The organism is Mycoplasma parvum str. Indiana, from assembly GCF_000477415.1.
Classification (GTDB): Bacteria; Bacillota_I; Bacilli_A; order Mycoplasmatales; family Mycoplasmoidaceae; genus Eperythrozoon_A; species Eperythrozoon_A parvum.
On the sequence record NC_022575.1, the window covers coordinates 115,343 to 346,028 of the forward strand.

Sequence of the window (230,686 nt, forward strand, 5' to 3'; positions counted from 1 at the left end):
AGTGATATTGTCTCAATTAAAAGAGGAGAAGTTTCAGCTAAGAATTCTATTAAGGAAGGAAGATATCCATTTTTTACCTCTTCAAAAAATAGTCCAGAAAGAATCAATAAATATTCTTATAACATGTTTGCAATTATAGTGACAAGAACAGGTAAATTTGTAGCTAGAATTTTCAGAGGAAAATTTGAAGTTAGCGATTGTTGTTTTCTTATTTCCCCTAAAATTCAAGATCAAATCTATTTTTTATTGGAAGCTATAAATTTAATAATTTTTGAACTTCATAAAAATTGTCCAGGAGTGAAAGTCTTAAAAGAATTCGAATTTAAACCAACTTCAATTATTATTCCAAATAAAGAATTACTAGAAAAATTCAACAGTATTTGTGAAGATATTCAGATAAAAATAGAAAACTTAAATAAAGGAATTGAAAAGCTTGAAAGAATGAAAAAAGATTTACACAAAATGATTTTTAATCAAAAAATAACAATAAATTAAAACAATTTAAATTTTTTTTAGAAAAAACAATATTAAAAAATATTAAAATTAAAAATTTTTTTTAAAATTTAGAGGATGGGTTCTATTGATAATCAAGTAAAATATATTGATTTTTTTCTTAAATGTATACCTTCAGAGGGCCACATTTTTAAATGCAAAATAGATGAAGAAGAAAGAGATTATTTTTTTCTAGTTAGTGATTTTGAAGAAGGTGAAAAAGGAAAAAAAATTGAAAGATTAATAGTCCATTTTGATAAATTTGATGGGGAAGATTATAGAAATAGTGATTTTTGGGAACATCCATTATTTGCCGAGAATATTGAAATTATAGAGAAATTTAAAGATTTAAAAATACAAAAGTTAGAAGAAGAAAACAAACTTATCTTAGTTTTTGATCTTTATCAAGAATACTTAAATAAATCTCTTTTCTTTTCTAATGAAAATTCCAAAATTTTATTCAATAAATTTATTGAAAAGTGACAAAAAGAACATCACTTAGAAAAAACAGTTGACAAGATAAATAAGCTTTATCCGGAACATTTTTAAGATTTAAAAAATATTTTTCCCTAAAAGGGAAAAAATCAAAAATAATTGTTTAATAATTTTTTTATCTAAAAACTAAATGTTTAATCTTGACAAAAACACTTTATTGAAAAAAGAATTAATTAAAGATAAATCTATTGAAACTTTAGAAGAGCTTGGATGGAAAAAAAGAAATTTTAATGACATTAATCAGAAAAAATCTATAAGTCCTATTTTGATAGACGAGCTAACGCTCGCTCTTCAAAAAATTAATGGTTTTATTCAAGAAGAGCAAAACATCGTTAAAGAATTAGAAGAATTTATTGATTTAAAAAATTTCAGCTTAAAAGAGCACAAGAAAAAATATAAGTTATTAAAAGATGGATTGGAAAGTTCTTTAAGTGGAGAAAGGAAAAAAATAAAAATAATTGATTTTGATAATCCAGAAAATAATTTATTTACAGTTATTCCTGATTTTGAAATTTTTTCAACAAATGATATTTATGAAAAATACAGACCAGATCTTGTTTGTTTTGTAAATGGCTTACCTTTAATATTCTTCTCCCTCGGGGGAGAAGAAAAAACTTTAAAAGAAATTTATTTAGAAAATTATAAAAAAATATTTTTTGAAAAAACTCCTCAATTATTTTTATTTAATTCTTTTGTCGTCATTACAAACGGAAAAGAAGCTAAAATGGGCGCAGTTGGAAATAGATTTGAATTTTTCAATCATTGACATAGGTTGTCAGAAAAAGAAAAAGCAAACAGAAATATAGAAATTCTATTAAAAGGAATTTGCGAGAAGAAAAATTTTTTAGATTTGTTCGAAAATTTTACTGTCTTTCAAACGGTAAAGAGTGAAGAAGATGAAGATGAAAAAGTTAAGAAAAAATTAGTAAAAATTATCGCGAGAAATCATCAATTTTTAGGAGTAAATTTAGCTTTTGAGAGTTTTTTACAAAGATGAGAAAAAAATGGAAAAGTGGGAACTTTTTGACATACACAAGGCAGTGGAAAAAGCTTCTCTATATTATTTTTTACTCAAAAAATAATAAGAAAAGATAAGTATAGTAAAAATCCTATTTTTGTAATTCTCACAGATAGAAAAGAATTAGAAAGACAAATTTATAAAACTTTTAAATCTTGCGAAGCTTTAGTAGAGGAAGATTTAATAATTCAAGAAAAAAGAGAGTTGGAATCAATTAAAAGTGCTGAACATTATGTATTTGCTTTGGTACACAAATTTAATAGAAAGCAAGCTAATGCGGAAATTGATACTGGGGATAGAGAAGTTGTGATTGTTGCTGATGAGGCCCACAGAACTCAATATGGAGATATGGCTACACTTATGTATAAATCTTTTCCTAAATCTTCAAGAATAGGATTCACTGGAACCCCGCTACTCGAAGATGATGAAAAAACTGCTAGATATTTTGGAGACTATGTCTCCAAATATGATTTCAATAAAGCTCAAGAAGATGGAGTTACTTTACCTCTTGTATTTGAAGAAAGAGGTTGTCAAATTAAAAATATTAATAATCCATATTTCAATTTAGAAATTTCTAAAACTTTTGGAGAAAAAATCCCTGCAGGAGTAAATAGTGAAAAGAATTTAAGGTCTTTAGGAAAAAGACTTAGAAATAATGCTAAAGATTTTGTGGATTATTTTTCAGAAAGATTTATTTGATGAGGAGAATCTGGAGATATTCCAGTTATAAGAAAAGGTATGTATATTTGTGAAGATAGAGAAACTTGTATATTAATGCATAATTTTGCCAACCAATATTGACTAGAAAAAATAAGTCAATTAGAAAAAGATCGCGAAAATGCTAAGCCAAGAGAGCAAGTAAGACTAGATAAGAGGATTGATTGAATGAAAAGTACAAAAATGAAAGTTGTAATTAGTGACTGAAATATAAATGAAAGGGCATTAAAAGAAATTTATGGAGATGAAATTAATGTTCCCGAAAAAGAAGATGAAAAAGCAGTTGAGGATCAATTTAAGGACAGGAAAGATCCTTTCAGAATAGTTTTTGTTTGTGCAATGTGACTCACAGGTTTTGATGTCAAACCTTTAACTTTTTTATTTATAGATAAAGTTTTGAGGAATCATACACTAATGCAAGCTATTGCTAGACCCAACAGAGTTGATAAGGGAAAAGCAAAGGGATTTATTATTGACTACATAGGCTGTATACAAGAACTTAAAAATTCTTTAAGGAAATATGGAGGTGATGCCGAACAACAAGAAATTAAAGAAGATAATTCAGAGAGTATATTAAATGGCATGCTTCAAAGTAAAGGAAAAATATTTGAAAAGGTAGGGAATGAAATTGAAAAAATTGACAATTTGCTAAAATCAATCTCATTTTCTCTTAAAGAATATATTGAAGAAAAAAATTACAAAAAGAAAAAATGAATGGAGGAGGATGTTAAGAAAAAAATATGAAATGCGAATCTTGAAGATTTATACAACGAAATTTATATAAAAATAGAAAATGAAATTTCAGGAATTTTTGAAAACGATTTGCCACCAAATATTCTTGATCAATTATTGGCGATTAAGAAAATCTGTAAAGTAATAAATATCAAAGATGGAGATGGCAATAAAAAACAGCAACCTAATTCAAAAGATAGAGCAGAAATGCAAAAAATTTTAGAAAAATATATTGATTTTAAAAATAATAAACATCATTTTTCTCTAGAAATTAGCGATTTACAAAAAATAATTCAAAATTCTGATGAAGTGGATATTAGAGAAAACTTATGTAACAGTTCTAAAAAGAAAAAAGATTTATTAAATCCAAATGATCCTAGAGATGTTAGTTTCATCGAAAGATGTAATGATTTAATTTCTAAGTTAAATGATTACATGTTTCCGGAGGAGTTAAAAGAAATTCTCAGCGATTACACCCAACTTTCTAAAGAAATTGACGAAAGGGAGCGGCAAAGTGATTATATAAAGCAAAGCGAAAGTTACGAAGAGGAAGAAATAAAAGAAAAAGGTGAATTAAAAAATAAAGAGAATTCTGGAAAAACAACTTTTAACAAAATTAATGATTTTATAGAAAGTATTGAAGATTTTCTTTCGGGAAATAATATTTCATTATCGGAATTAATTAAAGGATTTAAAAGAACTCAATTGATTAGATTAATCAATGTTAGAGATTCATTAATTAGCCAAAGTATTGATCAAAAATTTATTAATTATTTTGAATTTTTAGAAAAAATGATTAAAAATGTAGAAAAAAATTCTGGGAATTTAAATTATGAAAAATTTAATTGAATGCAAAAAATTTATAAAGAATTGAAAGATAGAAGTAGTACATCAAATTATGATTATCTTCGCGCTGATGTGAAATTTACTTTAAAGAAAATATTGGAGAAATATTTAGTGGGGGCAGGCCAAAAAGAATCTTGAGAATTTGCTGAAAAATTAATTAAAACAGACAAGAAAACTATGGCTGAAGAATTGAAAAAAATTATTAAACAAAGTGAAGATTCAATGCCATATTTTGAAAGACAAAAAATTCTTGAACATTTAAAAACAATTGATAACCAATTAGAAAATTCTCCTATGGGTTGGTCTGAAAATAATGTGTTAGAAAATTTAATAAATCTTAGTTATGATTCTTTATTAACTTCAAAGGTTAATTGAAATAATAATAGTAAAGAAAATTCTTTAGAAAAAAAGAAATTACAAGATGATGAAATATATAAAAATTTTGAAAATAAAAAACAATTTATCTCAAATTCTGATCAAACAGTATTTTCAGACAATAATAAAAAATCATTATTAGAATCTTTTGATCTCGCTGTAATAAATATGAAAAGCTTTTTATATGACAAAAGGATTTATTGAGAAGATTGTTTTGTTAAAAAAGGAGGTATATTTAGGAAAGAAAAAGAAGAATTAAATGAAGAAGTTAAAGAAAAATTAATCGCTTCTAGAGAAAAATTCAATAAATGTTATGAGAGTTTATTTAGCGCTTTTGAAGAAAAAAATATTTTGGGGAGGAAATTTCACAGGAAATATGTGAAATGTTTTTAATTCTTGAAAGAGTGTATAAAAAAATTAATTCATAAAGATTTATTTTCTTTAAAAAAGGTTTAAAAAATAATTAAAAATATTTTCTAATTTACAAATAATTTCTCTTTTTTAAAAAATGAGACAACAACTAAATTTTTCCAAAAAAGAATATTTTGGGAATTTTGCAATTAATTTTTTAGAAAAAGAGTTAGCAATCTGTATTTGATACTAAATCTGTAGATTAGATTATTAATAAAATTGACGAAATAGTTAATGAGATTGAAAAATATCTTGAAACTTTGAATATTTCTTTAAAAGAATTAGTTGAAGAAAAATATTCAAAGATTAGAAAGGAATTGTTATTTGAAATAAAAGAAAAAATACTTAATAAGATCGGAGCTAAAAGTAGATTCAATCATTACTGTAGAGATTTATTCAATGAAATTAGATATATTATTAGGGGAGAATTTTCTCCTCTAATATATGAAAAAATCACAAATATAAAAGAAATTCATCATATATTGAATAGCTATCATGATTTTTACAAAAACTCAGAATCTAAAAATATTAGATAGAACTTTAAAAAAAGACTTGTTAAATGAAATTTCTTTAAAATTAAAAAAACAATTAGTGTAAACTTGCTTTAATGAAATCATTTCAAGTGGCTGTGGGAGGGGCAATTTTGGCTGTAACTTCTTATGGAGTTTATTTAAAAGTTGAAGATTCTTCTGTAGCGTTAGCTAGTCAAGAATCTTCAGAAAGTAATGCTGAGCAAAAACAAGCTGATTTAAGTTCTAAAAAGATAGTGTATGTTCTTAATGACAGTAATGGAAATAAGATTTGTGGGTCTGGCGATGATAAAGGTAATATAAAACAATTAGGACAGCAAGATGTTTGTCCTGAAGGAAAAATTTACAATACAAAACCTTCTTTATGGGTTAAGGTGTCAGGAGATATCGCAAAAATAAAACAAAATGGTTTTTATGATTGAGCTTCTGATGTTTGAACTTTCGATTTTATTAGCTATTTATGAAGTAGTAAAGTTCAAAATAATAAAAATAAAGATTTGATTAAAGAGTGTAGAACAATTGTGGTTAATAATAATGGTAAAAATTTTGTTGAATGATATTGCCATAAATAATGTTTTTGATAGAAGTAATAAATATTTTTAAATTGATTATTTAATTAAGTTAAAGCCCCAAAAAAGGGCTCTTAACTTAATTATTTATGGTAAAAGTTTTTAGGTAATTCTTATTACTGAAGGAAAATTAGCTAGTTAAATCTAAAACTTATACAACAAAAAATCTAAAAGGGGTTTAAAATTCTTGGATGGCCATAAGTAAAAAGCGGATAATATTGAATAGAAATACTACAGTACAGAGTTTTTTAGAAATTATTAATAGATAGCAAAACTAAATCATGTTATTACGCACAAAATTAATATTTGGAACTTTGACTGCAGGAACAATCATTTCCGCCGCAACAACAGCTTTCTTAGTCTCTAAATCCCCCAAAACTTCTATAGAGGAATTAGGAAGAACTAATATTAGTATTTCTTCTCCTTTTTTATCAACAGCCGCAACCTTAGACTTAAATTCTACAAAAGAACAAAATCCATTTAAAACTGCGAAGCATGAAAATGAAGAAATAGTATTAGAAAAATTGGAGATAAGTGGTGAAAATAAGAGAATATGTACCAAAATAGTCAAGAAGAATAATGAGGAAGAACCTATTCAAGAGGAAGGAGAACAAATTTGTTCTTATTTCAGTTGAATTAAGGATCAAAGTGGAAAAGAAGGTATATGATTGCGATCTAATGAAGATAAGATGAGGGAATTTTTAGGAAATGAAGGACTAGATGAAATTAATAAATTAAGTAGTTCTAATCAGGAAGATTCTAATAATAGGTCAATAGGAGAGTCTTCCTGAGAAACATCTAAGGGAGAAAAAATTTATATCTGTCAAAAACAAATAGATAGTCAACAGGATAATAGAATACAGGTACAGTGTTTACCTAGTACTATTAAAAATAATAAGTAGTTAGTTCAAAATTTTTGATTATAAGCATTAGAAGATGAATTTGTTGTTTTCTAAGGTAGTTTTAATTTCTGGTTTAGCTGCTTCTGCCATCGGAGTTTCCGTTGGTGGAGGTTTTGGACTTAAATATTGATTAAATGGTCAGAATACTAAATTTCAAAATTTAAAGCTAGTAAATTCTTTAGGAAAAATTAAAGGAAATGAGCATAATGAAGATGAAAATGTTAATTATGCAGAAGAAAATCATATCAGTGGAGAATATGAAGTACTTTGGAGTCTAGTTTCAATTGAAAAAGGAGTAAAGATATGTGATAGGAAAATTAAGCAGGGAGAAGAGTCTAGAGAAATAAAAGGGGGATGTAATAGTTGGGCTAAAAATATAGGTAATAATACTTCAAATAAAAGAGAAGTTTGATTGGAAGTTAAAAGAGATATGCTAAATGAAGCTTTAAATGAATTAAATTTGCAGGGAGAGGGTGTAGGAGAAGATAGTGCGAGTGGAAGATGAATTATTAGGGAAGGTCTTTTGTGTTCGGGAGAAGAGATAGCAGATAGTGATAAATTGTTAGTAAAGTGTAAATAATTATGTCAGTTCTTTCAAAATTTACACTTTTATCTATGATTACTGGTGGCGCGGGTGCGCTAACAATTGGAGGTATGAAGTTAAAAGAGAAATTAGAAGATAAAAAATTGCATAAATTAGTAGTTGCTGGAGAAACTTCTACTGCTAATTCATCTTCTGTTTTTCTTCTACCTTCAAACGTAGATTTACAAAAGAATGAAAATTTTGCTAATAAAAGAGAACAAGATATTGAGGGCAAGGGAAATTCTCATATAAGTGTAAATAGTTTAGACAATAATTCTGTAAAGATTGAATTTACTGGAGCATTAAGTAAAGAAAAAGAACTTAATGTAGATAATATTTCTTCGAATTCGGAGATTATATGAAAATATGTTTTGAAAGTGGGAAAAAAACAAGAATGTTTATCATGAAGTGATAGAAGTAATCCGCCAATCGATGACTGTACTTCTATATGATCGCAAAAAGTACTGAATGATCATATAAATGTAGATGTATGGTGAATTGAAGGGGGTGAAAAGGATATTGAGAAATTACTTGAAGAATGAGAAAGCAGTAGATATGATCTTGAAGAATTTAAATTAAAAGAAAAATGAGATACTAGTAAAGGTCTTTCATCATTAGAAGGTAAGGGAAATTGTATGGTAAGTAGGGATAATGGAAATTTAAAGATAAAATGTAGTAGTTAATTTTTTAATAATGTATAATATTCATTTAATTCAATAAATAAATAATTTGGGTAATTTAGTTAAAGTTGTTTTGTCTTTATGCGGAGTGAGTGGTTGTTATCCTTTAGCTAAGTATTTTTTACTAAAAAATAATGGTATAAATGACTACTTTAAAAATAAAGAAGATGCAAATGCAAAAACATTTGAAACTAGAACGAAAGAGGAGCAAGAATTTTTACAACAAGTATTAGGAGGCGGGGGCGATAATAAAGTAGAAACTGAAAGTTATTCTTTAGTCCAAAAGGATAGAATTTTTGATTATCCTTACCAAAATGAGAATTTGTTATATGAAAAATTTCCAGCAGAAGAAGTAGAAAAAAATAAAGCTTATAGAGAGTTTTGACAACCACATAACTTTGAACGAAAGAATTGAGATTCTACTAAAAGTGAGCAAATTGAACAAAAGATAAGAGATTATACAGTAGCTTTAAAACATCGTTGTTCTTGCGCTGCTGGAACTGGTTGAATATTAGATTATGAATGACCAGAAGATGGAACATATCCTACAAAGTGATTTATTGCAACTAATGCACATGTATTTGAAAGATTTAATTTTTCTGATACTAAAGAAGATAATTTTGGTCAAGTTCTTCCCCAAAGTTGTACTCTAGTAAAAGCTTCTCCAAATTCATTTCAACTAGGAGTATTTAAAGAAACAGTTGATGAAAATCAAAATAAAAAACTTGAAGGAGTGAATGTTAAATCAACAAAATTGTTTTATTCAGCGAGAAATCACTTAGGAGATTCAGTCATTAAAAGTTCAGTTAGTTCTGATGATTATTTTCATGACTTTATAGTTTTGGAAGTAGTTTTTAATGACCAATATGATGCTAAGATGGCTACAGATGACTTTCACGGGAAATACGGGATAGGAAATAAAAAACCTATAAATCTTTTTCATAATGGAATTACAGAGAGTGAAGAAAATTTTTTTAAGGAAAAAACTTACAACACCGCTTACTATGTTGGGGGATTTCCGAAGCTTAGGGGAGATTTTATGACGTTTAATCATAAAGTTAATGAATTTAAACATAAAGCCGCTACTTTAAGTCAAAAAACACTTCATTTCGACTTACAAAGACGAGATGAAGGGAAAAGAGCTCTTAGAGGTATAGAGGATTCTCCTTTTAGTATGTCTTGGGGAAAAACAAAAAAACAAGATATAACAGGTTTTTATTATTGAATAGATCGAATAAATATTGGTGCTGGAGGATCAGGAGCTATGGTAGTAGATGAAAACGAAAACTTATTAGGTCTTTATTCTCTTGCTTGAACTTGGGAGGAAGACTTGGGAGGAGTTCAACCTATTCGGTCTCATAGTTTAGATTTGTCTAAAGATAGAAAAACCCCTAAATTTGATTTAATTAGAGGTATTAAAGATTCTGGAGGGCAAACTTCTTCATATAAAAGCCAGTTGGATAAATATTATGAAGGTAAAAAGACATTCTTGAGGGAAAAACAATCTGAACAATTTAATAGTTCTTTTTAAAAAAATAATTAATGATAATGAAAGCAGGAACAATGCAAAATTTTTTGAATAGACTTAAAAAAGAAAAAGTTTAAAAATGACTAATATATCTTTATTTGGGATTTTGTTTGCAAGTGTATCTTTGGTTGGTGGCGGAGGATATGTAGCTTCTATGTATCTTTCTGAAAATGGTTTGAATTCAAATTCAAACTCAAAGAATTTATATTCTCCTGAAATAAATGAAGAAGTAAAAGAAGAATTAGATCATGCTGGAAAAAAATTAATTTGACAATCAGTTTATAAAGGAAAAAACAATAATAAAAAAGAGTGTTTAGGTGCTATAGAAAGTGAAGAAAAAAAGCAAAAAATAGGAATAATAAGTTGTAATTCTACAGATTGAATGAGAAAAATTGTAAATGATAATAGCAAAGTAGATGGTATGTGAATGACTGGTGATAGAACATGAATTGATAAAGCCCAAGAGTCTGGTTTAATAAAAAAAGAATATGGAAGTAGTTATTTCTTTGAAAAAGGATTAAAAGAGCCTCAATGTAGACCTATAGGGCAAGGAGATAACTTAGTTGATATAGATTGTGATTTTTTATAGATAATCTATAATGCCTCATATAACTCCTATTTTGGGAATTATTTTTACCGGTTTTTCTCTTGGAGGTGGAGCTTATGTCGCTTCTAAGTATTTATCAAGCAATAAAAATAAAGAAGTAGTAAATAATTATCAACAAGAAAGGAATTCCAGACAAGTTATAAAAGTTAATGATGGTGGAGAGAATACTCCTAAAGAAAAAGATATTTTGTGAGAATTGTATTATAAAGGAAATAATGAATCAATAGATGAAGTTTTAGGGATGGAATTGAAGAATAAAGATTATAAAAGCAATAAATTTTGAGAGAAAAATAAAGGATTAGAAGATTTGAATGGTAATGGTTGCGATTTTGTTAGTGAAAATGGCGAAGCCAAAATAAATTGTGATCTTGATTTATTAGAAGAGTAGAATCACAACTTCATTAATAAAAATTCATTAGGGACTGGAGGAGAAAAAAAGAATTTATTTTTTTACTCTTTTTTGCTGCTAAAAGGCACCCAAATTATTTATATAATTCTTATTCTTTGTTAACTGTGAAAGTGAAATTTAATGTTAAAAATTTATAAAAGAAAATTTGAGATAAGGAATTACACTTTTGTAATTTCTTTTTGTTTTTCTAAAAATTTTTGATTTTGGATAAAATAATATTTTTTTATTTTTTTAAAAAAATTTTGAACTATCAAATTAAAAAAGATTTAGAACCTAAAGAGAATAAACAAGTTAAAAAATTTAAATTTTTTAAGAAAAAATAAAGATATAAAAATTAAACTTGGAAAAATTTTAAATATTTTTATCTCAAAAATAAAAAAATTTTGCGATAAGTTAGAAAAAATAGAAGAGGAGACCAGAGAAAACAGAAAATACAAAATATTTCAACTTAAACAAAGAAAAATTCAGATTTTAAAAGAAAAATCTTAATTAAATTTGCAATAGTTTTGGATTAAAAAGAGGCATTAATGCCTCTTTTTTGGTTTTTCTTTAAATTAATTTACTAATTTAGAGTAAATAAATTCCAATTTAGCTTTAGCTTTTTCTCTAAGAATATTTGCATTTTCTTCTAGTAATTTATTTATTTCAGAAAGATTGTCACTTATTTCTTTGTATTTTTCTTGTTTATCAGCAAGAAAATCAATTATTACTTTTGCAATAATTTCTTTTAAGCTTTTGTAATTTAGTTCTTTAAGCTCTTCAAAAGCTTTATCTATAGATAAATCATTTAGAGAAGCATAAATATTTAAGAGATTGTATATTCCAGCTTGATCATTTTTATCCAGCTTGATCAAATTAAAAGAATCTGTCTTAGCTTGCATTACTTTTCTTTTTATTTCTTCTGGAGAATCAGAAATAAAAATAATTCCATTTTTATTTTCAGTACTTTTAGACATTTTTTTCAATGGATCTACAAGATCCATTATTTTTAAATAATTGGAATTAATATCCAAAGCTTTAAGTTTATTGGGAAATATCTTAAAAGAATAAAGTCTATTTATTCTTTCTTTTAATTCAGAACAAAGTTCTAAATGTTGAATTTGATCTTCCCCAACAGAAAGATATTCTGCATCATAAAGAAGAATATCTGCAGCCATCAATACAGGATATACTAGAACCCCAAAAAGTGCTGGCTCAGTTCCATTGGCTTCTTTAAATTTGTTCATTAAAAATTTATATTGAGTCATTAATTTAAGCTCTCCCAATCTGGAATGAGTCAATAAAAAATAAAATAACTCTAAATGTTCAGCTTTTAAATCTGACTGAAGAACAATTTTTGTGTACTTTGGATTTACACCTAAAGCGATAGCTCATTTAACTAACTCTAAACTTCTTTCCCTTATCTCCTTAAAAGAAATTTTTTGAAGAGATAAGGGAATAGTATAAGCATGAAGATCTGCTATTAATAAGATGGATTCATATTTTTCTTGATTTTTTATTAAAGGCAGTAATGAACCTATATAGTTTCCTATAGTCAAACAAGAAGTAGGTTGAATTCCACAAATCAAAACAGGCTTCTTTTTTTCCTCCATATATAGTTATTTCCCTATTTTTTTATCTAAAATTAGACTCGCTTTAAAAATAAAAAATGGAAAATTTAATAAATTTATAAATATTTAATAGAAATAAAAATAGACTTTAGTTTTTAAAGTCTATTTTTATTTTTCAAAAAATTAGGCAAATTATTTATTTAATTTAAAATGGCCTCAATTAACAGATGGTACAAGAATAACTTTATATGTATGTTCTGTGTGTTTCTTGTTATGATTTTTGTTTGAATGATGAAGGTATCGCAAGAAAATGAATTACAAAGATTTTTTAATATATTTTCTAAAAACCTTAGAGAATTTATTTTCTAAATTAAAAAATAATTTTGTAAAGGTATTTTCATCTTCTCCCAGAAAGAAAACAATTGATTTTTAAAAAAGTAAAACCAATTAAAACTAGATTAATTAGAAAAAATCGAATAATATTTGAAAAAAATCTCTATTAAAAAGAATATAAAAAATTAGAAAATGTGCGCCAAAAAAGATATAAAAATTAAATTAAAAAAATTAAAAGGAATTTAAAGTCCTTTAGGGTTTAAAAAAGTAGGATTAATTTAAAAAATTAAGAGAATGAGTTTAATTAGAAGATTTGACTGTCACTAAAGCTTCTACTGCATTTTCGCTAAGAGATAAAGAATTAGAAGGGGGAAAATCAAGCAGTGTTGAATTTGGCTTAAGGATATATCTATTGTCAGGGTGAGGCAAGGTAACTTGACTTGATTTTGATGCTGATGAAAATGGGGGATGGGATAATATAGCAGCTATGATAGTTGAAATAAAACCAAATGAGGCGAATGCGAGAGGAAAAGTCAAGTTAACTAAATAAGATTTTAAAGATGAGTTGAAAGTGAATTATAACAGTTCTTGGAATTCCAGTCGGCGCTAATCTCAGTATACTTTTGCCAAGAGTTGATGGAATTTATATTGGAGATGAAAAAATAAAGGTAAATGCAGAACAAATAAAAGATAAAGAATTTAGTGGAGAAAAAAAGTTAACGACAATTGCAGGAGTGGAAGTGGAAAATAAAGTAGGGAAGCCTAAGGTTGAAATTTGGCTTCCTTGCATTAGTGGAGATTTTGTAGGGAGTTGAATGAAAAATTGGGGACTTGATCCCAAGAGAAAAGTGATAAAACAAGCATCTGGTGAGTTGAATGATATTATGAAAGACGCAGCCAATATTATATTTGGTTGTGGTAATTGATTTAAATCTGTCGTTAATGAGAGAAAATTGGAAGTATTGAAAAAGAAAATGGAATCAATAAGTGTTCAAGAAAAACAAAGAAGTTCCAATTCAAAAGAAATAAAAATGGGTTTTGATATTAATGTTGAGATAAATTCTCTATTAGAAGAGTCTGCTAGTTATATTATTGAAGGTGTTAGCCTTAAATTTAAGGAGAAAAAATTAGGAAAAACAGAAAATTATGCAAAAATACAAGAAAGTATGAAGAATAAATTATTGGAAAGTATTAAGTCAGTATTAAGGGAAGGAAGATGAAGTAAAAACAGTTTAAATAAAAAGAACTTAGAAAGTGAATTTCAACATTCAGCTCGATATGTCACTGAGACCAATGCTGAAAATGTTGAATTGCGAAAGGAATTAGAAAAATGTGGTCAGAAATGCCTCTTAAATGGGGGTGGTGGAGTGGGAATTTCTTGAAATCCTGATATAAGAAAAAAGGGCGGAGCTGGTTGGTTTGAAGAAAAATTGAATAGTCAATTAACTAGCAATTTTGATATGGCTCTAGGTGATGCCTTAAAAAGCATGTGATTCAATTGAGTTGATTTAAGAGTAATAATTGAGAGGGAATTAATGAGAAGACTTATTGATAAATCAACAAAAGAACTAAATAGTAAAGCAGCTAAGTTGTGTCATATGGGTAAGTGAGGATTTGTTTGTCCTGAGGGAGGATTAATTTGGGAGAAATTAAATTAAAGACATTCTTAAATTAATATTTGTGGTCAAAATTCAAATAATTTAATGAAAAAAGTACAAGAACAGAAGAATTTGGAACAAAAACTCTGAAAAATTTGTGATAATTTTAGAGCTAATTTAAATTTACAGGCAAATGAATATTATTTGCCTGTTTTAGGTTTAATATTCCTTAAATATATGTACATCAGCTTTGAAAAAGCTGAGCAAGAAATTATGAAAAATAGACCAGTTAGAAATGGAGTTGTTTTGCCCCCAGATAAAGATGATTTCAAAAGTAAAGGGGCAATTATGCTTCCAAAGGAAGCTCAGTGAAAATGAATTTTAGCAATATCTGATAAAAATATTAGCTCTGAAGAGCTTAAGAATAAAGATGGAGAGGAAATGAATAGTTTGGGAGAAATTTTAGATAATGCGATGGCAATTATTGAAAAGGAGACTAGTAAGTTAGATAAAGTGCCTCTTAGAGAATATCATAAATTAACTGATGATATTCTTAGAGGATTATTAAAAACCTTTGAGAATGAAGAAATTCCTACAGAAGTAGATAAATTAGGGGAAATTTATGAATATTTCCTAGGTAAGTTTTCTTTAGGCTTCAAAAATAATGAGGGAGTATTTTTTACTCCTGAATCTTTAGTGAATATGATAGTTAATATTTTGGAGCCTACAAAAGGAAAAGTATTAGATCCAGCTTGCGGAAGTGGAGGTATGTTCGTCAGAATTAAACAATATATGGATAAACATAAATTAGATTGCAATAAATTAATAACCTTTTATGGTCATGAAAAAATTAGTAATAATGCTAGGTTATGTTTAATGAACATTCTTATTAGACAACTAATGAATAGTCAAATAGCTTATGGAAATGAAGCCAATACTTATTATTGCGATCCTTTTAAATTAGATGGAAAATGTGATTATGTTCTTTCAAATCCACCTTTTAATGTTGATGGAGTAATTGCTGAAAAAGCTAGTAAAGCTGGTAGATTACCTTTTGGACTTCCCGAAATAAGTAAAGAAGCAATAAAAAGCGCCAATTTCCTTTGGATTTCTTATTTTTATTCTTATTTAAATGAAACTGGCAAAGCTGGCTTTGTTATGCCTTCTATTTCTTTAGGGGGAACTATTGATAAAAAAATTAGAGAGGAATTAGTTGAAACTAAACATATCGATTTAATAATGAATGTTGCTCCTAAATTTTTTCAAAGTGGCTTTAAAGGGGGTTGTTCTTTATGATTTTTGAATAAACAAAAATCTAAAGAACAGGCAGAAAAAATATTATTTATTGATGCTTCACACTATTACACTTCTGAAAGTACTTCACAAAATACTTGAAGTGAATGACAATCTAAAAATTTAATAGCAATTGTTCAACTTTACAGAGGTCAAATAAATAAATATCAAGAATTATTAAAAGAATATGAAGTTGTTTTGGAAGAATATTCTAAAGAATTTTCATTGGAAAACAATAATAAAAATTATTTATCTTCTCTTGAAATGAAAAGAGAAGAATTATTTAAAGATAGTGAAATAGCTATTTCTAATGCTCCAAAAAAAGATAGAAATAAAGTAAAGCAAGAATGAAATGAAAGACAAGAAAGTCTTGATGAGGCAATCTCAATTTCCAAAGAGTACAACTGAATTTATTCCAAATTTGGAAATGGAGAATATAAAGATATTTCGGGAATTTGCAGGGCTGTAGATATTAAAGAAGTTAGAGAGAATAATTATTCTTTAGTGCCTGGAATTTACGTCGGCTCTGAAGAAGAGGAAATGGAAGATGATGAAAGTTTTATGAAGAGAATGGATGAAATTCACAAAGAATTAGCCTCTTTAGAAAAAGAATCTAGTGAATTAATGGATCGAATTCAAAGGAATGTCTCTTTATGAAGAAAATAATTTGTCTCAGTTTAATGAGAAAGAATTAACTGAGATTTCGGCTTTACAGGAATTAGAAAAATTAGGTTGAAACTGAAAAAAAGCTAATGAAATTTGCAGAAAGAGTGAAAAGTCTGTTTTATCCTATGAAGAGCTTAGAAATTCTCTAAAAAAATTAAATTCTTGAATTAATGAAGAACAAATAAAAGAAGCTATTCAGCGCCTCGAAAGAGGCACTGATCAAGATTTCTCCTTATCTCTTAACAAGGAAAAATATTACTTAATAAGAGATGGAATAGATGTAACCGTCAAGGATAAGGGAATAAATTCCACAAGACGAGCAAAAGTTGTTGATTTTAAATATCCAGAAAATAATTCTTTTACTGTTGTTGATCAATTAGGAATTAAAAATGCAGGAAATACTGAATATTCTTGCAGAACAGATCTTGTTGGTTTTGTAAATGGAATTCCACTATTATTTGTGGAATTTAAAGCTCACTATATTTCTGTTGAAGAAGGATATACAAAGAATTACAAAAAATATTTAAAGCAAATACCTCAATTATTTGCTTATAACGCTTTTTGTGTATTTTCTAATGGAAGAGAAACAAAAGTTGGCGCTGTTGGGAGTGAGTATGAGTTTTTTAATGATTGAAATAGATTGAAAGAAGAAGATATTGGAAATACTGATATTTCCATTTTTTTGAGAGGAGCATGCAATAAACAGAATTTCTTAGATTTATTTGAAAATTTCATTTTGTTTTCCAAATCAAATGAAACAATTTACAAGGTTATTGCGAGAAATCACCAATTTTTAGGTGTTAATAAAGCTTTTGAAAATTATAAAAATAGAAAAAACAATGATGGTTTAATAGGTACTTTTTGACATACTCAAGGAAGTGGAAAGAGTCTTTCAATGTTATTTTTGGCAGAAAAGATCAAAAGAAAATGTGAAGGTTTATCTCCACTTTTCATAATTCTTTTAGATAGAAAAGAATTGGAAAACCAAATTTATGACACTTTTTTATCTTTTGGTGTTTTAGGAGCCAATTTAAATTGCAAAATTGACAGTAAAAAGGAATTAGAAGAAAAAATCAAAGAAAATCATTCTTATGTATTTTCTTTGATTCATAAATTTTTACAATACTCTACAACTCCCATCAATACCGAAAAAGAGATAGTAATTATTGTTGATGAAGCGCATAGATCTCAATATGGAAAAATGTCTGTCGCAATGTATAGATTTTTACCAAAAGCTTCAAGAATAGGTTTTACGGCTACCCCTCTTTTCAAACATGAAGAAATAACAGCTAAACACTTTGGCGATTATATTTCTATTTATGATTTCACAAAAGCTATAAATGATGGAATAACAGTTGATTTAATTTTTTTAAATAGAGCTTGCAAAGTTAAAGATATTGAAAATCCACAAATTAATGAGGATTTTTATTTATTTAGAGAAAAAAATGAATTACCTAAAGATTGAAAATCTAATAAATATTTATGAATGAATGAGAATCGTTTGAGAAATAATGCAAAAGATTTTGTCTCTTTTTATTCAGAAAGATTTTTTGATTGAGAAGAAGCGATTCTAAGCTCTTCAAAAGAAAGCTCTTCAAAAGAAAGCTCTTCAAAAGAAAGCTCTTCAAAAGAAAGCTCTTCCTTTATAGGAAAAGCTTTATATGTATGTTTCAATAGAAGAGCTTGCATATTAATGAAAAATTTCGTTAAAGAATATTGAGATAAAGAAATTCAAAAATTAGAAGAATCATTAATTCATTACATTGATGAGGAGAAAGAGAAATTAAATATGAGAATTAAAAAAATGAAAGAAACTGAAATGGAAGTTGTATTTAGTAATGGAGATTTAAGAGAAGAGGAGATATATGAGTGTTATGGAGATGATATTGAAATTCCTGGAGAGAAAAGTGATTCAGACTTGAGAAAAATAGAAAATAATTTCAAAAATAAAAAGCACAAATTAAGAATTGTTTTTGTTTGTGCTATGTGACTTACAGGTTTTGATGTTAAGTGTTTAACTTTCTTGTTCTTAGATAAAGCTTTAGAGGCACATACATTAATGCAAGCCATAGCAAGACCAAATAGAAAAGATGTAGGAAAAGATAGAGCTTTTATTATTGACTATTTAAATTGCTTAGCAGCATTTAAGAAAGCTTTAAGTACATGAGGAGTTTCTAGAAATTCAATATTATCAGCCACTAAAAAACCGGAAGAAATTATTGATGAGATTTCTGAGTTAGTTTTAAAAATTGAACAATTTTTAAATAAATATGAAATTTCTTTAAAAAATCTCTTAATTGAACAAAATAAAGAGTTGAAAAGAGAAATGTTAAGAGAATTTAAAGAAAAGCTATTAAAAGATCATATAAGAAGTGAATTTAATGCTTATTGTTTAAAGCTTTTCAATGAATTGAAATATGTTGTAAAAAGTCAATTATCTGAAAAAATTTATGATAAATCTACTGCAATTAGAGCAATTTATAACCATCTGAATGCTACAAAAGAAATTAAAGGAAGTAGAAATTGTGATGCAAATATTTTTCAAATACTAAAGCAATATCTTATTGTTGGCGAAAATGAAGAAAATTTACTAAAAGATATGAGTAATATTGAGATTAAAAAAGTTAGTTCTTTTGTGATTTATAAATCCAACAGAAAAGAAACTATTTTTGAAGATTTAAAGAATAGAATTTTTAAAAAAACTCAAGAAGTTTTAGATAAAAATCCAACACTTATTAATTTTTTTAATGAATATAACAAATTGATTGAAAAATGAAATCAATCAATAGAGCCGACAGAATTAGAAAAAGTTTTTAATGATATGTTGGAGTTAAGTAAGCAAGTATGAAAAGAAGATGATAGATACAAAGAAGAAGGTTTTGAGCATGTATCAGAATTAACTCTTTCTGATATTTCTAAGAAAACAATTTCTAATTCCGAAAAGGAAGAAGTAGATTCAGAATCAATTAAAACTTTCTCTAAAAAAGTTTTTAGAAAATTTAATGATTATTCACAAGAAGTTGATAATCCTTTCGAAAAAGAAGTTACTTCTTCTGAAATAAAAACTATCTTAAAAAATATTATTTTTGCAGAATTTCCTATAGCATTAAATTCTGAAAAAACAAATATTTTGAGGGATTCTTTTTTTAATTATTTAAAAGAAAGCTTTAATAAAAAATGATTTTTTAAATCTAAGCATTTCGAAAGAAAAGGACTTTAATTCAAATTAATTAAAAAAAGCAAAGAAATACTTTCTTAAAAAATATTAAAGGAGGTCTCTTTTGTATTGGAATTACAGGATTTGGCGGGGCTGGTAGTTATTTTATTGCAGGAACAACTGGAACAAGTTTAGATCGAAAAAAGAAAGAGTCAATTTTAAATGAAATTTCTGGAGATAGTCCGCTTAATATAGAAGCTTTAAATGTAAAAGATAAGTGATATTATCATGATGGTAGAAAACCAAATGATATTGAAGTGCATGGCAATCAACAAGGAAAAAATTTTGATATTTGGACAAATTTATCGCGGGGGGGGATAAAAGAGCGGATTAAAGAAGTTGCCAAGTATTTTATTGTTTGTTATGGAGCCAAGGTCAAAATAATTGATTATGGCATTTCTAATCAATATTTTGGAAAGAATGGACAAACAGGTTGAGAGTATATCTGACCAAGTCTTGAAAAAAATCAGTTAAAAGAGGAGAAAGTTGAATGACAAGGCTCGGAAATTCAAATAAAGAAAGAACAACAATTATTAGATAAAAAATGCTTTAGTGATGATCAAAAGCAAGAACTTAAAAATATTCAATTTGAAGATTGGGTTGATGCAAAAATAAAACAAACTTCTTTTCCCAAGGTAAAAGAACTGTTTTATGAAAGCGAAACTGGAATTGAAGTTCAAAAGAAAAGAACTAAAGGGATAATTGTAACTGAGATTGGGAATGTTAGACCACATAAGGGGAAAATCCGAATATTACAAGTTATAAAAGGGGATGATTATTGATATGTTGATCTTTGATTTAAACATGAAGGTTATGAATTAGCTGAACGATTGAGAGAAGAAATTAAAGAACAAATTGGGTGTGAAGTTGTAGAAAATGATGAACAAGAATTAATGTCAACCACAAATTCTTGTAAGGGTTTAATAAAAATTGCGAATACTAATTATTATTCGGAAGATTCAAATAAGAAGAATAATAACAATCAGGGAGAATGCTTAAAGACAGTTTCAGATTCAGGCATACAATTAACAGGAGATTGCAATTATTCGGAAGAAACGGGAACGATTTGAGAATCTGTTAAACAAGAATTAGCAACAAAATGACTAGAAGTTGGTCAAGAGATTGGCGTTATGTGGCAAGGAAAAAGATTCAAATGAAGAAGTTTCTAATGAAATTATCTCTTTTAATTGAAAAATTTTGAATTATTTATAAATAATTGCAAAAATAAAAACTTAATTCTTTTTATTTGTTAGAGATATGGAAAACAAAAAAATAAAGTAAGCGCCATTTTTTAACAAAAAATTATTAAAGGAAGCCTCTTTAGTCTTGGAGTTTTAGGTTTTGGTGGATCTGGAATTTATGCTGTATTAGGTATTTCTAATAAATCTACAGGATTGGGAAATGGAGATTTTGAAAGAGTTATTAATACGATTGTTGATGGCAAGGCAAAAATAAAAAATAAGCCCCGAGTAATAGATTCTTGATATCTATTTGAAGATTGAAAAAATTTTGGAAACAATAAAAAGGCAAATTCTAAAAATACAGAACAAGCATTAAGTAATGAAAATGAAGTTTTTGATTTTTGAGATGATGACAGCTGAGATTCAAAATTTCAAGGTAAATTAAAAGGAAGTGCTCTTGGAAAGATGTCAATGTACTTTAATCTTTGTGAAGGCGCGGATGTAAAAATTATTAGCCAAGGAGAAGAAAGTAAATATTATTTCAATAAATTGCAAAGCTATTTATGGGCCAATAAAGAAGTAAAAAATGGTAATGTAGATCAAGTATTAATTAAACCTACAGCAGAAATTAAGTTAAATAAAAATGACCAAACTATTAAAAGTTTTTGTGGTCAAATCCAAGAAAAAAGTCAAAGTGAGACATCGGAGCAGCTTATAGACAAATGGTTTGAAAATAAATTTTCTTCTTTTAGAAAAAAAGAAGGAACAATAATTTATGCAATGTTGCCAAAAAGTGATAATGGAGGGCAAATTAAAGTTGAAAAAAATATTAACAATATTGGAGTAGAAGAACAAATAACTAAAATTCCGATGACGGATCTTTTATATGAAAAAGATAAAGTAGCTGTTTACGATGGGAAAATAAGAATTTTAGAAATAAACAATAAAAAAGGGATGATTTATGTTGATGAATGGTTTGAGGAGCTTACTAAAGAAGATTTTGAAAAATTTGTGAAAAAGATTACAACCAAAGGAAACTGTTCTCTGGATGATGAAAGTTTAAGTTCAGGATGTAAAGGTTTGTTAATCAGAGTTAATGTGAGAACAGAGGGTAAAAATCAACTTAGTAGTCGAAATTTTGAAAAAGTTCAGATATATAAGAAAGGTGGATATTCAGAAGGAGGTTGAGTTGATGCAACTCAAGGATATGCTGAAGAACTAGGGCAAAATTGAGAATGATTCAAACTTGAAACAGAAAGAGAATTTGTTAAGTGGAGACGTGAAATTGGAATAGTTTGAAATGGAAAAGTATTTAAATGAAGAAGTTTCTAATAATAAAAAAGAAATTTATTTATAACGAAAGAGAAATAAAAATAAATAATTTAGCAATATAAGCTGCAAATAATAGTCAAAAAATTTATAAATTCGAAAGTTAACTAAATGAAATTTATGTGAGTTTTGAATTTGATGGACTTTGATTCTGTACCAATGCTTATTTTGATTAGTGTTTCAAGTTTTTTCATTTGATGATTTTTTATGGAATTATGAAGGGATTATAAAAAAATGTCTTATATAAATTTTTTGAAATATCTTTTTTCAGGGAGTTATTTTGTTTATGGATATTCTTGTTGCATTAGATCTATTAAAAATTTTTTTTCTTCTATTTTTTCTCCTATTAGCAAATTATTTAGTTTTTTAAAAAGGAAAAAGCCCACCAAAGAAGTTGCTTCATCTGAAGATTCAGTTGTTGAAGAAAAAATAAATACTGAAGAAAAAGGGGAAATTGTTCCAAATGAAAAGGAGAGCGTTTAAAAAGTTTTTGATTAGAAATAAATTACAAAAGAGTTTTCTTTAGAAGATTTCTAAAGGAAGTCTTTTTTGGATTGGTACTTTAGGGTTTGGGGGGGGCAGTAGTTATGGAATTATGGGAACAATAAGTAAAAGTATGTTTACTAAAGAAAAGGAATCTGTATTAAATGAACTTGTAAATGATAGTTCTCTTGATCTCAATAAGTTGAAAGTAATAGATGAATGATACTTATTGGGATTAGATGAAAAAGAAAAAGTAAATCAAAATGGCAAAATATTTGATATATGAAATAAAGATATAAATTTAAAAAATAGCGGCTTTAAAGAAAGAATTGAGGAAATAGCTAAATATTTTATTAGTTGTTATGGCGCTAAGGTAAAAATTATTAATTACAGTATTGCAAATCAATATTTTGCGCCACAAGGAAATAATGGTTGAGATTCAATGTGAAGCTATCAAACTGAAATAGGTCAACTTAAAGAAGAGAGTGTAGAGTGGCAAGGTTCTGAAGTTACTTTAGATCAAAATTCATCTGCGGAAACAATTAATAAAGGATGCTCTGAGGTGGCATGAAAAACAAAAAAAATTAGTAAAGCAGATGAAAATAAATTGGGACAAATTAAACTTCCAAAGATTCGGGAACTTTTTGTAGAAGTAAATGAGAACAAAAATAGAGAAGGATCGGGAAATTTAATAAATGGAAAAAAGAGAACTAAGGGAATAATTATTACAGAATTAGGAAATGTTAAACCACATGCTGGAAAAATTAGATTGATCAAGGTAGAAAATGGAAAAGATTATTGATATATAGATTTGTGATTTAAACATAAAGGATATGAGCTTGCTGAAAGAATTAATAAAATGGCTCAAGAGGAGCTTGGATGTCAAATTATGGATCAACAAGATTATGAGAGTGAAAGTGCAACAGATATTCAAAAATGTAAAGGTTTTGTGAAAACCCAATTTAAAGGAATTTTTCAAAAAGAAGTGAATAATGCTGGAAAAGAAGAACAATTGTGTTTTAAAGGGAATGGAGGGTTTTCAATAGATTGTTCATATTCTGATGAAATTTCTACAGAATGAGAAAATTTGAAACAAGAATTAGGAACAAAATGATTAGAAGTGGGACAAGAAATTGGAATTTTGTGACAAGGAAAATCATTTAAATGGAGAAGTTTTTAATGTATTAAAAAATTATTTGTCATTAGAGTAAGAATTTAGATGGTTGTAAAAAGCAAAGGAATTGAATATTTAATTTCAATATAAATTTTTTATGAGAATAGCGAATTTAGAAAAAATTTGTTTTAGTAATTTGGGCTTTAAGATTAAATATTAGATGGGATGGCTTCCTACTGTTTTAATATTCTCTGGTGATATCAGTGATCCCAGAATAATTATGATGGTCAGTTTAACATCTTTAATGTTTTTTTTAGGATTCTTTGAATTATTTAGGTCACTTAAAAAAATGAGTTATAGGGAATTTTTGTCTTATTTATTATTTATAGGTTATATTAAGATAGCTTTTAAGTATATTTTTGGGAATTTGCATTTTTCTAGTATATTCCGAGGAAAGGGAGTTTTATTTAAAAATCGCAAAACTGATGGGGATTAGCAATATTAGTAAATTTTTCTTTGGTGTGGGCGCTATTTGGGCCATTCCTACTACCACTGCTATAGTTAAGGGGGATAAAACTAAAAGCCAGAGATTAGAAAAATTAGGAATTTGAGGTAATAGAGATGTTAGTGAATTAAATAATTTATTTAGAACAAATTAGAAAATTAAATTATTTTCGTCATAAATAAGAAAAATTTGTCATTTTAAGTTTAGGTTTTTTCAACAGCTTATGCTGTTGAAAAATTGATTTAATTCTAATTTAAAAGGTTTGTAGAAAATTCTCAAGAAAAGTCTTTTTTGGACTGGAACTTTAGGATTTGGAGGTGGAGGAGTTTATTCTGTAATGTTAACCACTGGCTCTAGTCTTAATAAGAAAGAACAGGAAACAATATTGAATGAAATTGTTCAGGGAGATGCACTAGATACAAATAAATTCAAAGTTAGAGATAAATGGTATCTAAATAAATATGAGGAAGAAAAAAATAAAGAAAGTCGAGGAACTTCAGAGGAAGTATTTGACTATTGAAGTTCTGAAGCAATATTAAATAAAGGGTCAGGAAATTGATTTAGGGAAAGAATTACAGCTATAGCCGAGAATTTTAAAACATGTTGGGATGCTAAAGTTAAAGTTGTGAATCATAGCGTTTCAGATGGATATTTCGGGAAGAAACAGAATGGTAGTTGAGCTGCATTATGAAGTTACATGAATGAAAAAGACTTAAAAGAGGAAAAAGTTGATTGGCAGGGCCAAGAATTAATTTTTAAAGAGAAAGAAGGAGGGAATATTATGTGTCAAAACACTAATAAAAGTAATACTAAAACTTGGGAGCTTGATCAATCCGCTAAAGCAAAGTTAAGCATTTTAAAAATACCTGAAATGAAAGAACTTTATTTCGAGAGGGTGAATATTCAAGATAGCGGAAAGAAAAGAACTAATGGAGTTATTGTCGCCAAAACAGAAGATGTAAAACCTCATAAGGGGAAAATACGAATGCTAGAGGTTGTAAATGGCAATGATTATATATATGTTGACTGATGATTTGAACATGCTAATGAAAGCATATCAAGAAGATTAGAAGAATTAATTAAAGCTGATTTTGGATGTACATTAGAAAATAATGAAGATGTAGAAGAACAAAATTCTTCTAATTGTAAGGGAGTGTTAGTAATCGGAGATCCAGAATTTATTGAAAAAAGATCAACACAAAGAGATGGGAATAGAAAGTGTTTAAAAAGAAGAGATATTAACAGTGATTGTTCATATGATGAAGAAAATTTGAGTGAAACTTGAGAAGAAATTAAATTAGAGCTTGGAACAAATTGATTGGAAGTTGGACAAGAAATTGGAGTAGTTTGGCAAGGAAAAAGATTTAAGTGGAGAAGTTTTTAATAAAAAATGTTTTTTAAATAAAAGAGATTTAGTTAGTAGTTTTTTATTAAAAGTTAAAAAAAGAAAAAATTCTTAAAACAAACATTTTAAGTCTTGGCGCATTAGGTTTTGGAGGGGGGGGCATTTATACTCTTTTGGGAATAACAGGAAAAATTGAAGGATTAAAGAAAAAAGAGATATTAATTAATAGTTCCCTCGAAAAAAAAGTTTCGGGAGAATCCAAATTATATATAAAAGATCCTTGGCTAAGAATGCTGGAAGAAAAAGATGGCATTACTTATTTTGTTGAAAAAGGACAACAAGTTGATAATGAAAATTATTTTGATAAATGGAGTGAATTTGAAAATAAAACAATACAAGGTTCTACAAATTTTGAGGCTGATAAGCTAAGGAAAATGTCGAAATGATTTATTAGTTGCAAAAAAGCCGATGTCTGAATTATTGGAAATCCAGAATATCAGAAAACTTTTAATTCTAGTGGACAAACGTATTGGTGGACTGAAAAAGAGGAAAATTGAGAAATTCAGGAGGTTGATACAGAATTACTTAAAAGTACAAGTTTTAAGGTAGAACTTGACAGTCAAATAAAAAATATTGAAAATTTGTGTGAAAGATTTAAGGAGGATTTAAAGTTCAGTGTTCCTGTAGAAAATAAATTAAAACAGATGAAAGATAGAAAGGGGAATATTGTGAATATTAAGTTGGGAGAAGGTGTAATAAAAACTGCAGCAAGTTCTGACAATAATGAAGAGAGAAAATCTTATTTGCTGGGAGGGGTGATTTATGAAAAAGAAAAAGTAAATGGGATTCGAAGAAAGGTTCGTATTATTCATATTGAACAAGGAAATAATCTATTTTATGTAGATGAATGGGTTGAACCCATTAAGATGGAGCAATTGAAAGATTTAAAATATCGAATTGAAAAATCTGGAAAGTGCAAAATTTCTAGTGAATTTGAAGAAGATGATGATGAAGTAGGTAACGAGTGCAATGGCGTTATTTTGATGAAAGAGCTTGTTTGAAATCCCTTAAATAACGGAGAAAATCAAAAAGAAAATGAAAAGTGAAAAGTTTTTACAAATAATAATTGGTCAAATAATGATTTAGGAAGTAGTTATGGAAATAAAATTCAACAAGATTGAGAATATTTTTCTCAAGAAATTACAACTAAATATGTTTGATGGAGAAGAGAGGTTGGTATAACATGGGATGGAAGAACATTTAAGTGAAGGAGTTTTTAATAATTAGTTATTTAAGAAAAAAATTTAATTATAAATACTTCCTTTATTAGGAAATTTAGTTACTAAAGGAAGTATTTTTTGAATTGCTATTTTAGGTCTTGGAGGTATTGGTAGTTATTTTATACTCGGCTCTCTTGGAAAAAGTTTAAGGGGACTAGAACAAGAACAAATCTTAAATCAGCTTTCCCAAGCTGATTCAACATCGAATGTTAATAGAATAACTGTAAAAGATCCATGGATTTTATATCCATGGAATGAAAATGAAGTTTCCAATAAAAATGGATCGGATGAAAAAAATTATTATTTTGATAAATGAAATCACGAAGAAGTGCTTCGTCAAGATTCAAGAGAAAATTGATTTGTTAATCGAATTAAAAAAATTGGATCATATTTTGCAGCTTGTTATGATGCCAAAGTTGAAGTTTTGTCAAATGCTATCATGAAGGAATATTTACAAAATGATAATAAAGGAAGTAGTTGAGAAGCTATGTGATCAATTGACGTTGATGATTGATATAAAACAGAACAGGTTAATTGACAAGGTCAAGAAATTTTATTTGAAGGTATTGATTCGCAATTAAATGGTAGAAATTGCAAAAATGACTGGTGGCAAAAAATTAAAGTAAATGGAGCTGGTGAAAATAAGTTGAAATCAATTAAAATCCCAAATCCAAAAAAATTAGTATTTAGTCAAGTTGATAATTCAAATATAAGAAGTAGTGGAAAAATAAAATCCTACTCTCCTAAAATTATGCTTCTTAAAACAAATGAGGTTAAGCCACATAAAGGAAAAATTAGATTAATGAAAATCAGCAAAGGGGAGAATTATTGATATATTGATTGATGAGTGAAGGCAATAAAAAACTATGAGTTGAAATTTATAGAAGAATATATTAAAAATACTTTTAATTGTGAAATGGGAGATGATGAAGGTTCGGAAAATCAATCCTCGTGTCAATTAATAACACAAATTATTGAAGAGACTTTTGATTTAAAAAGTATATTAAGAAGTACAAATGTTGAATCTCCACAAAATCAAACTGTTGAAAAAGGTTGATGTATTAATAATGGAGAAAGTACTGTGGAATTAAAGAGAGGTAATTGCGAATATGGAGTTTATATGAAAGATCATTGAGAGCATATTAAGCAAGAGTTGGGAAGAAATTGAGTAATATTAGGGCAAGAAATTGGATTAGTATGAGAGGGTAAGGAGTTTAAATGAAGAAGCTTCTAATGCCCTAAATTGAATATTTTTATATTTCAGTAATAAAAAAATCAAGAATCAGATAGGATATTTTTTAGGAATTTTTATGAAAAATTCCTAAAAAAATTTTGTTAAGTTTTGGAATTTTGGGATTTGGAGGCGTCGGAACTTATACTATATTGGGAGCCGCAGGGGAAGCAATGGGAATAGGATTAAGTAGAAGTGAACAATTAATTAATAGTTCAATTGAGCGAAAGGAGGGCGGATTAGAAAAATTAAATGTTAAAAATCCATGATTTAAGTTTGTTAATGAAAAGCAAGGCAATTATTACTACGATTCAGAAATTGAAAATATTTCTAAGGATATAAAAGAAGAAAACATTTATTTTGATATTTGGGAAAGCAATCCAAAAGAGATAGATAGTAATAAAGGAGAATGGGATGCAGTTAAAAGAATGGTTTTATGATTTGTTCAATGTCAAGGAGCGAGAGCTTGAATGGTCGGGAATTCAGAAATAAAGGGGAGTTTCACTTCGAATAACAGAAGTTCGACATGAATTGATCCAAATTTAAAGAGAGAAATTCAAGAAGTTGACCCAGAAATTTTGAAGAAAAGTGCTACTGAGGTGCAATTGAATAATAAAAGCAAAAGCTGTCAAAATGGAGAGACATTAAAAGGAACAATTTATGATGGTGAATTTTCAACCATGACAAAAAATAAGATCGATAGTTTACCAAAAAGAAAAGGTTGAGTGATATTTTTTGAAAAGGGTGATGTTGTTGCCACTAGAAATAATACAAATATAGAATCTCAAAGAAAATTAAGGGTATATTTACCAGGAGTAGTTTTGGAGCAAAAAAATACAAATTGAATTAATAGAAAAGTAAGGATAGTTCATATTGAAAAAGGAGATGATGTTATTTATGTTGATGAATGGGTTGAACCTTTTCGGTCAAGTGATATGGAAAATTTTCGCTTGGAAATAGGCAAAAAGAATAGTTGTAAAATATCAAGTCATTTTGATGAAGATGAAGATAACTCTAAATTAATAGATGAGAATTGTAGAGGGACATTCATCAAAAAAGAGATTGATTGACGGGCAAAGAAAAATAATATAAAAGAATTTGAATATTTTACTTCTGGTGGAGAATATTGGAAGAAAACTGACAATGAAAATCAAGGATTATATGGAGAAGAAGCTGGGCAATTATGAGATCAATTAAAAGATAAAGTGGAAAAAGATTATGTTTGGTGGAGAAGGGAAATTGGCATTTCATGAAATGGAAAAATTTTCAAATGAAGAAGTTTTTAGTAGAAAATTATTTTTTAAAGTTAAAAATTTTTTAATTAAAAATTAAAAAATAAGAAAAGGAATTATTTAGGGATTTTTTAAAAATTCCTAAAACATCTTTTTTAAGTCTTGGAATTTTAGGGTTTGGCGGTACTGGAAGTTATACTGTTTTGGGTTTTTCGAATGCTTTTTGAAATAAAGAATTTGAACGAAAAATTAATACGATTTCCGAAGGAAAAGGACAAGACATAAAAAAATTAAAAGTAATAGATCATTGATATAAGTTTGATGGGTGGGAAAAAATTGGTAAAGAAACGTCATTAGAAAATAATGTTGAAAAAGAGGGAGAAATATTTGATTTTTGGAATGGAGCGGAATGAAAAGAGTTTTGAAAAAAAGTTGGAAAAATTGATTCTTTGGGTAAGCTTGCGGGGTATTTTGGATTTTGCGAAAATTCAAAAGTTAAGGTTCTTGGAGTGAGCGAGGAAACAGGATATTATTTCAATAAACGTCAAGGAGAGATGTGAGCTAATAAGTTTGGAATAGATTGATCTAAAAATAGAGGGGTCAACTTAGGTCTTGTAAAGCCTACTTCGGAAATTAATTTTGAGGAATTAATAAAAACAGGTGAAGCAGGATTTTGCAAAGATCAGATTGGAAAATCGGAAGAAATAAATGGTGGATGACAATGACGTAGACTTAAATCATATAAAGAAAAAAAGGGAATAGTTGTTTATGCTGTTTTAAATAAAAATAAAAGTAATTCGCATATTCAATTGCAAAAATTATCAAAAAATGAAAATAATAGAGAATGAAGTATAGTTCCTGTAAAAGATTTTTTATATGAGAAGGATAAGGTTAAGCCACATGTAGGAAAGATAAGAGTGATAGAAATAACTAATGATTCAGGATTAATTTATGTAGATGAATGATTTGAAGAAATTGTGAATGAAGATTTAATAAATTTAAAAAAACATATAGAAAATATTGAAAAGTGCTCTATCGAAGAAGAGGAAAATTCTAATAAATGTCATGGAATTTGGGTAAAATCTGAAGTAAAAGATGGGGGTGATCTAAAAAAGGAACTTAGGAATATGGAGGTTTATATGAATGGTGGTGTATATGAAGGCGGATGAAAAAGATTAGGTGAAGGAAATTATAGTGAAGATTTAAGTAAAAATTGAGAGTGATTTGGAAGTGATTTATCTAAAGAATATTTAAAATGGAGGCGGGAAATTGGAATAGTATGAAAAAATAAGGTATTTAAATGAAGGAGTTTTTAAGGAAAATGTTTTTATTATGGAAATCATTGTAAATTAAAAGTCAAAAAATAGGAGAAAACTTCTTTTAAGGAATTTTCTTTAAAAATTCCTAAAAGAATTCTTTTTGGACTTGGGGTTTGTGGATTCGGGGGAATTGGAAATTATTTTACACTTGGTATATTAGGAAAAAGTTTAAGTAGGCCAGAACAAGAACAAATTTTGAATCAGCTTTCTAAAGCTGATTCAAAATCTTCTGAAAAATTTAAAGTTCAAGATTCTTGATTATGGTATGACTGAAAAAATAAAAATAAACAAGAAGAGGGGGAGGGAGTTAATAATAGCGAATATTTTGATGCATGAACTATCTCTTCTAAAGGAGGAAAAAATGAAGAGTTTGATATATGAAAAAAAATTGAAAGACTTGCTACTTATATGAGTATTTGTTATAAAGCTTCTATTTCTTTGATAGATGAAGGTATTTATAACAAATATTTCAATAAAACTTCTAAAAAAGATTGAAGTGCAATATGAAGTCATGTTGATAGTGATCAATATAAAGATGAGAAAGTGGAGTGACAAGGATGGCCTATTAAATTAAAAGAGGAATTACAAAATTATGAAAAAGTATGTAAAAAACAAGAATTGGAGAGGTCGCAAAAAATATATGGAAATTGGGAAGCATTTGATACATGGGTAGGAGCGAAAATGAAAGGAAAAAAATTTCCCAAGATTCAAAATGTTGAATTTGAGTTAAAACAGAATTCTCAAAATTCGGTTAATTTAAAGATGGAAATGGGATTAATTTCAAGTAATGATATCTTCCCACATAATGGAAAGATAAGACTTTTTTATGCCAGCCAAGGAAAAAATTATTTCTATATTGATGTCTGAGCTAAAAAAATTGAACCAAAAAGTATTAAGCAATTTGCAAAGGAAATAATGAATAAAGGAAAATGTTTAATAGATTTAGAAGAAGAAAACGAGCGAGAGCTTTCTCGGGAGAAATGTCAAGGTTTTCTCTATCTTAAGGAATTATTTAAAGACAATAAAGAGCAAAAGCATAGTAATGGTTTAAGGGAAAAATGTTGACAAAATCATAGTTGAAGTGATAGTTGTAGTTATGAAGAACACATTGAAGATGGTTGACAATATTTTGAACAGGAAATTACCACTAAGTGACTTGAATTTGGACAAGAAATTGGATTAGTATGGGAAGGCAAAGAATTTAAATGAAGAAGTTTTTAATAACAGTTTATAACTATATTGACAAGTATTTAACAAAAATACTTTAGGAATTTTTTGAATAATTCCTAAAGTATCCATTTTTTATCTTGGAATTTTAGGCGCAGGAGGTTCCGGAATTTATTCTATTTTAGGATTATCGGGTGTAAATAGAGGGAATAAGGATACAGAAAGAATTTTGAATTTAACTCAAAAAATAGTTTCGAAAAATCTTGAAAATTTAGAAGTTCAAGATAGGTTTTATAAGGTAGCTAATTGAGAGAAAGAAAATGATGATGGACCGATATTTAAGGGAAATGATGGAAAACGCAACAAATCTTTATTTTTTGACAGTTGAACTGGAAATTTAGATACTAATAGTAAATGAAAAAGTCTTGGCTCAATTGGTCGCGCTGCAATATATTTTGGAATTTGTGAAGGATCTGAAATTTGAGTAGCTCAACAAAGCGAAAGAGAACGAATAGGGAAAAGTAATAAAGGAAGATTTATTTGAATGGTTGAAGAAAAAGATAGACCAAAAATAGAAAATAGAAGTGATTGAAAAATTAAGTTACACGGAAGTAAATTAAATAAATGAGAGAAATTGATTGATCAGGGGGAAAAATGCTTGGCCAAATTAGAAAATAATTTTGAAAGTGTTGTAAAGAATGAATCTTGAATTATTAATAAATTGAAAAGTTTAAATAATCCCAAAGGTTTAGTAATTTGGGCTGAAAGTGAGTTACAAGAACAGAAAAAGAAAAATTCTTATTTACGAAATTTATTAATTGAAAAGGAAATGACTGACAATATTGTCGGAAAAATCAGATTAATTCATATTGAAAAAGATAATGAAATCATGTATGTTGATGAATGAGTTCGCGAAATTACATCCGAGGATATCAAAAAATTTAAAAAAGAAATTGAAAAAGTTGGAAAATGTTTAATTGAAGAAGAATTGAGCAGTCAACAAACATGTAAAGGTCGTATAAAGTTAAAAAATGTCGCAACTGATGGAGTGGGCTCTATTAATGACTCGAATATAGAAAGTAAGAGGTGGGAAGATAGAGATTGAGTGATTGAAACTAATTCTAGAAATGGGGAGAAAAATGAAGGTTATGAACAACAATTAAGAGATAACTGGGAAAATATAGCACAAAATATTAGAACTAAATATTTAATATGATCGAGAGAAATTGGCATAGTATGACAAGGAAAAGCTTTTAAATGAAGGAGCTTTTAATAGAAAATAATTATGTAATTAGTGGAAAATTGGATCAATTTTATTTGAAAAAATAATTTTTTGTATTTTTCAACATTTTTTATAAAAAATTCCTAAAGGAATTTTTTCTTTTCTGGGAATTATTGGATTTGGCGGGGGAAGTGTTTATACTATGCTAGGGATAACAGGAGATACAATTGGACAAGGATTAAAGAGAAGCGAGCTATTAATTAATAGCTCGCTTGAAACGAGAAAAGGTGAACTAAATAAATTAAAGATAAAAAACCCATGATTTAAGTTAGTAAATGAAAATCAAGGACAATATTATTATGGCGAAGTAATAAAAAACACTGAACAGAGTGAGAATTCAGGAGAAGCATATTTTGATGTTTGAGAAGATAATGCGAATAACAATAATAATCAGGGGGAATGAGATAGTCTCAAAAAAATGTTGTTATGGTTTATGCAGTGTAAAGGCGCCAGAGCTTGAATTGTTGGAAATGCAGAGATAAAAGGAAGTTTTAATTCTAATCATCAAGGGGCAGGATGAGTTTATGGAGACTTAAAAAGAAAAATTCGAGAGGTTGATCCAGAAATTTTAAAAATAAGCGGCAATGAGGCTCTGCTGGAAAATCAATTAGCTCAAGGCAATGAGCTTTGTAATGAAAAAAGGAATCAAATAAGAGATTTAAATAGTGGACTTTCAATCTCGACTAAAAATAAGATTCAACAACTACCAAAAAGGAAAGGGTGAGTTATATTTTTTAAGAAGGGAGGGGGAGCTTTGTCAAATAATAGTGAAAATACGGAAAATGAAATAAAAGAAAATGTATATTTTTCGGGAGTAGTTTTGGAACAGAAAAATACGAATTGAATTGATAGAAAAATTAGAATTGTTCATATTGAAAAGGGAAATAACTTAATTTATATCGATGAATGATTAGAACCTATTTTGGCGGAAGATATTGAAAAATTTCGAATTTCAATAGGAAAACGGAATAATTGTCAATTAAAAGGAGATTTTGATAACGATGAAAGCGAATTTGAAATTCAAGTAGTTTCAAATTGTCAAGGAAAATTTATTAAAAAAGAGATTAATTGATTTAGAAATAAAAATAAAGCAGAAGAGTTAGAATATTTTGACTCTTCTGCTAATGGTGAATGAAAAAGAATTGATGCTCAAATAAGTGGATTATATGGCGAAAATGCAGGACAAATGTGAGATCAATTAAAAAGCAAAATAGAAAGAGAATATGTATGATGGAGAAGAGAAGTTGGAGTAGTTTGAAATGGAAAAGTATTTAAATGAAGAAGTTTTTAAATAAAAAGAAATTCAATTAATTCTTATAAAGAAAAATTATTTTTAGCTTAAAACTCTCGGAATATTCCGAGAGTTTTTGAATTAAAGATTATAGGATAAAGAATTTTTTAGAAATTTCATAAAAAATTCCCAAAAGCGGACTTTGTTTTATTGGTGTTTTTGGATTCGGTGGAACTGGAATTTATACCTTTTGTAGTGCTTTAAATAGTTTTCATTGGAAAAAAGATTTTGAAAGAATGCTTAATACATTTTCTGAAGGTGAAAAATTGTTAGAAAAAGATTTTAAAGTGAGCAATTACTTGTATAAATTAGCAGACTGAGAGAATTTTGGGGGAAAAGAAATGAGTGAGTCAGAAAATGGAGGATTAAAAAATAAAGTTTTTGACACTTGAAATATTATTGAGTGAAATAGGAAATTAAAAAAAGAGGGAGTTAGATCAGAAATTGGACGACTTGCATTGTTTTTTAGTATATGTGAAAGAGCAAAAGTGAAAGTGATTTCAGAGGGAGATAAAAGAGCGTATTATGGGGGAAAGAATAAAGAATGAGGATGGAGTAATGCTCAAAATGAAATATCAACTGGTTCACATCGAATTTTCAATGGCGATTTTATTAAACCAACATCTGAGATCAGCTTAAGTGAAATAGATTATTTTAAAAAAAGGTGTATAGCTAGTGATGATATTCATGATGATATTATTCTCAGCAAAAATCAATGAATGAAACAAAAGTTAAATACTTTAAAAGGAGAGAAAGGTACTTTGATGGGAGTTGTTTTAACGAATAATAATGGAGAACAAATCAAGTTTGGAGAAAAAGTTCTTGATAAAAAAGACCATATTGTGATGTTAGAAGAATTACTTTATGAGAAAGATAAAGTTCAGCATGATACCCGAAAAATCAGGATAATTGAAATTAAAAAAGGCTCAAATATTTTTTATATTGATGAGTGATTTGAAGAATTAAATGAAAAGGATTTAAATATTTTCAAAGAGAAAATTGAGAGAAATGGAAAGTGTGAAATTGATTCATTTGAAGATGGAAATGATAATAGGAAGAAATGTAATGGGGTGTATACAAGGAACATGATTGAAACTGAGGGAGATTTTCCTATAAGTAAACAAGACAAGGTAAAAACTGAAGTCTATAAAGGAAATGGATTTTTTGAAGGTGGATGAGGAGAAGAAATAGCAAGTTACGGAAACAATTTAGATGAAAAATGGGAATGATTTTCACTTGAGCTGCAGAGAAAATATTTAAAGTGAAGGAGGGAGATTAGTGTAGTTTGGGATGGAAAAACTTTCAAATGAAGAAGTTTTTAAATAGAAAATTAAATTTTTTTAAGTTATTTAATTTGTTTAGTTACTAAATAGAAATTAATTAAAGCCTCCCCTATTTATTGGGGATTTAATTTTTTAAAAGTTAGTTAGTAAATTTTTAATTAATAAGCGATGAGTGAAAAGTGAGAATTAGTTACTTTGGATAAATTGGGTGAAATTAGAGCGGGCTTGCAAAGTGCTAGGCATCTTGATAATTCCTTGTATATTTTTGGATATGTTCCATTAGTAGATGGAAATGATATTTATAATAGTAGATTATTTATTACAAAAACAAACAGAAGTTACAACTTGAAAGGTTTAAGTCAAAGTAGAATATTTCCTAAAAATACTGTTTGTATTGTTCGATGTGGAAATGCTGGATATTCATCTTTAACAAAATTTGATTCTTGCTTATCAGATAAGATTTACGGACTTATTCCCCAAAAAGAAAATTTTGACGCCAAATTTATTAAATATTTTTTTGATTCTCCAAGAATAAAAAAGGGATATTTTCTCTTTCAAAGTTAGCAACAGCTCAACCAGTATTATCTTTTCAAAAACTTTTTCTAGTTAATTTTCCTAAACCTCCCTTAGAAGTTCAACAAAAGATAGGAGAAATTCTTTCCAAATATGATCTAATACTTGATAATCATGAAAAACAGATTGAAATACTTACAAAATTAAAAATTTCATTGTTTAAGGAGTGATTTATTAAATTAAGATTTTCTAATTATGAAAATTACACCATTCGGGGGGGTTACCTGAAGGTTGAACAAGAATCAAAGTAGGAGATATTTCAAAAATTTCTAAGGGATCTAAACCTGCTAGTTATGCAAATTTATTAGGGGGTGGAGGAAAATATCCGTTTTTTATATGTTTACTTAAAATACAATACTCTTTTACATATTCTTTTGAAGAATTATCTATATTAATAGCCTCGCAAAATGGAAGCGCTTGACATACAAAAATTTACCAAGGTAAGTTTGAAGCAAGCAATGCAACAATAATTCTTATTCCAAATGATTCAAGAGCAGTATATTTGTTATTAGAGTTTCTTAATTATTTACTTCCTAAAAAATATAAAGAAACTACTGCAACAACTTCTCTAAAACATTTATCTCCATTTGTACTTAAAAATTTGGAAATACTCATTCCAGACCAAAAAATATTGGAAAAATTCAATAATTTTTGAAAAAATATTCACTTTAAGATTGAAAAATTAGAACAAAAAATTGAAAAATATGAAAAGATAAAAAAGAACTTATTAAGTGATTTATTTAGTCAAAAAATAACAGTTATTTAAGAATTTTTTCCCAATTTATAAAATGGCTATATCTTCTAAATGAGAGTTAATAACTTTAGATAAATTAGGAAAAATAGAAGGAGGCAGACAAGCTTCTAGGTTAGATAATTCACTTTTTGAAGAAGGAAATATACCTCTCATAGGTGGAGAAGAAGTCACAAAAAGCATATTTAATGTTACTTCTAAAGTTAAAAAATATTACAACTTAAAAGGCTTAAAGCAAAGTAAATTTTTCACTAAAGGCAAGGTTTTATTTATTCGTTCTGGAAATGCAGCTGGAGATTCTGCTTTTCTTAATTTTGATGCATGCTTAACTCAAAACATTTATTCTTTTAACTCCTTTAAAGAGATATCTGATCCCAAATTTATTAAATATTGTTTTGATTATCCAAACATTAAGGAAAAATTAATAAAGTTAGCTAAATCAGATACAGCGCAACCAAATCTCACTTTAAATAGGCTATTAACTGTTAAATTCCTTTGCCCCCCCCATGAAATTCAACAAAAAATTGGTGATATCCTTTCTACCTATGATGAACTCATAGAAAATAATAAAAGACAAATAGAAATGCTTCAAAACATTAGAACTTCTATTTTTAAGGAATGATTTATGAATTTAAGATTTCCACAGAATAGTGGATTAAGTCTTAATGACTTAATAACTGTGGGGGGGGCAACTGAAAAATTTATAAATTATCTGAAGTTGCATCAATTACTAAAGGAGAAAAATCTGCAAAACTCGCTGTAAAGGGCGGAATATATCCATTTTTTACTTCTTCTACTAAAAAAATAGAAAGAATAAATGAATATTCTTTTTCAGGAAGTTTTGTATTAGTCTCAGATACAGGAGAATTTAGAGCAAATATTTTTAGAGGTAAATTTGAGGCAAGTAATAATTGTTTTGTTATTTTTGATAAAAAAATAAAAAACTTTTCAGTTTTTTATTTACTATTAGAAACAATAAAAATAAATTTACCAAGTTTTTATAAAGAAGATTCGGGAGAGGTAAAGCACTTAAAATCCAAAAAATTATTGGATTTAAAAATTATTATTCCAGAGGACAAAATTTTAGAAAAATTCAACAATATTTGTGAAGATATTCAGCTAAAAATAGAAAACTTAAATAAAGGAATTGAAAAATTTGAGAAAATTAAAAATGGTTTATTTAAGATGATTTTTAATCAAAAAATACAAATATTTTAAAAATTTTTCTTTTTAATTATTGAATTATAAATATGGAATTTATTTAGCAACTCCCTTAGCTGTCGCCGGCAGCTTTACATATCTCTTTTTAACTAATGATTGAAGCTTAAAAACAGATTTAATTAATTTTTTTAGAATTCCATCTAGAAAATCTTTAACAGCCCCTTTAAAGGATTTTCAAACTAAAAATAGCAATAATTTAAAAATTCGAAGTTTATTAATCGAAGATTTAAAGCGCAGCTTAAAAATAGATAATTCTCAAAATTTTTATTCATCAATAAATGAATTAAATACTATTTCAGGATCATCACTTTTTTCAGAAACTCTTAATAATAGTGATAAAGTTTTTGAAATAGATAATAAGGTTAAAAATATCACTAAAGAATTAAATAGAGAGGATGATCTTTCAATAATCAAAGATGAATCTGACAAAGAATTATCAGATTCAAAAAATAAGCTAAATAATTTGGTAAAAAACTTTAATTCAATTTTTACGAAAGTAAAAGATTGAAAATCTAAAAGTAATTCACTTGAGATAAGAGTACAAAAAAATGGCCAGCTCCCAGAAAAAGTAATTCCTCCTTCTAAAGAGGAAAGAGAATCTTTATTTACTTATTATGAAGTATTTTCCGGATTAAAAGGGGATGAAACTAAACTTTTAGAAGGAATAAAAATTATTTCCGATTATTCTCGATATAAAACATCTAATAGTATGATTCCTGCTAAAAATAAACAAAGGATAGAAGCTCTTAAAAAAATTAATTGAAGCAATTCAGAAAGAATTGCTTTTAATCAGTATCTTAAAATAGAACCCAAAGATAGTTATGATCCCTTTGCTATATTGTTAGATTCTGAATATTTAAACAAAGTTAGAAGTAAAGCTATTGAATGAGAAAGTAAGATTAAAGGATTTCAATCTAGAAGCTCTTTTGAAAGGTGTGGAACATGAACGAGAACTTCTAGACTTCTCGAACAATGCACAAAGTGATCACATGAGGCAACACAAAGTTTTCAGAGAGTAAAAGAAGATATAGAGGCTCAAATGACTATGGAAATTGCTTCTAAATTAATAAATGAAATGACAGAAAAATTAGATTTAGAAGAAAAAATTAGTAAAATCCTGTAATTTTTTCTTGAATATTTAGAAAATTAATTTATTATTGAAGAAAATAAATTAAAAAATTCTGAGCAGTTATTCCCCTTTTGTTAAGGGGAAAAAGTTAATCCTTATTTAATTATTAAATTGTTTTAATTTTTTTAACGTTTTTGCAACTTAAGAATTTTTAATAGTTATTTTTTAATAAGAAATTTAAAAAGGGTTAGAAAAAAGAAAAATTTCAAAGGGCAAAAGATAATTCCGGAAAAATCCGGAATTATTTAGAAAATTAGTTTTTAAATACTTCTGGAGGTAGATAAATATAAGGACCTTCCAACACTTCATGTGCATTTGCAGTGGGTTTTATTTTTAAAATTGTATTCGGTGTAAGCTCTGTAAGTCTAACGTGTTTTGAATAAGTTCCTTTAGTATAAGACAAAAACCAAGGAGAAAAAGTAGCACTAAAAGTAAAAATTGGTATAGCTTTTAAGTGTATCACCAAGTTAGATTATAAAAAAAGCTTTAATTCTAGGACTTGTTGGTTGTCCTACTGGGGTGTGTTTTGGAGTCCATTTGGAAAAATATTTAAGTTTAGGGGGAAGAAAATGGATAAAAGAAAAGGATGTTGTAACAACGGAAAGATCTAAAGAAGGTAATGAACAGAAAGTTTCTATTGATAAAGAATTAGATGTTACAGTTACCCATTCTAAAGAAAATAATAGATATAAAAACAGAATAAAAGTTGGAGTTAACTGTATGGATGGAGACTTAATTGGTTGAGGAGATAGTTTTTTAGACAGTAAGCCATCAACAGCACTTGGATGAGATAAATTTCAAGAAACTTTTGAAAAAGGACTTAAAGGTTATCTAGAACTAATTTTCGGCTGCAATTGAGAGAAAATTTTAGAATTAAAAAATCTTGAAAAATGATGGAATAGCGAAGGGCTTGGCAAGGGTCCAGAGAATGCTGCTATGGTAGGAATTGTTGCTCGCAACGGAATAACAAGTAATGAAAAATTACAAAGAGTTAATAGAAATATTAGAAGTAGTTCTACTCGGGAGGGGCTAAATAATACCCAAGAAACTAATTTTGAAAAAATATGGAAATTATTTGAGGGAGAAAAACCAAGAGATTCTAGAAGTAAATCCTCAATAACAAATACTGCAATAGAAGTATCCATGTATAGGAGAGAAGATTCTGAGTCGTCTTATATACCAATGATACAAGAATTAGTTAGGGAAAGTATTGCTCGCAACTTGATTCGAATTGTTCTTGGGGCTCAATGATGCACTAAAAAAGATTGAAACAGACAAATAGGAAAACAAGATTGTACAAGCAGCGAAAAATATAAAGTACTAGGAGAACTCAAAGAAACTGAATCACAAAATGATCAAAATGAAATATTTAAAAATCTTAAATTTGATGGGACAACAGGATTTAAATGAAATCCTGGAGATGGACAAAATGGCGGAAAACCCGCGTGAATGTGAGAAAATGTTAAGAAATGAAATTCTGGAAATGATAAAAAAGAATGATGAAAAAAAGTTAAAGAGTATTTAAAAGAAATATCAACTAGCTCTTGATTCTATGGCCAAAATAAAGAAATAGCAAAAATCTTATGCTATGAAATTTTTAAGGAACTAATTGGGAAAGAAAAACTCAAATTTTTCAAAGAAAAAGAAAAATGATGTAAAGTTGGTTTAAATGGGGCAAGTTGCCCTAATGGGGGATTAATTTGGCACCAATTTTAAAACCTTTGGTAGAATTTCTTGAGGAATTTTTATTTTTACTTTTTCTGAAATAGCTTTGGCTGTAGAAGGACCGAAGAATAAGGGTTTGGTGAGCGGACCAGGGCGCTCAAGAGGGTGTTTTGAAGAAAGTTTAGAAAGTGACAATGTCGTACCAGTCATACATGCAAAAAAGAAAGATACATTTCTAAAAAGAGACATTAGATACTTTAAATGAGTTTAAAAAATCGTGAGATTATGAAATTTGCTATTTATACCAGCAGTTGGAGCTGGCTCTATTGCTGGATCAATCGGAGGAAAAAATTCCCAAATAAAAATTAATGGAGAAAAAATTGAAGTAAATCCTATGGAATTTAATTATTTTGGAAATAGTATTTTAGAAATGGTTGAAACTAAAGATAACTTCCCAAAAATAATAAAAGTTATTTTACCTTGTTGGAATGGAAATTTATTAACTGAATATGAAATGAAAGAATCAATTATCAGAAGCGACAAATATCAACAGCATCTAAGAAATTTTAAAGAAGCTTGAAAAACGATTGTAAGTAAGATTAAGGATATTCTCAATAAAACTTATGGTTGTTTAGATGCTAGTGATTTAAAAATGAGAATAGGTGTTATAAATTTTGAAAAAATGACGAAGTCAGAGCCTTATGGAATGATAATAGGGGAAATAAAAGAGATAAAAGTGGGTGAGGAAGAAATTAAAAATCCCAAGAATAATATTAAATTTACTTTTAACTGGCGCAACAAGTCAGGAAAAACAATTCATAGCGATTCTAAAATAATTGAGCTATATGATGCGAACATTGGTCAAGAGACAGTTAATCAGATAAGCAAATTAGTTTACAAGATTTTAAGAGAATCAGCGAAACTAACTCTTAAAAAATATACATGAAAAAAAGAAATAAAGAATCAAGGAAATGATGTTTTTAGTGCTCAATATTTTGGAGATAAAGAAGATAGAAGAAAAATACATCAGTTTGAGACAGGGGGAGTGAGCAATCCATTTGAGTTAAGTCAGTGATGTTTGAGCAATCTGGAAGATTGTACTCAAAAAAATTGAAATGATGACAAGCTTCTTGAATTCCTTTCTAGCTGTCAAAGAAATAAAGAGACCGGAGGTAAATATATGTTAGAGGAGTTTATTGAACAAGTTAAAGAAATTATTAAAGGAAATAATAAAAATAATGGAGAAGAATGTGGTGTGTGGGAGAAGGGGATATTTTGTTCTAAAGGAGGGTTAATTTATAAAGAATAAAGCTAGTAATACAAAAACATTAAAAATGGTTGAACTATACTTGGCTTTCCGGGAGTTGTTGTTGGACCTATTTTGGGTGTCTTTGGAACTAAAGCAACAGCTTTAAAAGTAGATAATAAAAAAGTCATTGTAAATCTGCCAAAAATAACTTTTTTACCTAATAATAAAGAAAATATCTTTAGAAATTTGAATATAAAAAAAGAAGAAAAGATGAAGGAAAAAATCAAAATTATAAGTCTGTGTTTGAGCGGGAATATGCTGCCCGAATGAATAAAGAATAATGGAAATATAAGTCAAGAGAAAAATAGTCAAAAAGAAGTAAATATTAAAGAGGGAGATCGTATTTTACAGGAAGTTTTAAAAGAATTTTTGGACTTAAATATTGGGTGTCAAGGAAAAGGATATAAAACAAAAGAAAGTTGATTTGATCGAATTGTTGAAAAGAGAGATTTGGGTGGGGTGATTTCTATTTCAATTAAGAATAAAAAGTATTTAGATGAATTGAAGAATATGAAAGAGCAAGTTAATTATTGGAGAGAATGTAAAGGTAAAAGTATTGCTGGAATGTTTTGTAAATTAGAAGGTAGTTTTAAACATCTGTGAAAAGATGATGTTAAAAAAATAATTGAAGAAAGAATTTGAAAAGTTTTGAAAGAATTTATGATTGGGTGAATTAATTTAAAAAATCCTACATGAAGAAGTGAAGGGAATATTAATATCGTTGAATGAGAAATAAGTAATTATAAAAATAAGAAGAAAATTCAAATTGAGTATGGCGGAGGATATACAAATTTTGAAATTGGAGAATGATGATTTAAAACTGGATTATGACAACAAGGAAAGGAAGGGATTTTAAAAAAACTTGACGAAGATAAAGGATCAAATAAAAATGATTGGGTTAATAGAATAAAATTCATGATCGGTAGAAATAAGGCCAATATTGAAGATTTTTTCAAAAATTGGTTATGAAATGAACTTGAAAAGGAATTTTCGGAAGAACTTAAATATGATTGTGGAATGTGAAATGGAGGAGTATCTTGCCCTGAAGGAGGATTAATTTATTAGTAATAAAACAAATAATCAATGCTTTAATTAATTAATTTTTTAAACCCAAGCATTTTAACTTAAAAATAAAAATTTAAATTTTTATTTATTTTTTACTATTTAAGGAAAAATCTAATTATTTATAAATCTAAATTTTTGAAAATTTTTAAAAACATTTTTTAAATATTTTTTTGAGAAATTAAAAGCAGTTTATTTTTATTTGGCCTTCCAGGAATTTTTGCTGGACCTGTTATGGGATTTTTTGGGCTTAAAAAAACATCTTTAAATGTAGATGGAAGAGAGGTTATTGTTGATGAATCCACAATAACTTTTTCTCCAGATGAAAAAAATCCCTTTAAAGAATGAGAAAAGGATGAAAATCAAAAAAACAAAAAATTTGTTATTTTTGGAATATGTTTGAATGGAGAATTTCGACCCGATATTTTGCAAAAATGGCAACAGATTCAAAAAGGAGATGGTTCACATGAAATTAGAAATACAATAAAAAAAGGTTTGAAAATAATAGATGAAATGTTAAGGAAGAAGATAAATAAATGGGTAGGATGTCAGGATAAAGATTTGATTGATGAAAATGGAGAAATTGGTGTTGGCTTTCTCGAGCAAATGTTTATTATGAATGAGGACGGGGGGGCAGTGGATTTATTAATTGAGAATTAAAAAACAAAGTAAGTAATAATGTAAGGCTTGCAGTAAATTATAAAAATGAATGTAAAAAATCAAAAAAGAAGGGGATGATTTGCAAAATAGAGCCACAGTTTGTTAATGAAAGCATTAAAAAAGAGGTGAAAAAAATGATAGAAAGGAAGCTCGAGGAAGCTATTGAAAATCTTGTTAATCAATGGCTTAATAAAGGAAATTGATTAGAACGAAAATTTTGTAATTTTGTAAGTGTATCTATTAATAAATCCCCACATGGGTATGACTGTTTAAAAACAGGACAAATGGGTGGAGATAAACATCTTAGAAAAGATATTAAGCAATTAGTTAACAGTCTAAATGGTAGTGGAGAAATGAATATTGAAATTGGAGAATGATGGCTTGCAGGAAGATGAAAGCAATCAAATAAAAAATGAGGAAGAAAGGATGGGCAAAATGATGTTCGAGGAGTTACTGAAAAGCTTCTTGAATTTTCAGGAAGTGTAGGTCAATTAAGGGAATCAACTTTAAAGAAAGCTGTTAAAGAGCTTGTTGAAGAATTTGAAAAGGGAATTATTAAGCGAAGAGAAGGGTTTTGTGGAGTATGAAATGAAGGAGTAACTTGTCCTGAAGGAGGAGTAGTAATTTAAAAAAATAGAACGATAAGGAATTATAAAGATGAAGGAATTTAGAAAAAGATAAAACAATTGAAATTAATTTTTTAATTAAAAAAGAGTTTATTTAAGTTAATGATTATTTTATTTAAGTTGAAGATAAATTAATTAGATATATAAAACAGAAATTTATTTTTTTTGTTCCTTTATTAATTGAAGAAAATTCTTTATTTTTTAAATAATTAATTTCTGTATAAGACAAAAATCAAAAAAAGTGTCACTGGAAATAAAAGTTAGTATAGTTTTTATTATTTTGAGAATTTAGTGTGTTATTTGATTAGGTTATAAAAAAAGGCTTAGTTTTTGGACTTGTTGGCTGCCCTGCGGGGGTTTGTTTTGGAACTAATTTAGAAGAATATCTAAGTTTAAGTAAGGGAAAGTCGATAAAAGAGGAAGATGTGGTAATAACAGAAGAATCTAAAAATGGAAGTGAAAAGAAAGTTTCTCTTGAAAATGGGTTAAATTTTACAGTTACTCGTTATAAAGAAGACAGAGACTATAAAAACAGAATAAAAATTGGGGTTAATTGTATGAATGGTGATTTAATTGGTTGAGGAAATGATTTTTTGGATAAACAACCAAAGACCAACTTTGGTTGAGATAAGTTTCAACACACTTTTGAAAAAGGACTTAAAGGTTATTTGAATTTGATTTTTGGCTGTGATTATAGAAAAGCTGTAGAAGCGGCAGATTCTGATGGATGGTGAAACATTGAAGAATTTGGAAGAGAGCGAGAAAATGTCGCTATGGTCGGTATTGTTGCGCGCAATGGAAAAGTGAATGGGAAAAGAATTTTAAAAGTAAGCGAAGGTAATTATACTAGGGGGACAATATCTGTAGGGAATGCTAATTTTGAAGAAATATGAAAAATCTTCGAAGGAAGAAGACCAAGGGGTGCCGATAGAAGGGTTTCAATAACAAATACTGCGGTAGAAGTATGAATGTATAGAAGAAATGATTTTGAGAGTAGTTATATACCAAGAATACAAAAATTAGTTAGAGAAAGTATTGCACGTAGTTTGATTCGAATTGTTTTTGGAGCTCAATGATGTATTGAGAAAGGGTGAGATGGAGCTAGAAAAAGACAAAATTGCAAAAGAAATGACAAATACCAAGTATCAGAGGAATTCAAAGAAATTGGATTACAAAATACTCAAAGTGAAATATTTAATGATCTTAAGCTTGATGGAAGAGAAGGATTTACTTGACAACCTGGAAATGGAGTCAATGGAAAACCAAAATGAATGTGGGATAATATTAAGAAATGAGATCTTAAAAATAATGAGAGGCAATGATGATCGAAAGTTAAGGAATATTTACAAGATATATCAAAAAGTTCTTGGTTTTACAATCAAAACATCAAGATAGCAAAAATCTTATGTTATGAAATTTTCAAGGGTTTAATTGGACAAGAAAAACTTCAACTTATTAAATCAAAAGAAAAATGATGTAAAGTTGGTTGAAATGGGGCAACTTGTCTTAATAGCGGAATAATTTGGAAGAAATAGAAATTTTAATTTATTTTTAGAATCTTTGAGATTATTTTTTAGGAATTTTTATTTTCACTTTTGATGAAATAAATTTTGATTGTAAAAGGCCCAAAAAATAAGCGTTTAGTGAATTATTAAGAGAATTTACAATAGGGTTTTTGAAAAAAATTTATGGGAAATAATAGTGTTACCGTAGCCTCACTTGTAAAAAAATGATACATTTCTAAAGAAAGGTATCATCTCTTCTAAGTAAATTTAAAAAATCTTGAGATTATGAAATTTGTTATTCATACCAGCCATTGGGGCTGGCTCCATTGTCGGAGCAGTTGGAAGAAAAAATGCTGAAATAAAAGTTAATGGTGAAAAACTTGATGTAAATCCTACAGAGTTTGATCATTCAGTCGGCAATATTCAAAAAATGGTTGGAGTCAATTTGGACGAAAATAAAGATAATTATTCAAAAGGAATGAGAATTATTTTACCTTGTTGGAAAGGAAATTTATTGTCTGATTATGAAGAAAAGGAAAAAAATATCGATGTTAAAAAAGACAAGTTTCAACAACATATAGATAATTTCAAAGGAGCTTGAAAATCGATTGTTGATAAGATTAAAGACATTCTCAACAAAACTTATGGTTGTTCAGATGTTAGTGATTTAAAAATGAGAATAGGTGTTATAGATTTTGAAAAAATGAAGGAATCGGGGACTTCAGGAATGGTAACAGGAGAAATCAAAAAGATAGATATGGGGAGGGCAAATGGCAATAAAACTGAAAATGATATTAAATTTGTTTTTAACTATCTTAGAAATTCGGCAAAGGTAGTTCATAATGGCCCTCAAATGATTGAACTATATGATGCCGATATTGGTGGAGAAACAGTTAAGAAAATAAATAAAATGTTCTATGAAATTTTAAAAGAGTCGGCAAGACTAACTCTTAAAAAATATAAGTGAAAAAAAGAAGTAGGAAGTTGAGGAAATAAAGATGTTTTTAGTGCAGAACGATCTGAAAGCCCAGCAGATAATAAAAGAAAAATACAAAAATTTGAGACAGGGGGAGTAAATAATCCATTTGAGTTAAGCCAATGGTGTTTTAGCAATTTGGATGAATGTACTAAATCAGAAAGATGAAATGATGACAAGCTTCTTGAATTTCTTTCTGGTTGTCATAGAAATAGACAGACCGGAGGAGAATATTTGTTGTCGGAATTTGTTGAACAAGTTAAGGAAATTATTAAAGGAAATAATAAAAATAATGGAGAAGAATGTGGTGTGTGGGAGAAGGGGATGTTTTGTTCTAAAGGAGGGTTAATTTATAAAAAATAAGGATAATAGTGTAAAAAAATTAAAAGTGGTTGAGCTATACTTGGTTTTCCAGGGGTTATTGTTGGACCTATTTTAGGTATTTTTGGAACTAAAGAAACATCTTTAAAAGTAGATAATAAAAAAGTCATTGTCAAGCAATCAGCAATGACTTTTTCCCCTAATGAAAAACATCCATTGGGGAGTTTTGATATAAAGAAGGGGAAGGGGGAGAAAAATATTAAAAACAAAATTAAGGTGATAAGCTTGTGCTTAAATGGGGATATGATACCTGAATGAATAAAGAATAATGGAAATATAGACCAGGGGGCGAATCGTCAAAAACAACAAAATATTAAAAAGGGAGATCAAATTTTACAGGAAGTTTTAAAAAGATTTTTGAATTTAATTATTGGATGTCAAAATCAGGAGGAAATGCAGAGAGAAAGCTGATTTGATCGAATTGTTGAAAAAAACGATTCGGGGGGGGTTCTCCATATTAAAGTGAAAAACAACAAATATTTAGATAGATTGAAGTCTATGAAAGAGCAAATTAATTATCAAAGGGAGTGCACAGGAAAAAGTCTTGTTGAAGTGTTTTGTAAATTAGAAGGTAATTTTAAGAACTTGTGACAAGATGATGTTAAAAAAGTAATTGAAGAAAAAATTTGAAAGGTTTTGAAAGAATTTATGATTGGGTGAGTTAATTTAAAAGAAGTTAAATGAGGAAAAAAATGAGGTTTTATTAATACTGTTGAATGAGAGATAAGAAGTGGCAAAAATAAGAAGAAAATTCAAATTGAGTATGGCGGAGGATATACAGAATTTGAAATTGGAGAGTGATGATTTAAAACTGGATTAATAGAAAAAGGAAAGGAAGAGATTTTAGAACAACTTGAAAAAGATAAAGGATCAAAAAAAGATGATTGGGTCAATAAAATAAAGTTCATGGTCGGGAGAAATAAGGCCAATATTGAAGATTTTTTCAAAAATTGGTTATGAAGTGAACTTGAAAAAGAATTTTCAGAAGAATTTAAAACCGATTGCGGAATTTGAAGTGGGGGAATATCTTGTCCTGAGGGGGGATTAGTTTATTAGTTATCCAAAATAAAATGGATAAATGAATACTTTAAATAATTAATTATTTTTTTAAAGCCTATTATTTAAACCAAAAAATAAAAATTTAAATTTTTATTTATTTTTTATTATTTAAGGAAAAATCTAATTATTTATAGATCTAAATTTTTGAAAATTTTTAAAAATATTTTTTAAATATTTTTTTGAGAAATTAAAAGCAGTTTATTTTTATTTGGTCTTCCAGGAGTTTTTATGGGACCTTTTATGGGATTGTTTGGGTTTAAAAAAACATTTTTAAATGTAGAGGGGAGAAAAGTTACTGTCGGTGAATCGACAGTAACTTTTTCACCAAATGATCAAAATCCTTTCAAGGAGTGAAAAGAGAATGAACAACAAAAAGACAAAAAATTTGTTATTTTTGGGTTATGTTTAAATGGAGAATTTCGGCCTGAGATTTTGGAAAAATGAGAACAAATCCCAGTGGACGGTAGATCAAAAGTAATTAGAGAGGCAATAAGAGGTGGTTTAAAAGAAATAGATGAAATGTTAAGAAAAAGTATAAATAAATGAGTAGGGTGTCAAGAATCAGATTTAGTTGATGAGAGCGGGAAAGTTGGTGTTGGTTTTCTCGAACAGATATTTGTTGCCAATGAAAATGGGGGGGGCAGCGGGTTAATTAATTGAAAATTAAAAAATGAAGAAAGAAGTAGTATAAATATTACTGCAAATTATATAAATGAATGTAAAAGATCAACAAAGAAGGGAATGGTGTGCAAAATAGAACCACAATTCGCCAATAGCGATAAAAACATTAAAGGTGAAGTGAAAAGAGAGATAGAGAAAAGACTTGAAGATGCTATTGAAAAGCTTGTTGATTGATGACTTAACAATGGACATTGAGAAAATAAGAAATTTTGTCATTTTTTAAGTAATTCTATAAATAAATCCTTTAATAAGATAAAAACTTGCTTACAGCCGGGAGAAATGGGCGGTAGCGATACAAATCTTCCGCAAGATATTAAGAAAATAGTTACAGATTTAAAAAGTACTGGAAATATAAATTTTGAAATCGGAGAATGATGGCTTTCTGGAAGATGAAAGAAAAAACCAAACGAAAAATGAGGAAGAAAGGATGGACAACATGATGTTCGAGGAGTTACTGAAAAGCTTATTGAGTTTGCGGGGAGTATAGGCCGTTTGGAAGAGCAAACTGCAAAATATGCTGTTAAAGAACTTATTGAAAAATTTGAAGAGCGCATTATTAATCAAAATAAAGATTTTTGCGGAATATGAAATGAAGGAGCATCTTGTCCTGAAGGAGGAGTGGTAATTTACAAAAAATAGAATGATAGATAAGTTATAAAGACAAAGAAATTTAGAAAAGAATAGAATAATTTAAAAATTAAAAGAAATATTTAAAAATTTTTTAATAATTATTTATTTATAAAGAAGTAAAAAAGTGGGTTTTAAAAGAAAAAAGTTTTTAAAAATAGAAAATAATTCCCGAAAAAATCAATAAAATTTTTAAAGAATTAATTTTTTAAATACTTTTGTAAGAATATGGATATAATCCTTTAAAAATTTAGTTTTATTACCTCTAAGGTTATTTTCTTTTTAAATTTTGATAGTCAAATATATGTTTTAAATACATAACCTTTCTATAGAATAAAAAAATTCCACAAAAGTAAAAGAGTCCGCGGTTTTTATCAATAAAACTTTTTTATTGTTATAGTAGATTATTAAAAAAGGATTAATTTTTGGATTTATTGGTTGCCCTGCAGGGGTTTGCTTTGGAACCAATTTGGAGGAATATTTAAGTTTAAGTAAGGGAAAATCGATAAAAGAGAAAGATGTAGTAATAACAGAAGAATCTAAAAATGGAAATGAAAAGAAAGTTTCTCTTGAAAATGGATTAAATGTTACAGTTACTCGTTATAAAGAAGACAGAGACTATAAAAACAGAATAAAAGTTGGAATTAATTGCATGGATGGCGATTTAATTGGTTGAGGAAACGATTTCTTAGATAAAAATCTAAATTCCAACGTTGGTTGAGACAAATTTCAACATACTTTTGAGAAAGGACTTAAAGGTTATTTGAATTTGATTTTTGGTTGTGGATATAGAGCGGCGATTGAAGAAGCAGCTTATGGAAAATGATGAAATACTAAAGAATTAGGAAATAAACTGGAAGAAATTGCAATGGTTGGTATAGTTCCGCGTATTGGGGGGGAAAAGAATGATGAAGAATTAATAAGAGTTAGTGAAAATCAAAAATTTCGTGAAAGTACTTACTTTAACGAAATATGAAATTTATTTAGAGGTGTGAAACCAAGAAGTTCACAAAGTAGAACTTCAATAACAAATACTGCAGCAGAAATATGGATTTATAACAGAAATGAATTTGGAAATACATATCGCCCAAAGATACAAAAATTGGTTAGAGGAAGTATTGCAAATAGTTTAATAAATCTTGTTCTTGGCGCCACGTGGTGTAATCAAAAAATTTTGAAAGACGGAAAATGATATTGCGAAGGGGATCACAAATACGAATTTTCAGAAATATTTAAGAAAGATTTCATTCAATATGGAAAATTTGAAAATCTTAGACTTGATGGAAGCTCATTAGCGCTTCCTTGAAACCCTCAAAGGCCAACATGAATGTGAAATGAACTCAAAAAATGAAATCTTGAAAGTAATAAAAAACAATGATGAAATAAAGTTAAAGGATATTTAAAAGATATATCAAAAAGCTCTTGATTTTACAACCAAAATGAAGAAATAGCAAAAATATTATGTTATGAAATTTTCAAAAATCTAATTGGACAAGAAAAACTTCAATTTATTAAGTCAAGAGAAAAGTGATGTAAAGTTGGTTGGAATGGAATAATGTGCCCCAATAGTGGGGTAATGTGGCAAAAATAAAAATTCTAAATTATTTTTAGAATCTTTGGTAGCACTTTTTTAGATTTAAATATTTCGCTTTAAAAAATAAGAATCTAGATTTTATTTAGTTTTAATTACTCAAGAAAAATAGATTTAAATCTAATTTTTTTAAAAATTTTTTAGTTAATTTTTTTAAGTTAAAAGAGTAAATTAATCAATAAATTTGAGAGAATCTTTTAAAACTGACTGAGGAATTTTAACGGGGGCGGCTTCAGCTAATGCTTTACTATCTCGACCAGCTGGAATAAAAAGTGGGAACATTTTTGAAGATCCTTTTGGATCAACTAAAGGATGTTTACTTGTAAAAAATGAAAAAGAGATTGCTGAAAAAAAGGTTGTTAAAGAAAGAAAAGATAGTTTTTTTGGAAGTGACACTAAAGAGCAATTTATATTCTAAAAAATTAAAAGCAGTTTATTTTTATTTGGTCTTCCAGGAGTTTTTGCTGGCCCTTTTATGGGTTTTTTTGGGTCTAAAGAAACAACTTTAAATGTAGGGGAGAAAAAAGTTATTGTCAATGAATCGACAATGACTTTTTCACCAAATTTTAAAAATCCACTTAAAGATTTAGTTAAAGAACAAAATAAAAAAAATAAAAAATTGGTTATTGTAGGATTATGCTTTAATGGAGAATTTAGACCAAAAATTTTGATAGATTGGGAAAAAATTCAAAAAGGTCAAGGATCTAGCACTGTTAGAGGTTATATAAAAAATGCTTTAAAAATAATAGATGAAATGTTAAGACAAAAAATAAATAAATGGGTGGGATGCCAAAAATCAGATTTATTTGATGAGAAGGGAGAAGCTGGTATTGGTTTTCTTGATCAAATGTTTACTGTAGAGGAAGAAGGAGGAGGGAATGGAAGAATTTTATGAAAACTAAAAAATAATATGGCGGGGGAAAAAAGTGTAAAGCTTGCTCAAAATTATAAGCGATATTGTCGAAATTTGAGAGAGCGGGAAATTATTTGCAAAATAAATCCAGAATTTGTTAATGAAGGCATTAAGGATGAAATAGGGAATTCAATCGAGAAAAATCTTGAAGAAGCAATTGAAAGGACTGTAAATCGATGACTTAATACAGGGATTTGAAAAAACGAAAGTTTGTGCTTTTTTTCAAATAGATTTAAATTTGAAAATCACGATTGTTTAAAAACTGGGAAAATTGGTCAAGATTTACATCTTAGAAAAGATATTAAAAATTTGATTCCAAAATTAAATGGAAATGGAAATATGAATATTGAGATTGGAGCGTGATGGCTTTCAGGGAAAGGTAAGAGTCAAAATAAGGAATGGGGGAGGGAACATGGAAAAAGCGACAATCGAGGAGCCACTGAAAAACTCATTGAATTTGCTGGAAGTGTTGGTCAATTGAAAGAACAAACCTTAAAACAAGCTGTTAAAGAACTTATTGAAGAATTTGAAAAAGGAATTATTAATCAAAAAGAAGGTTTTTGTGGAGTGTGAAATAAAGGAGTATCTTGTCCTGATGGAGGAGTAATTCTTTATAAAAAATAGAATAGAAGGTGATTATAGAAATAAAATGTTTCTTAACTTAAAAAAATAAAGTATTGGAAATTGATCTTTAATTTTCAGTTAAAACAGGAATTTATTTAAGCGAATATTTTGTGGGAAAAATAGCTCAAATTATTTAAATTAAGGTGAATTTAATGAAATATAAATATGCAATTTATTCTTTAATCCCTTTTTTAATTGGGGGAAATTCTTTATTTTTTTTGAACAATGAAAGTCTTAATTTTTTAATTTCTAGCTTTTCAATTTCTGTGGGGGGGGCAATAGCAATTCACTAAATTTTTTTGGAATCAATAAAAATGAATTAAAAATAGAAAATTATTCAATTCCAACTACTAAGTTGAAAGTTGATAAGGAAAGTTTCAAAGAAGAATCTTTAACAATAAATTCTACTCAAAATTTACAGTTAAATGAAGTTAATTTAAATGAAAAAGAAAAATCTGAAAAATTAAGGGGAACAGTTTCTCAGCTTGTTATAGAAATGGACAAAGAAACAGATACTATTCAAATTCAAAAAGAACAACAAGAAGAATTTTCTAAAGTTTCATCAGAATTGAAACAATATGAAAGTAGTTTTCAAAATGCTTCAAAAGTTTTAAAACCCTCTATAGATTATGAACGGTCTCGTTCAAGATCTAGAAGAGATGAACATTCGGCACAAACTTCAGAGGTAGGCCAATTAAGTAAACAAGAAAAGAAAAGTGTTAGTATTTACTATCAAAAATATATAAATTTAAAAAATAAAAAAGAAGAATTTACAGGAAGACTAGAAAAAATTAAAAAAGGGATAAGAGATTCTAAAAATGGTCCTAAAATACAAACAAAAAATGAGGATCAAAGAATTTTAAATGCTATTAAGAATATTGAATGGGATAGTAAAGATAATATAGAGTTTGAAAAATTTATTCAAAATAACCGTAAATATTGGGATTCCGGTAATCCTTATGGAAGTTTATTAACTTTGGAACAATGAAATAGTATAGTAGAAGTGTTTAAAGACACTGTTAAAAAAATTAGAGATATTGAGACAAATGGTACAAATAGATTTTGCTCTTTAGTGGCTATGATTTTTAGAATGTCTGAACATTGCTTTCAAAATAGGAATGAATTAAAACAACAAAAAGAAATACTTAAAAAATTGATTTCTTTGGCGATAGGTAATAAATTATTACAAGAAATGGAATTAATTAGTAAGGAAGATATTAAAAATTTTGAAAATTAATTAAAAATTAATATTTGAAGGGGTTGAACGTCCCTTCATTTTCTTTTAATTTATGTTTTTACTTATTATATATGAGATAAAAATAATTTTTAATTGGAAAGATTAAAAATATCCTATTTTAAAGTAATAATTGCGATAAAAGATATTTTTTAAAGAAAATTTAAAACAATTTTAGTAATAATGCGTTAGATTAAATGCGGTTTAAATATGTGTTTTATTCTTTCGTACCTTTTTCGATTGGCGGGAGTTCTTTATTTTTCATAAATAGCGAAAATCTTAATTCGTTAATTTCTAGGATTTCAATTTCTGGGGGGGGCGATTCTCCCTTATTTAATTTCAATAGTTCTAAAAATGAACTCAAGATGGATAGTCATTTAATTCCAAAAACTGAAATGAAATTGCAACAAGAAAATTTGAAAACATCATCTTTAAAAGAAATAGAAACACCAGAAAATTTAAAGATAAATCAGACTAATTTAAATGAAAATCAAAAAATAGGAAATTTAAAAGAAACAGTTGGTAATATCGTTATAGAAATAGATAGAGAAGCTGGAGTTAAAACGATTGAAAAAGAACAAGAAGAGAAATTATCCAAAGTTAGACAAGAATTACAAAAACATTCAAACAATTTTAAAGAAGTTGTATTAACTGCAAAGCCACCTACAAGCTCTGAGAGTGTTTCTTCTGCAGCTAGATCGAGAGGAAAAAGAGATTCAGATTCTCAAACTGATATGTCATCAAAAAAATTAACAAAAGAAGTGAGAAACAGTGTTGGTGTGTATTATCAAAAGCATGTAGAGCTAAAAGATAAAAAGCATGAACTACAAAAAAGATTAAAAAATATAGAAGAAAATGCAAAAGATATTGAAGTAAAACAAGAAAGAAATGATAAATATGTAGATACTAAAGTTTTTAAATCATTGGAGCAGATAGGTTGAGGTACTAAAAATGAAATAGATTTTGAAAAATTAATTCGTTCTAATTTTTGAGATGGTGGTATTAATCCTTATGGAAATTTATTAACTTTTGAACAATGAAATCAAATAGTAGAAAATTTTAAGAAACTTGAAAAAGAAATAAAAGAAATTGAAGCAAGCTCTTCAACTAAAGCTTGTTCTTTAGCAGCTTTTTTTATTAGATCTTCTCATCTTTGTTTTAGAAAGAGAGATGAATTAAGAGAACAACAAAAAGCATTAAAAAAATTATTACCTTTAGTAGTAAAAGAAAAATTATTAAGAGAAATGGGATTAATTAATGGTCCAAGTCTTTCAAGTTTAAAAGTTAATTAAATAAATGGTGGGGGATTTTTTATAAAAATCGTAATAATTTTTTGCGATAAGTTTTTAAAAAAGTTAAAAAGAAAAAAATAGATTAGATTAAATGAGGTTTAAATATGCAGTTTATTCTTTAGTTCCTTTTTCTTTTGGAGGAAGTTCTTTATTCTTTTTAAATAGTGAGAATCTTAATTCATTAATTTCTAAACTCTCAATTTCTGGGGGGGGCAATGCCCCTTCTTTTAATTTCTATAGTTATAGTAAAAATGAACTTACAATAAATAATACTTCAATTCCAACAACTCAGTTGGAATTGAATGAAAAAAATTTCCAAACAGAATCTTTAAGAGTTGATGTTTCTGAAAGTTCAGACTTAAATCTTCCTAATTTAAATGAAGAGGAAAAAACAGGAAGTTTGAAGACAAAAGTAAACAAAATTGTTACAGAAGTAAATAAAGAAATTGGAGTCAAGAAAGTTGAAAAAGAACAGGAAGAACAATTGTCGCAAGTTAAAAAAGAATTGCAAGGTCACTCAGGAAATTTGAACAAGATTTTATCCAGTGTTGTACTTTTATCCAATTCAGAAAGTTCTTCTGAAGTTAAAAGTAGAGCCAGAAGAGATTCAAACTCTCAATTTGTTGAATTTCCAAATTCTTTAGATAGAAATGTAAGAAATAGTCTTGGAACTTATTACAAAAAATTCTTAGATTTGAAAGAGAAAAAGAATAAATTTGAAAAAAGACTAAAAAATATAGAGGAAAAATCAGAAGATATTGTGGTTACTCAAAATAGTTCAAATAAATATATTGATGATAGAGTTCTTAAATCATTAGAGCAAATAGGATGAAACACTAATCAAGAAATAAAATTTGAACAATTAATTAATCGTGATTTTTGAGATGGAGGAGAAAATCCCTATTCAGCTTTATTAGATTATGAAAGTTGACAGAAAATAGTAGACGATTATAAAAAAGCTACAAAAGAAATAAAAACTTTAAGAGAAAATCCAGGAAATAGAACTTGCGCTGTGTTTGCTATTCTTTTCAATATGTCTGATCGTTGTTTTGGTAATTTAAAAGATTTAGAGAAACAAAAAGAATTATTAAAAAAAGTTGCTCCTTTTGCTGTAGCTAATAAATTATTTTTAGAAATGGGATTAGTGGATAATTCAAATATTGTAGTTAAAAGACTAGAAAAATAAGAAAAAAAGGGGGGTTATATAAGCTCCCCCTATATCTCATTCATTCTTTTTATAAAATCAATGTAATTTTGAATAATTTATTCTAATAAGATATTTTTGTTGATGCATTTTTTAAGAATAAATTAAATGAGATTTAAATATTCGATTTATTCTTCAATCCCTTTTTTAATTGGCGGGAATTCTTTATTCTTTTTAAATGCTGAAAATCTTAATTCTTTAATTTCTAATTTTTCAATCTTCGAAGGGGGGGGCAATATCCCTTCATTTAACTTAAGTAACTTCACTAAAAATGAAATTAAGTTAAATAACTCTTTAAACCCAACTACTAAGTTAGAAGTTGATCTGGAAAGTTTTAAAGAAAATCCTTTAAAAATCAGAGATTTTGAAGGCTTAAAAATAAGTAATACTGCTTTAAATGAGAGAGAAAGTTCGGAAAGTTTAAAAACAACAGTTAATAAGCTCGTTACAGAAATTGATAGAGAAGTTGGGATTAAAGTGGTTGAAAAAGAACAAGGAGAGCAGTTGTCTAAAGCAGAGCAAGAATTAGCAAAACATTCCAATAATCTTAAAGAGGTTTTATCAACTTTGAAACTTTCCTCAGATTTAAAAAGTAGATCAAGAGAAAGAAGAAACACAGATTCACAATCTGATATATCTTCAAAGAAATTAACAAAATATTTAAGAAATAGTTTGAGCGAGTATTATCGACAATATGTAGAGCTAAAAGATAAAAAGAGCCAGTTTGAAAAAAGATTAATAAATATAAAAGAAAAAGCTAAAGATATTAAGGTAAATCAAGAAAGAAAAGATAAATATTTAGAAAATAAAGTTCTCCAAGCATTGGAACAAATAGGTTGGAATAATAAAGATGAAATTGATTTTGCAAAATTCACTAATTCTCAATATTGAGATGGAGGGAATAATCCTTATGGAAGTTTATTGGATTATCCAGAATGAGTTGAGATAATAGATGCTTATAAAAATACTAGTAAAGAAATACAAGCGCGTAGAGCAGATCCTTGGAATAGAACATGCTCCTTATTCGCTATGCCCGTTTTTATGTCAGATTATTGTTATGGAAATTTAAAAACTTTAGAAAGTAGAAAAAAATTACTTGAAAAAGTTGTTCCTTTTGCGGTAGCTAATAAATTATTTAGAGATATGAAATTAATTGAAAGCAAAAAATTTATGTTGTAATTTATTAAAAGTCTATAGAAAAACGATTAATTAGCTTTAAAATAACAATCGAGATTTAGGTATTTTTAAATGAAAAAGATAAAAATTTATTTTTCTATATTTTCTCTTTTATCTATAAGTGGGGGTTTTTTTATATTTTTTAATAAATTACCAAATGTTTCTCAAAGTTTTTTACCTCAATTAAGTAATATTTCTTCATTTTCTAATTTATTTACTAATACAAATGAAAAACAGAAGGAAATTGCTCTTCAAAATCCTTCAGCAGAAAAAATTGATTTAAACAATTTAGAAACAGATTCTTTGAATAAAACAAATGTTTTATTAAATAAAGAAAAAGCTTTAGAAAAAATGTTTACTTCGGGGGGGGCATTTAATGAATCTTCAGAAATTCAAAGAACTAAAGAAAAGGTGGAATCTTTATATAAAGAAATAAAAAGAGAAGAAAAAGTATTAGAAATTCAGAATGATAAAGATAAACAATTTAAAACAGTTGTAGAAAAAAATAAAATTGCACAAGATTCAGAAAAATTTCAAAAATCTAAAACAACAATTCATGATTATTTATCCTCTGAATTTAAAACAGAAAAATCTAGGAGAAAGAAAAGAGTTGCTGAGCAAAAAGAAAATGTTTCCTTTTTAAATAAGGAAGAGCGAAAATCATTGCAAAATTATTTTCAGACTTATTTGGAATTGTCAGATGAAAGTAAAGAACTTTTAAAAAGGTTGGAAAATAACGCAAAAGATTTAACAAAAAGTATTTCTTTTAGTAATTCTATTAATATTCCAAAAAAAGATGAAATTTTAAAGTCTTTGAAAATGATTGAGTGAGACAAAGATCGAATTAAATTGAAAGGGCAACTAAATAAAGGAAATCCTCCTCTTTATGGATGGGAAAGTTGAGAAAAAAATCCTTATAGACACTTTTATTCTGAAGAGGAATATAAAAAGGTAATGGAAGAGCTAACAAGAAATGATAAGGATTTGGAAGAATATTTAAAAAGTAAAAGAGTTTCAGGGTTAATTGCTACTTGATTTGGTCCTGGAATGGTAAATTGAGTATACAGCGATAAAGATCAATATATGAAAAAAATTGTTGAATCAGGCTTAAAAATAGAAGCTCATATAGCTCAAAAACTACTTTCTTGAATGAATCAATTAAATTCTCAAAAATAAAAAAGTAGAAGTGAGAATTTTTCCCTTCTTTTTATTTTTTTTAGAGAATCTTTTTTAACAATAAAATTTATTAATGACCTGATGGTAAATTTAGGTTTTAGTAAAGATAGTTATTTGAAAATAGTTTAGGAAGTAAACCGGACAATTTTATGAGAGTTTGATTCTGGCTCAGGATTAATGCTGGTGGTATGCATAACACATGCAAGTCGAACGAAAAAGGTCTTCGGGCCTTTTTAGTGGCAAACGGGCGAGTAACACATATTTAACTTGCTCATCCGAGGAGAATAGCAGCCCGAAAGGGCTATTAATACGCCATAGTTTTAAATTAGTGAATTAATTTAAATTAAAGGAGGCTGCCGAAAGGTGGCCTCGCGGATGAATAGGAATATGTCCTATTAGGTCGTTGGAGAGGTAATGGCTCACCAAGCCGATGATGGGTAGCTGGACTGAGAGGTTGAACAGCCGCAATGGGATTGAGAAATGGCCCATATTCCTACGGGAAGCAGCAGTGAGGAATTTTTCACAATGGACGAAAGTCTGATGGAGCAATACCACGTGAACGATGAAGGTCTTCTGATTGTAAAGTTCTTTTATTTAGGAAAAAAAGCGCGGCAGGAAATGGCCGCGCCTTGATTGTACTAATTGAATAAGTGACAGCTAACTATGTGCCAGCAGCTGCGGTAAAACATAGGTCACGAGCATTATCCGGATTTATTGGGCGTAAAGGAAGCGTAGGCTGAAATGTGTATTCATTGTTAAAAATATTTGCTTAACAAGTGTTCGCGGTGAAGATTGCATTTCTAGAATTAGTTAGGGGGTACTGGAATTCAATGTGTAGTGGTGGAATACGTAGATATATTGAGGAACACCAGAGGCTAAGGCGAGTGCCTGGAACATAATTGACGCTGAGGCTTGAAAGCGTGGGTAGCAAATGGGATTAGATACCCCAGTAGTCCACGCCGTAAACGATGGGTATTAGTCATTTGGATTTAAGACTGAGTGATGTAGCTAACGCGTTAAATACCCCGCCTGGGTAGTATATATGCAAATATGAAACTCAAAGAAATTGACGGGGACCTGAACAAGTGGTGGAGCATGTTGCTTAATTCGTTAATACACGCAAAACCTTACCGAGGCTTGCAATCCTCCGCAACGCTATATAAATATAGTTGAGGTTATCGGAGTGACAGGTGGTGCATGGCTGTCGTCAGCTCGTGTCTTGAGATGTTTGGTTAAGTCCCGTAACGAGCGCAACCCTTCTTATTAGTTGCTTAGTTCTAATAAGACTGAATCGTAAGATCTAGGAAGGATGGGGCCAAGTCAAGTCATCATGCCCCTTATGCCTCGGGCTGCAAACGTGCTACAATGGTAGATACAATGTGTGACAATCTAGCGATAGTGAGTCAATCACCTAAAGTCTATCTCAGTCCGGATAAAAGGCTGCAATTCGCCTATTTGAAGATGGAATCACTAGTAATCCTGTGTCAGCTATATCAGGGTGAATACGTTCCCAGGTCTTGTACACACCGCCCGTCAAACTACGAAAGAAAGTACTAATTAAAACCGTATTTAATTACGTCTAGATTGGTAATTTTGATTGGAGTTAAGTCGTAACAAGGTACCCGTACGAGAACGTGCGGGTGGATAACTTTAATTTTTTAGAAGAGGTTTTACAGACTGGTTTATTTTTTATTTTCAAATCTATCTAATTTATTAGCTTTAAACAGTAAAAAATTTTTAAATGATTGTTTGTTTCTTACAAAATTCTTATATTAGTAGGAAATATATAGGAAATTTTTAATTATTTAAATAATCTAATTAAATTTTTGGTATATAATTATTCTTGGTTTTTTGTATATATTCTCTTAATAAATAATTAAGTAATAGTTATGCCAGTTACTTTTTCAAATCTTTTAAAAATCTTTTTAGCTTCTGTTGGTGGTGTAAGCGGAACTGGTTATGCTGGATATGAAGCTTATAAGTTTTTAAGTAATAAAAAGTTACAAAATGAATTGGAGAGTTTATCTGAAAAGTCTGAATCTGAAAGTTCTTTAAAAATTAAATCTTCAAATGATATGGATTCTTTTCAAAATTCTGAAACTCAAGATTTTTCAAAGCCTTCTTCAATTAATTATTCTTCGGGACAAGAAAAAAATGAAGCTGAAGTATCTTCACTTTCTAAATCTGCAGAAGTTAAAGAAAATAAAGAAAGTGAAGATATTAAATCTTCTAAAGGGCCCGAAATCCAAATTGTTTCACAATCTAATCAATTAGAAGTATCTGAACCAAAATTACCTCAAATTATTGTTGAAAACGAAGTGGGGGGGGATTGAGAGGGAGCTAGTGCTTTGAAAAACAAGGTTTATGATGAAAGAGCTAAAAATCCTATTAAGAATAGACAACAAATGTCTGATGCTGAAAAGTATGTTCTTCAATATGGTAAAGAATCAGGATATTGAGATTATCGAAGTAATTTAGTTAAAACAGGAAATATTGAACAAATAGAAAGTAAAGAACAACTTAAAAAAGATGCGGAGATTTATAAGATGCTTAAAGATCATACTGTTAAATTAGCTTCTCCTTGTTCAGCTGGAACTGGATGATTATTAGATTTTGAACTTCCAAAAGAAAAAGATAAATATCCTACAAAATGGTTTATAGCTACAAATTTACATGTAATTAGTGAAATTAAGTTTAAGAAGAGCGAGTATGATGTTTTATTGCCAGTTACTGAACAATCACTAGATGCATATGTAAAAAGCAATAGTGATAGAGGATATGTTGGTTGTGCTAATTTCTTGAAAGGAGATACTCCGAGTTTAGATATTTTGACTGAAGAAGATGTTACTTCAAGTTTCACTAATTTGGAATCTGTAGAGTCTAAGAAATTTAAATCTAGAGAAACTGATTACTATACAAATAGCCCTATATTTATAGAAATGGCAGGAGGAACTTCTAAAGCGAGAGCTCCAAAGATTTTCGAAGTTAGAATTGCAAATCCTAAATTAATATATACAGCAATTAATTTTGCAGGAAAAAAGAAAGATCATCAAAACCCAAATAAGACAATGGATTATTACAAAGATTTTGGAGTTGTTGAGGTTGATTTTGGTAATGAAGATATAGCAAGAAAAATGACTAATAGAACATTTGATAAATACTACAAACATAAAGTATTTGATGGAGTGGAAAAAATTAATGAAAAATCAGTTAATATGTTTGCTACCGAATTAATGAGTAAATATACAGCTGATGAATTGAATGAAAATCAAGATCATTTCTTAGTGGGAGGATATCCACAAGGGGGAAATACAGGAAATCAAATATCTTTTTCTTTGAATCAAAAATATAGATATAAAGATACATTTAATTCTCAAAAGAATTATTATGAAAGTAAAATAATTCCTACTCGAAGTAAGTTAACTCACTTTAAGGAATATGAAAATTTAAGAAGTTTCTCAGGGTATAACTTAACCAATAAGGATGGTGATGTCATTAGAGGACATATTGGTTCAGATAGAAGTCCTTTTCATAAACAAATAGCTATTTCTTGAAATGGCAAACCTTTAATTAATTGAGGTTATAACTATCTGCTAGATAACACCTTTTTGGGCGGAGGAGCTTCAGGAAGTATGGTATTAGATAAGGAAGGAGGTTTATTAGGTCTTTATACCAGATATGCTGGTTCAACATTCAATTATGGTGTTATTGAGCCAGTTAGAGGAAGTCAAGTTAAGGATGAAAAAGGTAGGGTAATTATCCCACAATTCGACTTAATTGCTGGCAAAGGAGGAGATATTTCTTCTTATAGAACACAATTAGAAAAATATGGAAATAATATACAAACTTATTTGAGTCACACATCAAAGTGAAAAGCTAGTTAAAAGATTTTGTAATTAATCGGGCAATGTGCCCGATTGGTTAGTAATTATTTAATAATTTTTTTGAAATAAAAATTTAGGCATTTTTTAATCCTCTTTTCAGAGGATTAATTTAAAAACTAAATTATTTTAGATCTACTTTTATATCTTTAAATATCGCTTGCGGCATTTCTGAAATATCTTTTTTAACTTGTTCAATTAATTTTTGATTCGATTCTTCTAGTTGTTTTCCTGCGCTTTCCAATTGCTCTGCATTAGTTTTGTAGAACTGTTCAAAATTATTTTGAATACTTTTGGCTTTTTCTTGAGCTTGTTGTAAAACTTCTTTTAATTTTGAACTTAAACTTTTTTCTAATTCTTCTTTTTTGCTTGTAATTTCTTTTTGATTTTTTTCAATTTTTAAGTTAACTTGATCATTAGATTCTTCCAAATCTCTTCTTTTTCTATTATTTTTTTCTCTTTGTTCATCATTCTTATCTTTTTTTCCTTTTAAATCCTTAAATTCTTGTTCACTTTTATCTTTCTCTTTTTTTAATCTATTATTCTCTTCTTGAATTTGTGATATTTCATTTTTAGATCTTTTTTCTAAAGATTGTGATAATTTAAGTTCAGGAGAAGTATTATTTTTGCCCCCCCCAGAAGGTAAAAAGATAAGTGTATTGGCTCCTCCTGTTAAAGAAATAATTGTGGCTAATAAATATTTAGAAAAAACCAAAAACTATTTTTGAGATTTTTTCATTTTTAGAATCCTTCTAATTTTATTTATGAAATGAACACAAAAATATTTAACTTTTTTATACTGTAATTCCTTTAAATATTCCTTGAGGAAGTTCTTTAATTTTTTCTGAAACTTCTTTTATTAATTTTTTATTACTTTCTTCAATATTTTTTAAAGTTTCTTCAAGTGTTTTAATATTTTCTTCATACAATTGCTTGAAATTTTCTTGAATTTTTTGTCCTTGTTCTTGTGCTTGTTTATTTATTTTGCCTATATTTTCTTTTAATTGATTTTCCAAATTAGTTTTTTTATTCTCCAATTCTTGATTATTTTGCTTTATCTTAGAAACATTCTCTTGACTTTTATTTTCTAAATCTCTTCTTTTTCGTTCATTCTTTTTTCTTTCATCATTATTTTTATTATTTTTTTCATTTAACTCTTTTAATTGAGAATAGCTTTGTTGTTTTTCAAAACTAATTCTGTCATTTTCACTTTTTATTTGAACAGTTTTTTCATATGAGTTATGTTTTAAAGATTCAAACTTATTAAAAATAGTTTCATTTACTTTTTCTTTTTGTCCCCCCCCAGAGGGCAGGAAAATAAGTGTATTAGCTCCGCCAGTTAGAGAAACAATTGTCGCCAATAAATATTTAGAAAATATCAAAAATTAACTAAATAAAATTATCATTTTTTATAGAATTTTAGATATTTTTTCAAAATTAATGAAAAAACCTTTTATTATATAAATTAATAAAAATAAATAAACTTATTACTCCTAACATTAAATTTTTTGAAATATTTATAAATTTTATTTCTTTTGTAAATTTTGACAAAATTTCTTTAAAAAACAAATTATTTGACTTTATTAGAATTTTTTCTTCAAAATTCCATCGGGGGGGAGATTATTATTAAAATCTCTAATTTTTTAAAGTTTGACGAAGAAACTTATTTCTTCTTTATTTGGAGTTAGTGGAATATTTGGCACTTCCCTAAAACTTCATGCATTTGGAAATAAAGAAGAAAAACAAAATAAAAAAATATCGCCTAAAACAAGTATTAATTTTTTGTCATCTCAAACAGCTGGAAAAAATGAATTAAAGTCTTTTAACTATAAATGAGAGAATAGAAGTTTAGATGGAAGTCACTTTGGAGCTTGAAAATATCAAAGTGAAGGCGCTACAGAAGATATTTATTTAATTAAAAAGGATAATTCTGTTTTAAAAGTTAGCGCCTCTAATTATGGGCAAAAAAACAGAGTATTAAATGATGGCATTTGAATTGATAGAAATAACCCTTGATTTGGATATAGAAGTATTTCTAAACAATTTAAGAGAGGAGAAGAAAAAATAAAAAATTATTCAGAAGCTATTAAAGAATATAAACAAGCTCTCCAATCATTTAGTAAAGAAGAGTTAAGGCAATTAGGTTTGTGATGAGCTGATTTAAGGGAAGATCAACAGTGCGATATAGTGGATGTATTTGTTGATTGTAGTAAACTTAGATGATCTTTAGGCGGAAATAAGCTTACTTGAATTACAGATGGATTAAAAATAAGGCCTGAAAAATTAGTTGATTTAGGAAGAGACTCAAGTGAGGGTTTTCCTAAATTAAGCAAAATAATTGGCTCCAGAGGACTAATTGATTTACCTAAAAAAGCTAAAGATGTAGGTAATTTAATTGGTGGAGCGATAGATAATTGAATAGATGAATTTATCAAAAACAATGGATCAGTCTCATTGGAAAAAGATGGGATTAATCCTATTTGACTTTTCAATAAATTAATATTTGGAAATCCAACAAACTTCAAAGAATGTGAAAAGGTGGGAGAGGGAGATAAATTTTTTCCAGAGTGTAGAAAGCAATTGTATAGTGTTATAGATAGAGAATCTTTTAATGATGGGGAAGTAAATGTACTTCCAAAGCTTAAAGAAGTAGTAAAGGCTGGAACTATTTATAATAGCAGTGATATTAGAGTATCTGTCGGAAGTAAAGAAAATCAAAAATTAGATGAAGATACAAAAGATTGAAAACATGAAGAAAAAGAAGAAAACAGAGAAAAGAAACAAAAAATTATTACTGCATGAAAAGATAAAGGAATTCATGAAGGAATAATAGATGTGAGTTGCAAAAAATTTGAACCAACTAGTTCTTTGTGATCCTTTATTACTTTAGATTGAGCAACTATTGGAAAACAAAAAGGATGTGAATTTATTTGAAAATTAATATTTTCCGGAGAAGTAGATGATAAGAGATTATGTCTTTTTGAGATACCTGCTGCAAAACATTATTTGAGGGAATATCAAATTACTTTTTTTAGCTATTCAAATTGATATAAAAATAATAAATTCTGAGCAAGATGCTCAGAATATGGACTTTAAATATTTATATTTATTAACTCTCAATTAAAAGAGTTATTAAAAAATAAATTAAAAAGTAAAAAAATTCAAAGCATTTAAACTCGCATGATTTAATTTTTGATAATGATTAACTTCAGAAAAACAAAAAACATAAATTTTTTTATCTTTGAAATAATTATTAATAAATATTGAATTTAGCTTTTTTTAATATAAATATTTAAGAAAACTTTTTAATTTGAAGTTTTTGACTAGTTTAATGGATAAATTTATTTTCTATTTCGCTATTGGGGGGGGCACTCCCTTTAAAAGTAAATGAAGAAATTATTGATTTCTATTTTCGGGACTTCTGGAGTTTTTGTGACATCTATTAGTTCACATACTTTTAATTATTGAAATCAAGGAGAAAAATTATCTAATTTTGCTAAAGAAAAAATTAATAGATTTTCTTCAATTAATGAAATAAATAAAAATAAATTAATAAGAAAAGTGGAAAAAACAATTCAACCAAGCAGTTTATTTAAAAATTATTTTTTGAGTTGGAGACTTCAAAGTGAAGGCTCCTCAGAAGATTTATATTTAGTTACTAAAGATAATTTAGTTGTAAAAGTTCCAGCAAGTAAATATGGTCAAAAAAGGAGGCGAATGTCTGATGGTCATTTAATCGATAAATATGACTCTTGATTTGGTTATAGGAGTTTTAAAAAAATGAAACGAAATCAATCTTCAGAATTAATGAGTAATATGGAGAAAGTTAAGAGATTTTTTGACCTTTTTAAAGTTTCTGATGAAAATGAAATGAAACAACTAGGTGAATGATGAGAAGAAAAGTTAAGTGATGAACAAAAATGCGAAATTTTAGATATTTTTGTTGAATGCGATTTCATCAAAAAGCACTTGTCAAATAATGATAAAAATGCAAAAACAATAAAAGAAGTATTAAGAATTTATCCCGAGAGAATAGTATCTTTAGCTAGACGAGAAGAATTTAAAGCACCTAAATTGAGTGATTTTATAGGTATAAGAAAGATAATTCATTTACCCAAGATAGGAGAATTTGGGCATTTAATTGGAGGCACAGTAGATGAATGGATGGTGGATTATCTTAATGATGAATATATAAATAAAGAAAATAAGGGAGAGGTTAACGGGTTTTCTTTGCTGGAGAGATTATTTAAAGGTGAACACACTTTTAAAAATTGTTTTTCCGAAGAGAATAGCAATTTTTATCCTGAATGTAAAAAAGAGATATTGATTCATTATTTAGGAGAAAAAACTAAATTTGGTGAAGAATTTGTAACTCCTAAGGTTGTAGGAGTTGTTAAAGGAGGAACTATAGAGGGGACTAATTCAATTAGAGTTTCGACAGGAACGCAGATCAATAGAACTTCACCAGTACAAAAGTGAATACGTGAAACTACAGAAGAAAGTCCTGAACAAGCTAAAGAATTTATTTCAGCCTTTAAATCTACTGGAAGAAAAGAAGGAATAATAGATGTTAGATGTAAAAGGTTTGAAAAAGCTTTATTATGGATAATGGATGATCCTAGAATACATGGTTGTAAATTAGCTTGAGAATTAATAATTCCTGGAGATGTTATTGAAAAAAGATGATGTTTATTTGAAATACCCAATGGAAAAGGTTATTTAAGAGAATATGAAATATCAATTTTTAAGTTTTCTTATTTATGAAATAATAATAAGTTTTGAGCTAAATGTTCTAATTTCGGTCTTTAAGTGAAGTTTGTGAATAATTCAATTAAAAAACGAATAAACATGATTTATTTCCAATTGCGGGGGGGGGCAAGAAAAGTTTTCTGAAAACTTTTATTTATAGAGTTTGAAGGGGAAATTGATTTCCTCTTTTCTAGGGTTAGGAGGAATATTTGGATTTTCAATTAAATCGCATTTAACTAATTGAAATATAGAAAATTTAGGTCAAATATTAAAAAAACCATTAATTTCTTCATTAGATAAAAAATTTGCTATGCAACAAATATCTCAAGATAGGTTGAAAGAACAAAAAAATTATGATTCAAATTCAAGCAGTTTAAATAAAAATCTTTTTCAAAGCTGAAAATATCAAAGTGAAGGGGGATACAAAGATGTTTATTTAGTAGATTATGAAAATAGAATTAAAAAAATTTCTCCAGAGAATCATGGACATAAAAGGAGAAGAATGAATGATGGCATTTTAATTGACCGCCTTAATAAATGATTTGGTTATAGAAGTTTAACTCACCAAATATTTTCTGGAATGGAAAAACACAATAAAGAGGAGTTGTCTAATTTAGATAAAGTTAATACATTGAAGTTAATTATTAAAAAAATCAGTCAAGAAGAAATGAGACTTCTTGGAGAGTGATGAGATAAATTACAAGAAAATCAAAAATGTGAAATATTAGATATTTTTATAGATTGCGAAAATACAAAAAAGTTTATTGGTAATAAATCTACCACTCCATTAAGTGATAGCCTAAAAATTAAGCCAGAAGAATTAGTGAAAACCTTTAGAAAAGATGGAAAAAACTTTCCTTTATTTAGAGAAATAATAGGGAGTGGAAAATTCATTGATTTTCCTTTTAAAAGAGAAATTGGTTTGTTAGGCGGGGGCCCAATAAATGAGTGAATTGAGGAATTTGTTACTGATAAATATATTGAAAATGAAAAACGAGGAGGAGTCAATTTAATTTCTACTGCAATTAAGTTATTGACCGGAACGGAATCTTTTAAAAAATGTAGTGATGTAGCAAGCGAAGATAAGAAATTTTTTCCAGAATGCGGCGGCAAATTAAATCCTTCAACAAGTTATGAAACAATTGATTTAAGAGAACAATTGATTATTCCTGAATTAAAAAATGTTGTCAAAGGAGGGATGAAATCAGAGGAAAATGCTATAAGAGTATCTACAAGATCAATAGAGAATCAAAAATCTTCAATTAAACAATGAGTAAATGAAGCAGAAGAAAAAAATTCTGAAAAATCCAAAAATTATATAGATGTTTGAAAAAAGAAAGGAATTAAAGATGGAATAATAGATATTAAATGTAGTCAATGAGGCTGATATTGGTGGGAGAAGTTGCTAAACGGATTGGGAGGAAAGCAACAAGGTTGTGAATTTGCTTGAAGTCTAATATTCCCACAAGATGTGGATGACAAGAGATGATGTTTATATGAAATTCCCAATGCTAAATCTTATGTAAGGGAATATCATATTAAATTCCTTTCTTTTTCAAATTGATTCAATAGTAATAAATTCTGAGGAAGTTGCCTTTCATATGAACTTTAAATAGAATTGCTTAATTTAATAAGCAAGAAAATATTATTTTCTACTGTGGGTTCTGGAAGTATCCTAGGAATATCTTTGGGTAATTATTTTGAACTTTTCCCTTTAAATCTTTTCAATGAAGAAATTAAAAGAATTGATTATGCCGGGGGGGGCGCAAACCTTAAAAGTTTTGCTTTACCTCAAAAAGCATCTATTAGTCGAATAAAATATCCCAAAAATAATTGGACTAGTTTAAGTCCATATTATTTTGGTGTTTGATCTTTTCAAAGTGAGGGCTCTACAAAACCAATTTATATGGTTGATAAAGATGGCTGGGCAAAAGAAATTGAAGCAAAAGTTTATGGACAAAAAAGAAGAAATTTAAATGATGGAATTTTTATAGATCGGAATAATACTTGATTTGGTTTTAGAAGCATTCCTTTTAGTAAACATACAAGAGATTTATTAAATGAAAAAAATAAAAAATTGTTAGAAAGTTGAGCAGATCTTTCGGAAAAATTTTTATTTTTAGATTATTCTGAATTAAATAAATTAAGTCAATGATTTCAAAATTTACCGGAAAGAGATAAGTGTGAAATGGCAGAAATTCTTCTGGAAGACTGTGCTAAATTCAAATCAATTATTGGATATTCTAGTTGAAGTTCAATTGGGAGTAATTTGAAAATTAATTTTGAAAAATTAAATGAAATAGCACATAAAGAATGAAAGGACAAGTTGCCTAAATTTTCTGATATTATAGGTAGAAAAGGAATCATATATATTGGAAAATTGAGTGGTTATGAAAATAAATTTGGGAAAATTTTAGATATTTGATTAGAAGAAGAAATAAAAAAGGAGCTTAATAAAGCTCCTGACAAAGAAAAATCAAAGAAAAATGGAGTAAATTTAGCCAGAAAAATATTAACTAATAATTTATTTGGAGAAGGATGCGAAAAATATAAAGAATCATCCGGCGACAAATTAGTTTATGGGGAATGTTTTACTAAGAGTCCGATGAATTTTGATATTATTTCAAATATTTCAGGAGAAAAATATTTTTTCCCTAGAGTGATTGATGTAGTTAAAGCTGGAAAGTGATGAGATAAACCTGTCTACGCTCCTTCCAGCTTTATTCCAGTTAATGATTCTGAACAAAAAAGGGAGAGAGAGCCGAACCAATGAAAATATTTTCCAGAAGGAATTAATTGGCATGCCCAAGAAGGTTTTAAAAATAATGCTGGATATAGAGGGGTAATAAATATTGGTTGCGATCATGTTCAAGCAACTGACAAAAGTTGGAGTTTTGCTCAATTATTTACTAGCACTCCATTAGAAAGACATGGTTGTTGGGAGTTTTACAATATCTTTTTTGGCGATGCAAAAAGTCAAGATATTAGTGATAAGAGATGATGTCTTTTTGAAATACCTGAAGCAAAATCCTTTGTTAAAGAAACTAATATATTAGGACCTTTTTATTTTTCTAATTGGAATAAAGGAAATAGATTTTGAACTAGGTGTGATCTTTATGGTATATAATTTTTCCTAAATAAATATATTTTCATTGCTCTCCGCCTCCTTTACGCTGAAAAAAAGAGAAAAATTATTTTGTTAAATGACTAAAAAATTATTTACTACTTTTACTGGAATTGGAAGTATTTTTGGGCTATCAATAGGTAATCACTTAAATCTTTTTTCTATTAATGAACTAAACAAAGATAACAACCTCTTTGTCGGGGGGGAGCCAAAGTAATAATAGATTTGTTTTTAATAATCAAAAAGCGAGCATTCAAAATAAAAAGAAAGATTCTAAAAAAGAACAAGAATATAGCTTAGATAATTTTTGATTTAATGAATGACAATTTCAAAGTGAAGGGGCCAGTCAGCCTATTCATTTAATTACTAAAGATGGTTTAATTAAAGAAATTTCTTCTAAAATTCACAGTCAAAAAGTAAGAAATTTATGAGATGGTATACAAATTGATAACAAAAATAAATGATTTGGCAACAGAACTATACCTTATTCTTCTGACAAATCTATTTATCCTTTTAAAAAAATAGAAAAAAATAGTTTTTTAAATATACAAGAAAAAATAAAAAATGTTATTTTGTCATTAAATTATTTTCAGTTATTGAATCTAAGTAAATGATTTCAAGATTTACCTGAAAAAGAAAAATGTGAAATATTAGATATTTTTATAGATTGTCAGGAATTAAAACAACAAATAATAGGCAGTGGTTCTAAAAAGTTAATTAAAGATCATTTAAAAATTAATTTTGAAAAATTTAATAAATTAGCTTTGCAAAATTGAGAAGAAAATTTTCCTAAATTTTCTGAAGTGATAGGCTCTTCAGGAGTTTTATATATTAGTAAATTGAAAGGATTTGAACAACAAGTTGGAAGTATTATTGATAAATGAATTGAAGAAGAAATGCAAAGATTGAAAGAAGGCAGAAAAACAAAACCTCCAAAAATGAATGGAATTTATTTTCTTGAAAAATGATTATTAAGGGAAAAATTTGGAGATGGTTGTGCCAAATATAGAAGAGAAAGTAAAGATGAACAAATGGTTTTTGGTGAGTGTTTGATGGAAAATATGGATAATTTTGTAGAACAATCTACTAAGGAATGGGAAAAATATTTAATACCAAAGGTTGTAGATGTAGTTAAAGCTGGAACTGTAATAAAAAATATGCCAGTATTTGCTCCTTCTAAAAATTATTCAAAAATTAATTTAAAAAAAGAAAAATTATTTCCAAACGAATCTATTAACTGATCAATTTTTTCTTCTGAACTTCAGAAAAAAGTTCACAAATCATTTAAAAATAATGGTTATTGAAAAGGAGTTTTAGATACTAGTTGTAGCAATATAACTAGTGAAGGATTGATTTCTTTGTTTGTAGGTCTTATTGCTGGCGATCCTATAGAAAAAAGTGGATGTTATGAATTTTTTAATAATTTGATTTTTAAGGCCGGAGAAGAAAATAAAAGATTATGTCTTTTTGAAATTCCATCAATTAATTCTTATATACAAGAAAGTCAATTATTAGGTATTTTTAATATGTCCAGTTGAAAAAAGGGAAATAAATTTTGGGGTAAATGTGCTGATTTTGGACTTTAAAATGCCAAAAATATTAGTTTAGTGGTGATGGTAATTAATATCTTTTTGACTATCGGAGAAGGCAATTATTTATCTACCAAAATATTCTTTTTTAAGCCATTACGAAGAAGCTGTTATTTTCTTCCTTATTTTTAAGTGGCATTTTTTGGAACTTCTATAAATTCAAATTTAAATAATTGAGGCAATAAGCGAGAAGTATTAATTAAAAAGAAAAAATGAATTTAATGCCTTTAAAAATAATTTAGGCTATAAAAATATTCAAGTTGTTGAAAAAGAAAAAAGAGAGAATTCTAGTTTAAATAAATATTATTTTGGGAATTGAAATTCTCAAAGTGAAGGCGCGTTGTTGAGCCTATTTTTTAATTACCTGCTAAAAATGAAATTAAAAAAATATTTCCCAGATTATTTGGGAAAAAAAGAAGAAGAATGAATGATGGAATTTTAATTGATCAATTTAATAAATGATTTGGTTATAGAAAAATACCTTTTTCTGAAAAAATTTCAGCTGAAGTTAAAGAACAATTTATGACAAATGGTGGCTGAAAGGGAGTTGTGGATATTAATTGCACTAATGTAAAAAGCACTAGCACTTTAACTTGAATAATGTCTTGAGTTACTCAACAAATGCCTGAACAAATTGGTTGCTGAGAGTTTTATCACCTCATATTTAGAAATGATAGAAGTGAAAATGTAAAAGAACGAAGATGATGTCTTTTTGAGATTCCTAAAACAAAGTCTTTTATTAAAGAAACAATGATTTTAGAGCCTTTTGTTGTTGCAAGCTGAAAACAAGGTAATAAATTTTGGTCTAAATGTGAAGTTTTTGGGATTTAAAAAATAGTGTATTAGATTTTTATTTTGAAATTCATAAATTTTGAAAAATAAGTATGAATATTAGAAGAAAATTAAATTGGAATTAATTTTTCTTAAAAAATCAAAAAAATTAAATTAATGAATTTAAAAAATAAATTATTTATTTTTTCTTTTTTATTTGTAGGAGTTAATTTGTCTATAATTCCATTTTTATTTTCGAATATTAAACAAAATTTAAGCTCTTTTAAATTCTTGGGGGGGGCATTCATAAATCCAGCTTTTGATAAACAAATTAATGAAGTTTTAAATATTGGTTCAAATAAAGTTGAACAATTAAAAGATAAAAGTTTAAATAATCTTGCAATAATTCCCCTCGGGAAGTTAGAAAAACAAAATTTAGTTTTTCCGTCAGTTGAAACGGGAGAAAAAGTTCTTGAATCTGTTCAAAAAATTTCTCAAGAAATTGAAAAAGAAAAACTAGTTAAATCCATTGAACAAGATTATGAAAACACATTGAAAAAAGCAAAATCAGGTTTAGAAAATTCTTCCTCTAAATTGCAAAAAGCCGAAGAATCTTTTAAGAATTTTATGCAAAAGGAAATTGTTTCGAGTTCAGGCAAAAGAACAAAAAGATCGACTGATAAAAATGAAAAGAAATTTTCTCTTAGTACCGCAGAAAGAGAGGTTTTAAAAAACTATTATGAACAATTTTTCAAATTAAAGGAAAAACAAGAAGAATTAAATGGCAAATTGAAAGAAGCAGAAGCTCCAAATAAAGGTACAAAAAGCAAAATGATTACTTCAAATAATTTTCAAAATTATAAAAAAGTATTGAAGGCTTTAAGTGATATAGGATGGGAAAAAGAACTTAATTGAAATAATTTATTTACACAATGAAAAAATAAACCTTGAAGTCATGACAATCCATTCTATTTTTTATTGGATCAAGACATTTGAAAACTTTGAATAAATTCGGCTAAATCAAGAAAGGAAGCCATTGATGAATATCTTTCAGTGTGATACAGGAGATTATGTGGCGTAATGTTAATAGGAGTGAGTACATGTTATCCTGAATTGGAAGCATTAAAGAAAATGGAAGAAATAGCTAAATCTAATGTAGAAATAAATATTGTGGAAAAACTATTAAGGGAGATGGGCAGAATAAATTCTTAAATAAATTTAGAAATTTTTTAGACGGGGAAATTCTTCCCTGCCTAAAAATTATTTAAGTTAAACGAAAAATTAATAGATTAATAGTTTGAATGATTTAATAAATTATTTTTTGTAATGATCAATGGAGAGGGGATCAATCCCCCCCTCTCTTTTAAAAAACTAAAAATTAATTTTTATGTACTTTTTGAATTTAAATCCTTAGGAAAAATCATTTTTGGCATATTTTCTACCTTTTCTTTAACTTCTTTCAGAAGTTGTTCATTAGATTTTTTAAGACTTTCTAATGTTGATTCTATTTCGTTTGCTTGTTTTTTATAAAATTCTTCAAATTGTTGTTTAGTTTTTTCGTAATTTTGTTTTACTGTTTGAAAAATTTGTTGCTTTTTTTCGTCTAATTGTTTGCTCATTTTTTCGCTCTTTTCTCTTAAATCTTTATTTTTTTGCTCAAAACTCTCATTTGTTTTTTGATTAAGTGTTTCTAATTCAACTCTTTTTTCTTCTGATTCTTTTCTTTTTTGCTGATTTTCTTTATTTTTACCATCTAATTCTTTAAATTCTTTAATACTTTTTTCCTTCTCAGAATTTATCCTACCTCTTTCTTGTTCTAATAATCTTTGATTTTTTTCAGAAAGAGATTGAAAATTGTTTGAAAGATTACTTAAATTTGAAGACTTTTCGCCCCCCCCAGTAGATAAAAATATAAGTGTATTAGCCCCTCCAGTTAAGGATACTATTGTAGTTAATAAATATTTAGAAAATATCAAAATAAGTTAGTTTATTTTGTTATGTTGATTCCTTCAAATATTTTTTGAGGTAATTTTTCAACTTCTTCTCTGACTTTTTTAATTAATGCTTCATTAGATTGTTCAAGTTTTTTAAGTGATTCGCTTAATTGTCGTGAATTACTTTCATAAAAAGCTTTAAATTTTTCTTGAATTTGATTAGCTTGTTGTTTTGTTTTTTCAAAAATTTCTTTAATTTTTGAATTTATTTTACTCTCCAATTCTTCTTTTGTGCTTTTGATTTTCTTATTTTGCTCTTCAATTTTTAAATTAACTTGTTCATTAGCATTTTCTAGATCCCTTCTTTTTCTATTATTTTCTCCTCTTTTTTCATCATTTGTTTCTTTCTTTTTCTTTAGAGTTTTGAACTCTTTTTCACTTTCCTCTTTCTCTTGCTTAATTCTTTCATTTTCTTTTGTAATTTGTGATATTTTTAAATCAGAATTTTCTTTTAATGAATTGGATATTTTCAATTCATTTGAATTATTACTTAAGTTTTGCCCCCCCCGAGGGAAAAAGATAAGTGTATTGGCGCTGCCAGTCAAAGAGATAATTGTTGTCAATAAATATTTAGAGAATACCAAAAACTAGTTAATTAAAAAAGGATTTTATGTTTGCACATTTTTTATATCGATATTATCAAATATCCTTTGCGGCATTCTATTAACTTCTTCTTTAACTTTTTTAATTAGTTCCGCATTAGATTGTTCAAGATTTTGAAGTGTTTTTTGTAATTCCTGAGAATTACTTTCATAAAAACTTTTAAATTTTTGTTGAACTTGTTCAACTTGTGTCTTTGCTTGCTTAAAAATTTCTTCCAATTTCTCTTTTAAATTATTTTCCAATTCTTGTTTTTTGCTCTTGATTTGTTCACTATTATTTTCAATTTTTAAATTAACTTCTCCATTTTTCTCTTCTAAACTTCTTCTTTTTCTATTATTTTCCGCTCTTTTTTCATCATTTTCCTCTTTTTTCCCTTTTAACTCCCCAAATTCTTCCTCACTTTTTTTCTTTTCTCCCCTTAATCTATTATTTTCTTTTTGAATTTGTGAATCTTTATTTTCGGAATTTTCCTTTAAAGTTTGTGATATATTACTTAAGCTTTTTGCAACTCCCCCCCCAGTGGGCAAAAAAATTAGTGTATTCGCGCCTCCAGTTAAGGATATGATTGTAGTTAATAAATATTTAGAAAAAACCAAATTATTTAAATATTTATGATATTTTTAATTTAGTAATTTAAATTTTTAAAGTATACTATTTTATTTAATTTATTTAAATTAATAGGATATGGAAATTTACAGTTTTATTTTTTAGTTAATGATTCTTTTTTCAAAATTGATTTCTTGAATATTAGGCTTAATAGCTGCAGGTTCTGTTGGCTCTTCTATTATTCCTTTTAAAGATATTAAAGAATCTTTATTTTTTTTAAATAAATTCGCAGAAGAGAATAAAGATAATCTCAAGAACTTGAGCTTTAGAGAAGATTTTTCTTCTATAGAAGAATTAAAGGAAAAAATTAAAACTATAAAAGATTATTTAGATGATAAAAATAATTCTTTAGATAAATTAAATAATCCAAAAGCTAAAGAATTTGTTCGAAATTTGAAAACTTGAATTAATAAAAAGGATGAAACTAAAAAAGAATATATTGATAAATCAAGAAAAATTGATAATTTAGCTAAAAAATTAGAAGAACAGTTTAATAATTCTTCTGAAAAGTTACAACAAGAACATTTTCAAAATTTATTAAGTAAATATAGTTCTTTTAAAGGTATTTCTAAATTATCTCCACTTCTGTCTCCTTTAATTAATTCAATAAATGAGATAGATCATGAACTTAGAGAATTTAATTCTTTTGAAGATTTAAATTTTTCTACACATTTAAAAGGTTTTAGAAAAAATTAAAAATTTTTTTAAATTTTTTTAATTTTTAATGCAGCCAGAGGGAATTGCCGGTATTTCAATGGGAGGGGTTTTTTTATTAATAACTCTTTTTTATTATTGATTTAATTTCAAAAATATTAAGTTAAAAAAAGCACTAGAAATTAAGCGAGAATTATTTAGATTAAAAAGAGATGCTCTTCTTTTAAATCAAAAAAAAGAATCACATGATAGAAATGTAGAAGAATTTATTGCTAAATTAGATTATGATAAAGAAAGAGCTGGACAGTCTCTTTCTAGTGAATTAATAAATAATTTTTATAAACAGCAGAAGAAATGTAAAGCATTAATAGAGAATGATAGATTTTATTGTACTTGTTTTGAGAGAATTTTAGAGTTAATAGATGATATGAGTGTAATTATTGATAAATATTTGGGTTATTCTTTAAGGCTTCTGGAAAGGCATAAAAAAGCAATGAAGAAAAAGAGAAAAGAAAAAATTAAGGGAAGTAAATCACATAAATCAAAATCAATGAAAAAAGCTTGAAAAGAAGAATTAGAACTTCTTAAAAAAGTTTGTCAAAGCGTCAAAAATAATTCTCTTTTATTGAATTACAGCTTCTCTTCTTTTGAAGAGGAATGTAGAAATAAATTATTAAATTATAAGTCTAAAGAAAGTTTGACTAAGGCAATTTAAGAATGAAAAATTTTAAAAGTAAAGCTAATAAAGTTTTTAATAAGTTTTTTCCTGAAGAAAAAAGCGAAAGCATAGAGGAATCTATTTATAAAAATAGTTTAGATAGTAAAGCATTTTTTAATGTTCAAAGATTGCTGTTAGAAAAAGAAGTATCAAAAGAAGTTAAAGTTTCTCCTACTTCTTCTAAAGCAATTACCCTTTCCGAGGAATTATCTTTAAATAAATTCAAAGAAATAATTTCTAGTAAAGAAAAAATATTAGATGCTCGTAAATTAGGTATATATGAATTTGAATCCCCTAACTATATTGAAATAGTTAAAGAGCAAGAAGAAGAGCTTAAAGCTAAGAAAAATAAGGAAATAGCAGAGGCTAAAGATCAATCTAAATGTAATAAAAAAAGCAAGAATAAAAGCAAAAGAAGAGTTCCTTTGTTAAATAATTGAACAGTTAGAGAAGATGTAATAGAAAATACATTAATTTATCACTTAAAAAAAGCAAAAGTTAATTCAATTATTATTCTTTCTGATGATGCTTATACAAGACAATTAGTAGGATATAGAAAATTAATTGCCGCTCTTCAGAGAGAAGAATTAGATTTTTATGAATATACTAACGTACGGCCGAATTTAACAAGGTCTTCAATTTCTCAAATAGTTGATTTCGCTTATAAACATAGAGCCAATTGTGTTTTGGTTGTAGGCTCTAATTCTTTAATAGATCTTTCTAAATTAGTTATTAAGAAATTAATTAAACCTAATAGTATTAGAATTCAATCTAATTCTCATAAGCCAGTAGTATCTGCTTATTACTCTATCTTTTCAATTCCAACTTTAGTTATACCTAGTCCTAAATTAGTTGAAAAACACATTTTAAGTAATAAGCCAATATTTAAAAATTTAAGTTATTTTGATCAATCAATTTATTTGTTTAATCCAATTGATAGTTCCGATCATGTCTTTTATTATCCTAACTTTTTAGTAGAATATCCAAAAAGTAAGAAGCTAGAGTTACTTCATTTACTTTTCTTTAAATTATTCTTTTATTATTTTGATAGTGAATTAAATGTGGAAGAGAGAATGAGATTAATTAGAGAAATAAAATCTGTAGATTGGTATCTAAATTATGTTAGAAATAATAGTGATCTTTCTTTAATGGATTGCAAGCTTATTATGGATATAGCCGCTAAATGTTATGATGGTAGATATTTCATGACTAAATCAAATTATTGAACTTGATACAAATTAGCAGCTAATTTAACTCATTTAACCAATATTCATTTTTATGAATCTCTTTCTCTCTTTTTACCTTCTTTTATCGAATATATTACATTGAATGATAAAGAGGGTCATGACAGAGCACTAGAAATTTCTTGTTTACTTTATGGATCTGTTTCCGCAGAAGGATTAATAATGCATTTAATTCAACATATAAAGAAATTTAATTTACCTACAAAATTCTTTGATATTCCTTCTTTGAAGGAAATAGATTCTAAATTTATTAATCTATTAATTAAGCAGGCTTCTCCTTTGCTTTCTTCCTATAAGATGTCTAAGATGATAATTCAAAACTTAGCAGCTTGATAATTTAAATAGGTAATATCATTTCTAGAAATTTTTTGAAAATAATAGAAAATATTAGTAATAAATGAAAAATTAAGTTAATTTTTCATAATTAAAAAATTTAACTCTAAAATCTACAGAAGATTTAATTAAGAGATGTTTAAGACTACTTTATTAACTAGAGAAGAAGCTTTAAGTAGAAGGAAGTGAGTACTGATAGATGCTACTGATGCTTGCTTGGGCAGATTGGCTGTTCAAATAGCTAATCTATTGAGGGGAAAAAATAAAGTAGATTTCACCCCTTCTTATGATTGTGGAGAATTTGTGGTAGTTACTAATAGCGATAAATTAAGACTTTCGGGAAATAAAGCTAAAAATGAATTTTGATATAGACATTCTGGCTATCCTGGAGGTTTAAAAAGGCGTAGTGGAGTTGAAATGTTAGAAAAATATTCAGATAAATTATTAACTTTAGCTGTTAAAAGAATGCTTCCCAAAAATAGATATTTATCTAGAGCTTTATTAAGAAAGTTAAAAATTTATAAAGGTTCTGAACACCCTCATCAAGCGCAGCTTTCAAATAACTAGTACTTAAAAAAAAGATATTAAAATGGGAGGGGGTGTTTAGCCCTTCTTTCTAAATTGTTATTTAATAATACAGTTTATTTATGTTTCAATTTTTTATTGAAACTAGTCTTAAAAATAGACAATTATTTTTAATTAAATAAGATTTTTTTTCCGCTCAATAAGAGCGGAAAAATAAAAATTACTTACTTAAAAAATTTATAAATGCTTTAGTTAGTAATGATATTTTGTAATTTATTTTTGATCTTTTTTCTTTAATTAATGATTCCCATACATTTATTTTGGTATTAAATTCTTCATCTGAAATATAAGAGTAAAAATTGAAATATAATTTAAGTTTTTCTTCAGTCCCAGAGATTCTAACTTTTATTCAATTTTCGTCATCTATTGAAAAAGTAAAAATGTTTAAATTTAGGTCTCTAGAAATACTAAATTTATATTGATCTAGTTGTAATACAAATTCTTTATTATCAGTTATTTCCTTTAATTTTTCAAGAATTTTAGATTTATCTTCTTTTTTTATGACTACAGAAATGGTTTTATTTAATCATACAGATTTTGTTTCTCACATTAATCAAAGAAGTTGAGTTAATAAAGTCTTTGATTTTCTGAGTCTGTAGTGACCAATCATAAAAAATGCAAGAGCTGTCAATTGAAAAGCATCTTTTTCTAAAGATAATGAAGGAAAAAATAAACCTCCTATTGCTTCTTCGCAGCCGAGCAATACATCCCCCTCTTTAGAACATTTTTCTACTTCTTTGCCAATGCTTTTGAAACCTGTTTTAACTCTTTTAATTTCAATAGAATTGTCAAATAATTTAACAACTTTATCTATGAAATTACCACTAACATAAGTAGTTATTAAATATTTGTAATTAAATCTAACGTTATATTTAGGGCTTTTTGCTAATTCCAATAAGAATGCAGCAAGAAGAGCAAACATTTCATTTCCAGTGAAGTAATATCAATCATTTCCTATTGATTCCCCAAAAGCTCCTCTATCTGAATCAGGATCGTGAGCAAATAAATAATCCATTTTAGAAGTTCTCCCTTCTAATTCCATTTCTTTAAAAGATAGGGGATTTTCTGGGTTAAGAATTTCTTTTTTGGGAAAAGGAATATCAGGAATACATTCCCAATAATATTCTTTAAAGTAATGTAAACCTAAGAAGTGCGCTAAATAGCGCATTCTCTTAGAAGAAGTGCCATGATGAGAAGAAAATAATATTTTTAAATTTCTAATAGTTATATTGGCTTCAGTATAGAAGCCTCCTAGTTTTCTTACTATTTGTAATTGAAGATCTTTTATATATAAATTTCATCAACTTTCATCAATTATTGCAATTTTCCTATTAATTCCTTTTTTTAAAGTACTTAAATAATGATTTGGTGAAGTAAAAAAACTTCTAATAATTTTTTCTTCTTCATCGGATAATTGACCTCCATTATTACCATATAACTTGAATCCGTTATATTCTACAGGATTGTGGCTTGCTGTAACCATAACTCCTCCGGAAAAATTTTTTTTTCTGATTAAATAAGCTAATACAGGAGTAGGTATAGAAACATTTGAAAAAATTACAGGAATTTGAAAATTATTCAGAACATGGCATATTGTTGCAGCAAATAACCTGCTATTTTCTCTATTGTCAAAACCTACAAAAATAGGTCTTGATATCTTTTTATCTCAAGAATGAATGAATTTAGCATAAGCTTCTGCAAATACTCTACAAGTATGTATATTTAATCTTTTGGGTCCAATTCCCATTATTTCCCTTATTCCAGAAGTGCCAAATTGGAATTCTTCCCCAGTGACGGAAAATAATTCTTTTTTTTCTTGTTCGCTTAAAGATTCAAGCTTTTTCTTTTCAAATGAAGTTAATCTAGAACTTTTAACTCAGTATTTATAGTGGTCTTGATAAGACCACTTTTTTCTGTTATTACACCTTCCCTTTTTTTTAGGGAGTAGACCCAAATTTAAAAATTTCTAATTTAAAGAACTAAATTTATTGAAATTATCTATATTTTTTCTTTATTAAAAAGTTGATAGCTTTTTAAATTTTTTTATATTTATTTATTAATTATTTAACAAAAACTAATTAATAAATAATTTTTATTGTTTATTAAATAATTTAATCTACTATTAAATTTACTTGAAAGTAGTTGATGCTCTAAAAAATATAAATTACGTTTGATATATAAATTATTGAAAAATAATTTAATAAAGAGCTTTTAAGCTAAATTTAGAAAATTTTAAGTGAAAATTTGATAACTAAATGAAATTTACTTTTTAATTAATTTGTTTTAAGCAAGATTTTTTTGATAATTTTAAAATTTTTTAACTTTTTTATCATTTAAATCATTTCTATTCCCCTTTAGTTCTATTATTTATTTAAAATCAAAGAATTTAAATAACAGCTTTTTTAATTGTTTTGAAATGTGTTTTACAGCACATTTCAGCTTTAAATCCTTTTTTAATAGATAATTCTTTGTAAGATTCAATAACTTTATTTGAAGCTCCCAGAGGGAGTTCATAAAGTAATTTTTTAGATAATTCTGATATTTCTTCTAAAAAATTAAATCTACTAATTATTGAAGAAATAGCGCAAGATAGAAATTTACTTTCTGCTTTAGTTTGAAAAATATTTATATTTTCAACTTCAATAGAAATATTTTTCAAATATTGAATATATTTTTCTTTCGGGCAGAATTGATCAATTATTGTTTTTTTAGGCATTGTCTTATTTTTTTGTAAAAGTTTTTCTTTTAAAGAAGATCAAACAATATTATGAGCATAACTTAAAAGAATATTTAGATTTTTAAATTCTGAATAAAGCCTATTGTATTCTTTAGCCCCAAAAGATATTGAAATAATGTTATTTCTTAATATTTCTTTAAGTTTTGGAGCTAAATAATAAACATTTGCATCACTCAATAATTTTGAATCATTTATTTTAGGAAGTAAATTTTCTTTTTGAAGTTTTAAATAATCCTCCACTTCAAGAAAAGTAATTGCAATGTGAAGTCCGCCAAAAAAATCTCCCTTACCGCTCTCATCAGAGCCAGCTTCTGGCTCTAGAAAAGAATATTTCAATTCTAATTTAGAATTTTTGTTTTTGAAATAAAATACTTAGTTGACCTCTTAAAAAGAAAACTATTTTTCATTGTTTTTACTTTAAGTTTGTCAACTTATTAATGTCCCATTACCACTATCAATTCATTCTTTTCCAATTTTCATCATATTATTATTTTTTTCAAATAAATCTTGTTCCAATTCGCTAGTCAACAATCTACTTATAAATTGTTCTACACCTCTACTTTCTTTAAATTGTTTTTTAATTTTTTCTTTTTCTTTTTTAAAAAATGATTGAATTTGATTATCTCATTGTATACCATCTTTTGTTAATCCTTGATTTTGAGTTTTGTCGGTAGGACCACTTCCCCCTCCGTTTCACGAATTCCAACTTATTGGACCATCTCCTATTTTTAATCCACATTTATTTTTGAATCATTTATCAATTTTTTCTTCTTTATTTTTTTCTTCATTGCTACTTTTGGTTGTTTGTCAATTAAATCCATTTTCATATACTCCGTTTAATCCGGCACTTCAATTGTCACCAACCTTATAAAAACCACAGTTTTTAATCACTTTCTTTACCACAATCTCTCATTTTTCTTCCAATCATTGTTCTAAATTAAGTTTCAATGTTTCATTATCGTTTTGTTGAAATAATTGTTTCTTCTCTATTTTTACCTTTTTCTTATAATATTTTCCATTTTTTTCAATATTAGCATCATCTGTTTCTCATTTATATCCTTCTTCTACTATTTTTTTAAGAATATTTTTATATCACGAATTTTCTTCATTCTGTTCATTTAAAGTATTTTTTTCATCTAATGTTACTTTTTTAACTTTAATGTGAGCTTTCCCTTGTCCCTTTTTTTCCATCACTTCTTTTAAAATCTTGTCGATTCCGTCCAAATTTTTAGAATTTTTTAGATTTTCGGCTGTTAAAACTTCATTAACTTTTCTTCCATTAACGGAAGATGTTTCCCCTTTAGTTGCTTCTATGGTAGCAGTACTAGTAGCCGCTGCAGTTACAGGAATCAAAACTCACAAAACTTTCGTGAAATGTATTGCCCCACCCACCAACTACTAGTTTGTAATTTTTAAAAAAATATTTAAATTATCAATTTAATTAGAGCCATTTTGTGGCTTTAAAAATATTCCAGTTTAAGCTAAAGCCGTTGGAACAATTCTAAACAAAGGAAGAAATTCTTTAAAAATTCTCAAAACTAATTGAACTAAAGCTAACCTTGCTAACTGAGTTTCCCTATTTGAATCATTAATTATTGAAAAACTTTCATAAAAGGTATGAAATTTTTTAGCAAGAGAATAAAGATAATTAGAAATAATATGTACTTTTAAGTTTTGAATTGCTTTTTGAAAATGAAATTCAACTGCAAGAATAGAATTAATTAAGCTTTGTTCAATTTCACTATCTAACTTTTCAAAAGAAAGTTCAACCCCATCTAACTCAAAATTAATTTTTTCAGTAATTTTTAAAGCTCTAGAATAAGCATATAAGATATAAAAAATAGGATTATTGTAATCCTTATTGTTTAATTTTGAAAGATCTATATCTAACTCATTTTCTTCATCTCTTGAACATAAAAATCACCTAATTTCATCTTTAGATAGATGTTCTTTTAATTCTTCGGAAGAGAGAAAAATATTTTCTCTCTTAGAAAAAACAATTTTCTTGCCATCTACAATCAATCTAGAAAGTTTAGTTGTTTTATATTTCACTAAACTTTCAGGAACATTTATAGATGAAAAGAATGCTTTCATTCTATCTATATGTCCTTTATGATCTTCAGCTAAAGTATTAATTATTATTCCATTAGTTCCTAAAAATTCTAATTTGTATAAGTGATAAATTAGGTCTTGCCCGAAATAAGAGAGATTACCATCACTCTTTACTATTACATCATCTTTTTCATCTCCCTCTTTTTTAAAAGAACTAGTTTTAAATCATAGAGCATTATCTTTTAAATATATAAAATCTTGTAATTTTTTGATTAAGTGAGTTAAAGCTGACTCGCTGCACTTTTTGCTTTCATAGTCTCAATTGTCCACTTTAATAGATAGACTATCTAATTCTTTTTTAATTAGATTTACAAAAAATTCAACTGCAAATAATTTAATTTTTTGCGTTAATTCTTCATTATCTAATTCTCAATAGTGTCCAAATTTTTCAGTAATAGCTTGCGCACAATCTCTTATTTCATTTCCGGAATATTTAATGCTATGTTCCATTAAATTAATTGATGCTCCTTTAGATATAAAGGAGTAAAAAGTATGAATAGATTTAATTAATTCTTCTATTTGAGTTCCAGCATCATTTATTAAATAAGCTCTAAATACTGAGTTGTTGTTGTACTCTAATATATTTGAAAGAGTATCAGTAATAACTCCATTTCTAATATGTCCTATATGAAGAATTCCTGTAGGATTGGCTGATACTATTTCTATAAAATATTTAGTTTTTTTGTTTTCTTCATTATTGGAAAAAGCAATTATTTTTTTTCTTTTTAATGAAGATTTATAAAAGTTCTTTATTAAATTAGAAGAAATAAAGAAATTTAAATATCCTTGAACTGCTTCAATTTTTGGTATTTCTTCATGTTTATTTAATGAATCTAAGAGAAGTTGTTCACTTTCTTCGATGTTTTTCTTATAAGTGGAAGAAATAAGAAAAGGTAAATTTGTACTAAAAAATCCAAATTTAGAATTCTTAGATTCTTCTAGCTCAATTTTGTCCAATAGGAGAGTAAAATTTTTCTTAACTAAAACTTCTCTGAGAGCTTCTTTTAATTGCTCCTTAAGAGTTAAAATCACTTATTTTTTTAAATTGTTAAAAAATTAATAAATTTAAGAATTTTATTATTTACAATGCCCCATAAATTAAGGTTATCATTCGGGGAAGTACATAATTATAGTTAGAAAAAAGATTAAAGAATTTTTAAAATATTCTTTAATCTTTACCAAAACTAGATTTTGGTTGCGTAGTTTAAAGGAAAAACAATGGTCTCCAAAACCATTAACTGAGGGTTCGAGTCCTTCCGCATCCGCCATTTATTAATTTTTTTCATTAATTAAAAAAATAAATCTGCAAGATTTATTTGAAAAATCTAAGATCCTAGAATGTTGAAAATCAAAGTAAACTTTCTTTTTATTAAGTTCTAGTTTGAAAATTTAATTTTTTTAAATATTGGAAAAATTTATGATAAGAACATTATTCACTGTGTCCATCAGCTTTAAATTTATCAACTTATATCATTAATTCTCGTTTCTCAAACTTTAGTTTTTTCTCCTTCCCCTTTTAATCATTCTTTTTCAAAACTTTCCTTAAGAATTTTTTTAACGAATGAATTTATTCCAAAACCTTCTTTAATTCTTCTTTTTTCTTCATTTTTAAGTTTTTTTCATAATTGTTCGAATTCAATATCTCATTTATCACCATTTCCTATTAAACCACGAAATATTGAACCTACTTTAATAACTGGACCCGCACTTTGTCCTGTGATTGAATTTCAACTAATTCCATCACTCGAATCTTTAACTTCAATTTCACATTCATTTTTGAATACTTTTTTAATGTCATTTTCCCCGTTAAATTTGATATTTTTTTGTTTCACAGAAGTAAAATTCATTCCTTTTTTTCATGTACCTGATAGTCCGGCCGATCAATCTAGCCCTTTCTTGTAGAATCCACAGTTTTTAATAATTTCTTTCATTGTTTTTTCGGAAGCTGTTTTTACTCAGCTGTCAATATCAATTTCAATAACTCCATCATTTATTTTTTTAAATTGATTAGATTTATTTTCTTGAATTAAATTACTGTAATATTGTCCAATATTACTTAATACCTTTAAATCTTCTTTATTTTTATAGCCTTCTTCAATTATTTCTTTAGTAATTCCTCAAATTCAAGATTCAATATATTCTTTACTAGTTTTAATTGAATCTTCTTCTTTTACTTTGACTTTTCGAATTTTTATTTTTGATTTTTTATTTTTAGAAACTAAAACTTCTTTTAAAAGAGTTTTAATTTCACTTTTAAAGTTTTTGTTTTTTTCTATGTCTTCTTTTTGTAAAACTTTCTTAATTTTTCCTCCTTTGAAAGAATTTTCTTCTTTTTTTAGATATATATGCTATTCCACTTCCTGCAGAACCAGCTGTCAAAGGAATCAAAATTCATAGCAAAATATTCAAAATTTACTGTTTTCCGCGAATGAAACTTATAAATGTTTTATTAATTAGTGTCTTAAAAGTTAAGTTAAAAGAACATTATTAATTTCTTCTATGTTCTAAATTTCTCAACTTACATTATCAATTCTTTTTTCTCAAATTTTGGTTGTTTGCCCTCCATCTTTTAATCAATCTTGTTCAAATCTTCTTTTTATGCTGTTAGTTACAAATGTTTTAATACCAAAACTTACTTTCAATTGTTCTGTAATGTTTTCACGGTGCTGTTTCAGTAATTGATTCATTTGTTGATCTCACTGTCCATCATTTCTTCGTAATCCTTGTAATTGTAAAGTTGGGCCAGCACCTGCTTGTCCGTTTCCATAACTAGCTCAAGTAAAGCCTGATTTTTCGACATTAATTCCACATCTATTCTTGTATACTATTCCTATGTTATCTTCACTAACATCACCTAAAGACATGCTTTGTACTTTATTCCAACTAACTCCATCCACAAAGACGCCGGTAACTCCAGCGGATCAATTCCAACTTTTCTTATAAAATCCACAACCTTCAAGAACTTCTTTAATAACAGGTTCTATTTGTTTTGCAACTCATTCATCAACTTTAATTTCAAGTTCTTCATCTTTTGGAGTTGTGAAATTTTTTCGGTTATTTTGCTGAATTTCTTTAGCAAAATATTTTCCAACATTTTTTAAGTTTTCTTCAGAATTTAAGTTTTTGAATCCTTCCTCAACAATTTCTTTTGTTATTGCATTAAATCACTTACCAAGAGTTCCCATTTCTGGATTTTGAGAGTCACCTTTTACAATAATTTTTTTTAATTTCAATTTCGTATTTTTTCCCCCTTTTTCTAAAACTTTATTAAGAACTTCTTTTGCATTATTGCTTATTTTTAAATTTTTTATTTCTTCTTTGGTTAAAACGTCTTTGACCTTATTTTTTTCAATTAAAGAAGTATCTTTTTTGGATATGTAGGTAATTCCTGTCCCAGCCGATCCAGCGGCTAAAGGAATCAAAAAATATAATAAACTATTCAAAATTCGTTATTTATTGAAAATGCTTCTTATAATTTCTAAACAATTTATAAAGAAAGAAAAAAGTTAATTAAAGTTCCGTTCTAATAAATTTTTAAAGGCTTCCCGCAGAATTCAAAACTTATTTAGAATTTACTTATTCTAAATTAACTCACAATATAAGGGAATTGATATTTTTTTAAGTTTTAAATTTTTCAACTTATATTATTAATTCCTTTTTCTCAAACTTTGATTGGTTGGTTTTTAGATTCAAATCAATCTTTTTCAAATCTATTTTTGACATTATTTTTGACAAAAGATTCAACACCAACACTTTCTTTCAACTGCTTAGCAACTGTTATGCTATATTTTTTTAGTAAATTTCCTATATTACGATCTCATTCCACATTTTTATTTCGCAATCCTTGTGTTGATAAGGTCGGTCCAGATCCTTCTTGGGGTCAATAACTGGCTCAAGTAATGCTTTGTCCCCTCCCGATTTTAAGTCCGCATTTATTTTTGTATACTTTGCCGATATTTTCTTCAGTAACTTTACCTAAATTTTTGTTTTTCACTGTGTTTCAAGTAACTCCTTGTTGAAAGACACCATCAACTCCAGCCGCTCAATCTCATTTCTCTTTATAAAAACCACAATTCTCTATAATATTTTTAACAATAGGTTCTGTCACTTCTTGAACTCAGCTATCAACCAGAATTTCAAGCTTTTCATCATTTTGTTTTATAAAATTTCCCTTTATCTCCGAGTTAATTCTTCGTGAAAAATATTCCCCAATATTTTCCGTCTCCAAGCTTGAATTTTTGAAACCACTTTCAATAATTCCTTTCGTTATATCCTTAAACCATTCTTCTAGATCGTTCATTTTTTGGTTCTTAGAATCATTTTTTACAATAATTTGTTTTATTTTTAAGTTGGAGTTTCCTCCTTTTTCCAAAACTCTATTAAGAATTTCTCTGACACTGTCATCTTGTTTTAATGTTTTTATTTCTTTTTTAGTCAAATTATCCTTGACTCTATTTTGTCCAATAAAAGAAGTATTTTCTTTCGTCGTGTATGTAATTCCGGTTCCAGCTGCTCCAGCAGCAAACGAAATTAGAATATATAAGCTATTCAGTGTTTGTAATGATTGATTTCTTCCTAAATATTAAGAAGAAGAAGTCACGCTAATATAAAGAGGATCGCCAATTTCTACAGCATCTTTTTGATCTTCAGCTTTACCCTCTAGTACAACGACTGCATTTCCTTGTTCAACATCCCTTTTTACTCTTTCTGCGAAAGTACCTGATTTAAGCCCGCCGCCAATGGCAGGAACTAATGTCGCTACGCTACCAAAATAACATATTCATTTACCCCAACTCACCTTATCTTTCTTCTCTTAATATTCATCATTTTTCCTCCTCCCCCAAGTTACTTATGTTTTCCTTCAATTTTCTTTTAATTGCTGAAATTTAGTACTACTTTAAACATTTTCATTTTCTTAATTTTCTAAGATCTTCTTATTTTTTCATTAATAAATTCTGTTAAACGCTCTTTTAAATTTTCTTTCTTTGAGTTAAATCGATCTATTAATTCTCTATAAGAAAGTTTCTTTTCTGTTCTATAAATTTCCAATATAACTCAAACAATTAGTAAGGCTGAAATAACAAATAAAACACTAACTATTAAACTATTTTGTTTAATCATTCATAATTCTCATGAATATGAACTCATTTTTTAAAGCTCTCTTTTTTGTCTAAAAAATAAATGGGTATTAATGCCCTTTTTATTTAGTACTTAGATGAATTTTTGTTTTTTAGATATTCTAGTTCCTCTGTCAAGATGCGAGAATTTTTTACCATCTAAGCTTAATTTAGAAGAAACTCTGGAAATATCAGAAGAAGAACCAGCTTTCTGATAGAACTGCTCTTCTTTCGCCTTAAAAAGAAGAGTTGTAAAAATTTTGGGCAGATTAGAGAAACCTGAAATTAAATACTTAGAAAAATCTATGTAACTCATGTCCTTTCGCTCTCGTCAACACTCTAAAAGAAATAAAATAAAGAAAAGTCCAAAAAGACAATATAAGACGCCGATTTCTTTTTGTTCTAATTTGGGGAACAGAGCTAATTAAAGATTATTCGCCAAGTAAATCTAAAAGATAAAAATTAACCTCCAAAATTCAAATTTAATTTTTCTTTCTATTAAAAAACCTAAAAATAACTGAGTTAATATTTGTTTTTTCAATTATTAAAAATAGAAATTCTGGAGATCAAATAAATATAAAAAAATTCTGAATTTTGATTTAATTACGCAGAATATTTAGAAATAAAAGAATCATTTAGAAATAATTAATTATTAATCTGACACTTAATTTAGGATTTTTAAAAAATTCAGTTATTTTTACATTTTTTACTGGGCCTTTACTTACTCTTCCATTTTTAACATCGAAAAATTTCCATGTTTCTAATGTAGATAAAATTTCTGGATTAGTTACTAGAGTTAGATTATTTATTAAGGGACTAGAAAGTCAAGATGTAAAAACTAATTTTCCAATTGAAAGAGAAAATTCTAAAGTTTTTGGTAATTCTTATGAAATCAATCAACTATCAACAGAAAGCGGAAGAAATAGTCAAAATTTGGAGTTAAAACCAGATTTAGTTGCAGAATTCCCTCTTGACAATTTAAATAATGAAAGATTATGAAAAGTTTGTTTGACTGATACTTCCAAACTTAAAAAAAATTCTTCCAATAGTTCTACCTCAACTTCAGTAACTTCAAATTCACGAGCACAATTAGAAAATAAATCCCCACCTTGTGAATTAAAGCTCTTCAATGATTCAGGATCTAAGGAGAATTATGATCCTGATGTAATTAAAAATTTATTGAAACAACTTTCTCAATTCATTCAAGTTGAACATGCAAATAATATGTTATGACTTCATAAGTTAAAAAAAGAAATTCAACAAAATAATGGTGCTTTTGTGGAGAATGGACATGGGAATTCTCAGAGATTAAAAGATATTTCGGAGAGTTGCAATATTTCAGTTAAAACAACAAAAAAAGATCTTTTATGAGAATTATTTTTTTCTAATTCAGATAAAAAAAGTTGTTTATTATCCCCAATTACCTCAAAAGTTGTTTTAGATTTAAAAATTCACAGTAATCAATCTGCCTCATCTGCTCAATCAACAAATAATTCAAATTCTGCTATAACGCAAGAATTAATTAAAACAGGAATTTATTCAGGGGGATTAAATTATGCTCTTTTTGATTATTCATCAAATTCATCCCTGAAAAAAGTTAAAAGTAATGCAAATGATAGCAGCCAAAACAATAGAGCAATTCTTTTTAGAATGGATTTAAAAAGAAAATATTCTTCTTCGAATGGAAAAAAAGAGAATGATAGTGTCTGTGATTTAGAAAAAATGTACGAATTAGTTAAATCTAAAACATTAACTTTTGAAAAAATTTCTTCGCAATCTAATTCTTTTCCCTCTATTTGTAAGCAATAAAAGCCATCTAAACAATAATTTAGAAAAGGATAGAGATATCCTTTTATTTAACTTAGTGTTTTATTAGTATGAAAAGTTTTTATTTATATCTTTTTAAAGGATTGCCTTTCTTATCTTTAGGGAGCTTACCCTTAATTACTTTTTATTCGTTGGGAAGAGACACAAGCTTCAATTTAGAAACCTTAAAAGAAAAGAAAACAAGAGTTCATTTATATATTGAAGGATTAAAGTTAGTTAATAATCAAGAATCGACGGCAACTTCTATCAATTCTAAAAATAGTTTTCGCCAAGCTTCTCAGCAAATTTTTCAAGTTTCAAGTGAAAACACTAAAAAAGGAAACACACCTAGTTTAGTATTTGAACTAAATTTAGAAAATTTAGATAAAAAGAAATAATAAATTATTTAGTTTTGAATCATTCTAATGGCCATAAATAACTATTTTTAATATATTTCAGTAATTAAAACAATTTTTTAAAAAAGTTTTTTAAGGGGCAAAAGCTCCTTGCCTTTTGTTTAATTCTTTTTTGAATTTAAACTCAAAATTAAAAGTTTAAGCTGAATAAAACTGAAAAAACAATAGTTTTGTTTAGTTTTTATATTTTTTTTTAAATTGAAACTTTTGAATCTTATTAATTGAAAGAATTCAATTGTATTTGCCGCCCTTACAGTTCCTTTTTTTACAACATCTTATTTAATGTATGAAAAAAAGCCTGAAAATATTCTCAAATTAAATGATTCTAGAGGTTTAACGACTAAAGTTGGATTATTTATAAAAGGATTTTCTAACCTTAATCCTAAAGTTGCTCAACTTTCTGAGGGGGATTTTAATAGTAGCTCTTCTTCTTATGAAGTTGTAAAAGCAACAAAGAGTAGTGTTCAGAAAAAGAAACCAGATTTAGTGGCCGAATTTTTAACTAGGAGAATTAATGAAGAAAATTGATGAAAATTTTGCCTTCCTGAAGGTTCAATCTTAGCGCAAAAAGTATTACTTAGTTCTGATTCATCACCAACAAATTCTTCAGAATTGAATGACATTGGAAAGAGAAAATTATGCGATCCTATTTGAATAGGACGACAAACAAGTCATAAAAATTTTGGTTTAATTAAAGAATTATTGAGAAAAATTTCTCAATTAATTCAAACAGAACATGCGATTAATGTATTGTTATTAAATAATCAAAACTCTAACTTTATAGAAAAAAATTCAAATGATAAAAATGGAAATACCCTTACTAAGAAAATGCAAGAAATTCAACAAGAATGTTATATTTCCTCTGGAGAAATAAAACCAATTCTTAAAGATTTATTTTCTACTAATAAATCAAATTATTGCTTTCTTTCACCAATATCAATGAGAGTTGAATTAGATTTGAATAATAGTAAAAATAAAGGAAGTCAAAATTCTTCTCAAACTATATCTTCAGATGTGAATGCATTAAATATAGAAACAATTAATAAAGGTATTATCTCAGGAAATTTAAGTTATTCACTTTTTGATAACTGATTATCAAGAAAAAAATTAAATGGCCAAAAGGAAAATGAAAATAAAAAATTTCCTATATTCAAGTTTTTTTCTGAAAGAAAATATTCTCTAAACAATAAAGATTTACCTGTTTGTCATCGAAATTTAGAAGTATTCTATAAATTAGTTGAATCTCAAAAATTAACTTTAGAGAGTTGACCTAGCTTTATTTGCAAATAATTAAGGTTCTAAATTTAATTGTTCTTTAAAGAAGTTTTTTATTTTCCTTTTTATCAATTTCTGTAGCTACCCTCTTTATTATTATTAACTAATTTTTCCATTATTTTCCATTAATCTGATTTAAAAAAAGATTATGCTATAAGCTCTTTACCAGAAGGAATTATTCAAACAAGTCAACTAGAATTTACACTTGAATGGTTTAAATTCGATGGAGGAAAAAATTAAAAAGCCAATTTAATTAATTAATGGTAATCAACCAAATAAATGAAGTAATTAATGTACCTTAAGGAAAGTTTTTTATTATTTTTAACAAGTCTTCCTTTATTTGGTTGATTTACTTTTATGACTGTTAAAAATAATTTAAATTGAACTCATTCCTCTTTAAATGGGCTTTATACTAGAGTAAGAATGTTTTTTGAATTTAATAGAAAATCAGAAGAAATAGTTACTTCTTCTTTTTCTTCTCGACAAACAAGTAATACAAATTTAAATATTGACAATCACAACATTCAAGCAGCAGGCGAGGGGACAAAAGAAAATGCAAAGCTTTTCGGAGGAGACTCACAATCACTTACTGTAGAAATTCCTTTAGAAAAATTGGGAAGTTATAGATATTACAAATATTGTTTAAGTAAACAAGACAATAAAGAATTACAAATTAATTTGGAAAATAATTTGGATTGCACTTTAAAACATTTTGATGGAAAGAATAATGAAAATATTGATATTGAATATTTTTTTGATTTAATAACTAAATGAATTAATTTGCAACATGCTATAAATGTCATTTTTTTCTCTTCTTTCACAAAGCCAGACAAAATAGAAAGTAAAGAGCTATTGAAACCCAAAAAACCTAATATTTCCTATTATTATCAAAATGTTTCTCGAGAATGTGGACTTTTAATGGATAATAGCGAGAATAATTATTTTTCAACAATAAATAATTTATTTTTTTCTCCTCTTCAAGGAAAAAAGAAGTGTTTTCTTTCTCCTTCTGTATTAAATATTTGAGTTAAATCTTCTAATGATTCAAAAAATCAATTAATAATCACTTCCAAAGAAAAAGACAGTTTAAAAATTGATTCAAATGTTTTTAATAAAGGAAGTATTAGTGGAAAATATATTTATCATCTTTATGACTACTATTCATCAATAAAGAAAATAAAGTTAAATGGAAATTCTGATAAAAAAGAAATTAGTTTAGAAATAAATTCTTTTCCTTTAACTTTGGAAAAAAATGACGAAAATAGATGTAGTTTTGATTTTTTATATAAAAAATATGAAGAGAAAAGTTTAGATTTTGACATCATTAAATCTTCTTGTTATAGTTAAGAGAGTTTTAAATTTAAATTGTGAAGTTTTGTTTTAAAGAATTGTTTTTAAATATTGATTTTTACAGTAATGATGCATGGTGAGGGGCAGGCTTAGCATTTGCTTTTGTTTTTGGAGTAATCATTGGATGAAAATTTAAAAAATGAAAAAGTAGGAGAAGAAAATAAATTTTTTCTTAGAACATTTTTTTGTTTTTTCAGCAAAGTTGCGGCCAAGCAGAGAACATAGCATGAGCTTGCGCAGCTTGCGTAACTTTAATAATAGGTTTTTATTTTGGATATAAATTAGCTGTTAAACGTTACAAAAGAGATCCTAAAGAGAATTGAATTAAAGCTTCACAAATTAGAGAATTATATAGACAATTAGGAAGAACTCCTACCGAAAAACAAATTAAACAACTTTTAACTGCTGTTAATAAAACATCGGATTAGTGATTAATTAAGGAGAAGAAGTGAGTTGTCACTCACTTCTTCTCCCTCCCCCTAACCTTACAGGTACATTACATTTAGGTCATTTATGAAATATTATTTTGCAAGATTTTTGTTATAAATGATGCAAAATAAGAATGAATTTTACTTATTGGGCTATAGGGGTAGACCATGCCGGCTTATCTTTTCAATCTAAATTTGATTCTCTTTTTAGAGATAAATTTTCTGCCTTAAGTTCAGCAGAATATTTAGAAGAGATGCATAAATATGCATCTCAATTAAAAGAAAAAATATTCTCTCAATTTAGTCTTATTTCTTCTTCTATGAATATTTCTCAGGCCAGATATACCTTAGAGGAAGAGTCTAAGGCTTTTGTTATAGATAGATTTATTACTTTATTTTCACAAGGACTAATTTATAAAAAAAAGAAATTAGTTAATTGAGATATTAAGTTACAAGAAGTAATAGCAGATTGTGAGGTAATACATAAAGAAGTAAATTCAAAGCTTTATTACTTAAAGTATTACTTCGCAGATAATCCAAATAGTTATTTATTAGTAGCTACCTCTAGACCTGAAACAATTTTTGGAGATGTAGCTATATTTGTTAATCCGGAAGATAAAAGATATTCTTCCTTCATTTCTAAAAAAGTATATATTCCGGGAATTAAAAGAGAAATTCCTATTTTAAGTGATTCTTCTATTTCTCAAGAATTTGGAACTGGAGTGATGAAATGTACGCCAGCTCATGATAGTATAGATTGAGAATTAAAAGAAAAAAATTCACTAGATTATATAGAAGTTTTTAATGCTAAGGGAGAACTATTGGAGATAGCTGGTCAGTTTTCTGGTTTAGATAGATTAGAAGCTAGAGAAAAAATTATTGAATGATTGCAATCTAATGGTGAAATAGAAAAAATAGAAGAATATGAAACTAAGTTATCTTATTCAGAAAAAAGCAATACAATAATTGAAAAACTTTTAACTGAACAATGATTTTTATCTTCTTCTATTTTGGCCAAAGAAGCGGCAAAAATTATTAGATCTAATCGTTTTAAATTTCAACTTTTCCCCCTTTCCCAGAAAGAAAGATTATTAGATTATTTAGATAGAACGGAAGATTGATGTTTATCGAGACAAATATCTTGAGGTATTAAGTTGAATATGGTTTATGATTTAGAATTCAAAAAATTTAGAGTTAATCCTAAAATAGGAGATCCAAATAAATTTATAGTAGAAGAAATAGCTTTAGATACTTGATTTTCTTCAGCTTTATGGCCTAATATAGTTTTTCAGGGGAAGCCCAAGGAAAAGGATAAATTTTTTCCTTTTACAACCTTGATTACTGGAAAGGATATTCTTTTTCCTTGGGTGTCTAGAATGATTTATTTATCTCTCCATTTCAATCAGAAACCTCCTTTTAAAAATGTATTTTTACATGGAATTCTTAGAAATGATAAAGGAGAGAAAATGTCAAAATCTTTAGGAAATGGAATTCTTCCAGAAGAGTTATATAAAAAATTCTCTTCAGATGTTATTCGATTTGCTTTTCTTTCAAATACTCATTATGATAGAGATTTAAAATATTCTGAAAATATTTTTCAAAAATCTATCCAATTTATTCATAAATTAGAACATTTATTCAAATTTTTTGAAAATAAATTAAGCTCTTGAGAGGACAAGAGCATTTTCGAGAAAGAATTAATTAAATTTGATTTTCAATCTCTTAGTTGGGCAAAAAGATGAATATTTAAAGAATTTAGCTTTCTTTCTGAAGAACTAGAAGCTCTTTTTTCTTCTTATGATTTTTTTTCACTATCAAAAATAATCATTTCTTTTTTTACTGAAAAAATTTCTAATCAATTTTTAGAACTTTTGAAATTGGAGTGGCAAATAGAAGAAAACAGTATTAGATTTTTAGCTTATATTACTAAATTAAGTTTGAGAATTCTTTATCCTTTTTTACCAGAATTTTCTGAAAATATTCATAAAAAAATATTTTCAGAAGATCTTAAACCAGTTTTCTCTACAATGTTTTATCCAAGAAAATGGTGGACTAAAAAAATAAATGAAAAAGTTTGATTTTTTGAATATATAACAAAAGCTAGACAGCTTTATCATTCACTTGGGATAGATTTTTCAAAAGAAATTCAATTCAAATTAATTTCCCCTTCAATTTCTGATTCATTTAAAACTCAGGTTGAGGAACTTTTACCTTATTTTAAGAGGTTAAATCAATTTTTAATTTCTTTCTCGACTAAAAGAACAGAAAAACATTTGCCTACCATAAAAGTAGGTAAATTATATTTTGAATTGCAAATTAATAATCTTTCAATAAATAATTACAAAAGTTTTATTGAAAAAGAACTTTCTAAATATTTTTCAGAAGTTGAAAGATCCAAGAAAATATTATCTAGAACTTCTTTTTGTGATAATGCCCCAAAAGAATTGTTATTGGAAGAAAAGAGAAAATATAGAGATTATTTAGAAGAATATGAATTTTATTCTGAAATAAACTCTCAACTTTAGTTTTTTAGTAAAAAAGAGTTAAATGCTCTTTTTTCAGAGTATATCGAGCGCTGAAGACATTTATTTAGCAACTAGATTATTAATGATGTTTTATTGATTAAGTTTGCCTGTTATTGGATTATTACTAATTGGAGCTTCATATGTTTTTCCAAAAATTAATTGAGTGAAAACTTTTCCCAGATTAGAAAAGCTTTCTTTTTATTGAAAAAATCTTTCAATTTTGGGATTGATTATTTTATTAATTACAGTAGCAATAAATACTTTGTTGTTATTTTTTTATTTTTTAGATGCTTGATTGTTTAATAATCATGATAAATATGTTGTTTATTGACAAGTTAGGTGAGTTAATAGACCTATATTATCTTTTTTCTTAATAATAGTTTTGGGATATATTCTTTATTGAATATTTGCAATAATTTGCTATAAAAAATATTGAAATAATTACTTTAATTTCAATATGAAAATATTTTCTCGATACTAGAATATTCATTCAAAAAATTATTTTTTAGATATTAAGAAAATGAATTGTTTAAAAGAAAATCATTTTCTGAAATTCAATGAATATTTTCTTCTTTGTTGCTTGTTTTCTACGCTTTTATACCCATCTTTAAATGACATAGCATTCTTTTTGCAATATCTTTCATTTTTTTCATTTATATTTTTGAGCTAGGACTAACAAGTTATCTTTTTGTTAGTTTTGGAATTTGTGTGATATTTTATTTATGATCTTTTATCTCTAATGTATTAGGTAATTATCTTAAATTAGATAGTTTTATTTATTTTTTGCAAGAACAAATAAATAAAGTGATCTCTTCTAACTATCAAGGGAACACTCAAAAATTTATTTCTTATTTATTGCTTAATAAAAAAGATAAAGAAATATATTCTTTAGTACAAGATTTTAGAGATCTTTCCCTCATTCATTTAATTGTTATTAGTGGATTTCATATGCATTTATTAAAAAATTTTTTATCTAAATTGATTCCTTCTTTTGCGCCTCAAATATTGAAAAAAGGATTTCTCCTCTCTTCTCTCTTTCTTTATTCTTGAGCTACAGCTTTTTCAATCCCCTCTACAAGAATATTTTTTGAAGAAGTGGGTGAATTAAGTCTTATTAAGAAAGAGAAAAAATCTCCCCTTACTACATGGTCTAAGTCTATTTGAATTACTTTTTTAATATTTCCTTCAGCTATAAGCTCTCTTTCTTTCGTCCTTTCTTATTTTTTCTCTTTAGTTTTTAAATTAATTAGTAAATTAAGACTTACTAATATAAATGAGTTATTATTGAAAAATTTAACTGCTTATTTAATTTCTTTATTTTTCTTTTCTTTTAAAACTAAAAAATTATTTCTTATTGCAGGATTAAATCAATTCTTATTTACCCCTATCATAATTTGTTTATTTCTTTTTTATTTATTTATTTGACCTTTTAAATTTGTTGCAAATTTTGGAACTAATTTATATGAATTTTTTATGAACTCATTATCCTCTTTTAGCTTGAATAAACTTTATTTACCTAGAGAAGCAGGCTCTTCTATAGAGATCTTTTATTTTTTATTATTTTTTTCTTTACTTTGTTTAGGAATTTCTTTTTTATACAAATTTAATAGGAATAATTAAAAAATGATGTTGTGAATTTATATTTCTAAAAATTTGGATGCTTTAGAGGTTAAAGTTGAAGAATTTTTAGAAAAATTTTCTCAACAAAAGTTATTACATTTAAGAAGAGCTTCTTTTGAGGAAGTAAAAAGCTCACTCACTCAATTGAATTTATTTGAGAACTACACTCATTACATATTTGAGGATTATAAAGGTAAACTTTCTGATTTACAATTACTTTTCAATAATATAAGTTTCGAAAATACAAAAATTTTATTTACTATTTTTGTGGAAAATAAAATAGCTTTGTCTTGAGAAATATTGAATAAATTAGAAGACAAAAATTATTGACTTTATTCTCCTGGAGTATTAATTAGAAATAAATATTTAAATACTTTGCTTCAAAAAAATGATTTGCAACTTTCTTCTGAATATATTGAATTTCTCAAAGAGGGGGCACTTTTTTCTTGTCTTCAACTCAAAGGAGTGATAGAACAACTTAAAATTTTTTCTTTTTCGGGGGAAAAAATAACAAAGGAAATAGTTTTAGGTTCTATTAAATCTAATAAGATTTGTGAGGCTTCAGAAAATCCTTTTACTTTTTTAGATTTGTATTTAACTAATCAAATTCAAAAATGAGTACTTTTATTGCGAAAAATGTCTTATTCTTTAGATTCTTTAATATCTTTTTTAAGATGTTTTTCATATTCTTTAAATCAACAATTTTGAAATACTTCTAATTCTTTAGAAACGAGTAATTTTATTAGAGAATTAAGTTATAATTTTCTTTTATTTATGGAGTTAAAATTCTTTAAAATCAAAAGAGATTCTAGTTGGCTGGTTTTTCATTTTTTTTGAAAACACCAACCTGTTTGTAAGTTAGCGCTTGATGCCCAAAATTAAAGATAAAAATTATTAAATTGGATAATTTGGTTTTAGAAAGAATGGATGAAAAAATGCCTTTCGATAAAGATAAAGAATATTTTGTTGAGGCGTTGGAAAAAACAAAAGATTATTTAACTAAATTATCGCACTGTACCCTCTTTTTAAATGATTTGCTGGTTGGAGAAGAAGAAAGTATTGAGTTTATTTCCTCTTCTTTTGATTTACTAAAAAAACTTAGTCAACTTTTAGGAGATCCCAAAAGTTTTGAAGAGCTTGTTAAGACATTTAAAGATGCTTTGTCGCAAGACTCCAAAAATGAAAAAATTGAAAATTTATTCGCTTCTTTAAATAATTCTTCTGTAGATTTAGAGTCCTTTAGTCTCGATAAAGATGAGTTAGAAGATGAAATTAATTATTTGTATATTTGAACTTTAAATAGTTATAAACTAGATTTAAAGTCAAATACTGTTGAAGAAATTAAGAAAAAATTTGGTGAATTATTTAAAAAAGAAGTTTTCAGAAGAAATTTTGAGGAAAATTTGGCAGCTCAAGAGGATGGGAACTGTTGCGGAGAAGATAGTTGTGACTCAGAATGCTCTAGCTCTCCTAGAGCTAGAGGTTGAGCAGGTCATAGTGTTTATAGAAATTTATTTAAAACTGAAAGATGAGTTTTCGGAGATCCTAGATTAAATAAAGATGAAGATAGTTTTGAATATCTAGTTTCTAGAACTAAAGCCTTAGAAAGGCTTGAAAGAGAAATTAGAAGTGGAAAAGTTTATGTGTTTACAGAAAAACCCCTTAAAAATTTAAAGTGAAAGCAGGTTTTTTCTAATTTTTTAATTGCTGGGTTAGTATTTAGTGTTTTAGCTATCATATATTGCATTACTGAGAATAAATTTAAAATGCAAGAATCCTCATCAAAAGGCTTATTTGAAGATTGCGCTTTATTCTCTTTAATGAGTTTCTTGTTTTTCTTCCTAACGAGAAGGGAAAATAATAAATTTGGTGAAAACGAAAATTTTAAGTATTGCTTTAGTAGGAAAATTTTTTATTATTTTTTCCTCTTGAGTTTGTTTTTTGCTATCGCCCAAAATAAGGATTTTACCCAAATCTTTGATTCAAATAGTAGTAAGAATGTTTTATTTATGGTAATATTTGTTCCTTTAATGTTTTTAGTAGTTTCTTCTATTGTGATCTTTTTAATTGGCTTTTTCTTTTTGAATCCTAAAAAGAATAAGGCTTTAATAGAAAATCTTTTGAATAAATATTCTTATCCTCCTTATATGAATAATTAGAAAATAATTTTTATTCTTTGTTAATAAGGTTAGGTCTTTTTAATACCCAAAAGGGTATTAAAAGAAAACCTTTATTATTTTTTAATTTAATTCCAGATATTGTTTTTGGAATTTTTATTGGATTTTTCTTTCATTTGATGCTTATTGCTGGAATTTTAATTGCAACTACTTTAGGGAGAACAGAATTTAAGCTTCTTTTTTATTCTGGATTAGGTTTTATTGTTTTTTTAATTTCTTTTTTAATTTATAGAAATAAATTTTTTCATCTCTTAAAAGTTCCTTCTTATAAAAGTTTTTTAATTTCTAGAAATAAATTAATTATGTGAGTTTGATGAACTATTAATGCTTGATTATTAACATGTTGGGCAGCTATGGTACTTTTAGGAACATTTAATGGTTTTGGTTGAATGCATCCTACCACAAAACACTTACATGTTTTAATGGATGATAAAGATTTGACTAAAACTACTGGAGTAATCCTTTGAGTTATTCATTGTTTGTTATTGGGTGTTTTAAGTGTTAGTTATAAAAAATTTATTGAATTTTTTAGATATGCTCAACAACAATTAAGAAAAAGAAGAGTACAATTGAAGCAGTTTAAATTGAAAGCCGAGGAAGAAATTAATATAGAAAATTTAGCAATTTAGTAGAGCTTGGAGAGTGAAAGATGATATAGAATATGTTTTCTTACTTCCATGATTTCTTTAAGCATTTATGTTAGTGTCGCCATTATATATGATTTTTTACTTTCGAATAATGGAGTCGCAAGTGGTAAATTTCCAGCCACAATCACAGCGATTTTCACTGCTGGAGCGCAAGTATTTTTTACCTGTAAAAATTTTGAAATTTTGAATAGACTTTTTAGATTATCTTTATTAAAAAGTAATTATTCTTTTTGAGCGATGGAAAGAATTAGTTATAAAGATAAGACAAAAAGTTCTTTTGATTTTAAAGCTAAATTATGTTTTTCTCAGTGATTAAATTTATTTGCATTAACATTTTTTGTATTTTTGGGAAGTGTTTTCGAAGCGAAAAATTGGAGTAGTGAATATTATTTCAATAAATGATTTGGAGTAGCAGGAATATTAGTTATTCCTGCAGTGAGATTATTCACTACTTTTATCTATGTTCCCAATTGAACTTATAAATTATTTTTTAGAATTTAGGCTTTTTAAGTAAAAATATGAATTTTATGGAATTATTCTTTTCGTCAAATAATGACAATGGATATTATCAAAATGAAGTTAAAGTCCCAACCATCGCTTTTGGAGTTTTTTTGGCGATGATGTTTATTTTTACTTTGGGCGCATATTATAAAGATGCTTTGTATAGAACTGATTCTTACGATAAATTGCCTAAACTTTTATTCATCGTTTTTTTATTAATTAGATGAATCAAAAACAATACTATAAAGTTACTAGGTTCTAGAAATAAATTTGCTATTCCATTTTTTATCTATATAATGCTCTATTTTTGGGCTTGTGGAATAGTAAATATGTTAGGTTTTCCAGGATTACTTAATTTTTTATTAGTTCCTTTAACTCTTTCTGGATTGGTTTTTTTTGGAACTTTACTTTTTGGAGTTAGAGGAAGAAGTTGAGGGTTTTTTTCAGATTATTGTATCTGAATTAAAAGAAAGAAGAAAAAAATTTTTCCAATTCCTGATGTGTTAGCTATATTAGGGGAATTCAGCAAAACCGCTTCTTTAGCATTTAGATTATGGGGGAATTATTTTGCAGGAACTTTATTTTTATTTATGTTCAGTCATGTTATTAGTCCATTAAAAGACATTTTAGGACTATCAGGATCAATCTTTACAAGTTTTATTACAATTCCTTTGCATTTATATTTTGATGTAGTAGACACTGTATTACATTCAACGATTTTCCTATTTTTAACTATGACTTATTGGTCTTTATCTTCTAAGTCATTGCATCATCATAATGATGTGGAAACCTCATATAAAGCAAATATAAATTAAATTGAATAATTTTTTAGATTTTCTATTTAAATATTTTCCTCTTTTCCAAAATAGCAGTAAATCAGCTAGTGCTATTGGGGGAGGGATAGCTATATTAGCTGGTTTTGGCGCAGCCTTAGCTCAAGGATATATTGGGGGAAAAGCTGTAGAAGCATTAGCAAGAAACCCTGAAGTTGAAGCTTTAATTTTTAAACAATATATTGTTGCTGTGGCAATTTGCGAATCTGTGGCAATTTATGCCTTAATTGTTGCTATAATTGTTATTTTTAAATAATTAGCAAACTTTTTTAAAAATTATTAATTTGTATTTTATGAAGGAAGAAACTTTAAGTCAAAAATTAAATGGTTTAATAAGTTTTTTGACTACTCCCGATCCGCGAACAATAGCCTTACACTTTATTAGCTCTTTACTTGTTATTGTTTTCATCATTTATTATTTTTGAAAACCTACTGATGCTTTTATAAAAAAACAAAAAAATAAATTAGATAGGGCTCATATTCAGCTAGCTACAGCTACTAAAGAGACTCAAGAAGCTTTAAATAAATTAAGAATTCAACAAAAAAGATTAAAGCTTAATGAGCAAAGAATTTTGGAAGAACAGAGAGAAAAGGCAAAACAATTTCTTTCTCAAAAAATACAAGAAGCTGAAGCGATAAAAAGTTCCATTATTGAGGAAAGTAAAAAGAAAGTTATAGAAATTGAAGAAGAAGCTAAAAAGACTATAAATGATAAGGTTATAGGTCTTTCTGTAGAGCTTACAGAAAAGCTTATTGGAGCTTCTCTTAATCGAAAAATTCATACTAAAGTAATTAATAACTATATAAATAGCATTAATCAAGTTTTTCAACCCAAAGAAGAGAAATCTTCAGAAGTTGCTCTAAATTAAGATGAAAAATTTTTCTATTAACGATAGGGAAAAAGTTTTGAAATTTTCTGTAGCTCTAATGTCTTGTTATTCAAAAGAAAAAGACTATAGACTTCTTCTGGATGAATCTAGAAATTTATTATCTTTTTTAATTCAATTTCCTGATTTTGAAGTTTTTTTAAGTTCTCCTCGAGTAGATGACAAAAAAAAGGAACTTTTTGTAAAAGAATTAATTAGACTTTTTTCTTTCAAACAAAAATATCTTTATTCTACAATCGATTTGTTATTTAAGTCAGGTCTTATTAGATATCTTTCTTTATTTTTGGAAAAATTAATTTCACAACTTGAATGAGAATTGGAAAAAGTCTATATTAGAATATTTAGCTCTAAAAAACTTTCAATCGTTCAAATGAGAAAATTAAAAAAAATTTTAGAGCTTAAATTTGGAAAAGCATTAAAATTAGAGACCTTTATTGATCCCAGCTTAATAGCTGGAATTAGATTAGAACATGAAGATTCTGTATTTGATTTTTCTTTAGCAAAAAAAATAGATAATATGAGAAAGAAAGTTTTTTCTAATTCTTTTTATTAAAAAGTGTCTACAACTAGATTAAATGAATTTGCAGAAACTCTTAAAAGATTAATACAAGATAATGAAGTTTCTTTAAGGGGCGAAGAAGTTGGAAAGGTTCTTTCCAATTCAGATGGAATTCTTATTTTATCTGGATTGTCTAATTGCTTTCTTTATGAAGTTCTTATGATTGGACCTAAATCAATACCGGCTCTTGTGTTAGTCTTGAGAGAAAGTAGTGTTGGAGCGGTAGTTTTAGGTGATTATGGTTTGATTTCCGAAGGAATGAATGCAGTAGGAACAGGAAAAAGTTTTTTAGCTCCTAGAGGTGATGCTCTTTCTGGAAGAATTATTAATGTCTTTGGCGAGCCACTGGATGGAAAAGGAAGAATAGCAGTAGAAGAATGAAAACAGGTGGAAGGTCCAGCTCCAGAAGTTATGGAAAGGAGTTCTGTTTGCGAACCTTTGTATACCGGCATTTTAGCTATTGATGCCATAATACCAATAGGGAAAGGACAAAGAGAATTAATTATTGGAGATAGACAAACTGGTAAATCTACTTTAGCCCTAGAAGCTATAGTAAATCAAAAAGGTAAGAATGTTAAATGTGTTTTTGTGACTATTGGTCAAAAAAATTCTACTGTTTTCCAATCTTTTAAAGATTTGGAAAAAGCTGGAGCTTTAGATTACACAACTATTGTAGTAGCTAGCGCTTCTGATCTCCCAGCATTACAATTCTTAGCTCCTTTCGTAGGAATTACTATAGCTGAATATTGAATGAGAAAGGGAGAAGATGTATTAATTGTTTATGATGATTTAACACAACATGCTATTGCTTATAGAACTCTTTCTCTTTTATTAAGTTTCCCGCCAGGAAGAGAAGCTTTTCCTGGAGATATTTTTTATTTACATAGTAGATTATTAGAGAGGGCTGGAAAGCTTTCTCAAGAAAATGGAGGAGGTTCAATTACAGCTCTTCCGATTATTCAAACTCAATCAGATGATATTTCTGCTTATATTCCCAGCAATGTTATTTCAATTACTGATGGGCAATTATTTCTCAAGACAACATTATTTAATTCAGGTCAAAGACCTGCTGTAGATTTATCTAATTCAGTTTCAAGAGTTGGAGCTTCAGCCCAAGAAATTGCAATTAAAAGCATGACTAGTTCCTTAAAACTTGCCGTTTCTCAATATTTTGAACTTTTAGAATTTTCCAAGTTTTCTTCAGATTTAAATGAAGAATCTAAAGATACTTTAGCTTTAGGTTCAAGAATATTACCTATTCTTGTTCAAGCTCCGTTAAATCCTTATAGCCCTCAAGATGAAGTGCTTCTTCTCTTTTTAATCGCAAGTAAGTTAATAATGGAAATTGGAAGAGTCGAATGGATTCCTCTATTTATTAAAAAAATATTAAAAACTTGAAGAAAACACCCCCTTTATAGAGAATTAGCTTTAAATAAAAAAGTAAGCGCTTCAGCTAAAGATATTATGTCTGCTTTATTTAAGATGGAATATAAATCTTTCTTAATTTCTGTTAATAAAGAAATGCAAATTTAATTAATTTTTTTAATTTAAAGAAAAAGTTAAATTAGATAAATAATGTCTAATTTAATTTCTATTTCTAAAAAAATTAGAGATGTTAAATCTATTTTGAAAATAGCTGAAGCTTTACAACTGATTTCTTCAACTAAGTTAAAAAGTTATAAAGATATAAAAGAAAAAGGAAGAGATTATGTTGAAGGATTAAAGTTTTTGTTTCAAAAATTTTATTGTAGTTTTGAACATGATTACAAAATTAGTAATTCTAAATTCGTTTATATTGGCGAAAAAGGCCATAAAAGAGCTATGTGAATTGTCATTGGCACCGATTTATCCCTTTGTGGAAGATTTAATAAACAAATTCTTGATTTTTTATTAAAACAATTTCCTAAAGATGGATTTTTAATAGTTTTTGGTAAAAAGCTATTCAATTTAATGAAAAATACTTGATTGAAGAATAGAATTATTAAAAATTATTCTTCAGAAATTAAAGTTAGCGAATTAGTTCTTAATTTGGAAACAACAGCTAATTTGGCTTTAAAAGAATTTATTACTAGAAATTGTTATCACCTGAATATAATATTTCAGCAGTTTGGAAAAGGTATAAAAAATATTTCTTTACTACCCTTTACTGAAGATTATTTTGGAGAAGTTAAAGCTCAAATAAAATATAGTACTCACGAATATCGAATGAATCCTTCTGAGTGTATTATTGAATTATTTCCAGCCTATCTGGAAAGAACTATTTTAGAAACTCTTTTAGAGTCTAAGATAACTGAACATGGACAAAGAAGAGATTTAATGACTAATGCAGTTAAATCTGCAGAAGAAAAATTAGCTGAATATAAGTTGATTTATCAAAAAATTAGACAATCTAAGATTACTCAAGAAATTTCAGAAATTACTTCTGCTTTGAAATTGAATATTGGTAAATAAAAAATTAATTAAATTCAGAAATTTCTAATCTTTCATTAAAGTCTGTTAAATTACTTTTTTTCAAAATATCTTCTTTGTTTTTGCCCACTATAGAAGTTGTTTGTTCCCATAAAAAAGAAATCATTTCATTAGTTACAAGCTTTTGAAATCATTTATTTTTTAAGAGGACAAATATTCTTCTCATATTTTTAGAAAGTTCTTTTTTTAAATTATTGGAATATTTAAACTTAAGAGCTTGAGCTTCATAAATCTCACTATTTAAAAAATTCAATTCTTGTTTACTGTTAAGTCTCATATCTAATTCAAAATCTATATATTTAAAAGCTTTTTCCTCTATTAGGGGAGGGGTAGCTATATTTAAATAAATAGAATATTTATCTTTTGGTTGTAAAGTAAGCAATATATTAAATCAATGATCTTTTCAGAAAAATCAAAAAATAGGAAATTTATTAGTAGAGCTAGTATATTTTTTGGTTTTAAAATTAACTCCCTTGTTTTTTGTAGAAGGTATATCTATTTCAATTTCATTTAAAAATTCTGTTTGAAAGGGAGGTAGAAAAAATATTCATAATGAAGCATTTTCATAAATTAAATAATGATTTTCTATTGATTTAGTTAATGTTCCATCAAGCTTATAGGAGTGAATCATGAATTTTTTATTAGAAATTGAAATTTTTTATTTAGAAGTAACTAAACCTTAATAATTTAATATAATGGGGCGATTAATGGGATTCGAACCCATACATGCCTGGACCACAATCAGGTGTGTTGACCATTTCACCATAACCGCCATTATTAAAAAAGGGAAATAAAATTTATTTTAATTGCAAATTCTTTGTTAAATAAATTTAAATTTCACTTCAACCTTTTAAAAAATAGGTCTATTTTAAAAGTTTAAGTTTTACTTATATTCTTAAAAATATTTAAAAATCTTTTTAAATATTAATTAGTTAATGTCTGTTGAGGCTATTAAGAAAGAAAAAATAACGATGGAAGGTTATATCTCGCAAGTTTCTGGCCCTATTGTTGATATGGTTTTTCCTTCTAATAGCCAACCGGCTATTTATGAAAAAATAGAAGTTTTTGATTCTAAGAGTAAATTAGATGAAGCTTTAAAAGCAGTTTTTGAAGTTGCCCAGTTATTGGGTGATGGTAGAGTTAGAGCTATTGCTTTAACTCAAACTATTGGATTGTCTAGGGGTATGAAAGTGATAAGAACTGGAGAACCTTTGAAAGTTCCTGTAGGAATGGAAACATTGGGAAGAATGTTTAATGTTGTGGGGGAAACTATAGATAAATTACCAAAACTAGAAGGAACTGAAACTAGATCTATTCATGCTAATCCTCCTAAATTTTCAGATCAAATTGACAATGTTGAACTTTTAGAAACAGGAATTAAAGTTATTGATTTATTAATTCCTTTCGCAAAAGGAGGAAAAATTGGTCTTTTCGGGGGAGCTGGAGTTGGAAAAACAGTTATTGTACAAGAATTAATTCATAATGTGGCAAAACAACATGGAGGTCTTTCTATTTTTGTGGGAGTTGGCGAAAGATCTCGTGAAGGAAATGATCTATATCATGAAATGGAAAATTCTGGAGTTTTAAAGAATACAGTATTACTTTTTGGTCAAATGAATGAAGTCCCTGGAGCTAGATTACGTGTAGCTTTTAGCGGTCTTTCCGTTGCTGAATATTTCAGAGATGATCTATCAAAAGATGTTTTATTGTTTATTGATAATATTTTTAGATTTTCTCAGGCTGGATCAGAAGTATCAGCTTTATTAGGTAGAACTCCTTCTGCAGTTGGTTATCAACCAACTTTAGCTTATGAAATGGGAAAGCTTCAAGAAAGAATTACTTCAACAAAAACAGGCTCTATTACCTCTGTTCAAGCTGTTTATGTTCCAGCTGATGATTTAACTGATCCTGCTCCAGCAACAATCTTCACCCATTTAGATGCAAAAGTTGTTTTGGATAGAAAAATAGCTGCTTTAGGTATTTATCCAGCCATTTCTCCGCTATTATCTTCTTCTAATCTTTTGACAGAAAGAGTAGTAGGAGCTGAACATTATTGAGTGGCTAATGAGGTAGTTAGAGTACTACAAAAATATGAAGAGCTTCAAGATATTATTTCTATTCTAGGTATTGATGAATTAAGTGATGAAGATAAGAAATTAGTTTTTAGAGCTAGAAAAATTAGGAATTTCTTCTCTCAACCTTTCTTTGTTGCTGAAAAATTTATAAATATTGAAGGTAAATATTTGACAAGAGAAAATACCTTAAGATCTTTTAAAGCTATTTTGGAAGGCAAAGTTGATGATCTTCCTGAAGAAGCATTTTTCTTCGTAGGAGATATTGAAGAAGTTAAAGAAAAAGCAAAAAAATTAAAAGAAGAGAAATTTAAAACTTAGTTTGTTCTGTTATAAATTCTTTTCCCCTGAAGAAGTAATTAAAAATTATTTAAGTGAATTTTCTGGAAATACTCAAAATAAGACTCATTCAAGTTCAATTGAGTATCTTCAAAAAGTTGAAACTTTAAGAAAATCTGCTTCTTCCTCTTTAAATCTTTTAGACTCTCATTTTTTAACTTTTCAACATAATCAATACTATATCGAAAACTTAATTTTCAATTTTTTAAAGCTAGATAAAAATTGAATTGTTTTTACTAATGAACCAACTAATTCAGAGTTTGAAAAAGTTAATAAGATATACAATCTTGATGAGCTACAAAAGAAAGATAAATTTAAATTTGAAGGAAAGAAGATTTTAGTTTGGATTTCTAAATTATCTTTTTTTGATAAGCATTTATTCAGAATAATTAGAGAATTAAAGAAGGAGAGTTTATCTCCTTTTTATTCTTATTTGTCTTTAAATAATTTTTTTTATGATTTTTTTGAAAACAAAGAAATTTTAAAAGAAATATCTTTTATTTCTTTTGATCCTTCAGTTTTATTTCAAGAATATGGAACTCATTTCTTTTGATTTAGAAAAGAAAATTTGATATCTCCTATTTTTTTAGGAAGTAATGCCGTAAAAAAAATAGGATATAATAATCAATTTTTTATTAAAGAATTTCCCCATTCTTTAGAAATAGGAACTTCTAATTTAATTTCTTTAATAATGCTAGAAAGATTTTTCTATTTCTTGAATAAAGAAGGAAGTAAAGTTCTTTCTAATATTTTTTCTAAAAAATTAAACTTCAATTTTTTAAGTAACTTTAAAGAGAATAATGAACATTAATAAAAAAGAAAGAATTCTTATTAAATTAAGTGGGGGAGCTTTAAAAGGGAATTTAGATTTATATAGTGAAGAAAAATTACTTTCTTTAGCTTCCCAAATCAAAGAACTAAGTTTTTTATATGAGATAGGAATAGTTATTGGAGGGGGAAATATTTGAAGAGGAAAAGAGGAAAAGCTTAATTTATTGTCCCCTGTTGAAGGGGATTATATTGGTATGTTAGCTACTATTATGAATTGCTTTGTTTTTAAAGTAGCTTTAGAAAAAAGTGGAGTTAAAGCTAGTTGTTATTCAGCTTTAAATGTTGATAGAGTGGTTAAATATCATTCTCTTTCCTCGGTTGAAGAAGATTTATCTTCCGGAAAAGTAGTTATATTTGGCGGGGGATTAGGAGAGCCTCAATTTAGTACTGATAGCGCGGCTATCATTAGAGGAATTGAAATAGGAGCTAAAAAAATATTAATTGGAAAAGAAGGAGTCGCTGGAGTATATAATAAGGATCCGAATATTTATGAAGATGCTATTTTTTATGAAAAATTAAGTTATGATAGAGTTATTTCAGAAAATATAAAAGTATTAGATCATGCTGCTTTAAATCTCGCTAAAGAAAATAAATTACATTTATTAATTTTTAATCAAGAAATAGAAAATTCTTTTGTGAAAAGTCTTTCAGGTGAGATTGAACTTTCTGAAATTTTTTAAAACTTGAAAGATAATAAAGTTGAGGCTCCCCCACTAAAAGATTGATCTGCTGAATTAAAAACTGATTTTGAATATATTAAAAAGAGAATGCATGAAAAATTAGAAGAATTTGCCATTTCTAGATTGAATCCAACACATTTTTATTCGCTTCAAATAGAATTTGAAGGTAATCTACTGCCTTTATCTGAATTGGCTTTAGTTAATTTAGAGAAAGCTAGATTATTGAGCATTAAGCCTTATATACCTTCTCAAAAGTTATTCCATGAGATAGAAAAAGCTATTAAAAAAGCTAAACCAAACTTAACAATAAATATAAAGGAAAATGAGCTTAAATGTTCTATTCCTGAACCTACTCAAGAAATTAGAGAAGAAAAAATAAAATATGGTAAGCAAATAGTTGAAGATGCCAAAATAGCTTTAAGAAATAAAAGAAAAGAATTACAAAAATATTTGAAAAATAATTTGCAATCTGAAAATCAAAAACATTCTTATAAAGAACAATTAGATAAAGAAATTTCTAAATATGTTCTTGAATTAGATGAAAGTTGAAATAAAAAAGAAAAAGAGTTGAGAACTCTTTAGTATTTTTAGTTCATGTATGTAAATTAATTTAATTGTTTTCTCTCTGGTCATCGAATCAGGAGAAAACTCAAAGGTTAAAACACAGTTTTCATTTTTTTATTTGTTTTATATTGTTTTGTCTTTTATTGTCTTTGGCAAATATTTCATCTTTGGCGATGGCAAAAACAAACAATGATCAGGATCAATTTTTTAAGATTGGCGAATTACTTAAAAATTTTGCAGAAAATACATGACAAACACTATCAGTAGAATGAACGGGAAGAATATTAATTATTGTCCCTTCTATATTTTTCATTTATAAAAGTGTAGGTGAAATTTTTACTACTATTGTTAATCCAGCTAATTTTCATAAATCAAAAAAATACCAATTAATTTTCACTACAATGGCCATAGGGCCATTGTTTTTCACTTTTTTAAATAAATTATTTATTAATTCTGCGGAATCAAATGATACAGCTAAGAATCAATTTAAGATTGAAAGCTCTACTCATTATTTAGCTTTTCAATTGTATTTTCTTATTGGGAATATAGTTGCTTCTAAATTTTTCCATAAATTTTTAGTTCCCACTTTCGATTTCATTAGTACTCCATCAAAAATTGATGAAAAAGTATTCTCAAAACTTCTAAGATGACACTACTTAGGATGATCTTCTTTTTTCCTTCTTTCTTTTTTCCTTCCTATTTGAGTTCTTGTAATAACAATATTGGTAGTTTTTTCTAATAGCACTTTAGCCTTTCTCTTTGGGAGACAATTTGGAAAAAATCAATTCTCTAAATTTAGTATTTTTAAATCTGTTGAAGGATTTGGATGATCAACCCTTATTTCCACTGTAGTGTTTTCTTTTTCATCTGTTTCAATTTTTAGATCTGAATTTTTCGGAACAGGAATGTTTGGGTGTCATTGTAGATTTGGTTTTTGAATATATATGTTAGTGGGAATAATTTTTATTTCTTTAGTTTCCCATATAGGGGAAAATACTTTTGGAGTGTCTAAAAGACTTTTAGGTTATAAAAATTTTGGAAGACTTTTTGGAACTAAAATAGGAGGTTTTTGAGATAGATTTGATGGAATATCAGTTACTTTATTTTTTGTAGGAATTGCTGCTTGAGCGTCTCATGCAGTAGCCTTTCGGGATATTGGTATTAAATTTGTATAACCCTTAAATTTAAGGGAATTCCCTAGAATAGGGAGTTTTTAAAAAATCAATAATTAAATTTTTCATTTCTAAGTTATTTTTGGATTTTATTCAAGTAATGAAATTAAGTATTAGCTCTTGTGAAACTAATTTTTCTTTTTCATAATTCTCATTTAATCAATTTACAGCTCAAACCATTGCCTGAACATCTAAAGAGCAATATTCTGTTAAATAAGTTTGAATATTATTTCAAATCTTTTTTAATCTATCTGAATAATCTTTTATTCAATATTTAGGAGATAAAGATTCATTGGATAAATCTTTAGAAAATCCTTGATATTTAAAAATGAAAAAATAATATAAAAAAACAAATTGAGCGCCTCTACCTTCTTGTACATGCTCCAAAGAAGAATATTGTTTCATATTTTTTAGTACTTTTGTAGAAAGTCTTTTTAAACTGTGAGTTCCTTGGAGCTCACCTATTAAATTTAGTGATTTATTTTTAGAAAAGATAAATCAATCACATAAATCAATTGTTAAGTCTTTAATTAATAAAGCAAGAATAGAACTTGTTTTTTTCGAGAAGATGTCCATTCTATCTGAAAGTTTTTTAAGTCATTGAGTTTCGAAAGTTTTATTAAAAGCTATATACACTATTTTTTTTGAAACTTTTTGATATAAACTTTCGTAATTTTTTTCTTCTAATTCTTGTAAGCCAATCGATTCGATTATTGGTTGAGCTAATTCAAGAATACATTTCTCTTCAAAAATATTTGAAGAAGTTTCAGGATCAAAAATTAAATCTTTTTTTATAATTAGCTCTTTTTCCTTAAAGACTTGAAGCGATGTTTGAGTCAACATTTCTAGGTAAGATTCAAAATCATAGTAAACTTTTCATGTCATAGATAGAATTTGATTTTTTAATCTTTTTTTTCCTTCTTGGGAGAAAATAGAGCTAGAAGAAAGTTTTTTTCCTTCAAAAATTTTTTTAAAGAAATGGTAAGAAAGAAAATAATCAAAAGAATTACCATTTAAATTCTTTTGTAATTCATTTGATTTAAATAATTTACTCAAAACTAAAGATTTTTGAATTGGAATTATAGGAGAAGTTAATAGAGAATAGTTAGGTAATAAAAAAGAAAGAGCTTCTCTATAAGTTGGAGTATCTGTTGCAAAGAAAGAGAATTTTTCTCTTTCGTCTCTACTCTCTTTAAGAGAATCTAAAGAAATTAATTTAGTTCAATTTATTTTTTTAAATCATTCTGAAGTAATGTAATTTTCAGGCAATAAAGAAATTAAAATTTTAGCAATATTTTGCATTTTTAACATTTTGTTAATTATTTCTGAACTTAAAAGATCGCAGCTTTTTTTGCATTTTTCGATTTCTAGTTCTGTCAATGAATTTGTTGTTTTATGGTGCTCAAAATATTCTTCTCTTGTTAAAAATCTTGAAAATCAAGAATTTTCATAACTGGGATTATTTAAACCTAAAGCTTTAAAAATGGAAATTCTTTTACAAGGGGATTTTTTATTAAGGGTTTTAACTATAGGCAGTGTAAAAGAATAAGTTACAATTTCCTCTTCTTTAAAGGGCTTCCAAAAAATAACTAAATCTTGAATATCAAGGTGTAAAAAATTAGTTAATCAATAATAGTAAAAAGTAAATTCAGCTAAAAAGATATTTGCGGGCCTAAGAGAATAAGAAAATAAAAAACAAGAAAATTTGTTTTTGTAATAAAGTAAAGCTCCAGGGGTCAATTCAATAGGTAATTCAAAATTTTTTAGTTGCAACTGAATTTTAGGATTATAAATTAAAGCTAATTTTTTTGCTTCTATATTTTTTTTCAAAGCTTCTCATTTGTTTAAATCACCATCGAAAAAATAAATATTTTCGAAATTTAAATGCAAAATTTCTATTAATTTGTTTAGGAAAGCATCATAGAGCATAGATTCAATATTTTTATTTATTTTTTTCATAATAGTTCATTTTCACTCATTTTGAGTGAAATTTATTCCTAAAAAATTTATATTGTTATTGCAATCTTCTTTTTCGATGATGCGTTTTATTTCTAGCTCATTTAAAAAAGAAAATTCAATAGGTCTTTCATATGAAGACTTAAAGTTAGAGTAATTTAAAGTGAAAACATTTTTTAAATTTTTAGGAAGTGACAATAAAGTTTTCAGAAGTTTTAAATTAGTTGTTTTTGATTTTTTTCTTTAATTGTGAGCCAATTTTTTTAGGAATTGATAAATAAAAAGATAATTTATTATTTAGTTTTTTTCTCTTTTCATCTTTTTTAATTTGTTTTTCAATATATTTGAAATTCTCTTCTTTATTCTTTAAATATTTTTGTTGTTCAGCGAAAATTCAATGTAATTCTTTTGAATAATCAATAGCAGCTGTAAAACATACTTTGAATTTTTCTTTACTTTTGGGTTTAGGATTTTTAAATAATTCAATTTCTATTGCCTCTCAATCGGAAATTTTTTCATATTTATTAATAGTTTTGAAGCAAACTAAATATCTATTTCGAGAATTCATTTTTTTATTTTTAGATATTTTTGCTAAAGCTTCTCCTATTAATTTCTTTTTAGTCAATTCTTGAAAAGGCTTTTGTTTAGAATATTTTTCATATTCATTTAATAGATTTTGAAAATACGAATATTTTTTTGCAATGATATTTAAGGTATAGAGTTCCATTTTTTTGTGATATTCTTCTTGTTTTGGAAAGTTCATTGATTTTTTAATAAAAGGTATTTTTTTTATGAGTTTTTTTTTGATTTTTTCAGTTTTACTTCTTTTTTTTCCGGAAACGAATGATTCTTTTTGTTTTTCTAAAAATTCTTTATTTTCTGCGATTTGATCTCTTAATAGAGCAATATTATTTGCTCTTGTATAGAAAGTTAAATCAACTATCCTATAACCTTGTCTATTAGTTACTTTTAAATATTCCTTAACTAAATATCAAAGATCATTTTTATTACTTTTTTTCCCTTCTTTACCTTCTTTTTTCTTCGAAATAAATCAAAAAGCTAGAATGACTGTTCCAACTCCCAGTATCGGAACAAAAAGACTTGAAGCGAGATTGCCATGACTTGTAAAGGGAGGAAACATCCTCCCTTTTTTAATTAATTAAATTTTTTAAGCTTTTTCAGATTTATTTTCTTTTTTAATTTTGTCCTGATTTAAGAACAATTGATTGAACTTAATAGTACATTTGGATTTAAGTCTATTTGCTCTACCTTTAGTAATTAAACCTTTACTTTCTTTACTATCCAAAGTTTTGTAAAGAGACGATAAAGCTTTTTTCTTTTCTTGAAGTTCATCTACAGAAAGAGCATAAGAAGCTCCATTTTCCAAAGAAAATAAATTATTTATTTGCTTTTTAATACCTTTTTTAACTCTTCTCCGCAATTCATATCTAAACTTTTCTTTTGTAAGCTCTTTCTTCCTAGCTCTAGCTCTTGAATTTACTTTTTTATTTGAAGAGGCCATATTAACTAATTATCTTCAGAGAATAAAAGAGAATCAACAAAAAAATTTAATCAAACAATTTTGAAAACATTTTTTATTCTTTCTTCTTAAATTTACAAAATAAAGAAAAGCAATATATTCAGATTTAACTCCAAATATTTCTCTCATTTTTTCTTTTCAAATATCTGAAATTTCAATCAAATCTAATACTTTTGAATAGTTTTTTGAAATTTCATATCTAATAATCTCAGATAATTTAATAGCTAGAGAAATAAGTACTAAATATTTATCTAAGCTTATTCCCAATAAATGAAGATCATTTTGATTTTTATTTTTTTTAAGCACTAAAAATCAATAGGCATCACCAAAAGTAGGTAAATTATCTGGTAAATATTCTTCAATTAATTTTTTATCCTCTTTCTCTAATTCTTCATGCTCAAGAAGATAAATAATGGAACAATATAAAAAATCGATGATATCGCATTTAGAAAAAGTTCTAATATAGTTTCTTCAATGAAAAGTACATTTTTTCTCTTCTTCCTTTTTATATAGAAAAGAAGAAGTAGTTAGTAAAAAAAGAGAAACAGCTAGAATTCTTTCATGGTATTTTTGGAAAGCAGAATTAGCTTTATAAAAATACTTTTTGTAGCAAAAAGTCAAACTTTGATACATACTTTTTTCAGCAATTTTTAAACTAAAGAAATGATTTTTCCCTCTAACATGCTCAGAAGATTTATTATTTATTATTTTTTTCATTAATCTCAATTAAATTTTTAATATAAAACTTTAAATTTTTCAGGAAATTTTTCCTATTTGACCTTTTCTAATTAATTCAATAAATTTTTGTTCAGCTCTAAATAAAGACAATTCTCCTTTTTTTTCTAAAAATTTATATTTTTGAGCCAATTTTTTTATAAAAAATTCATAATTAAAAATATTTTCTTCATTTTTATAAGTTGAAATTAAAAATTTTATTTTTTCGGGATAATTTTTCGCAAGATATTCAAAAGCTCATTCAGAGCAATTTTCTTTAGAATCGGAAGTTGAGGGGAGAAAATTTAAAAGTTGAAATAATATTTTTAATTCTTTTCTTAAATTGGATGGAAAAATTCCTGGACTATCATAAATTATTAAATTAGTAGAAGGAATTTTATGTCTAGACAAAGTTCTAGTAGTTCCAGGTTCAGGAGATTTTTTAACTTTTTTCTTTCCTACTAATAAATTAATAAAGCTAGATTTTCCACTATTAGCTCCTCCCATGATTATTGCAGAATTAGTTTTTTCTTCATTTCTTAATTCTGCATGATTTATTTCATTAAGAATTAACTTAATAATTTTTCTTCTAGAGCTAGGTTGAAGTAAGTTGAAAGAATTTTTTTCTTTTTTTTCTAAAGCTAAATCGGCTTTAGTATAAATAGGTAATATATGCTTTTTAGGTCATCTTTTTTGAATTTCAGCAAGATATATTTTTTCCATTTCTGAGACCCTACTATCGATTAAAAGAATTATTAATGATAGATAGGGCATAATTCTAGAAATAGAATTAAAGGACTTATGGAGATGTAAAGGATAGTAGTTGTAATTTTTTGAGATATTTAAATAATTAATATAAGTTAAAATTTATTAATTTTTTTAAATAATGGGAGAAAATAGAATTTTTGAAACTCATATTCATTTAAGTTCTATTGACAATGATTTAGAACTAAAGCAATGAATTTCATTTGAAGCTTCTTTCTTTTATTTAAATGTAGCTACTAGTCTTGAAGAATCAAGAATAGTAATAAAACAAACTAAACAATTCTCTCAGGTTTTTGCAACAATAGGTCTTCATCCTTTATATCTACCCTCTTTTAATAAAAAGGACGAAATTATTGAAGAACTTGAAAAATTAATTGAAGAAAATAAAGGAAAAATTGTTGCAATCGGAGAATGCGGCCTAGATTTTTATAAAACAAAAGAAGAAAAAGATTGAGATTTGCAAGAGCTTTGATTAAGAGAACAAATCAAATTATCTATTAAATATAGTTTGCCTTTAGTATTGCATTTGCGCGATGCCTATACTAAAGCTTTAGAAATATTATTTGAATATCCTAATTTAAGAGGAATAATTCATTCTTTTGATGGCTCTTTAAAGGAAATGCAACAATTTTTGAGATTAAAAGGAGAATGATTTATTTCTTTTTCTCCTTTAGTATTTAGGAATTTTTCTAAATTCAAAACATTAATTAAATGAATTGATCTTAAAAAAATATTAGTAGAAAGTGATTCTCCCTTCTTATCTCAAAATCAATCAATCTGTAGGCCACTCTTAAGTTTGATCTCAGAATGAAAAAATTTGCCTTTAAAAGATGTAAAAAAAATAGTTTTTCAAAATAGTTTGCAAATATTACGTTTGAAAGTAGAAAAAGATAATTTTAAAGCTTAAAATTTTAATAAAAATGCTTTTTTAAAATGAAGCCTCCTAAGCATAAAAGATTTAAAATGATGCCTTTAATGGACCCTGAACAACCTTTAAGAGTTAGAATAGTTGGGCCTACTGATACATTTTTAACTGTTGATGCTTATTCAATTACTGTCATGTTAAAAGATGGATTAATGCAAATTAATAAGAGATATTCTTCAGTAATTGAAAGAATAAAACAAGGCGAAGTTAAAGTTAAGATTTCTAATTCTCCTTCTTCAGAAATTTTGAGATATCATGTAAGCTCCGGATGATTAATTTCTTCTAATAATTTGTGTGAGTTATTAGTTAAAGAATGTCAAAAAATAGAGAAACAAAATGGCTAAGGAGGTAGCAAAAAAATTCTTTTTAGACCATTTTCCTAAATATAGATCACAAATACGTAGTTTCAAAAAAATTCTTGTTGGCTTTTCTAATCAAATATTCAAAATAGTTTTATTAGATGGTAGAGCTTTTAAAGTGAGAATTGCTGAAAATAATCATTTGATTTCTAGAGAAAATGAGTTAGCAATCTTGAAATTAATAGAAGATCCTTATTTATTGGCTTATGACAAGACTACAGGAAATGCCATTTATGAATGAGTGGAGGGAGATCAGCTTAAAGTGAGATTTATTGATGAAGAAATTCTTTTAAAAGTAATTGAGTTGGGAAATAAATATCATTCCGTACCCAAAGAAAAATTGGTAGATATTGAAGAACATAAACATTTTGATTTTTATTCCAAAATAGATAAAGATAGAATGGAATATCAAGAATATTTTCCTATTTATAAAGAATTAATAGACAAACATAAAAATTTACCTAAAGTATTAACTCACAATGATATCAGTCTTAAAAATTTAATTCATTCAATTAAAGAAAATGGAGAAAATGAGTTAATTCTCATCGATTATGAATGAGCAAGAATTAATACTATTTATTGGGAATATGGAAATTTTATAAAAGAAAGTCAATTGACTTTAGACAAAATTGAATTACTTGCGCAATTGTTGAATTTGGATTTAAAAATCTTAATTGATTTTGCTTTTATAGCTACTTTTTATTCTTGACAATTAAGTTTTAGTTGAGATAGATCAGAAAGATTAGAAAAATATAGAGGAAAATTAATTTCCCAATTAGAAAGATATTTGGAGCTTAAGGAAGAAATTCTGGAAAAGTAATCTTTAGGGGCTTCCTTTCCCCTGAAAATTTAAAAAATTTTACTGTCAAGATTTTTACAACATGCTAAAAAGAAGAGAAAATTCTTTGCCAAAGATTCTAATTGTTGGGGCAACTAATGTCGGCAAATCTCAATTATTTAATAGACTAGTTGGAGATAAACATTCTATTGTTTTGAATAGAAAATCAATTACAAGAGATTTAATTATGCGAAGAGTTAATCTTAAAGGTTCTCACGAAGCTATATTAATTGACAGCGGAGGCTATTCAGAAGAATTAAGCCCTAATTTTCAAAGCGAAATTAATCAATTATTAATTAAACAATTAAAGGAAGCTTCTTTAATTATTTTTTTATTTTCCAAAGTTGAAGGAATTAGATCAATTGAATGAAAAATTTCTAAATTAATTCATAAAACTACTTGTTGCCCTGTTATTTTAACTGCTAATAAAGTTGATTCGCAAAAACAAGATGGGAGGTGGGAAGAACATGCTAATTCATTAGGTTTCGGGAAGCCGATATTAATATCTGCGGAGCATGATATCAACATTTATGAATTAATAGATAAAATCTGCAGTTTTTTAGAGGGGAAGAAAACTGCAAAAGAAATAGAAGAGGAGGAAAAAGAGCAGGAATTTAGATTAGGAATTATTGGAAGAGTTAATGTTGGAAAATCTTCATTAGTGAATGCTTTGTTGTCTGATAATGCAGTATTAGTTTCGCCAATAGAAGGGACTACTGTAGACTTAGTTGAATACAGTATTAATTATCAAGGGGATACTTATTTATTAATAGATAGTCCAGGTTGAAAAAAAATGAGAAAAGAAGGAGTTAGAAATGAAGAATTGGATCATCTTTGTTGAGTTAGATCTAAAAAAGCTATTAAATTCGCTAATATTCTTCTTTTTGTTATTGATTTATCGCAACCATTAAATTATTTGGATGATAAAGTTGCTAAAGAAATTTTTGATTCAAATCTTCCAGTAATGATTGTCGCTAATAAAAGCGATTTACTTGAATATTCTTCGTTTAATAGAGAAAAACAAATTGAAGAAGAATTAAGAAAAAGATTTTATTATCTCTCTTGAGCTCCAATAGTATTTATTAGTGCTAAATATTCCAAAAAGTTGGAAAATATTTTTAAAGCGCTTTCTTTAATTAAGGAAGAAATTTCAAGATTATTTTCTAAACCTAAATTGACTAGTTTTTTGGGTAGAGTTAATTTACTTTTACTGGGATCAAAAAAGAACATTACCTTAGATAATATCTCCCAAATAAAGTCTTCTATTCCTACTTTTTTAATTCAATGTTCAAATCCAAGTAATTTAACTACACAGCAAATGAGATTAGTTGAAACACAATTTCGAAATTACTTTAATTTGATATATTCACCGCTAAAAATTTATTACAAAAAAAGTTAGTGAATTTTTTATTTGTGTTAAAATAATTTCAGTAATGAACAAATCAGATATTTTAAATAGAATTTCAAAGGCTTCTGGCCTTAAGAGAGAAGAAGTTGAAAAAGTACTTAATGAATATCATAGCGCATCTATCGAATGCATAAAGGGCGATGGAGAATTTAGTTTTTTTGATCTTGGAAAGATCAAGATTGCTAGAAGATCTGAAAGAAAAGGTATGAATTTGTTTACTAAGCAACCTATGATTATTCCCGCTTCTAATGTTCCGAAATTTGTGGCTTCTAAAAAGCTAAAAGATATTGCTAAGATAGCTTCTATTTCCGCACAAAAAGTTAAAGGAGATGATAAATAGTTAATAATAAATTGACTAAAAAGGAATTAATAAAAGCGATTTCTGATAAAACTGGATGTACAGCTAATAATGTTACCGGCGTTCTTAGGGAATATCAACAAATAATATTAGGTGAATTAAAAAAAGATGGAAATGCAAGAGTTCCTTTGTTAGAAATGGGTGCTTTTAAAATTATTAAAAGAAGCGCTAGAACTGGTATAAATCCCTTAACCAAGCAGAAAATAGATATTCCCGCTAAAGAAGTTCCAAAGTTTGAAGCTTCTAAAAAACTTAAGGAATTTGTTTCTGGAGAAGAAAAGGATATATTTTCTTTTAATTTTTAGTTAATGTATTAGTTTGTCTAAGGAAGGGGGGAAAGAATCCCCCTTTTTTTTAGATTCCTCGAAGATTAGGGAGATTTTGAAAAAAGGTTCTGATTCACTTTTACTTTCGGCTAGTGAAGAAGAAATTGATCGTGCTTTAGAATTAATTGAATCTATGAAAGAGGATTTAATGAAAGTAATGAATATGCCATTAAATGATGATGTTGCTGAAGATTTTAGAGCTCATGAAAGTTTGACTTTAAAAGAAATAGAAGAATTTTATTCTAAATTCAATAAAAATGGAAAAAAGTAATTTTAAAAACTTTTAAATAGGAAAGACAAAACACTTAAAAGAAACAATTAATAGAGAAAAAAGAAAAAAACTTAAGCATATCCTTTATGGATATGACTGAAAATTACTGTATTTAATTCCTAAATCAGTAATTGTAGTTGAAGAGAATTGAGAGGAGAAAGTTACAAAAGTTTTAAAAAAGACTAAATGATCAAGATATTTTGCTACTCTTTTTAATACTAATTCCACTTCTTTAAAGAACTTGAGATATTCTCTAAAAAATTCAATTTATATAGAGAATAAAAATTCTACGGGATCTTCTAATTCTTTAATATCCCATTATCCTCCAATTTCCTCAACAATATACAAACTACTATCTAAAACAAAGGCATTGCATTTATTCACTTCTTCTTTAGATGAATTTGGAATGGGCTCTGCTGGAATATTCTGTAATGAAGGCATTGTTCATAATTTTCGCTCTCCTAGGAGAGTTGTAGGCGGATCTAGCTCCGGATCAGCTCATTTATTAGCTAGAAATTTTATTGATTTTGCGATAGTAACTGATACTGGCGGTTCTGCCAGAGTGCCAGCTTCATATAACTCAATATATGGATTTAAACCTTCCTTCGGATTAATTTCTAGAGAGGGAATTTTACCTCTTTGTACTCTAATAGATACTCCTTCAATTTTATCCTGCTCAATTTCTATTATTGCTAGAGTATTAAGTATTATTTCTGCCCCAGATCCAGCAGATTTAACTACTTTAAAAACCAAAAAGAAAAAATATTATCCCTTGAATAAAAGTCCAGAAAAAGATTTTTCTACTCCTTTGGTGTCAAAAAAATATAGATTTGTGGTTATTAAAGAAACTTATCAAACTGGAGAAAGATTTTTAAATAGAAGAGAAAAAAAAATTAGAAATCACTTCGGAAAATTACTTCTTAGATTGAAATATGAGCTTGAAGCGAACATAATTATTTCATCCTTGAAATGACCTCCACTTGATTTAACTGAACTTATATACAAAATAGTTGCATATAGTGAATTAGTAACTCATTATTTATCTTTAAATAGTATAGTTACTCCTTGAATTAAATTAGATGAATTTGAAAATACTTCTGAAGTTGAAGCAAAAGAAAATAGTAGGCTAACTCAATTAAAAGTGAAACAAGAATATATATCTTCTTCCGAAAAAGTTAGAGCTGAAATGGGTAGCGAAGTAAAGATTAGACATCTATTAGGTTTTTTCTTTTTATATAGAGATAATTATTTAAATATTTATGTAAAAGCTAGAAAAGTTATTACTCTTTGAAGAAAATATTTAAATAAATTATTAGAAAATGGAGAAATTTTAATTTCTCCAACCACAGAAGATATAGCTCCATTAATTTCTAAATATTCTAATGCTTACATTAAAGATTCTTTTCAATCTTTAGTTTTATTAGCTAATTTTGGAGGTTTACCGGCAATCTCAATACCTTGATTAAATTTCAAATCTACTTTAGATTCTTCAATAGTTCATGTGGGTCTTCATTTAATTTGTAGATATAGAGAAGATAAATATCTTCTCTCTATTGCTTCTTTATTAGAAAATAGCAAACTTCTTTAACTTTTGACTTCTTTTAGTGAATTTTCAGAAAAAAAAGATGTCCCGCAAACACAGCCCTTTTATAAATTAAAAATGGGGCTAGAAGTGCACGCTACCCTTATGTCAGAGAAGAAAGCTTTTGTTAATATCCCCATTGAATCTTCCTCTTATACCTCTTTGGGTCTTTTAGGAACTCTACCCCAAATTAATACAGAAGCTATTAGATTAGTTTTAAAGCTTTTTAAAGCTTTAAATTCTGAAGTTCCTTCAGAAGTTAATTTTGTGAGAAAATCTTATTTTTATTTTGATTTACCCAAAGGATATCAAATTACGCAATATCAAGAAAGAAATAGAAAAAAAGGATATATTTTTTTACCTAAAACTAATAAAAAAATTAATATTTCTGCTATTTCTTTAGAAGAAGATACTGCCGCTCATCAAAAACAAGGTGAAAAATATCTTCTTTTGGTTGAAAGGCTAGGAAATCCTTTAGTTGAAATTTCCACTGAACCTGAATTAAGAAGTATTGAAGAAGTAATTGAATGTGTTAAATGAATAAGATTTCTTTTATTTTTTTTACATATTTCTAAAGGTGAGTTGGAAAAAGGTAATTTTAGAGTAGACTTGAATATTTCATTAGAAAATGAAATAAATGAACCTATTAGTGGAAGAGCAGAAGTTAAGAATCTTGCTTCATTTAAAGCTATTGAGGGGGCTATTCCTGCAGTTCAGACATATTTTTTACAAAAGATAGCTGAAAATAGTGATAGTGTTTTTAATAATGAAACACTTAGATGAGATGAAAAAAAAGAAGAGTTAATAGTAATGAGAGATAAGGTAGAAGCTCAGGATTATCTTCTTGTGCCAGAAAGTTGCATTCCAACTATTAAGTTAAGTGAAAGGGAAATTGAAGAAATTACTAAAAATTGTGAAGCTAGTCATTTATTTAGTTTATTTATTTCCATTATGAAAAGTAAATTAGCTTCGAGAGAACAAGAAGAGCTTATAGAAAATTATGAATTTTTCTGAGATTGCTATAAAGTTAAAGAAGTTTTAGGTGATTGAGCTAATTCTTTTTTTGTTTTAAAAATTTTTAATTCAATAAATGGAGGAGGAGATAAAGTAAATAATTTAATATCTTTTTTAAAAGAATTACTTAAAAAATTGAAATTAAATGCATATAGTGAAGATTTCAAATTTAATAATTTAAAAATTAGAGAAAGCTGTAAAAAATTAATGAGTAATACAGCAAATATCAAAGAGATTGTTACTTTTTATTTAGATTCAGTAACAATAAAAGAAGAGGAAATTATTTCTTTTTGTGAAACTTTATTGCAGGAGAAAAATAAAAAACTAATTAAATTGATTGGTAAGCCGGATAAAGTTACTTCTTTTTTATTGGGAGAAATAAGAAAGAAATATGGAGGACAAATTGATATAAAAGGTATTAAAGAAATTGTTGATGATAATTTGACTTTATGAATGGGAAAATATTTTTCTAATTTATCATCTTCTGATGAAAAAGGAAAATCTTAATTTAAATTATCGATAAATATTGCTAAAAAATTTATTTAAATTAATATAGATGTCCAAGTTTATAAAAGGTTTAGGAATTGGAGAAGGGGTAGTAGTTGGAAAGGCTCATATCTTTAAAAAAGAAGAGTTAAATATTCAAAAAGAATCAGATTCTAATCCTGAAAATGAATATTATTTATTTCAAAGTGTGGAAGAGAAAGCTATTAAACAAATTGATAATTTAATAAAGTTGGCATCTGAAAATATTTCAGAAGAGAAAGCTGATATTTTCAGAGCTCATCAAGAATTATTAAAAGATGAAGAGATGAAAAATGAGATTAAAAAAGTATTATTTGAAGAAAATTGCTCTTTAGCTTGGGCAATTACTTCTGTTTATGACAGATATATTGAAATATTTGAAAAAATGCCAGACAAATATTTCAGGGAAAGAACTTCTGATTTAAAGGATTTGAAGGAAAGATTATTAACAATAGTTTTGAATGTGGATAAGAATAGTTTGAATGATATCGATAGTGAGTGTATTCTATTAGCTAATGATTTAACTCCCAGTGAAACTTCATTATTGAATAAAAAATATATTAAAGGTTTTATTACTGAAATAGGCGGCGTAACAAGTCATTCAGCAATTATGGCTAAAACTATGGGCTTTCCAGCTATAGTTTCCGCTCAACAAGTAACTTCATTAATTAAGCAAGATGAGATTGTAGCTTTAGATACTAAAACAGGCCATGTTTACTATGATTTTCAAGGAAAAGATGATTCTTTATTAAAAGAATTTCAAGAAAGAGAAAAAAGATTTGAAGCAACTAAAAAAGTGTGAGAAGAATATAAATCTAAAGATTGCAAAACATTAGATGGAAAAGAAATTAAGATTCTTGGGAATATTGGACAACCTTCGGATATGCCTAAAGTTAGAGAATTTGGGGGTAGAGGAGTAGGTCTTTTTAGAACTGAGTTTTTATATATGAAAAGCTCAGAATGGCCTTCTGAAGAAGTTCAATTTGAAGCTTATAAAAATACTTTAATTGATATTAGCGATACAGAATATTTAACAATTAGAACATTAGATATAGGGGGGGATAAATCTTTAGATTATTACGATTTTCCTAAAGAATTGAATCCCTTTTTGGGATATAGAGCTATAAGGATGAGTTTAAAGGAAAAAGAAATTTTTATTGCTCAATTAAGAGCTATCATTAGAGCAAGTTCTGATGGAAATATAAAAATTATGTTTCCAATGATTACTATTTATGAAGAATTTATTGAAGCTAAAGCTTTAGTTGAAGAGGTGAAACTTCAATTAAAAAATGAAGGTTATAGTGTTCCTGTGAATATACCTATTGGATTAATGATTGAGGTTCCTTCAGCTGCATTAATTTCAGATAAATTAGCTAAAGTAGCTGATTTCTTTTCTATAGGATCTAATGATTTAATTCAATATACAAATGCGGTAGATAGAATGTCTGAAAATGTTAATTATCTTTATCAACCTAATTCTCCAGGAATTCTAAAGTTGATAAAAATGGTAGTTGAATCTGCAAAGAAAGAAAATATTGATGTAAGTGTTTGTGGTGAAATGGCTAGTTCACCCCATTCCGCAGTTTTATTAGTAGGTTTAGGTATAGAAACTCTTTCTATGTCAGCCCCTTCTATACCAGTTATTAAAAGAGTTTTAAATAATTTGAGGTTAAGTGAGATGAAAGAATTAGCTGAAAAAGCATTATCTCTCTCTACAGAGGCTGAAATATTCAAATTAACTACTAAATTTTTAGAAGAAAGCGATATACTTCTTTAAGCTCTTTAATTTAAAAAGTTAATGCCTCTGTCAAGAGGGATTAGCTTAATAGGATCTCTTTTGTTGGCTCCTGCAGGATTCGGGACTGCAGCTCATTTTTTGAAATCTTATTACCGAGACATTATGAATTTTGAAGGAGCTTATTTCATAGTTGAAGCGATTACTGAGTTGTACGATAAAGGTATTCCAAAAATACCAGAAGAGGTATTGAAGAGTGCTAAAGAAATTGCAGAACAATTAGAGAAGGAGAAACAAAGTAAGTCACAAAATGGAGTTAATAGTAGTAGTTCTGCATCTTGAACTCTTTCTAGTTCTTCAACCAGCTCTAATGGTATTTCTCAAGATCAAACTCAAGGAGAAGAAATATTTAGCAATGGCGGAAAGAAAAAATATTGATGTCGCCTATTTGATTACACAGTATCAAAAAACGGGGGGGGCCGAATTGAAAATGTAAAGCTTCAATATGATCCTTATTGTGATTTATTTAAGATAATTACAATAAATTCAAATAGTACTAGTGAATTACAAAAAGCTTCTAAAAATGAAAATTTAGAAGATTATTTAAATCCACAAGTTTTGGATATAAAAGAAATAAATCAAAAAATTAATAAATTGGAAGAAGCTAAGTTAAAAAGTAATTCAGAGTTTCAAAAAGGGGCTTTTTATGTTTTAAAAGTAGATAAAAACAGTATACCTAATATTAATGTCAATACAATAATTGAATTATCGGAGGAGCCAAAAAATTTAAGTGAGAGATTTTTAAAACAAAAATATCATAAAAAAATAGCTGCTTTACGAGTTAGAGCGCCTCTTATTGGTGATATTTCCCAAAATGTTAAGTTTGAATTTAAAAATTCCTATCCTTCTTCTATGTTGTTAGTTCAGGAATTAAGTGATAACGTTGATTCTATTTTAATATCAGATAGTAATTTGCAAGCACAAGCTCAAGAAAAAGTTCCATATTATTATTTAAAGCGGCAAAATGAAAATTCACATTTAAATAAAGGGAAAGGATTAGATAATTTAAATGTTTTAAATATATGAGAATTTCCTAAATTTTTAATAGGTAAATCTTCTTCACCTAATTTAAATAAGCTAGACTTACGTTTTGCGGAAAAAATAGATTTAGATAAATTTGGTAAAAAAGATGAATTAAAGAGTTGATGGGGCGATATAACTAAATGGTTTTGGAATTCAAATCCTTCAAATCAAGGAAATTATTACTTAATTAGAACAAGTGATAGTTATTGGGATTATAAAATAAACGAGAAAATAGATTTATTTAAAGTTATGAAGCCAAAAAATGGTAAGAAAGAAGAGGAAAAAGAAAAAAATGATGAAAAGAAATTATCTAGCTTTAAGATAGTTGCCGGAATAATTTCACAACTTCCTTTATCGACAAAATGTAGTCTTGAGAAATTTAATTGAAAAGATAAATTAGCTTATCCTGAAATATTTTTAATGGAGATTGAGAGTAAAAAAAATAAAAATTCATTAAATCCTGAAGATAGATTTTGCGATGAAGTGAATAATAGCATTCCCCCTTCTTCCATAATTCTTATGGGATATAATTTGTCAGAAAAAACAGCTTAAATATTTATTTTTTAGGTTAATTTTTTTAACTTACTAAAAAGTTAAATGTCTTTTTTAAAAGGTGCCAGTTTAATAGGATCTCTTTTGTTGGCTCCTGCAGGATTTGGAACTGCAGCTCATTTTTTGAAATCTTATTACCGAGACATTATGAATTTTGAAGGAGCTTATTTTATTGTTGAGGCTATTACTGATTTATATGATAAAGGAATTCCAAAAATACCTGATAGCGTTTTAAAAGAAGCAAAGAAGATTGCTGAAGATCTGGAAAGAGAAAAAAGTAAGAATAGTCAAAATGGAAATACATCAAATTCAAGCTCGGGGGGGAGGGTTCTTCCGAAAGTTCAAAAGTTAATGATAATAATGAACAAAAACAAGAAATTTTTGGAGACAAGAATGGATTTTGATGTAGATTTTTTGATTACACTGTCTCTAAGGAAAAATCAGGAGAAATTGAAAATGTAAAACTTCAATACGATCCTAACTGCCAATTGTTTAATTTAATTCCTATAAAGCCGCAACAAAACAAAAATTTAGTGGAATCTTCCTCTGAAATGAAATTAAATTGGAATTCTGAAAATTATTTTAAGCCGCAAGTTTTAGATATAAAAGAAATAAATAACAAAATTAATAATTTAAAAAATGTTGAATTAAAAAATAATTCTGATTTTCAAAAAGGAGGATTTTATGTTTTAAAAGTTGATAAGAATAAAATACCTAGCATTAGGGTTAATACCCAAATTGAATTATCTGAAACTCCAAAAGAGAGAATTAGATTTCCAGAGCAAAAATATCATCAAAAGATAGCAACTTTAAAAGTTAAAGCTCCTCTTGTCGGCGATATTTTGCAAAAAGTTCCATTTAAATTTGATGTTTCTTATCCTTCTTCTATGCTATTAGTTAAAAAAATTAATCATGATAGCTCTTTAGTGAAAACATCAGGAGAAAAAAATTCGTCAAATAATAAAGAAAAGATTTATTCTTATTTTTTGAAAAATAACAATAAGACAAATCAAGACTTAAATTTACAAAAAGTAGGTGTTTTGGGAATATGAGAATTCCCTGATTTTTTAACTAGTAGTAAATCTTCTACATCAGATTTAAGTGGTTTAGATTTAAGATTTGCAAAAAAAGTTGATTATGCTAATTTAAAAGGAAATAGTCATAATAATAACAGTTCTTGGTTAGATATTATTCTTGGCAAAGAAAAAAATAAAGAAGGCTATTACTTAATAAGAACAGATAATAGCTACTGAAACTACAAAATAAAAGACAAAATAAATTTATTTAGAGTCGAGAGGAAAGAAAATCAGGAAAACCAAACAAATTCAGAAGACGCTTCAAAACAAGAAGAAAATTTAACTAATTTTGAAATTGTTTCAGGAGTTATTTCTCAAATTCCTTTATCACGGACATGTAGTCTTAAGAAATTTACTATTCAAGATGAATTGAAAAATCCAATAATAATTTGAGAGAAAATTCAGAATAAAGTGAGTACAAAAGGAACAATAGATCCTGAGGAAAAATTTTGTGAAGAAAATAATGAAAATATTTCCCCTTCTACAATGATTCTTATGGGATACAATTTAAAAAATAATAAGATTACTAAATAATTTTTTAAATGTCACTCTTTTTTAAAGTTTTCAATATTTTTGGATTAATTTCTTCTGTAAGTGTTGCTACTGTATTAACACAAATGCCTGCACCTATTAAAAAAACTGTAGAAGAAGGTTCTAAAAATAATAAGGGAATTTATAGTGTTAGACATCCAACAGAGCAACATTTGACAGAGAAGGAAAAGAAAGAAAAAGAAGAGGAGGAGCAAGAATGCTTGGATGATGTTTATTCAGTCATCTAATTTAATATAAATTAGTTTTTTCTCCCCCTTTTGGGGGAGAGGAAACTCTCTTATCTAATTATTTATTATTTCTGTTTTCTATTTATTTTTTATTCTTTGATATAAGAGTTAGCATTTATAGAGTTTTCTCATAAATTATTTTGCTTTACTTCTTCCAACAAAATAATAATTTTAGGGACTTTATGCCCCTTTTTATTGAAAAAATCAGTAATTATAGAAGTATTTGATGAGATAATATCTTCTTTTTTGAGAGTTACTGAAGAATTAGCGAGCAACTCTTCTGTATTTTTAGAAATCATTCTACTTAAATCTTTAAATATTTCTGAAGATAAAGAAAAAGACAAAGATCCAATAGTTGTTACTGGAGAAATGGAAAATATAGTTTTTGTTTCTAAGTCTAATGTAATAGAAACAACTAATAATCCATTCATGGCTAATTTAGTTCTTTCATTTAAAGTTTCTTTTCCATGATCAGTTAATTTATTTTCCATTACAAAATAAGGGAAGTTAAATTTTAAATGTTCTTCCTCTTCAGCTTTACTCACTACTCTATTCAATATTTTTAATTTTTCTCCATTTCTCAAAATGAAAATATTGTAAGAAGGTACTATTTTCAATTCAGAAATATTTCTTTTTAAGTCATGTAGCATTTTCTTTTCTCCATGCACTGGAGCCAAATAAGTTGGAGAAATTAGAGAAATTAATAATTGCTGTTCTAGTTTGGTTGCATGGCCTGAAGCATGTATTTTGCATTCAGGTGAATTTAAAAATAATTTGCATCCAGATTTATAAAGTCTATTGACTAATTCATTAACTGCTTGTTTATTCCCTGGAATTACATTTGAAGAAAAGATTATATTATCTGAAGGCTTTAATTGTATTAAAGGATGTAATCCTTTAGAAATATTATTTAAAGCTGAAGATTCTTCCCCTTGAGAGCCAGTACAGATAATAAGTAGTTTTTTGTCAGGAATTGTATTCATTTCTTGTGGGGTAATAAATACATTTTTTAAATCATTTGTATTTAAAATTCCTGCAGTTTGTGAGCATTTCAAACTGCTTTCTATAGATCTACCAAAAACTACTATTTTTTTATCAGCAGAATTAGCTAATTTAACTATTTCTTCAATTCTACCTAAATTGGAAGCAAAGAAAGTAATAATTATTCTTCCCTCAGAAGAAGAAATAATATTCTTCAATTCTGAAATAATTGTCGCTTCACTTTCATTAAATCCAGGTTGAGCGGCTGAGGTAGATTCACACAGCAATAAATCCACTTCTCTTCCCCCAATACTTATTAATCTTTGAAAAGATTTGCTTTCAATTTTGTTTTTTAAATCAAATCTGAAATCTCCACTAAAAACTAAAAATCCATTAGGAGTAGAAATAGAAAATCCAAAAGAATCAGGAATTGAGTGATTTACAGAAAAAAAATCAAAAGCAAAATATTTTGTGAAATAAATAGAGTCAGAATCATAAATTTCCATTTTAGGTATTCTTTCAATTTTTAATTCTTCTAATTTTTTCTTAATTAATTCCATTGCTAATGCTGGAGCATAAATAGTAGGTATTTCTAAAGAAGAAATTAAATGAGGAACTCCTCCAATATGATCTTCATGTCCATGAGTGATAAATAATCCAGTTATTTTCTTTTGATTTTTAATAAGATAATCCAAATTTGGTATCTCACCTGTTACTCCAGGTTGAGTTAATTTATTTCCAAATTTAATTCCAAAATCCATAATTACTATTTCATCTAAATGTTCAATACAATAGCAATTCTTTCCTATTTCTTCTATCCCTCCTATAGAGAAAAAATAGGTAGGATCTTTTTGTTTATTTCTTCTACATTCAAAAATATGTTGTTCTATTGTATGTAAAGCCATTATATTAGGATTTTCTTAATTAAAATACTTATTTTTTAAAAAACTTACTAGTATTTTTCATTAATAAAAGGGGAGGTATAATCTTCCCTCCCTCTAATTTTTTTATTAGTTTATAAATTTAAAAGAATTAATATGCCTCTCTTTCCAACAAAGTACTAAAAAAAGAATCTTTTAATTTATTTTTTTTAGCTTTATCTCTCAATTTTTGAATAGCTGCATTTTTAAATTTTTCAATTTCAGCACTTAATCCCTTTAAACTAGCAGCAGAATAATTTGCTCCTTTTTTGGCAGCTTTTTTAGCTGCTAAAACATTAGGATCTAATAAATCTTTAATTTTTTTATCACTCAATAAACTTACATACTTAGGATTTTTTGCAAATAATTGAGCAATTTGTTCGCTAGTATGAGCTTCTTGATTATTTAAACCAAAATGAAGAGAAAGAATTAAATATTCATCTTTCTTTAGTGTACTTTGCAACAAATCTTTTAATTTTTCTTCATGAATATTTCTATTTGCTATTCATTCTGGATTAACTTCTTCATTATCTTCTTTTACAAAATCTGAAAAATTAGAACTTTCATTATTAGAAATAGGTTTATCTAAGGAAACCAAATCAACATTAATTTTTTTAATTTCACTAATTTTTAAAGGAGTGAATTGTGTTCCATATTTTTGCATTTCTGAAGATAATTCATCTAAAGTGGGAGAATTTCCAGTTTTCAAAATTAATTCTTTTTCTGCTTTAGTCATTTTATTAATGACTTCCATCATATGCACCGGTATTCTTATTATTTTTGATTGATCAGCTATAGATCTAGTAATAGCTTGTCTAATTCATCAAGTTGCATATGTAGAAAATTTATTACCAAATTTGTAATCAAATTTAGTAATTGCTTTTCTAAGCCCAAAAACACCTTCTTGAATCAAATCTCCCAAATTAAACCCACAATTTAAATATTTTTTAGCTACTGAAATAACCAATCTCAAATTAGAAGTCATTAATTGTTTTTCAGCGAAACTTCTTTTTTCCGGAATATCCATTAACTGAGCTATCTTTTTTTCTTCATCAGCCGTTAGCATTCTTGAAAAGCACAATGTAGAGAGGAAAGATTTAGAAGAGTCGCTTATTTTATCTTTAGTACTCGAAGAATAATAGAATCTGAAATTAGAAATATTCTCATCTTGATAATCAAGATGAGCTTCTTTTTCTTCTTTAGTTAATTTATTAGTAATCTGAATTGAATGTTCAGTTAATTTTTTTGTGAATAATTCTCAAAAATCATCCGGAATCATTTCTTGGTCTTCTAATATCATTAATATTTCTTCTTCTGTTAATTTGTTTTTCCCTTTTTTAGGTTTTGTAGCTTGATTCAAAAATAAAGGAAAAATTAAAGTTAATAAATTTTTCCCTTTCTTTACTTTTCCCTTTTTAGAATTTGATTCCAAAACAAAAGATTTTTCAAAATTATTTGCTTCAGCTTTTTCTAAAGCTTTTAAAGCTAAAAGATTTTCTCTAATTGTTTTTACTTTTTTTTCATTTTTTTGTAGTAATTCATGATCTATTGCATTTTTGGCAATCTTCTTTTTAGTTGTTTTGGATTTGGAGGGAGATTCTCTTTTTACGGAGCTACTTTTAGTTTCTGATTTATTACTTTTTTTTGAAGTTTTTACTTTTGTTTTAATTTCAGAATTTTTTAAAGTATTTAATTTTTCTTTTTTCGCCATCCTAATTATTAATTAGATTTTTTTAAATAAAAATTAAATAAATTTGCTTATTATCTAAAAAAATCTATAAGTTTTTGGAATAATTTCAATTAACACTTAAATTTTAATGTCTTATTAATTAAAAAAAGTACTAAACAATATTAAATTCTCTTTGTTTTACTCTTACAAAAATAGATAAAAATAATTTAATAAATTTTATTTAAGGTTAGAAATCAGAGGAGCTATAGCTCAATCGGCAGAGCACACCTCTTATAAGGGTAAGGTTATGAGTTCGAGTCTCATTAGTTCCACCAATTTATTATTTAAGAATTAAATTTGTCAGATACTATATGAGATGTAATTATTATTGGGGCTGGACCTGCGGGGGCTACAGCAGCAATTTATTGTGCTAGATCCTGTTTAAATGTTTTGATTATTGAAAAAGCATTAGTAGGGGGTAAATTAACTAAAACTCTTTTTATAGATAATTATCCAGGTTATTTGGATAGAAGTGGCTTTCAATTATCAGATAATTTATTAACTCAATTAAAAGAGTTAAAAGTTGAAATTAAAAATGAAGAAGTAATCGAAATTACTTCTTCTAATAATAATTGAGAGCTAAAAACTAAAAAAGCTAATTTTTTTACTCGCACTATTCTTATAGCCACTGGAATGAGAGAAAGAAAATTAGAGATAGAGAATGAAACAGAATATTACAGTAAAGGAGTTTCTTATTGCGCCATTTGTGAAGGTAATTTATATACTGGAGAAGAAATGATTGTTGTTGGGGGAGGAAATAGCGCTTTAGAAGAAGGTATTTATTTAACAGCAATGGCTTCTAATCTTAAATTAGTGCATAGAAGAAGAGAATTTAGAGGGGACGAGATTTTAGTAAAACAATTGAAAGGTAAAGATAATGTGACTATCTTTACTCCCTATAAACCAAAAAAGATATTAGTTGAAAATGATAAAGTAAAAGGACTTTTAGTTACTCATGCAGAAACTGGAGAAGAATTGGAAATAAAAGGTAAAGCAGTATTTATTTTTATTGGACTTTTACCTGAGACGGATTTTCTTTCTAATCTTTCATTAGAAAGAGATGAAAGAGGTTTTATTATTGTTGATTCTGAAATGAGAACTAATTTGAAAGGTATTTTTGCCGCAGGAGATGTTATTAATAAAGAGTTAAGACAAATAGTAACAGCAATGAATGATGGAGCAATTGCGGCAATTGCTATAAAAAATTACATCAAATCTGGTCATTTTTCTAAAAATAATTAATAAAAGGTATTTAAATTTAATTTGTTTGTGAATCTAATCTAAAAGTAAGAAACTATAGAAAGTTCAATTAATATAGATAATAATGATTTACTTTTTATTGATTTAGGCTCTCAGTATAGTTGTGTTTTAGAGAGAAAATTAAAAAATTTAGATTGTTCAGTATTTAAATATCTTTTCAAGGAGGAAGAAATCCCTCCCGAAAAATTTAATTTTTCTCATTTTAAAGCAGTTTTTTTATCTGGAAGTCCTTCTTCTGTTAATGAAATTCAAGATAAAAAAGGTTATTCTTGATTAAAAAATGAGATATTGAATAATAAAGAAATTCCCATTATGGGAATTTGTTTTGGAATGCAACTGATTCACTATTTTTTTGGCGGAAAAATAGAAAAAACTATTTCTTTATTTGGAGAAGGAGAAGTAATAAGAGAGAGAGAACATCTTTTATTTTCAGAAATTCCAAAAAAATTTAAAATTTGGGGATCTTTTTTTGAAAGTGTTACTAAATTAGGTAATGGTTTTTATTCTTTAGCGTCTTCTAAAGAAAAAGTTTGTTTAATTTCCGCTCATGTAAGTAGGCCTATTTATACTATTCAATTTCATCCCGAATTGAATGAAACTGAATTTGGCACTCAATTATTTATGAATTTTTTAACTAAAGTTGCAAAAATAAATTTTCAAGCTAAACAAGAAACTGATTATAGATTGAAAAAAAATTCTATTCAAGTTGATGAGTTAATAGAAAAGTATAAAGAAGAATTAGAAGATGCTAAAGTTTTAGTGGCTTTATCGGGAGGTCTTGATTCTAGTGTATTAATACATTTAATTGGAGAAATGGTTTTGGAAAAAAACATTTATCCAGTATATCTTTCTACTGGATTAATACCTAAAAAAATGGAAGAAAGAACAGTGAACTATTTTAGTTTAAAATTCTCCAATTTTAAAGTAATTTCTTGAAAAGAAAGTATTTTTAAGGAGTTAAAAGGAATTACTAATCCAGAAGAAAAAAGAAAATTAATAGCTCAAAAATTTAAAACTACTTTTGATGAAATTTTTAAAGAAGAAAAATCAAAAGGAATTACTCATTTAGCGCAAGGAACAATTTATTCCGATGTAATAGAATCAGGAAAATTATCCTCAAAATATTCCAAAATTAAAACACATCATAATGTTGAAATGATTAATACAAAAAATTTACCTTATAAGGTTATAGAGCCTTTATCAACATTATTTAAAGATCAAGTGCGAGAATTAGGAAATGCATGTGATTTGCCTGCTTTTTTACTTTCTCAACAACCTTTTCCAGGTCCAGGATTAGCTATTAGAGTTATTGGAGAAGTTACTGAAGAGAAAGTAAATTTACTTTCTTCAATACATGACTTTATAGAACAAGAATTTATTGAGAGAAAATTAGGAAAATATAGTGATCAATATTTCCCTATACTTCTTTCCGAGGAAGCCGTAGGAGTAAAAGGAGATCAACGAGTTTATGGATATGCAATAGTTTTAAGAGCAATAAAAACAATAGATTTTATGAGTGCTAATGTAAGTGAAATTCCTTTAAATGCTTTAGTTGCGATAGCAAATAAAATTGTCTCAAAATTTTCTGAAGTAACCAGAGTGTTATTTGATTTAACTACTAAACCCGGAGGAACTATAGAGTGAGAGTAAAAACTCTCACTCTTTTAAGTTTTTTAAGTAAAACTACAAATTAATAATTTAGAATAGTTTCTACTGCATGAACTTTAGATTTTTTAGAAACTGATTTAGTAACTCTAACAAATCTAGCTTTTTTATGAAGTTCTAAAATATTTTTAGCTCCAATATATCCAAAAGCTGTTTGTAGTGAAGCTGTTAAATGTAATAATACATTTTTAACACTTCCCTTGTATAGTACATAACTTTCAACACCTTCAGAGACCCAATTTTTTGGGTCTGTAGAATGTTTGAAATATCTATCTGCTGATCCAGCTTTCATAGCACCCAAAGAACCCATTCCTCTATAGAGTTTTAACTCTTTTCCTTCAATCTTTTTTATTTCTCCGGGAGCTTCATCTGTTCCAGCGAAAAGATAACCTAACATTACTAAATCTGCTCCGGCTGCCAAAGCTTTAACAATTTCGTCAGTGGAGGTTAAACCTCCATCTGCAATTGTTAAAACATTTTTAGCTTTACATATTCTAGAAACTTCTACTAAAGAACTGAATTCTCCCGAACCAACCCCAGTAATTAATCTAGTAGTACAAATTGAACCTGAGCCTATTCCAACTTTAACAGCATGCGCTCCGCAAGAGATTAAATATTCCGCCCCTTCCGAACTTACTACATTTCCAGCTATTATGAAAATATCAGAAGAAATTTCTTTAACTTCTTTAATTTTTTCACCTATATTTTTTGAATGTCCATGTGCGGAATCAATAAGAATAATATTTGCTCCACTATTAATTAATTCTTTTATATCTTCTTTTGTAGTAGAAGCGCCTATAGCTACAGCATAAGGTTTATTTTCGCCGAATTCTTCTCTTAATTTATTTATTCATTCTTTAGCTGTAGATATTTTTAAATTTCTATGTAAAACTCCCATTCCCCCTGAAGAAATTAAAGCTCTAGACATTTCGTATTCTGTAACGGTATCCATAGCTGCAGATAAAAAAGGTAAAGAAAGTTTAAATTTTTCATTTAATGAAACTTCTAGAGAAACTTCATAAGGTAAGAAATCAGAATAACCAGGAACTATCAATATATCTTCAAAACCTAAAGATAATTTAGGATTCAATCTATTATCTTCCATTATTTTTGTACTTTTTTGTTCTTTCAAGTCAATCTGAACATTATTCTTATTTCATTTAGATTAAATGTTAAGTAATTTATTAGGCAATTCTTAATTTTTCTTCAGGATAAATTATTTTTTGTTTTGAAGGTCTTGATTTGGAGTAGTAAAGAAGAACATTTGGAACTCCCATTTGACCTATGTACATTAATACCATTAAAACTACTTGCCCCACTCAATTAGTTTTAGTAGTAGTTCCCAAGGAAAGACCAGAAGTTCCAAATGCCGAAGAAGCTTCAAAGAGTTTTTCATGTCTTAATAGATTATTTCCTCCATTGCTACTATTTGGAATAATCAAAGATGCAATAAGTACTAGCGCGGATGATAAGAAGAATACCAAGAAAGAATTTTCAATTGTTTGGCTGGAAACAGTTTTACTAAATACTGATAAAGATTTTCTCCCTCTCATTGTTGATCAAACTTTACCCATTATTAAGAAAAGAGTAATACTTCTAATTCCTCCAGCGGTTGAAGAAGGAGAAGCTCCTATGAACATTAGTATTAATAGAATTCATTGAGTTCTCTCAGTTAAACTTGTTAAATCAAGGCCGGAAAATCCTGAAGATCTAGCTGAAATTATTAAATAAAGAAGTTGTCAAACTTTTTCTCCAGTACTTAAGCAACAATGTTTAATTTTGTCTAAAGTTCTTCCGTTTTCACTAAATTCAGATCCTAAAACTGCCCCAGCTGCAATTACAGTAATTAAAAAGTGCATCAAAATAGAAATTTTGGTGAACAAAGAAAAAATATTTTTAGAAGATTTATGTTTTCTTTTTTTCTTACATCATTCTTTAAATTCATAAAGAACTGGATATCCAATTCCTCCAATAATGGAGGAAATAGAAAATATTATCGATAATATCACTCCTCAATTTTTGGAATAAGGCATAATGGATTTACTAGATAGAATGTCCAATCCAGCATTATTAATAGAAGAAACAGAATGAAAAATTCCATTTCATAAAGAATTTCAAAAATCTTTTTGAGATCCATTATTACAACTTAAATCTGGTGTTACAAAATAAAAAAAGAAAGTAAGTAATATAGCTATTATTACTTCACAAGATAATAGAATTTTTAGAGCAGACATAACTATTTCAAAAGAGTTTCCTCTGCTCATACCTCCTCTTTCGGAGTAAAGATTTAATCTTTCCTCAATAGTATGTTTTTTAGCTTTAAGGAAAAAGTGTTTAATAAACATTCAACTAGTAACTAGCCCTAAACCTCCCACTTGAATTAATACAAGAATTATTATTTTTCCTCATGTATTAAAGGAACAATGCAGAGGGTTCATTGTTAGACCTGTTGTAGTGAAAGCGCTGACTGAAATGAACAATTTTGAAAATATATCATTTTCATTTGTTGAGCCGTTTGAAGAGCAAACTTTACAACTGCCGTTTAATGAGATTCCAGGTATATTCAATAATCCAAAACCAATTAGCACTACAATAAAATAAATTCTTGAGATTCTTTGATAAATATTTTTTCCTACACAACATCTTCAGAAAATAGTTAATTTATTTGGTTTGTTTTTGGCCTGCGCTTTTATCATTAACTAGTGAATAGTAAGACAAAAATTTAAGGTTAAAAATGAGATTTGCATTAAAAAAACTTTAAATTTTTTCATAGGTTAGCTTCTTAATAATTTTTTAAATAATAGAATTATTGGTGAATTTGTAAAAATTATTTAAGTAAATTTGATAGGTTTAGTCAAAAAAAAGAACAATTTAAGGAGAGATTATTGTTTAATTGGATTAAGCAAATTCAATTATGAAATAGCAAAGATTTTAATGAAAGAGGAACAGGGAGTTACCATTTTAGATAAAAACAATGAAATAATTAATAGTTTAGGGGAAGAATTTACAGAATCAAAAAATTGTGATGCCATGAACATAAAAGAATTAGAAGATGCTGATATTAAAAACTTTGATTATGTAATAGTAGGAATAGATAATGTAGAGAAATCTATTTCTATTTGTTCTAACTTAAGAGAGTTAGGAGTAGTAAGAATATTAGCTAAAGCGCAAGATGAAATACATAAACGAATTCTCAAATTAATGGGAATAGTACATAGTGTTATTCCTGAATTGTGCATTGCAGAAAATTTAGCTTATCAGACTATGTTTGATCTAGAAATTGAAAGGCTTCCATTTGATAAGGAAGATACTGAAAGTGATATTTTTAGCACTAGACTAACTGTTTATAACTCCAATTTATGAGATAAAAAAGTTGGCTCTTTATTATTTTTAAAGGAATATAACGCTTCTATAGTGAGCATTAAGAGAATGAAAGGGGGAAGTATTATAATACCTGTAAAAGATGAAGATAAATTAGAAAGATCTGATACAGTTATATTAGTTACCAAAAAAGAATCCATCGCTAAACTTAAAGAAGCTTTTGTAAAAAATATTCCAGTGAATTTATTTGTTACAGAAACCAAAAAAGAAGCAAGCTAAAAGAAACTAAAACTCTCCCCCTAAAAGGGGGATAGAATTTTTTTAGGCTTTGCCTGCAGAACCAAATAACTTAAATTTTTCTTCAATAACTTGTAGAATGCCTTGATAACCATAAGCTAATAACTTTCTAGGATCAAAACCTTTAGCTTTCATATCTAAATCTTTTTGTTCTTCAATATATCTTCTAGTTTCTTTTGCGAATCTCATTTGCAATTCCGTATTTACATTTATTTTTGTAACTCCCAATGAGATAGCTTTTTTAATGCTTTCATCATCAATTCCAGTCCCTCCATGCAAGACCAAAGGTCTATTAATTGCTTTAGAAATTTCCTCTAATAATTGAAGATTTAAACCTTTTCAATTCGGAGGATAAGGTCCGTGCATATTTCCAATTCCCGCAGCTAACATTGTAGGATTTAATTTTGAAATCTCTTCACATTCTTCCACTTTTGCTTGTTCACCCATCCCTAAAACTCCATCTTCTTCTCCCGCAAGAGTTCCAACTTCCAATTCAACTGAAACACCTTTTTTATTAGCTAAAGAAATTATTTCAGCAGATTTTTCATAATTTTCTTTGAATTCAAGATGTGAGCCATCAAACATAATTGAAGAAAAGCCAGCTTCTAAAGCTTTTTTGCAGCCCTCGTAAGTTCCATGATCTAAATGCAGGATTATAGGGACAGTAATATTTAAGTCTTTAACCATTCCATGTACTAAAGAAGAGACAGTGTTATAACCACCCATATATTTAACTGCACCTTCTGAAGCTCCAATAATTACAGGAGAAGAAAGTTTCTGAGCTGTCATTAAAATAGCTTTAGTTCATTCTAAATTATTAGTGTTAATTTGAGCTACAGCATATTTCCCCTTAAAAGCTTTTTCCATAACTTCAAATCCACTTACTACCGGCATCTTTATTAAATTCCCACTTTTACTTGCGCTAATTTAATTACTCTTTCATTTAAGGTATAACCTTTACTAAAAACCTCAATAATCTTATTTTTTTTGTTCTGCTCGACTTCCACAGTCTCTAAACTTTCCATTTTTTCAGAATCAAATTCTTCATTTATTTTTGGAGAAATACTTTTTATATTTAGACTATCTAATAAAGCTTCAAATTGAGTTAAGAACATCTTAAAACCTAATAAATAATTCTTTACTTCTTCACTTTTAGCCTCAGCATAAATTACTTTTTCTAATCCAGAAATAATATTCACTAATTCAGCAAATTGATTTTCATAAATAAACTTTTTATTTTCTTCAAATTTTAGACTGTATTTTTCTTCTACCTGCTTTTCTCTTTCTTTAATTAAAAGACTTGCCTCCTCACTTTTCTTTTGAATAGCTTCTAAATATTTTTTATTTAATTCGTCTTTAAAAGTTTGTTCTCTTTCTTTATATTTATTAAGTTCACTTTCTAGTGAATTAATTTTTTTAATGTAAAAATCTTGAACTGTTTCCTGTTTTCTTTTTTTATTTTTTTTAGAAGAAGTTATTTCTTCTTGAGGTTCAACTTCCTCTTCATTTGAAATTATTTCTTCATTTGATTCAGCATTAGAATATTTAGCTTCTTCTACCATTTTTGACATCTAAAAAAACTAATTAAGAAGAGGAAGGTGTAAGTTCGCCATATTCTTTCTTGAAATTTTTATTTCATTCCTCACTTTCTTTAGGTTCCGTCAACTCTATTGATTTTATTTTTTCTAAATCAATATGACCTAATTTAGTTGGAGAGACTTCTATTTTCACATATAAATTGCCTGATATTTTTTTATTTAAAGGAATTCCCATTCCTTTAATTTTTAATAATTCACTACTTTTAGAGTTTGCGGGCAATTTAATAGATTTCAAGCCGAAAGGAGTAGGAACATTTATATATCCCCCAGTAATGAAAAGCAAAGGATTTATAAATACTTTGGTATATAAATTATTTCCTTCTCTAGTGAATATTTTAGAAGGACCTACTCGCACATTAATATAAATTTTTTGATTATCATAAGAATCTTTATCTTCATATACTAAAACATCTCCATCTTTAATTCCACTTCCTATAGAGATGGTTATTTTTTTCATTTCTGAAATATATCCTTGTTTTTTACAAGTTGCACAACTTTTAGTAATTTTTTCTCCTGTACCTCCACAATATCTACAAGTGACTCTTTGTTCTATTAATCCAAATAATCCTTTAGCTCTTAAAACTTCAAATCCATGCCCTTTACAAGCTGTACAATTACTAATAAAGCTTTTATCCCCCTTAAAAGCTTTATTTCCTTTACATTCTTTACATACTTGATTAGATTTGAAATTTATGTCATACTCGCAACCAACAATGGATTGTAAGAATGAAATGGTAATGTATTTTTCTGTAGTTCTTGATTCTTTACTTTTTTTATTAGTTTCAGTGGCGCTTCTAAAAGTTGTGAAAAAATCTTCTTCATCCCCTTGTCTTGAGAAAAAGCTATTGAAAATATCAAATGGATTGGAACCATTCTCAAAGCCTCCTGTTCCATCAAATGAAGAGGCGCCGAATCTATCATAATTTGATTTTTTTTGCGGATCTCCTAAAACTTCATAAGCTTCATTAATTTCTTTGAATTTTTGCTCAGCTCCAGCTGATTTATTTATGTCCGGATGATATTCTTTTGCTAACTTTCTATAAGCTTTTTTAATTTCATCAATACTAGCATTTCTATCTACTCCTAGAACACTATAATAATCTGAGCTCATCCTCTATTTAAAGAGAATAAGTCTAAAAAGACTTATTTACGATCTCCCAAAAATCCAGGAATTTCTTTCAATAAATGTTTAGGTAATGGTTGATAATGAGAAAAGCTCATTGAATAAATACCTCTACCCTGAGTTAAGGATCTCAGAGTGGTTGCATATCCAAACATTTCTTTTAGAGGTATTTTACATTTAATGGAACTGGAAGAGGAGGATAATTCAGTTGAAGTGATTAATCCTCTTTTAGAAGTTATATCTCCCATTACAGTCCCAAAATATTGAGGTGGAGAATTTACTTCTACTTCCATAATAGGCTCAAGTAAAATTGAATTACATTTTCTACTTGCTTCTTTTAAAGATAATGAAGCAGCTATTTTGAAGGCCATTTCATTGGAGTCAACTTCATGGAAAGATCCGTCATAAAGAGTAGCTTTTATATCAATAATTGGATAACCCGCCAACTGTCCAGCCTTCATAGACTCTATTAAACCTTCCCTAATAGACTTAATGTATTCTTTAGGGATTTTTCCTCCAACAATTTTGTCTACAAATTCAAACCCTTTTTCCTCATTAGGTTCATATTTAATTCATACATGTCCATAATTACCCCTACCCCCAGTTTGTTTAATATATTGACCTTCAATCTCTGCAGTAGAAGTGAAGGTCTCTCTATAAGCAACTTGAGGGGCACCTACATTAACTTGAAGTCCAAACTCTCTCTTCATTCTGTCTATAAGAATTTCTAGATGTAATTCTCCCATTCCTGAAATAAGAGTTTGACCAGTTTCATGATTTGCAGAAATTCTAAATGTTGGGTCTTCATCTGCTAATTTTTTTAGAACAATAGATAATTTTTCTTGGTCTGATTTAGTTTTAGGCTCTATAGCCAGTGAAATAACTGGATCTGTGAAAACCATTTCTTCAAGCAAAAAGTTGTCGTCGGGACAACTTGTTAAAGTATCTCCTGTCTTTGTAGACTTAGGACCTACTAATGCACAAATTTCACCAGCTCCAGCATATTCTATTTCGGTTTTATGGTTTGAATGCATTTTCACCAATTTTCCAACTCTCTCTTTTATTTCTCTGGTGGAGTTGTAAATCATAGAACCTTTTTCTAATTTACCTGAATAAATTCTCGCGAAGGTTAATCTACCTACAAAAGGATCAGTAGCTATTTTGAAGGCTACTGCCACTAAAGAAGAGGAAGTTTTATTTTCTATTTGTAATTTTTCTCCTCCTCTAGTATAGGCAGTAGTTGTAGGAATGTCAAGAGGACAAGGTAAATAATCTACTATAGCATCAAGAAGAAATTTAACTCCTTTGTGTTTAAAAGAAGAGCCGCAAAGTACTGGAAAGAATGTTCCTGTTAAAGTTGCTTTTCTAATGCAACTTTTTACCTCTTCAACACTTACTTCTTCGCCAGCTAAATAACGTTGAAGAACATTATCGTCATACATTAAAACTTCATTTAAAAGAGTTTCTCTTTGAAGTTTTACTTCATTAAGTAAATCTGCGGGGATTTCTATTTCTTCGAAATTGTCTTCCTCCCCTTCTTCAAATTTATAAGCTTTTTCCTCAATTAAATCAATAATTCCCCTAAATTCAGATTCATTTCCAATATTTCACTGTATTGGAGAAAAATTAATATTCAACCTCTCTTTTAAAGATTTCATAGAAGAATTGAAACTTGCTCCAATCTTATCCATTTTGTTGCAAAAAATAATTCTTGGAACATTGTATTTATTTGCTTGTCTCCAAACTGTTTCAGTTTGGGGTTCAACACCCATGGCGCCATCAAGCACTACTACAGCACCATCTAATACTCTTAAAGATCTTTCAACTTCTACAGTAAAATCAACGTGCCCAGGGGTATCAATTAGATTTAAGGTATATCCTTTCCATTCAGTAGTGGTTGCGGCGGAAGTAATAGTAATTCCTTTTTCTCTTTCTTGTTCCATCCAGTCCATTGTGGCACTCCCTTCATGAACTTCCCCCATTTTATGTATTTTTCCTGTGTAATAAAGAATTCTTTCGCTAGTTGTAGTTTTTCCAGCATCAATATGTGCCATAATTCCAAAATTTCTTAGTTTAAAAAGTCTTAACTCATCTTTATTAAGCTCTTTACTCATTACTAAACTTTAAGCCCTGTAATAAGCGAAAGCTTTATTACTTTCCGCTGTCTTAATAACTTCTATTTTTTTCTTTATAGAAAGGCCCGTATTATTTGAGGCATCTATTATTTCCGCGCAAAGAGCATCAATAATAGTTCGTTCATCTCTTTTTCTACTAAATCTAATTATTCATCGTAAAGCTAGTGTTTCTCTTCTTTCAGGAGTTGATTCTACAGGAACTTGGTAGTTAGAGCCTCTAACTTTTCTAGTTTTTAATTCAATACTTGGAGCAACATTTTTTAGGGCTAATTGAAAAACTTCTAAAGCAGGTTTTCCCGTTCTTTGCTCTATTTTTTCAAAAGCCCCATAAATTATTCTTCTAGCCAGTTGTTTTTTTCCATCTCACATAACAACATTAATAGCTTTAGAAACTAGTGTGGAATTATATTTCGTATCTGGAAGAATTTTGTGTTTTTTTAATTTTCTTTTTTTTCTTATTTTCTTTTAATTAATTAAGCTTTCTTTTCTCTTTTAACACCATATTTTGATCTTTCTTTTTTTCTTTTTTCTACAGGAGCTGTATCTAATTTACCTCTTACAATGTGATACTTAACTCCCGGCAAATCTTTAACTCTGCCTCCTCTAATCATGACAACATGGTGTTCTTGAAGATTATGTCCTTCTCCAGGAATATAAGCTAACACTTCATGATTATTAGAAACTCTAACTTTAGCGAATTTTCTAAGAGCTGAATTAGGTTTTTTTGGAGTCATGGTAGAAACTTTTAAACAAACAGCTCTCTTGAAAGGATTTGGTCGTTTGATTGGTTTTTTCTTGAGAGAGTTTCAGCTCTCTTGAAGAGCTTGAGACTTAGATTTCTTCTTCTTTCTCTGTCTTCCGTATTTAGCTAACTGTGTTAGAGTTGGAATTACCTAATTAAATCTCTTTTTCTATCTATTAATGCCCGTTATTAAATATTTAATAAAAAATACGATGAATTTAAAATTTTTTAATTTTAATTAAAATAGATAGCTCACTAAAGACAATTTTAGATTTTTATTTTATTTTGTTAATTTTTTTATATTTTTCATTAAATATTTAATAAAAATTTCTTTATTTTTTATGCTTTTACTTTTATTACTTAATTAATACTCTCTAAGTATTAATTTTTTTTGAAAAACTTTTCTCCCTAGTGTATTTTTTTCTGGAGCTCTAGCTATTTTTGCAGCTAAAGTTTGATTTCCAGTTATAGATGGAAAAGCTAAAGAAGAGATTGAAAAACTTAAAAAAGATAAAGAACAAAACAGTGAAAATGAGCAGTCTAAGGTTGTTTCCCGAAATGACGTAAGCAGCTCTCAGTAAATAGAATAAGTTAAAAATTTATTAGAAATTTTTAATTTCTTAAAAAATTAATCTTTTTTGAAAGATGTTTTTATTAAGTGCCGTTTGTTCTGGCGGTTTAATTGCATTTGTTGTTGTTAAAGCTTTTAAAGGAATAAAAGAAGCTACAGAAAAAGAGGCAAAAGAAAAACAAACTGCCATAACTCAATCAAATCAAATTTCTGTATCTGGTTAAATAAAAATAAATTAAATGAATGAACATTTATCATATTGATTTTTGAATTTAAATTGAATTTAAAATATCCTTAAAAATTAGAAATGACTATATCATTAAATAACTAATAGTAAATTAGTTAGGTAATAGATATAAATGTTTAAAAAAGATTGTGTTTTTTGCCAAATCTCTTCGGATTTGGAAAATAACGATAAAGTATTAAAAAATGGAAAAAAAGTTTTCCTTCTTCCCGATATTAAACCTATAAGTCAGGGACATGCTTTAATAATCACTAAAGAGCATTTTTCAGATTTATCTGCTTCTTCCGATGAAGCATTAGAAGAAGCTATTATCTTAGCTAAAGAATATGCTAATTCTTTATTAAAAAAACATCCAGAAATTAAGGGATTTAACTATATTTCTAATCAAGGGGTTGAGGCCAAACAAGTTGTTTTTCATTTTCATTTACATGTAATTCCTAGATGGTAAATCCTAAGAAATTTAAAATTTAATAAGATTTAATAGTATTTTTTAGTTCTTTGAGAATTTAAAAGTTTCAGAGACTAATAATTTTTTAAAAATTTTTAAAAAAAAGAAGTTAAAAATTAAGAAGTAATGTCAGAGGATTCCAAGAAAAAGGAAAAAGAAGTAACTATTACCTTAACTATTAAGAAGAGTTTGTATGACAGCATAGTTAAACAATTTGAAACTCTTAAAGAAAAAGATATAGAGGGCTTTTCAAGTGTCAAAAATATTGAAGAATTCATTGTGTTTTATTTGAAATGATTATCCAATGAAGGAGATCATTTCAAAGAATTAGAGAGCAAAATGCAAGACATTTTAAATGTGCTTAAAGATAGAGGAATTGATTTATTAGATGAGTTAAATATGGGTTCAAAAATTTTTAAAAAAATTAATAAACCAAAGAAGGAGGAAGATGAGGGGGAAAAAAAGAAAGAAGAAAAAGTTCAGAAGAAAAGTTTTCCAGACAAGGTAAAGAAGAGTTAATTATTAACTAAATATCTAAATAGTTTTAAGAGTAAATCGGAATTTAATTCCGAATTTACTTACAGTTTCGAGATTTGTTTTCGGGTTTTTGTCAATTGTTTTTTATATGGTTTTTTTATTGAAAGGATGAAAAAATCAAGAGTCAAAAGGAATTACAAATTTTTATAACCCTTTCTTCACTTTAGGATTTTTAACTCTATTTTTTTCTCTTATAACTGATTGTTTTGATGGTATTTTAGCAAGAAAATGACATTGTGAATCCAATTTTGGAAAGTTATATGATCCTTTAGCTGACAAGCTTATTGTTTCTAGTTTTTTAATACTTTTTTCAACTAGAAATATTGTTCATTGATTAATTCCCTTTCTCTCTATTACTAGAGAAATTATTGTAGAAATAGTTAGATATAAACTAAAAAAAGTTTATGTTATATTACAAGCGAGTAATACAGCTAAATATAAAACTGCTATTCAATTTGTAGTAATATTCATTATTTATCTTTTTTTCTCCTATAGCAATAATGTCTGGGGAGATATTTTATTTATCCCTTCCTTATTATTTAGCTTTCACTCTTTATCTAAATATTTACAAATTTATTGAAAATATTATTAGTTTTATAAGTTAATGAGTTGAAATACTAAAGATATATGAGTTGTTGTTATTTCTTTATCTACATTTCTTTTACTTTTTTATTATGTTTCAATTGAAAGAGTTTGATTTAAAAAATATGTTTGAAAGCTTTTCAGAAGAAAAAATATTTCTGATTCAGAATTTGAAAATTTTGTTTATCACTTCGGAGAAGTATTATTTAAATTCTCCAAAAGGAAAATAGGCGCTCTTATAGTTATTGAAAAATTTCAAAATCTACAAAAATATATTAGTTTAGGTTATGAGGTTAAATCAAAATTTTTTCCCGATTTTTTATACAATATTTTTTTTAATAAAGCTTCATCAATGCATGATGGAGGGGTAATAATTAGAGGGATGGAAATTATGTCTATTTCTTCTTATTTTCCTATTACTTCAGATAAAAATATTCCTAATGAATATGGCTCTAGACATAGAGCAGCTATGGGAATTTCTGGAAGAACTGATGCATTAGCTTTTTTAGTTTCAGAAAGTAGTGGAAAAATAATGATTTCTCAGGATGGAAAAATTAATAGTTTGGATAATAGCAATATAAATCTTTTGATTAAAAAATTAAAAGAATTACTTTCTTTTTATATAGAATAGATAGGGTTATTTTTTCTCTTTAAAATCTTTTAAATAGAGGGGATAGTTAGTGTTGATGGAGGAAGATAGGCGTACATGACAAGAAAAGAAATCTTTCTCTCCTCTAAACATGATCGTTTATGTAATAAATTATTTGTAAAGCTTTCTAGAGCTTATGAATTTAGAAATTATGCTGCTATTAAAAGTCTCATTAATCATAACTCAATATCTGTTTTAGTTAGAGCTTTAGAAAAGCTCTCTAACTACGAATTAATTAATATTGCAATACTTGCTTTAGAGCAAGATAGAATGAGAGATTTTTTTCTCTCTTTTTCTGATGCTTATAAATTGGGAATTTTGAATACCATGAGACCTATAATGCTTTCTAAATTGCTTGCGCAAATGCAAGCAGACCAAGTAGTAGAGTTACTTTCTATGGTAGATAGTAATCTTTCGAAGAAAATTATTTATCTAGCTTCTCCAGAATTAAGAAAAAATGTAAGCATAATTAGTAATTTCTCTCATTCCCAAATAGGGAGTATTATGAATACTAGCGTTTTGACTATTCCAGAAAATTTAAAAATATCTCAAGCTTTAACTTATATAAGAAAAAGGAGACATAGATTGGAGCTTCATAATGAATTATTTGTAGTTAATTTATCTAGAGAAGTAGTAGGACTTATTACTTTGCAAGATTTATTCTTTAGTCCCAATAATTCTTTAACTATTCAGGAAATTATGGAAAAAGACTACATAACCTTTCCAGCTACAAATCAAATTGGTGAAATTATTGATGCTTTCCAAAAATATCCAGTTTCATCTATAGCTGTATTAAATGAAAGAAATCAAATATTAGGAGTAGTAAATAATAAGGATATACTTCCAGAAATTGTTGAAGAAAGTATGGAAGATGTTTATAAGTTTTATGGAATTGTCAATCTTACACATTCTTATATGAAATCTACAACTTGAGAAGTTGTAAGATCTAGACTATTTTGATTAATTATTTTGCTTTTTGCTACCACTCTTACAACTTTCATAATTGAAAAGTTTGAAAAAATGGGAATGAGTTGAACTTTTGGATTATCTTCAGCGATTTTGGTCCCTTTAATTCCTTTAATAACTGACATGTGTGGTAATTCAGGTAGCCAAACAGTCGCCTCGATAATTCAATCTTTTGCAAGTAATGAACTAAAAGGTAGTGATTTTTGGCAGGTATTTAAAAAAGAATTAAAAATTGCCATTGCTGTCGGAGGAATTGTTTCATTAATGAATTTTGCTAGATTATTAGTATACTATAGTATTTTTCCAATTGATACCTCAAGAATTGGAAAAAATCAAGAGGCATTAACCTCAGCTTCAATATTAACTGCCGCCTCCTCATCTTCTAGTGTTAATGATAAGAGTTATAATCCCAAGTGACTGGGAGTTGTAGGCTCTTTCGTTTCTTCTTTATCTTTGTTTTTTGTAATTATTCTTTCTAAACTTCTAGGTGTTGTAATTCCTTATATTGCACATAAATTTAAAAAAGATCCTGCAGCCTTAACTACTCCAGTTTTAACTACAATTCTAGATGCAATAGGAGCCTTAATATTTTTTGCCATAGGTATATTGGTGATTTATTCCAGTACTAATTTGTTAATGAATAGTTCTCCAGTACTTGCAAATAAGGCTTCTCTTTCTAATTTGTCCATTTTTTCTTAATTAATCTCTTAGTTTAATGGGATTTTCTTTCAACTATCCGCATTTTCACTTTAAAGAAAGAAAGGAAAACATACTTAAAGATGTAGAAAAAAGAGAAAGAGAATTAAAAGAAGAATGATTAACTAAATCTTGTGGCTATCAATTAGTTTGTAATCAAGATTACAAATTAAGTCCTGAAAATTTTAGCTCTTCATGAGCTAAAAAAATATTAAAAAATTTAACACTGTGTATTTTTTTTGCAGGAGTTCCAATTTTTATCTATATTTACAAAAAAATAAAGGGAATAAATTATTTAAGTACTTTAAAGGAATTAAGTTCTATCGATAAAAGAAAGAGAGAAATGTTAGAGGCTAAAAAATATTTCGAAAATATTGAAGATAATGAAAAATCTTTTAAAGAAAGTAAGGAAAAAGAATTAGAAAATTGATCAGAAAAAATTATTTCTTATTCTTTAGCCACTCTTCCATATAGTCAATATGAAGAACAAAGAACAAAGAAACAAGATCCGTATATGAAATTTTTGCACATTTATGCTTTTTGTATCGCTCTCTTTTTGACTGGAGGTTTAATTATTTTCTATATCCTATATAGAAAATGAAAAGATCCTAGATATAGGTTTTTAGAAAGTGCCGTTACAAAACATGTGATAGAGCAAACTAAATTTGAATATTTACTTCAAGATCTAATTCATAAAAAACATGGTTTTGATATTTTGGATAATTTGTCTTTTTGTTTTTCTAAAACATTAGGGGATATTTCTACAGAATCTTATTTAAGAACAAAGTTTTATTTAATTCCTTTTTGAAGAGCTTTCTTCTTTTTCTTTTTAAATTTGATAACATTAGGTCTATTTCAACTTTGAACTTCTTGACTTTTAACTAAGAAGAGTTTTAAAACTAAGAAAAATTTCTATAAAAATTGATTATTAAAGAAAAAGAAGGAAAAAGAAATTGTAACTCCTTTAAAACTATTTAGAAAGAAATTGTTAGGGAAAACTTGTCTTTATTTCAAAAAAGTATGAATTGATTGATATTTTTCTACTTTTATTTCTCAAATTAATAATATGGCTATTACTTCTAATTTTTTTAAGCCTAGAGCAAAAGTAAAAAATCTTAATTGATCTTTAATGTGAATGTTTACTTCTCCTTTAACTAAATGAGTGATTAATTTAATTCTGTTATTAATGACTTATACATTTCTATTGGTTTGAAGTTTTAGTGGTGGATTTGTAGTGAGTTATTGAGCTTTTATTCCATTTGTTTTGTGCGCAGTTGCTTTTGTAATTCTACTAGGATATCATGTAGCACTAGTAATTTAGTTAGTTTTTATTTAAAAAATTGATTAATTAATTAACATAAGAATTAATTTTTCTCTCCCTTCATTAGGGAGAAGATATTTTTTAAGAATATTTAGTAGTCTAAACTTTTTATTCATTTTTTCATTTTTAGCTTTCTTTTTTTCTTATATTTTCTATAAAGCTGGAGTAGAAACTTATAAAAGAGGTTTTTCTAATTATTTTCTTAATTTTGAATTACAAAAAGAAGCGCCAGATTCATCAATTTGACCGCCTTTAATTTATACCCTAATTGTTGTAATTATTTCTTTAATTTTGACTCATTATTCAGCATTAAAACTGGCAAAACATGCAATAAAAATGAGATCATGATTTAAACGAACAATATTAATTGCTTTCAAAATTCTTTCTGTTCTGCCTTCTTTTGTAATTTCTTTTATACTATCTGAAGCGATTGTTCCTTTCTTTGTGGGGGTTCAAGGAATTTTTGGTCTTATCGGGGGTTATATTTCAGTTCTTTCTATTATTTTGATGTTTTTTTGCATTTCTTTACCTATTTTCTTTTTGAACTATCTTAATTGATTTGAATCAAGCGAAATGAAAGAATTGAATTCAAATTTAGTGTCATTAGCTATAAATTCCAAATGAAGAGAAAAATTATTTTCTAAAGTATCTCGAAGAGTTATTTTTGTTAGTTGAGCTGTAACTATTATTAAAGCTCTTGGGGAAAGTGTTGCCTTAAATTTCTTCTGCGGTTCAAGTAATTTCACTAGACCTTTCACCAATCTTAAAACTTTTTTTAGCTCTAATTCTCGTACAGTTTCTAATTTGATCTCTTCTTTTTATTTTGCTGAATCGGGAGGGGAGGCTAATAGACAAGCAATGTTTGTGTATGGAGCTCCCTTAGTAATAGTTGCTTTTTTATTGAATTTCTTTTTAATTAGAAAAAGTATTTCAACCAAATATAAAAGAAGATGAGTAGATAAACAATATTCAAAACTTAAAAATAAATGAAATTCTCAAATAGAAAAAAGTTACTTTAGTAAACCTCTGCTTTATCACTGCAGATATATAGCTTTTTGATTTCATAGCGAGAATTTAATCAAAAAGGATTTCAATAGAGAAAAATATAGGAAATTAAAGGAAAATTTTATTTCATTTATCTTAATTTCTATTTTTTTCTCGATTCTATTGGTTATTTTGATTCGAGGTAAATTTTTTATTTTTTGAAATATTCATCGAAGTTATTTCAAAAGTTATAGCGCGGAGGGACTAGGAGTCCCTCTGTGAAATACTTTAATTCTATTATTTTTCTCTATTAGTTGGTCTTTACCAGTATGTTTTTTTTCAGCTTTATTTGTAAGTGCTTATTTGCATAAATGAAAAAGATTAAAGTATATTCTTTCTAGTTTTATTTCTGGTTGCGGAACTGTTCCGCCAATGCTTTGAGCTATGTTTTCAATATTTTTATTTGCTAGAAATATGAATTTAAGTTTGGGGGGCGGAGTTTCTATTTTTAATGGAATTCTCTCCTTATTTATTCTTAATTTACCTTTCTTATTTACTAGATTTTTTAATTTATTTGAAAATTATTTGAAAAAATATTCTTCAACTTTTTTGTCTTTAGGGCTGCATCCATATAATTTACTTTTTTTGATAATAAAAGATGCATTTGGAAAGTTGAAGTTAAATGTAAATGATTCTATTACTAGATTAAATGGTGAAAGTGGTCTTTTATTTTTGACTGCTGGGGCTTCAAAAAATAAAAGATTAACTTTATGGGGTCATGGACAAACTTTAACTACTAAAATTTTTGCTTCTATGCTTAAATACGATATAATGGAAGCTAAATCAGTTATGTATGAGACTCTCGTTTTGCTAGTTTTATTATCTGTCTTTTTATTATCCATTTTCACAGGAATGTGAAAAGGTTTTATTCACTTTCTTAAAAAATACTTCAAAAAAACATACTACAAATTGTATTGGAAATGTTGTAATGAGGGATTTTTCTCTCTTTCTCAACTTTTAACTAAATTTTCAATATAAGTCTCTTTAAATAAATGAAATTAAAAAAGAAAAAATCTTTTTTAAAAGCGAAAATTATTCTTTTTGTTAAAAAAATAAAAGAAAGAAAAGATAAAAAAAGAAAACTTTTATTTTCTTCTACTTCAGCAGAAGATTATTTAGTGTTTCAAGATTTTTCTCTTTGAGCTGAAGAAGGATGAAGAAAGAAAAAGAGAAAATTACTTCTTCGGGAGATAAATTTAGTTTTTGAAAAAAACAAAATTTATGGAATTATAGGGCCTTCAGGGGCTGGGAAATCTCTACTTTTATCTTCCATGACAAAAGGTATTTTTGGAGTAGAAGCTATTAAAAAATATGTTTGAAGGGGAAAAATTTTTTATAGAGGGACTGAAATTTTGCGCTCTTCCTTTCCAATTGAATTATTGAGAAAAAAAATTGGTTGAATTAGGCAGAGCCCAACTCTATTGCCTTTAACCATTAAAGAAAACATTTTATTTGCTTTAAGAGCTAGAGGATTAAATAATCAAGCTCTATTAAATAAAAAAATAGAAGAAATATTAAAAGAATGCGCTTTATGAGAAGAATTAAAAGATAGATTGGATACTTTACCCATAAATACTCTTTCAATTGGACAATCACAAAGATTATGCATTGCGAGAGCTTTAGTGCTTGAACCTGAATTGCTCCTATTAGATGAACCTACTAGTTCATTAGATCCAGCTTCTACAGCTAAAATAGAGCAATTGATTTTAAAGTTATCTAAAAAAATGACAATTATTCTAGTTTCCCATTCACTTTCTCAAGTGAAACATATCGCGGATTATACAATTTTCTTAAAAGATGGAAAAATTCTAGAATCAGGAGAAACTCCTTCCTTATTTATATCTCCAAAAACTCAAGAATTACAAAACTTTATATTAGGTAAGTACTAAAAAAAATTTTTAGGTTTTACCTAAAAATCTCAATTTAGATGAGTCAAGCTTATTTTTTTAAAGAAGAAAAAAATCTTCTCGGAAAAAAACAATTATTTATTCTCTCTCTTTCTTCAATGATTGGCATTGGAGTGTTTATTAAATCGAGAAATTTAAATGAATTAGCAAATTTTGAATTTTTGCCCATTATTTTTCTTTTTTTATTTGCAGCAATAATTATCTCTGCTATGATTTTTTTATTCATTAAATTAATTCAAAATTCTTCCACAACTGGTAGAAGTTTTATTGAATGAGTAGAAAAATATTGCGGAAAAGATTTCGTAGCATGATCAGTAAGATTTACAAAAGATTTTGCTCTTCCAATAGGAATTATTACTACTTCTATTTATTTACTCAAATGAATTGCTGGTACGAATTTTTTATGAGTTTGAGAGATATCTGCCCTATCTTTAGTAATAGCTGCATTAATTATGAGTTTGAATGTCTTTTCATTCAAAATATCCGAAAAATTTCAAAGAACTTTATTTATTTTTATTATTTTCTCTCTGTTATTTGTTGCAATTATGGGACTTATTTCAATCTTTCAGGAAACAAATTCAAACCCCAAAATATCAAGGAATAATGAAAATAAGCTAGAAGGTTTAAATAGTTTAAGTAGTTGAACAATTCTATTATCGGGTTTACCAGCTATATTTTTTATGTATGATGGTTTTTATTCTGTTCTTTCCTTAAAAGAACAAGCAAAATTAAAAACATCATTTACAAAAATTATTCTTTATTCTCTTTACACCATTACAGCTATTTATTTATTAATTATTTCTATCACCCTTTTGGGCGATAAAGAAAAAGGTTATTTCTTAAATTTTCAAATATTTAAAGATAAGAATTGAAAAGATGTTTTAACAATTCTGATTTTTTTAACTTTCGCTTCTAGTTTAAATATTGCATGTATGTGTAGTCAACAACAATTACTTCAATTACATTACAAATATGATTTTTCTGATTTACATTGAATTAGAAAAAGATTGTTAAATAGGGGAAAAAATCTAATGAATTTCCACTTTGAATGTAAATTAAGTGGATTATTCCATTTAATTAAAAATATGTTTATTTGTGTTTTTTTAATGTCTTTAATTACTCAATTAAATTATTGAATTTCTCCTAGTAGTGCAGGAAGCATATTTTGAGATTTAAATGATATGTTAGCTGAACAAATATCTTTATTTATATTTGTTATTCTTGGGGCAGTTATTTGAAAAAGTAGAAATCAGAATAATTTCCGATTTTATAAGTTATTACATTATTTAGTTTCTTTCAGTATTTTTGGCGCTATTCTTTACTATTTTCTTAACACTTTAATAGAATTTGCATGAAATACAACATTTTCATCTTTCATGAAAATTGTTTTATTTCTTGTAATGATAATTATTCCAGCTATTCCATATTTAAAAACTATTTTATTTAGAAATAGAAGTGAAGGAAGAATTATTAGATTTAAAAGAGAAAATCAATTACTTAATAATACTTTTTCACAATAAAATTGTTTTATAGAGAATAATTAATATATAGTCTTTAATGTCTTATCAACCTAGAAGGCCTTTAGATTCTGCTAGAAGAAAAATGATAACTAGACAGCAATGTTCTGATTTAATCTCTTATGGAAAAATAATTACTAAATTAAGTTTTGCTAGAACAACTCAAAGATATTTTGAAAAATTAATCACTCTTTCTAAGGATAGTAATATTGTAGCTAAAAGAAAGGCTTATTCAATAGTTTTAAGAACTCCAAAACATACAAGACAACAATTAGTTCAAAAATTATTTGAAGAAATTGGTAAAAAATATCAAAACAGAAAAGGAGGGTATACCAGATTATTAAAAACTTCTAAAGGTTTTTTAATTCAACTAGTTTAAAAAGTAGTTTTTTAGGTTAGGAGGGGTAAAGGCCCCCCCCTAAAAAACTTTTAATTAAATTCCAAATTCAGAAAGTATTTTAACTATTGAGGTCGCAAGTTCCTCTTCATCTTCCCCTTCAATTTCAAAAGTAACCCGAGAACCTCCAGTAACTCCCAAAGACATTAAATTAATAATTGATTTAGCATTAGCTGATTTAGCATTAAATATTAAAAAAATTCTGGATTTGTATTTAGAAAGAGATTGAACTAATTTAGAGGCTGGCCTCGCATGAAGACCTACTGGATCTTGTATTACATATTCAACAATTTTCATAGTTTAAAGAATAATACTAAACTCCAAGAATTTTAATAAAATTTTCGCTTCATATCAGCTCTCTTTTTCTTTTCTTTTCTTTTTAATGCTGGTCTTAAATGATAAGCATATTTCATTGCAGTTCGCTTAATATCAAGAGATAACTTTTTAAATTCCACCAAAGCCTGTTCAATCCCCTGTTCTTTCACTTTAATAACAGGCATATTATTTATTTTTAATTTCTTTAGCTTTTAACCTTTTTAATTTTATCGGCAATTCTTCATAATCTCTCAAATAAGAAAGATAAGCTCTTCTAGATCTACCTGTTTTTACTTTTTCTATTTTTTGCACTAAAGGAGAGTGAATAAAATAGGATTTTTCAACTCAATGATTTTTTAATTTTTCCCTCAATAAAATATTTTCTCCTAAATAACTTCCTCTTTTTCTAATTAAAATTCCACTAAATTTTTGAATTCTTTCTTTTTTCTTGTCATCTAGAATTCTCTCATAAACTAAAACTATATCTCCAGATTTAATATTTTTAAACACCTCTGATTTAACAGGATCCCCTTGAAATTCATAAAAATATTTTTTTAACTCCAATAGATTCATTCTATTTAGATTTTGATTTATTAAGTAATTTTTCTGTTCTTTCTATAAGTGGAGAATTATTTATTAACTCTAAATTGGTAGAACATAAAGATCTAAAAGTAATTTTTTTAAAGTCTGCCATTTCAGGGAGAAGTCGCAACAATATTCTTTTTAATGCTCTGTGAATTTCAGAACCTAAAAAAATGTAATGATAAAGTAAATCTCTATCAATTGATAAAAAATCTCTAGAAGCGCAATAATATCCTATTTCTTTTTTATAAGAAAGAATATTATCCATATATTTTCTATGAGAAAATAAGCTTGAATTTAATTCATCTTTCAACGGAAAGGTATAAAGAGACCAATTCTTTTTTAAATTAGAGATATTATCTCTTTTAGCTTCTTTTTCAGTAATAAAAATAGAAAAACAATCTGAACCATCCTCATTTTTAAAAGAAGGTGTTGCTGAAATAGATATTTTCAAGTTATTTATGTGATAACTTAACTTGAGCTTTTATCAATGAAAGAAGATTTTTAGTAGGTTGAGCTCCTTTAGAAATAAATTCTTGGTACATCTCCACATTTAATTGAAAATGATCTCTTCTTGGAATATAAAAACCTAAATTACCTAACTCAGCCGAATCTCTACTTCTTCTTGCATCCATCGCAACAATTCTATATATAGGATAATGTTTTTTGCCCATTTTTTTTAATCTAATTCGAACCATTATAAAGTTGGTAGAATAGGTTCTTTAAAAGAACTTAAATCAAATAAATTTGGATCTTTTTCTTCCCATTCTTTAATTAAGTTTTCATTATATTTAAAAGATGTTTCCTTGCCTAAAGAATCAATTTTTCAGGAATTAAATATTTCTAAATTAGTATCTTTAGAGTTAAAAAATAGGGGTAGAATATCTAACTTTCTATTTAAAAAAGAATTTAAATTTTTCATATCAGCAAGTGTAGCTATTGGTCTAGTTTTATTTTTAATTTCTTCTGGGTGAGCCGCTTTGTAACTTAATTTAGAAGCAGGATGAGTAAAAACTAATTTATTGTATTTTTCTAAAAGTCTTCTGTAATCATACTCTATTAAAGAGAGCAAAATTTGTCTTATTTGAAACTTTCATTCTTTAAAAGAAAGAGAATCTTTAGAAATTTTTTCTTTATCTGGTAATTTTTTATCTAATTTTCCGCCTTTTTGAAGCTCAAGCAATAAAGAATAAATTAACTCTCAATTTGTAGGAAGAAGAAATTTAGTTTCTTCTTTTAATTGTGAGAGTTTTTCTCAATTTTCATAAAACTCACTTAAAGATAAAAAATTACATGGCAAAACACAAGGTTTATTGGGAATTTCTTGAAAATAAAATATTCTACTTTTATAAAAAATAGAATACAGCCTAAGAGAAACTAAAACCCCATTAGAAGTTATTTCTTCTATTGAGCCTGCAACTAAAAGCTCAAAATTTAAATTTCTGAAAAAAGAAACTATAAAAAATTAAAGTATTTCTAAGATTTTGATGTAATAACTTTTTTTCAAACCTTCAACTTGGTAAGTTCCGCCTACAGGCTTTCCTAGAATAGTTTTAGCTATAGGAGATTCATTAGAAATTTTCATTTTCTCAGGATCTGCATCAAGACTTCCTAAAATTTCATAAACGTATTCTTGATTAGTTAGAGAGTGAAAAACTCTAACTTTAGAGCCGATTTCTACTACTTTTTCTCCACCAGTAACTCTTTTCTTAGTATCCCCTTTATCTTTATCAATTAAGGAATAGTTTTTTAGAATTAATTCAATTTCTTGTATTTTCTTTTCCAATTCATGTTGTCTTTGTTTTGCAAAATCATAGTCGGCATTTTCAGATAAGTCCCCTAAACTTCTCGCTTGTTTTAATTCTTCTAGTACTGCAGGTCTTTCAACATTAACTAAATGGGAAAGTTGTTCTTGCAGCTCCTTTAATTTAGCTTCCGTTAAATAATGTTTTGACATTTTTTAAGTTTCCATTTATTATTTAATAAAAATATTCTTAACCAATATTAAATTTTAAGTTAGTGGCGGGTAAAAGTTATTGCAAGAAAATAAATAGAGGTCCAAAAACGAAAACTAAAAGAAGAGAATTCTATTTTATAACTTTATTTCCTGTAGATATTACTAATTGATTAATACATTCAATTACTTTAAAAGCTATCTATAGGTCCAATATTTTATTTAAAATAATTAATTTAAGACAAGATTGAAATCAACAAGTAGATTTCACTCCCTATGGAGGGAGTAGTGGAATGGTAATTTCTGTAGCTCCAATTTATGATATTTTGGAAAAGCATAATTTATTGAATAATTCTCACATCATTCTTCTTTGCCCTAGAGGAGAAAAATTAACTCAAACTAAAGCTAGAGAATTAGAACAAATTTCTTCTTCTAAAGCGATTGTCTTTATTTGTGGGCATTATGAGGGGATTGATGAAAGAATAAGATATTTCGTTTCCGAAGTTCTTTCTATTGGAGATTACATAATTTCATCAGGAACTTTAGCAGCTTCTATCATTTTAGAAAGTGTAGTAAGAATTATTCCTTCTGTCATTTCTAAGGAAAGCCTTCTTTCTGAAAGCTTTAATAATAGCGAATCAGAAGAAGATCTAGATTTCCCCGTTTATGCCCCTCCAAAAGATTTTATGGGCTATAAAGTTCCTGATATCTTATTTTCAGGAAATCAAACAAAAATAAATAGTTTTAGAAAAGAATCTAAAACTAAAAAAATTAATAAAAAAATTTAAAAGTGTTTATTCTTTCTCAGGCTTTAAAATCAGTTCCTCCTTGATTTAAAAAATTATTTATTTGTCTATTTATAGTTTTAGTAGTTTTAACTATTATTAAAAGTAACCAATAAATAGTTAAAAAAGATTCCTTCCCCTTCGGAGGGGAAAGTTTTTTACAACTTAAGAAGAACTAAGAAGTGATTCACTTTCTCTAAATTTATATCCAGCTTCCTTTAATTTATCTTGGATTTCTAATAAAGCTTTTTTACCTAAATTTCTGAATTCAGATAATTCATCAAAACTATAAGCAACCAATTCAGAAACAGTATTAATTCCACTATTTTTTAGAATGTTATAAGTTCTTTGACTTAATTCTAAATCTTCTATTGGAGAGGAAGAAATAGAGGAACTTTCTTCTTTTTCTTTTCTTAATTCTCTATCAGAACTATCTACCTTAAATAATGGAACATCATTTTGAGAGATTTTATTGAAAATAGAAACCAAAATTTTAGCAGCATATCAAATAGCATCTAAGGCTTTTATTGAACCATTAGTAGAAACACTTAATTTCAATCTATCGCTAATACCATATTTTGTAGTTTTTTCTTCACTAACCTTTCAATCAACTAATAAAACTGGAGAGAAAAGAGTGTCGATAGGAATTAAAGAAAGAGTATTTAATAATTCTCTATTTTCAATCGAACTTCTATAACCTCTATCTACCATACAATACAAATCAACTTCTAAAGAAGTCCCTTCAACTGTAATTTCACAAAGCTTTAACTCAGGATTAACAATTTCGATTCCAGCAAAACACTCAATGTCTTTCGCTTGAACAATTCCAACCTTACTCTTTCTAATTTTTAAACAAGGTCATTTTTCGATAGGCAGCTCTTTTAAATGTTCAAAATCAATAACTTTTTCATCAACTTTTAAAACTAATTTTTTAATTGCCACTATCAATTGAGTAACATCTTCAGCAACACCTTTAATTGGAGAGAATTCATGAGGTAATCCAGCTACTCTTATTGCAAAAACCGCAGCGGAAGGAATTGAACTTAACAATAATCTTCTCAAAGTATTTCCAATAGTATTTCCAAACCCCCTTTCAAGAGGGTAGAAAACTACAGTAGCTGAGGTTTGAGAGGAGTCTAACACTTCACTTTCAATTTCAAAATTAGTAAATCTATTGAAAGCTTGCAACTAAAAAATATTAAAGACTAAAAACATTTACCTAGGTTTTTTACAGGGTGTACATCCATTATGAGGTAAAGGAGTTTTATCAGCTACTTCAGTAACTTCAAAGCCAAGGCCAACAATAGTTCTAAGAGCAATTTCTTTTCCCTTACCAATACCTTTTAAATGAATTGCTAATGCACTAACTCCTAATTCTTTAGACTCCTTACCAATTTTAGCAGCAACTAAATTCGCAACATAAGGAGTCGCCTTCTTAGTTCCTTTATATCCTATAGTTCCTGAACTTTCTTGAAGAATTACATTACCTTCAGGATCAGTTAAAGAAATAATGATATTGTTTATGGAAGTATGAATATGCATAATTCCACTTGAAACTGACAATTTTTTCTTTTTTGTTTTTGGTTTCTCTTCCGCAGACACTATTTAACTATTTCTTGCCTTCAATCTTTTTATTAGCTACAGTTTTTCTAGGACCTTTTCTAGTTCTTGCATTAGTTCTTGTTCTTTGCCCATGAACAGGTAAATTTCTTCTATGTCTTAGGCCAACATAAGAAGCTATTTCTTTAAGATTAGTCAAATCATCACTTATCTTTTTTCTTAAATCTCCCTCTAATAAAAGTCTATCTTTAAAAAAACTAGAAATTTCTGGTTGTTCCCCTTGTAAAGATTGCAGTTTTACTATTGATTGCGAAAGAGAAGCTAGTTCTTCGGGCGTTAAAGCATATACTCTTTTTGTCATATATTCATGTACTTTTTTCTTTTCTTCGGCGGTAAGTTTATTATCAGAAAAAACCTTATTTAATACTCAATATTGAATAATTTTCTTAGAAGTAGTAATTCCAATTCCATAAATTTTTGTTAATGCAATAAATAATTCTTTCTTATCTGGTAATATAACTCCTAATATTCTTGCCAAACTTTAAATTACTAAATTAACTACCTATTTAAAGTTTAAAGTTTAGCCTTGTCTTTGTTTATGTTTTGCAATCTTACAAATAACTCTAATTCTATTCTTCCTTCTAACAATTTTACAGTGTTCACATATTTTTTTAACGGAAGCTCTAACTTTCATCTATCTAACTTTAATTCTCTCTATTATCTTACCTTTTGTTAAATCATAAGGATCTATTTCAACAATAACAGGATCCCCTTCAAGAATATAAGAACTAAATCTTTTTAATTTTTTTGAAAGATGACAATCCATTATTTTTTTATTAGAAAGCTCTACTTTAACATTTTCGGCTGTTAACATTCGCACAACCTTACCTTCTAGTGAAAATTTCTGACTTTCTTTAGCCATTAGGAAAATTTTTTAATTATCTCTCAAGAAGATCTCATTTCCTCCAATTCTCACTGACTTGCAGTCAAAATTTCTACTCCATTATTTTGTATTAAAACTAAATGTTCATAATGAATTGTTAAAGCATTTTTATTCTTAGCGCACACTCCATACCCATCTTTACCTATTTCTCATTTTCCATTTTCTTGTTCAATTATCATCGGTTCAATACAAATTGTAGCTCCTGCAGGAAGCTTTACCCCCTGTTCTTTAGTTAAACCAAAATTTTGAATTCTCGGATAGTCATGCAACTTTTTACCGATTCCATGCCCCGTAAAATTTTCTAACAAAGAATATTTTGAGGGAAAATAAGTTTTAAAAAAAGTTTCAATTTTTTCTGTTATAAATCCAGTAGTTAATTCAGCCTTTAATTCATTTATTGCTTCATAAAAAGAGGCTTTAGTTAATTGATCTAAATATTTATATTCTTTTATTTTTTTCTCTAATTCTTTATTTTCTTCACTATCACTAGAAGGATGAAAAAATAATGAAAAGGCTGAATCTATATTAAATTCTTTATATTTAAAACCTAAATCAATAGTTAATTTATCACCTTCTTTTATTACTTCTTTTGTTGGTGAGCCGTGCACTACACAATTATTTAAAGAAGTACAAATTAAATAAGGAAATTTTCCAGTTTCTTTAAAAGCCGGCTGCACTCCATATTTTTCAAATTGAATTTCAACCAGCTTTTCTATCTCTTTCAAGCTCATTCCAACTTTTACTTCCTTAAGTAAATATTCTTTAATAGCTTGTCAAATTAAACCACCAATTCTCATAATTTGTATTTCTTCATTTGTTTTTGCTTGTACTTCCTCCTTATTGCTTAAATTAAGAATCATTAGATTCTAATTTTTTCGCAAAAAGAAAGATACATTTCTTCTATTGAAAGACTACTATCGATTGTAATAGTAGTAATATTTTTCTTTTCAAAATATTCACAAATTGGTGAAGTTAAAGCTTCATGTAATTTAAGTCTACGCTGCATTACTTCAAGTTGGGAATCATCAACCCTTTTAATTAATTTAGAGCCATCTTTAGGACAAATTCCATCTTTAGGAAAATTTTCATTCAATTCATTAAAAATATGTTCATGTGCTTCACAAAGATATCTATTGCTTAATCTTTTTTGTATTTGAAGGTCATTAAGACCTTCTAATTTAACTATGATTAACTCCTTGTTCTTAGATCATCCTTCTAATTCTTTAGCTTGACCCATAGTTCTAGGATAACCATCCAAAGCAATATAAATTTCTTCTTGATGATATTCTTTAGCTTTTTCTAAAATCTTTTCAAGCTCTTCTATTGCATATTTATTAACTATTTCATCAGCTAAATAATCACCTTTATTTACTTCTTGTAAATTATTCTCTTTATTTTCTTTTTTTTGAGTAATCATAGTTCTGAACATTTTCCCAGCAGAAAAAACATGAAAACTTTTTCTATCCTTTAATAACTCTGAAAGAGTCCCTTTTCCAGAGCCCGGAGGCGCTATTAAAACAATTAACTTAAATTTTTTATTTTTCTCTACCATAGTAAATAAGGAGATTTATTTTTAATTGCTAAATGAGAGTTCACCTCTAAATTAGATAGCTCTATCTCTTGTTCAGCTTTATATTTAGAAATTATATGAGTAGATAATAATTCTTCATAAATATTAAGAGAGGTAGAAACTAACAATAATATTCCTGTACCTCCGAAAGCAATTTGTGAAGGAATTCCCGTTCATAAATTTAATAAATTAGGCATAATAGTTACTAACCCCAAAAAAGGGGCCCCAAATCAGTTTATCTTATTAAGAATCATTTTTAAATAATTATGAGTTTCTTGACCAATAGTAACTCCAGGAATAAATTGAGATTGTTTTTGAAAAGATCTACACATTTCCTCTGTATTGAATTGCACTTGACAATATAAGAAAGAGAATAAGACAATTAATAAGAAATATATGAGAAGTCCTGTAGGACTTCCAAAAGAAATATAGTCTTTTATAAAGGCATTAAAGCCTGGGGAGGAAGATTTGAGTAATTCTGCTACTCCAACAGGGAAAATCATTATAGAACCTGCAAATACTACTGGCATTATTCCTACTGGCATTATTTTTATAGGTAAATAACCTAATTTTCTATTATCTAGTATTAATCCAGCTCCTGTTTGTTGAATAGGTATTTTTCTAACTGAACCTGTAATAAATACCATTAAAGCAATAACTAATATGTAAAAGAAGACATAGATTAAAAATTTAAAAATATTCATTAGTAGTTTTACATCATGGGCTCCACCTTCTAATGAAGATAGATATTCGTAGGAAGAATAGAAATTTTCAGGTATTGAGGAAATAATACCTGAAACAATTAATAAGGAGATACCATTTCCTAATCCTTTTTTAGAAATTAAATCTGAAAGGAATAAGGCAATATAAGTTCCTGCGACAAAAATTAAAACCATAAAAACTTTTTGAGTGAAATAAAGTTGCCCAAAAGTAATAAAGGGCTTATTATTTCCATAATTAAATTCACCTCCTGCTGTTTGATATAAATCTGAATCTTTCTTAGGAGGTTCTCATAAATGAATAAAGCTGATTCCCTCATTATTTAGAAGATATAACGTTCCTAAAGAAGTAATTATTGCGAAAGGGAGAGTTAAAAGCCTGGTATAAAGCTCAATTTTTACTCTTCCTAATTCTCCAGCCTTCCTTAATTCAGTTAATTTTTTGATTAAGTCGTTAGAAAGTATTTGCATAATAATTTGAGAGGTAATATATGGGGAGATCCCAACTGAAAAAATACTTGCTCGTTTAAAGCCGCCTCCACCGAATAAATTGAGCAATTGAGCCAATCCAGAAAGAGAATTTTTTCTCGAAGAGTCAACTAAAGGGGCTGTAATATGAGAACCTAATTGAAATAAAAATAGAACAGCAAATGTTGCTGATAACGAAATAATAGTTCCTCTATTTTTATTAAAGAATAAAGAGAGGCTATCAGCCCCCCTTTTTTTAATTAAACTTAGTTGAATTTCTGTATGGGTTTAATTAACAAATTATTATTTGATTTTCTTCTAATTTTTGTAATTCAATTCCATTTTTTTCAGCTCAAGCTAAAACACCTTTAGAAAATAAATGAGCTGAAATTTTAATACCTTTTAAATAACATTCATTCCCAATAAGTTTTATTTTTTTATCTCTTTTTTTAATTAGTCTTAATTCTTGCATTTTTAATAAGTTAAATTCTTTCACATCAGGGAAGAATTCAAATCTAGACAATGGAATTGTCTTAATTTTTTCTCTAAAAGCCCTATTACTAAAACCATATTTACCTATTTTTCTAAATAGGGGCATTTGACCCCCCTCAAAACCTAATCTAACTGTACCTGATTTTCTAGCATTTTGACCTTTTGTACCTCTAGTTGATCTACCTCCAATTCCACTACCAAAACCTCTACCTACTCTTTTTCTACGTTGTCCCCTCGAACCTGGAGTGTAATGCAAATAATGTAATTTCATCTAATTTTTAAATATCATTTAATTCTTCAATTGATTCATCTTTCTCCTTTGGCTCCAAGTGGAATAGTTCATTAAAAGTTTTATCTCTTAACTTAGCAATAGTTCTCGGAGATCTTTGTGATAACAAAGCATCGAAAGTCGCTCTTATCATATTTACTGGATTATTAGCTCCTAAATTTTTAGAGTATAAATCTTTATACCCAGCTAAAAGAAGTAATTTCTTAACAGGACCGCCAGCAATAATTCCTGTACCTTCTTTAGCTGGTTTTAAGAGAATTTTGGAGGCATTATGCTTTCCTAAGAATTCATGATAGATAGTACCTTTACTATTCATAGGGACTCTAACAGCTCTTTTAGCTGCTTTTTTAGCAGCTTTACTAAAAGCTGTAGAATATTCTTTTGATTTTCCTATAGCAAAACCAATTTTCCCCTTTTTATTCCCAGCAGTAACCAATACTCAAACTCTACTTTGCCTACCACCTCTAGTAGTTTTTGAAACTCTCTTAACTTTAATTACTTTCTCTTCAAATTCACTTAAATGTCAATTTAATATTTTTCTCTCTTCTTCTTTTTTCTTGTCTTCCCCATCCTTTTGTTGGGGTAAAGAAGAGCCATTAGGTAAATTAGAATTTTTTCTCTTAAAATTTGTATCTTCTAAAGATTTTTTGTAATCATAATAAAAACCTACTTTTTTATTATCAATATCTTGCATTTCTCTAAACTATATTTTTATTTCATTTTTTAAAAGAATTTCTCTAACTTTTTGTAAAGTTCCCGTATAGGAGTGATATCCTCTATCTAAACTCAATTTATCTATTTTTCGCTCTTTTAATTTTTCTATCAAAGAAGAAATTAATTTTTCTAAATTTTCTTGACCACTCTTTTTAATTCTCAATTGTAAAGTTGAGCAAGAAAATAACATTTTTCCAGTAGAATGAGATCTAACTAATAAATACAAGTGCAAATTAGTTTTTTTAACTCTCAAAATATATCTTTTCCCTTCTTTAGCTTTAGAAGAGACTCTTTTAGCTCTTCTAAGCTGTCTTTTTTTAATTTGTAAAAGACTATCCTTAGGAATATTAAGTTTTTAAATTATTTTTTCATACCTTCTGAACTCTTACCTTGTTTTCTCATTACATACTCGCCATCAATTCTAATTCCTTTACCTTTATAAGGTTCAACAGATCTTTGTTTTTTTATTAAAGCTACAAATTCTCCTAAAATTTCCTTATTGTGAGATTTTAAAAGCATTTCTTTACCATTAGAAGTAATTTCTAATTGAATATCCTTCGGTATTTTTAAAATAACATCTTTTGAATATCCCAATGAAAGATGAATTTCCTCTCCTTTTTGAATAACTTTATAACCTACCCCCTCAATAATTAATTTTTTTTGAAAACCTTTAGTTAATCCAATAATTGCTCCTAAAGAAAGAGAATTTAAAGTTCCCTGCATCATATTAGAAAATTTAGAGGAATCTCCTCTAAAAAAAGAAAGAGTTGAATTTTCTAACTTTACTTGAACTAATTTACTATCATATTTAATTTCTCTGCTTTTTCCATCTTTTTTAAATAACAAATTGTGTGGAGAGATTTCAATCTGAATTTCAAAAGGAACAACTAATTTTCTATTACCTATTCGAGACAAAATTATCAGATATAGGCTAAAATAACCCCTCCTAATCCTTTTTTTCTAGCTGTTTTTTCGCACATTACTCCTTGAGAAGTACTAACAACTACTGTCCCCAATCCGCACATTAGAATGGGAAGTTTTTTAGCTTTAGCACTTACAAATCTGCTAGGAGTAGTTATTTTTTTTAAACCACAAATAGAAGAAATACCATCTTTATATTTCAAATAAACAGTGCTTCTTCTCTTATTATTTTCTATTTTAGTCACAAAACCTCTAATATAACCTTCTTCTTCCATAACCCGCAATATTTCTTCTAATAATTTAGAAGATCAAAAACTAACTTCTTTTTTCTTAACTCTACTTCCTAGCTTTATTTGATTTAGAGCATCAGCTACTAAATCTGTTACCATGAAGCTTTAGTAATTCCAGGAATATAACCCCAAACAGCTAAATCTCTAAAACATAATCTACATAACATATAGTCTCTAAATACTGCCCTAGATCTTCCGCATCTTCCACAGCGAGTATATGCTCTTGTTTTAAATTTCGGCTTTCTTCTTTGTTTAAGTATTAAAGCTTTTCTTGCCATTGTTTTACTTAATTTTTAGAAAAAGGACAACCTAAATGAGCAAATAAAGCGATAGAAGCTTCTCTATTTTGCAAAGAAGTTATAAAACTAATATTCATTCCCCTTATTTTTTTAACTTTATCGTAATTTAATTCAGTAAAAATAATTTGCTCTCTTATTCCTACATTTAAATTACCTTGTCTATCGATAGATTTTTTACTAATTCCCTTAAAGTCCCTAACTCTTGGAAGAGCTATTTTAAATAACTTTTCAGCAAATGATCACATTCTATCATTTCTTAAAGTAGCTTTAAGACCTATAGCTTGACCTTCTCTTAATTTAAATTCGGAAATTGAACCTTTAGCTTTAGTAATTAAAGGTTTCTGAGCGAGCACTAACTCTAGCTCTTTAAAAGAAGATTCAATAAAAGTCTTTTCCTTCGCCCCATCACCACACCCAACATTTACCACTATTTTTTGCAATCTAGGCACTTGCATAGGAGTAGTAAAATTAAACTCTTTCATTAAAGAAGGAACAATTTCCTCTTTATATTTCTTTTTTAGAGTTCACTCAAAAGAAGACATTTTTTAATCTTTTTTACTCTTTCTATTTACCCTTTCTTTTTTTCCATTTTTAAATATATAAGAAACTTTCATAGGTTCTGGCTTTCTACCAGTAGATAACAAAGCTAAATTAGACAGATGAATAGATCTCTCCATATCTACAGGACCTCTACCTTTTTTATATACTCTAGCAATATTAACCCCCTCCACAATTGCTCTTTCTTCTTTAGTAAATATTTCTTTAATTTTCCCTTCTTTACCTTTCTGAGAGCCAGTCATTACCCTAACTAAATCTCCTTTTTTTAATCTATTCATTATTTAAAGAACAAATTCAGCAATTGAAATTAACTTGTTATATCCCTTTTCTTTTAACTCTCTAGTTAGAGGTCCAAATACTCTAGTTCCTAAAATAGTTCCGTCATTTTTTAGCAAAACACAAGCATTTTCATCAAAACGAAGAATTGCTCCTGATTTTCGTTTAATTCCAGTTTTAGTTCTAACTATTAAAGCCTTAAACATTTCACCCTTTTTAACCCCAGAAAATGTAGATAATTTTTTCACAGAAACTAAAACAATATCTCCAATACTTGCATATCTTCTCCTAGAACCTCCATAAACTTTAATAACCCCAACTTCCTTAGCTCCTGTATTATCTGCAACATTTAATCTAGATAGTGCCTGTATCATGTCTATTTAGTCATAGAACTCTCTATCTTTGTAGTTATTAAAGATCATCTTTTCAATGCCGATCTAGGTCTAGAACTTCTAATACTCACAATATCTCCTATTTTGGCTATATTTCTTTCATCATGAGCGTGACATTTTTTATATTTAATTTTTAATTTACCATATTTTGGAATTCTATAAATTCTTCGAATTCGAACAACAATGGTTTTGGGTCTCACAGAAATAACTTGACCTGTTAATATTTTGTATTTTTTAAGACTTTTCGCTCCAGACATCAACTATTTTGATTTAGTTTTCTTTTCTTGCGCCAATTTTTCTTCCTCAGCTTCTTTCATAAATCTTGCCAAATCTTGATTACTAAATCGTTCTTTTCGTTCATGCAATATTGTTAAAAGCTGAGCAATTGTTCTCCTAGTCGCTTTAATTAAACTAACATTTTTAAGAGATCCTTGACCTAATTGGAATCTATACTCCAAAAGCTTTACTTTTAGTTTGAATAACATTGACTTTAAAGTTTCTGTATCAGATTCCCTTAACTCTTTTAACATTTTTAAATTTTTAGATTAGTTTTATCTCTAAAAATGGTTTCTGTTTTTATCGGAAGTTTAGCACTAGCTTTATAAAAAGTTTTTAATACTTCTTTTTCTGGAAGTCCTTCAACTTCAAACATAATTGTTCCAATTTTTACAGTCGCTACAAAGTGATCTGGAGCTCCTTTTCCAGAACCCATTCTCACCTCCAAAGGTTTTTTAGTTAAAGAAAGATGTGGAAAAATTCTTATTCACATTCTTCCAGTCTTTCCTAATCTTTTAGAGATAGCAATTCTTGCAGCTTCCAACTGCCTTTCAGTAATTCAAGCCCCCTCTAAAGCTCTAAGACCTGCAGAACCAAAAGAGAGATATCTATTTCCTTTAGCTTTACCTTCATAACTAACTTTATGAGGTTTTCTTCATTTTGTTCTTTTTGGTTGCATTTTCTAAATATTTACTTTTATTAAGTACTTTGAGAAATTAAATATTTTCCTGATTCATCTTTATACACTCTAACTCTATCTGGCATAGGAGCAAAATAAGTTCCAAAATATAATCCTCTATTAACTCAAACTTTAACTCCTAGAACTCCGTAAGTAGTTCTAGCTATTTTATAATAATAATCTATATCTGCCCTTAAAGTAGAACAAGGAATTTCCCCCTCAGTACTACTTTCTATTCGGGCCATATCAGCTCCATTAATCCTACCAGAAACTTGAATCTTAACTCCTCTAGCTCCCGAATACATAGCTTTCTTCATTACTTTTTTCATCACCAACCGCAATGGAGTTCTTGCTTCCAATAAATCCACTATTTCATTGGTCAAAACAATAGCACTAACTCCAGGATTTCGCAATTCCAAAAAAGTTAAATTAATTTCTCATTTATTATTAGTTAACTTTTTTAGCAGTCTTATTAATCTACTCTGAGCTTCTCCGTGATTATAAAGACCAATTTCAATTAAATGTAGAGTAATTGAAAGAGTTCAAATTCCCTGTAAATTTGTAAATCTTTCTATTTCAATTTGGGCCAATATTCCATCTCTGCATTCTTTACTTAAGAACTTTCTAATTTTTTCATCTTCAAGAATTCATAAAGCTGCATGTTTTTTATCTGGAGCATTTCATCTAGAAAGTCAATTTTTATTAAAACCTAATCTAACGCCATTAGGATTACTTTTTTGTCCCATATCTAATTAATTATTCATTAGCTTGTGATTCAGCTTTTTTAGTACTCAATTCCTTACCTTCATATTTTTTTCTTCCTTCTTTAACTCTCTTTATTTGTTCTCCCTCTCTAAGAGTTACTGAAAGATGAGAAAATCTTTTTAATCTTAAATCAGTTCTTCCTTTAGCTCTATAAAAAGCTCTCTTCAAAATCATTCCTTTATTAGCTACACATTCTTGAATATGTAAATTATCCCCTCTCATTGCATAATTATTAACAGCATTTGCAGAAGCTTCTAATAGTAATTTACTTAATAATTTAACTGTTTTTTTCTCATTAATTGAATTCAATATTTTATAAGCTTCTGCCAAGGATTTTCCCTGTATTAATCTACAAACAAGAATTGCTTTTTTAGGAGAAACTTTCACATTTTTATGAACAACTCTAACTAACATGCTTTCTATTTTTTATTATGCCCCGATTTAGCTAGAGTATGTTGTTTAAATACTCTAGTTGGAGCAAATTCTCCTAATTTATGTCCTAACATATATTCATTACAAGTAACAGTTACAAAAGTTCTTCCATTATGAACTAAAAAAGTTAATGAAAGAAATTCAGGATATATAGTACTATTTCTAGATCAAGTTTTAATTGCTTTCTTTTTATCTTGTTGTTGCATCTTAATAGCCTTTTTAAGTAAGCTAGGAGAAACATAAAGACCTTTTTTTGAGCTTCTTCCCATTTAATTAATTAACTTTTAACATTTCTTCGTTGAACAATCATCTTATTAGAATATCTCTTCTTAGATCTTGTTTTAACTCCCATATGACGCTTTCCTCAAGGAGTTCTAGGTGCATCCCTACCAATAGAACATCTACCTTCACCTCCACCATGTATATGATCATTAGGATTCATCGCTACCCCTCTAACTGTAGGTCTTACCCCTAAATGTCTATTTTTTCCAGCTTTTCCCAATCTAACTAAATTATGCTCAATTGCTGAAAGCTGTCCGATTGTAGCTCTTGCATTATTAATAACTTTTCGAACTTCCTTTGAAGGCAGTTTTATTATGGTATATTTTCCTGTTAAATCTTTACCCAAAATCTGAGCTTGTGAGCCGGCAGATCTAACCATTTTACCTCCATCTCCAGGATTTATTTCAATATTATGCACAAACATACCCTCTGGAATTAAACCTATAGGCATACAATCTCCGATATTTAAATTAGTTCTTTCCATACTAGAAAGAACAACATCCCCTTTTTTTATATCTGATGGAGCTAAAATATATCTTTTTTCTCCATCAGAATAATGAACTAAAGAAATAAAACAAGTTCTATTGGGATCATATTCAATAGTTTGAATTCTTCCTTTTATATTCAACTTATCCCTTTTAAAATCAATAATTCTATATTTTCGTTTATTTTCTCCGCCTCTATGTCTAACAGTTATTTGACCTGTATTATTTCTTCCAGCATGTTTTTTAAGTTTTCTTAATAAAGGTTTATAGGGCTTATCATTTGTAAGAACTTTTTTGTAATCAATAGTGATCAAAACTCTTTTTCCAGAACTTCTAGGTACTTTTTGTTTGATTGCCATTTCTATTCTTTTTTACTTAGTTTGCGCTTCTACAGGTTTAGTAGCATCGGGAGCATCACATTGTAAATGCGTATTCAAATTTTCCCACTGTCAACCTCAACCACAAAAATCATCTTTTCTTTTCTTTCAATAGTCAGATTGATATTCTTGATTTTGTTTTGCCTCTTCATCACTTATAGCATCTGTATCTTCTACAAAATTTTCATTTGAAATTGCCTCACAAACATCTTCTTCTAAAAGACAAGTTTTTCCAAATCCTGGATCATTTTTATTTATAGAAGTACGATCTCTACCAAAAATAGTTGTAGAAGAAACAGTAAATGCAATAGGGGCGGATCCTAACATACCACCAAATAAAAGATTTTTAAACAATAAAGAAGCCATAACTATTTTTTATTATCTGCAACTTGTTCTACTTTTTCTTCTACTTCTTTTTTGTTTTCGACAACTTTGATATCATCTTCTTTCTCTACTTTCTTAGTAGATTCAATATTAGAAGAAGTTGTCTCAACTTCTTCAGTTACCTTTTGCAATTCTTGAGGCATTGATTCTAATTCGAATAATTGTCTTAACTTTTCAAAATCTTCTCTTTTTAAGTACACAAAAGCTAATTTTTTAGCCTTAGTGAAATTTTTTCTACTTTTAGGCATAACTCTTGCAGGTTGAGGATGTCTATTTTGAGTATTAACTTTTTGAGGTAAAACACCAAACATTACTTTAAAAGCTTTTTTAATCATTACTTTATTAGCTTTTCTATCCACTACAAAGACTATTTTGTAATTTGTTTGGTTTTTATAAAAATAATTCTTCTGATAATAATAAGTTTCTTTAATTACGTCTATTATTTCCATAGGCAAAAATAATTATTTTTCAATCATTCAAAACCTTGATCGCTAAGAATAATTTTTTTAGCATCAAGCAAAGAAATAATAGAAATAGAATTAACTTTCACTACTTTTAAATTAGGAATATTTCTAGCTCCTAAAACTATATCCTCATTTAAATATCTAACTAAAAGATAAATTTTTTCTTTTTGATAACCTAATTTACCCAAAAAAGAATAAAAGATTTTTGTTTTATTAGCTGGAAAATTCTCTAATTTTTTAGAAGAGATTCCAAAAACCCTCTCTTCATTAAAGGCTAAAGTTCAGGAAGATCTAATAGCTAAAGATCTTACTCTTTTATTTACTTTTTTGTAATGATTGACCTCCTTCCTAGGCCCAAAAGCAACACCCCCGCCGACAAATTGCGGATTTCTTCTTGAACCTTGTCTAGCTCTACCCGTATGTTTTTGTCTATAAGGTTTTTTACCTCCCCCAGAAACTTCACCTTTTGTTTTAGTATGAGGTTTAGCTTTTCGTTTTGATTGTTGTTCACTTATTGCAGTTTGAAAAATTGCATCAGAATAATAAAAATCTGCTTTTCAATCTGGAATAAAATCCTTAAATTTAACCAAACTTTCCACACTTCCATCAAGGTTATATATTTTTATTTCTTCTAATGAGGCCATTGTTAATTAGCTTTTTTTAAAAGTTGACAAGGAACAATTGTTTTTGCTTTATGAAGAGATTTAACTCTAACAAGTCTTTTTTTTCTTCCCGGAATAGCTCCCTTAACTGCCACTATTTCTTTTTCGGAATCAATATGAATTATTTTCAAATTTAGAATCGTACAATTTTCTCCCCCCGAACGACCAGACATTTTCTTACCTTTTCACACTTTTTGAGGAGATCTACCCCCTCTACCAGTTTCTAGAGATCCTTGGAATCTATGAGGATAACCAGCACCATGAGTTTTCGGCCCTGTAGCAAAATTTCATCTTTTAATAGCTCCTGTAAAACCCATACCTCTGGAAATTCCTTGTATTTTTATTTTTTCTCCAATTTGAAATAATTCAGAAAATTTAACAAAATTTCCTGTAGAATACTCAGTTTTTCCATCTCATGCTAATTCCATAATTTTTCTTCTCATAGCAACTCCTTTTTTTAAAAATTGCCCCTTAACTGGTTTAGTTAATTTTTTTTCATGACATTCTTCTCCAACTCCAACAACTAAAGCGTTATAACCATTCTTTTCTTCTGTTTTGCAAGACAAAACTTGAACAGGTATTAATTTAAGTAAAGTAACAGAAATTAATTCCCCAGCCTCAGAAAATATACTACTCATTCCTATTTTTTGGCAAACAATTTCTCTAGACACTTTTTACATCATTATTGAAAGTCTTAAATCTAAAGAAGCTGGCAAGCTCATCTTCTCAAAATAAGCACATAATCTACTGTCATATCCAGAAATAAGAATTAATCTTCTGTGTTCTTTTTTTTGAAAATGCTCCATTGATGGTTTATTTACATGGGGAGATTTCAAAACAGTATAAATTTTCGTTTTAGTGGGCAAAGGAATAGGTCCTTTCACTATTGAATTATGCTTTAAAGCTAATTCAACAATTTTTTTAACTCATAAGTCTAAAAGTCTGTAATCGAATGAAGTTAATTTAATTTTTAGAATATTAGACACTTAAATTAAAGTTTAGACAATAAAAGTTGTCTTAAGACAGCAATAAGATTAAAAATTGGGAAGTCAAAAACTTCTTTTTTCATTTAAAAGCCGGATTAGTTTAGTGGTAAAACAAGTCAATGGTAATGACTAGAGAAGTGTTCGATTCACTTATTCGGCACCAAATTTATTTTTTCTAAAAACATACAAAATAATCAAATTTTTTAAAACTTCGCCTAAGCGAAGTTTTTTAAATCTCTATTTAGAAGATTTAAATTCTACAGTTGCTCCAATTTCTTCAAATTTAACTTTCAATTCTTCAAATTGAGCTAGTGTGATATCAGATTTAATTAAAGAAGGTGCACTATCAGCTATCTTCTTAGCTTCCATTAAACCTAGCGAAGTTAATTCTCTAATTAACTTAATAACTCCAATTTTGTTAGTTCCTGCAGAAACCAAAAATAAGTCTTTATTCACTGCTTCTTGCGACTCTTCTCCTTCATCTTTTCCTCCGGCAGCAGCTGTTGGAGCGGCAAAGTTAGAAGCAGAAACTTGAAATTCTACTTCTAATTGTCTAACTAATTCATTTAATTCAGCAACAGAAAAAGACTTTATAGTTTCTATTATTTCTTTACTTGATTTTTTCAAATCTTCAGACATACTTAAGCTTTCTTGCTTTCTATTCCCTTCAATATAAATATTAAGGAAAGAATTGGATAAGTAAGTAAATAAGCCAATTTAGCAATAACCACTTCTTTTTCCATTCAATTAAGCAAATAAGCTTTTTGATCTTTATCCAAAAAGAACTTTTTATCGCAATAAACCACTCCAAGTTGTAAAGGTTCATGTTTTTTTACTAATTCAGCCAAAAATTTAAGCAATTCAATTTTTTCTGAATTAATTAATAACACAAAATGTTGACCTTTAATATCATCACATTTCATTTCAGTTTTAGAAAAATTTTGTAGTGCTCTTCTCAGTACATTATTTGAAACCATTTTTATTTCTCCTCCTTTCTTACTAACTTCTTTTCTAAGTCAATTAGAAGATTTAACTCCTAAAGAAGAATATTTCAGAGTTAAAAAAGAATTAGAATCTTTAAATTTTTGAATTAATTCATTTACCTGAGTTTCTTTTAAAGAATGAAACTTTCTCATTTTTTACTCTCTAATTATTTAAATAATTTATTTTTTATATGATAAAAGTCAGGTACCTTAGTTTTTTACAAACTTAACAGGTATTTGGAGTGTTAGTGAGTAGCTCTCTTAAAAATTTAAGAGAGAGGAAAGTCCATGCTTGCATAGACTGAGATGTCTATAGTGTTTGTGTAAGTATATAAAAAATAAAACTTAACAACTAAAGAAATTTAGTTGATGGCGGAGATTAATTCTAAGTAGATTTCTATATGAACTAATTTCTATAAAGTGCCACAGAGACGAGTTTTGTAGAAATACAAAAAGTGAAACGCGGTAAACCCCTCAAGCAAGAAACCTAAATAATGGTAAGGGACTTTAAGCTAAGAAATTCAACGAAGCTTAAAAATTTAGAAATAAATTAGATTAATTACTCACCTTTTTAACAAAAAGACAGAACATGGCTTATTCTCTCGAGATACTTTCGAGGTACCTACTTATTTAAAAAGAGTTCATTGTAAAGCTCTGAATAATATTGAACAGGTTTTAGCTTAATTTTTTCTAAAACTTCTTTTGGAATATCCTCCAAATGTCTTTCATTAGCCTTAGGATAATAAATAACTTCCACTCCTCCTCTAACGGCTGAAATTATTTTTTCTTTAAGCCCTCCAATTGGAAGAATTTTTCCTCTTAAAGTCATTTCACCTGTCATTGCTACATTATTAGGAACGGGCACTTTTAATAGCGCTGAAAGCATTGCTGTTGTAATTGTAATTCCGGCTGAAGGTCCATCCTTTGGAACTCCTCCCGAAGGAACATGTAAATTAATATCTAAATCTCCTCATTTATTTTTATTCAGTTTGAATTCATTTTCATTAGCTCTTATATAAGAAAGAGCTACACTAGCAGATTCTTTCATAGTATCCCTTAAATTTCCAGTTAAAAGTAAATTACCTTTTCCGGAATAGTAATTCACTTCTACAGGCAATAAATTACCTCCATATTCTGTATAAGCCATCCCATTAACAACACCAGGAATTGTTATTTCATCTTTAACAGTTGTTTCATATTTCTCAGTTGATAAATATTTTTTAACTGCTTCAATATTTATCTCTTCCTCTTTCAAATCTTTTTCCATTTCTTGTCTTTGAATAAATTTTCTAGCTATTTGAGCAAAACATTGTTTTAAATTTCTAACTCCAGCTTCTCTAGTATATTTTTGAATAATGTAGAGAATTGCATCTTCTTTAAAAGTCAATTCATTTGTTTTAAGCCCATGTTCTTTAAATACTTCTTCAAGTAATTTATTTTTAGAAATTTCTAATTTTTCTTTTTCAGTATAAGAAGTTAATCTAATAACTTCTAATCTATCTAAAAGAGCTTCAGGAATATTATCTTCATAATTTGCTGTAGCAATAAACATCACTTTTGATAAATCAACACTCTCTTCAATATAGTTATCTACAAATTCATTATTTTGTTTTGGATCCAATACCTCCAATAATGCTGAAATCGGGTCTCCATGATGACCATCATCCATCTTGTCAATTTCATCCAATAAAAATAAAGGATTACTTACTTTAGCTTGTTTTAATCCTTTAATTATTTTTCCGGGCATAGCTCCAACATAAGTTTTTCTATGTCCTCTAATTTCAGCTTCATCGCCCATTCCGCCTAGTGAAATTTTCACACATTCTTTATTAAGTCCCTTAGCTATTGATTGAGCTAAAGAAGTTTTACCTACTCCCGGAGGGCCAACTAAACAAATGATTGTACCTTGAGGATTTTTGATTTTCTTTTGAACAGCAACAAATTCCATTATTCTTTCTTTTACTTTTTCTAATCCAAAGTGGTTTTTATCTAACTCTTCCTTTACTTTTAAGATGCTTTCTTGATCCTCTGAGAATATTCCTCAAGGTAAAGAAGTTATTCAAGATAAATAAGTGTGAATAATTAAAGATTCATTAGTTGAAAGAGCATTAGCATATTCAAGCTTTTTAATTTCTTCCTTAACTCTTTCTTTTATTCTTTCAGGGGCTTTATTATTTCTTAATCACTCTTTGAATTTGTTTATTTCTGAGTCCTTAGAAATACCTTCCCCTAACTCTTCTTTGATAACTTTCACTCTCTCTCTTAAATAAAACTCTTTTTGTTGTTTAGAAATATTTTTATTTACCTTTTTAGTAATAGCGCTATTTATTTCTGCTTTATCTGCGTCTGAAAGAAGTTCATATTTAAGCATTAATTCAATTCTTTTAGAGATATTCAATTCTTCGAGTCAAGATTGTTTTACTTTAACACTATCTTCATCGCTGTGATTAGGTCAAATTCCACATAATTTATCTATTAATTCTGCGCAAGATTTGCTAGCTCTAGAATGATGCTCTTCTGTTAAAAATAGTTTTTTCAGAATGACAAAATCTTCCGCTTGATCTCCAAGAAGAGCTTCGAAAAATTTAAAAAGAACTTCTAAATTATCTCTATTTTTTAAGAAAGAAACATTTTTTTCTTTAAGAATTTCATAATCCGCCATTCAAAATTTTCCAAGTTCTTCATGATCTGGGAAGGATAACATTTTTGAGCTAAATATTTTTGCTCTTTTTAATCCTTTAATTTCTATTGAAAGGGAGCCATCTTTATGTTTCTTTTTTATTTGAACTTTAGAAACAGTTCCGACATTGTAAAAATCTGAGGGGAGCGGATAATCAATATCATGATCTTTTTGAGAAACTACTATTATTCTGCCTTTAAAGGCTGATATTGCACATTTAATTGCTGATATTGAACATTCTCTTCCTATCTCTAAGGAATTTGTAGAGTGGGGAAAAACTACTAAATTTCTAGAAATTAGTATTGGAAGATAATTGTTCAAGTTAGTAGTTTTTAAATTATTTTCATTTTTTGTACTCATTTATTTCTTTAAATCCTGCGTCTTTTCACTTATTTAATAATCGAAAAAATCAAAAAATAAATAATTTGCCAAAACAAAGTTAAAAATTATTCAATAAAGTTAGTGAAAAAACAATTAATTTTGCATAAATGCAATCAATTGCATAATTTATATAAATAATATATGTATATACATATATAAACTATTCCCGCCCGAATACTTACCACTAAACTATTTTAGCAAATTAAATATTTAATTGCTAAAAAGCTTTCTTAGATTTATTTTTAAATACTAAAAAAATAAAATTTAAAAAAGCAAGAATTCTTTTTTATATTCAATTTAGTTTGCTTTAAAAGCTGTTAAACAAATTTAGAAACCTTTAACAAGACAAATTTTTTTATAACTTTCTATTAATTTAATGTTGGAAATAAGGTCATATTCCAAAAGAAAAAAAAGTAGGGTTAATGTAGTACTAACCCCTTTAGAAGACTCAAAAGAACATAAAATGGAGATTTTTGTCGGAAATAGCAAAAATAGAAAAATGTTAACTCCTTTAGATTACTTCAATGATAAATATCTTATTCCTATTCTGTTTTCTCCATTTGCCTTTTTACCTGCAAAGCATTTGGAGCAAAAATATTCAATAAAAGCTTATGTGAAGGGTGGGGGATTGAGCTCGCAAGCTAAATCTTTAACTCTAGCCTTAGCTAGAGCGCTTCTGAAATATTTTCCAGAAATAAAAACTTCTTTACGAAGAGCTAATTTACTTACTCAAGATAGCAGAGTGAAAGAAAGAAAGAAGATAGGTAAATATAAAGCTAGAAGATCTCCTCAATTCACTAAGAGATAATTCATGAAAGGAGAAACTAAATTTGTACCAAAAATTGGCTTTGGAACTGAATCTTTGAGAATTATTGAAATTTTAACTCCTTATTTAAAGGCAGCAAATGAAAATAATTATGATTTTGTAGACTGCGCATGAAAATACGGAAATGAAGCTATTATTGGTTTAACTCTTAAAACTTTAAGAAAAGAAAATGTAAATTTCAATTTTAAGCCTTATTTTCAATCAAAGGTATGGCCTTCACAATTTTCTGGAGGAATAGTTAAATCTTTAAAGTTTTCTCTGAACAAAATAGGGGTAAATACAGTAATGAATACTTATTTACTTCATAGACCATCTACAAATATGGAACTTAATTTTTCTGCATATAAACAATTAGTTTTTTGTAAAAAAAATGCTTTAACAAAAAAAATAGGTCTATGCAATTTTGATAAAGATACTATTTTGTGATTACAAAAATTAACCGGTGTATTGCCGGATATTTTGCAATACGAATGTTCTGTAAATAATATGAGATGAGATAGAATTTCTTTCTGTAAAAAACATAATATAGAGCTTCAAGCTTCTTCTCCCTTCGGAAATTACAGCAAAAACAAAGATAATGAATTATTACAAAAAATGTCCAAAAAATATGGTATTTCTATAAAAGCATTATTAGCTGCTTATCTCATTAATTATGAAATTGTTCCCATTATTGTTCCTGAATCTGAAGAAGAAATAGGAGAAATAATTAAATCTAAAGAAATCAAAATTTCTGAAGAAGATCTTAAGCTTCTTGGAGGGCTAAATGAATATGAAAATCAAGAATTTGAAACAATTCAAATGGAATATCCTAAAGAAATGCAAACAGAAGGAGAAGAATAATGATTGAAAAGCAAGAAAAAAAAGTTCCAGAATTATGTTTTGAAATCAAAAATAAACAATATTTATGTAATATTGGGGATAATATAATTTCTAATTTTTTAGATCAATCGGAGGGAGATGAATTAAGTTTTGATAAGGTTTTGATGTGAAAGGGGGAAATTGGATCTCCTTATCTTCCTGATTTAGAAGTTAAATGCAAAGTAATTAAGCATTTAAAATCCAAAAAAATTAATATCATTCATTTAAAATCTCAAAAGAGACATAGAAAAAGAATGGGTTTTAGAGCTAAGAATACTATGCTTCAAATTTCTTCAATAAATAAAACTCCTAATAAGAGCAAATAATTTAAATGGAAAAGCCTAGTTTACAAAGACATTTCTTTTCCGGCACATATACTGAGTATATGGATGGTAGAAATAGAATAGCAATTCCTTTGGTGTGAAGACATATTTTAAAAGACAAGGCAATAATTACTAAAGGACAAGATGGTTGTTTATGTTTATGGACAAAAGAATTTTTTGAATATTATGCGAGAAGAAGAATAGATATTTGTCAATTGGAAGGAGAATTGGAAGCAGTACAAAGATTACTTATTGGTTCTTCCAAAACTTTAGATATAGATTCTAAAAGTAGAATGTGCATTCCTGATGATTGATTAGGTTCTTTTGATGCCGATAATGAAATGTATTTTATGGGTGTGGGAGATTATATTGAGATTTGAACTAAAGATTTACTTAATGGCTGGAAAGAAGATCAAATTATTAAACAAAGCAAAAAAAGACGAATGGAATAAAAATTTTTTCCCCCAAATAGGGGGAAAAATATAAATTTCCATTAAAAATGGAAAAAATTCATATTCCTGTAATGTTAAAAGAAGTTTGTGAAAATTGAATTCTTTCTCCTGATGGATGATATATTGATTGCACATTTGGTTGTGGAGGCCATTCAAAAGAGCTTTTAAAAAATTTATCTGAAAAAGCTCATTTAGTAGGAATAGATATTGATCCGAAAGTTATTCCTTTTGGAGAAAAATTAATGAAAGAAGATTGTAGATTTCAATTTTTGAATAATAATTACACTTTTATTCGAAATTATTGAATCAATAATAAATTACCTTTAGTTGACGGAATTCTTTTTGATTTAGGATTATCTACTCTCCAACTAAAAGATGAATTTAGATCTTTTAGTTACAATAGCCCTTCTTCAAATCTTGAGATGAGATTTGGAGTAGAAGGAAAAAATGTTTATGAAATACTGAATAATTATTCAGATAGAAAATTAAATAAATTATTTAAAAAATACGGAGAAATTAAGCAAGCTGAAAAATTAGTTAAGAAAATTATTGATTTCAGAAAAAAAAGTCCAATAATTGAGATCAATCAATTAAAAGAAATTGTGGAAAAAAGTGGTCTTTTAAATGCTAGAAAAAATAAAAATACAATGAAATTAATTTTTCAAGCTCTAAGAATAGAATGTAATAACGAATTAAACTGCTTCAAAGAGGCTTTAGAGCAAGCTTCTAAATTATTAAAAATCAATGGTAAACTTTTAATAATTTCTTTTCAATCTTTAGAAGATGAAATTATTTTGAATTGAAAAAAGAAAAACTCTGTTTATATAAAAATACCCGAGATGGGGGAAATAATTCCCCCTAATTTTTTATTAAAGTTTAATTCTCCCCTGCTGCCAAGTAGAGCTGAAATTGAAAGAAATTGATCATCAAGAAGTGCAAAACTATGAGTTTTTACAAAAAATAAATAAAATTTTATGCCTTTTTAGCTTTTAAAAGTAATAAATAATTGAGAAGAGATTTAAAAAAATATGAGTTATCTTACTTTCAAAAATCGAGGAAAATTATTGGAAGAATTAATGTTAAAAACTTCAGAATACTATAGAATCAAAAAAGTTGCTTATTTAAGAAAAACTAATCCTGATTTCAGTCATGTTACGTATAAAAAACGAAATATTTTTGATGCTTTATCTAAATCTTCTTTTCAGGTTAAATTGATCTCAAAAGGGGATTTAGATTTTTATGGAGTTTATCTAGGTAAATATTTTTCTATTGAATTAAAAGAAACAAAAGAAAAAAATTTCAATTTCTCTTTAATTAAGCAACATCAATTATCCCAAATGGAAGAAATTAATTTTTGCGGAGGGCATGCACTTTTATTGATTCATTTTTTTCACTCAGAATCATCTTTTTGAGTGCTCACTTATTCGCAAATTTTAAAACTTCATTTAGAAAATAAATTAAAAAAGATTGGAATAGAAGAACTTAAAAAAATTAAAGCTTATGAATTACAGATAGTTTATCCAGGAATTTTAAATTTAAATTCAGTTATGAACTTAATACTCAAAGATAACTAAACCTTAATTTTTTCTTCTATGATTTTCAATTGCTCAAATAACTTTAATATAGGAGAATTTAATTTAACTCGTTGCTCTAAATCTTCTCTATTTTTAAATATTCCTCCTCTTTTTCTTTCCGCTTCTATTTGATTAGCAGTTATATTACCTAATCTAGAAATAGAAGAAAAAGGGAGTAGAATAGTCCTATTTTTTGCATCTGGTTTAAATATAGAAGCATAAGACTCATTTAAATCAACCATTTTAAAAGTAATTCCTCTAGAAAGCATTTCCATAACTACTTCATAAATAATTACTAAATATTTAGTTTTTTCTATATTTTCTCCACTTTTTTTACCCTTAATTAATAACTTTCCTTCTTGAAATTTTTTTTTTATATATAGTAAATCATTAGTAATAATAGTTTCAATATCAAAATGTCTATTAGTAATAGTTAAATAAGCAGCATAAAACTCTACAGGATAATATAGCTTGAAAAATGCTATTTTTCAACACATCAAAACATAAGCGGTTGCGTGAGCTTTAGGAAAAATATAAGTAATTTTATTGGCACACTCAATATATCATTCAGGAACTCCAACTGATCTTAAAAGAGGTAAATCCTCTTTAGGAATTCCATAACCTTTTCTTACACTTTCTGTTACTCTAAAAGCATCTTGAATGCTTATTTTTTTCTTTAATAAATAATTCATAATATCATCTCTACAAGTTATAACTTCGCTTAAAGATAAATTTTTATTTGAAATTAATTTTTCTATATTATTCTTTCATACATTTTTTCCATGACTAATTCCTGAAATTCTAATTAAATCCGAGAAATTATTAATTCTATTTCTACAAGCTTTAACAATTTCTCTAGTTTTTTCAGTTCCAAATTCAGGAAGCCCTATAGTTCCAACAATTTCCCCTAAAATATCTAATTTTTCCTGTGGGATATCTAATACACTAATATCGCTAAACATCTTTAATATTTTTTTATCTCTATAACTTATTCTCTCTAAATTAACTCCTGTAAATCTTGATAAAAGGGCTAAAATTGTTGGATCATCTTGACCTAGAATATCAAATTTGAATAAAGAATCTTTAAAAGTATCTTTATCAAAATGAGTAGTTAATCACTCACTTTCTATATCATTTGCTGGAAAATTAACAGGAGTATATTTATGAATAGAATCTCCCTTGGGAATAACAATTATTCCTCCGGGATGTTGTCCAGTAGTTCTTTTTATATCAATTAATTTATAAGCCAATCAGTGTAAATATCCTTTATTAAAGGTAATTTGATTATCTTGTAAATAATTTCTAGAAAGAGCAAAAGAAGTTTTTTCTGCAACAGCAGAAATAGTTCCTGCTCTGAAAGTATGATCTTTTCCGAAAAGCTCTCTTAAAAAAGTATGTGCTTTTTGTTGATATTGTCCAGAAAAATTTAAGTCAATATCTGGCACTTTTTTTCTTTCTAATCCCAAGAAAGTTTCGAAAGGAATATTTTGACCATCAGTCAATAAATCAGTAGAACATTCAGGGCAGACTCTAGGCTCTAAATCAAAACCAGATTCTATGAAATTAGCACACAATTTAAAGAAAGAGCATTGACTACAAAAATAATGAGGGGGTAATGGATTTACCTCACTTATTTCCAATATATGAGCCAAAAAGGAGGACCCAACAGAGCCTCTCGATCCAACTAAATATCCTTCTTTTTTAGATTTCTTAACAAGAAGGTGAGCGCATCAATATACAGATTCATATCCATTATCAACTAAACCTTTTAATTCTTTGTCTAATGTTGTTTGTAAAAAGCTATTAGTTTTTTTTCCATATTTTTCTTCTATTTTCTTGGCAATATAACTTTTAATGTTTTCTAATGCTCCTTCTATTTTTGGAAGAGATAATGTTGTTTTATTGATAATAATTCCTTCATCCACTCTATCAGCTAATTCTTCTCTATTGCTGAAGAACAAACCTTCCTTTTCTTCCTCAGAAAGAGGTAAGAAAGCATATTCTGAAATGAATCTTTCAGTAGTTCTCCAAGAATAATCAGGCAAAACATCATTGCTATGTTTGCTAGAGAACAAATAATGTCTTTTTCCTCCTATATTTTTAGCATGAACTAACACTTTATATTGTTCAATTTCCCTATAATCCTGATATTTCAAGCAATAATTTGCAATTACTTTAAACTTACAATTATTTGCCCATTCATAGAATGTTTTTAAAAGAATTTCAATTTTTTCTAATGTAAAAAAGCCTCTATTAATTTCATGCCAGAAATTGGAGGGTGGAGGTAAACTTAAATAATCAAATTTTATCCCTTCTTCTTTAAATAACTCAAAATTATTATTCAAAATTGCATTTATAATAGAGCTGCTAGTAGGGGAAGAAAGAATAATTAATTCTTCTCTTCTCGATTCTATCGCCTCTCAATACAATCTTGGCCTATCAACAAAATTCTCAGTATGAGCTACAGAAACTAATTCATATAAATTTTCAAGTCCTTTTTGATTTTTTGCAAAAATAATGACATTATTGCCAAAATAATTTCGTAATAATTTTTTTCGATCGAAAAAAGTATTTAAATTACTTAACCCCTCATATGTATAAGGGTCTAGAAAAAGCTCTGAAAGTTGTTTCTCCCAAATTCTCCATAATTTAGCTAAACATTTAGTGTCATATTCCGAAGAGTGTAATTTTTGTTCTATAATATTCAAGGACATTTTTTTAGATATTGCTGATAATGAATAAGATTTAGATTTTTTTTCATCTTCAAGAGCTTTACATAACTTTAGAGTATCTAAAATAGGATTATTTAGAATTTCTAGATCAGACTTTCTAAGCTCAGAATTTAAAAATGGAAGATCGAATTCTATTCCATTGTGGGCCATTAAAATAGTTCCAGCAACAAAGTCACTAACTTCTTTTAACACTTCCTTTTTATCTCTCCCTAAGCTATTTAATTGCTCTTCTGTTATATGTGTCAGCTCAATAATTTCTTTACTCAATTTAGTATTGCATTTAATATAGCTGTGATAATTCTCAATTACAGTTCCGAAGCTATATTTCAAGATATAAATTTCTATTATTTCATCAAATAAAGGATTTAATCCAGTAGTTTCAATATCGAAAATTGAATAAATTATTTCATTTTCAGCTTTTCAAACTTCAAAATTATCAAGAATTTTCAATCTATCTGAAATAACTTCAAATTCGGCCCCATAAAGAGGCTTTAATTTATATTTTTTAAAGCTTTTTTCAGATTCTGGGAAAGAATGAACATTATTAAAATCCGTCAATGCTAATACTTTGTAACCAGATTCAGCAGACAATTTTGCTCACTCTTCGGTAGTAAATAAACCATCAAAGCTTGAATATTTAGTGTAAACATTCAAAGGGAAGGCTTTTTTTGATGATAAATCGATATATTGAATTTCCTTTGGAGCTATTCCTTCTTCACAATTTAACAGTCAACCGTCATAATTAGAGAGTGTTTTTGTCTTGGAAAGATGCTCCACATCCAACTTAAATTCAATTTCAAATCATTCTCCAACTTTCAACATTCTCAAAATATTTAATTTTTCCTGTTCTTCTATGAATCTTCCTAAAATTAAGAAATAGTGATTTTTTGAATCTGTAAATCCTACTTTAAAGGCCTTTCTCTTTTTATATGAATAATTCTCAATTTCTTCTAAAAAATATAACTTGTAATTTCCTTTATTTGTTTCACCCTTTTCTCTTTTATGAAAAAATCTAACTTCACTAAATTCATCAGAATTTGGATTCAAAATCGGAGTTATAGGAATATTATCTACTTTAGTTACAGAAATTCACATTTGGTGATAACCAAATAAATATTCCAAAAATTCTTGTAAATAATTACTATGAATTGACAAATATTTTTCTTGCTTTTCATTCTCAGTTTTAAAAATCAATTGAGGAAATTCAAAAATTATATTTTTCTCTTTTAAAGAGAATTCTTCTTTTTCATCAGCTTTGAAAGAAAAATATTTAAATCATTCTGTAATTAATCTATATAAGGATGATGTATCGTAAAGAAAATTTAATTTCAGATGTATAAAACAAACTGATGAGGAAAAATTAAAAAATTTAATTAATTCTGAAAATAAAGGCTCTTCAAAATATTCAATATAAATATCTAATCATTGATCAGAAAGAGTTTGATTTAATTCAGCTTTTTTTGTTAAAGCTTCAAATTCTTCTTCAGTAAAAAGATTTAAAGTATTGACAAAAAAGCTTTTAAACTGTTCTTCCATTAGATAATCATTTTTTAATAATTAAAAACTAGCTGTAATTCAGCTAGTTTATTTTTTTAAAAAGAAATAAAAAAATTAAATTTTTTTATTCAACCTAACTTTAGAATATCATTCCATTCATTGTTTAATACTTTTGTCTTCCTTATTTTTTTTAAATTTAGCTCTCCATTCATAATAATTATCTCAATATTCTCAATATAAATCACTTTTAGAATTTTCTGCTAATATCTCAAAACTTTCAAGTTTATTTAAACCTTTAGAAAATAATAAGATTGGATAAATTTTTTTATTGTATCGAAAATATTTTTCTTTTCTCAGCTTTCATTCATTTTGTTTGAATCAATCAAATATTTTTAAAGGATGAGTATGTGGAAGAATTAGAATTAAAACATTTTTTATTTTTACCCATTCTTTAGGATAATTTTCCAAAATTTTAAGAATTGTCGTTGAGCCCAGCCCAGCTAAAACAATTATTAATAAATTAGAAGAAGAAAAAGTTTTTAAATTAATTTTTTTAGATAAATTAATAAAACCATTAGAATAAATAAACTCAGAGCAATTTTCTAATTCTTTCTTAGTATATAACTCTTTAGAACTTTCCAAAGCTTTTTTACTTAATTCAATATTCCAAACATTATTGACTAATTTTTTAGAGAGTAAATTTAGGCCTAAAAGGCCTAAATCTGCCCCTATATCTATTAAAAGAGAATTATTAAAATGGGATAGTTCAGGAAGTAAACATTCTGTTATTTTTTGTATCCTTATATACTAAAAAATTTAACTGAAAAATTGAATTATGAATTAAGTATATTGTTTATATCACTCAGTAGCAAATACTTCATTTAACTCCAAATTAATTTCAGCCCTTTCTGGATGTCTTAAATAAACAGCTTTATATTTATTTTCAAGTTGAATAAAAGGTAGAGGGGTAAAATTTGGAAAAAAATTAACCACAGGTATATTTCTACTTTTTTCAGCAACCTCAATAATCGAAGAAACTGGGACTATATAAGAAGGAATATCGACTTTTTTTCCATTTAATCTAATATGGCCATGCACTATTAATTGTCTAGCAGCTCTCCTTGTATTAGCCATTCCAGAACGAAAAACTAAATTATCTAATTTACTTTCCAGCAGAATAAGAAAATTAAGAGCTAAAGAACCTTGCATCTTTTTTGCCATTCTGAAAAATCTTCTCATTTGTTTTTCACGTAAACCATATAAAATAGCAAGTTTTTGCTTCTCTCTTAATTGTTCACCATGTAAACTTAATTTTTTAAATTTAGTTGGACCATGTTGTCCGGGGCCATATTCCCTTTGCTTTCCTTTAGCAAATTCTCTTCCATCTTCATAAAAAGAAAAACCATGTTGTCTCGATTTTTTATAAAGAGGCCCTAAATATCTAGACATATCTATTTAATTTTTCCATTTTTTCTTCAAGTTCGAACAGTTTTAACAGAAGTTCGAACTTTAAACTTTTTACCTGTTTTAGCATCAATTAATTGAAAATTTTGAATATTTAAATTTCAAGCTCTTTTAGTTGCATTCATAGCTTTAGATCTATTATTACCGGTTTTTGAACATCTACCGGTAACTCTATCTAATCTATTTCCCATCTTAAGTAGAAGATTCTTTTTCTAATTTAATTTCTACAATATTTTTTCTTCTTTCAGCTAATTTTTTGCTTATATCCTCAAAAGTATAATCCATCATTCCTTGTAACTCCATAAATATTTCTTCTAATTCTTTAGACTTACCATCCAAATATTTTTGAAGATCCTCTAAATCATCTTTCATTTCTTCGCAAAGAATTTCTCTCTTTGTCTTTTCAATTTCACAAGCTTCTTTGTAATTGCCAGAAGCTTTTTTAAGAGTTTCAATTTCTTTCTCTAGCTCTAATAATCCCTCTTTTACCTCAACAATATCAATTTTCTTCTTTTCTTCTCTATATCTTTTTAGATTTAAATTTAATCAATCATCTATTGTAGGTTTATTTAATTTAATGGAAGCTTTTTTCTCTTTTATTTCTTTATCTCTCTCTTCTAAAGCCTCTAGAATTGATAAATAACTTTCATCTTCTAAAGAAAAAGTTTCTGATTCATCAAGTTTAAATGAAGAAAGACCGCAAGACTCTATGAAACTTAATTTTTCTTTAGATTTGATAAAGTAATCCCATTCACCTAATCTCTCAACTAAATCTGGATTTTCTAATTCCCCTTTATCACTAATATTTAATCTATTTCCCCAAACTTCTACACCTTTTAAAGTCATTACTTTTTGAGTTAAATTAGACAGCATATCTTTAAATTTATATCTAACTTCTGAAGTAGTGAAATTAGCTTCTTTTCAATTATGAAATTGAGATTTTTCAAATAATTTCAATTTTTTAATTCGTTCTTCTTCATCAGCTTCTTGAGGAAAATTGTTCTCAAAAGTTAATGTTTTGAATTTGTAATTCTTTTCTTCTAACCTTTTATTCATATCATTTTTACTTTGTTTTATTAACTCTTCTATTCTTTTCTTATTTTTTTCCTTAGATTCTTTTTCGACCTTCTTTTTTAAACGATATTCTTGTAAGGGTGTCAATTTAGCTCAAACTTGATCAATAACTAAGAAATCTTCATCATTTAACAATTTAGGAGAAAGACCTATTAACTCATTAATTTTTGGAATAGTATATTTCAAAGAAGGTTTGTAATAAATAAGTTTTTCTATTTCCGGAGATAAGGAAAGGTGAGATTTTTCCATTTTAGGCAAAAATCTGTAATAGCTTTCTGAAGGTTTAGGTTTTGATAAAAAATAACCTAATGTCTTAAATTCATCAACCATTTCGTTATAAACTCTTTCTCATTCTTTTTCTCTTGTTTTAGATTCTTGAAAAAGATTTTCTTGATTTAAATACATTCTCTTCAAATTCAGAACAATAATTTCTGAAAATTCTCTAATTAATTTCTCCTTTCTAGAAATTATTTTTTCAATATATTCAATTCCTTGAAGAGCTCAATCTTTTCATACTTTACTCATTGCATTATTCATTAATGATAAATGTGAAGCATAGGAAGTGCTAATACTATTTTGAAAATCTTGCACTTCTCCCCTTAAAGTGGAAATAAATGAAGCATATTGATTTTCAATTCTCTCAACTTTCAATTTCATCGCATAAATTTCTTCCCTATATTTATCAACTTTTTCTCGAAAGATATCTCCTTTTTCTCGAAGACTTCTAGATCTATCTTCATAATCCGCATAAGAATCAAGCCTCTTTAATCTATCAAGATATTTAGATAATTTATTTTTTTCTTGATCAATTTGTTTTTGAATATTGTATTTAGAAATTTCAAGAGATCCTTTAATTTCTAATTCTTTTAATTGATCAGTTCTTTTCAATTTTTGTTCTTTTTCCTTTTGTTGATAAATCAATTTAGATAATTCTTGATCTTGTGATAAAAACTCTAATTTCAATTCAGCTTTTCTAGCTTTATGTAAAATACTTAATTTTTCAAATAAAACTCTCTCAATTTCTTGTTGATAATAAATAATTTCATTTATTTGATCATTAAGTTCAAATAAAGTATTTCCAACCTGTCAATCATATTGAGAAAGAATAGCATTTGAGCCGAAAATAGTTAAATAGAATTTTGCATCAAAATTACTCAAAGAAGAAAATTTTTGAATTCTAGAAGAATATTCTTCTAATAATCTCATTGTTTTTTCAATATCTTCTAAAATTCCTTTTTTTTCTTTCATTGTTTGAAGATATAGAAGATCACTTTCTGGAGATTTTCCCTTAACAAATAGCTTTTCTTTTAAATCAACAAGATAAGCGCTTAAATCATTATTTTTGCTATTCAACTCATTAATTTTGCGATCTAATAATTGTTTGAATGAGCTATCTTGCCCATCATATTTTTGTAAAATTACATTTTTTTGCAAATTAGATCAAAGATTGGCATCAAGCTCATTATTTGTCTCTCTTTTAGAAATTAATTGTTCTAATTGTCTAGGATTTAAAGAGCTGTAATAATTCTTTAATTGAATTGCAAAATCATCGACTTTCTTATATTGGGTGGAAATTGAAAATCAAAAGTGGTGGGAATTATTTAATTCCCTAACTAAAGAAAATGGAAAATTAGCATTAAAATATTTAGCTCTTTGTAATGATTTGCAAGGCTTTTTAATCAGTTCTTGATATTTCTCTTCTGGAGTAGGAACTAAATCCAATAAATCTTTCTTTTCTTGTGGCTTTGAAATATCAGAGCTAAGAGGATTTAGATTTTCTTTTTTATTGTCGTGCTCTTTAATTATTTTTTCAGCAATTTTTTGCCCTTCTAAAAGTAAAAAATTAGAGAAAAGCTCATCTGGAGAGAAAAAACAAGATCTTCAAGAAAAAGACTTTAATCGAATTTTTTCATGTTTCTTAAATTTTTTAGAAAGTTCAATAGACTCTTCCTCTAAATCTGACTGTTTAATGAATGAGCCTGAAGAGGGCTCAGGAATAACTGATTGACTTGGAGGCTCAATTAAAGTAAGCTCATCTTCTTTCTTAAGTAAAACATCCAGTGGATATTGAGTGTCTAAATAAACAAGACCAAATTCTGTCGGAACATCTTTAGCCTCTTTAATTGTCATTAAAACATCAGAAAAAAATTCTTTTTTTACTAAAAAATAATTCTTATTTAATATTTCTTTCACATAATAATCTACCCTTCCTAAACGAAGTTCATAAAAATCTACTAATTTGGGATCCAAACTAGATGAAAGTTTTAACCCTTTAGCTCCGCTCAATAAATTAATCATTTCCTGAGAAGCTATGAAAACATAAGCTGTTTTATGATTGTTGTTCATAAATGTTTGAATTTTTTCTTTTAAAGGCATCCCTTAAATTATTATTAAATAATTAGAAACCAAAAAAATTTATATTTATTGAAGGCGAACTTACGCCCTTTCGCGCTTTAACAGAAAAAATTCAATGAAAAAATTAATTTAGTATTTCTTTCGAACTCTTAAATTATTTCCTTTCTCCATCTTTTCATCTATCATCTCTTTAGTAACTTTAAATTGATTTCTCTCGCCTCTTCTAGAAAAAACAGCTTCAATATTAATAAATGAATCATCATCTAAAAAAGCTGCAGCAATTGTTTCAAAAGAAAGGCCAAAAGGACTACCTCATCTTCAATTATTTATAAATAAAGATATTTTTTCAGCTATTTGAGTAGCTAGAAAAAAAAATACCAAAAACGGAAAAATTAAAAAAGAAAGGGAAAGGGAAAAAATAAGTCCTACGCAAAATAAAACAGAAAAAGAGAAAAGTGAAAAATATTTTTTAAAAGAAGATAAATTTTCAGAGTTTTCTGCAGGAGCCTCCGAAAACACTATCTTTTTAATTGGCAAATTAATTAAAAACCTTTATCTTAAAAAACCAATATATTTTAAGATTTTAAAGATTAATTATATAACTTTGAAAATTAACTTAAAAATTTAATTTTTGTTTATTAATTTTGAAATATTTTTAATTAATTCTTCTTCAGAGGAAAATGAAGGAATATTTAATGAATATTCCTCTAATAAAGAATTACCTAATTGAATAGAAAAAGGGGGAGTTAGAGATAATTCTTTAAAAAAAGAAGCTGGTAGCTTAAATAATTCTTTAACACTTTTTAAATGAGAAACAATTTTTCCTTTGGAAAAAATAATTATCTCATCAGCTTGTAATAATTCTTCCATATCGTGAGTAATTGAAATTACAGTTTTCTTGTAATCTACAACTAATTGTTTCATTAATTTAACAATTTGTTGTTTTTCTGTTGGGGAGAGTAAAGAACTAGATTCATCAAATAAAAATAATGCTGGATTAAAAGCCAAAACAGAGGCAATAGCAATTTTTTGTTTTTGCCCTCCAGAAAGAATAGCTGGAGATTTATTTTTTAAATCTTCTAAATTTAAAGCTTCAATTAATTCAGAAACTATTTTGGACATTAAAGCTGGAGGAACTTTTTTATTTTCAAGACCAAAAGCTAACTCTTCTTCAATTGAAGAAGTAATGAACTGACTATCAGGATTTTGAAAAACCACTCCCAAAAAAGAGAAAATTTGTTGATAATTTATTCTAGTTATAGGCTTATTGAAAATATGAATAGTTCCTGATTGAGGCTTTAATAAACTTGTCAAAAGTTTTGAAAAAGTTGATTTACCAGAACCATTATGCCCTACTATACAAAAATATTTTTCAGAATCAAGCGAGATAGATAAATTTTTTATAAAAGGTTTATTTTTTGTATAAGAAAAGCAAAGTTTATTAACCTCTATAGCTTTTACTTTTTCCCCTCTTCGGGGATTTTCTTGTGAAATTACTCTTTTAAATTTATTTTTTTATTGTTTTATTTTTATATTTAAAAAATTAATTAATCGAAAAAACAATAGAAAAAGGTAACGGGAAGAATTTTAAAAATTTTCATACAAATAGAACTTTTGATTATTTATAAAGATCCTAGCCAGTTTCTCCCTTGTCTTTTTTTAACTCCTTAGTTTTGGCTTTTAAATATTTAACTAAATAGAAAATAACAACTGAAGTAATTTGAAAAATTACGATTGACCAATGTTGAGCTATCCAAGCAAGTATAAAAAGAACGATATAAAAAATTCAAAAAATTACTAAAAATATCTTTTTTAATAATAATTTCGCTAATATTACTAGATATTTTGGAATTAATTTCCAATCAAAACTTCAACGAAAATTCAACGAAAATTTAGAGAGAAAGTAAGAGAATAGGATCTACTCATTTAAAAGGAGAGAAATAATAAGAACCAAAAACAAAGTAATAACACATAATAATATAGAATATTATTCCTCCAAACATAACTAATTGAGGTTTAGTTAAGGAATAGTTTTTAAATCTAGTTCTATTTTCTTTAGGTAAATAGGCTCTCGAAGTCATTGCATTAGCCAACTCTCTAGATTTAATCATCGAAATAATGAATAAAGGTATAAATAATGAAAGAAAAGCTGTCATTTTATCCACAAATCTTCCATTTTTAAAATCAATTCCTCGACTAGATTGAGCTTTGGTTATTCTAATTGCTTCTAAAAGAAGAGAAGGAATGAATCTTATAGCTAAAGAAATAATAAGAGTAATTTCCTTCACAGGAATTTTTAATGCCGCTAAAGGTCTTATTAATTCTCCTACAGCAAAAGTAAAAGAAGTCAAATCTGTAGTATGGCTTAATGCTCTTGAAAGAGCAATAATCATAGTTAATTTATTTGCCATATTAAAAGCCAGAATAAATTGTAAGGCAGTTAATGTATATCATTTAGGGAAAAATACTACAACTTTTTTATCTCCTTCTTTACTGGTTACGTAAAACGCTTTATAATTTTTTCCTTCCAATCTATTTTTAATACAACCACCATTATTTTTGCAGCAATTTGTAGTTGCTTGTTCTGCAGTGCACTTACATAATTGCTTTAATTCTTCAATATTGTTGGCAGAAACAATATTATTTTTGCCTCCCGCACTTTTGCAAGTGCAATTGCAATCAGACACAGTTTCACAACAACTCTTTAAAACTTCTCCTCCAGCAAATCAACCAACTTTAATTCCTTCTTGTTGAACGCTATTCTGGTTATTTCCTCTACCAAAAAAAGAAAAAGGTTTTTGAGTAAATAAATTCTGGAATTTTATAGCAAAATCTGAATAAGTGCTTGTTAAATAATCATTATCTCAAAAACCTGGATTTTTATTAAATATTCAATTAATGCAAAAAAGAAATAAATAAATTCCTATAAAAAGTACAACTAATTTTCTTCATAAATCTTTAAGGCAGCCAGATAAAAAAAGAATAATAATTGTAAAGCCAATTAATAAAAAATGTAAAAATATTCCCAATTTAGAAAAAACTAGGAATACAGAAAGAATAAAAATAATCAATTTAAGCAAAGGGTGCGCTTTAGCTGCATAATTTAATCCAAGGAGCTTGTTAGCTCCTTGACTATCTAATCTAACTAGATCGGCAAATGACATTGGCTATTGAATGAGATAATTCAGAAATATTTTTAGGTCTATAATCTCACAATTCCTCAAAAACTTTATTTTCTCTAATTAAATTCTCAATAAATTGAATAACTTTGGGCTTGATTAAGGAAGATGGGCAATTTCTAAAAAAAGAAAAAGTGTAATCATTTTGCTTTAATTTTCCATCTTCTAAAAATAGGATCTTATCTGTAGTTTCAAGAATAAAGTCCATATTATTTGATGCAATAACAATAGTTACTCCTTTTTTATTTAATTGTTTTACTACATCTATAACTTGATTAACAGATTGAGGATCTAGTCCTAAAATCGGTTCATCAAAAACAATTACTTTTGGCTCTAATATTAAGATTCCAGCTAATGTGACTTTTCTTTTTTGACCTCCAGATAATTTAAAAGGTGAAGAATGAATTAATTCAAGAGGAAAAGATAATTCGTTAAGTATTTTTTTTGCCTTTTCCTCTCATTTAGGCATTTCCGAAATGGGCAAATTGAAGAGAATTTTGGGTCCAAAAATGATATCTTGCAAAACAGTCTCTCTAAAAAGCTGATAATCGGGAAGTTGGAAAACCATTCCAACTTCCCTCCTTATAGCTTTATAATTCTTTAATTTATTTTGGAAAAATAATACTCTCTCGTCGCAAGCATAATAGATATTAGCTGTATCAGATTTTTGTAAACAATTTAAATGTTCGCAAAAAACACTTTTACCGGCCCCTGAGGGGCCTACTACTCCGTAAACTTCACCTTTACGAATTTGACAAGACAAAGAATGTAAAACTCTCTTATCTTTAAAAGAACAAGTTAAATTAAATATCTCAATAGCACTTTCCGGACTTATTTTATGATTAAGAGCATTTTTTTTTTATGAAGGTATTCTTTTCATGCATCAGAATTAAATCAAATTTTTAATTTCTGTAACTTTTTCATTCTTAAAAGAAATGAATTACAAAATTGATTTTATTTTTATAAATAAAAGGCTTCTAAAGGAATATCTCCAGAAATACTAGTTAAAAGATTTATTTCTTTACTGGAGCTCGAAAAGCATTCTAATTCATTTAAAAATTTAGAAACTTTAGGAACACTCAATAAATCTTCTTGTCGTACTTTCGAATTCTTTATTGGCAAATCACTAACTAATCATAATTCTTTTTTAGCTCTAGTCATACCAACAAAGAGAATTCTCCTTTCTTCCTCTAAATCTTGTTGAGTTTGAGCATAATGCTTAGGAAATTTATCTTCAACTAGATTTAGTATAAAAACATAATCAAACTCAGAACCCTTAGCACCGTGAACGGTAGAAAAATTTAAATAATTATTTTCTGTAATATGACTTACAAAATGTTGAATATATACTATCAAAGTTTCTACTATTTCTCTTAATTTAAAAATAGAAGAATTACTGTAATAAGTCATAACTTTATAGAAATGCAAAATATTACTAATACATGTACTCTTTTTATGTTGAATTTCTTTCATCAATTTACTATTCATATTTGTCTTAATCCATTCTTTTAAATCTTCTTGATTATTAATCATTTTTTCAAAATGGTTATTATCGGCATCAAAAGATTTTTTCTGCTTAATTTCTATTTCAATTAACTTTCAAAGATTTTTAATTTTGGAAATTGACTGTTTATCTTCCCGCGAAATTCATTTATTTTCGAAATTAGAAGAAATTAAATAATTTAAACTTTCAACTAAATCATCAGAATATTCTTCTATTTGATTCAAGAAATAATCTGGTATTTCTTCTTTTTTGAAATAGAATTCCAAGATGAATTTAATCGCGAATGGTTTTGCTGAAAATCTTAAAGAAATTAAACAAGCTAAAAAATAACTTTCATAATTTCAAGAAATATGCTTAGAAAAATTAAAATCTAAAAATTTTAGACCTTTTTGTAGAAATCATTTTCTCAAATATTTGGTTTCAAGATGAGTTCTTGAAATTATTGCTATTTGATTTAAATTAATTCCTGAAGCTTCTAAATTTTTAATAATTGAATAAATTTTTTTGGTCAAACCTCCTCGCTTATTATTAATTAATAAATTAATTTTTTTACCATATTCATTTTCAGTAAACATTTCATTAAAAATATCTTTCTGATTATTTTTAAGAATTAATTTATGTGAAAGATTTAAAATGTTTTGCGTTGATCTATAGTTTTGCGATAGATTGAAAAAAATTGTTGTTAAGTCTATATTTGTTTTAAAATAACTAAAAATTTCTGGATAAGCTCCTTGGAAGCCATAAATAGCTTGATTAGGATCGCCTACAAATAAAATATTCTTTTTATTATTTGATATCTCTGCAATTATTAAAAGTTGTAAGAAATTCATATCTTGAAATTCATCAACTAAAATCTTTTCAAATTTAGCAGAAATTTTCTCTTTTTTCTCTGGATTTCTTCTAACTAAATAATGAAAATAAATAATTAAATCATCAAAATCAAGTGCTTCTTTTTTATCCAATTGTTTTTGATATAAATTGAAAACATTTTTTAAAACCTGAATAATTTCTTCTCTTATGGAAGCAAATTTTTGCATTTTCATATTTAATCTAGGAGAGAGTCATTCATAAGCTTCGACTTTTAATTGAAAATTATGATTTAAATAATTTTCAATCTTATTTCTAGAGATAGCATTTTCAGTCTCTTCTAATACAATTTCATAAATTCTATCTAATTCGCTTGGGGCTTTTTGATTTTCTGAAAAAATTATTTGAATTTGATTTTTAATTTCTTCGTCTAAAAAGAAAAATTTATCTTTTACATCTTGAATAGTTAATTTGCTAAATTTCCAGCTCAATAATTGAGAAAGTTCAGTTTTAAATTCTTCTTCTAAAAATTTTTTACATACTGCATGTAAAGTTCCGGCATATTCAAATTCTCGTTTAGCTTTAACAAATTGATTAATTCTCTTTTTAATTTCAATAATTCCTCTGTTAGTATAAGTGACTAATAAAATCTTTCTAGGCTCTATTTTTTTTGATAAATAGAATCTAATTTTTTCAATAATTACAAAAGTTTTTCCTGAGCCGGGGCCAGCAATAATCCCAACATTTCTATTTTCATTAAATTCAATAATTGCTAATTGCTGTTTATTTGGTCTTTGCCCTTCAGATTTCATTACTTTTTTTAATTCTTTCAATTTAGTTATTACTTAAATTCATTGTTTTATCTAAATGAAAAAAATATTAAAGAATATACAACTATTAACTTTTTAAAAACTGAAAAATTTTTAAATTTCATTAAACCTAAGATAATGAGTCTAATTAAAAAAGAATATATTAAGCAAAACAATGTATCATTAACTCTTTTTGAAGAAAAACAAAAAATTACTCCCTCTATTCCTTCTAGACTATCTGAAGATTCAATTCAAAAAATTAATAAAAATTTTAGTTATTTAGGAAAATGGAGTGAGTTTTTCATTGAAAAATTAATTAATTTCTATAAATCCAATAATTTAGATTACAATAAACCCATTAATTTAAAAGAAAATTGATTTTTAATTAAAGAAGCTACTGAAGAAAGTAAGAAATATTTCAAAATTAAAAGTACCAGAAAAGAATCAATATTTTGATTTTTAGATTTAGAAAACTTAAATAAAAATAAATATTCTTTCTTTTTAGAGAAAGAAGAATTTGAAAATCACGATAATCAACTAATTTTTATGACAATTATGAATCATTTTCAGGCTTTTTTGCCATATTGCGAAAATTTCATGAGTTGAGATGAATTCACAAAAACTCATTCCCTAAAAACTAGTGAAGAATATAGCATTGAATGTGAAGTTTCTCGCTGAGAATTTGATTTTTTTGATATTAAAGAAAATTATCTTATTGATTTGAAATTTCAACGTAAGGGTTGAGATATTAATTGAATATGACAATTACTACTTTATGTTTACTTATTAGATTTTTACTACGGAAAAAGATCTCAAGGTATTTCTGTTTTAAATACCTTTACAGGAGAAATTTGAAAAATTAGTTTAAAAAATCTCTTTATTGAAGGGGGAGATGAAAAATTTTTTAAAGTTATGAAAACAGAAATTCAAGATTATGAAAAAATCAGATTAATGAATAGAATTCTTTCTTGCTTTAAAGAATGAGACCAAGTTTCTAATTTAAAAGAAATTATTTCTAATAATTTTTTCATACAAATAGAAGATCAAAAAATAAATGAATATGAAAAATTTATTTTGAAATTAAATTCTTATAGAAATAATTCCAATTTTTTATCGAATATTCACTCCTCTAAATGAGTGTGAAATGAATGGAATGAATTTTTAAGTTCTAATCAATTGAAAAATTAATAAATTTCTAATTTTTCGTTAAAAATTCTATTTAACAAATCTTTTTTAGTTCTATCTAATATTTCTATTTTTGACTGTAAATTTTCAATTTTTAATTGAATATTTTCACAAAAATCATTAAATTTTTCTAAAGTTTTGTCATCTGGGATTAGTATTTCAAGATTTTTAATTTTGGACGGCGTTAAACATCTTAGTTGTATACTAGAAACTACAATTTGGTTTAATCTTGGAATATGAATATTTTTTAAAGATTCAAAAATTAAATAAAAATATTCAATATCCTTAGGTATTAATATAAAAACTCCATTACTAGCTTCGAATTTTCCTCTAAAAAGTTTTGTGTGAAAATTTGTCCCTCCTTGAGATATAAAAATAGCAGCAGAGTTTTCACAAAAAGTTGAAGATCTTTTTGTATCAAATGAAGAAGTAAAGAAAGGATACACATTTTCACCATATATATATATATATATATTGATTTTGTAACGCGTGACTTGCTGGTTTTGTTCCTTTTGTAATACTAACAATTTCTTTCAGTTTTAATTTTTTTCAATCATTTTGAAAATTATTTAGTAATAATTTTTTATAAAAATAAGTTCTTAAAGATTCTAATAACTCAATTTGTCGTTCATTATTTTCAGATAATTCATCATAAGCTGAAAGAATATCTCCAATTAATCCTTGAACCCTGGGGGGGGCGCAGGAAATTTGATTAAAAATAATTGATAAGTAGGTAAGGCCTTTCTAATGGTGGTTGTAGCGGAATAAGATGCAAATTTTTCTTTTTGAGAATCTAAGCAATACTTAATAAATTTAGGATTAGAAATATTCTTATAGGGAGTAAAACCAAAAACACTAGTGGATAAAAAAGAATCATTTTTTAATAATGCTGCATCTCCTGGTGAGTTTCCTAACATAGAAATACAAACTGTATTTTTTGAAAATAATTTGTTATTCATTAAGGAAAGTTTGTTTAAAAAATAATATCTATTGCACTTCAAAATATGCAATCTACTTTGACCAACTTCTTTAACTCCAACGAAAGAAATAGATTCTTTATGTAACTTAGGATGAAATTCATATTTTCTGGAATATGGCTTTCCAGATGATATTTTTCCTAACTTATCTAAAGTTGTTAATTTCCACTCATTTTTAGGGAGTGACACAATTAAATTTCTCTAAATATATAAATTGAGAATTTAAAAGGTTTTAAAAATTAATTAATTTTAAAAATAAACACTTAGGTTTTTTATAAATTAATAATTATTTTTTAAATCAAAAGCATTAGAAAATTTTGCATTTTTAGATTTATTTCTATGTTCTTCAAAGAGTTTGAGAAATTTCTCTTTAGAGAAATCTACTTTTCTCTCACTTAGTACTTTTTCTATTAGAGCAAGAGGAGCCCCCTCTCTTTCTACTAAAATAAATAATCTTTCTTCTAAATTATTATTCTTTTGCTCTAATTCTTGAATAATTCTTTTATAAAAATTATTCAGAACTTTTTCAAAAATTTGACATTCAGATAGAATAATTTCTTTAATATTTTCTATTTTTTCCAATAAAAAAGAATGTAAGGGGGATAGAAGAGAAATAGAAATTTCTAATAAAGAAGGTAAGGCATTTAAATAATCTTTAATTCCTAATATTTTCAAAGAAGTTGCTACTCTTCTAATCAACTTTTTAACTACATAACCTCTTCCTTTATTTGAAGGGGAAACTCCCTCGCTAATTAAAAGAGTTAATGTTCTGAGATGATCAGCAATTATTTGAAAATGAGCTTTAGAAGAAGAATAATTTTGAATTGATAATTCTTCTATTTTTTTTATTAAAGGATAAAAACAAGAACTATAAAAAATATTTTCTGCCTCCTCCAAAATAGTAATTATTCTTTCTAAACCGGCACCTGTATCAATATTTTTTCGCTTTAATTCAAGATATTCCTTATCTTTAGTTACCCAAAATTGACTAAAAACAATATTCCAAATTTCTATATATCTCTCATTATTAATTCCTTCTGTAAGCAATTTAAGACTTTTGTTCTCTAAATCATATTTTTCTCCTCTATCATAATATATTTCTGTACAAGGTCCGCAAGGTCCTTCGCCAATTTCTCAGAAATTTGCTTTCCCTAATTTCAAAATAGGAATTTCTTCTCCTAGAAGCTCTCTTCAAATTAGTTCACTCTCCGAATCTTCTTCATAAACCGTAATAACTAAATTATTTTTATTTATTTTCAGGAGAGTTATTAAAAACTCTATGGCATATTGAATAGCTTCCCTTTTGAAATATCCCCCAATAGAAAAATTTCCCATCATTTCAAAATAAGTACTATGTCATGAATCTTCTTCAATGCTAGTAATATCTACTGTTCTCACAACTTTTTGAATACTTGTGCAAATTTTTGAAGAAGCTTCATTACCTTCTATAAAAGATTTTTTGATGGCACATAAACCTGAATTAATAAATAAAGTGGATTTATCATATTCAGGTGGTATTAATGAATGAGGCGGAATTACTTCATGACCTTTGGAACTAAAATACTTAATTCAAAGCTCCTTAAGCTCTGCTGGACTTACTTTAATCATTATTTAAAAAGAATTTCTATATATTCCGCATCCTAAACATAGTTTTTTATCTCCAGAATAAAAAACTATATATTGTCCGGGTGAAGTTGAAAAACAACTTTCATGCATTAATTCTATCCCCCTATTATTTATTTTCCTAATAATTCCAGAAATAAATGTGGGGGTATGTTTGAATTTCAGAAAAATATTTTCTCCTATTTCCGGTTGTTTATTTATTCAATGCAAATTTTCCACTAAAGAATATTTTTTCTTTAAATATTTTTCCCTAGTACTTTCTCCGCAAACATAAAGGGTAGAATCTTTTTCATTTTTTCCACAAACATAATATTTTTCTCTACCTCCTGAAACTAATTGACCTTTTCTCTGATTCATTGAATAAAAACATAAACCCTTATGTTTTCCTAAATATTCTTTACTTTCAATCTCAATTATTGAACCTTCTTTAGGCTCAATATATTTAGAAATAAAAGAATAAAAATTTCTCTTACCAATAAAACAAATTCCTCTACTACCTTTTTTATTTCAATTAGGAAAATTATTTTGTTTGGCTATCTCTCTAACTTTTTCTTTAGAATCTATCTCTGAGAGAGGAAAAATAATTTCTTTTAATTGATTTTGCGTTAATTTAGAAAGAAAATAAGTTTGATCTTTTTTATTTTCTTTACAAGTTCCTAAGAGAAAATTATTTTTAGAAGTAATAATTTTTGCATAATGTCCAGTTGCTAAAAATACATCAGGACCAAAAACTCGCTTAATTTTATTTAAAAGCACTCCAAATTTAATTTCAGAGTTGCATAAAATATCTGGATTTCCAATTAAATTTTTATTGAATAAAGAAATAAAAGGTTTAAAAACATAATTTCAATATTCAAAGGTGAAATTATAGATAAAGAAAGGTATTTCTAGTTTTTTAGAAATTTCTTCAGCATATTTTCTATCTTTAGAAAGAGATTCACATTCCGAATTCATTTCTAATTCATTTAATTGACTATCCCAATTTATCATATGAATTCCATAGACTCTATATCCTTCTTTTTTCAGAAGTAAAGCGGCTACTGAAGAATCTACCCCTCCCGAAAGAGCTATTACTACCTTTTTTTCTATTAAAGAATTCAAACTTAAATTAATAGTATAGTATGTCGGACCAAAGGATAGAGAAATTAAAAAAAGAGCTTAAGAAAGAAGAGGAAAAATATTATAAGGGAATACCTGAACTACCTGACGATATTTATGACTTTAAATTAAAAAAACTTAAAGCTCTCGGGGGTAAAGTGGAAGAAACAAAAGTAGGGCATGTCTATTCTGAGTCTAAAAAATTCAAAGAAGAGCATTTAGAGCCAATGCTTTCTTTAAATAATGCTTTCAATCCAGAAGAGCTTTGCCTCTTTTTCGATTCTATCGAAAAAATATTAAAGCAAAATAATAGACCTTACAAAAATAATGAATTTTTTATAGAACCAAAAATTGATGGAATGAGTATTAGTTTGCATTACAAAAAAGGGGAGCTAATAGAAGCCTTAAGTAGAGGAGATGGAATTAAAGGGGAGAGTTTATATGAACCTGTTTTAAGAATAAATAGTATTCCTAAAAAGATTAAAATTTCTGAAAATTTTCCAGAAGAAATACTTATTAGAGGAGAAGTATTCATATTAAAGTCTGATTTTAAAAAAATTCAAGAGGAAGCTTCAGAAAAGGGAATTAAAACTTTCAGCAATGCTAGAAATTTTGTAGCTGGAACATTAAGACTAAAAAATTTTGATCAAATAACAGACAAAAAATTAAGTTTTATAGCTTATAGAATCATTCCTATCTCTAAAGACAAGGAATTTCCTATAAAAACACAAGAGGAAATGATTGAAACTTTAGGAAAATTTGGTTTTACAATTCCCTCAAAAGAATATAGTAAAACCATTATCGGAAATAGAAGTAATTTAGATATTTTTCTTGACTTTATAGGTCAATTTGGAGAAGTTAAAGATGAAATTGATATTCCTAATGATGGTTTAGTAATAAAACTAAATTCTTTGGAGAATTATGGCATTATAGGGAATACAGCTAAATTTCCTAAATGAGCTATAGCCTATAAATATCCTAGTTTAGTTAAAAAAACTAAATTATTGAAAATTGAACTTAAAGTGGGTAGAAGTGGAAGAATTACATATATTGGTAAATTAGAACCAATAGTGCTTAATGGGAGCCGCATTGAATGTGTTTCGCTACATAACTTTGACAATATCAAGAAATTAGATCTAAAAGAAGGAAGTACTGTGGAAGTATGTAAATCTGGAGAAATAATTCCCCAAATTATATTTGCAGAAAGTAATTCTGAATTACCTTCTTATGAAATGCCGTTATATTGCCCTTCTTGCTCTTCTATGTTGGTGTTAGGAGAAGGAGATAAATTACAATATTGCAGAAATAAAGATTGTTGAGAACAAAAAATTAGTAGAATTGTTCACTTTTGCTCTCGTCAAGCAGTCGATATTGAGGGGCTTTCAAGAGGAATAATAGAAAAATTAATTAATAAAGGTTTTTTAACTAATATATTAGATATTTATTCTTTGAAAGAAAAGGAAGAAGAAATTTATTCTTCAAAAGATTTGAAAATTAAAAAAAAATTATTTAAAAAGTTAGTAAATTCTATTGAAGAAAGTAAAAAAGCTTCCCCTCAAAAAATACTAATTGGATTGGGAATAGATCATATAGGTGGGGAAGCTGCAAAACTACTTTTAAAAAAGTTTTCTTCTTTAAATGAATTATTTAATTCTGACTTAGAAAGTAAATTAAATATTCCCAAAGTAGGACCTAAGAGTGGCTATTCATTAGAAAATTGATTAAAAGATGAAGATAACAAAAAATTAATTGAAGGGTTAAAAAATTTAGGATTTAACTTTCACAAAGGAGAATAAAAACTTAAAAACATCTCTTAATCTTTCACGATAAAAACAGTAAACAAGACCACTTACTCTCTTCGAAAATCTTTCACATTTAGCAAAAGAGAATTCCTAAAATTCTTAAAAATAATCTGAATTTAAAAATATTTTTAAATACTAGCAATTATTAATGAATATTTGAGAATTTCTTTTTTGATGGGGATTAATAAACTCCGAAGAATCAAAAAAGAAAGTTCCTTTAACGCCAAAACAAAAAAAATTCGTTATATTAATAGTTGTACTTTTCATTGCAACATTTATATGTTTATTCACTATTATGATCATTGGACTATTTTTCTCCCATTTAATTGTTCCTCATTAAAAAAATGAATTAATAAAAACTTTCATTTGATTCTGTAAGAAAACTTAAAAAATTAACCCCTTACAGGGGGTTTAAATTTTTTTAGCTTAAATTAAATAGAACTATTGAATTCTTGAGTTTGTTTTTCTCTCAAGAAAGTTTTTACATTAGCATAGAACTTGTCTAATTGACTCTTATAAGAACTTGTTTGATTTCCAGCGCCTCTAATTAAATCAAACTTAGGAGATTTCTTACCTCCAGAAAGATCTAAACTATAAGACCTTATAGGCTGCACTCCTCCTAAATCACCTCCTCAACTAAATGAATAAAGACCTAATAAATTTTCATTCTCGTCAACAACTAGTGAGCCTGATCCTCCAGCACCAATATTTGTTTGATTTATTCAATAAAGAAATCCTGTTAATTCTTGATTAGATGAGCCTCCATCTCATTTCAATTTAAAAGAGGTATCTCCTAATCCTCTGAGAGACTTCTTACCTTCATTTAATCTTTGAAGATCATAATTTAGTGTTGATTGATGTAAAGTAGCGGCTGTAGAATTTCTGTATTCTGCAACTTTATGATTGAAAGTCATTTGTTCTCCTCCTCGAGCAGGAAACCCGCCGACATAATAAGCGGTATTGTAAGTTTTCTCATCGAAAAAATTATTTTCACTTTCTGTAATTCCTTTATTGAAAAAATTTAAAGGGGTTCTCTCTCCTTTTCCATATTTACCGTGAAAATTATCTGTCGCATCTTTTGCGTCGTATTGATCATGAAATACCACTTCCAGAACTATAAAGTCGTGGAAATAATCTTTATTATTTTTATGAGAATTTTCACCTAAGTGATTTCTTGCAGCTCAAAATAATTTTGTTTCTTTAACACTAACTTTCTTTAATTCTTTTTGTCCAATTTCGCCTTCCTTTTCTTTTCAAATCGCTAATTGAAGTGAAGAATTAGAGGCTCTTCTGCCTTTGCAAATTTGAGAGAGTTTTTGGTCAAAATTATTTCCTAGAGAAAAATCAAATCTCTCAAATACATGAGCATTAGTTGCAATAAATCACTTAGTTGGATATTTATTTTCATCTTGCGGTCATTCATAATCAAGTATTCAACCAGTACCTATGGAACAATTATGTCGCAAACCCACTGTGTAATCTCTTATCTTTTGTTCTATCTGTTTACTTTTTTCTTGATCTCAGTTTTTAACAGCAAAATTATGTGATCGATAAAACTCTTTTTTAACTTCATTGAACTTCTCAATTTCTTCTCTATTTTGAACTAATTCCCCAATCTCTTTAGCAAAAATTTGTCTTATTTCTGGATGTACTTCCGGAACTTCTCTTATTTGTTTTCTGTGACTTAAATCACTATTCAATGAACTTAACTTGTTATCAACTGCCCCCCCCGAAACCATCTTTTCTCCTACATTCATTACTTGATTTTGAGGAATTTCTTCATTTCTTAGTCTTCCAAAATGATTACTATTTCATAAATATTTAGTTAAAAAACCTCCCCCTCCAACTCCCCCAATAGCTAAAACTGCTGAAATTAATTTAGTCAATTTAACTATTTAATATTTACTTACTGACAAGTTTATATAAAAAATCTAGCCTCCACTGAATTTTATTAAATAAAAAAATTAAAGAATTAAATCAACAAATTTGATGAACATAAAACCAAAATCTAACAACTAAAATTTAATAGTTAAATTTTATTAATTTAAAAAAACAAAAATAATGGATAGAGATTCCATCTCTATTAATGAGTTGTTATCTACGGCTTCAGATATTCAAAGAAAAGAATATTATGTTAAGGGTTGAATAAAAACTATTCAAAAATTCTCAACAATTGAATTTTTACAAATAGTTGATGGATCTAATCTAACTGGCATTCAAGTAGTTTTAGATGGAAAAAGTTTAGAAAGTAAAAATATTTCTTTTGGGGATGCAGTAGAAGTTAGAGGAATTTTATCTCCCTCCAAAGGAGGTAAACAAGCTTTTGAATTAAAGGCTACACATCTAGAATTATTAAGTAAATCCATTGATTTTCCTTTAATTCCCAAAGAATTATCTTTAGATTACTTAAGAAGTCAACAATTAGTTCGTCATCGAACTAATTTATTTAGTGCTATTTATTTAATAAGAAGAGAAGTTGTTAAGGCTATGAATGATTTCTTTTACGAAAATCATTTTTATCCCTCTTTTGCTCCAATCCTAACTTCTAATTCTTGCGAAGGGGGAGCTGAATTATTTCAATTGGCGCCGGAATATAATGAATTTTTTAAAAAAGAACAAGTTTTGTTGAGTGTTAGTGGTCAATTTTATTGTGAAGTTATTTCTTCAGGTTTAGGTAAAAGTTTTTCTTTCGGGCCTACCTTCAGAGCTGAAAAATCTAATAGTCAAGCACATTTAGCTGAATTTTGAATGATTGAAGTTGAAGAATCATTTTCCAATCTAGAGAAAATAATTCAAACAACTTACAATCTTTTCAATTATTTATTAAGTAAAGTATTAGATAATTGTCAAGAGGCTTTACAATTAATTTCCAAAGTCTCTAAAGAAAAAGATTTAGTGGGAAAATTACTAAAAATTAAAGAAACCAAATATAAGTTAATTAATTATTGTGAATGCATAGAACTCTTAAAAAAGACTTGAGGGGATGAATTGAATAAAGAAGATGAACAAACACTTTGCAAACTTTTAAATACAAAAATATTATTTATTACTAATTTTCCTTCTAATCAAAAACCTTTTTATATGACTAGAAGTAAAGATAAAAAAACTACTTTCTCTTTCGATATGATAGTTGAAGGTGCCGGAGAATTGGCTGGAGGTTCTGAAAGAGAGGGAAAAATAGATGAGTTAAACTCATCTATTAAAAAAATGAATTTAAATGCTAAAGAATTAGAGTGATATTTGCAATTAAGAAAATATGGTTATTTCTCTTCTGCAGGTTTTGGAATGGGATTTGAAAGACTATTAATGTTTTTAACTGGTCTAAAAAATATTAAAGATTTATCTGTATTCCCCCGTTCTTACGGAGGCTTTCAGTTATAAAAAGATTATGCTTGACACATTAAACATTCATTGGGTTGTAAATTTTTAGTTCTCACGTAATAAAGGGATTTGAGCCCTTTATGGTGTGCATAAAGATATAACTTAACTAAATCTCTAGTTGTCGAGTTATTAGTTACATAAAGAATTGTTGAAATTCCTTGATCTATATGCTTTTGAATAGTTGCGGATAAATCAATTAATTTCTTTTGATCTATTTGATAGGCAGATTTATATAGGTGATAATTTTCCTTTTTGAGAAAGGGCATAGGAAAATAAGTCATTGAATTTCCATATAGTCTAGTTTCTATTGGAGCAATAATTGGTTGTATTGAAGCTGTAGCTCCTTGCAAATAACTAATACTTTGAGTAGGAGCTATAGCTAATCTATAAGCATTGTAAAGACCATTTTTTTCTACTATTTTTTGCAAATTTGCTCAGTCTTCCTGAGAAGGTATTTTTACATTTTTAAGTAACTCTTTTACTTTTTCGCTTTTAGGTAAATAAGAGTTTTCTAAATATTGTTTGAAATATTTTCCATTGGCGTAATCAGACAAATGGAAATTGTGGAAACTCTTATTTTTTTCTTTAGCAATCTTAGAACTAGCTAAGATTGAGTAATAATTAATTGCTGAAAATAATGAATCAGCAAACTCTAAAACTTCCGGATCATCATAAGCTAAATTATTTTTCAATAAAAAGCCTGTGAAATTTAACATACCTAGTCCTACAGATCTAAAAGATTCATTAGCTTTTCTAATGCTTGGAGCATTTTTAATAGAAGTTAAATCACTGACAGCAGTTAAAGCTCTCATAGAGATGTCAATAATCTCTTCTAAATTAGTTGCTTCTAATAAATTAACTAAATTTAATGAAGCTAAATTACAAGAGACATCATATCGAATTTGATCTTCATCGCCATAATCCCCTATAGTTGAGCTCTCTTGCAATTGAAATATTTCAGTGCATAAATTGCTCATTTTAATAGTTCCTAGACCATTTAAAGGATGTTGTCTATTTGCATTATCTATGTATATTACATAAGGATAACCAGACTCAAATTGAATCTGAGCTATTCTAGTTAAGACAGCTCTAGAGGACAATTCTTTTTTGAGAATGTCTTTATCCTCGGCCAATTTATCATATCATTCATTCATATTTAGATCTGATAGACAAACTTTATATTTTTGATAAATAGTATTTGGCTCAAAAATATAAAAATCTTTATTTTCTGTCGCTAATTGCAAAAATTTATCAGGAATTATTAAACCTATTGATAAGGTTTGAATTCTTGATTTTTCATCTGCATTAATTTTCTTGCAATCAATAAAATCAATGAGATCAAAATGAAAAATATTTAAATAAGCTACTCCACTTCCTCTCCTCATTCCAAGTTGATCAGCATAATCAAATACATTCTCTAATATTTTTAAAACTGGCAATACTCCAGAAGCTGTGCTATCTATTTTTTTGATTGAAGCTCCTCTTCCCCTCAATTTTGAAAGATTAACTGCGACCCCTCCTCCAATTTTGGAAAGTTGCATAGAAGTTGAAATGATATAGTTTATTGAATTTATAGAATCTTCCGTTTCTAGCAAAAAGCAAGAAACTAGTTCTCCAGACCTTTTTTTACCAGAATTAGAAAAAGTAGGAGTTGCTGGTTGATAAATTTGTTTCATTATTAAATCTGCAATTTGACAAGCTAACTCAAAATTGCCATCTCCCAAAAATAAAGAAACTACAATTACCCTATCTTCATAACTTTCTAAAATGTAATTTCCGCAATTACTTTTAAGAGCAAAACTTTCAAAAAATTTAGAGATAGAAATATAGCTTTTTCAAGAATGTGAAAAAGCATATACTCTTTTAGCTAGTTCATTAATCTGTTCTTCTTTATAACTGGTTAATAAACTAGGGAAATAATAATCTTCTTGAACTAATCAAGAAATACGTTCATAGCCAATTTTTCTAGAAGAATATTTTTCATGCTCAGCAACATATTTTTCATATTCTTTTATTGCAAGTAAATCTTTTTCTAGGGAGAAGAATCCATCTTCTCCCTTTAAAGTAACTTGGTTGTTATATATTAAAGAGTTATAGTAAAAAGTACTTAAAGTTTTTCTCTGTTTACTTATAACCCCGTGACTTAAAAAATTAAACTAAATTCATCTCATTTAAAATTCTTTTTAATTCTTCAATAGCAGTTTTATTTCCCCCCAAATCAAATTTCATTAATATGGGAACATTGTATTTTTCGCTTATTACATGAACAGATTTACAAAAATTTTGTCCAAAATTTTTATTCCCACTCCCAATTACTCCCCTTAACAAATTATGATTCAATTCTAAAAAGGCTTTAACAACCTTCGGCACTTCCCCAACTCCATCAGTATAAGTGAATAAAATATATTCTTCTGTTGCAACTTCGTTGCCATCGAAAATTCTTTTTACATTTTTTAAAGCTAACTTTGAGACAATAGTTTCAACTTTTCCCGTTCTACTGGCAAATCATAGTTGCAAAACTTATTTTTAAAACTTGGAGAGTTTAACATATTTATTTTTATTTATTAAATTAATTTAAAAAACTAAATTTGTTAATCTCTTGAAGATTAGAGTACCTGAAAAATTATTATATTATTTCCTCTTTTTTTAATTAAAAGTTCTTATGAACTAATAATAAAGTAACTTACAATGTATTTGCTCAAAAGAGATGAAAAAGATCTTTGAGAAGGGGTCAATTGAAATGAAGTTAATGTAGGATTCACTAAAACATTTTGAGATCAAAATGTTAGACAATTTTGAGTTGATGAAGAAATTCCCCTAAGCGGAGATAAACTAGTTTGACAAACCAGATTAAATGAAGTAGAAAGAGATGTCTATGTTAAAGTTCTCGTATCTTTAACTTTATTGGATACTCATCAAGGAGCTATAGGGATGAATAGGATCTGTTTAGCTGTTCCAGATCTCCCTACTAAAGCTGTTTTGCAATTTATGGCTATGATGGAACAAATGCATGCTAAAAGTTATTCATCTATTTTTTGTACTTTACTTAGTACAGAACAAATTAATGAGTTATTTGAATGAATTAAACAAGAACCTAGTTTACAAAAAAAGGTAGATATAGTTGTTTCATACTATGAAAACATCAAAGATCAAGAAAGTTTATATATGGCAATGGTTGCTTCTGTATTTTTAGAATCATTTCTTTTTTATTCAGGCTTCTTTTATATGCTTTATTTATCATCACAAGGTCTAATGATTAATAGTGGAGAAATCATTAATTTAATAATACGTGATGAAGCCATTCATGGACTTTACATAGGTAATTTAGCATCTAAATTATTTAACACTTTCAGTAAAGAAAGGCAAGAGCAGCTAAAAAAAGAAGTTTATGACTTATTAGAAAAATTAATGGAAAATGAAATTGAATACACTGAGAAAATTTATACTTCTATTAATTTAGTTTCTGAAGTAATTCAATTTTTGAAATATAACGCTAATAAAGCTTTACAAAATTTAGATTTAGAAGATAAATATGATATCATTGAAAACGATATTAATCCAATGATTTTCAATGGATTGAATACTTCTACTAAAAATCATGATTTTTTTTCCACCAAGGGTAATGGGTATATCAAAACAACCCATGTAGAAACTATTCAAGATGAAGATTTCGTATTCTAATATAGTTAATTTTTTAAAGATTTAATCAGAAACTAAAAGAATCAACTTTAAAAATTATCGATTTAAAAGATACAAAAAAATTAAATTACAAATAACTACTTTGAATATTTAAGTTTTAAGGGCTAGTTTTCAACAAATTTCAAAAAAAGGGAAAAGACAAATAAGTTATTTTCATTCTAAAAATCATTGAATCCATACCAATAAGGTAAGTTAATGAATAAAGGGCCAATAGCTGCTCTTATTGCCTGCCCCTCTGGGCTTTGTCTAGGTTCCAGCTTAAATAAAGATCTTATTGTTGGGAGAACTAAAGAGCTAGAAGCGAGCTCAATAAATTCAACAACAGAGATTAGAAATAATCAAGAAAAAACATTCCCAATGTCAGAAAATATGAAAATTAAAGTCACTCAACATGATAACGGTATATTCGGCAAAAAAGTAAAAGTTGGGATTAATTGTATGAATGGAGATTTGATTGGTTGAGAAAGTAATTTCTGAGCTGGGGCGGGAAGTCGAACAGATCAAACATTAGGCTGGGGTGATTTTCGGAAGACTTTTGAAAATGGACTTAAAGGAATCCTCAATTTAATCTTTGGATGCAATTACAAAAAAGCGATTGAAGAAGCAGATTATGGAGAGTGATATGATAAAGAAAAGCTTGGACAAAATAGAGAGGATATTGCTATGGTGGGAATTATTTCTAGAATGAAAAATTTACAAGAAAGTGATGAAAAAGCAAAACAGCAAAATGGAACTAATTTTGAAGAAATTTGAAAAATGTTTGGAGGATCTATTCCTAGTAGTCCAGCTAAAAAAAGAACATCTGTAACTGACACAGCACTTGAAGTATGAATTCATGTAAGAGATGAGTATAGACCAGGAGGGCTTGAAAAAACAATACGATCTCTGGTTAGAAGTAGTATTGCACGTAGTTTGATCAAAATCATTTTGGGAGCAAAATGATGCTCCAAAAAAGATATATTTCAACAATGTATTAAAACGTCTAAATATAATGCAAATTCGAAATTAGTTCAAGAAGGTTTTGAGAGAAGTGATGAAGAGTTGCAGCTTGATGGTAAAATTGGCTTTACATGGAATCCCGGGTCAACAGAACAGGGTGGTAGACCAGATTGAACTTGAGAGAAATTGCAGAATTGAAAAGTTGGGGAAAAAGAGTGATGAAAAAAGGTTAAAAAATATTTAGAAGAATTATCAGATAGCTCGTATTACTATAAAAATAATAAAAATTTAGCAAAGTTTTTAGTTACAGAAATTTTTAAAGAAATTGTTGGTCAACAAAAATTCAACAACATTAGGCTTCTTAAAAAATCTAAAAATTGTGTAGTTGGGGTAAATGGATTAATTTGCCCAGAAATTGGATTAGTATGAAAAAAATAAAATCTTTGAGCTAAAAATGCTTCAAACATTTAATTTATATACCAATAAATAGCGCTATTAAAAATAAAAGATAATTTTTTTCAAAAGAATTATTAATTTTCCGGCACATTAGATGATGAAGAAAAGTTTATGTCTTGGGATTGTTGGATGCCCTGCTGGTCTTTATATAGGTTCAGCCAATTTAAAACAAGATCTTAATATTGGTAAATCTAAAGATCTTGGAACTAATGAAATTGATTCCACTGAGAAAATTTGAAAAAATCAACAAAAAACATTTTCGATTAATAAAGATGCAAAAATTACGATTACCCAACTTGACGATGGCAAATATGGAAAGAAAGTAAAAGTTGGAATTAATTGTATGAATGGAGATCTGATTGGATGAGGGAGTAATTTCTGAGCTGGGGCGGGAAGTCGAACAGATCAAACGTTAGACTGGGGTGTTTTTCGGAAAACTTTTGAAAAAGGACTTAAAGGGATCCTCAATTTAATCTTTGGATGTAATTACAAAGAAGCGATTGAAGAAGCGGATTATGGAGAGTGATATGATAAAGAAAAGCTTGGACAAAATAGAGAGGATATTGCTATGGTGGGAATTATTTCTAGAACGAAAAATTTACAAGAAAATGATGAAAAAGCAAAACAGCAAAATAGAGCTGATTTTGAAGAAATTTGAAAAATATTTGGAGGTCCTGTTCCTAGTAGTCAAGCTAAAAAAAGAACACCTGTAACTGACACAGCACTTGAAGTATGAATTCATGAAAGAGATGAGTATAGGCGAGGAGGGCTTGAAGAAAAAATACAATCTCTCGTGAGGAATAGTATTGCACGTAGTTTAATCAAAATCATTTTGGGAGCAAAATGATGCTCCCAAAAAAATCAACTCCAAAATAAATGTCTTCAAACATCCAAGTATAATGCGAGTTCACAATTGGCACAATTAGGGCTTGAAAACGGCAATGAAGAAGAATTGCAACTTGATGGACTAACTGGCCTTAAATGAAATCCTGGAACAACGGGAAGGGGTAGACCAGATTGAACTTGAGAAAAATTGCAGGATTGAAAAGTTGGAGGAAGAAGTTGATGACAAAAGGTTAAAGAATATTTAGGACAATTATCAGATAGCTCGTATTTCTATAAAAATAATAAGAATTTGGCGAAAGTTTTGGTTACAGAAATTTTTAAGGAAATTGTTGGTCAACAGAAATTCAACAACATTAAGTTTCTTGAAAAATCTAGAAATTGTGTAGTTGGGGCAAATGGATTAATTTGCCCAAAAATTGGATTAGTATGAAAAAAATAAAATTTTAAGCCTCAATTGCTTCAAACATTTAATTTATACCAATAAATAGTGCTATTGAAAATAAAAGATAATTTTTTCAAAAGAATTATTAATTTTTCGGCACATTAGATGATGAAGAAAAATTTATGTCTTGGGATTGTTGGATGTCCTGCTGGTCTTTATGTAGGTTCAACCAATTTAAAACAAGATCTTAATATTGGTGAATCTAAAGATCTTGGAACTAATGAAATTGATTCCATTGAGAAAATTTGAAAAAATCAACAAAAAACCATTTTGATCAATAAAGATACAAAAATTACAGTTACCCAACTTGACGATGGAAAATATGGAAAGAAAGTAAAAGTTGGAATTAACTGTATGAATGGAGATTTGATTGGATGGGGAAATAATTTCTGAGCGGGGGGGGAGAATGAAAAATTAAAAAATGAAAAAATGAAAAAAGAATGAAATGCTTTTAAAAATACATTTGAAGCAGGTATTAAAGGATATCTAAATCTAATTTTTGGTTGCAACTACAGGGAAGCAATTGAATCGGCAGATTCTGGAGAATGATACAATAAAGAAATTTTGGGAAACAGTAGAGAAGATATTGCAAGAGTAGGAATTGTTTCTAGAATGAAAAATCCTACTGTAAATAACATAAACGAAAATCAAAGCAATGAGAGAGAATCAGAAAGAAATAAATTTGAAGACATCTGAAACAATATTTTTGGAGGAAGAACTCCATTTGTAGCAGATAAAAAAACCTCTATAACCAATACTGTAATTGAGGTATGAGTTCATAAACGCGATGAGTTTAAAGTATGATGAAACGAGAATAAAATACAACCACTAATCAGGAGAAGCATTGCGCGAAGTTTAATAAAAATCATCTTGGGGGCAAAATGATGTACTAAAAAAAATTGAAATTTAGAAAAATGTGAACAAGAATCCAATTATCAAGCAAATCAAAACTTATCTCGGGAAGGATTTCAAGAAAATGAATACAAAGAATTTCGTCTTGACGGGCAATATGGTTTTACTTGGAATCCTGGAAACAATGGGAGAGGTAAACCAGATTGAACTTGGCAAAAATTAAAGGAATGAACAAAAGGTAGTCAAGAATGATGAAAAAATGTTAGGGATTATTTAGGGCAAATTTCAAACAGTGCCTTTTTTTATAGCAGTAATAAAAATTTAGCAAAAGTTTTGGTTACAGAAATTTTTAAGGAAATTGTTGGTCAACAAAGATTTGAAGCCATCAAATTTCAAAAAAGAGATGAGAATTGCAAAATTGGAAGAAATGGATTAATTTGTTTTGGAAATGGATTAGTCTGAAGAAAATAAAAACTTTTTTATTCAATATTCAAGATAGAAAATTATTCTTATTGAAAAAAAGATAAATAAAAACTAAAAAAATTCTGATAAATGGCAATAAAATTTTTCTTAACAACGCAAAATTTATGCAAAAATCAAATTAAAATTTGAATTAAAAGAAATAATCACAATTAAAATATTTAGATTTGTTTTTATTCAGGAAAAAGTTTTTTCAAAAATAATTTAGCAGGGGAAATAAATAAATGAGTTGATCTGATTGTTGATATACTCTAAAAATTTTTGATACTGGCGATTGATTTGTAATTTTTTTAATTGTTTTTTCAGTCATTTCAATGACATGAGTGATTTTAGAGATGATAAGGGAAAAAAAGAAGATGTCTTACAAAGAATTTATAGAGTATCTAAAAGATGGAAGTTACATTGAGACTGGAACTAAGTGGACTAAGGATTTTATAAAAAAAGTAAAAAGAGGAAATTGAATAAAAGGATGGATTAGATAAATCTAAATCAAGAACTTTAAAAAAGAGAATTTATTTTTAAAAGCATAAGTAATAAGTAAAAAGAGAAGAGTTTAAACATTAAACAAATAAAAAAATATTTAATGAGATAATTCTATGAAAGGGATTTGATTCTTAGGTATTTTTGGATGTCCGCTGGGTGTTTGCATGAGTATGGGAGGAAAATCAAATATGAAGATTGGAGTTAAGAATACTATACAAGGAGAACAGATATTAGAAATAGATGAACTTAAAAATAAGAAATTAAAAATTGATGAACTTAATGGATTAGAACTAAGTCAAGAATCTCTGGGGGGGGTAAAACCAAAAATTAAAATCTCGGTTTTTTGCATGGATGGGGATTTAATTGGTGCTCCTGCTGATTGATGGAAAGAAACTGAAAGTACAATGGGAGGAAAAGAATTTTGAGAAACTCTAGAGAAGACTTTAAAAGGTTATATGAATTTAATATTTGGATGTCGATTACAAGATGCTATTAATAAAGCACCCAATATGAAATGATTAACTGGTACGTCTAATTCTTCATCTGAGCAAGATGCCGCAGGCATATCTATTGCTATTAGGAAAAAATTGGGAAAAATGGATCCAAAACTTGGCTTTGAAAAGCTATTTGAAGGCAATTTGTCTAGGAATTATCGAAAAAAATTCACGTCAGAGAAAGCATCAATTGAAGTTTATTTATATGACAGAAACGAATTTAAATCTACACATGAAGAATCAATCAAAAAGCAATTTAGAAAATCAATTGCCTCCGCATTAATTGATTTAATTATTTCTTCTGAATGATGCGCAAAGAAAGATTCATCAAATACTTCATGTCTTGAATGAAATAACTACAAAAATAAAGAAAATTGAAAAAAGGAAATTAAGGATGAAGAAAATTGATTAATTGGTCAGGAAAAATTAGATGGGACTATTGGAATAATGTGAAATCCTAGGAATGAATGAAATGGCACGCCAAAATGAAAGTGAGACAAAATTAAAAATTGAGAAAATTTAGACAACAATTGATGAAAAAATGTAAAAGAAATTCTTAATGATATTAAGAGAAGTTCTTGATTCAATAAAAATACTGAAAAAGTTGCAGAGCTCATCGGAGCACATTTTTTGGGAAGATTCTTAAATGGAGATCTTAAGATTAAAAATTTTTTAGAACAAAAGGTAGAATTATGTAAAATTGCGTCAAATGGAATAATATGCCCTCGGGGCGGAGTGATTTGAAAAAATTAAAAATCTTAAAGAAAATTTATATTTTGATTTTTAACTATAAAAATAACAATAAACTCTTGTTTCTTAATTTAGTTAGTTTTTTAAAAATTTAATAAAGATAAAAAACCTACATTAAACTACTGAAATTAAATTTTTAGTTTTGCTAGCATAAGATGGGTTGTTTAATAGACATATTCTATCCTCAATTAACAAGAGGATGAAATATATTTTTAGTAATAAGTTTTATATTCTCTTTTACATGATTCCTCATGGAATGATGAAGAGAAAAAAAAGATATGAATTATAAAAATTTCTCCAAATATTTGATTTGGTTTTCTAGTAATTGTTTTTCTAAAAGTTTAGAAAAGACAAAAGCAACTTTGGAATATCTTCGTAATTTTTCATTAGACAAAGAATTGAAAAAATTCAAAGAAAAAATCAAAAAAATAATGTCAAGTAAAAAAATAATACTAAAGATAAAAAACTTGATAAGTTTCTAGAATAGATTGTTAAAAAAATGATTAATTCTTGGACTTTTTGGCTGTCCTACTGGAGTTTGTTTTGGCATTAACCTAGAAAAATATTTAAGCTTAGGGCAGAAAAAATCAATAGAAGGAAGTTATATTGAAACTACTGAAGAAATTAAAGAGAAAGATCAAAAAAAGATTTCTGTTGGGAATGAATCCAATGTTACGATTACACTCCTTGAAGAGAATAACAAAAAGCATAAAAACAGGATAAAGGTTAGTATTAATTGCATGGATGGTGATTTGATTGGTTGGGAAGATAATTTCTTGGATAAGAATCCATCTGCAACTTCAGGATGAGATAAATTTCAACAAACTTTTCAGAAAGGGCTTGAAGGTTATCTGAATTTAATTTTTGGGTGCGATTATAAAAGGGCAGTAGAAGCGGCGAGTTCTGAGGATTGATGAAATACTGAAAAATTTGGAAAAAATCTAGAAGATATTGCTACGGTAAGCTTATTTGCTCGTGCTGGAAAAAATAGTAATGAAGAATTAAATAATAGTGATATTTTACGGGGGGGGCGAATTAATGACGAAAAAACTGATTTTGAAAAAATATGAAAATTATTTAAAGGTCCGATACCAAGAGACGCCAAAAAAAGAGTAATAACAAATACTGCTGCAGAAATATGATTATATGACAAAAATGAACATAAACATGAATATGTGCCAATGATTCAAAAATTAGTTAGAGAAAGCATCGCAAATAGTCTAATGAGGCTTGTTTTTGATTCAACATGATATACCAAAAGATATTTTGATGCAGAACAAAGAGGATGGAAATATAAAGAAGAACAAAAATACAGTGTTTCAGAAGAATTTAACACAATTGTATCGCAAAATGATCAAGATGAAACATTTAAAAGATTTAAGCTTGATGGAAATGAAGGATTTAAATGACACCCTGGAGATGGGAAGAATGGCGGAAAACCAAAATGAATGTGAGAAAAAATAAAAAAATGAAATTCTAACGAAAAAGAATGATGGCAAGAAGTTAAAAAATATTTAAAAGATATATCAGCAAGTTCCTATTTTTCCAGCAAAAATAGCGAAGTAGCAAAAGTTTTGTGTTATGAAATTTTCAAAAATTTAATTGGACAGAAAAAACTTCAACTTATTAAATCAAAGGACAAGTGATGTAAAATAGGTTGAAATGGGGTAACTTGCCCTAATGGAGGATTAGCTTGAAGGAAAGAATAATTTTTTCAAAAATTCTACAAAGAGTTTAAATAGATCTAATAAATTATGAAAATATGAAGCTTACTGCTTGTACCAGCAATTGGAGCTGGATCATTCGCGGGGTCAATGGTAAGAAACGATATTGAGATCCAAGTTAATAATGAAAAAATTAATGTAAATCCTATAAAGTTTAATCAGCTTAAAGATAGTTTTAATGAAAAATCAGGAGTAAACTTCAATGAATTTAAAGACAATACCTCCAAACAAATGAAAATTATTCTACCCTGTTGAAATGGGGATTTATTAACTGAATATAAAACAAAAGAAAATAATGTTGGACAAGGTAAACTTGAACAACATTTAAAAAATTTCAAAAATGCCTGAAAATCAATTGAACAAAAAATTAAGGAAATTTTGAATAGAACTTACGGTTGTAAAGAAATTGAAAATTTAGAGTTTAGAGTTGGGGTTATAGATTTTGAAACAATTAAAGAGCAGGGAAACCAAGGCATAATAAATGGAAAAATGAAAAAAATAAATTCTGGGGGGGGCGACAGCAATATAGAATTCACTTTCAACTGAAAGAGAAACGCGATAGTGAAAAACTATCAAGAACATGACAAAATAATTAGATTGTATGAAGCTAGCATCGGCGGGGATGAAACAAAGAAAAAACTAAACATTATGGTTTACGAAATTTTAAGAGAGGCTGCAAGACGAACAATGAAAAATTATAAATGAGGGAAATTAGGAACAACAGGAAGCATAGATATTTTTAAATCTGAGTATTCTAAAACGGAAACAAAAAATAAAGAAATACAAAGAATTGTAACAGGGGGAGCAATCGATACATTTGAATTAAGCCAATGATGTTTTAGTAAATTAGATGAATGCACCAAAACAGAAAATTGAAAAGAAAATAAGCTTTTTGAATTTTTTTCCAGCTGTTGAAGGAATAAAGTAACTGGAGGGGAAAAATTATTATCAGAATTTGTTGAACAAGTTAAGAAAGTTATTAAAGGCAACAAGAGCGATGAACAAGAAAAATGTAATTTATGAGAAGGTGGAATAATTTGTTCTAAAGGAGGATTAATTTATAAAAAATAAATCTAATAATAGAAAAAAATTAAGAGTGGTTGAACTATACTTGGTTTCCCAGGGGTTATTGTTGGACCTATTTTGGGTATTTTTGGAACTAAAGAAACAACTTTAAAAATAAACAATAAAAAAGTAATTGTAAATCCTCCAGAAATGACTTTTTCCCCGAAAAAACAACATCCTTTTGAAAAATTAAATGTAAAGAAATTAGAAAATACAAAGGAAAAAATCAAAATAGTAAGTTTGTGCTTAAATGGGGATATGCTACCTGAGTGAATAAAAAATAAAGGGAATCAAAATCTTGGAAAAGATGATCAAAAACTATCAAATATTAAAAATGGCGATCATGTTTTACAAGAAGTTTTAAGAAAGTTCTTAGACTTAATTATCGGATGTCAAGATAGAGGAGAGGAAATGAGGGAAAGTTGATTCGATCGAATTGTTGAAAAAAAAGATTTAGGAACTATGTATATCAACGTTAGAAACAAAAAATATTTGGATAAATTAAAGTTGATGAAAGATCAAATTAATTATCAAAGGGAGTGTAAAGGAAAAAATCTTATTGGAATGTTTTGTAAATTAGAAGGTAATTTTAAAGATTCATGAAAAAGTGAAGTTAAAAAAGTTATTGAAGAAAAAATTTGAAAAATTTTAAAACAATTTATGATTGGATGAGTTGATTTAAAGAAAGTTAAATGAGGAAAAAATTCAGCTTCTATTAATACTGTTGAATGAGAAATAAAAAATGGCAAAAATAAGAAAAAAGTTCAAATTGAGTATGGTAGTGGATATACAGACTTTGAAATTGGAGAATGATGATTTAAAACTGGATTAATACAAAAAGGAAAGGAAGCGATTTTAAAGGAACTTGAACAACAAAAAAGTAACAATAAAAATGACTGAGTCGATAGAATAAAGTTCATGATCGGGCGAAATAAGGCTAATATTGAAGATTTTTTCAAAAATTGATTATGAAATGAACTTGAAAAAGAATTTTCAGAAAAACTTAAATCTGATTGTGGGATGTGAAATAGAGGAGTATCTTGCCCTGAAGGAGGATTAGTTTATTAGTTATTCAAAATAAAATGGATAAATGAATACTTTAAATAATTAATTATTTTTCAAAATCGATTATTTGAACTAAAAAATAAAAATTTAAATTTTTATTTATTTTTTACTATTCAAGGAAAAATAGCTTTAAGTATAAATTTTTAAAAAATTAAGGGTGTTTTATTTTTATTTGGTCTTCCAGGAGTTTTTATGGGACCTTTTATGGGATTTTTTGGTTTTAAAAAAACATCTTTAAATGTAGAGGGGAGACAAGTTACTGTCGACGAATCGGCAGTAACTTTTTCACCAAATGTGCAAAATCCCTTCAAGGAGTGAAAACAGAATAAACAACAAAAAGACAAAAAATTTGTTATTTTTGGGTTATGTTTAAATGGAGAATTTCGGCCTGAGATTTTGAAAAAATGAGAACAAATCCCAGTGGCCAATAGATCACAAGTAATTAGAAACGCAATAAGAGGTGGTTTAAAAAAAATAGATGAAATGTTAAGAAAAAGTATAAATAAATGAGTAGGGTGTCAAGAATCAGATTTAGTTGATGAGAGCGGGAAAGTTGGTGTTGGTTTTCTTGAACAGATATTTGTTGCCAATGAAAATGGGGGAGACAGCGGGTTAATTAATTGAACATTAAAAAATGAAGAAAGAAGTAGTACAAGGATTGCAGCAAATTATATAAATGAATGTACACGATCAAGAAGGAAGGGGATGGTGTGCAAGATAGAACCGCAATTCGCTAATAGTAATACAAATATTAAAAGTGAAGTTAAAAAAACGATAGAAAATAAACTTGAAGAAGCTATTGAGAAACTTGTTTGAACGTGACTTGATAAAGGAGATTGAAAAGATCAAAAATTTTGTAATTTTTTAAATGGATTTATGAATAAATCTTTTAATGACTCAGACTGTTTAAAAACAGGACAAATGGGTAGAGATAATCATCTTAGAGAAGATATTAGGCAAATAGTTCAAGATTCGAATGCAAATGGAGATATGAATATTGAGATTGGAAACTGATGACTTTCGGGGAGATGGAAAGAAAAACATCCGAATGTCAAATGAGGCGAGAAAGAAGGAACAAGTAACAATCGAGGAGTCACTGAAAAACTTATTGAATTTGCGGGAAGTATAGGTCGTTTGAGAGAGCAAACTTTAAAGCAAGTTGTTAAAGAACTTATTGAAGAATTTGAAAAAGGAATTATTAGTGAAAAAGAGGGTTTTTGTGGAGTATGAAATGAGGGAATATCTTGCCCTGAAGGAGGAGTAGTGCTTTATAAAAAATAGAAAATAATTTTTTAAAAAATCAAAAAAATATCTAAAAAATTAGTTTTTAAATATTTCTGAAAGAATATAAATATAATTCTTTAAAAAAGTTCGATTTTATTTTTAAAGTTATTATTGGCTTAAATTCTACTGGTCAAATATATTTTTTGAATAAATAACCTCTCTATACTCTCTATAGAATAAAAAATTCTTCAAAAGTAAAAGTACCGCAGTTTGTATGAATAAAAAATTTTCTTATTTTTAAAGTGGATTATTAAAAAGGGATTAATTTTTGGACTTGTTGGTTGTCCTGCGGGGGTTTGTTTCGGAACTAATTTAGAAGAACATTTAAGCTTAGGAAAGGGAAAAACAGTAAGAGAAAATGATGTGGAAATGACCCAAGATATCAAAGAAAGAGACCAAAAAAAGATTTCTGTTAGAAAAGAGTTAAATTTTACAGTCACGAGACTTAAAGAAGATAACAAAAAGTATAAAAACAGGATAAAGGTTGGAGTTAACTGCATAGATGGGGATTTAATTGGTTGAGGGGATGATTTTTTGGAATCACAACCATCGGAAATTTCGGGATGAAACAAATTTCAACAAACTTTTGAAAAAGGACTTAAGGGCTATTTAAATTTGATTTTTGGATGTGATTATAAAAAGGCCGTAGAAGCGGCGAATTCTGGAGATTGGTGAAATGCTGAAAAATTTGAAAAAAATCCAGAAAATATTGCTATGGTGGGTGTTGTTACTCGTTCTGGAAAAAATGTCAATGATATTACTCGGGGGGGGCAAAAACTAAACAATGAAACTGATTTTGAAAAAATATGAAATTTGTTTGAAGGTCGCAAGCCGAGAGATGAGCAAAAAAGAATTTCAATAACAAATACTGCAGTAGAAGTATGAATGTACAATAGGAATGAGTTTAAGCAACAATATATACCAATAATTCAAAAATTAGTCAGAAAAAGTATTTTGCGCAATACAATTCGAATCGTTCTTGGCGCTAAATGGTGCAATAAAAAATTTTTAAAAGAATGAAAATGTGAAGACTGAAAACAATACAGTGTTTTGGGGGAATTAAAAGAAAACGGATTTTGAAACGTTCAAGATGAAATATTTGAACATCTTAAACTTGATGGAAGCACAGGATTTACATGAAATCCTGGTTTAAAGGGGGATGGCGGAAAACCAACATGAATGTGATAAGAAATAAACAAATGAACATCTAATAATAAAATGTGGTGACAAAAAGTTAAAGAATATTTAAAGCAAATATCTGAAAGTTCCTATTTTTACAGTCAAAACAGCGAAGTTGCAAAAATACTATGTTATGAAATATTTAAAGATTTAATTGGCCAAGAAAAACTTCGAGTTATTAAATCAAAAGACAAATGATGCAAAGTTGGCTGAAATGGGGTGGCTTGCCCTGATGGAGGATTAGCTTGAGAGAAAGAATAATTTTTTTAAAAATTCAACAAAGAATTTAAGTAAATCTAGTAAATTAATGAAAATATGAAGTTTATTGTTTATTCCAGCAATTGGAATTGGATCATTCTCTGGGTCAATGGGAAGGAAAAATATCACAATCCAAGTTAATGATGAAAAAATTGATATTAATCCCACAAAATTTGAACATTTCATCGGTGATTTCAAAAAAATGGTTGGAGTAAATTTTGATGAATTTAAAGATAGCCCTTCAAAAAAAATAAACATTGTTCTACCCTGTTGAAATGGAAATTTATTAGAAGATTATTACGAAAAAGCAAAAACTGCTGGGCAAGGAAAATTTCAACAACATTTAAATAATTTCAGAAAAGCCTGAGAATTAATTGAACAAAAAGTTAGGGACATTTTAAATAAAACTTATGGCTGTTTAGATGCAAGTGAATTAAAAATGAGAATTGGAGTTATAAATCTTGAAACAATGAAAGAAACCGAAAATTCAGGAATGATACGTGGAGAAATGAAAAAAATAGTTTCGGGTGGAACAGAACAAATACCACATAAAACTACATTTGCTTTTAACTGAATTAGAAATATAGGAAAAACAGCTCAAAGTAAGACTGGAGAAATAATTCAATTGTATGATGCAGATATTGGCGGACAAGTAACCGTCAAAGAATTATGTAAGATGGTTTATAGCATTTTAAATGAGGCAGCAAAATTAACACTTAAAAAATATAAATGAGAGAAAAAAATAAGTTCAAACCGCAGTCAAGATACTTTTAGCGCAATTCCTTCTAATGGAATGAGAACTGAAGAAAAAATAAAACAATTTAATACGGGAGGTACTAACCAAGCATTTGAATTGAGTCAATGATGCTTCAGAAATATAGATCAATGTACTCAAAACAATTGAGATAATGACAAACTTTTTGAATTCTTCTCTAGTTGTTACAGAAATAAAACAAATGGTGGAGAAAGCTTATTATTAGAATTTGTAGAACAAGTTAAAAAAATTATTAAAGGTGATGATAAGAATAGTGATAGTAAGGAATGTAGTTTATGGAATCAAGGAATAACTTGCTCGGAAGGAGGATGAATTTGGAAAAAATAAAAAATTGTATCCTATTAAAGAGCTATAAGAAAACATTTTTGAAACCACCTTTTAAGCAGTTATAAATATTTAATAAAGGACAAAATTTTAAAAAACATAATAAATTTTTCAAACAAACATCAAAAATCTTTTAAATTTAGATAGATTTAAAAGATCATGAAAATATGAAATTGATTATTATCCATGCCGGCGGTCGGAGTGGGAGCTACAGTTAGTACAGCGGGAATAAACAATGTCAAGATCAAAGTTAATAATGAAACAATCGAGGTAAATCCTTCAGAGTTTAATCATCTTAAAGATAGTTTTAAAAACGAAGTTGGAATAGACTTTAACGAACTTAAAAACCATTCTTCAAAAAAAATAAAAGTTATTTTACCCTGTTGAAATGGAGATTTATTAACTGAATATAAATCAAAAGAAAATTCTGTTGAAAAAAATAAACTTAAACAACATTTAGATAATTTCAAAAAAGCCTGAACATCAATTGAACAAAAAATTAAAGATATTTTAAATGAAACTTATGGTTGTAGAGAAGTTAAAGATTTAGAGCTTAGAGTTGGGGTTATAGATTTCGGAACAATTCAAGAAGACATAAATGGAGGCATGATAAAAGGAAACATGAAAAAAATAAATGTTGGGGGGGGAATAAATAGAAATATACTACATAATATAGAATTTGTCTTTAACTGAAAAAGGGAAGCCAGATCTACAAACTATAAAGAACATAGAAAAATAATTAGATTATATGAAGCAAGTATAGGAACTAATACAAATAAAAATCTAAATGTTATGGTTTACAAGATTTTAAGTGAAGCGGCAAGATTAACACTTAACAAGTATGAATGGAAAAAATTATCAACAAATCAAACAAGCACAGACAGTTTTAGCGCTAAACATTCTGGATCAGAAAGAATAAATAAAGACATACAAAAACTTGAGACTGGAGGGGCAGGAATGAGTGCATTTGAATTAAGTCAGTGATGTTTTAGTAACTTGGTTAAATGCACTAGTCCAGAAAAATGGGACGATAACAAACTTTTTGAATTTTTTTCTAGCTGTTGAAGGAATAGAGTAACTGGAGGGGAAAATCTATTATCGGAATTTATTGAGCAAGTTAAAAAAGTTATTAAAGGCGAAAAGAGTGATAAACAAGAAAAATGTAATTTATGGGAAAGTGGAATAATTTGCTCTAAAGGAGGATTAATCTATAAAAAAGAAAACTAGAAAATTAAAGATGGTTGAACCTTACTTGGTTTCCCGGGGGTTATTGTGGGACCTATTTTAGGTATCTCTGGAACTAAAGAAACAACTTTAAAAATAGACAATAAAAAGGTAATTGTAAATACTCCAGAAATAACTTTTTCCCCTATCAAACAACATCCATTTGAAGGATTAAATATGAAGAAATTGAAAAATACAAAGAAAAAAATCAAAATTATAAGTTTGTGCTTGAATGGGGATATGTTGCCTGAATGAATAAAAAATAATAAAAATAAATATACTAGTCAAAATGGACAAAAACTAGAAAACATCCAAAAAGGAGAACAAATTTTAAAAGAAGTTTTACAGGAATTTTTGAACTTAAATATTGGATGTCAAACGGAAGGAGAGAAGACGAGGGAAAGTTGATTTGATCGGATTACCGACAAAAAAGATTCGGGGGGGGCAATTTATATTGAATTAAAGAATAAAAAATATTTAAATGATCTGAAATCTTTAAATAAAGAACAAATTAACTATCAAAGAGGATGTAGAAATAAAAGTGTTGCAAAAATATTTTGCAAATTAGAAGGCACTTTCAAAGATTTATGAAAAACTAATGCACAAAAAATAATTGAAGAAAAAATTTGGAAAGTTCTAAAAGAATTTATGATTGGATGGAATGAATTAGGGAAGGTTACATGAAATAAAAGAGGAAAAATTGGTATTTTTGAACTAGAAAAACAAGATGGAAAAATTAAAGAAAAAATTCAAATTGAGTATGACGGAGGATATACAGAATTTGAAATTGGAGAATGATGATTTAAAACTGGATTAAGTAAAAGAGGAAGAAAAGAAATTTTAAAAGAACTCGAAAATAAAAATAAGAATGAATGAACTAATAAAATAAAGTTCATGATCGGTCGAAATAAAGCTAATATTGAAGATTTTTTCAAAAGTTGATTATGAAATGAGCTTGAAAAAGAATTTTCAGAAGATCTTGATTCTTATTGTGGGATTTGAAATAAAGGAATATCTTGCCCTGAAGGAGGACTAATTTATGAAAAATAAAAATATATAGATAAATACTTTATTTAATTTTCACTACCCAAAGAAAAACAAATTTAAAAATTTAGTATAGAGGAGAAATCTTCGATAATATGATTTAGGCTGTTTTTTAAAAACTGAAATTTTTAAATGTTTTTTCATTAATTTAATTAATTTTTTTGAAAACGACAGAAAAGTAATTTAAGTTTTAAAAAAATCAAGAGCGGTTTATTTTTATTTGCCTTTCCGGGAATTTTTGCTGGACCTGTTATGGGATTTTTTGGGTCTAAAGAAACGATTTTAAATGTAGGGAAAGAAAAAGTTATTGTCGAATCGTCAGCGATAACTTCTTTTTCAGATGAGAAAAATCCTCTCAAAAACTTAGGAAAAAATAAAAAATTTGTTATTGTTGGATTATGTTTAAATGGTGAATTCCGTCCAGAAATTCTACTAAACTGAGAAAAAATTCAAACAAACAACGGAGGATCATATACGATCAGAAGTAACATAAGAAAAGCTTTACAAGAAATGGATAAGATGTTAAGGCGAAAAATAAATAAATGAATAGGGTGTTTAAGTGAAGATTTAGTTGATGAAAATGGAGAAGTTGGCATTGGTTTTCTCGATCAAATATTTACTGTGCAAGGTGGGGGGGGCAGTGGACAAATTATTTGAGAATTAAAAAATCAAAAAAATAGTACAAAACTTACCGCAAATTATAAAAATGAATGTAAAAATTTAAAGAAAGAAACAATCATATGCAAAATAAAACCTCAATTTGTTAATGAAAATATTAAAGCTGAAGCAAAAAAATTAATTGAGGAAAAATTGGAAAAAGCTATTGAAAATCTTGTTAATCGATGACTTAATAAGGGAATTTGAGATGGAAAAAAGTTATGTGTTTATCCAAGTGGTTTTAAATTTAAGGATGATATCTGCTTAAAATCAGGAGAAATTGGTAATGACATAAAACTTAAAGATGATATTAAAAAATTAGTTAAAAATTTACAAAAAAATGGAAATATAAATGTTGAAATTGGAAATTATTGACTTTCAGGGCGTTGAAAGAGTAAAGATAAGGAAGTGTGGGGCCAAAAAAAACAAAATTCCAATGAACAAGAAGTTACCTGAAAACTTATTGAATTTGCAGGAAGTATAGGTCAATTACAAGAAAAACCATTAAATCAAGCCGTTAAAGAGCTTGTTGATGAATTTGAAAATGTGATAAGTGATCGCAAGAAAGAATTTTGCGGAATATGAAATAAAGGAATATCTTGCCCCAAAGGAGGATTAATTTATGGACAATAAAATTAAGAAAAAACACCTTAATTAGTATTTTTTCATTAATTTTTTTAGATTAAAAAGAGAAATAAATTTAAGGGAAAT

The 230,686-nt window shown here is 27.4% G+C and carries 237 protein-coding genes, 4 tRNA genes, 1 rRNA gene and 1 other RNA gene (1 of these 243 only partly in view); 149 read left to right on the forward strand and 94 right to left on the reverse strand.

Annotation, left to right across the window (positions count from 1 at the left end; translation table 4 throughout):
• The 12 genes from PRV_RS00640 to PRV_RS00695 all read left to right on the forward strand — a co-directional run.
• Window positions 1-139: the final stretch of a restriction endonuclease subunit S gene (locus PRV_RS00640; protein WP_022769050.1), read on the forward strand. Its footprint begins 686 nt before the window's first position; only the last 139 of its 825 coding nucleotides appear in the window; its start codon lies beyond the left edge, outside the window; the stop codon is at window positions 137-139.
• The gene (locus tag PRV_RS00645; protein ID WP_236608071.1) at window positions 139-495 is read left to right on the forward strand and encodes a restriction endonuclease subunit S domain-containing protein; all 357 of its coding nucleotides are present in this window, start codon (window positions 139-141) and stop codon (window positions 493-495) included. The genes PRV_RS00640 and PRV_RS00645 overlap by 1 nt, the downstream gene beginning before the upstream one ends.
• A 75-nt stretch (window positions 496-570) precedes the next feature.
• Complete coding sequence (locus PRV_RS00650; RefSeq protein ID WP_022769056.1) at window positions 571-1,041, forward strand: hypothetical protein; 471 nt, start codon at window positions 571-573, stop codon at window positions 1,039-1,041.
• 76 nt (window positions 1,042-1,117) lie between these two features.
• Window positions 1,118-5,068, forward strand: a complete 3,951-nt coding sequence (locus PRV_RS00655; protein ID WP_022769061.1) for a type I restriction endonuclease subunit R — start codon at window positions 1,118-1,120, stop codon at window positions 5,066-5,068.
• 278 nt (window positions 5,069-5,346) lie between these two features.
• Window positions 5,347-5,622 carry a hypothetical protein gene (locus tag PRV_RS00660; protein ID WP_022769070.1) on the forward strand — a complete coding sequence of 92 codons (276 nt, stop codon included), beginning with the start codon at window positions 5,347-5,349 and terminating at the stop codon, window positions 5,620-5,622.
• A 71-nt stretch (window positions 5,623-5,693) separates the two neighbouring features.
• Window positions 5,694-6,188: a hypothetical protein gene (locus PRV_RS00665; protein ID WP_022769074.1), complete on the forward strand. Its 495-nt coding sequence runs from the start codon at window positions 5,694-5,696 to the stop codon at window positions 6,186-6,188.
• 278 nt (window positions 6,189-6,466) lie between these two features.
• Window positions 6,467-7,087: a hypothetical protein gene (locus PRV_RS00670; protein WP_022769076.1), complete on the forward strand. Its 621-nt coding sequence runs from the start codon at window positions 6,467-6,469 to the stop codon at window positions 7,085-7,087.
• 40 nt (window positions 7,088-7,127) lie between these two features.
• On the forward strand, window positions 7,128-7,667 hold the full coding sequence (locus PRV_RS00675) for a hypothetical protein (protein ID WP_144062288.1): 540 nt from the start codon (window positions 7,128-7,130) through the stop codon (window positions 7,665-7,667).
• 2 nt (window positions 7,668-7,669) lie between these two features.
• Window positions 7,670-8,353 carry a hypothetical protein gene (locus tag PRV_RS00680; RefSeq protein WP_144062289.1) on the forward strand — a complete coding sequence of 228 codons (684 nt, stop codon included), beginning with the start codon at window positions 7,670-7,672 and terminating at the stop codon, window positions 8,351-8,353.
• Window positions 8,354-8,399: 46 nt separating this feature from the next.
• The gene (locus PRV_RS00685) at window positions 8,400-9,881 is read left to right on the forward strand and encodes an MIP family Ig-specific serine endopeptidase (protein WP_022769086.1); all 1,482 of its coding nucleotides are present in this window, start codon (window positions 8,400-8,402) and stop codon (window positions 9,879-9,881) included.
• Between the two features lie 76 nt (window positions 9,882-9,957).
• Window positions 9,958-10,467 (forward strand): hypothetical protein, encoded by a 510-nt coding sequence (locus tag PRV_RS00690; RefSeq protein ID WP_022769090.1) that lies wholly within the window; start codon window positions 9,958-9,960, stop codon window positions 10,465-10,467.
• Between the two features lie 10 nt (window positions 10,468-10,477).
• The gene (locus PRV_RS00695) at window positions 10,478-10,873 is read left to right on the forward strand and encodes a hypothetical protein (RefSeq protein ID WP_022769094.1); all 396 of its coding nucleotides are present in this window, start codon (window positions 10,478-10,480) and stop codon (window positions 10,871-10,873) included.
• A gap of 575 nt (window positions 10,874-11,448) precedes the next feature.
• Here PRV_RS00695 and trpS read toward each other — a convergent pair.
• On the reverse strand, window positions 11,449-12,486 hold the full coding sequence (trpS, locus tag PRV_RS00700) for a tryptophan--tRNA ligase (protein WP_022769103.1): 1,038 nt from the start codon (window positions 12,484-12,486) through the stop codon (window positions 11,449-11,451).
• 604 nt (window positions 12,487-13,090) lie between these two features.
• Between trpS and PRV_RS00705 the strand changes: the two genes are divergently transcribed.
• The 24 genes from PRV_RS00705 to PRV_RS00815 all read left to right on the forward strand — a co-directional run bounded on the left by PRV_RS00705 (window position 13,091) and on the right by PRV_RS00815 (window position 39,261).
• Complete coding sequence (locus PRV_RS00705) at window positions 13,091-13,327, forward strand: hypothetical protein (protein WP_022769112.1); 237 nt, start codon at window positions 13,091-13,093, stop codon at window positions 13,325-13,327.
• Between the two features lie 10 nt (window positions 13,328-13,337).
• Complete coding sequence (locus tag PRV_RS00710) at window positions 13,338-14,435, forward strand: Tim44 domain-containing protein (RefSeq protein ID WP_022769117.1); 1,098 nt, start codon at window positions 13,338-13,340, stop codon at window positions 14,433-14,435.
• A 45-nt stretch (window positions 14,436-14,480) separates the two neighbouring features.
• Entirely contained in the window at window positions 14,481-16,334 is a 1,854-nt protein-coding gene (locus PRV_RS00715; RefSeq protein WP_022769121.1) for a class I SAM-dependent DNA methyltransferase, read from the forward strand.
• 1 nt (window position 16,335) lies between these two features.
• Window positions 16,336-19,554: a type I restriction endonuclease subunit R gene (locus PRV_RS00720; RefSeq protein WP_158430848.1), complete on the forward strand. Its 3,219-nt coding sequence runs from the start codon at window positions 16,336-16,338 to the stop codon at window positions 19,552-19,554.
• Window positions 19,555-19,808: 254 nt separating this feature from the next.
• Window positions 19,809-20,720: a hypothetical protein gene (locus tag PRV_RS00725; RefSeq protein WP_022769130.1), complete on the forward strand. Its 912-nt coding sequence runs from the start codon at window positions 19,809-19,811 to the stop codon at window positions 20,718-20,720.
• Between the two features lie 225 nt (window positions 20,721-20,945).
• Window positions 20,946-22,064: a hypothetical protein gene (locus PRV_RS00730; RefSeq protein WP_022769134.1), complete on the forward strand. Its 1,119-nt coding sequence runs from the start codon at window positions 20,946-20,948 to the stop codon at window positions 22,062-22,064.
• A gap of 108 nt (window positions 22,065-22,172) precedes the next feature.
• A complete protein-coding gene (locus PRV_RS00735; protein WP_144062290.1) occupies window positions 22,173-22,544 on the forward strand; it encodes a hypothetical protein in 372 nt (123 codons plus the stop codon).
• A 112-nt stretch (window positions 22,545-22,656) separates the two neighbouring features.
• Window positions 22,657-23,724 (forward strand): hypothetical protein, encoded by a 1,068-nt coding sequence (locus tag PRV_RS00740; RefSeq protein WP_022769142.1) that lies wholly within the window; start codon window positions 22,657-22,659, stop codon window positions 23,722-23,724.
• Between the two features lie 419 nt (window positions 23,725-24,143).
• On the forward strand, window positions 24,144-24,317 hold the full coding sequence (locus tag PRV_RS03030; protein WP_022769150.1) for a hypothetical protein: 174 nt from the start codon (window positions 24,144-24,146) through the stop codon (window positions 24,315-24,317).
• 183 nt (window positions 24,318-24,500) lie between these two features.
• On the forward strand, window positions 24,501-25,547 hold the full coding sequence (locus PRV_RS00750) for a hypothetical protein (RefSeq protein ID WP_022769152.1): 1,047 nt from the start codon (window positions 24,501-24,503) through the stop codon (window positions 25,545-25,547).
• Between the two features lie 134 nt (window positions 25,548-25,681).
• Window positions 25,682-26,788, forward strand: a complete 1,107-nt coding sequence (locus tag PRV_RS00755) for a hypothetical protein (protein ID WP_022769155.1) — start codon at window positions 25,682-25,684, stop codon at window positions 26,786-26,788.
• Window positions 26,789-27,116: 328 nt separating this feature from the next.
• A complete protein-coding gene (locus PRV_RS00760; protein ID WP_022769159.1) occupies window positions 27,117-28,022 on the forward strand; it encodes a hypothetical protein in 906 nt (301 codons plus the stop codon).
• Between the two features lie 98 nt (window positions 28,023-28,120).
• Complete coding sequence (locus tag PRV_RS00765) at window positions 28,121-29,305, forward strand: hypothetical protein (protein ID WP_022769162.1); 1,185 nt, start codon at window positions 28,121-28,123, stop codon at window positions 29,303-29,305.
• A 149-nt stretch (window positions 29,306-29,454) separates the two neighbouring features.
• Window positions 29,455-30,567, forward strand: a complete 1,113-nt coding sequence (locus PRV_RS00770; RefSeq protein WP_022769166.1) for a hypothetical protein — start codon at window positions 29,455-29,457, stop codon at window positions 30,565-30,567.
• Between the two features lie 198 nt (window positions 30,568-30,765).
• Window positions 30,766-31,791 carry a hypothetical protein gene (locus PRV_RS00775; RefSeq protein WP_022769170.1) on the forward strand — a complete coding sequence of 342 codons (1,026 nt, stop codon included), beginning with the start codon at window positions 30,766-30,768 and terminating at the stop codon, window positions 31,789-31,791.
• A 175-nt stretch (window positions 31,792-31,966) separates the two neighbouring features.
• Window positions 31,967-33,010: a hypothetical protein gene (locus PRV_RS00780; RefSeq protein ID WP_022769174.1), complete on the forward strand. Its 1,044-nt coding sequence runs from the start codon at window positions 31,967-31,969 to the stop codon at window positions 33,008-33,010.
• A 151-nt stretch (window positions 33,011-33,161) separates the two neighbouring features.
• Window positions 33,162-34,310, forward strand: coding sequence for a hypothetical protein (locus tag PRV_RS00785; protein WP_022769178.1), 1,149 nt, complete (start codon window positions 33,162-33,164; stop codon window positions 34,308-34,310).
• Between the two features lie 236 nt (window positions 34,311-34,546).
• Window positions 34,547-35,632 (forward strand): hypothetical protein, encoded by a 1,086-nt coding sequence (locus tag PRV_RS00790; RefSeq protein WP_022769181.1) that lies wholly within the window; start codon window positions 34,547-34,549, stop codon window positions 35,630-35,632.
• 129 nt (window positions 35,633-35,761) lie between these two features.
• A complete protein-coding gene (locus tag PRV_RS00795; RefSeq protein ID WP_022769185.1) occupies window positions 35,762-36,157 on the forward strand; it encodes a restriction endonuclease subunit S in 396 nt (131 codons plus the stop codon).
• 17 nt (window positions 36,158-36,174) lie between these two features.
• On the forward strand, window positions 36,175-36,417 hold the full coding sequence (locus PRV_RS03175) for a restriction endonuclease subunit S (protein ID WP_407937397.1): 243 nt from the start codon (window positions 36,175-36,177) through the stop codon (window positions 36,415-36,417).
• Window positions 36,418-36,668: 251 nt separating this feature from the next.
• Window positions 36,669-36,932 (forward strand): restriction endonuclease subunit S, encoded by a 264-nt coding sequence (locus PRV_RS00800; RefSeq protein ID WP_022769191.1) that lies wholly within the window; start codon window positions 36,669-36,671, stop codon window positions 36,930-36,932.
• Window positions 36,933-36,954: 22 nt separating this feature from the next.
• On the forward strand, window positions 36,955-37,680 hold the full coding sequence (locus PRV_RS00805) for a restriction endonuclease subunit S (protein WP_022769195.1): 726 nt from the start codon (window positions 36,955-36,957) through the stop codon (window positions 37,678-37,680).
• Between the two features lie 284 nt (window positions 37,681-37,964).
• On the forward strand, window positions 37,965-38,135 hold the full coding sequence (locus PRV_RS03105) for a restriction endonuclease subunit S domain-containing protein (protein ID WP_022769198.1): 171 nt from the start codon (window positions 37,965-37,967) through the stop codon (window positions 38,133-38,135).
• A 19-nt stretch (window positions 38,136-38,154) separates the two neighbouring features.
• Window positions 38,155-39,261: a hypothetical protein gene (locus PRV_RS00815; protein ID WP_022769202.1), complete on the forward strand. Its 1,107-nt coding sequence runs from the start codon at window positions 38,155-38,157 to the stop codon at window positions 39,259-39,261.
• Window positions 39,262-39,520: 259 nt separating this feature from the next.
• On the opposite strand, the gene PRV_RS00820 is transcribed toward PRV_RS00815, so the two are convergent.
• Window positions 39,521-39,733, reverse strand: coding sequence for a hypothetical protein (locus PRV_RS00820; RefSeq protein WP_022769206.1), 213 nt, complete (start codon window positions 39,731-39,733; stop codon window positions 39,521-39,523).
• 53 nt (window positions 39,734-39,786) lie between these two features.
• On the opposite strand from PRV_RS00820, the gene PRV_RS00825 reads away from it, so the two are divergent.
• Window positions 39,787-40,983: a hypothetical protein gene (locus PRV_RS00825; RefSeq protein WP_022769210.1), complete on the forward strand. Its 1,197-nt coding sequence runs from the start codon at window positions 39,787-39,789 to the stop codon at window positions 40,981-40,983.
• On the opposite strand, the gene PRV_RS02990 is transcribed toward PRV_RS00825, so the two are convergent.
• A complete protein-coding gene (locus PRV_RS02990) occupies window positions 40,963-41,181 on the reverse strand; it encodes a hypothetical protein (RefSeq protein WP_144062291.1) in 219 nt (72 codons plus the stop codon). The two genes, PRV_RS00825 and PRV_RS02990, sit on opposite strands and share 21 nt — an antisense overlap.
• A 28-nt stretch (window positions 41,182-41,209) precedes the next feature.
• Between PRV_RS02990 and PRV_RS00830 the strand changes: the two genes are divergently transcribed.
• The 6 genes from PRV_RS00830 (at window position 41,210) to PRV_RS00855 (ending at window position 47,433) form a co-directional block, all read left to right on the forward strand.
• Window positions 41,210-42,241, forward strand: coding sequence for a hypothetical protein (locus PRV_RS00830; protein WP_022769218.1), 1,032 nt, complete (start codon window positions 41,210-41,212; stop codon window positions 42,239-42,241).
• A gap of 72 nt (window positions 42,242-42,313) precedes the next feature.
• On the forward strand, window positions 42,314-43,306 hold the full coding sequence (locus PRV_RS00835; protein ID WP_022769222.1) for a hypothetical protein: 993 nt from the start codon (window positions 42,314-42,316) through the stop codon (window positions 43,304-43,306).
• Between the two features lie 231 nt (window positions 43,307-43,537).
• Window positions 43,538-43,963, forward strand: a complete 426-nt coding sequence (locus PRV_RS00840; RefSeq protein WP_022769226.1) for a hypothetical protein — start codon at window positions 43,538-43,540, stop codon at window positions 43,961-43,963.
• 74 nt (window positions 43,964-44,037) lie between these two features.
• Entirely contained in the window at window positions 44,038-44,592 is a 555-nt protein-coding gene (locus PRV_RS00845; protein WP_022769230.1) for a hypothetical protein, read from the forward strand.
• Window positions 44,593-45,014: 422 nt separating this feature from the next.
• On the forward strand, window positions 45,015-46,124 hold the full coding sequence (locus tag PRV_RS00850) for a hypothetical protein (RefSeq protein WP_022769238.1): 1,110 nt from the start codon (window positions 45,015-45,017) through the stop codon (window positions 46,122-46,124).
• A 247-nt stretch (window positions 46,125-46,371) separates the two neighbouring features.
• The gene (locus PRV_RS00855) at window positions 46,372-47,433 is read left to right on the forward strand and encodes a hypothetical protein (protein WP_022769242.1); all 1,062 of its coding nucleotides are present in this window, start codon (window positions 46,372-46,374) and stop codon (window positions 47,431-47,433) included.
• On the opposite strand, the gene PRV_RS03035 is transcribed toward PRV_RS00855, so the two are convergent.
• The gene (locus PRV_RS03035) at window positions 47,421-47,561 is read right to left on the reverse strand and encodes a hypothetical protein (protein ID WP_022769246.1); all 141 of its coding nucleotides are present in this window, start codon (window positions 47,559-47,561) and stop codon (window positions 47,421-47,423) included. The genes PRV_RS00855 and PRV_RS03035 overlap by 13 nt on opposite strands.
• A gap of 16 nt (window positions 47,562-47,577) precedes the next feature.
• Here PRV_RS03035 and PRV_RS00860 point away from each other — a divergent pair, with 16 nt between their 5' ends.
• From PRV_RS00860 to PRV_RS00915, 12 genes are all read left to right on the forward strand, one after another.
• Complete coding sequence (locus PRV_RS00860; protein WP_022769250.1) at window positions 47,578-48,507, forward strand: hypothetical protein; 930 nt, start codon at window positions 47,578-47,580, stop codon at window positions 48,505-48,507.
• Between the two features lie 243 nt (window positions 48,508-48,750).
• The gene (locus PRV_RS00865) at window positions 48,751-49,830 is read left to right on the forward strand and encodes a hypothetical protein (RefSeq protein WP_144062292.1); all 1,080 of its coding nucleotides are present in this window, start codon (window positions 48,751-48,753) and stop codon (window positions 49,828-49,830) included.
• A gap of 457 nt (window positions 49,831-50,287) precedes the next feature.
• Complete coding sequence (locus PRV_RS00870) at window positions 50,288-51,409, forward strand: hypothetical protein (protein ID WP_022769253.1); 1,122 nt, start codon at window positions 50,288-50,290, stop codon at window positions 51,407-51,409.
• A gap of 184 nt (window positions 51,410-51,593) precedes the next feature.
• Window positions 51,594-51,827, forward strand: coding sequence for a hypothetical protein (locus PRV_RS00875; RefSeq protein ID WP_022769257.1), 234 nt, complete (start codon window positions 51,594-51,596; stop codon window positions 51,825-51,827).
• A 57-nt stretch (window positions 51,828-51,884) separates the two neighbouring features.
• Window positions 51,885-52,946: a hypothetical protein gene (locus tag PRV_RS00880; protein WP_022769261.1), complete on the forward strand. Its 1,062-nt coding sequence runs from the start codon at window positions 51,885-51,887 to the stop codon at window positions 52,944-52,946.
• Window positions 52,947-53,301: 355 nt separating this feature from the next.
• A complete protein-coding gene (locus tag PRV_RS00885; protein WP_022769269.1) occupies window positions 53,302-54,183 on the forward strand; it encodes a hypothetical protein in 882 nt (293 codons plus the stop codon).
• Between the two features lie 194 nt (window positions 54,184-54,377).
• Window positions 54,378-55,472, forward strand: a complete 1,095-nt coding sequence (locus PRV_RS00890) for a hypothetical protein (protein ID WP_144062293.1) — start codon at window positions 54,378-54,380, stop codon at window positions 55,470-55,472.
• A gap of 91 nt (window positions 55,473-55,563) precedes the next feature.
• Window positions 55,564-56,658, forward strand: a complete 1,095-nt coding sequence (locus PRV_RS00895; RefSeq protein WP_022769278.1) for a hypothetical protein — start codon at window positions 55,564-55,566, stop codon at window positions 56,656-56,658.
• Between the two features lie 126 nt (window positions 56,659-56,784).
• Entirely contained in the window at window positions 56,785-57,855 is a 1,071-nt protein-coding gene (locus PRV_RS00900) for a hypothetical protein (RefSeq protein ID WP_022769287.1), read from the forward strand.
• A gap of 69 nt (window positions 57,856-57,924) precedes the next feature.
• Complete coding sequence (locus PRV_RS00905; protein ID WP_022769291.1) at window positions 57,925-59,028, forward strand: hypothetical protein; 1,104 nt, start codon at window positions 57,925-57,927, stop codon at window positions 59,026-59,028.
• 145 nt (window positions 59,029-59,173) lie between these two features.
• A 16S ribosomal RNA gene (locus PRV_RS00910) occupies window positions 59,174-60,684 on the forward strand.
• A 233-nt stretch (window positions 60,685-60,917) separates the two neighbouring features.
• Window positions 60,918-62,912 (forward strand): MIP family Ig-specific serine endopeptidase, encoded by a 1,995-nt coding sequence (locus tag PRV_RS00915; RefSeq protein WP_022769295.1) that lies wholly within the window; start codon window positions 60,918-60,920, stop codon window positions 62,910-62,912.
• Between the two features lie 121 nt (window positions 62,913-63,033).
• Here PRV_RS00915 and PRV_RS00920 read toward each other — a convergent pair whose 3' ends face one another.
• On the reverse strand, window positions 63,034-63,624 hold the full coding sequence (locus PRV_RS00920) for a hypothetical protein (protein WP_022769299.1): 591 nt from the start codon (window positions 63,622-63,624) through the stop codon (window positions 63,034-63,036).
• A 79-nt stretch (window positions 63,625-63,703) separates the two neighbouring features.
• Entirely contained in the window at window positions 63,704-64,291 is a 588-nt protein-coding gene (locus tag PRV_RS02870) for a hypothetical protein (protein WP_052312105.1), read from the reverse strand.
• Between the two features lie 268 nt (window positions 64,292-64,559).
• Between PRV_RS02870 and PRV_RS00930 the strand changes: the two genes are divergently transcribed.
• The 7 genes from PRV_RS00930 to PRV_RS00960 all read left to right on the forward strand — a co-directional run bounded on the left by PRV_RS00930 (window position 64,560) and on the right by PRV_RS00960 (window position 74,354).
• Window positions 64,560-66,005, forward strand: coding sequence for a hypothetical protein (locus PRV_RS00930; protein ID WP_022769312.1), 1,446 nt, complete (start codon window positions 64,560-64,562; stop codon window positions 66,003-66,005).
• Window positions 66,006-66,296: 291 nt separating this feature from the next.
• On the forward strand, window positions 66,297-67,718 hold the full coding sequence (locus PRV_RS00935) for a hypothetical protein (protein WP_022769317.1): 1,422 nt from the start codon (window positions 66,297-66,299) through the stop codon (window positions 67,716-67,718).
• Window positions 67,719-67,821: 103 nt separating this feature from the next.
• Window positions 67,822-69,270, forward strand: a complete 1,449-nt coding sequence (locus PRV_RS00940; RefSeq protein WP_022769321.1) for a hypothetical protein — start codon at window positions 67,822-67,824, stop codon at window positions 69,268-69,270.
• Between the two features lie 6 nt (window positions 69,271-69,276).
• Complete coding sequence (locus PRV_RS00945; RefSeq protein WP_022769325.1) at window positions 69,277-70,785, forward strand: hypothetical protein; 1,509 nt, start codon at window positions 69,277-69,279, stop codon at window positions 70,783-70,785.
• Window positions 70,786-70,976: 191 nt separating this feature from the next.
• Window positions 70,977-72,368 carry a hypothetical protein gene (locus tag PRV_RS00950; RefSeq protein ID WP_022769329.1) on the forward strand — a complete coding sequence of 464 codons (1,392 nt, stop codon included), beginning with the start codon at window positions 70,977-70,979 and terminating at the stop codon, window positions 72,366-72,368.
• Between the two features lie 426 nt (window positions 72,369-72,794).
• The gene (locus PRV_RS00955; protein WP_022769341.1) at window positions 72,795-73,202 is read left to right on the forward strand and encodes a hypothetical protein; all 408 of its coding nucleotides are present in this window, start codon (window positions 72,795-72,797) and stop codon (window positions 73,200-73,202) included.
• 117 nt (window positions 73,203-73,319) lie between these two features.
• The gene (locus PRV_RS00960) at window positions 73,320-74,354 is read left to right on the forward strand and encodes a hypothetical protein (protein WP_022769344.1); all 1,035 of its coding nucleotides are present in this window, start codon (window positions 73,320-73,322) and stop codon (window positions 74,352-74,354) included.
• A gap of 173 nt (window positions 74,355-74,527) precedes the next feature.
• On the opposite strand, the gene PRV_RS00965 is transcribed toward PRV_RS00960, so the two are convergent.
• From PRV_RS00965 to PRV_RS00975, 3 genes are read right to left on the reverse strand one after another with little or no spacing between them, the layout of a single operon-like run.
• Window positions 74,528-75,118: a hypothetical protein gene (locus PRV_RS00965; protein ID WP_022769347.1), complete on the reverse strand. Its 591-nt coding sequence runs from the start codon at window positions 75,116-75,118 to the stop codon at window positions 74,528-74,530.
• Window positions 75,119-75,129: 11 nt separating this feature from the next.
• Entirely contained in the window at window positions 75,130-75,720 is a 591-nt protein-coding gene (locus tag PRV_RS00970) for a hypothetical protein (RefSeq protein ID WP_022769351.1), read from the reverse strand.
• A gap of 24 nt (window positions 75,721-75,744) precedes the next feature.
• Window positions 75,745-76,335 (reverse strand): hypothetical protein, encoded by a 591-nt coding sequence (locus PRV_RS00975; RefSeq protein WP_022769354.1) that lies wholly within the window; start codon window positions 76,333-76,335, stop codon window positions 75,745-75,747.
• Between the two features lie 118 nt (window positions 76,336-76,453).
• Here PRV_RS00975 and PRV_RS00980 point away from each other — a divergent pair, with 118 nt between their 5' ends.
• From PRV_RS00980 to rplM, 4 genes are all read left to right on the forward strand, one after another.
• Entirely contained in the window at window positions 76,454-77,041 is a 588-nt protein-coding gene (locus tag PRV_RS00980) for a DUF948 domain-containing protein (protein WP_022769357.1), read from the forward strand.
• Window positions 77,042-77,069: 28 nt separating this feature from the next.
• Window positions 77,070-77,714, forward strand: coding sequence for a hypothetical protein (locus tag PRV_RS00985; RefSeq protein ID WP_022769360.1), 645 nt, complete (start codon window positions 77,070-77,072; stop codon window positions 77,712-77,714).
• 2 nt (window positions 77,715-77,716) lie between these two features.
• Window positions 77,717-79,297, forward strand: a complete 1,581-nt coding sequence (locus PRV_RS00990; RefSeq protein ID WP_022769364.1) for an iron-containing alcohol dehydrogenase — start codon at window positions 77,717-77,719, stop codon at window positions 79,295-79,297.
• Window positions 79,298-79,429: 132 nt separating this feature from the next.
• Window positions 79,430-79,861: a 50S ribosomal protein L13 gene (rplM, locus tag PRV_RS00995; RefSeq protein ID WP_022769368.1), complete on the forward strand. Its 432-nt coding sequence runs from the start codon at window positions 79,430-79,432 to the stop codon at window positions 79,859-79,861.
• A gap of 178 nt (window positions 79,862-80,039) precedes the next feature.
• Here rplM and PRV_RS01000 read toward each other — a convergent pair whose 3' ends face one another.
• The 4 genes from PRV_RS01000 to argS all read right to left on the reverse strand — a co-directional run bounded on the left by PRV_RS01000 (window position 80,040) and on the right by argS (window position 85,760).
• Window positions 80,040-81,833, reverse strand: a complete 1,794-nt coding sequence (locus PRV_RS01000; protein WP_022769372.1) for a phosphohexomutase domain-containing protein — start codon at window positions 81,831-81,833, stop codon at window positions 80,040-80,042.
• A 432-nt stretch (window positions 81,834-82,265) separates the two neighbouring features.
• Window positions 82,266-82,952, reverse strand: coding sequence for a ribonuclease HIII (locus tag PRV_RS01005; protein WP_022769377.1), 687 nt, complete (start codon window positions 82,950-82,952; stop codon window positions 82,266-82,268).
• A gap of 81 nt (window positions 82,953-83,033) precedes the next feature.
• Window positions 83,034-84,008 carry a hypothetical protein gene (locus PRV_RS01010; protein ID WP_043896032.1) on the reverse strand — a complete coding sequence of 325 codons (975 nt, stop codon included), beginning with the start codon at window positions 84,006-84,008 and terminating at the stop codon, window positions 83,034-83,036.
• Window positions 84,009-84,092: 84 nt separating this feature from the next.
• On the reverse strand, window positions 84,093-85,760 hold the full coding sequence (argS, locus tag PRV_RS01015) for an arginine--tRNA ligase (protein WP_022769385.1): 1,668 nt from the start codon (window positions 85,758-85,760) through the stop codon (window positions 84,093-84,095).
• Between the two features lie 161 nt (window positions 85,761-85,921).
• Here argS and PRV_RS01020 point away from each other — a divergent pair.
• A tRNA-Trp gene (locus tag PRV_RS01020) sits at window positions 85,922-85,996 on the forward strand.
• A 189-nt stretch (window positions 85,997-86,185) separates the two neighbouring features.
• Here PRV_RS01020 and PRV_RS01025 read toward each other — a convergent pair.
• The 6 genes from PRV_RS01025 to PRV_RS01055 form a co-directional block, all read right to left on the reverse strand.
• Window positions 86,186-86,659 carry a hypothetical protein gene (locus PRV_RS01025; protein WP_022769389.1) on the reverse strand — a complete coding sequence of 158 codons (474 nt, stop codon included), beginning with the start codon at window positions 86,657-86,659 and terminating at the stop codon, window positions 86,186-86,188.
• A gap of 573 nt (window positions 86,660-87,232) precedes the next feature.
• Window positions 87,233-88,150 carry a hypothetical protein gene (locus PRV_RS01035; RefSeq protein ID WP_144062294.1) on the reverse strand — a complete coding sequence of 306 codons (918 nt, stop codon included), beginning with the start codon at window positions 88,148-88,150 and terminating at the stop codon, window positions 87,233-87,235.
• 203 nt (window positions 88,151-88,353) lie between these two features.
• Window positions 88,354-89,166, reverse strand: a complete 813-nt coding sequence (locus tag PRV_RS01040; RefSeq protein WP_022769400.1) for a hypothetical protein — start codon at window positions 89,164-89,166, stop codon at window positions 88,354-88,356.
• A 144-nt stretch (window positions 89,167-89,310) separates the two neighbouring features.
• Complete coding sequence (locus tag PRV_RS01045) at window positions 89,311-89,526, reverse strand: hypothetical protein (protein ID WP_022769408.1); 216 nt, start codon at window positions 89,524-89,526, stop codon at window positions 89,311-89,313.
• Window positions 89,527-89,651: 125 nt separating this feature from the next.
• Complete coding sequence (locus PRV_RS01050; protein WP_022769413.1) at window positions 89,652-89,876, reverse strand: hypothetical protein; 225 nt, start codon at window positions 89,874-89,876, stop codon at window positions 89,652-89,654.
• A gap of 63 nt (window positions 89,877-89,939) precedes the next feature.
• Window positions 89,940-90,161, reverse strand: a complete 222-nt coding sequence (locus PRV_RS01055; protein ID WP_022769418.1) for a hypothetical protein — start codon at window positions 90,159-90,161, stop codon at window positions 89,940-89,942.
• 617 nt (window positions 90,162-90,778) lie between these two features.
• Here PRV_RS01055 and PRV_RS01060 point away from each other — a divergent pair.
• The 19 genes from PRV_RS01060 to PRV_RS01145 all read left to right on the forward strand — a co-directional run bounded on the left by PRV_RS01060 (window position 90,779) and on the right by PRV_RS01145 (window position 107,320).
• Window positions 90,779-91,654, forward strand: coding sequence for a hypothetical protein (locus tag PRV_RS01060; protein WP_022769423.1), 876 nt, complete (start codon window positions 90,779-90,781; stop codon window positions 91,652-91,654).
• A gap of 68 nt (window positions 91,655-91,722) precedes the next feature.
• Window positions 91,723-92,049: a hypothetical protein gene (locus tag PRV_RS01065; RefSeq protein WP_022769427.1), complete on the forward strand. Its 327-nt coding sequence runs from the start codon at window positions 91,723-91,725 to the stop codon at window positions 92,047-92,049.
• Window positions 92,050-92,349: 300 nt separating this feature from the next.
• Entirely contained in the window at window positions 92,350-93,357 is a 1,008-nt protein-coding gene (locus PRV_RS01070) for a hypothetical protein (protein WP_144062295.1), read from the forward strand.
• A gap of 276 nt (window positions 93,358-93,633) precedes the next feature.
• Entirely contained in the window at window positions 93,634-94,689 is a 1,056-nt protein-coding gene (locus PRV_RS01075) for a hypothetical protein (protein ID WP_144062296.1), read from the forward strand.
• Between the two features lie 20 nt (window positions 94,690-94,709).
• A complete protein-coding gene (locus tag PRV_RS03040; RefSeq protein WP_022769434.1) occupies window positions 94,710-94,856 on the forward strand; it encodes a hypothetical protein in 147 nt (48 codons plus the stop codon).
• Window positions 94,857-94,877: 21 nt separating this feature from the next.
• On the forward strand, window positions 94,878-95,120 hold the full coding sequence (locus tag PRV_RS01080) for a YneF family protein (RefSeq protein ID WP_022769437.1): 243 nt from the start codon (window positions 94,878-94,880) through the stop codon (window positions 95,118-95,120).
• 20 nt (window positions 95,121-95,140) lie between these two features.
• Window positions 95,141-97,645 (forward strand): class I tRNA ligase family protein, encoded by a 2,505-nt coding sequence (locus PRV_RS01085; RefSeq protein WP_043896033.1) that lies wholly within the window; start codon window positions 95,141-95,143, stop codon window positions 97,643-97,645.
• A 22-nt stretch (window positions 97,646-97,667) separates the two neighbouring features.
• Window positions 97,668-98,126, forward strand: coding sequence for a hypothetical protein (locus PRV_RS01090; RefSeq protein ID WP_022769444.1), 459 nt, complete (start codon window positions 97,668-97,670; stop codon window positions 98,124-98,126).
• Window positions 98,127-98,353: 227 nt separating this feature from the next.
• The gene (locus tag PRV_RS01095; RefSeq protein WP_144062297.1) at window positions 98,354-99,265 is read left to right on the forward strand and encodes a ComEC/Rec2 family competence protein; all 912 of its coding nucleotides are present in this window, start codon (window positions 98,354-98,356) and stop codon (window positions 99,263-99,265) included.
• Window positions 99,266-99,268: 3 nt separating this feature from the next.
• Window positions 99,269-100,147, forward strand: a complete 879-nt coding sequence (locus PRV_RS01100) for a hypothetical protein (protein WP_236608072.1) — start codon at window positions 99,269-99,271, stop codon at window positions 100,145-100,147.
• Window positions 100,148-100,173: 26 nt separating this feature from the next.
• Window positions 100,174-101,424: a hypothetical protein gene (locus PRV_RS01105; RefSeq protein WP_236608073.1), complete on the forward strand. Its 1,251-nt coding sequence runs from the start codon at window positions 100,174-100,176 to the stop codon at window positions 101,422-101,424.
• Between the two features lie 17 nt (window positions 101,425-101,441).
• Window positions 101,442-102,071, forward strand: coding sequence for a hypothetical protein (locus tag PRV_RS01110; protein ID WP_022769456.1), 630 nt, complete (start codon window positions 101,442-101,444; stop codon window positions 102,069-102,071).
• Between the two features lie 48 nt (window positions 102,072-102,119).
• Window positions 102,120-102,590, forward strand: coding sequence for a hypothetical protein (locus tag PRV_RS01115; RefSeq protein ID WP_022769460.1), 471 nt, complete (start codon window positions 102,120-102,122; stop codon window positions 102,588-102,590).
• 17 nt (window positions 102,591-102,607) lie between these two features.
• Window positions 102,608-103,405 (forward strand): F0F1 ATP synthase subunit A, encoded by a 798-nt coding sequence (locus tag PRV_RS01120; protein WP_022769463.1) that lies wholly within the window; start codon window positions 102,608-102,610, stop codon window positions 103,403-103,405.
• 13 nt (window positions 103,406-103,418) lie between these two features.
• Entirely contained in the window at window positions 103,419-103,679 is a 261-nt protein-coding gene (atpE, locus tag PRV_RS01125) for an ATP synthase F0 subunit C (RefSeq protein WP_043896163.1), read from the forward strand.
• 37 nt (window positions 103,680-103,716) lie between these two features.
• Entirely contained in the window at window positions 103,717-104,292 is a 576-nt protein-coding gene (locus PRV_RS01130) for a F0F1 ATP synthase subunit B family protein (protein WP_022769470.1), read from the forward strand.
• Window position 104,293: 1 nt separating this feature from the next.
• Window positions 104,294-104,863: a F0F1 ATP synthase subunit delta gene (locus tag PRV_RS01135; RefSeq protein WP_022769473.1), complete on the forward strand. Its 570-nt coding sequence runs from the start codon at window positions 104,294-104,296 to the stop codon at window positions 104,861-104,863.
• 3 nt (window positions 104,864-104,866) lie between these two features.
• Window positions 104,867-106,402 (forward strand): F0F1 ATP synthase subunit alpha, encoded by a 1,536-nt coding sequence (gene atpA, locus PRV_RS01140; RefSeq protein WP_022769477.1) that lies wholly within the window; start codon window positions 104,867-104,869, stop codon window positions 106,400-106,402.
• 42 nt (window positions 106,403-106,444) lie between these two features.
• Window positions 106,445-107,320, forward strand: coding sequence for a F0F1 ATP synthase subunit gamma (locus PRV_RS01145; RefSeq protein WP_022769480.1), 876 nt, complete (start codon window positions 106,445-106,447; stop codon window positions 107,318-107,320).
• Window positions 107,321-107,324: 4 nt separating this feature from the next.
• Here the strand turns inward: PRV_RS01145 and PRV_RS01150 are convergent, their stop codons facing one another.
• Together PRV_RS01150 and PRV_RS01155 are read right to left on the reverse strand one after the other, a co-directional pair.
• The gene (locus PRV_RS01150) at window positions 107,325-107,969 is read right to left on the reverse strand and encodes a DUF402 domain-containing protein (RefSeq protein WP_022769483.1); all 645 of its coding nucleotides are present in this window, start codon (window positions 107,967-107,969) and stop codon (window positions 107,325-107,327) included.
• A 65-nt stretch (window positions 107,970-108,034) separates the two neighbouring features.
• Window positions 108,035-108,110, reverse strand: a tRNA-His gene (locus tag PRV_RS01155).
• Window positions 108,111-108,273: 163 nt separating this feature from the next.
• Here PRV_RS01155 and atpD point away from each other — a divergent pair.
• The 5 genes from atpD (at window position 108,274) to PRV_RS01180 (ending at window position 112,999) form a co-directional block, all read left to right on the forward strand.
• On the forward strand, window positions 108,274-109,731 hold the full coding sequence (gene atpD, locus PRV_RS01160) for a F0F1 ATP synthase subunit beta (protein ID WP_022769487.1): 1,458 nt from the start codon (window positions 108,274-108,276) through the stop codon (window positions 109,729-109,731).
• Window position 109,732: 1 nt separating this feature from the next.
• Window positions 109,733-110,560: a hypothetical protein gene (locus PRV_RS01165; RefSeq protein WP_022769491.1), complete on the forward strand. Its 828-nt coding sequence runs from the start codon at window positions 109,733-109,735 to the stop codon at window positions 110,558-110,560.
• Window positions 110,550-111,260 carry an amino acid kinase family protein gene (locus tag PRV_RS01170; protein ID WP_022769495.1) on the forward strand — a complete coding sequence of 237 codons (711 nt, stop codon included), beginning with the start codon at window positions 110,550-110,552 and terminating at the stop codon, window positions 111,258-111,260. The genes PRV_RS01165 and PRV_RS01170 overlap by 11 nt, the downstream gene beginning before the upstream one ends.
• A 3-nt stretch (window positions 111,261-111,263) precedes the next feature.
• Window positions 111,264-111,842 (forward strand): ribosome-recycling factor, encoded by a 579-nt coding sequence (locus PRV_RS01175; RefSeq protein ID WP_022769499.1) that lies wholly within the window; start codon window positions 111,264-111,266, stop codon window positions 111,840-111,842.
• Between the two features lie 110 nt (window positions 111,843-111,952).
• Entirely contained in the window at window positions 111,953-112,999 is a 1,047-nt protein-coding gene (locus PRV_RS01180) for a diacylglycerol/polyprenol kinase family protein (RefSeq protein WP_236608074.1), read from the forward strand.
• A 9-nt stretch (window positions 113,000-113,008) separates the two neighbouring features.
• Here the strand turns inward: PRV_RS01180 and PRV_RS01185 are convergent, their stop codons facing one another.
• The 5 genes from PRV_RS01185 to PRV_RS01205 are packed head-to-tail and all read right to left on the reverse strand — an operon-like array spanning window position 113,009 to window position 117,929.
• On the reverse strand, window positions 113,009-115,150 hold the full coding sequence (locus PRV_RS01185) for a DUF2779 domain-containing protein (protein ID WP_022769507.1): 2,142 nt from the start codon (window positions 115,148-115,150) through the stop codon (window positions 113,009-113,011).
• 22 nt (window positions 115,151-115,172) lie between these two features.
• Window positions 115,173-116,093, reverse strand: coding sequence for a hypothetical protein (locus tag PRV_RS01190; RefSeq protein WP_022769510.1), 921 nt, complete (start codon window positions 116,091-116,093; stop codon window positions 115,173-115,175).
• 27 nt (window positions 116,094-116,120) lie between these two features.
• Window positions 116,121-116,474 (reverse strand): 30S ribosomal protein S20, encoded by a 354-nt coding sequence (rpsT, locus tag PRV_RS01195; RefSeq protein ID WP_022769514.1) that lies wholly within the window; start codon window positions 116,472-116,474, stop codon window positions 116,121-116,123.
• Between the two features lie 9 nt (window positions 116,475-116,483).
• Window positions 116,484-117,209: a hypothetical protein gene (locus PRV_RS01200; RefSeq protein ID WP_022769518.1), complete on the reverse strand. Its 726-nt coding sequence runs from the start codon at window positions 117,207-117,209 to the stop codon at window positions 116,484-116,486.
• A 30-nt stretch (window positions 117,210-117,239) separates the two neighbouring features.
• Window positions 117,240-117,929: a GTPase gene (locus PRV_RS01205; protein WP_022769522.1), complete on the reverse strand. Its 690-nt coding sequence runs from the start codon at window positions 117,927-117,929 to the stop codon at window positions 117,240-117,242.
• Between the two features lie 163 nt (window positions 117,930-118,092).
• On the opposite strand from PRV_RS01205, the gene PRV_RS01210 reads away from it, so the two are divergent.
• The 7 genes from PRV_RS01210 (at window position 118,093) to PRV_RS01240 (ending at window position 122,456) form a co-directional block, all read left to right on the forward strand.
• Window positions 118,093-118,878 (forward strand): TatD family hydrolase, encoded by a 786-nt coding sequence (locus tag PRV_RS01210; protein WP_022769526.1) that lies wholly within the window; start codon window positions 118,093-118,095, stop codon window positions 118,876-118,878.
• A 26-nt stretch (window positions 118,879-118,904) separates the two neighbouring features.
• Window positions 118,905-119,240 (forward strand): hypothetical protein, encoded by a 336-nt coding sequence (locus PRV_RS01215; RefSeq protein WP_022769529.1) that lies wholly within the window; start codon window positions 118,905-118,907, stop codon window positions 119,238-119,240.
• Complete coding sequence (locus PRV_RS01220) at window positions 119,233-120,075, forward strand: phosphotransferase (protein WP_022769533.1); 843 nt, start codon at window positions 119,233-119,235, stop codon at window positions 120,073-120,075. Before PRV_RS01215 ends, PRV_RS01220 begins: the two co-directional genes overlap by 8 nt.
• A 61-nt stretch (window positions 120,076-120,136) precedes the next feature.
• A complete protein-coding gene (gene der, locus PRV_RS01225; protein ID WP_022769537.1) occupies window positions 120,137-121,492 on the forward strand; it encodes a ribosome biogenesis GTPase Der in 1,356 nt (451 codons plus the stop codon).
• A gap of 34 nt (window positions 121,493-121,526) precedes the next feature.
• On the forward strand, window positions 121,527-121,841 hold the full coding sequence (locus PRV_RS01230; RefSeq protein ID WP_022769541.1) for an HU family DNA-binding protein: 315 nt from the start codon (window positions 121,527-121,529) through the stop codon (window positions 121,839-121,841).
• An 11-nt stretch (window positions 121,842-121,852) separates the two neighbouring features.
• Window positions 121,853-122,164 (forward strand): HU family DNA-binding protein, encoded by a 312-nt coding sequence (locus PRV_RS01235; RefSeq protein ID WP_022769544.1) that lies wholly within the window; start codon window positions 121,853-121,855, stop codon window positions 122,162-122,164.
• Window positions 122,165-122,240: 76 nt separating this feature from the next.
• Window positions 122,241-122,456, forward strand: a complete 216-nt coding sequence (locus PRV_RS01240) for a hypothetical protein (RefSeq protein ID WP_236608075.1) — start codon at window positions 122,241-122,243, stop codon at window positions 122,454-122,456.
• An 84-nt stretch (window positions 122,457-122,540) separates the two neighbouring features.
• Here PRV_RS01240 and PRV_RS03110 read toward each other — a convergent pair whose 3' ends face one another.
• A complete protein-coding gene (locus PRV_RS03110) occupies window positions 122,541-122,684 on the reverse strand; it encodes a hypothetical protein (RefSeq protein ID WP_022769552.1) in 144 nt (47 codons plus the stop codon).
• A 13-nt stretch (window positions 122,685-122,697) separates the two neighbouring features.
• Between PRV_RS03110 and PRV_RS01245 the strand changes: the two genes are divergently transcribed.
• The 7 genes from PRV_RS01245 to PRV_RS01275 are packed head-to-tail and all read left to right on the forward strand — an operon-like array spanning window position 122,698 to window position 130,802.
• On the forward strand, window positions 122,698-124,044 hold the full coding sequence (locus PRV_RS01245) for an amidase family protein (RefSeq protein ID WP_022769555.1): 1,347 nt from the start codon (window positions 122,698-122,700) through the stop codon (window positions 124,042-124,044).
• A 3-nt stretch (window positions 124,045-124,047) separates the two neighbouring features.
• A complete protein-coding gene (locus PRV_RS01250) occupies window positions 124,048-125,559 on the forward strand; it encodes a hypothetical protein (RefSeq protein ID WP_022769559.1) in 1,512 nt (503 codons plus the stop codon).
• A gap of 49 nt (window positions 125,560-125,608) precedes the next feature.
• A complete protein-coding gene (gene ptsP, locus PRV_RS01255; protein ID WP_022769562.1) occupies window positions 125,609-127,354 on the forward strand; it encodes a phosphoenolpyruvate--protein phosphotransferase in 1,746 nt (581 codons plus the stop codon).
• Window positions 127,355-127,375: 21 nt separating this feature from the next.
• Complete coding sequence (locus PRV_RS01260) at window positions 127,376-128,947, forward strand: hypothetical protein (RefSeq protein ID WP_022769566.1); 1,572 nt, start codon at window positions 127,376-127,378, stop codon at window positions 128,945-128,947.
• 45 nt (window positions 128,948-128,992) lie between these two features.
• Window positions 128,993-129,409 carry a hypothetical protein gene (locus tag PRV_RS01265; RefSeq protein ID WP_022769567.1) on the forward strand — a complete coding sequence of 139 codons (417 nt, stop codon included), beginning with the start codon at window positions 128,993-128,995 and terminating at the stop codon, window positions 129,407-129,409.
• A gap of 26 nt (window positions 129,410-129,435) precedes the next feature.
• Complete coding sequence (locus PRV_RS01270) at window positions 129,436-130,557, forward strand: hypothetical protein (protein WP_022769568.1); 1,122 nt, start codon at window positions 129,436-129,438, stop codon at window positions 130,555-130,557.
• Between the two features lie 8 nt (window positions 130,558-130,565).
• Window positions 130,566-130,802: a hypothetical protein gene (locus PRV_RS01275; protein ID WP_022769571.1), complete on the forward strand. Its 237-nt coding sequence runs from the start codon at window positions 130,566-130,568 to the stop codon at window positions 130,800-130,802.
• Between the two features lie 89 nt (window positions 130,803-130,891).
• Here the strand turns inward: PRV_RS01275 and PRV_RS01280 are convergent, their stop codons facing one another.
• Window positions 130,892-132,688, reverse strand: a complete 1,797-nt coding sequence (locus PRV_RS01280; protein WP_022769575.1) for a ribonuclease J — start codon at window positions 132,686-132,688, stop codon at window positions 130,892-130,894.
• A gap of 127 nt (window positions 132,689-132,815) precedes the next feature.
• Window positions 132,816-134,414 carry a sigma-70 family RNA polymerase sigma factor gene (locus tag PRV_RS01285; protein ID WP_022769579.1) on the reverse strand — a complete coding sequence of 533 codons (1,599 nt, stop codon included), beginning with the start codon at window positions 134,412-134,414 and terminating at the stop codon, window positions 132,816-132,818.
• A 217-nt stretch (window positions 134,415-134,631) separates the two neighbouring features.
• Between PRV_RS01285 and PRV_RS01290 the strand changes: the two genes are divergently transcribed.
• Window positions 134,632-134,707: transfer RNA gene (locus PRV_RS01290), tRNA-Ile, on the forward strand.
• Window positions 134,708-134,729: 22 nt separating this feature from the next.
• Window positions 134,730-135,674: an NAD(P)/FAD-dependent oxidoreductase gene (locus tag PRV_RS01295; RefSeq protein WP_022769583.1), complete on the forward strand. Its 945-nt coding sequence runs from the start codon at window positions 134,730-134,732 to the stop codon at window positions 135,672-135,674.
• Window positions 135,675-135,712: 38 nt separating this feature from the next.
• Here PRV_RS01295 and PRV_RS03115 read toward each other — a convergent pair whose 3' ends face one another.
• The gene (locus PRV_RS03115; protein ID WP_022769586.1) at window positions 135,713-135,853 is read right to left on the reverse strand and encodes a hypothetical protein; all 141 of its coding nucleotides are present in this window, start codon (window positions 135,851-135,853) and stop codon (window positions 135,713-135,715) included.
• On the opposite strand from PRV_RS03115, the gene guaA reads away from it, so the two are divergent.
• The gene (guaA, locus tag PRV_RS01300) at window positions 135,801-137,342 is read left to right on the forward strand and encodes a glutamine-hydrolyzing GMP synthase (RefSeq protein WP_236608077.1); all 1,542 of its coding nucleotides are present in this window, start codon (window positions 135,801-135,803) and stop codon (window positions 137,340-137,342) included. The two genes, PRV_RS03115 and guaA, sit on opposite strands and share 53 nt — an antisense overlap.
• A 40-nt stretch (window positions 137,343-137,382) precedes the next feature.
• On the opposite strand, the gene PRV_RS01305 is transcribed toward guaA, so the two are convergent.
• A complete protein-coding gene (locus PRV_RS01305) occupies window positions 137,383-138,489 on the reverse strand; it encodes a guanosine monophosphate reductase (protein WP_022769588.1) in 1,107 nt (368 codons plus the stop codon).
• A gap of 52 nt (window positions 138,490-138,541) precedes the next feature.
• A complete protein-coding gene (locus PRV_RS01310) occupies window positions 138,542-140,053 on the reverse strand; it encodes a potassium transporter TrkG (RefSeq protein ID WP_022769589.1) in 1,512 nt (503 codons plus the stop codon).
• 145 nt (window positions 140,054-140,198) lie between these two features.
• On the opposite strand from PRV_RS01310, the gene PRV_RS01315 reads away from it, so the two are divergent.
• Window positions 140,199-140,957, forward strand: a complete 759-nt coding sequence (locus PRV_RS01315; protein WP_022769592.1) for a potassium channel family protein — start codon at window positions 140,199-140,201, stop codon at window positions 140,955-140,957.
• A 42-nt stretch (window positions 140,958-140,999) separates the two neighbouring features.
• Here the strand turns inward: PRV_RS01315 and fba are convergent, their stop codons facing one another.
• From fba to rpsL, 6 genes are read right to left on the reverse strand one after another with little or no spacing between them, the layout of a single operon-like run.
• Window positions 141,000-141,869: a class II fructose-1,6-bisphosphate aldolase gene (gene fba / locus PRV_RS01320; protein ID WP_022769595.1), complete on the reverse strand. Its 870-nt coding sequence runs from the start codon at window positions 141,867-141,869 to the stop codon at window positions 141,000-141,002.
• Between the two features lie 5 nt (window positions 141,870-141,874).
• A complete protein-coding gene (gene grpE, locus PRV_RS01325) occupies window positions 141,875-142,546 on the reverse strand; it encodes a nucleotide exchange factor GrpE (protein WP_022769596.1) in 672 nt (223 codons plus the stop codon).
• A gap of 13 nt (window positions 142,547-142,559) precedes the next feature.
• A complete protein-coding gene (locus PRV_RS01330) occupies window positions 142,560-143,684 on the reverse strand; it encodes a DnaJ domain-containing protein (RefSeq protein WP_022769599.1) in 1,125 nt (374 codons plus the stop codon).
• Between the two features lie 32 nt (window positions 143,685-143,716).
• On the reverse strand, window positions 143,717-145,810 hold the full coding sequence (gene fusA, locus PRV_RS01335; RefSeq protein ID WP_022769603.1) for an elongation factor G: 2,094 nt from the start codon (window positions 145,808-145,810) through the stop codon (window positions 143,717-143,719).
• Between the two features lie 9 nt (window positions 145,811-145,819).
• Entirely contained in the window at window positions 145,820-146,290 is a 471-nt protein-coding gene (gene rpsG, locus PRV_RS01340) for a 30S ribosomal protein S7 (RefSeq protein WP_043896045.1), read from the reverse strand.
• A gap of 14 nt (window positions 146,291-146,304) precedes the next feature.
• Window positions 146,305-146,721, reverse strand: a complete 417-nt coding sequence (gene rpsL, locus PRV_RS01345; RefSeq protein ID WP_043896046.1) for a 30S ribosomal protein S12 — start codon at window positions 146,719-146,721, stop codon at window positions 146,305-146,307.
• Window positions 146,722-147,218: 497 nt separating this feature from the next.
• On the opposite strand from rpsL, the gene PRV_RS03045 reads away from it, so the two are divergent.
• The 11 genes from PRV_RS03045 (at window position 147,219) to rplQ (ending at window position 157,434) form a co-directional block, all read left to right on the forward strand.
• A complete protein-coding gene (locus PRV_RS03045; RefSeq protein WP_022769618.1) occupies window positions 147,219-147,368 on the forward strand; it encodes a hypothetical protein in 150 nt (49 codons plus the stop codon).
• Window positions 147,369-147,503: 135 nt separating this feature from the next.
• A complete protein-coding gene (locus tag PRV_RS01350; RefSeq protein WP_022769622.1) occupies window positions 147,504-147,836 on the forward strand; it encodes an HIT family protein in 333 nt (110 codons plus the stop codon).
• Between the two features lie 126 nt (window positions 147,837-147,962).
• Window positions 147,963-148,355, forward strand: coding sequence for a hypothetical protein (locus PRV_RS01355; protein ID WP_022769626.1), 393 nt, complete (start codon window positions 147,963-147,965; stop codon window positions 148,353-148,355).
• Window positions 148,356-148,410: 55 nt separating this feature from the next.
• Entirely contained in the window at window positions 148,411-148,965 is a 555-nt protein-coding gene (locus tag PRV_RS03075) for a CDP-alcohol phosphatidyltransferase family protein (protein ID WP_269077123.1), read from the forward strand.
• A 12-nt stretch (window positions 148,966-148,977) separates the two neighbouring features.
• On the forward strand, window positions 148,978-149,586 hold the full coding sequence (gene cdaM, locus PRV_RS01365) for a diadenylate cyclase CdaM (protein WP_022769633.1): 609 nt from the start codon (window positions 148,978-148,980) through the stop codon (window positions 149,584-149,586).
• Between the two features lie 75 nt (window positions 149,587-149,661).
• Entirely contained in the window at window positions 149,662-151,269 is a 1,608-nt protein-coding gene (locus PRV_RS01370; RefSeq protein WP_022769636.1) for a magnesium transporter, read from the forward strand.
• 16 nt (window positions 151,270-151,285) lie between these two features.
• Entirely contained in the window at window positions 151,286-152,587 is a 1,302-nt protein-coding gene (locus PRV_RS01375) for a hypothetical protein (RefSeq protein ID WP_022769640.1), read from the forward strand.
• Window positions 152,588-152,878: 291 nt separating this feature from the next.
• Window positions 152,879-154,609, forward strand: a complete 1,731-nt coding sequence (locus tag PRV_RS01380; RefSeq protein ID WP_022769643.1) for a hypothetical protein — start codon at window positions 152,879-152,881, stop codon at window positions 154,607-154,609.
• 14 nt (window positions 154,610-154,623) lie between these two features.
• The gene (locus PRV_RS01385) at window positions 154,624-155,520 is read left to right on the forward strand and encodes a phosphate ABC transporter ATP-binding protein (protein WP_022769647.1); all 897 of its coding nucleotides are present in this window, start codon (window positions 154,624-154,626) and stop codon (window positions 155,518-155,520) included.
• A gap of 38 nt (window positions 155,521-155,558) precedes the next feature.
• Entirely contained in the window at window positions 155,559-157,058 is a 1,500-nt protein-coding gene (locus PRV_RS01390; protein WP_022769651.1) for an amino acid permease, read from the forward strand.
• Between the two features lie 37 nt (window positions 157,059-157,095).
• Entirely contained in the window at window positions 157,096-157,434 is a 339-nt protein-coding gene (gene rplQ, locus PRV_RS01395; RefSeq protein WP_022769655.1) for a 50S ribosomal protein L17, read from the forward strand.
• Window positions 157,435-157,488: 54 nt separating this feature from the next.
• Here the strand turns inward: rplQ and PRV_RS01400 are convergent, their stop codons facing one another.
• The 7 genes from PRV_RS01400 to greA all read right to left on the reverse strand — a co-directional run bounded on the left by PRV_RS01400 (window position 157,489) and on the right by greA (window position 160,306).
• On the reverse strand, window positions 157,489-157,749 hold the full coding sequence (locus tag PRV_RS01400) for an HPr family phosphocarrier protein (protein ID WP_022769659.1): 261 nt from the start codon (window positions 157,747-157,749) through the stop codon (window positions 157,489-157,491).
• A 32-nt stretch (window positions 157,750-157,781) separates the two neighbouring features.
• The gene (locus tag PRV_RS01405) at window positions 157,782-157,952 is read right to left on the reverse strand and encodes a hypothetical protein (protein ID WP_043896051.1); all 171 of its coding nucleotides are present in this window, start codon (window positions 157,950-157,952) and stop codon (window positions 157,782-157,784) included.
• Window position 157,953: 1 nt separating this feature from the next.
• On the reverse strand, window positions 157,954-158,340 hold the full coding sequence (locus PRV_RS01410; protein WP_043896052.1) for a 50S ribosomal protein L19: 387 nt from the start codon (window positions 158,338-158,340) through the stop codon (window positions 157,954-157,956).
• A gap of 1 nt (window position 158,341) precedes the next feature.
• The gene (locus PRV_RS01415) at window positions 158,342-158,803 is read right to left on the reverse strand and encodes a hypothetical protein (protein WP_022769665.1); all 462 of its coding nucleotides are present in this window, start codon (window positions 158,801-158,803) and stop codon (window positions 158,342-158,344) included.
• 1 nt (window position 158,804) lies between these two features.
• Window positions 158,805-159,047 carry a 30S ribosomal protein S16 gene (gene rpsP / locus PRV_RS01420; protein ID WP_022769666.1) on the reverse strand — a complete coding sequence of 81 codons (243 nt, stop codon included), beginning with the start codon at window positions 159,045-159,047 and terminating at the stop codon, window positions 158,805-158,807.
• Window positions 159,047-159,649 carry a hypothetical protein gene (locus PRV_RS01425; RefSeq protein ID WP_022769667.1) on the reverse strand — a complete coding sequence of 201 codons (603 nt, stop codon included), beginning with the start codon at window positions 159,647-159,649 and terminating at the stop codon, window positions 159,047-159,049. Before PRV_RS01425 ends, rpsP begins: the two co-directional genes overlap by 1 nt.
• Before the next feature lie 165 nt (window positions 159,650-159,814).
• Entirely contained in the window at window positions 159,815-160,306 is a 492-nt protein-coding gene (gene greA, locus PRV_RS01430) for a transcription elongation factor GreA (RefSeq protein ID WP_022769668.1), read from the reverse strand.
• Window positions 160,307-160,368: 62 nt separating this feature from the next.
• Here greA and PRV_RS01435 point away from each other — a divergent pair, with 62 nt between their 5' ends.
• Complete coding sequence (locus PRV_RS01435) at window positions 160,369-161,091, forward strand: RNA methyltransferase (RefSeq protein WP_022769669.1); 723 nt, start codon at window positions 160,369-160,371, stop codon at window positions 161,089-161,091.
• A gap of 162 nt (window positions 161,092-161,253) precedes the next feature.
• On the opposite strand, the gene PRV_RS01440 is transcribed toward PRV_RS01435, so the two are convergent.
• The 8 genes from PRV_RS01440 to secY are packed head-to-tail and all read right to left on the reverse strand — an operon-like array spanning window position 161,254 to window position 166,516.
• Window positions 161,254-162,276: a DNA-directed RNA polymerase subunit alpha gene (locus PRV_RS01440; protein WP_022769670.1), complete on the reverse strand. Its 1,023-nt coding sequence runs from the start codon at window positions 162,274-162,276 to the stop codon at window positions 161,254-161,256.
• A 27-nt stretch (window positions 162,277-162,303) separates the two neighbouring features.
• Window positions 162,304-162,690 carry a 30S ribosomal protein S11 gene (gene rpsK, locus PRV_RS01445; RefSeq protein WP_022769676.1) on the reverse strand — a complete coding sequence of 129 codons (387 nt, stop codon included), beginning with the start codon at window positions 162,688-162,690 and terminating at the stop codon, window positions 162,304-162,306.
• A gap of 7 nt (window positions 162,691-162,697) precedes the next feature.
• On the reverse strand, window positions 162,698-163,186 hold the full coding sequence (gene rpsM, locus PRV_RS02995) for a 30S ribosomal protein S13 (RefSeq protein WP_022769677.1): 489 nt from the start codon (window positions 163,184-163,186) through the stop codon (window positions 162,698-162,700).
• Window positions 163,187-163,228: 42 nt separating this feature from the next.
• A complete protein-coding gene (gene rpmJ / locus PRV_RS02935; RefSeq protein WP_084612771.1) occupies window positions 163,229-163,342 on the reverse strand; it encodes a 50S ribosomal protein L36 in 114 nt (37 codons plus the stop codon).
• Window positions 163,343-163,570, reverse strand: a complete 228-nt coding sequence (gene infA / locus PRV_RS01455) for a translation initiation factor IF-1 (protein ID WP_022769678.1) — start codon at window positions 163,568-163,570, stop codon at window positions 163,343-163,345. It abuts the gene before it with no gap.
• Window positions 163,570-164,451, reverse strand: a complete 882-nt coding sequence (gene map, locus PRV_RS01460) for a type I methionyl aminopeptidase (protein WP_022769679.1) — start codon at window positions 164,449-164,451, stop codon at window positions 163,570-163,572. Before map ends, infA begins: the two co-directional genes overlap by 1 nt.
• Window positions 164,451-165,143 carry an adenylate kinase family protein gene (locus tag PRV_RS01465; RefSeq protein WP_022769680.1) on the reverse strand — a complete coding sequence of 231 codons (693 nt, stop codon included), beginning with the start codon at window positions 165,141-165,143 and terminating at the stop codon, window positions 164,451-164,453. The genes map and PRV_RS01465 overlap by 1 nt, the downstream gene beginning before the upstream one ends.
• Entirely contained in the window at window positions 165,137-166,516 is a 1,380-nt protein-coding gene (gene secY / locus PRV_RS01470; RefSeq protein WP_236608079.1) for a preprotein translocase subunit SecY, read from the reverse strand. Before secY ends, PRV_RS01465 begins: the two co-directional genes overlap by 7 nt.
• Here secY and PRV_RS03125 point away from each other — a divergent pair.
• Window positions 166,431-166,640: a hypothetical protein gene (locus tag PRV_RS03125; RefSeq protein WP_022769690.1), complete on the forward strand. Its 210-nt coding sequence runs from the start codon at window positions 166,431-166,433 to the stop codon at window positions 166,638-166,640. The genes secY and PRV_RS03125 overlap by 86 nt on opposite strands.
• Here PRV_RS03125 and rplO read toward each other — a convergent pair whose 3' ends face one another.
• Genes rplO through rpsJ form a run of 21 tightly spaced genes read right to left on the reverse strand, consistent with a single transcriptional unit; the run spans window position 166,641 to window position 176,371 of the window.
• The gene (gene rplO / locus PRV_RS01475; protein WP_022769693.1) at window positions 166,641-167,111 is read right to left on the reverse strand and encodes a 50S ribosomal protein L15; all 471 of its coding nucleotides are present in this window, start codon (window positions 167,109-167,111) and stop codon (window positions 166,641-166,643) included.
• Window positions 167,112-167,118: 7 nt separating this feature from the next.
• Window positions 167,119-167,823: a 30S ribosomal protein S5 gene (gene rpsE / locus PRV_RS01480; RefSeq protein ID WP_022769696.1), complete on the reverse strand. Its 705-nt coding sequence runs from the start codon at window positions 167,821-167,823 to the stop codon at window positions 167,119-167,121.
• Between the two features lie 9 nt (window positions 167,824-167,832).
• Entirely contained in the window at window positions 167,833-168,189 is a 357-nt protein-coding gene (locus PRV_RS01485; protein ID WP_043896055.1) for a 50S ribosomal protein L18, read from the reverse strand.
• A gap of 14 nt (window positions 168,190-168,203) precedes the next feature.
• Window positions 168,204-168,758: a 50S ribosomal protein L6 gene (rplF, locus tag PRV_RS01490; protein ID WP_022769699.1), complete on the reverse strand. Its 555-nt coding sequence runs from the start codon at window positions 168,756-168,758 to the stop codon at window positions 168,204-168,206.
• A 2-nt stretch (window positions 168,759-168,760) separates the two neighbouring features.
• A complete protein-coding gene (gene rpsH / locus PRV_RS01495; protein ID WP_022769703.1) occupies window positions 168,761-169,153 on the reverse strand; it encodes a 30S ribosomal protein S8 in 393 nt (130 codons plus the stop codon).
• Window positions 169,147-169,332 carry a type Z 30S ribosomal protein S14 gene (locus tag PRV_RS01500; protein ID WP_022769706.1) on the reverse strand — a complete coding sequence of 62 codons (186 nt, stop codon included), beginning with the start codon at window positions 169,330-169,332 and terminating at the stop codon, window positions 169,147-169,149. Before PRV_RS01500 ends, rpsH begins: the two co-directional genes overlap by 7 nt.
• 8 nt (window positions 169,333-169,340) lie before the next feature.
• Window positions 169,341-169,895: a 50S ribosomal protein L5 gene (gene rplE, locus PRV_RS01505; RefSeq protein ID WP_022769710.1), complete on the reverse strand. Its 555-nt coding sequence runs from the start codon at window positions 169,893-169,895 to the stop codon at window positions 169,341-169,343.
• 3 nt (window positions 169,896-169,898) lie between these two features.
• The gene (gene rplX, locus PRV_RS03080; protein WP_022769714.1) at window positions 169,899-170,189 is read right to left on the reverse strand and encodes a 50S ribosomal protein L24; all 291 of its coding nucleotides are present in this window, start codon (window positions 170,187-170,189) and stop codon (window positions 169,899-169,901) included.
• A 3-nt stretch (window positions 170,190-170,192) separates the two neighbouring features.
• Complete coding sequence (gene rplN, locus PRV_RS01515) at window positions 170,193-170,561, reverse strand: 50S ribosomal protein L14 (RefSeq protein WP_022769718.1); 369 nt, start codon at window positions 170,559-170,561, stop codon at window positions 170,193-170,195.
• Between the two features lie 2 nt (window positions 170,562-170,563).
• Window positions 170,564-170,836 (reverse strand): uS17 family ribosomal protein, encoded by a 273-nt coding sequence (locus PRV_RS01520; RefSeq protein WP_043896173.1) that lies wholly within the window; start codon window positions 170,834-170,836, stop codon window positions 170,564-170,566.
• Window positions 170,837-170,839: 3 nt separating this feature from the next.
• A complete protein-coding gene (gene rpmC, locus PRV_RS01525) occupies window positions 170,840-171,109 on the reverse strand; it encodes a 50S ribosomal protein L29 (protein ID WP_022769726.1) in 270 nt (89 codons plus the stop codon).
• A gap of 2 nt (window positions 171,110-171,111) precedes the next feature.
• On the reverse strand, window positions 171,112-171,534 hold the full coding sequence (gene rplP, locus PRV_RS01530; RefSeq protein WP_022769731.1) for a 50S ribosomal protein L16: 423 nt from the start codon (window positions 171,532-171,534) through the stop codon (window positions 171,112-171,114).
• A 20-nt stretch (window positions 171,535-171,554) separates the two neighbouring features.
• Complete coding sequence (gene rpsC / locus PRV_RS01535) at window positions 171,555-172,280, reverse strand: 30S ribosomal protein S3 (RefSeq protein ID WP_022769735.1); 726 nt, start codon at window positions 172,278-172,280, stop codon at window positions 171,555-171,557.
• Between the two features lie 10 nt (window positions 172,281-172,290).
• Entirely contained in the window at window positions 172,291-172,713 is a 423-nt protein-coding gene (gene rplV, locus PRV_RS01540; RefSeq protein WP_022769739.1) for a 50S ribosomal protein L22, read from the reverse strand.
• Between the two features lie 5 nt (window positions 172,714-172,718).
• A complete protein-coding gene (gene rpsS, locus PRV_RS01545; RefSeq protein WP_022769743.1) occupies window positions 172,719-173,000 on the reverse strand; it encodes a 30S ribosomal protein S19 in 282 nt (93 codons plus the stop codon).
• Between the two features lie 8 nt (window positions 173,001-173,008).
• The gene (gene rplB, locus PRV_RS01550; protein WP_022769747.1) at window positions 173,009-173,857 is read right to left on the reverse strand and encodes a 50S ribosomal protein L2; all 849 of its coding nucleotides are present in this window, start codon (window positions 173,855-173,857) and stop codon (window positions 173,009-173,011) included.
• A 12-nt stretch (window positions 173,858-173,869) separates the two neighbouring features.
• The gene (locus PRV_RS01555; RefSeq protein WP_043896056.1) at window positions 173,870-174,241 is read right to left on the reverse strand and encodes a hypothetical protein; all 372 of its coding nucleotides are present in this window, start codon (window positions 174,239-174,241) and stop codon (window positions 173,870-173,872) included.
• A 2-nt stretch (window positions 174,242-174,243) separates the two neighbouring features.
• A complete protein-coding gene (gene rplW, locus PRV_RS01560) occupies window positions 174,244-174,708 on the reverse strand; it encodes a 50S ribosomal protein L23 (protein WP_022769755.1) in 465 nt (154 codons plus the stop codon).
• A complete protein-coding gene (gene rplD, locus PRV_RS01565) occupies window positions 174,699-175,367 on the reverse strand; it encodes a 50S ribosomal protein L4 (protein ID WP_022769758.1) in 669 nt (222 codons plus the stop codon). Before rplD ends, rplW begins: the two co-directional genes overlap by 10 nt.
• A gap of 2 nt (window positions 175,368-175,369) precedes the next feature.
• Window positions 175,370-176,056, reverse strand: coding sequence for a 50S ribosomal protein L3 (gene rplC, locus PRV_RS01570; RefSeq protein WP_022769762.1), 687 nt, complete (start codon window positions 176,054-176,056; stop codon window positions 175,370-175,372).
• 3 nt (window positions 176,057-176,059) lie between these two features.
• Entirely contained in the window at window positions 176,060-176,371 is a 312-nt protein-coding gene (rpsJ, locus tag PRV_RS01575; protein ID WP_022769766.1) for a 30S ribosomal protein S10, read from the reverse strand.
• A gap of 89 nt (window positions 176,372-176,460) precedes the next feature.
• On the opposite strand from rpsJ, the gene PRV_RS01580 reads away from it, so the two are divergent.
• Window positions 176,461-176,534 (forward strand) — tRNA-Thr (locus tag PRV_RS01580).
• Between the two features lie 74 nt (window positions 176,535-176,608).
• Here the strand turns inward: PRV_RS01580 and rplL are convergent.
• Together rplL and rplJ are read right to left on the reverse strand one after the other, a co-directional pair.
• Window positions 176,609-177,010 (reverse strand): 50S ribosomal protein L7/L12, encoded by a 402-nt coding sequence (gene rplL, locus PRV_RS01585; RefSeq protein ID WP_022769770.1) that lies wholly within the window; start codon window positions 177,008-177,010, stop codon window positions 176,609-176,611.
• A gap of 2 nt (window positions 177,011-177,012) precedes the next feature.
• On the reverse strand, window positions 177,013-177,507 hold the full coding sequence (gene rplJ, locus PRV_RS01590) for a 50S ribosomal protein L10 (RefSeq protein WP_022769774.1): 495 nt from the start codon (window positions 177,505-177,507) through the stop codon (window positions 177,013-177,015).
• A gap of 88 nt (window positions 177,508-177,595) precedes the next feature.
• On the opposite strand from rplJ, the gene rnpB reads away from it, so the two are divergent.
• Window positions 177,596-177,956, forward strand: an RNA gene (gene rnpB / locus PRV_RS02940) — RNase P RNA component class B.
• Between the two features lie 20 nt (window positions 177,957-177,976).
• Here rnpB and lon read toward each other — a convergent pair.
• Complete coding sequence (gene lon, locus PRV_RS01595) at window positions 177,977-180,394, reverse strand: endopeptidase La (RefSeq protein ID WP_022769778.1); 2,418 nt, start codon at window positions 180,392-180,394, stop codon at window positions 177,977-177,979.
• Window positions 180,395-180,791: 397 nt separating this feature from the next.
• Here lon and rpsI point away from each other — a divergent pair, with 397 nt between their 5' ends.
• The 6 genes from rpsI to PRV_RS01625 are packed head-to-tail and all read left to right on the forward strand — an operon-like array spanning window position 180,792 to window position 184,448.
• A complete protein-coding gene (gene rpsI / locus PRV_RS01600) occupies window positions 180,792-181,223 on the forward strand; it encodes a 30S ribosomal protein S9 (RefSeq protein WP_022769782.1) in 432 nt (143 codons plus the stop codon).
• 3 nt (window positions 181,224-181,226) lie between these two features.
• On the forward strand, window positions 181,227-182,081 hold the full coding sequence (locus tag PRV_RS01605; protein WP_022769785.1) for an aldo/keto reductase: 855 nt from the start codon (window positions 181,227-181,229) through the stop codon (window positions 182,079-182,081).
• A complete protein-coding gene (gene rplU / locus PRV_RS01610; protein ID WP_022769788.1) occupies window positions 182,081-182,425 on the forward strand; it encodes a 50S ribosomal protein L21 in 345 nt (114 codons plus the stop codon). The genes PRV_RS01605 and rplU overlap by 1 nt, the downstream gene beginning before the upstream one ends.
• Window positions 182,426-182,430: 5 nt before the next feature.
• Window positions 182,431-182,874, forward strand: a complete 444-nt coding sequence (locus tag PRV_RS01615) for a division/cell wall cluster transcriptional repressor MraZ (protein WP_022769792.1) — start codon at window positions 182,431-182,433, stop codon at window positions 182,872-182,874.
• Window positions 182,875-182,921: 47 nt separating this feature from the next.
• A complete protein-coding gene (gene rsmH / locus PRV_RS01620; RefSeq protein ID WP_022769795.1) occupies window positions 182,922-183,842 on the forward strand; it encodes a 16S rRNA (cytosine(1402)-N(4))-methyltransferase RsmH in 921 nt (306 codons plus the stop codon).
• 60 nt (window positions 183,843-183,902) lie between these two features.
• Complete coding sequence (locus PRV_RS01625; RefSeq protein WP_043896057.1) at window positions 183,903-184,448, forward strand: Holliday junction resolvase RecU; 546 nt, start codon at window positions 183,903-183,905, stop codon at window positions 184,446-184,448.
• On the opposite strand, the gene PRV_RS01630 is transcribed toward PRV_RS01625, so the two are convergent.
• The 10 genes from PRV_RS01630 to PRV_RS01680 all read right to left on the reverse strand — a co-directional run bounded on the left by PRV_RS01630 (window position 184,445) and on the right by PRV_RS01680 (window position 199,893).
• Window positions 184,445-188,716, reverse strand: a complete 4,272-nt coding sequence (locus tag PRV_RS01630) for a PolC-type DNA polymerase III (protein ID WP_022769802.1) — start codon at window positions 188,714-188,716, stop codon at window positions 184,445-184,447. The two genes, PRV_RS01625 and PRV_RS01630, sit on opposite strands and share 4 nt — an antisense overlap.
• Window positions 188,717-188,791: 75 nt before the next feature.
• The gene (locus tag PRV_RS01635) at window positions 188,792-189,481 is read right to left on the reverse strand and encodes a tRNA (adenine(22)-N(1))-methyltransferase TrmK (protein WP_330216741.1); all 690 of its coding nucleotides are present in this window, start codon (window positions 189,479-189,481) and stop codon (window positions 188,792-188,794) included.
• Between the two features lie 36 nt (window positions 189,482-189,517).
• Window positions 189,518-190,126, reverse strand: coding sequence for a 30S ribosomal protein S4 (gene rpsD, locus PRV_RS01640; RefSeq protein WP_022769813.1), 609 nt, complete (start codon window positions 190,124-190,126; stop codon window positions 189,518-189,520).
• A 2-nt stretch (window positions 190,127-190,128) separates the two neighbouring features.
• Window positions 190,129-190,332, reverse strand: a complete 204-nt coding sequence (locus tag PRV_RS01645) for a large ribosomal subunit protein bL28 (RefSeq protein WP_022769814.1) — start codon at window positions 190,330-190,332, stop codon at window positions 190,129-190,131.
• A 1-nt stretch (window position 190,333) separates the two neighbouring features.
• Window positions 190,334-193,591, reverse strand: a complete 3,258-nt coding sequence (locus PRV_RS01650) for a hypothetical protein (protein WP_022769817.1) — start codon at window positions 193,589-193,591, stop codon at window positions 190,334-190,336.
• Between the two features lie 108 nt (window positions 193,592-193,699).
• Entirely contained in the window at window positions 193,700-194,089 is a 390-nt protein-coding gene (locus tag PRV_RS01655; RefSeq protein ID WP_144062303.1) for a hypothetical protein, read from the reverse strand.
• Between the two features lie 105 nt (window positions 194,090-194,194).
• Entirely contained in the window at window positions 194,195-195,064 is an 870-nt protein-coding gene (locus PRV_RS01660) for an ATP-binding cassette domain-containing protein (RefSeq protein ID WP_043896060.1), read from the reverse strand.
• Between the two features lie 398 nt (window positions 195,065-195,462).
• Window positions 195,463-196,734, reverse strand: coding sequence for an energy-coupling factor transporter transmembrane component T (locus PRV_RS01670; RefSeq protein ID WP_022769833.1), 1,272 nt, complete (start codon window positions 196,732-196,734; stop codon window positions 195,463-195,465).
• The gene (locus tag PRV_RS01675) at window positions 196,712-197,512 is read right to left on the reverse strand and encodes an energy-coupling factor ABC transporter ATP-binding protein (RefSeq protein WP_022769837.1); all 801 of its coding nucleotides are present in this window, start codon (window positions 197,510-197,512) and stop codon (window positions 196,712-196,714) included. Before PRV_RS01675 ends, PRV_RS01670 begins: the two co-directional genes overlap by 23 nt.
• Before the next feature lie 197 nt (window positions 197,513-197,709).
• Window positions 197,710-199,893: an ATP-dependent helicase gene (locus tag PRV_RS01680; RefSeq protein ID WP_022769844.1), complete on the reverse strand. Its 2,184-nt coding sequence runs from the start codon at window positions 199,891-199,893 to the stop codon at window positions 197,710-197,712.
• A 21-nt stretch (window positions 199,894-199,914) separates the two neighbouring features.
• Between PRV_RS01680 and PRV_RS01685 the strand changes: the two genes are divergently transcribed.
• Window positions 199,915-201,057, forward strand: a complete 1,143-nt coding sequence (locus PRV_RS01685; protein ID WP_022769848.1) for a hypothetical protein — start codon at window positions 199,915-199,917, stop codon at window positions 201,055-201,057.
• Here the strand turns inward: PRV_RS01685 and PRV_RS03130 are convergent.
• The 4 genes from PRV_RS03130 to mnmA form a co-directional block, all read right to left on the reverse strand.
• Window positions 201,054-201,581, reverse strand: a complete 528-nt coding sequence (locus PRV_RS03130; RefSeq protein WP_236608061.1) for a restriction endonuclease subunit S domain-containing protein — start codon at window positions 201,579-201,581, stop codon at window positions 201,054-201,056. The genes PRV_RS01685 and PRV_RS03130 overlap by 4 nt on opposite strands.
• 147 nt (window positions 201,582-201,728) lie before the next feature.
• Window positions 201,729-202,220, reverse strand: a complete 492-nt coding sequence (locus PRV_RS03135; RefSeq protein WP_022769037.1) for a restriction endonuclease subunit S — start codon at window positions 202,218-202,220, stop codon at window positions 201,729-201,731.
• A gap of 90 nt (window positions 202,221-202,310) precedes the next feature.
• Entirely contained in the window at window positions 202,311-203,639 is a 1,329-nt protein-coding gene (locus tag PRV_RS01700; protein WP_022769854.1) for an alanine--tRNA ligase-related protein, read from the reverse strand.
• Between the two features lie 3 nt (window positions 203,640-203,642).
• Window positions 203,643-204,755, reverse strand: a complete 1,113-nt coding sequence (mnmA, locus tag PRV_RS01705; RefSeq protein WP_022769857.1) for a tRNA 2-thiouridine(34) synthase MnmA — start codon at window positions 204,753-204,755, stop codon at window positions 203,643-203,645.
• A gap of 20 nt (window positions 204,756-204,775) precedes the next feature.
• Between mnmA and ligA the strand changes: the two genes are divergently transcribed.
• Window positions 204,776-206,548 carry an NAD-dependent DNA ligase LigA gene (ligA, locus tag PRV_RS01710; RefSeq protein WP_022769861.1) on the forward strand — a complete coding sequence of 591 codons (1,773 nt, stop codon included), beginning with the start codon at window positions 204,776-204,778 and terminating at the stop codon, window positions 206,546-206,548.
• Between the two features lie 437 nt (window positions 206,549-206,985).
• On the opposite strand, the gene PRV_RS01715 is transcribed toward ligA, so the two are convergent.
• A complete protein-coding gene (locus PRV_RS01715; protein WP_022769869.1) occupies window positions 206,986-208,440 on the reverse strand; it encodes an MIP family Ig-specific serine endopeptidase in 1,455 nt (484 codons plus the stop codon).
• Between the two features lie 175 nt (window positions 208,441-208,615).
• Here PRV_RS01715 and asnS point away from each other — a divergent pair, with 175 nt between their 5' ends.
• Entirely contained in the window at window positions 208,616-209,935 is a 1,320-nt protein-coding gene (gene asnS / locus PRV_RS01720) for an asparagine--tRNA ligase (RefSeq protein ID WP_022769873.1), read from the forward strand.
• A 5-nt stretch (window positions 209,936-209,940) separates the two neighbouring features.
• On the opposite strand, the gene nrdE is transcribed toward asnS, so the two are convergent.
• Window positions 209,941-212,046 (reverse strand): class 1b ribonucleoside-diphosphate reductase subunit alpha, encoded by a 2,106-nt coding sequence (gene nrdE, locus PRV_RS01725; RefSeq protein WP_043896066.1) that lies wholly within the window; start codon window positions 212,044-212,046, stop codon window positions 209,941-209,943.
• Between the two features lie 40 nt (window positions 212,047-212,086).
• The gene (gene nrdI / locus PRV_RS01730; protein WP_022769881.1) at window positions 212,087-212,452 is read right to left on the reverse strand and encodes a class Ib ribonucleoside-diphosphate reductase assembly flavoprotein NrdI; all 366 of its coding nucleotides are present in this window, start codon (window positions 212,450-212,452) and stop codon (window positions 212,087-212,089) included.
• A 171-nt stretch (window positions 212,453-212,623) separates the two neighbouring features.
• On the opposite strand from nrdI, the gene nrdF reads away from it, so the two are divergent.
• The 16 genes from nrdF to PRV_RS01815 all read left to right on the forward strand — a co-directional run bounded on the left by nrdF (window position 212,624) and on the right by PRV_RS01815 (window position 230,608).
• On the forward strand, window positions 212,624-213,616 hold the full coding sequence (nrdF, locus tag PRV_RS01735; protein ID WP_022769885.1) for a class 1b ribonucleoside-diphosphate reductase subunit beta: 993 nt from the start codon (window positions 212,624-212,626) through the stop codon (window positions 213,614-213,616).
• Between the two features lie 213 nt (window positions 213,617-213,829).
• Complete coding sequence (locus PRV_RS01740; protein WP_022769889.1) at window positions 213,830-215,011, forward strand: hypothetical protein; 1,182 nt, start codon at window positions 213,830-213,832, stop codon at window positions 215,009-215,011.
• A 112-nt stretch (window positions 215,012-215,123) separates the two neighbouring features.
• Window positions 215,124-216,314 carry a hypothetical protein gene (locus PRV_RS01745; RefSeq protein WP_022769893.1) on the forward strand — a complete coding sequence of 397 codons (1,191 nt, stop codon included), beginning with the start codon at window positions 215,124-215,126 and terminating at the stop codon, window positions 216,312-216,314.
• Window positions 216,315-216,422: 108 nt separating this feature from the next.
• On the forward strand, window positions 216,423-217,640 hold the full coding sequence (locus PRV_RS01750) for a hypothetical protein (protein WP_022769897.1): 1,218 nt from the start codon (window positions 216,423-216,425) through the stop codon (window positions 217,638-217,640).
• Between the two features lie 233 nt (window positions 217,641-217,873).
• Window positions 217,874-218,131 (forward strand): hypothetical protein, encoded by a 258-nt coding sequence (locus PRV_RS01755; protein WP_022769901.1) that lies wholly within the window; start codon window positions 217,874-217,876, stop codon window positions 218,129-218,131.
• A gap of 114 nt (window positions 218,132-218,245) precedes the next feature.
• Window positions 218,246-219,379 carry a hypothetical protein gene (locus PRV_RS01760; RefSeq protein ID WP_144062304.1) on the forward strand — a complete coding sequence of 378 codons (1,134 nt, stop codon included), beginning with the start codon at window positions 218,246-218,248 and terminating at the stop codon, window positions 219,377-219,379.
• A gap of 485 nt (window positions 219,380-219,864) precedes the next feature.
• On the forward strand, window positions 219,865-221,085 hold the full coding sequence (locus tag PRV_RS01770) for a hypothetical protein (protein ID WP_022769913.1): 1,221 nt from the start codon (window positions 219,865-219,867) through the stop codon (window positions 221,083-221,085).
• Between the two features lie 45 nt (window positions 221,086-221,130).
• Window positions 221,131-222,171, forward strand: a complete 1,041-nt coding sequence (locus tag PRV_RS01775; RefSeq protein ID WP_022769917.1) for a hypothetical protein — start codon at window positions 221,131-221,133, stop codon at window positions 222,169-222,171.
• 72 nt (window positions 222,172-222,243) lie between these two features.
• Window positions 222,244-223,233, forward strand: coding sequence for a hypothetical protein (locus tag PRV_RS01780; RefSeq protein ID WP_022769921.1), 990 nt, complete (start codon window positions 222,244-222,246; stop codon window positions 223,231-223,233).
• 201 nt (window positions 223,234-223,434) lie between these two features.
• Complete coding sequence (locus tag PRV_RS01785; protein ID WP_144062306.1) at window positions 223,435-224,511, forward strand: hypothetical protein; 1,077 nt, start codon at window positions 223,435-223,437, stop codon at window positions 224,509-224,511.
• 372 nt (window positions 224,512-224,883) lie between these two features.
• The gene (locus PRV_RS01790) at window positions 224,884-225,702 is read left to right on the forward strand and encodes a hypothetical protein (RefSeq protein WP_144062307.1); all 819 of its coding nucleotides are present in this window, start codon (window positions 224,884-224,886) and stop codon (window positions 225,700-225,702) included.
• A 30-nt stretch (window positions 225,703-225,732) separates the two neighbouring features.
• The gene (locus PRV_RS01795) at window positions 225,733-225,954 is read left to right on the forward strand and encodes a hypothetical protein (RefSeq protein WP_022769934.1); all 222 of its coding nucleotides are present in this window, start codon (window positions 225,733-225,735) and stop codon (window positions 225,952-225,954) included.
• A 46-nt stretch (window positions 225,955-226,000) separates the two neighbouring features.
• A complete protein-coding gene (locus tag PRV_RS01800) occupies window positions 226,001-227,053 on the forward strand; it encodes a hypothetical protein (protein WP_022769938.1) in 1,053 nt (350 codons plus the stop codon).
• 183 nt (window positions 227,054-227,236) lie between these two features.
• Window positions 227,237-228,277 (forward strand): hypothetical protein, encoded by a 1,041-nt coding sequence (locus tag PRV_RS01805; protein WP_144062308.1) that lies wholly within the window; start codon window positions 227,237-227,239, stop codon window positions 228,275-228,277.
• Window positions 228,278-228,322: 45 nt separating this feature from the next.
• A complete protein-coding gene (locus PRV_RS01810) occupies window positions 228,323-229,324 on the forward strand; it encodes a hypothetical protein (protein ID WP_022769946.1) in 1,002 nt (333 codons plus the stop codon).
• 246 nt (window positions 229,325-229,570) lie between these two features.
• Entirely contained in the window at window positions 229,571-230,608 is a 1,038-nt protein-coding gene (locus PRV_RS01815; protein WP_022769950.1) for a hypothetical protein, read from the forward strand.
• Window positions 230,609-230,686 lie beyond the last annotated feature (78 nt).